Below are 224,941 nucleotides of genomic sequence, written 5' to 3'. Positions count from 1 at the left end.
CCGCTGCCAGGCCCAGGCCACCTCCGGGTCCGTCGGCGGACGCGTCCGACTACGGCGGGCGAGCAGCACGTCCACGAGTTCGAAGCGTTCCCGCCACGTGGGTGCCGCGCTCAGTCGCTCACGGAGCCGTGACGCCTCCCTGCCCCACAGATCGTCGAGCGTGACCACGCCACTGCCCAGGTCGGCCGAGCAGGCACCCAGCACCGCGCGTGCGACGACGGGCGACAGGCGCACCTGCACGCACTCGACGTGTTCCCCCCAGGCGCGGACCCCGCCCCCCGCGCCGAACCCGGGCCCGGCGACAAGGCTTCCCTCGACTCGCCGCCCGGCACCGTCGTCCACGGTGGGCGACCTCGCCCCGAACTCCAGGATCAGCATCACGGCCGGGTGGGGAACCACCCTCAGGTCGCCCACGAGCGGGCCCGACACCCGGAACCCCGCCATGTCGACTCCGGTCACCCGGCTGGGCCTTCGTGGACGCGCCACGTCCCACCCGGCGGAATCGTCACCTCTCTCCACGGCGAACCCCCTCCGTCGAATGCTACGCGGCCGCGGGGAACATTCGTCCAAGCCGTGGGCACGCACCGCAGGCGACAGTGGGCTCATGACTCCTCACACCGAGAGTTCGGTGCTGCACCTGGAGAGCGGCGACCTCCACGTCTGCCAGGACGGCCCCCGTGACGCCCCCGCTCTCCTGCTCATCCACGGCTCCGCCACCTCGAGCCGTTCCTGGAACGCGCTCGTTCCGCTGCTGACCGGCTCCCATCATGTCATCCGGATCGACCTCCCGGGCCACGGCCGCTCGGCCGAACCGGCCGACCGTGACTACAACACCTCCGAGCAGGCACGCACCCTCGGCACGGCGCTGGACCGGCTCGGCGTCGAGCAGGTTCTGGCCGTCGGCCACTCCAGTGGCGGCTACGCCGTCACCGCCCTCGCCGAGCAGCGGCCCGGCCTGGTGACCGCGCTGGCACTCGTCAACACCGGCCCCGGCATGGACGTCTTCATCGCCCCGGACGGCCCCGGACTCGATCCCGCACGGTGGCCACCGGCCGACGACCAGATCCGCCGGTTCGCGAGCACCGGATTCCGCGCGGGTCACCCGATCCCACAGGAACTCGTCAACGACCTGCGCGGGATGACCTACCACGCGGTCACCGCCGCCATGCAGGCGTCCACCGCCTACCTGAGCCGGCAGGCGCTCCCCGACCGGCTGGCGGTCCTCGGCAAACCGCTTCTGGTGATCTTCGGCGACCAGGACCGCAGATGGTGCCCTTCCTCCGCCGCCGACTACCGCGCGGTACCCGGGGCGGAGGTGGAGATACTGCCGGGTGCCGGACACACGCCCATCCTGGAGGAACCGCGGCGCACCGCCGACCTGCTGCTCGCCTTCGCCGACCGGGTATCGCGTCACTCCGAAGGGCCGCTCAACAGACCCTCACACGGCAGCAGAGGGTAATGTCCCGATTTGCTCGGGTCCGGTCCGTCGCAGAGGAGATTCCACGGTGAGCGACCTGTACATCGACGGTGAGTGGACCCGGCCGGAGGCCGGCGGGCGGCGCGAGGTGCTCAACCCGTACGACGCCTCCGTGGTCACCACCGTCGACGAGGCGGACGCCTCCGACGCGGACCGCGCGGTACGGGCCGCTCGCCGGGCCTTCGACGAGGAGGAGTGGGCGGACCTCCCCACCCGCCGACGGGCCGACCTGCTGCTGCGCGTGCACTCCCTGCTGCTGCGCGACAAGGAGGACATCGCCCGTACCGAGACGCTGGACACCGGCAAGACGCTGACCGAGGCGCGTCTCGACGTGGAGGACGTGGCGAACGCCTTCCGCTACTACGGCGAACTGGCCGACAAGGACGGCGGCCGGGTCGTGGACGTCGGCCCCGACGTCCTCAGCCGCGTCGTCCACCAGCCGGTCGGGGTGTGCGCCCTCATCGCGCCCTGGAACTACCCGCTGCTCCAGGCGTCGTGGAAGGTGGCGCCGGCGCTGGCCGCCGGGAACACGATCGTCCTCAAGCCGAGCGAGGTCACTCCACTCACCACGATCACCATGATCCGGCTCATCGAGGAGGCCGGGGCGCCACCCGGCGTCGTCAACCTGGTCCTGGGAGCCGGGGCGACCGTCGGCGCCGCCCTCACCAGCCACCCCGAGGTGGACCTGGTGTCCTTCACCGGCGGCCTCGCCACCGGACGCGGCATCATGGCGGCGGCCGCCGAGGGGCCGAAGAAGGTGGCTCTCGAACTGGGCGGCAAGAACCCCAACGTCGTCTTCGAGGACGCGGACTTCGCCGCCGCCGTGGACTACGCGCTGGACGCTGCCTTCCTCCACTCCGGCCAGGTCTGTTCCGCCGGTTCCCGCCTGCTGGTGCAGGACGGCCTGTACGACAGGTTCGTCGAGGCCCTCGCCGGCCGGGCCCGGGCGATCCGGCTCGGCAACGGCCTGGACGAGGACACGGAGAGCGGACCGCTCAGCTCCGCGGAGCACCGTGACAAGGTCGAGCGGCACATCGCCGCTGCCCTGGAGGAGGGCGCCCGGCTGGTCACCGGGGGCGCCCGTCCGGACGATCCCGCGCTGAGCCGTGGCTACTTCCTGCTGCCGACCGTGTTCGCCGACTGCGACAGGTCCATGCGCATCGTCCAGGAGGAGGTCTTCGGCCCGGTCGTCACCGTCGAGCGCTTCCGCACCGAGGACGAGGCGGTGCAACTGGCCAACGACACCCGCTACGGCCTGGCCGGCGGCGTGTGGACCTCCGACGCGAGCCGCGCCCAGCGCGTCGCACAGCGGCTGCGGCACGGCACCGTGTGGATCAACGACTTCCACCCTTACGTGCCGCAGGCGGAGTGGGGCGGCTTCGGTCACTCGGGCGTGGGGCGTGAGCTGGGGCCCTCCGGGCTGAGGGAGTACCAGGAGGCCAAGCACATCTACCAGAACCTCTCCCCCGCGCCCTCCGGCTGGTTCAAGGGCTGAACCCGGCACACCGCGTTCCCCGAACGGACGAAAGGCACCCGATGGCCACCCCCACCCCGCACGGTCCGGAGACCGCCTACGACTACGTCATCGTCGGCGGCGGCACCGCCGGCTGCGTGCTCGCCGCGCGCCTGAGCGAGGACCCGGACTGCCGCGTCTGCGTCGTGGAGGGCGGCCCCAGCGATGTCGGGGACGACCGGATCCTGCGCCTGCGCAACTGGATCAACCTGCTCGGCTCGGAGTTCGACTACGGCTACACCACCGTCGAGCAGCCGCGCGGCAACTCCCACATCCTGCACTCGCGGGCCCGCGTGCTCGGCGGCTGCTCGTCCCACAACACACTGATCAGCTTCATGCCCCTCCCCCAGGACCTCGACGACTGGGTGGCCCGGGGCTGCGCCGGCTGGGACCCGGGGACCGTGCTCCCCTACCGGGACCGGCTGCGCACCAGCATCGTGCCGGTGGCCGAGGCGGACCGCAATCCCATCGCGAAGGACTTCGTCACCGCCGCCTCGCGCGCCCTCGGCGTCCCGGTCGTCGACGACTTCAACGCCGAACCCTTCGCCGACGGCGTCGGTTTCTTCTCCCTGGCCTACGAGCCGGAGGGCAACCTGCGCTCCTCCGCCTCCGTCGCCTACCTGCATCCCGTGCTCGACCGCCCGAACCTCACCGTCCGCCTGGAGACCTGGGCCCACCGTCTGCTCACCGACGAGACGGGGCGGACGACCCGCGTCGCCGTCCGCGGTCCCGACGGCCTCCCCGCCACCGTGCGCGCGGAACGCGAACTGCTCCTGTGCGCGGGAGCGATCGACACCCCGCGGCTGCTGATGCTCTCCGGCATCGGACCCGCCGACCAGTTGCGCGGCCTGGGCATCGACGTGCGGGCCGACCTGCCCGGGGTGGGCGAGAACCTGCTGGACCATCCCGAGTCGGTGATCGTCTGGGAGACGGCCGGCCCGCTGCCGCCGAACTCCGCGATGGACTCCGACGCCGGACTGTTCCTGCGGCGCGAGGCAGGACAGCCGCGGCCGGACCTGATGTTCCACTTCTACCAGGTGCCGTTCACCGTCAACACCGAACGCCTCGGCTACCCCGCACCGGAACACGGGGTGTGCATGACACCGAACGTCCCGCGTGCCCGGTCCACCGGACGCATGTGGCTGCGCAGCAGCAACCCCGCAGAGCATCCCGCGCTCGACTTCCGCTACTTCACCGACCCCGAAGGACACGACGAGCGGACCATCGTCGACGGTCTGCGGGTCGCCCGCGAGGTCGCCGCCACCGATCCGCTGCGCGACTGGCTGGTGCGCGAGGTGGCGCCCGGCCCCGACGTGACCTCCTACGACGGTCTGTCGGAGTACGGGCGCCGTGCCGCGCACACCGTCTACCACCCGGCGGGCACCTGCCGGATGGGGGCGGCGGACGACCCGATGGCCGTCTGCGACCCGGAGCTCAGGCTGCGCGGCGTGGACGGCGTACGCGTCGTGGACGCGTCGGTGTTCCCGACCATGCCCACCATCAACCCCATGGTGACGGTGCTGCTCGTCGCCGAACGCGCCGCCGACCTGCTCACCGGCGGCTCCGGTCCGCGGAGACAGTCATGACCGGCGGCCCGCAGCACGCCCCTCACACACCGGAGGAAGCGGCCGAGGAAGCCGCTCCGGCGGGTACGGGCACGCTCAAGCCCGTGGTCTTCTTCGGTTCGGCCGCGCTGATCCTCGCGATCTCGCTGTGGGCGATCGTCACGCCCTCCGGGGCGGAGAAGGCCATCGGCGTCGCCGTGGACAAGATCTCGTCCTGGTTCGGCTGGTACTACTTCCTCGCGGCGACGCTGTACCTGGTGTTCGTCGTGTTCATCGGCGTGTCCAAGTACGGCACGGTCAAGCTGGGCCCGAAGCACTACAAGCCGGACTACGGCCTGTTCGCCTGGGCGGCGATGCTGTTCGCGGCGGGTATCGGCATCGACCTGATGTTCTTCTCCGTCGCCGGACCGGTCAGCCACTACCTCGCGCCGCCGCAGGGCTCCCCGGAGACCATCGAGGCGGCACGTCAGGCGGTGGTGTGGACACTGTTCCACTACGGCATCACCGGCTGGGCCATGTACGCCCTCATGGGCATGGTGCTCGGCTACTTCGCCTTCCGCTACCGGCTGCCGCTGGCGATCCGCTCCGCGCTCTACCCGGTCATCGGCCGCCGCATCCACGGACGGATCGGCGACGCCGTGGACCTGGCGGCCATCATCGGCACCGTGTTCGGCATCTCCGTGTCGCTCGGCATCGGCGTCGTACAGCTCAACTACGGGCTGAAGGTCCTGTTCGACGTACCGGAGGGGCTGCCCGCGCAGATCGCCCTGATCGTGGTGGCGGTGGTGATGGCCACGGTGTCCGCCGTGGCGGGCGTCGACAAGGGAATCCGGCGGATGTCCCAGCTCAACGTCCTCCTCGCGGTCCTGCTCATGCTCTACATCCTGATCGTGGGCGAACCCTTCCGGCTGCTCAACGCGCTGGTGCAGAACGTCGGGGACTACGTCAGCGGCTTCCCCTCGATGACCCTGAACACCTTCGCCTACGACCAGCCCACCGAGTGGCTGAACGCGTGGACGCTCTTCTTCTGGGCCTGGTGGATCGCCTGGGCGCCGTTCGTGGGCCTGTTCCTGGCACGGATCTCCCGCGGCCGCACCCTGCGTCAGTTCGTCGCCGCGACGCTGATCATCCCGTTCCTGTTCACCGGTCTCTTCCTGGCGGTCTTCGGCAACAGCGCGCTGTTCGTCGTGCGGGACGGGAACGCCGAGTTCGGCCGGACCGCGATGGCCCTGCCCGAGCAGGGCTTCTACGGGCTGCTGGAGCAGTACCCGGGCGCGTTGTTCAGCGCCGGCCTCGCGACGTTCGTCGGGCTGCTGCTGTACGTGACCTCCGCCGACTCCGGTGCGCTCGTCATGGGCAATCTCAGTTCCGAACTGCCGACCCCGGTGACGGACGCCGCTCCCTGGCTGCGCATCTTCTGGGCCCTGACGACAGGCCTGCTCACCCTCGCCATGCTCCTCGTGGGAGGGGTCCAGGCGCTGACCGACGCCACCATCATCATGGGTCTGCCCTTCTCCGTCGTCATGTTCCTGATCATGATCGGGCTCTATCTGGCGCTGCGCACCGAACGCATGCGGGAAGAGGCGCTCACCACCTCACTCCCGGCGTCGCTGTCCGGGCGCACCACTCAGCAGGGCCCGCCGGGTACTCGGAACTGGCGGCAGCGGCTGGCGCGGGCCACGACCTTCCCCGGCCGGCGGGCGGCTCTCCGCTTCGTCGACGACGTGTGCCGTCCGGCCTTCCGCGACGTCGCCGGGGAGCTGCGGGAGCAGGGCGCGCAGGCCACGCTCCTGGAAGGCGTCAGCGAGGAGAACGGCCTCTCGCACACCGGCCTGCAGGTACCGATCGGGCCGAGCGACGTGTTCGTCTACCGGGTGTGGCCCGTGGAGACGCCGACCCCCGGGTTCGCGACCCGCTCGGTCAGCACCCACGACACCTATGTGCGCTTCGAGGTCCAGCTGTCCGAGGGCAACCAGGGCTACGACGTGATGGGCTACACCAGGGAGCAGCTCATCGCCGACGTTCTCGACCAGTACGAGCGCCATCTGGAGTTCTTGCGCTTGCACCACGAGGCGACCAGCCGGTCGGCCCTGCCCGACCACCGCCCCGACGACCCGGAGGCACACCTCCCGGAGTAGTCCGGGTGGCGGAGGCGTGTGGGCCGTTCGGCATCCACCGTCATGCGCTTACGGGGCATTCAGCAGGAAAGTGCTACAAAGGGTGCATGCAGGGCTTGCGTGGGCGCAGCGTCGCGGGGCAGGTGCTCTTCCTGCAGGTCGCCGTCGCCGTGATCCTTATCCTGGCGGCCGTCGTGGGGCTGACCCTCCAGGCGCGCAACGACGCCGAACAGGACGCGCAGGCGCGGTCACGCGCTGTGGCGGAGACGCTGGCGCACTCACCGGGTATCGCGGCGGCGCTGGAGTCCGATGATCCGACGGCCAGGTTGCAGCCGCACGTGGCAGCGGCGCACAGGGGAACGGGGGTGGATTTCATCGTCGTCATGGCGCCGGACGGCACTCGTTACGCGGACACCGACCCGGGACTGATCGGTGTGCCGGCGGACGGTGTGGAGCGAGCGGCGCGGGGCGAGCCGTTCACCGAGATCTACGAGGGCGATCCGTCGGACGCGGCGCGCGCGGTCGTGCCGGTCACCGGTGATGACGGATCGGTCGTGGGGCTGGTCGCGGCAGGGGTGACCCTGGAGACGGTCGGGGAGTCCCTGCGGGGGCAGATCCCGGTGATCGCGGCCTCGGCAGGTGTCGCGCTGCTCCTCGCCGTCGGCAGTGCCGCCCTGGTCAGCCGACGGCTGCGACGTCAGACGCGGGGCATCGGGCCGAGCGAGATGACCCGGATGTACGAACACCACGACGCGGTGCTGCACGCCGTCCGCGAGGGAGTGCTCATCACCGGCGGCGACGGCCGCCTGGTCCTGGCCAACGACGAGGCACGACGGCTGCTGGACCTGCCCAAGGACGCCGACGGACGGCACATCACGGAGCTGGGCCTGAACCACGCCACGGTCGAACTGCTCTGCTCGGACCGTCCCGTGACGGACCAGGTGCACCTGGCCGGAGACCGCCTGGTGTCCGTCAACACCAGGCACACCGCCCCGTACGGCGGCCCCTCCGGGAACGTGACGACGCTGCGGGACACCACGGAGCTGCGAGCCCTGGCCGGCACGGCGGAGACGGCCCGTGAGCGGCTGAACATCCTCCATGAGGCAGGGGTGCGCGTCGGCACCACGCTGAACGTGGTCCGGACGGCGGAAGAGCTGGCGGATGTGGCCGTGCCGCGGTTCGCCGACTTCGTCACCGTGGACCTGCTGGGCGCCGTGACGCGCGGCGAGGAGCCGTCCGGCCCCCCTGGCCGGCTGCGGCGCGCGGTCCTGCGCGGTGTCCGGGCGGACCATCCGTTCCGGCCCGTCGGCAGCGTCGTCCCGTTCGACGTCACGGATACGCCGGCGGCCGCGGTGCCGACCGGTGGGCACGCGGTGCTGGAGACCGATCCGGCGGGCGTCCGCGCGTACGGCATCAGCTCGCTGGTCACGGTGCCGTTGCAGGCCCGCGGCATCCCTCTGGGCATGGCCCGTTTCTGGCGCACCGAGACCTCGGAGCCCTTCGGTCAGGAGGACCTGACGTTCGCCGAGGAGTTGACCGCCCGTGCCGCGGTCGCCATCGACAACGCCCGCCGCTTCACCCGCGAGCACACGATGGCGGAAACCCTGCAGCGCAGCCTCCTGCCGCACGCCCTGCCCCACCAGAACGCCCTCGACATCGCCTACCGCTACCTGCCCGCCCAGGCACGGGTCGGCGGCGACTGGTTCGACGTGATCCCCCTGCCCGGCGCCCGGGTGGCGCTCGTGGTCGGTGACGTCGTCGGGCACGGACTGCACGCGGCGGCGACCATGGGCCGGCTGCGCACCGCCGTGCAGAACTTCTCGACGCTCGACCTTCCCCCGGACGAACTCCTGACCCACCTCGACGAATTGGTCAGCCGTCTCGACCAGGAGGATCCCGAGGGCCGAAGCGGGGAGGCGGTCACCGGCGCGACCTGCCTCTACGCGGTGCACGACCCGGTTTCCGGCCTGTGCAGCATCTCCCGGGCCGGGCACCTCGCCCCCATGCTGGTCCATCCCGACGGCACGGTGGAGACCCCCGACGTGCCGCTCGCCCCGCCCCTGGGGCTGGGCGGCCTCCCCTTCGAGTCCGCCGAACTGCGGTTGCCGGAGGGCAGCACCCTCGTCCTCTACACCGACGGTCTGGTCGAGCGGCGCGACCGCGACATCGACACGGGGCTGGCGATACTGCGCGGCACACTCGCGGACGCGCAGGAGCGTACTCCGGAGCAGATCTGCGAGGCGGTGCTCGACGGCCTGCTGCCCGAGCACCGCCGCGACGACGTCGCACTGCTCGTCGCCCGCACCAGGCTGCTGGACCGCGCGCACGTCGCCGACTGGGACGTTCCCCGTGACCCGGCCGCCGTCGGCACGGTCCGCAACGCGTGCAGCCGTCAACTGGCCGCCTGGGGGCTGGACGACCTCGCGTTCACCACGGAACTCGTGCTCAGCGAACTGCTCACGAACGCGATCCGGCACGGTTCCGAACCGATCCACGTCCGGTTGTTCCACGAGCGTGCGCTCATCTGCGAGGTGTCCGACGGCAGCAGCACCTCCCCCCATCTGCGCCGGGCGGCCACGACCGACGAGGGCGGACGCGGACTGTTCCTCGTGGCTCAGCTCGCCCAGCGCTGGGGGACGCGCTACACCGCGACCGGCAAGGTCGTGTGGACGGAGCAGTCCCTGACGGAACCGCCCTCGGCCGAGGGGGCGCTGCCCGATCTCGCCGCGTTCCCGGACCTCGACGAACTGTGACCGTGGGGCTGCGGTTGTGCCCACCCGGGGGACGGCGGATTCTGTAGGGGAGGAACGGGGCTGGTACCGGCTATGGCTGCATGGAACGCGGACGAGAACGCTGACCTCCGGGGTCCTCTCGACGTCTCCAGGGCCGCCACGATGGTCATCGACGCCCGGGACACGGTCGTCGGGTGGAGCCCGGCGGCGGAGCGGCTGCTCGGCTACCGGCCGGAGGAGGTCGTCGGCCGTCCCCTGTCCACCTTCCTGTCGCCCGGCCCGAGCGCCTCCGTCGCCCCGCTGTCCCACCGGCTCCGGGGGAACGAGACGCGCACCGCCCGGAGGCGGGACGGGCTCGAGCTGGTCCTCGCCACCGCGGTGTCTCCCCTGTCCGGCTCCGGCACGGCGGAGCGCGTTCTCATCGCCACCGAGCTGAAGGACTTCCGGCTGTGGGACTTCCGGCTGGCGCTGTTCGACGGACTGGCCACCCAGTCACCCGTCGGCCTCGCCGTCTACGACACCGATCTGCGTCTGATCTGGTGCAACACGGCGTACGAACGGGAGATCGGACGTCCGTTCGCCGAGTTCCGGGGGCGCCGGGCCGACGAGCTGTACGCCGGTGGAAGGTTCGTGACCAAGGGGCATCCGCCCACGCTGGAAGCGGTCATGCGCCGGGTACTCGACACCGGGGAGCCCTTCCTGGACCTGCACTTCCGGGGCCGGCCGCCCAGCGACCCGGAAACGGACCACCTCTGGTCCTGCGCCTACTACCGGCTCCAGGACGCCGACGGCCACGTCTTCGGGGTCTGCGAGGACGCGTTCGACATCACCGACCGCCACCGGGCACAGCAGCGGCTCGCCCTGCTCGTCGAGGCGGGCCGCGGGATCGGCACCGCCCTCGACGTGATGGTCACCGCCCGGAAGGTCACCGAGGTGGCGGTGCCGGGTTTCGCCACCACGGTCACGGTCGACCTGGCCGGCGAGGTGCTGGAGGGCGAGGTCCCGGCCGGCAGCGGCGTGACGCAGGCGCCTCTGGTCCGGGCCGCCCGCTGCTCGGCCGAGGACGACGCCGCAGGGTCGGGAGCGACGTCTTCGCCCTCGCCCGTCCCGGAGCGCTCGCCCGTGGAGTACCCGCCCGGTTCGCCGCAGGACCGTTGTCTCTCCTCCGGTGGGCTCGTACTCGACGACACGACTCTCGTCGTGCCGCTCCGGGCGGGTGACGGCATGCTGGGACTCGTCACCTTCGTCCGCGGCGCCGGAGCGGCCGTCTTCGACGGCGGCGAGGTGGCGCTCGCCGACGAGCTGGTCGCCCGCACGGCCGTGTCCATCGACAACGCCCGGCGATTCACCCGTGAGCGCACCGCCGCACTGACCCTGCAGCGCCAGCTGCTGCCCCAGAAGCTGCCCGAGGGGTCGGCGGGCGACCTGGCCTACCGGTACCTGCCCACGGACGACGTGACCGGCGTCGGCGGTGACTGGTTCGACGTCATCCCGCTGTCCGGGGCCCGGGTCGGGCTCGTGGTCGGGGACGTGGTCGGCCACGGGTTGCAGGCGGCCGCCACCATGGGGCGGCTGCGTACGACCGTCCACGCGTTCGCCCAGATGGACATGGACCCGGTGGAGCTGCTGTCACGGCTCGACGACCTGGTGGCGCAGTCGGCGGAGGAGCAGTGGGGGGAGATGGGCATGCCGGACGGCACCCACGCCGATGTGACCACCGGGGCGACCTGTCTCTACGCGGTCTACGACCCGGTCTCGCGGCGCTGTGTCATGGCCAGGGCCGGGCATCTGCCGCCGGCGGTCGTCGCCCCCGACGGCCGGGTGTCCTTCCCGGACCTGCCTGCCGGTCCGCCCCTTGGTCTGGGCGGCCTGCCGTTCGAGTCCCTGGAGGTCGAACTGCCGGTGGGCAGTTTGCTGGCCCTCTTCACGGACGGTCTGGTCGAGGCCCGCGACCGCGACATCGATCACGGGCTCGCCGTCCTGGGGCGGGTACTGAGCGAGCGGTGCGCGTCCCTGGACGAACTGTGCGACCGGGTGGTGGCGGAACTCCTGCCGGGCGGGTCGACGGCCGACGACACCGCGCTGCTGCTCGTCCGCACCCGCGAACTCGACACCACGCAGGTGGCCGAGTGGGAGCTCGCCGCCGAACCGGTCACCGCCGGCCGGTTCAGGGACCTGACCGCGCGGCAACTGCACCGGTGGGGCCTGGAGGAACTGTCCTTCACGACCGAGCTGGTCGTCAGCGAGCTGGTGACCAACGCGGTCAGGTACGCCGAAGGGCCGGTCCAGGTACGCCTCATCCGTGACCGCACCCTGTGGTGCGAGGTCGCCGACACCGGTCACACGTCACCGCACCTGCGGCACAGCGGCGAGGACGACGAGGGCGGGCGGGGGCTGTTCATCGTCGCGCAACTCGTCCAGCGCTGGGGCACACGCTATTCCGGCTCCGGCAAGACCATCTGGACCGAACAGGCCCTTCCCGAACCGGGCTGACGGGCCCGCCCCGCGTCGGCTAGCCATCGGCGCCGGGCGGACCGTCGAGCACCGTGGGGGCGTACTCCAGCAGTTGGAGCCGGCCGTCGAAGGTGCGGTGCTCGACCAGGTCCAGGGCGACGTCCGGATACTCGTCGAAGACGCGGTCCCTCCCGCTGGCGCCGGTGATGACCGGGAAGACGACCACCCGGAACCGGTCGACCGCACCGGCCCGCAGGAGCGACCGGCACAGGCTGACGCTGCCGAGGGTGCGCAGGGGCCGGGAGCCGCGGCGTTTGAGGTCCCGCACGGTTTCGGCGGCGTCCCCGCGGACCAGCTCCGTGTTGGCCCAGGCCGGCGGGGACTCCAGGGTCGAGGAGAACACCACCTTCGGCGTCGCCGTGAGCTTCACGAACACGGGGTCGTCGGCCATCTCGGCGGCGAAGCCGGACATCAGCCGGTACGTCGTCGCACCCATCAGCGTGGTGTGGCCGCCCGCGGAGTCCTCGTCGAGCCAGGCGAGGTACTCGGGCACGTCCATGCCCCACAGGCCCGGCCAGCCGTCCGCGGCCCCGTAGCCGTCGAGCGAGATGATGAAGTCCACCATGAGGTCCGGCATCGGCCTTGTCCTTCCCGAAGTACGTGTGCGTACCGGTTATGACCGGCGCGGCGCCGGAAAGTCATCGTCCCGCCGGGACGGTCGCGACACGGAGGTGTGAACGCCCTCGAAACGCCTGAGCGGGACCACGGCACCCAGCACACTGGGCCGGGACCGGAGCCGCACGATCTTCGGCTCCCCGCTCCGCTCACGAAACGAGGACTGACGTGCCGTCATCACCGCGTCGCCGCCTGACCGCAGGTGCCGTCCTGATCGCCGCGCTCGCCGGAGGAGTGGCCTCCGCCCCCGTGGCGTACGGCGCCCCCGCCTCTCCCGCCGCGGCGCGGGCCGCCGCCCCGTCCCCCGACATGGCGGGCGTGGCCGCTGCTCTGCACGCCGCCGTGGCCGAGGGAGCGCCGGGCGCGATGGCCAGGTTCACCGGCCCGGAGGGGGTCCGGGCCCGGACGGCCGGGGTCCGCGACCGCGCCTCGGGCGCGGCCATGGACGTCCGGGCCCGTTTCCGTGTCGGCAGTGTCAGCAAGACCTTCACCGCCGTCGTGGTGCTGCAGCTCGTCGACGAGGGCAGGCTCGCGCTCGACGCCCCGGTCAACCGCTATCTGCCCGGCCTCCTGCCCGACGACCGGATCACGGTGCGGCACCTGCTGACCCACCGCAGCGGACTGGCGGACTACACGGACCGGATGTTCCACGAGACCGTGCCCGGCTTCGAGGCCGTCCGCAACCGGGTCTTCAGCCAGCGGGAACTCGTGGACCTCTCCCTCGCCGAGCCGCGCACCACCGAGCCCGGTGCGGCGTACAAGTACTCGAACACCAACTTCGTGGTGGCCGGGATGCTCGTCGAGAACGTCACCGGCCGGCCGGTGGCGCACGCGTACCAGCAACGGATCATCGACCCTCTCCGGCTGCGCGACACCTCGTACGTACACCCCGACACCCGGATCGCGGGGCTGCGCGTGCGCGGGTACCTCCACCCCGACGAGGCCGGCGCCCCACTGGTGGACTCCACGGAGCAGACGGTGTCCTGGGCCCAGTCGGCCGGGGCGGTCATCTCCGCCCCCGCGGACCTCAACACCTTCATGACCGCGCTGATGCGCGGCAGGCTGCTGTCGCCCCGCATGCTCGACGCCATGACCACCGTCACACCGACGGACGCCACGAACACCCGGTTCTACGGGCTCGGCCTGCGCCGCTACGACCTCACCTGTGGTACGCGGGTGTACGGGCACACCGGCACCGTCCAGGGCTACTACACCTACGCGTTCGCGACCCGGGACGGCAGGCGCGGCCTCTCCGCGATGGCGAACACCTCGAACCGGGGCCAGGCCAACACGGCGCTCGGCGGCACCCTGGAGGCGGCGTTCTGCGGGAAGAAGCCGTCCGCCTCCTGAGAGGTGGTCCGAAGTGGTCCGTTTCAGCCTTCGCTCGGCTGGAGCACCACGAAGTCCGCGCCCGCCGGATCGAGGCAGACGGCCAGCCGGCCGACGCCCTCCGCGTCCTCCGGGCCCATCTGTACGCTGCCGCCGTTGCCGGTGACCGCGGCGACGGCGGCGTCGCAGTCGGTGACGGCGAAGACCGGGTGCCAGTACGGCCGGCCGCCCGCGAGGGCGAGGTCCTGCTCCCTCAGCTGCATCAGCCCGCCGTGCATCCGCTCCTCGGGCTGCCCGGCGGGCGTGATGAGCGTGTACGTGCCCCCGCCGCCCGGCATCTCCATGTCACCGAACTGCCAGCCGAAGACCCCGCCGTAGAACTCCTTGGCCGCGGCGGCGTCGCTCGTGTACAGCTCCGTCCAGCACAGCGAGCCCGGCTGGTCCACCAGCTCGACGCCCTTGGTCTTCCCCGGCTGCCAGACGGCGAACTGGCCGCCCAGCGGATCGCTGTACTGCGCCATCCGGCCCCAGTCCTCGAGGTCCATCGGCGCAACCCGCACCGCGCCACCCGCACCCTCCACCGCCTGGGTCGTGGCATCGGCGTCGGCCACCGAGTGGTAGATCATCCAGGCCGGACGGGCGCCCTCCTCGGTGAGGGTGCCGAGGCCGGCGACGATCTTGCCGTCCTTGCGGAACATCCCGCCTTCCGGCCCCTCTCCCTCGCCCATGGGCTCGTACTCCCAGCCCAGGACCGCGCGGTAGAACGCCGCGGCGGCCGGAACGTCCGGGACGCCGAGGTCGATCCAACAGGGCGAGCCGGAGGCGAAATCAGTGGTGATCACGGCGATTCCCTTTCGCAGTTCCTGTGTCTTCCCAGCCTGACACCCACCACTGACAATCGCCCCTCGGCCGTGCCGAGGGGCGCCGGCCCACAAGGGGCACGCGAACGTCGCAGTTGCGAAGCGAGCATGATCCCTGATCTCCTGACCGGCGAACCTCCCCCGACCGGCGACAGGAACCATGACAGACAGTGCCCACCCCGTGACAGCCGACGACGAGCAGCCGCCGTCCGAGGACGACCGCGCCTTCTTCGGACAGCCCAAGGGCCTGCTGACGCTGTCCGCCCTGGAGGTCTGGGAGCGGTTCTCGTTCCTGGGCATGCAGGCGATCCTGGTCCTGTACTTCGCCGACTCGGTGGCGAACGAGGGCCTCGGCATGGACGCCGGGACCGCCGCGTCCGTGTCGGCGGCCTACGGCACCCTCGTCTACCTGGTCTCCGTCGGGGGCGGCTGGCTCGCCGACCGCATCCTCGGCTCCTACCGGGCGGTCCTGTGGGGCGGCGTCCTCATCGCGCTCGGCCACTACTCCATGGCCGTGCCGACCGCCACCATGACCTGGGTCGGCCTGGGCCTGATCAGCGCCGGCACCGGACTGCTCAAGCCGAACGTGGCCGCCATGGTCGGCAAGCTGTACCGCACCGACGACGACCGCCGCGACGCGGGCTTCGCGCTGTACTACATGGGCATCAACATCGGCGCGTTCGCCGGGCCGCTGATCACCGGCTGGCTGGGCGAGCACCAGGGCTGGCACTGGGGCTTCTCGGCCGCCGCGTTCGGCATGACCCTGGGGCTGATCCAGTACATCGCCGGGCGGCGGCATCTCGCCGGCCGCAAGCACGCCGCCGAGTTCGCCCTGGCCCCGGCGGCCATGCGGCGGGCCGTGTGGCTGATGGCCGCCGGGGCGGTGGCCTTCGCCGTGCTGTGCGGCGTCCTCGCGGGGGCCGGCTGGCTCACCATGGGACGGTTCGTCGACGTCCTCACGCTCGTGTCGGTCGTCGCGCCGGTCGTCTACTTCTGGGTCATGTTCACCAGTCCCAGGGTCACCGCGGAGGAGCGCGGGCGGCTGCGGCCCTACATCGTGCTCTTCCTGGCCTCGGTGGTGTTCAACTTCATCCTCTTCCAGGCGTACTCGACGATGATGCTGCTCGCCTCCACGAACGCGAACACCAACATCCTCGGGTTCGACTTCCCCTCCAGCTGGTACGCCTCCGCGCTCGGCGCCTTCGAGGTGGCGCTGGCGCCCGTGGTCGCCGCCGTCTGGGTGCGGATGGGCCGCCGCCAGCCGCACGCCTCGAACAAGATCGCGTTCGGCGTGATCCTCGGCGGCCTGTCGTTCCTCCTCATGGTGGTGCCGACGTCGGGTCACGAGGGCACCGACTACCGGATGGCCGCCTGGTGGATCGTCGGCTCCTACCTGCTGCTCGGCCTCGGCGACGTCCTCCTGGAGACCTCAGGTCTGTCGGCCAGCAGCAAGCTGGCGCCGAAGGCCTTCTCCAGCCAGACCATGGCCCTGTGGTTCCTGTCCCTGGCCCTCGCCAACGGCATCCAGGCCCAGGTGGTGAAGATCTACGACGACGTGTCCCACCCCGCGTACTTCGGCGTCAACGGCGCGATCGCCGTCGTCCTCGGCCTGGTCGTCGTCGCCCTCGCACCGTGGCTGCGGCGCACGATGCACCCCGTCCACTGACCCGCCCGGCCGCCGGAAGGTGTACCTCCCCATGCGCATCCGCACCGACTTCCCCTACGAGACGACCCACGACGACGTCCGCATCCCCCTGCCGGACGGCACCCGCCTCTACGCACGCGTGTGGCGGCCGGTCACCGACGAGCCGGTCCCCGCCCTCCTGGAATACCTGCCATACCGGCTCAGCGACTGGACCGCGCCCCGGGACAGCCAGCGCCACCCCTGGTACGCGGGCCACGGCTACGCCTCCGTCCGCGTCGACGTGCGCGGGCACGGCAACAGCGAGGGCCTGCCCGGCGACGAGTACGACGCCGCCGAGCTGGCCGACGGCGTCGCCGTCGTCGAGTGGCTTGCCGCGCAGCCCTGGTGCGACGGCAAGGTCGGCATGTTCGGCATCTCCTGGGGCGGTTTCAACTCGCTCCAGATCGCCGCGCTGGCGCCCGAGCCCCTCAAGGCCGTCGTCACCGTCTGCTCCGCGGACGACCGCTACGACAACGACGTGCACTACATGGGCGGCTCGGTGCTCGGCGTCGACATGCACGCCTGGGCATCGACCATGCTCGCCTTCGTCTGCCGTCCGCCGGACCCGGCGTACGCCGGGGAGGAGTGGCGGCAGATGTGGCTGCGGCGGCTGGAGGCGGTCGACCCGTTCATCCACACCTGGCTGTCCCACCAGCTCCGTGACGACTACTGGAAGCACGGCAGCGTCTGCGAGGACTACTCCGCGATCGACGCGGCCGTCCTCGCGGTCGGCGGCTGGCACGACCCGTACCGCGACACCGTGCTGCGGCTCGTGGAGCACCTGCCCGGCGACCGGGTGCGCGGGCTGATCGGTCCCTGGTCGCACCAGTACCCGGACCGCGGGCTGCCGCCGGGTCCGCCGATCGGCTTCCTCCAGGAGACGCTGCGCTGGTGGGACCACCACCTCAAGGGCCGGGACACCGGCGTGATGGAGGAACCGCTGCTCCGTTCCTGGATCAGCGAGTCGCACCGCCCGGCCACCGTCTACCCCGAGCTGCCGGGCCGCTGGGTCGGCGACCCCGCCTGGCCCTCCCCGAACACGACCCCCACGCCCCACGCCCTCGGCGGTGACCCGGTCGTCGTACGTTCGCCCCAGCACACCGGCATCGACGCCGGCCGCTTCTTCCCGTTCGGCAACGACGCCGACCTGCCGCCCGACCAGCGCGAGGAGGACGCCCGCTCGGCGAGCTTCGAGTTCCCCGTCACCGGCGGCCCGGTGGAGATCCTCGGCCGCCCCGAGGTGACCCTGCGGCTGCGGATGGACGTGCCGTACGGGCAGGTCGTGGCCCGGCTGTGCGACGTGGCGCCGGACGGCTCGTCGACCCTCGTGACCCGCGGCGCGCTCAACCTCGCCGCCCGCGAGAGCCGGGACCGCAACGTGCCCTGGCCGCCCGGGGCGACGGAGACGGTGACCTTCCAGCTCAACGGCATCGGCCACACCTTCCCCGCCGGGCACCGCATCCGCCTCGCCGTCTCCTCCGCCTACTGGCCGTGGATCTGGCCGCAAGCAGGCTCCGAGGACGGCTTCGTGCTGGAACCGGCCGGGTCGGCACTCGTGCTGCCCGTCCGGGACGGCGGGGCCCACCCGGAGGACGCCGGCATCCGTTTCGAACCGCCCGAGCAGTCCGAGCCACTGCGCGTCACCGTACCGCCGGCCGAGGGTGAGGAGCGCCCGGAGCGGCTGGTGGTGCGCGATGTCGCCAAGGGCGAATGGCGGCTGGAGGTCGATCCGCGTTACGGCGGCACCCGCGTGTACCCGGACGGCCTGGAGTTCACCGAGGACGCGCTGGAGACGTACACCGTCCGGGAGGACGACCCGCTGTCGGCGCGGGCCGCATCCGAGTGGACCGTGCGCCTGCGCCGGCCGGAGCGTGCCTGGGACGTACGGGTCGAGACCCGGTCGGAGATCACCTGCGACGCCGAGGACTTCGTCACGTCGAACGAGGTGGTGTGCCGCGACGGCGAGGAGATCGTCTTCCGGCGCAATTGGGAGAGGCGGGTCCCGCGGGTCGCCCGCTGACCTCTCGTCGGTACTCTGCACGGCATGATCAGCTCGTACGCGGGTCTCGACGATGCCGGGGTCGCGGCGGCCGCGGCCGGTGCCGGTGCGGACGTGGTGCGCCGCATGTACGGCCGGCGGCTGTCCCGGTTCGACAAGGGCGCGGGGGATTTCGCCACCGCCGCCGACGTGGAGGCCGAGAAGGCGATCGTCGGTGTCATCCGTGCCGCTCGGCCCGATGACGCGGTGCTCGGCGAGGAGGGCGGGCGGCGAGGTCCGGTCGCCGCCGTACGCGAGTGGCTGGTGGACCCCTTGTGCGGCACGTTGAACTACGCCTCCGGCAGCATGCTGGTGGCCGTCAACGTGGCGCTGCGCCAAGGGGCGTCGGCCGTGGCCGACCCGTTCAGCGGGGAGGTCTTCCGCACCGACGGTGACAGCGCGTGGGTGCGGCACGACGAGGTCGACGCACAGCTGACCCCCACGTCCGCCACCCGGCTGGTCGACGTCAATCTCGACCCGCCGTTTCCGAGCGCGCCCGGGTTCCGGGCCGTGGACCTGCTGGCCCACCCCGGGTTCGCCGAGCGGTTCCGGCCGCGCGTCGTGTCGACGACGCTCGCACTGGCCTGGGTCGCGGCCGGCAGGCGTGCCGCGTACGTCACCGATGGCGGGGACCTGTCCGGCAGCGTGCACTTCGCCGCCGGCCTCGCCGTGTGCCGGGCCGCCGGTTGCGTCGTCACCGGCATCGACGGCGGGCCGCTCGGCCAGGCGGGCCGCGGGCTCGTCGTGGCCGCCGACGCGGAGACCCACGGTCTGCTGATGTCGATGATCGCCGGCAGCGGCTAGGTGTACTGCCTCGCGAGGTCCTCCCCGGGGGCGTCGCCGTCGGGCGCCGGGTCGGCGTTCTCGCCGAGGAAGCCGCCCGACTGGTGCTGCCAGAGCTTGGCGTAGGCGCCGTCCGCGGCGAGCAGTTCGCCGTGGCTGCCCTGCTCGACGACGCGTCCGCGGTCGAGGACGACGAGGCGGTCCATGCCGGCGACGGTGCTGAGACGGTGGGCGACCACGAGAGCCGTACGTCCGTCCATCAGGCGCCACAGGGCGTCCTGGACGAGGAGCTCGCTCTCCGAGTCTAGCGCGCTGGTCGCCTCGTCGAGCAGCAGGATCGGTGCGTCCCGCAGCAGGGCCCGGGCGAGGGCCACCCGCTGGCGCTGGCCGCCCGACAGTTTCACTCCCCGCTCCCCCACCAGGGTGGCGAAGCCGTCGGGGAGCTGGTCGGCGAACTCCGTGACGTGCGCGGCGGCGGCAGCCGCGTGGATCTCCTCGTCGGTGGCTCCGGGCCGGGCGAAGGCGATGTTGTCCCGCAGGCTGCGGTGGAACATCGCGGGTTCCTGGGGGACGTAGGCGATCAGTGAGCGCAGGTCGGTCTGGCGCAGCCGGCTGATGTCCTGCCCGCCGATCAGGATGCGTCCGGCGTCGATGTCGGCCATCCGCAGCAGGAGCCGGGTGAGGGTGGTCTTGCCGCCGCCGGACCTGCCGACGAGGCCGATCCGCGCGCCACCGGGCACGTCCAGGTCGAGGTCCCGGAAGATCGGCTCGGTGCCCGCGTGGGCGAAGGTGACCGCCTCGAAGCGTACCCCGGTGCCCCGCGGGGCGAGCGGCTCGGGCTCGGTCGCGTCCAGCACGGTGGGCGGATCCAGCAGCAGCTCCGTGAACTGCGCGGCCTCGGTCATCGAGCTTTCCAGACGGCGGTAGATCTGGTTGAACTCGAACATGATCTGGGTCGCGTTCGAGTAGTAGGTGAAGGCGACCACGATCTCCTCCACACCCTGCCCCGGGCTGCCGAAGGCGATGGCGACGAACAGGCCCAGCACGTTGGTCAGCACGGACATGGGGGCGATCAGGGTGTCGACCCGCAGGTTGCCGAAGTCCCAGGACTTCAACGTCAGGCGCCGGGAGTCCGCGACGCGGCGGCGGTGCTCGTCGGCCTCCCGGCGCTCGGCCGCGAACGCCCGGATGGTCTCCATGTTGGTGAGGCTGTCGGCGACGTGGCCGGAGACCCGGGCGATGGCCGCCTCACGGTCGTTGACGAGTGCCTGACGGCGACGGATCAGGGGTGCCGCGGCCACGACGGTCAGCACGATCATCAGAAGGAGGCCCGCGACGAGCAGCGGTTCGTAGTGCCACAGCACGACGGCGCCGAAGATCAGCGGCACGAGGTTGCCCACGATCCGGTACGTCACCGTGTCGACGAAGTCCTCGAACCGCTTGCCGAAGCTCAGCACCCGCTTCGTCAGGGAGCCGGCGAAGTTGTCGTGGAAGAACGACGCGTCCTTGGCGAGGAGTTCGTCCATGCCGGTGACGTACAGGTGCTCCATGCCGAGGGCGTCCACGCGGTTCAGGCAGTGCTGACCGACCCGCCACACGGCCTCCGCGAGCAGCAGCACCGCGCCGAAGCCCAGCACGTACGGCAGTGCCGAACCGACCGTGAGACCACCGCCGTCGGCTGCCTGCCCCGCCAGTTTGGCGACCAGCAGGGGCGCGACGTAGCGGATCCCGATGTTGCCCACGGCCGGCAGCAGCAGCGCCGGCAGGGCCGGCCGTCGCAGCCGGAGGAGTTCCCTGCCGTAGCGCCGCAGGGCGAGAACGACCGCGCCCCTGCCCGGCGACGTCACGTGTGCGGCTGTCTGCGTCATCACACTCCCGGAGTTCAGACCCGGAAGTTTCCCTACAAGAGCCGCCACCAGTCCAGGCATTTACCCCGGACAGGCGAGAACCGGACACCCGTCGGCGGTCAGGTGAAGGTGTAGCGGGTGTGGCTGAACACCTGGCCGTCGTGCCCGAAGCCGTACGCCGTGCCGGGCGCCACCGCGAACAGCAGGTCGTTGCCCTCGCGGATGCTGTCGCCGAAGCCGTGGAAGGGCCCCTCCGGGGAGGCTACGCGGTCCCCGTACTGCTCCTCGAACGCGGCGATGACCTCGTCCTGCCGTGCCGGATCCGTCACCCGCTCCGCCGTGCCCTCGACCACGATGTCGAGGCCTTCGGAGAACGTGTTGTTCCCCGTGGTGAGTACGCAATGGGCATTGCCCGCCAGGTTCTCGGCCTTCTGTTCCCCCGACCCGGTGCTGAAGTGCAGCGCGCCGTCGTGCCAGGCGGCGATCAGCGGCGTGACGTGGAGGCGACCGTCCGGCCGGACCGTGGTGATCCAGAAGATCTCGGCGGCGCGCAGTCGCCGCTCGGCCTCGGCCCATTCCGTGGCGGTGACATCCTCCGCGCCCGGACGCGGGTTGAGTGCGGCGCTGTAGCGGGCGTCGAGCTCGGTCTTGGGATGCTTCGGTGTCATGCCGGAATCCTCCCCCCTTCGTCCTGGGGCGCGGGGCGAGGCTCGCCGGTGCGACCGTGGCCCCGGGCGCTCAACGCCGGAGCACCGAACGTGAATTCGCTGTCCGGTACCGTAGGCATGCACGATCATGGCCGGCATGGACGCTCGTTTCGTCGGCATCGCCGACCTGGTCGAAGCCCCCTCCGTGGCGGTCGTGGTCGACGTCATGCGCGCTTTCACCGTGGCCGCCTGGGCCTTTGCCCGGGGTGCGGAAAGGATCGTCCTCGCCGAGTCGCTGGACGAAGCCCTGGCCCTGAAGGCTCGCCACCCGGACTGGGCGGCGATCAAGGACGGTCCGCCCGAGACCGGGTTCGACGCCGTCAACTCGCCGGGTCTGCTGCGGTCCGTCGACCTTGCCGGGCGGACCGTTGTGCAGAGGACCACGGCGGGGACGGTCGGCGCCCTCGCGGTCAAGGACGCGTCACTGGTGCTGTGCGCCGGCTTCGTGGTGGCCGAGGCGACGGCCGGACTATTGCGTTCACACGAGTGCGCCCGCGTCACGTTCGTGGTCACCGGCGAGGACGGGCACGCCGACGAAGACCTGGCGTGCGCCCAGTACATCGCGCACAGGGCCACCGGGACGGAGACGGACGCCTCCGAGTTCCTGCGCCGGGCCGCCGCCTCCCGGGCCGCCGTCGAGCTGACGACGGGCGTGCGTCAGGGAACCCATCCTGATGACGTCGCGCTCTGCCTCGAGCTCGACCGCTTTCCCTTCGCCATGGTGGCGGCCCCGGAAGGCCCACTCATGGTCCTGCGCCCGTGTGCGGACCCTTCACCGACCGACGTGGCTGCGAGCTGATCGCGGCCCGGCGGCGCCGCCGCAGTTCCTGCTCCACATGGGCGCGGAAGCCGCGCGGGGCCCGGCCGGTCACGCGCCGGACGGTGTCGGTGACGCGGTCCTCCGCCCCTTCGGCGATGGACCGGTCCAGGCCGGCCAGCATGGCGGCGAACTCCGGCGGCACCACCGCGGTGAGGCGCTCGGTCATCTCCTCGTGGGTCAGCCGGTGGTGGACCACCGGGCGACCCGTGACGTCGGTCATGACCGCGGCGATGTCGTCATGGCTGAGCGCCTCCGGTCCGGTCAGGACGAGATCGGTGCAGGGTGCCCGCTCGTCGGTCAGGGCGTGGAAGGCGACGGCCGCGATGTCGTCGGCGTCGACGAAGCCGGTCCGGCCGGCTCCGGTCGCCGTCCGGATGGCGCCGTCCTCACGGATGCTCCGGGCGTGCACGTGTGTGCCGGTGAAGTTCTGCATGAACCACGACGGGCGCAGCACCGCCCACTGTTCGAACAGCTCCCGCACCGGCCCGTAGACCTCCCCCACCGCGGGGCCGCCCTCGCCGACGGCCGAGGAACCGAGGAGGACCGCACGGCGGACACCCGCGGCCTGGGCCTGCCGGAGGAAGGGCAGCACGGTCGCCGCGGGGTCGGCGTCGCCGACGGGCGGTACGAGGTAGACGCGGTCGGCTCCGCGGAGGGCCGCGGGGTGGGTGGCGGAGTCGTACCAGTCGAAGGGGACCGGCTCGGCACCGGGGACCGGGGTGGCACGGCGGCTCGCCGCCCTGACACGGTGTCCGGCGGCGGTCAGCCGCGCGACCGTGCGGCTGCCGGTGGTACCGGTCGCGCCGACGACGAGAGTGGTGCCGGTGGTCATCGGCCGCTCCGGAAGTCCGCGCCGGGTTCGAGGACCGCAAGGGGGTTCCAGTAGTCGCGGTACGAGGTGAAGCGCCCTGCCTCGACGGTCACGACGGCGATGTACGTCATGTCGAAGGGCGCGTCGGTCCGTACGAGGCGGCCGACGCCGCGCATCTCGACGACGAGCGTCTCCGGCTCGACGGTCCGGTGGATGCGCAGGTCCGGGAAGTCGTGCAGATCGATGTGGTCGGGATAGCCGCGCATGTAGGCGCCGACGGCCTCCTTCCCCTCCAGTCGTCGCGGCCAGCCCTCTGGGGCGAACGGGAACTCCATGACTCCGTCGTCGGCCCACAGACCGGTCCAGGCGGCGATGTCCTTGTCGAGCAGCAGTCGCAGGCTGTGGCGGTAGAGATCCGCCGGGGAGGTCGGTGCGGACATGGGTGTCCTCCATCTCGTAGAATCCGGACCATGGGTCCGTTTCAACGACGATACGGACCCCGGGTCCGTTTTGCAAACGAAGGAGCAGCACCATGGCCGAGCGCAGGCCCCGCAAGGACGCCGCCCGCAACCGGGAGGCCGTCCTCGCGGCAGCCGACGCCCTCTTCGCCGGGCGCGACAGCCCGGAGGACGTCACCATGGCCGATGTCGCGGCCGCCGCCGGCGTCGGCAAGGGCACGCTCTTCAGGGCGTTCGGCGACCGGCCGGGACTGCTCCGTGCCCTGTACGAGAGGCGGCTCGAACCGGTCAGGGTGGCCGTCGAATCGGGTCCGCCGCCGCTGGGGCCCGCCACTGAGCCGGGGCAGCGGGTGGCCGCCCTGCTCGACGCCGTCCTGTGCTTCAAGTACGACAACCGTCGCCTGGCGCTGGCTCTGGAGGACGGTGGGGCCGGCAGCCCGTACGGGGCGGAGCACTACGCGCGCTGGCACGCCCTGCTCCGGACGGTACTGGAGCAGATCCCCGGCCTTCCCGACGGCGACTTCACCGCGCACGCCCTGCTCGCCGCGGTCCGGGCCGACCTCGTCGAGCATCTCGCGGGTCAGGAGGGTGTGCCGCGGGAGAGGATGCGGGAGCAACTGGCGGAGTTCACCGGCAGGGTTCTGGCCGTCAGCGACGCCGGCGGGCGTTGAGCCGGGCCGCCCGGCGCGTCAGGTGGTCGCGCTCGGCGAGGCTGGACGCCTTGCGGGCCGCCTCGGCGTACAGCCGTGCCGCCGTCGCCGGGTCGCCGTCGCGCTCGTGGAGGTACGCCGCCACCGCGGCGTGGCGGGGCAGTGTGTCCTCCAGCTCCGCGAGCGCGGCCAGTCCGGCGCGCGGTCCGTCCGCCTCGCCGACGGCCACCGCGCGGTTGAGCCGGACGACCGGGCTGTCGGTGAGCCGCACGAGTTCGTCGTACCACTCGACGATCTGCACCCAGTCGGTCTCCCCGGCGGTGGGCGCGTCGGCGTGGAGTGCCGCGACGGCGGCCTGTGCCTGGAACTCACCCAACCGGTCGCTGGCGAGCGCCGCCTGGAGGATTGCGACGCCCTCGGCGATCGACGCGGTGTCCCACCGGCCGCGGTCCTGTTCGGCGAGCGGCACCAGGCTGCCGTCGGGCGCGGTCCGGGTGGCGCGCCGGGCGTGGTGGAGCAGCATGAGGGCGAGCAGCCCGGCGACCTCGGGGTGCTCGATCGTGGCCGCGAGCTGCCGGGTGAGCCGAATGGCCTCGGCGGCGAGGTCGACGTCGCCGGAGTAGCCCTCGTTGAAGACCAGGTAGAGGACGCGCAGCACGGTGGCGACGTCGCCGGGCCGGTCGAAGCGGACGCCGGAGACGGTGCGCTTGGCCCGGCTGATTCGCTGGGCCATGGTCGCCTCGGGCACCAGGTAGGCCTGGGCGATCTGGCGGGTGGTCAGGCCGCCGACGGCGCGCAGGGTGAGCGCGACCGCGGACGACGGTGTCAGCGACGGGTGCGCGCACAGGAAGTAGAGCTGGAGCGTGTCGTCCGCCGAGGACGCGGGGCCGGCGGCCGGCTCCTGGTCGGCCAGGTCCTCCCGCCGGCGGCGGGCGGTGTCCGCCCTCGTCGCGTCGAGGAACTTGCGCCAGGCCGCGGTGATCAGCCAGCCCTTGGGATCGCGGGGCGGGTCGGCCGGCCACACCCGGACCGCCTCGACCAGCGCCTCCTGGACGGCGTCCTCGGCCGCCGCGAAGTCGGCTCCGCGGCGGACGAGGACGGTGAGGACGCTCGGCGTGAGGCTCCTGAGCAGGGCCTCGTCGATGGCTGGGGTCATTCCGTGACGGTGGGCGAGACGCCGTAGAACGGGCGCAGCTCGAGCCACTCGTGGATCGGCTTCCCGCCCGCCCCGGGGGCTGCCGACAGTTCCCCGGCCAGCTCGACGGCTCGCTCGTAGCCGTCGACGTCGATCACCATCCAGCCGGCGATGAGGTCCTTGGTCTCGGCGAACGGCCCGTCCGTGACCGGCGGGCGCCCCTCACCGTCGTACCGCACCCACGTCCCCTCGGGAGCGAGCGCCTGACCGTCGACGAACTCGCCGGTCTTCTCGAGCCGGTCCGCGAAGTCCTGCATGTACTGCATGTGGGCCGAGATCTCGTCCGGCGTCCACTGGTCCATGGGCACGTCGTTGACCGCCGCCGGTGCGCCCCGGTAGTGCTTGAGCAACAGGTACTTGGCCATCGTTGTCTCCTCGGTGCGGGTGCGACCCATTCTGGTCGCGTTCACAGCGGGGACGGAGCCGGTCACGGATTCTCGACATCGCCGCCGAAGTTTTTTCCGCGAGGCTCTCGTGGAGGGGACGGTCCCCGCCCGACCAGTACTGTGACGTCTCATGACCGACTCCGCATTCGAGATCACCGCGGACCTGGTCCGCGATCTGCTGCACGAGCAGCACCCCGACCTCGCGGACCTGGCCATCCGTGAGGTGGCGGGCGGATGGGACAACCAGCAGTGGCGCCTCGGGGACGAGCTGGCCGTGCGCGTGCCCCGTACGGAACGTGCCCCGGATCTCCAGCGCAAGGAGCGCCGGTGGCTGCCCGTCCTGGCCCCGCGCCTGCCGCTCCCCGTCCCGGAACCGGTGCGGATCGGCGAACCGTCCGCGCGCTTCCCCAAGCCGTGGACCGTCATGACGTGGGTCCCCGGCGAGCCGCTGGACCGCAGTCCGATCAGCGGTGACGACTCGGCCGGCAGGCTGGCGGACTTCCTCGGGGCGCTGCACGTTCCGGCGCCCGCCGAGGCACCGGCCGGTTCGGACCGCGGCGCTCACCCCAAGGAGTGCACGGACGGCTTCGACCACTTCTTCGAGGCCGTCGCCCCCGGCGACATCGCCGAGGGCCTCCGGGCCGTGTGGGACGACGCCGTGGCGGCCCCCGAGTGGGAGGGCCCGCCGGTATGGGTGCACGGTGATCTTCATCCCGCGAACGTCGTCGTCTCGGACGGAGCCCTCTCGGGCGTGGTCGACTTCGGTGACCTGTTCGCCGGCGATCCGGCGTGGGACCTCGCGGCCGCGTGGGTGGTCCTTCCCGGGGGCGCCGCCGCGCGCTTCTTCGACGTGTACGCGCACGCGGACGAGGGGACCGTCCGGCGCGCCCGCGGGTTGGCCGCCCTGAAGGGCCTCGTTCTCATGCTGATCGGCCGGAACGGGGACCGGGGGCTGCCCGGCGGCAAGCCGACGTGGGGCCCCGCGGGCCGGGCGGCACTCGACCGCGTTCTTCAGGGCGGCCCGGTGTAGACGCGCCGGGCCCGGGGTCAGGCCGGCAGCTTCTCGTCGACGACGAAGGCGATCTCGACGACCTGACCGGGGAAGGTCAGTTCGGTGACGCCGACGACCGTGCTGACCGGGCGGTGCTCACCGAAGTACGCCAGATTGCCCGCCGCCGTCGCCGCGGCGTTCTGCCTCAGGTCCACCACGTACAGGGTCTGCGAGACGACCTGGTTCCGGGTGACGCGGAAGTGGGCCAGGACCTTGTCGGCGTTGGCGTACGTCTGCTCGAGCTGGGCGGCGAAGTCGTCCGCGTGGACGAACTCGCCCGCCCGGTCGAGCGAGAGCTGTCCGGAGACGTGGATCAGATCGCGGGACTTGATCGCCTGCGCGTAGCCGAACTCGCTCTCGGCCGGCACACGGTGGTTGAAGACGTCCATGGCAGTCAACGTGCTCACCCTTCGGTTCACTCTCTTGTGGTTACTGAAGAACTGTAGGAGAGTGAGCGCGGACCTGGAAGAACGCACTTTTCGGTGACTGAGGAACCAGATGGTGACCAAACAGCTGCTCAAGGGCTTGCCCGAGGACGCGGACCTGCGGCGCGCGGACTCCCTGGCGCGGGAGATCTTCTCGGACGTCGCCAACAAGTGGGCGCTCCTGATCATCGAAGCGCTCGGCGAGCGCACCCTGCGGTTCAGCGAGTTGCGCGACGAGGTGGAGGGCGTCAGCCACAAGATGCTCACGCAGAACCTGCGCATGCTGGAGCGCAACGGCCTGCTGGAGCGGAAGGTGTACCCCACGGTGCCGCCGCGGGTCGAGTACACGCTCACCGAGCCGGGCCGGGCGCTGCGCACCACGGTCGACGCCATGTGTGGCTGGACCCACCAGTACCTCGGCCACATCGAGGACGCGCGCCGCACGTTCGGCGAGTGACGGGGCGCTCCGAGAGCGCGGCACCGCGTCACGGCTCCGAGACGACGAACAGGCAGAACGGATGCCCGGAGCATGGAGCCTCCGCGTTCCTCTTCACATGGCCGGTCCCCGTTGCCCTGCCCGTTCGCCGCCCCGAGGACCGACCCCCGCGGGTCGGGGCCGGGGCCCGGCCGCGTCCGAGCCTAGGATCGGTGGCGTGGACATTCCCGAGGACCTGATCAGCCTTGAGCGGGCGGCGGAAGAACAGCGCGCGCGACTCGCCGGACTCGACGGCGAGGAGTTCGAAGCGCAGCAACGGGCCTGGCAGGAGGCCGCCCAGGCGGCGCGGGCGGCGATCGCCGATCACGCCGCGGCCGGCGGCCTGTCGGTGGAAGCGGTCGAGAAGGCGGTCCATCGCGCCGTACGGCAGGCGGAGGAGGATCCCGCCGGGTAACCGGGTAATCCGCACCCCCGGGACGCGCGGGCCCGTACGCGGACTGTCGGTTACCGAGTCCGTGCAGGTACGCGTACTCAATCCGGCGATCTTGTGCAGCTTTCCGGTCGGCGTCATGGAACCCGGACGAGGCCGCACATCTTGCCCGGTCCGGTCCGCCCACGGCGTGGTAACACCGAGTGTTCCGACTCGAAAGGGCCACGTCACATGGGTATCTTCAGCCGTCGCCAGACCGCCGTCGCCGAGCCGCCGCCGGCCGTGGGGTCCGGTGGGCCCGGTGCGCGGGTCACGGCGGCCGGCGCCGCACTCGACCCGGCGCTGCGCGCACTGACCGGACACTGGACCATCGACCGCCCGCACAGCCGGATCGGCTTCTCCGTGCGGCACGCCATGGTCACGACCGTCCGCGGGTCCTTCGCCGACTACGACAGCGCGCTCTACTTCGACGGAGCCCGCCCCGCCGAGTCCCGGGCCGAACTCGTCATCCGGGTCGGGAGCGTCGACACGGGCGTGGAGCAGCGGGACGGGCACCTGGTCGGCAAGGACTTCTTCGACGTGCGCCGCCACCCGGAGATGACGTTCCGCAGCACCTCGACCGTCCACGACGGCGGGGAGAGTTTCCGTATGACGGGCGACCTCACGATTCGCGGCACGACCAGGTCCGTCGACATCCAACTGGACTACCTCGGCTCGGTCATGGATCCGTTCGGCTACGAGCGGGCGGGCTTCGACGGCACCACCACCATCGACCGCCGCGACTGGGGGCTCGTCTACAACCAGCGGCTCGAGGCGGGCGGCAGCATGGTCAGCGAGAAGGTCCGGCTCCAGTTCGACATCTCCGCGATCCGCTCCACCGCACCGGAGCACTCACCGTCGGCATCCGGCATAGAGTTCCCTCGGCACTGACACGGCGTGTGGGGGAGCACATGATGGCTGAGGCGGCCCCGAGGTGGGCATCGACGCTCGATTCGGTGGTGGTGTATGCGCAAGGCGCCCTCTGCCGCCGGCTCGCCCGCGGCGGCGTGCCCCGGGGCGGGCGGGTACGGGTGACCGGTCTGCCCCGTTCGATGGACCCGGGTTCCCTGCGGGTGCGGGTCGTCGGCGCCACCGGGGTACGGGTCACCGGGGCGAGAGTGGCCGTCGAGGCCGAACCGCTCGACAGCCGCCCGGTCGGCGAGCTCCGGCGTGAGGTGGAACGGCTCCGCGACGCCCGGGAGGCCGTCCAGGCCCGCCGGAACCGGCAGCAGGAGCTGATCGACGAGGTGGCGGCCCTGCGCCCGGTGCCGCCGCCCCGCGACGACGAGGCTCCCCACCGTCGCACCCCCGTCGAGGCCTGGCTGGGCCTCGCCGACTTCGTGGACGACCGGCTGACCGTGCTGCACGCCCGCCTGCGCGAGACGGAGGAGGAACTGACGCACGCCGAGCACGAGTGGGAGGTCGCCGCCGACAGGCTCGCCCGGGCCTCCACCGACGCGCCCGCCTCGCGCTCCGAGACCACTGCGTGCGCGGACGTGACCCTCACGGGCGGCGCGGACACGGACGTCGAGGTCGAGGTGGAGTACGGGGTGCCCGGCGCCGTCTGGGTGCCGGCCTACCGCCTCACCCACCATCAGGGCGGAAGCGACGGACGGCTGCTGCTGCGGGCGTCGATCGCCCAGCGCACCGGCGAGGACTGGACCGGCGTCCGCGTCTCGCTGGCCACGGCCGATCTGCGACGGCGCACCGATGTGCCCCGGCTGCGATCGATCCGCATCGGACGCGAGCAGCCGACTCCCGCGCCGTCGGGATGGCGTGAGCCCCCGCGCGGACTGCCCGACCTCTTCAGCGGCTACGACGCGGCAGGACCGCCCCCGGGCGCCGGCGGCTCCGCCGTGACCGTCCACGACGCGGTGGCGGCCGCGGCGGCTCCCGCGCCCGGTTCCGTAGCGCCGCCCGCCCCGCCGATGGCGGGCCACGGCTACGGTGGGCCTCCCGGTGCCCTCCCGCCGCCACCCGGCGCGCTGCCGCCCCCGCCCGGCGGCATGCCGGTGAGCGCCGAGGGCCCGATGCCGGGCGACTCGGCGCCCGGCGCCCCGCAGCCGTACGCCCGCCGCAGGAGCGGCGCGCCCCGCCCCGTGGCTCCCGCGGCGCCCGGCCGGGCCGCGGCACCGTCCGCAGCCGTCCCTCAGGCAGTACCCGCCCCGTCACCGGCCCCGGAGACCGGGCCACCGCGACCGAGCGGTGCCGAACTCGACTACGCGGCACTGGTGCTCACCGGCGCCGACGGACCACCGGAGCGTCGCGGGCGACTGTTCCCCGACTCCGCCTCCGACCCGGTGGCGGCCGAACACCGGCGGCGTGCCGAGACGGTCACCGCGCTGCCCCTGCCGGGGAACGCCGTGCGCCCCCGCGAGTCGGCCGGTTCCTTCGACCACCGCTACGACGCCGCGGCACGCGCCGACGTCCCCTCGGACGGTACGTGGCACACGATCACCGTCGGTGAGGTGGCGGTCGGTCTGCGGACCGAGTACCTGTGCGTCCCGTCGATGGAACAGGCGGTCTACACGACCCTGGTGCTGTCCAACGCGACGGACCAGGCTCTGTTGGCCGGCCCGCTGGAGGTCTCGGCCGACGGGGACTTCCTGCTGACCACCGCGCTGCCCACGCTCGCCCCCGGCGGCGTGCGCCGCGTGGGCCTGGGCGCCAACGAGGCCATCGGGGTCACGCGCCGTACGAGTCTGCTCGAATCGACCTCCGGGCTGCGCAACAACGTGACCGTCCTCGACCACCGCGTGCACGTGGAACTGGCCAACCGCCTCCCGGTCCCCGTCACCGTCGAGGTGCGCGAGCGGGTGCCGGTCACCTCCGACGCGGACATCAGGATCGAGGAGAAGGCCGGCTGGCAGGCGCCCGCGGCCGGCACCGACGCCGAGCGGCACGCTCCCGGCACCCGCCTGTGGCGGGTCGAGATCCCGGCCCACTCCACCTCCGCCGTCGACGGCGGCTACGTCATCCGCATCCCCGCCGGCAAGGCCCTGACCGGCGGCAACCGCAGGAGCTGACCCCCTCATGCCCACGAGCCCCGATCCGATCGCCCTCCCCGCCACCGCCGTCACCTGTCTGGAGGACCGGGCGTACGTCGAGCGGACCGCCGTGGTCGACCTCGCGGCCGGCACCCAGTCGCTGCGTCTCGGACCGGTCAGCGCCCTGACCGTCGACCACAGCCTGCACGCCGAACTGTCCGCCGACGGCCCGGTGACCGTGCTCGATGCCCGGGTCGTGCGCGAGTGGACACCGAGAGCACCGGGTCGTGCCGACGACGACTCCGCCCTGCGGCACCGTGTGAGAGACCTCGAGGAGGAACAGCAGGCGCTGGGCCGGCAGCGCGAGCGCCTGCACGCCCGTGTCGACCTCCTCGGCCGCCTCGCCACCGATCTGCTGCGGGAGATCGGCGAGGGCGCGGGGCTCGGTGAGTCCGACGCCGCCCGGTGGGCCCGCGAACTGGACCGGGTCGACAGGGAGCGCGACACCTGCGGCGAGCGGCTGCGCACGGTCGACTCCCGGCTGACGGCGCTCGCCGCCGAACTCACCGACGCGCGGCACGCCTTGGCGGACACGGAGTCGGAACCCTCCGAACTGGTCGGCCACATCGAACTGACCGTACGGGCGGGCGACGCGGGTCCGGCCGCGCTGCGCGTGGCCCACCTCGTCCCGTGCGCCCTGTGGCGGCCCGCCTACCGCGCCGTGCTCGACGGGGACTCGCTCACCCTGGACACGGACGCGATGGTCTGGCAGCGCACCGGCGAGGACTGGTCGGACGTACGCCTGACCCTGTCCACGGCCCGCAGCACGCTCGCCACCGAGCCTCCGCGCCTGGCGGAGGACCGGCTGACCCTCCGGGACCGGTCGGCGGCGGAACGCCGCACCGTCCAGGTCGAATGGCGCGAGGAGGAGATCACCGACCTCGGTCCGGCGCCCGTACAGGGCCTGCCGGGAGTCGACGACGGCGGCGAGGTCCGGGTCCTGCACTGCGACGCCCCGGTCTCGGTACCGTCCGACGGCCGGGCCCACCGGGTGCCGCTCTCCTCCTTCGAGACGCCCACGACCACGGAGTACGCCTGCTCGCCCGAGCTGTCCCCGCTGGTCGGGCGACTGGTCCGGTTCGACAACCGCTCGGGGCACGCACTGCTCGCCGGGCCCGTGGACCTCGTCAGCGGCGGCGGCTTCCTCGGTCGTGGCACGCTGGACTTCACCGCTCCCGGCGCCCCGGCCGCCCTCGCCTTCGGCAGCCGCGACGACCACCGGGTCGTGAGGCAGACCGAGGAGACTCGTGACACCGCCGGTCTCACCCAGCGGACCGTGCTCACCCGGACCGTCCGCCTGCACCTGTCACGGTTCTCGGGGCCCGGCGAGCGACATGAGCACATGGTCGTCGTCCGGGAACGCGTCCCCGTCTCCGAGACGTCGGCGGTGGAGGTGAGCCTGCGCCGGGGCGCCTGCGCTCCCCCGCCCGACGACGTCGACGCGGACGGCGTCGTCCGCTGGAACGTCCTCCTGCCTCCCGGCGGCCGGCGCACCCTCGAACTGGTCTACGAGATCTCGACGAACGCCAAGGTGCACGGACTCTAGCCGTGTCGGCCCGTAGCGGTCAGTGCTCCCGCCCGTGCTGCTCCGTGTAGTGGGCGCGGAGGAGATCGGCCCCCCAGTCGTGGCGGACGTGCCGCCAGACGGAGTGGGCGTGGTTGCCGTCGTCCTGAGTGTTGTCGTACTCGATGAGCAGGTCCGGGGCGCGGACGCAGTAGTAGTGCCGGTCGCCGGGCGCGCGGCCGCCCGCCCAGGCGAACGCCAGGGTGTCCAGTCCGCGCGCCGCCAGGTCGGACCAGCACTGCTCGGCGTACGCCGCGGGTGCCCGGTCGAGGTAGCGGCGCACCAGGCGGGCGAGCAGCCGCTGCTGACCCGGGGTAATGTCGCCGTGCGGCAGACCGGCCGGCAGCAGGTCCGGGTCGGCGAACGGGTCGTCCCGGCTGAGGATGTCGTCCGGTGGAGCGGCGGCGAAGACCGCTCTCGCGCGCCGGTCGGCGTCCAGGTCCGTGACCAGTTCCCGGGCCAGGTCCTCCTCCGGCCCCAGCAGCCGGCGTCCGGCCTGTGGACCGTCCGTGATGCGGGCCGGCTCCGCCCCGACGAAGTGGGGTGTCACGCGGATTCCGGCGGCCGCGACCAGCACGTGTACGGCGAGGTGGTGGCCGTTCATCCGCCAGCTCCAGGGGCCGTCCCCGTCCGGGTCTCCCAGCAGCCGCACCCAGTAGCGGTCGGCGCCCGTGGCACCGGCCGTGGCGCGGCGGTGCCGCTCCACCTCGATCGCCCCGCGCGCCAGCGCCGCTCCGGGTGTGCCGTGGGCCGCGGCCAGCAGCGCGTCGACCGCCTCGCGCTGCCGGCCGTCCAGGCCCTCGGTGGACAGACCGGGGCGCGTACCGGGCAGGTAGGTCCACTCCCTCAGCTCGGGAGCGTCGAGCCGGCCGGGTCCCGCGCGCAGCTCGCGCACCTGCGCCGGCTCCAGTACGGACAGCAGTTCGCGCGCCGCCTCCCGCATCGCCGTGGCGGCAGCCTCGGCTCGATGGACGCCCACCGTTTCACCTCTCGCGCGGTGTCCCGTACGGCTGCGCACCCTACCCGTACCGACACCTGCGAACACCTCGAGATGCTCCACTTCGCAGTACGTCGGCGGTGCGTTGTCAGTGGCTGGTGAGAGCCTGGGCTCATGGCGGACACCACGGACTTCGACTGGCGGACCTTCCTCCTCGAGTGGAGCGGTGAGTGGGCGGACTGCCCACCGGGGGGCGAGACACGGGACGAGGAGGACGAGGCCGCCCGGCGGTCCCGGTGGCTGGGCTTCCCGCCCGCCGACGAGGAGCGGATCGCGGCGGCCGAGGCCCGCCTCGGCCGCCGTCTGCCCCCGTCCTACCGGGAGTTCCTCCTGGTCAGCGACGGATGGCGACACGCGGGCGGATTCGTGTGGCTGCTGGCGGGCACCGCGGAGGTGCGCTGGCACGACGACGCGTCGGGACTGGCGGACACGTTCGAGGAGGACCTGGACGAGGACTCCACGCCTCAGGAGCGGCGGGAGGCGGACATCTGGCGGCGCGGACTGCAGCTCGACGTCCAGTCCGACGCCACCTACGTCCTCATGGATCCGGAGGACGTGGACGAGGACGGCGAATGGGCCATGTACACCTGGGCGGGCTGGCGGGCCGCGCCACCGGAGCGGCATGCGAACTTCCGTGAGTTCATGCGGGACATGCACCGTGAGTTCCACAGTCTGCACGCCAGTCCGGGCGAGGGGGAGCCGGAGTTCGTCAACGGCACGACGCGCAGGCTCGACGCGCTCGTCGAGGAGGCCCGGCTGGAGGCGCTGCGCGGCGGTTGGGAACGAGCCGTGCGGATGCTGGACGAGGCCAGGGGGTACGGCCGGCCGCGGGCCGCCGGACTGGGCGACCAGATTCGCCGTCTGCTCGGCGAGACCTACATGGTGTACTTCGAGGGTCTGGTCACGGACCCTCGGTACGCGCCCGAATTGCTGCCGCTCCTGGCCGCCGAGCACTCGGCCCACCCGTACCGGGACGACCGCACGCTGACGTTCCATCTGCGGGGTGCGGATGAGGGCCTGACGGGGGCGGCGTTCACGACGCTCGATCAGCTGAGGAACGGCACGTACGCGTACACGGCGACCGGGCCGTTCGGCGAGGCGGTCGAGCGGGCGCGGGAGCTGGCGCGGTGGGGAGACACCGACGCGGCATGGCGGGCACTGACGGGCGCTCTGCGCGGGTGGGAGCCGCTGGGCCCGGATCACCTGGCGCCGGTGGGGTGGGTCGCCGACCCGCTGCTCGGGCCGCTGCTGACCCCGGAGCGGGGACGCGAGCTGCTGTCCACGCCCCGGGGCGGGCAGGCCGGTGAGGCACCCCGGTCGACGCCCCCGCTGGACCCGGACGGCCTGGCGTGGCTCGCCGAGCCGGACCCGGGCAACAACCGCACGTCCTACCGGTTCGTACTGGTCGAAGGAGTCGCGCCGGAGGAGCTGCCCGGGCGGCTCGCGGACGAGGACGGCGCCGTGCTGAACGAGCCCACGACCTTCCGGCAGGCGCGCCGCGGCTCGTCGCAGAGCCGGCAAGAGTTCTCGTCGTACGAGGACCGGGCCCTCATGGCGGTCGGCCGGGCGGGCGCGGGGTGGAGCTTCGGCTTCGACGGCGAACCCGGATCGTTCGACCGGCAGCGTCTCGTCTCCCCCGCCGCGGCCGCTTCGGCGGGCACCCGCGCGGTGGTGGTCTGGAGCGGCCTGCGGAAGCGGCACGGCGAACCGTACTTCCACCTCTCGGTGGCACAGGACGGTGCCGAGCGGTACGCCTTCACGTTCGAGGAGGGGGAGACCCGCAGGGACGGGGAGATACCGCCGGCGCTGGATCCGGACCGGTTCTTCGGCGACCGGGCGGACTCCACCGATGCGGAACGTGCGCTGCTGGAAGCGGTGGGCAGGGAGTTCGGCGCGCACCTGCCCCGGCACGCGCTCGCGCACGGAAGGCTCCACACCTTCACCAGCCGCTCCTGGACACGTCCGCCGAGGGACGGGGAGACCTACCTTGTCTTCCACACGTACGTGGCTCCTGTGGGCTCGGTGGAGACCGGGCCGGCGGGAGAGGACGGGAGTGAGCCCACGTAGAGGCGCACTTCGGCGTTTCAGTCGTCCCGGCGGTCCCCGGCCCACACCGTGGGCGTCCGGCCCGACCAGGGGCTGGCCTGTTCGAGTTGTCCGGCGAGGCGGAAGAGGCTGTCCTCCAGGCCGTAACCGGCGGCGAACTGCATACCTATAGGCAGCCCCGACGCGGCGTCGGCCGTCACCGGTACGGACATGGCGGGCGTGCCCGCCACGTTGAACACGGCGGTGAACGGCGAGATGTCGAAGAGCCGTCGCAGCCAGCCGAGGCCGTCCAGCCTCCCGGCGCCCTCGGCATGCGTGCCGAGGGGCACGGGGAGCTCGGGCAGCGTCGGGGTGAGCAGCATGTCGTGCCCGGCGAAGTAGCCCGCCAGGGCTCGGGCGACCTTGTTGCGCGTCGCCAGCGCGGTGACGAACTCGGCGGCTGTGACCTCCTGTCCGTAGCGGTAACTGGCGAGTATGGGCTCCTCCAGGGTCGCCGAGCTCACGGACCGGCCCGACGCGGCGGCCAGCTCGTCGACCGACGCCGTCAGATTGGCGGTCCACTGACGGGCGTTGGCCAGGAGGAAGTCCTCCCAGTCGACCCCCAGGCCGACCTCGGCCTCCTCCACCTCGTGGCCCAGGGCCTCGAGCAGACGCATGGTGCGGGAGAGCGCGTCGGCCACCGGCGCGGTGGTGCGGTGTCCGCCCCACGCCTGGGTGAGGACACCGATCCGCAGCGGCCCCGGGTCGCGGGTGACTTCCTCCGCGTACGGCCGGGACGGCTCCTGGGCGAAGTAGGGGTCGCCCGGTTCCGGACCGCGGATCTGGTCGAGCAGGACCGCGCTGTCGCGTACCGTGCGGCTGACACTGCCGTGCACGGCCAGGCCGTTGAAGATCTCGTCGGAGTGCGGGCCCACGGAGACGCGGCCGCGGGTCGGCTTCAGGCCGAAGAGGCCGTTGTAGGCAGCGGGGACGCGGATCGAACCGGCGGCGTCGGTGGCGTGCGCCATCGGGACCACCCCGGCGGCGACGGCCGCGCCCGCGCCCCCGCTGGATCCGCCGGCGCTCCGCTCCGGGTCCCACGGGTTGCGGGTGGCGCCGTACAGCACTGGTTCCGTCGTGTTGCTGTAAGCCATCTCCGGTGTCGCGGTGCGCCCGAACGTCATGAGGCCGGCGCGGCGGAAGCGCAGCGTCAGGGACGAGTCGGAGCGGGCCACGTGGCCGGCCGCCAGGCGGCTGCCCATCTCCATGCGCCGGCCGGCCATGGCGACGCCGATGTCCTTGATCAGGAAAGGGACGCCGGCCAGCGGGGTGCTGCCCGGCTCCGGCAGGTCGTCCGCCGGCCACGTCTCGACGACGGCGTTGATCTCCGGATTGACCGCCTGCGCGGCGTCACGTGCGGCCGCTTCCAGTTCGGCGGGGGTGACCTCACCCTTCGCCACCAGTTCCGCGAGCCCTACGGCGTCAAAGCGTACGTACTCGTCGATTCTCACTGTCACTCCAAGACAAGGGGCGGGGCACCGCGACCATCGCGATACCGAATGGTCCCGTTCGATACCGATCGGTATCGAACGGGACGGACTGGTACCGTAGCAGGCGATGAGGGGCCCGACGCCCCACGGGACCGGACGTCACGGAGCAGTCATGGCAACGACCGCCGCAAGGCCGGGCAGGGTGGCGAAACTGCCGCCGCGCGAGCGCATCCTCGACGCGGCGGAGGAGCTCTTCCAGAGCGAGGGGATCCGGCGGGTGGGCGTCCAGGCGATCGCCGAGAAGGCGGAGACCACCAAGATGGCGATCTACCGGCACTTCGAGACCAAGGACGCGCTCGTCGCGGAGTGGCTGCGCATCGTCGCCGCCGAGTACCGGGCGGCCTTCGACCGGGTGGAGGCCGAACATCCCGGCCGCCCCAGGGAGCAGATCCTGGGCCTCGCATGCTTCATCGCCGAGGGACTGCCCGCGATCTCGCACCGGGGCTGTCCGTTCATCAACTCGCTGGCCGAGCTTCCCGACCGCTCCCATCCCGCACGACAGGTCATCGAGGAGCACAAGGCCGACCAGACCCGCAGAATGGTCGGCATGTGCGCAGACGCGGGACTGCCCGACCCCGAGCAGTCCGCCGCCGAGATCACCTTCGTACTCGAAGGCGCACAGGTCAGCACGCAGAACGGCAGCATCGACCGGGCGGGCGACCGGCTGATGCGCATCGTCGAGGGGATCGTGGACCGGCACCGCTCCCCGGCCACCTGAACGTGCGCCGCTCGCGCCCTGCCGGGCCGCTACTCCCGTACGGGCCGTCGCGCCGGTCGACGCATGCGGCTCAGGCACGAGGCTGAGACCACGAACGGCCACAGCGACTGAAGGAAGGTCACGACGCGTTCCGCGACACCGGCGTTGCCGTGTCGGTGCATCTCGAACAGGAACCATGCTCCGCCCACGGCCATCAGCGCGCACACCGCCACCGCGGGCGCGATCCGCAGAGCCCAGGGAGCGGCCGCCGTGCCGTCGACGGCCAGCAGCGGCCACACCGCCAGAAGTGTGAACCCGACGACCGCCACCGCGCCGTGCCGCAGTGAACCCCCGCTGCTCGGCGCGGGAAGCAGGGCCACGGCCAGCGCCGCCACACCCCCGCCGCCCAGCGCCAGGCGTCCGGCGGTCGCTGCCGCCCGCAGCCCCCAGGCGGTCAGCAGGTGACAGGCGCCCAGAGCGAGGAACGCCGTCGTCATCACCCAGTAGCCCGCGGCCCCGTAGGCGCCCAGAACGCTGATCGTCTGGGTGGCGGGGTCGTACGCGGGTCCTTCGAACAGTGCCGCGCCCGACCAGCCTCCGATCAGCAGGACGGGCGCACACCCGGAGGAGACGAGGACCCATCTGGGGACAACACGCATCAAGTAACCATAAAGTGACCGTCAGGCGGCTCGGCAGAGCCCCGCGGGAGCGGCCGGGACCGAGGCATGGTGAACGGGACGGGTGACGGGACCGGCCGCTCCGGCGGCCTGCGACCGGGTTCGGGCGAAGACGACCATGCGCAGCACCGCGAACCGCGCGACACCAGCGAGCGCGGAGGCGGACAGGTACACGACCTGCTCGAGCACCGCGTCGGGCGTCGCCACGAGTTGGCGCAGGGCGAGCATCGCCATGCTGGTCACCGCGTAGGCGGCCGCGGCGGAACCGGCCGACTGCGTGTGCTGGCGCCAGGTCGCGCGCCGGCCCGCACCGAAGGTGAAACGTGCGTGCAGTTCCGTGGCGAGCAGCGTGGAGACCACGGTGATCAGGGCGTTGGCCAGGATCCAGGGGATCCACGAGGCGAGAGCCGCCACGGCGAAGCTCGATGCGAGCCCCACTCCACCACCACAGAGCACGAAACGAGCGAAGGCGGTGAAGGCGCCGGGTGCGGCCTGCTCCCGATTCTGCGTTGCGTCCATGGTCTACCCCCCCTCGATTCTTTCCGACGAGGGAAACGCTACGTTGCATTCACAAAGCAGGCAACCAATTTATTGCGGAAATCAGCTAGTTTTGCAGGTCAGCACCTTAGAATCGTTGCAATGTGTTTCGATTAACGCAACACGCAACCGCGGTTCGTTGCAATGCTCACAGGGCACGCAGCCCCCGGTCGGCGAAGTCGATCAGCCATTCGAAACTCTCGTCGACGTCGGCGCTCCACTGGAAGCCGTCCGCGGCCTGCAACGTGGCGAAGCCGTGGCACAGGCTGCGGAGCATGCGCAGGGCGTGGGACACGTCGGCCGGGTCGATCTCGTAGCCCCGCAGGACGGCCATGAACGCGTCGAGAAGTCGCCGTGCGGCGGCGGCCAGCGGGTCGTCGGGACCGGACGGTTCCTGTCCGATCGTGGCCGCGTACCGGCCGGGGTGCTCCAGCACGAAGGCACGGAACGCCCGGGCCGCCGCCGCCAGGGCGTCGCGGCCCGCGTACCCCTGGACCGCGCCGCCGACCGCGTCGGCGGCCTCGCTCATCGCCAGGACGGCGATGCGCCGAAGGAGATCTTCCTGTCCACCCACGTGCTTGTACAGGGACGGGGCCCGCACACCGACCCGCTCCGCCAGCGAACCCATCGTCAGATTGGCGAGACCCACCTCGTCGGCGAGGGCGGCACCGGCCGCGACCACCGCCGCCGGATCCAGCCCGGCCCTAGGCACGGGCGGCGCCCGTACGCAGGAAGCCGAGCACGAGCGAAACCACCTGGTCGGGATACTGGTCGTGCGGGTAGTGCCCGGCACCCTCGATCATTTCGAGACGGCCGAGGCCGGACGGCAGCGCCTCGACGACCGCCGAGCCCTCGGCGTGCGGGTCGGCCCAGTCGGGATCGAGTGTTCCCATGACGACCAGGACCGGGCAGCGGACGTTGCCGAGCCGGGCGCCGGCGTCCGTCGGGGCACTGCGCCCCATGGCCTGCATGGCCTTCATCCGGCCCGGCTCGCGCAGCAGGGAGTCGATGCGCCCGAGCCGCTCCGCCCAGTCGGCCGGCTTCACGCCCGGGTAGGCGAGGTCGAGGTACGAGCGCCACAGCGGCAGACTGCCGAGCAGACCCGCACCGAGCAGCCGCAGCATGCCCTGCCGGAAACGCCTCACCTTCAGGTCGCCAAGGCCGACCGACTGCTCGCGGGTGAACGGCGCCAGCTCGACGACCGCGGTGACCAGCGAGGGCTCCCGCGCCGCGGCGATGGTGGCGGCACCGCCGGAGACCGAATGGCCGACGAGCACGGCCGGGCCGCCCAGACTGCGGATCACGGCGAGCAGGTCACCGGCGATGTCGGTGCGGCTCCAGGCCGGCCAGTCGACGCTGGACTCGCCGCAGCCGCGCAGGTCCACCGAGGCCACCCGGTATCCCGCCGCGACCAGCTGCGGGACGACGGCACGGTAGGCGGCGCGGCTGTCACCCATGCCGTGGGCGAGAACGATCAGGGGGCCGGAGCCCGCCACCTCGTACGCGATCGTCCCGCCGTCGACGGGGAGGTACTCGGTCATGAACGCCTCCGGAGAGCGTTGGCTAATTACATTAGCCATAAGCTATTGCCATTAGCCTGACCCGTCAATGCCGTCCCTCACCGCCGTACGGCGACCGCTCACTACTCCTGGGTGACGATCTGGATCAGGTTGCCGCAGCCGTCCTCGAAGACGGCCGCGGTGACGGGGCCCATTTCCACCGGCTCCTGGGTGAAGCGGACGCCGTGACCGCGCAGCCGCTCGTACTCCGCCTTGACGTCGTCGACGGCGAACTGGGCGAGCGGGATGCCGTCCGCGACGAGGGCGTCGCGGTAGGTCCGCGCGGCCGGGTGCCCGAGGGGCTCCAGGAGGAGCTCCGGGCCTTCGGGGTCCTCGGGCGAGACGACGGTCAGCCACCGGTCCGTCTCGCCCACCGGGACGTCGTGCTTCTTCACGAAGCCGAGGACCTCGGTGTAGAAGCGCAGTGCCGCTGCCTGGTCGTCGACGAAGACGCTGGTCATATGGATCTTCACGGGGTGCTCTCTTCCGGTTCGGGCGTGTCGGGGTCGGACGCGGGCCAACGCTCGGCTATCTGCCGGAGCGGGCTCACGTTCAGGTCGTGGAACTTGTAGCGCCCCTCCCGCCTGGTCTCGACGAGCCCGGCGCCTTCCAGCACGGCGAGGTGCTGGGAGACCGCCTGACGCGAGATGCCGAGGTGATGTCTCATGCTCAGCCGCGAGCAGATTTCGAACAGGGTCTGCCCGGACTTCTCTGTGAGCTCGTCGAGGATGATGCGGCGCGTGGGGTCGGCCAGCGCTTTGAAGAGGTCGTCGGCCACCACTCCAAGGTAGGCAAGCTCTCACTTGCCTATCAAGTCGGGGCGGTCTCCAGGCGGCGGTCGTCACACCCTTGACACGTTCACGTTGACCGCTTGTATGGTCTAGTCCAACAGAACTCGCCGCTCCGCTTGCGGAGTTGGGCCCCGCGCGGGCTCACCACTCCATTGGTGGGCGGCGGCGGGTGCGCGTCACCTTCGCGTCTCTCGACCCCCACTCAGAGAGGCCGTTCCCGACGTGCGGTCATCCCCACACACATGACCGCACGCCCCGGACGGCCCGAGGTGAAGGAGCTTCACATGCACGCCAGCAGGAAGACCGCTGCCCTGATCGGCGCGGCCCTCGCCCCTGTCATCGCCGTCAGCCTCCCGGCCTCGTCGGCGAGCGCGCACGGCTACATCTCCGATCCGCCCAGCCGCCAGGCCCAGTGCGCGGCGGGCACGGTGTCCTGCGGGGACATCAAGTACGAGCCTCAGAGCGTCGAGGGCCCCAAGGGCCTGACCAGTTGCAGCGGCGGCAACAGCCGCTTCGCGGAGCTGGACGACGACAGCAAGGGCTGGACCGTCACCCCGGTGCCGAAGAACGCGACGTTCTCGTGGCGGCTCACCGCGCAGCACGCCACCAGCACCTGGGAGTACTACGTGGGCGGACAGCGGATCGCCGTGTTCGACGACGGCGGTGCCAAGCCCGACGCCGTCGTGAACCACCAGGTCGACTTCGGTGGCCTGTCCGGTCCGCAGAAGGTGCTCGCCGTGTGGAACGTGGCCGACACCGACAACGCCTTCTACGCCTGCATCGACGTCAACGTCGGCGGCTGAGCGCGACCGCGTTCGCCCGGTGACGAGGGGGAAGGTACCCGCCGCGAGCGGGCGCCTTCCCCCTCGCCGAGGGTCGGACACGTGCGTAATAGGCTACGAATCGTCGGCCCGTCCGAGCGCCGAGGCGAGGAGTTGGCTATGTGCGCACAGGACGCGCGGGAGACGGCGGAGCGGCTGCGGACCATCGGCGACGAACTGTCGGACCGCTTCTACGAGCGGGCCGACGTCGTGCGGACGCTGGTGGTGACGCTGCTCGCCGGACAGCACTCACTGGTGCTCGGACCGCCCGGAACGGCCAAGTCGGAACTGGCCCGGGAACTGACGAGCCGGATCGACGGTGCCTCCTACTGGGAGATCCTGCTGTCGAAGTTCACCGCGCCGACGAGGATGTTCGGTCCCATCGACGTAGCCGCGCTGGCCCGGGGCGAGTACCGGCAGGTCTACGACGGCCGCGCCACGACCGCGCACATCGCGTTCATCGACGAGATCTTCAAGTGCTCCACGGCGGCGCTCAACGAGACGCTCGGCTTCCTCAACGAGCGGATCTACCACCCCGAGAACGGCGGCGAACCGATCCGCTGTCCCCTGATCGGAGCGATCACGGCGAGCAACGAGCTGCCCACCGGAGAGGACTCGGCCGCGATCTACGACCGGCTGCTCGTGCGCCTCGAGGTCGGCTACCTGACGGACCCCTCCAACTTCGCCGCGCTGGTCCGCTCCGCCGTCGGCGGCACCGAGGCACCGCCGCGGACCACGATCGAGCTGGCCTCGCTGCAGCACGCCGTGGCCGAGGCCGTCCCGGCCGTCGAGGTCCCCGACGCCGTCGTCGACGCCGTGTGCACGCTGCGGGCCGCGCTGCGCCGCAAGGAACTCGTCGCCTCGGACCGCCGCTGGCGGCAGGCCGTCCGCCTGCTCCAGGCCTCCGCCTACCTCGACGGCCGCCCCGCGGTCACCGACACCGACCTGTCGGTGCTGACGCACGTGCTGTGGGACTCCCCCGCCCAGCGTCCGGTCGTCGAGCGGGAGGTGCTGCACCTGGTCAACCCCGACGCCAAGGAGGCCCTCGACCTGGCGGACACCGTCGAGGAACTGGAGGCCCAGCTCGACGCCATGGCCGGCCAGTCCCGCGAGGCGCTGAGCGAGTGGGTCATCAAGAAGGCCCACCATCAGCTCGCCACGACGGGGAAGCGGCTGGAGAAGCTGCGCGCGGAGGCGGCGAGCGCGGGACGCACCACCGCCGCCATCGACCGCGTCGCCCGTCGCCAACGCGCGGTACGCGCCCGCGTCCTGACCGAGGCCCTCGGCGTGGACGCGAGCACGGTACAGGCCCAGCTCTGAGCACCGGGGCGGTCGGAAACATGGACGGGGCGCCGGACGCGACACCGGACGCGCACGGCGAGCCGGCGAGCCGGACCGGAAAGTGGCTGAGCCTTGCGAGCGCCACGGCCGAGCGGCACACCGCCGCCGTGGTCGCGGACCGGTTCGACCTCATGACCTGGCGCGACATGAACGGGCAGTCGGACGGACTGCGCGAGCTGGCCCGGGAACTGGACGAACGCCACGCCCACGCCGCCGATCTCCTGGCCGACGCGTTCCTGGCCGCCTACAAGGCACGGCCGCGGTTGCGGCGGTCGGCGGAGATGGACCCCTCCCGGCTGGTCAACCACCAGATCATCACGTCCCTGACGGACTCCCCGGAATTCGCCGCGCTGCACCGGGAGACGGCCGGTGACGCGTACGCCGCCGCCATGGCCGTACTCGCCCAGGCCGGCGCGCTGCGCCGGATGCTGGAGCACTCCGGGCGCGCCCAGGAACAAGCTGAGCGGGCGAAGCGAAGCCTGCTGGACGCCGAGGAGGCGGCCACCGCCGTGGCCGACGCCCTCCGGCAGGCCGCCCAGGAGACGCAGGAGGACGGCGCCGACGCCGTTGGACGGGCGGCCGAGGCGGCCGAGAACGCCGAGGACGCCGCGCGCGAGGCCGCCGTCGGCGCCGCACAGGCGCTCGGGGTGGCCGTCCCCGGGACCCGGGCCGCCGCTAGCGGCGCCGTGGCCCGGGCCGCCGAGGCCACGCGGAACGAGACCGCGCTGATGCGGGCGTGGGGCGTCGGCCCCGGCGAACTGGAGCGGATGCCCTTCGAGCAGCGGGCCCGGCTCGCCGAGCGGCTCCGGACCGGCCGGCTGGCCCAGTGGGCCGAGCTGATCGGACGGTTTAGGCAGATGGCCGGCGGCGAGCGAGCCCGCAGGGTGGAGAACGCCACCGGGGAACTGATCGGCGTCACGCTCGGCGACGACCTCTCTCGCGTCCTCCCCTCCGAGCTGGCGGCCCTCGGACTGCCCGAACTGCGGGCCGTGTTCGCCGCCCGCTACGCCGCCGGTGAGCTGATGCTCTACGACAGCCAGGGCGAGCAGGTTACCGGTCAGGGCGCGGTCATCGCCTGCGTGGACACCTCGCACTCCATGTACGAGGCGGGGCCCGGCGGCATCACCCGGGAGGCGTGGGCCAAGGCGTGCGCCCTGGCGCTGCTGGACCAGGCCCGCGACGCCGGGCGCGACTTCGTGGGGATCCTGTTCGCCGCCGCCGACAAGCTCCAGGTCTTCCGCTTCCCGGCCGGCCGGCCCGCACCCGTCACCGACGTGCTCGACTTCGCGGAGTCCTTCCTCGGCGGCGGCACCAGCTACCAGCGGCCGCTCACGGAAGCCGCCGCGGTGCTGGAGGAGGAGTTCAACGACACGGCCCGCGCCCGCGGCGACATCGTGATGCTGACCGACGACGACTGCGGCGTCACCGAGAAGTGGATGCGCGACTGGAACGCCGCCAAGCAGCGGCTCGGTTTCCGTGTCTTCGGCATCGCCGTCGGCACGCCGCGCGTCGCCGAGACCGACTCGGTCCTCGACGCCCTGTGCGACAACCTCCGCGCCGTCGAGGACCTCACCGACGTCCACGCCGCCGCGGACCTCTTCCGCGTCATCTGACCGGAGGCGATGGAGGTTTCCCGCGCCGTGCCGGGGTACCCCGCCGAACCTGGGAGGAGAGAGGAGAGCCGTGTCTGACGACAATCTCAAGAACGTCTTCGTGGTCGGTCTCGACGAGGCCAACCTGCCGACGCTCCAGGCCGTGCCGGGTGCCGACTCGCTCCGCTTCCACGGCCTGTTGACGGTCGAGGAGCTGCAGGACGGCGAGGTGCGCCTGCCGGCGGTGCTGGAGAAGGCACAGACGGTGCTGGACGCGTTCGACGGGAGCATCGACGCGATCGTCGGCTACTGGGACTTCCCGGTCAGCACCCTCGTCCCGATCCTCGGCGAGAGGTACGGCACCCGGACCACGAGTCTCGAGTCGGTGGTCAAGTGCGAGCACAAGTACTGGAGCCGGCTCGAACAGCGGGAGGTGACGGACCGGCATCCGCGTTTCGGCCGCGTCGACCTGGCGGCGGACCCGCCGCGTCCGCCGGACGGCGTGCGGTTCCCGATGTGGCTCAAGCCCGCGTTGTCCTATTCGTCCGAACTCGCCTTCGGGGTCGGGGACGAGGAGGAGTTCCGCAAGGCCGTCGCGGAGATGCGCGAGGGCATCTCCCGTGTCGGCCGACCCTTCGAGCACATCCTCGACCGGGTGGACCTGCCGCCAGAGATGGACGGTGTCGGGGGCCGGGTGTGTCTCGCAGAGGAGGCGCTGTCGGGCGTGCAGGTCGCGGTGGAGGGCTATGTGCACGACGGCGAGGTGATCGTCTACGGCACGCTCGACTCCATCGACTATCCGGACTCACCGTGCTTCCTGCGCCACCAGTACCCCTCCATGCTGCCCCCGGACGTCGTCGCCCGGCTGCGCGACGTGACCGAGCGGGTGATGCGCCGGATCGGCTTCGACAACGCGACGTTCAGCGTGGAGTACTTCTACGATCCGGGCAGCCAGGACATCAGCCTGCTGGAGATCAACCCGCGCCATTCCCAGTCGCACGCCGAGCTGTTCCAGTACGTGGACGGCGTGCCCAACCACCACGCGATGCTCGCCCTCGCCCTCGGGGACGATCCGCGCATGCCGCACCGCGAGGGCCCGTACGCGATGGCGGCGAAGTGGTATTACCGGTGGTTCACGGACGGTGTGGTGCGGCACGTGCCCTCCGCCGAGGACATCGCCCGCGTCGAACGCGAGATACCGGGCGTGCGGATCGAGGTCCTGCCCGAGCCGGGCCGACGGCTCTCCGACCTCTCCCAGCAGGACAGTTACAGCTACGAACTCGCGCACATCTTCACCGGCGGCGACGACGAGGAGGACCTGCGCAGGAAGTACGACCAGTGCGTCGCTGCCCTGTGCCTCACCTTCGACGGGCCGCCGGAAGGAGCGCGGGGTTAAGGAGCGCCGACCATGCGTCATGTGACCCACCTGCCGTACACGACGAAGGAAGAGGAACACGTCGTCGTCCCCATGTCGGACGGCGTCCGTCTGTCGGCGCGGATCTGGCGGCCCACGTCGTCGGACCACGAGCCGGTGCCGGCGGTGCTGGAGTACATCCCGTACCGCAAGCGGGACCTCACCGCCGAACGCGACTCCGTCCACCACCCCTACATCGCCGGGCACGGCTACGCCTGTGTCCGCGTCGACCTGCGGGGCACCGGCGAGTCTGAGGGGGTGCTGCGCGACGAGTACCTGGAGATCGAGCAGCGGGACGCCGAGGAGGTGCTGGCCTGGCTCGCCGACCAGCCCTGGTGCGACGGCAGCACGGGGATGATGGGGCTGTCGTGGGGGGCGTTCGCGGCCCTCCAGGTGGCGGCCCGGCGGCCACCGAGCCTGAAGGCCGTCGTGATCGCGTCCTTCACCGACGACCGGCACGCCGACGACATGCACTACATGGGCGGGGCCATGCTGTCGGACAACCTGGCCGAGGCGGGCACCATGTTCGCCTACGCCACCTGTCCCCCCGACCCGGCCGTGGCCGGCGACAGCTGGCGCGACATGTGGCACGAACGGCTCGAGCACGCGCGCCCCTGGGTCGTGGAGTGGCTGCGCCACCAGCGGCTCGACGACTATTGGCGGCACGCCTCGGTCGCCGAGAACTACGCGGACGTGCGCTGTCCGGTGCTGGCCTCCAGCGGCTGGGCGGACGGCTACTCCAACGCCGTGACCCGGCTGCTCGCCCACCTGGACGTGCCCCGCAAGGGACTCATCGGCCCCTGGTCGCACAAGTTCCCCCACCTCGGCGAACCGGGGCCCGCCATCGGCTACCTCCAGGAGGTCGTGCGCTGGTGGGACCACTGGCTCAAGGGCGTCGACAACGGCGTGATGGACGGCCCGATGCTGCGGACGTGGATGCAGGACAGCGTCCCGCCGTCCACCTCGTACGAGGAGCGGCCGGGACGCTGGGTGGCGGAGCCCGAGTGGCCGTCGCCGCACGTCCGTCCGGTCACGCACCCGCTCACCGGGCGGCGGATCGGGCCCGCCCTCGAAGCGGACGCCGAGGCGGGTCCCGGGGACGAGGGGGAGGTCCTGACCGTGCGGTCCCCGTTGTCCGTCGGTCAGTTCGCGGGCAAGTGGGCGTCGTACAACGCGCCGCCCGACCTGCCGTACGACCAGCGCGAGGAGGACGGCGGTTCCCTCGTCTTCGAGACCGAGCCGCTGACCGAGCGGGTGGAGATCCTCGGTTCGCCGACCGTCGACCTCGACCTGACGGTCGACCAGCCCGTCGCCATGGTGGCCGCGCGCCTGTCGGACGTCCACCCGGACGGAGCCGCCACCCGGGTCACCTACGGCCTGCTCAACCTCACCCGCCTGGACAGCGCCGAAGAGCCCGAGCCGCTGGTGCCCGGCCGCCGCTACCGGGCCAGGGTCCACCTCAACGGAGTGGCGCAGAGCTTCCCGCCCGGCCACCGCGTCCGGCTCTCGCTGTCCACGTCCTACTGGCCGCTCGCCTGGCCGCCGCCGAAACCGGCGATGGTCAGCCTCCGCGAGGGCTCCAGCACGCTCACCCTCCCGATCCGTCCCCCGGAAAAGGCCGACGACAGCCTGGCGATGCCGTTCGGCGAGCCCGAGGGCACCCCGCCCCTCGCCACCACGACGCTCACACCCCCGGAGGAACGGTGGGACGTGAAGCGGGACCTGGTCGGCTACCACGCCGAGCTGGAGACGGTGAAGGACCGGGGCACGGTCCGCTTCGAGGAGATCGGCCTCGACGTCGGCCGCCGCGCGCACGAACGCTACGCGTCCGTCGCCGACGACTTCACGTCCGTGAGCGGTGAGTCCACGTGGACGATGGACTTCAGGCGCGCCGACTGGGACGTGCGTGTGGTCACGCACACCCGTCTCACCTGCGACGAGAGCCGGTTCTTCGTCGACGCCACGCTGGACGGCTACGAGGGCGGCCGACGGGTGTTCTCCCGCACCTGGAACGAGACGGTGCCCCGCGACCTGCTGTAGGGCCGGTGGCTCCGGACGGTCGCGACAGTGTGAAATGGCCGGGTGAACTCTCGTACTCCCGGCGCCGAGCGCCCCGAACGCGCCCGCCCCGTCTCCCACAGTCTCACCGGTGTCGGCCTCGCCGTCCTCGATCCCGCCGGCCGCGTCCTGCTCGGCCTCGGCCACGACGGCCGCTGGGAACTCCCGGGCGGCAAGGTCGACACCGGTGAGGACTTCGAGACGGCCGCCGCCCGGGAACTGGCCGAGGAGACCGGGCTCGTGGTGGACCCGGCGGACGTACGGGTCCTGGCGGTTCTCGTCGACGGTCTGGCCGGGCTGACCCGCGTGACGGCCGCGGCCGTCACCGAGGGCGCGGCGGGGACGCCCCGGGTCACCGAGCCGGACAAAATCGTGCGCTGGGAGTGGTTCGCCCGCCCGGCGGTGCCCTCCGCGCTCTTCCCGCCGTCCGCTTGTGTGCTGGACTGCCTGTGGCCCGAGGCGACACCACGAGGGCCCGCCGAAGTACGGCACTACCGACTGCTCGGCGGCGCGGACACCCGGACCGGCTGAACCGGGCCGCTCAGCGCGTCGGGTCCGCCGGGCCGGTCGAGCCGAGTACGTCCCTCAGCCGGTCGCACACGCGCTCCACCTCCGCCGCGTCCGGGAAGTACCCGGCCTGCCCCATCGCCACCTGCAGCGCCGGTCCGAAGGCGTCGAAGCGGGTCATGTCCGCGCCGCCGACGGGCTGCACGACGAAGTGGATGTGGCCGGGCACTCCCCCGGCGTGCGACCACAGGCACACGTACACCTGCTCCGGGCTCATCACCTCGGTGACGGCGGCGCTGACCTGCTGCAGCAGCGGCCCCAGTTCGGCGGACTCCTCCGCGGTCAGGCCGGCGACGTGCAGCACGTGCCGGACGGGCTTGACCACGAGGGTGCCCGGACCGAACGGCCCGACGCAGTGTTCCACCGCCCATGCCCCGGTGCGCAGTACGGTGCCGCCCGGCAACGGCGCCTTCCCCGTCATCAGGTCGCACGCCAGGCAGTCGTCGTCCGCACCGGAATCCGTGACCACGCCAATCCCCCCACCACTGGACAGGTCGGCAACCCTACCCCCTCGCCGCACATTGACATGGACGCGCCCTGGCGAGACTCTGAGAGCGCTCTCAAGTTCGGTACGGACCAATCTCCCCCCACACCCGCACGGAGGTCGAGAGTGCTCTCCAGTCTCAAACACCGTCTGCTCGCCGTGGTCTCGGCCGCGGGCCTGGCCGGCGCCCTGCTCACGTTCGGCGCCTCGCCACCCGCCGACGCGGCGGTCCCCGCCACCATCCCCCTGAAGATCACGAACAACTCCAGCCGCGGCGAGCCGGTCCACATCTACAACCTGGGCACCTCGCTGACGACCGGTCAGCAGGGCTGGGCCGACGCGAACGGCACCTTCCACGCCTGGCCCGCCGGCGGCAATCCCCCCACCCCCGCGCCGGACGCGTCCATCCCCGGACCCGCCGCCGGACAGACCAAGACGATCCGCATTCCCAAGCTGTCGGGGCGCATCTACTTCTCGTACGGCCAGAAGCTCGACTTCCGGCTCACCACGGGCGGCCTGGTGCAACCGGCGGTCCAGAACCCGAACGACGCCAACCGCGACATCCTGTTCAACTGGTCCGAGTACACACTCAACGACTCCGGGCTGTGGCTGAACAGCACGCAGGTCGACATGTTCTCCGCGCCCTACACCGTCGGCGTGCAGCGCGCCGACGGCAGTGTGAGCAGCGCGGGCCGGCTGGAGGCCGGCGGCTACAAGGGCGTGTTCAGCGCGCTGCGGGCGCAGCCCGGCTGGGGCGGGCTGATCCAGACCCGGTCCGACGGCACCGTGCTGCGGGCGCTGGCGCCGCTGTACGGCGTGGAGACCGGGGCGCTGCCCGCGTCGGTCATGGACGACTACATCGACCGGGTCTGGCAGAAGTACACGACGAGCACCCTCACCGTCACCCCGTTCGCCGACCGGCCCGGCACGAAGTACTACGGACGCGTCTCGGGCGGCGTCATGCACTTCGCCGACGGCTCCGGTGCGGTCGTGACGAGCTTCCAGAAGCCCGACGCCTCCAGCGTCTTCGGCTGCCACAAGCTCCTGGACGCCCCGAACGACCAGGTGCGCGGGCCGATCTCCCGCACCCTGTGCGCCGGATTCAACCGTTCGACGCTGCTGAGCAACCCGAACCAGCCCGACCCCTCGGCGGACGGCTTCTACCAGGACTCCGTGACCAACCACTACGCGCGGATCATCCACGACCACATGGCCGACGGGAAGGCGTACGCCTTCGCCTTCGACGATGTCGGCCACCACGAGTCGCTGGTGCACGACGGCAACCCGGTCGAGGCGCGGCTGACGCTCGACCCGCTCGACTGACCCGGTCGCAAGGTACCCCGCCCCCGGCCCCGCGCATCGGCGCGGGCCGGGGGCGGGCTTTTGGCGCGGCACCGCGCGGGGCGGTGGATGGCGGTGCCGCACCGGGTCCGGTCAGGCGCCGGGCAGAACGCCGGTCCGGGCGACCTCGGAGTACCAGCGGGCGCTCGCCTTCGGGATGCGGGTGCCGGTGGGGTAGTCCACGTAGACGGCGCCGAAGCGCTTGCCGTAGCCGTGCGCCCACTCGAAGTTGTCCAGCAGCGACCACAGGAAGTAGCCGCGCACGTCCGCGCCGTCCACGACGGCCCGGTGCACGGCGGCCAGGTGGTCGCGCACGTAGGCGATCCGGGCGGGGTCGTTGACCTGGCCCGCCGGGTCGGCGTAGTCGTCGAACGCGGCACCGTTCTCGGTGATGACCAGCGGCAGCCTCGGGAAGTCGGACGCCAGCCTGCGCAGCAGGTCGTACAGGCCGGTCGGGTCGACGGCCCAGCCCATGGCCGTGGTGTCGCCCGGCGGCTGGTGGAAGGCGACCCGGTCGGCGCCCGGCCAGGGGCTGTGCGGGCTGTTGCCGTGCCCGTCGGAGGTGTGCGCGCCGCTGCCGTCGGCTTCGGAGACGACCGTGGGCGTGTAGTAGTTGACGCCGAGGAAGTCCAGCGGCTGCCGGATCTGCTCCAGGTCACCATCGCGCACGAAGGACCAGTCGGTCAGCGCGGCGGTGTCCTTGAGCAGGTCCTCCGGGTAGGCGCCCTGGAGCATCGGTCCGGTGAAGACCCGGTTGGCGAGCGCGTCGATCCGGCGGGCCGCGTCGGCGTCGGCGTCACTGCCGGTCAGCGGGCGGACGTGGTGGATGTTGAGGGTGACCGAGCACTGGGCGTCCGCGCGGACGCGCTCGCGCAGCGCCTGGACCGCCAGGCCGTGGGCCAGGTTGAGGTGGTGGGCGGCGCGCAGGGCGGCGACCGGGTCGGTGCGGCCGGGGGCGTGCACGCCGGAGCCGTAGCCGAGGAAGGCGCTGCACCAGGGCTCGTTGAGGGTGGTCCAGGTCTTCACCCGGTCGCCGAGGGCGTCGGCGGCGAGGGCCGCGTATTCGGCGAACCGCTCGGCCGTGGCGCGCTCGGGCCAGCCCCCGGCGTCCTCCAGTTCCTGCGGCAGGTCCCAGTGGTAGAGGGTGGCGACGGGCTGGATGCCCTTGTCCAGCAGTTCGTCGACGAGGCGCCGGTAGAAGTCCAGGCCCTTCTGTACGGCGGGGCCGCGGCCGGTGGGCTGGATGCGGGGCCAGGCCAGGGAGAAGCGGTAGGCGCCGAGGCCGAGTTCGGCCATGAGGGCGACGTCCTCGCGCCAGCGGTGGTAGTGGTCGGTGGCGGTGTCGCCGGTGTCGCCGTTGCGGACCCGGCCGGGGGTGCGGGCGTACGTGTCCCAGATGGACGGGGTACGGCCGTCCTCGGTGGCGGCCCCCTCGATCTGGTAGGAGGCGGTCGCGGAGCCCCAGAGGAAGCCCTTGGGGAAGGTCAGGGCGGCGTCCGGGGCGGCGGACGCGGGCTGCTGTGCGGCGGTGGCCACGTGAGTCCTTTCGGGGTGAAGAGTGCGGTGAGGTGGGGGGGCGCGGGCCGGTCAGCCCTTGACGGCGCCCGCCATGATGCCGCTGACGATCTGCCGGCCGAAGACGATGAACATCACCAGCAGGGGCAGCGTGCCGAGCAGCGCGCCCGCCATGATCAGCGACTGGTCGCGCACGTAGCCCGCGCTGAGCTGGGTGAGGGCGACGGGGACGGTCGGGTTGGTCATGTCGAGCACCACGAACGGCCAGAAGAAGTCGTTCCACGCGTGCACGAACGTGATCATGAACAGGACCGCCATGGCGGGCCTCGCGACGGGCAGCACGATGCTCCAGAAGATGCGCAGCGAGTGCGCGCCGTCCACGCGTCCGGCCTCGACGAGTTCGTCCGGCAGCGCCTCCGACAGGTACTGGCGCATGAAGAAGACACCGACCGCGCTGACCAGGGTGGGGAAGATGACGGCGGGCAGCTGCTGCGACCAGCCCAGCTCGGACATCATCATGAACAGCGGCACGACGGCGAGCTGCGGCGGCACCATCATGGTGCCGATCACCAGCATGAGCATCAGGTTGCGGCCCTTGAAGCGCAGCTTGGCAAAGGCGAATCCGGCCAGGGTCGCGAACAGCACCGTGGACAGGGCGATCACCCCGGCCACGATGAGGCTGTTCACCATGGCCTTGCCCATCGCGGCCTCGTCCCAGGCCCGGGCGAGGTTGCTGAACAGGTTCGGTCCGGGCAGGAACGGCGGCGGCGTCTGGCTGACCCGGGTGTTGTCGGTGGAGGCGGCCACCATGGTCCAGTACAGCGGAAAGATCGACAGTACCGCCATGATGGCGAGCAGGACGTAGGCGAGCGGGCCCGCGTGGTGCTGGCGTCCGGCGCGCTGGCGCAGCAGCCGGCGACCGCCACGGCCGGCGGGCTGCACGGCGGGGGTCCGGGCCGGAGCGTCCGTCCGGGCCGGGAGGCTTTGAGTGGTCATGGCGACTCCAGGTCAGGACGTGCGGGAGCGCAGGCGCTTGATCAGACGCTGCGCCACGAAGGCGAGGACGAGCAGCATGAACATCGCCCAGGCGACGGTCGCCGAGCGGCCCATCTGGTAGTTCCTCCAGCCCTCCTCGTACAGGAGCAGGCCGAGCGTCTGGTACTGGTTGTCCGCGCCGCCGGTGATGCCGTTGGGGCCCTGGCCGAAGATCAGCGGCTCGCCGAACAGCTGGGTGGCGCCGATCGTGGAGAGCACGATGGTGAAGACGATGGTGGAGCGGATGCCAGGGATGGTGACGTGAATGAACTGCTTCCACCGGGAGGCGCCGTCGAGGGAGGCGGCCTCGTAGCGGTCGGCGGGGATGGCCTGCATGGCGGCCAGGTAGAGCAGCGCGTTGTAGCCGGTCCAGCGCCAGATGACGATGGTGGAGATCGCGACCTGGGCGGGCCACTTGTCGGCCTCCCAGTTCACCGGGTCGACACCGACGGTGCCGAGCGCCCAGTTGATCATGCCGAAGTCGCGTTCGAAGATCATGGTGAAAACGAGGGCGGCGGCGGCGACCGACGTGGCGTAGGGCACGAGCGAGGCGACGCGGAAGAACAGCGAGGCGCGCATCCGGTAGTTGAGCAGGTGGGCCAGGCCCAGCGCCATCATCAGCTGCGGCACCGTGGAGATGATGCCGATGGTGATGGTGTTCTGCAGCGCGTTCCAGAAGCGTGAGTCGCCCCAGAGCTCGACGTAGTTGTCGAAGGCCACCCACTCCATGACGTCGAGGGTGGCCAGTTCCACGTCGTGCAGGGAGATCCACGAGGTGTAGACGAGGGGGTAGAAGCTGAACGCCGCGAAGACGACGAAGAACGGCGCGACGAAGGCGTACGGGGCGCCCTTGACGTCGAGCCGGTGCATCAGTGCGCCGCGCCGCCGGGCGGTGCCCTCGGCGCCCGTCCTGCCGGGCGGCTCCTCGCCGGTCAGGGCCTTGGTGGTGGAGGTGGCCACCGGACTTCCTTCCTGAGAGCGGAAAGCGGATGTGCGGGCCGGGGCACGGGCCCGCCGCCGGCCTGGCGGCGGGCCCGGACGGCCTCGGGAGCGAGCGGTCGGCGGGTCAGCCGACCGCCTTCTCGATGCGCTCCGCGGTGGTCTTCCACGCCTCCTCGCGCGGGGTGCCCTGCTCGATCAGGGCCAGGCCCTGGGAGAAGGTGTCCTTGATCGTGCCGTCCTTGCGGCCGAGGACCTGCTTGTCCGGTATCTCCTGGGCGGCGGCGCCGAAGATCTGGCCGATCGGCGCGTCGCTGAAGTACTCCGACTTGGCGTTCTTGACGTCGGCGGACTCCAGCGCCTGCTCCGAGGACGGGATGTTGCCGATCTCCTTGAAGATGTGGGCCTGCTGCTCGGGCGCGGTCAGCCAGGCGACGAGCTTCTTGGCCTCCTCCTTGACCGGGCTCTGCTCGATCACGCCGAGGAAGGAGCCGCCCCAGTTGGCGCCCTTCGGGGCCCGGGCGACGTCCCACTTGCCCTTGTTGGCCTCACCGGCCTTCTCGCTGATGTGGCTGAGCATCCACGCCGGGCACACGGCCGTGGCGAACGTGCCGTTGGCCAGGCCGGGGTCCCAACCGGGCTGGAACTGGCGGAGCTTGGCGGTGAGCCCTTCCTCACCCGCGTCGGCGGCGAGGTTCCACGCCTCCTTGACGGCCGGGTTCGTCTGGTGGATCAGGTCGCCCTGCTCGTTGTAGTACTGCTCGGGGTAGCCGTAGACCATGGCGTTGAACAGGCCGCTGGCCGCGTCCATGTAGGCCACGTCGTCACCCTTGAAGTCCTTCTTGAAGGTGCGGCCGACCTCGACGTACTTCTTCCAGTCGCCCGCCCACAGCTTGGCGACCTCCTCGCGGTCGGTGGGCAGGCCGGCCTGCTCGAAGTAGTCCTTGCGGTAGCAGACGGCCATGGGGCCGATGTCGGTGCCCAGGCCCAGCACCTTGCCGTCCTCGGTGCTGATCTGCGACTCCTTCCAGGGCAGGAAGTGGTCGGTGCCCGTCATCTTCGAGAAGTCGGCGAACTTGTCCGCCTGCGTCTCGGTGATCTCCTTGGCGCGGCCGATCTCGATGCCCTGGATGTCCTTCAGGCCCTTGCCGGCGGCGAGCCTGGTCTGCAGCGCGGTGTAGTACGTCTGCTCGTCACCGGCGATCTCGGCCTGGATGTCGACGTCCGGGTTCTCCTTCTCGTACTTCTCGATCAGGCCCGTCTCCTTGATGCCCATCACCCCGTACAGGCCCATGGTGATGACGGTCTTGCCGTCCTTCTTGCCGCCGCCGGTGACCGAGTCGTCACCGCTGCTGCAGCCGACGACGAGTGTCAGCGCGCCGACGGCCGCGACCGCCGCCACCGCCCTCGTGCGCAACGAACCGAGACTGCCCATGGATCTCCTCCTAGCGACGGCGCTCACACATGAGGTGGGAACGTGCCCAGTTTGGTGGGCACGTTCCCACCCGGCGCTGTGAAGACTCGTGGGAGCGCGCCCATCTGTCAATGACTTGAACGCAAGTTGCCCGCAAGTCCGAGGCCCCGCATTCGTTTCCCAGACCCCGAAGTCGCTCCGCACATGGCTGCGTCTGCAAGAATTGCCGCAGGTCACCTCCGCGGCAGGCATCGCCGCCGCGGCCGCCGAGGGGGGAGTACATGACCTCAGACCGCCGTCCCACGATCAAAACGGTCGCCGCCCGTGCCGGCGTGGGCCGCACCACCGTCTCCCGGGTCGTCAACGGCTCGGATCTCGTCAGCGCCGACGCACGGGCCCGCGTACTTGCGGCCATCAAGGAACTCAACTACGTTCCCAACTCGGTCGCGCGCGGCCTGGTCACCAACCGCACCGACGCCGTGGCCCTGGTGATCCCGGAATCGGAGAGCAGGCTCGGTTCGGAGCCGTTCTTCGCCGCGCTGATCCGCGGCGTCAGCGGCGCGCTCGCCGACAGCCGGACCCAGTTGCAGCTGATGCTCGTCCGCGACCAGGCGGAGCGGGACCAGTTGACCGAGTCGGTGGCGACCCGCCGCGTGGACGGGGTCCTCCTGGTCTCCGTGCACTCCGAGGACCGGCTGCCGGGCATGCTGGAGGAGATGGGCCTGCCCACCGTGCTGGCCGGCCGCCGGGACGCGGGCGAACGGCTGAGCTACGTCAACTCCGACAACGCCGGGGGCGCCGCCGCGGCGGTCCGGCACCTGCTCGGCAGGGGCCGGAGGAGGATCGCCACGATCGCCGGGCCGCTGGACATGGACGTCGGCCGCAGCCGGCTGGCGGGCTGGCGGACCGCGCACGAGGAGGCGGGGATGCCCGCCGGTGAACTCCTGGTCGAGGCGGGTGACTTCACCGAGGAGGGCGGTCGGCGGGCCATGCGTTTGCTTCTTGAACGCGTCCCGGATCTGGACGCGGTCTTCGCCGCCTCCGACCTCATGGCGGTCGGTGCTCTGGCCGAACTCCGCGGGCAGGGCAGGCAGGTGCCCGGGGACGTCGCCGTCGTCGGGTTCGAGGACTCCGTCCTCGCCCGCCACACCGATCCGCCGCTCACGACGGTGCGTCAGCCGGTGGAGGAGCTGGGCCGGACCATGGCCCGTATCCTCACCGACATCACGCGGCACGGCGCGCCCCGGCAGCAGACGACGCTTCCGACGGAGCTGGTGGTGCGCGAGTCGTCCTGACGCTCAGCCGAGCCGGTCGGCCAGGTCCGCCAGGCCGTCGGCGTGCAGGTCGAAGTGGTCCGACGAGGTGGGCGGGTCGCCGACAGGTCGGGCGACGTAGGCGGTGCGCAGGCCGAGGGCCTGTGCGGCACGCAGGTCCCAGGCGTGGGCGGCGACCATGAGGAGCCGGTTCGGCGGTCGGCCGGACACGGTGACGGCCAACCGGTATACCGCCGGATCCGGTTTGTAGCTGCGGGCGTCCTCGGCGGACAGCGCCTGGTGCCAGCGCAGTCCGGCGTGGGAATTGAGCTGGAGCAGTGCCGTCCGGCCGGCGTTGGAGAGACCGAGCAGCGGGAACCGCTCGGCGAGCCGGGCGAGCCCCGGCACGGTGTCGGGCCATGGCGGGAGCCTGCGACCCGACCGGGCCAGTTCCTCGACGGCGGCCGGATCGTGGACTCCGGCGGCGTCGGCGACGAGCCGGGCGGCTTCCAGGTCGAGGACGTCGCTGGTGAGGTAGGGCCGGGCACCGTCGAGGACGCGGCGCTGCTCCCGTTCGACGTGGCGCTGCCACAGTGCGAGCAGTTCCTCGACCCCGGCCTCGTCGGCGGACGGGGCCAGCGCACGGATTCCGGCGCGGATGCCGGCGGGTTCGTCGACGAGCGTGCCGAGCACGTCGAGGACGAGGGCGTCGATCTCCAGTGGTTTCATGGCAGGGTGCTCCCGGTGGGATACGGACGGTGCGGCTGTGGCAGTAGTGCCAACATCGCCGGGAGCCGACCGGATTCCTGTGCACGCCGCCGGTGGCGACGTGACCGAAGCCGTGGAACGGCTCACCCCGCGTCGGGCAGCGCTCCCGGGCATTCGCCGTCCTGCGCCTGCCGCGTGGCGCGGCGCGCGTTCTCCTCGCGTACGGCATCCAGCCGGCGCCACGGTTTGAGCTCGTCCAAGGTGAGGCCGGGGCAGGCGAGTTGGTGAGGGATGCGGCAGGTCGAGCCCGGCGGGGGTTCGCCCAGCCCTCCGTTCCACGCCTGCCCGCCCGGGTCGATGTGCCACCGGTGCCCTGCGGGGACCAGGTGGGCGGGGACGATGAGCCCGGGTTCGAGCAGCACGTGCCGGCCGGTGTAGGTGAGGCGGCGTTCACCGGTCAGACCGCAGAGCGGGCAGACGGGCCGGGCAGGAGGCTCCGGCCCGGTGGCTCCGTCATCTGCGGCTTGCCTCCGGTCGGCGATCTCCCAGGGACGCGGAGCGTCGGGGGGTGGCTGCCGACTGCCGTCGGGACCGGGTAACGGGACGAGGCGCGGTGCGTGTGTATCCGCCATGAAGCTGAGGGTGCGACGCAGGCCGGAGGCCGGGGAGGGCGCAAAGCGGGCGCAACGGCAGCATGGAGGGTGGGCCGGACGGGGCTCACGGATCCCCCGAATACCCGAATAACTTGCGTTTCACGTGAAACCGGACGGTCCTCGCCGGGAGCGGCAACACCCTCGCTCCCGGCTCGCTGCGGTCTACGCGTGCGTCCTCAGGCGGCCGGTGAGCGCGGCTCGCGCCGCATGGCCCACAGCACCGGCCCGCCTCCCGGCAGAGAGAACTCCTCGCGCACGGTGAAGCCGAAGTGCTCGTAGAACCCGAGGTTCGACGACTTGGAGGACTCCAGGCAGACGGGCAGGCCCGCCGTGTCCGCCTTGGCCAGCCCCGAGCGCAGCAGGGTGGCTCCGTGCCCCCCGCCCTGTGCGGCCGGGTCGGCGCCGATCACCGCCAGGTACCAGTGGGGTTCCTGAGGAGTGTGCCGGCCCGCGGTCTCGACGGCGTCGCGGAACAGCCCGGCCCGGTCGCCGAGGATGCTCACCAGTTCCTGGATCGTCTCCGCGTCGGGCACGGCCTGCGCCTGACCCTCGGGCGGCACCCAGAAGGCCGCCGCGGCACCCGTGCGCTCGCACACGCCATGGCGGACGTACTGCCGGGTGAAGATCGTGGTGAAGTAGCGGCCCAGCGCCTCCTGGCGCGAGGAGTCGTCGGGGAAGAACCAGCGCATCATGGGGTCGTCGTCGAAGGCGCGGGCCAGGGTTGCGCTGACCGCTGCGGCGTCGTCCGGCGTCGCTGTCTCCGGAGTGCTCGTTATCGGCATGAGGGCCATTCTGCACGGCAGTTGATCATGAGTGGTCGGCAGGTGCCCGACTGACACGTGTGCGCCTGGCAGACTGGCGGACGTGACAGCGCACGAGACGGTACACGCACCCGCGTTCGCACAGCTGATGCGGGATCAGGACGCCACCGAGGCCGTACGACGGGACCTCGGGGAGTGCTGGGCGGCGGTCATCAACGCCGGGGGCGCGGTCGTGCCCATGGGCTGCCCGCTTCCGCCGGTCTCCCCGCGACAGCTGGAACCGGCGGTGGACGCAATCCTCCGGGGACTCTCTCCGCAGCGCGGCCGACTACTCCTGGCCTCCGTCGGGGACGCTCTCGCCGGGTGGGTGCTGCTGCGCCGCGAGGCGCACGCCCTGGAGGCGCACTGCGGAACGGTGAACCACCTTCAGACGCACGTCCGTTTCCGCGGTACGGGCGTCGGAGCCGCTCTGATGCGCCGGCTCCCCGCGATCGCCCGCGAGGAGATGGGCCTGGAGCGGCTGCGGCTCACGGTGCGGGACGGTCTGGGCCTGGAGGACTTCTACCGTGGCGTCGGCTGGTCCGAGGTCGGCCGGTGGCCGGGGGCGCTGCGCGTGGCGCCCGGTGACGACCGCGACGAGATCCTGATGAGTCTCGCGCTCTGACCCGACGCTCAGGGCACTCCCCTTCCCGGATCAGTCGCCCACGACCGCCACCAGCACCGCGCTGTCGCCGAACCTCCAGACCGGCGCGACATGACGGAAGCCGGCCCCGGCCAGCAACTCGGCGTGCCGCTCCAGCGCGAGGTCCTCGCCGGGCCCGCTCCCGCCGTGGGCCTCGTGGCGCCGCGCACGCTCGGCGTACAGGTCGGCCAGTTCGGGGTCCCGTGCGGCCGCGCCCCACCACGCGTGCCAGTCCTCGTGGGCGTGGCCGCCGGTCCGCTCGGCACGGCGCCGCCCCACGTGCGCGGTGATGGCCGCGCAGGAGGCGTCGCCGGGCGGGAAGTGGTCGCCGTTGACGAGTACCCCGCCAGGGCGCAGCAGGGCGGCGAGCCGTCGGTAGGTGTCCAGCAGGACCGGTTCGGGGAGGTAGTGCAGGGCCGTGGTCGAGACGGCGGCGTCCAGCGGGCGGTCCAGGCCGAGGGCGTCGGTCCAGCCGTCGGCGCCGATCACGGTGTCCACGTAGCGGGCGGCGTCGGCGTGGTGGGTCCGCCCCAGCTCGAGCAGCAGGGGATCCATGTCGGCGGCGACGATCTCCGCGTGCGGCAGGCGGCCGACGAGCCTGGCGGCCAGGGAGCCCGGGCCGCACCCGAGGTCGAGCAGGAGCGGACGGGGGCGGCCGGCGGTGACGTACTCGACGACATCCGTGATCACCGTGAACCGTTCCTCGCGGTCCACGGCGTAGCGCTGCTGCTGCCGCTCCCAGCGCTCCACCCACTTCCCGGCCACCGCCATGCTGATGCCCATCTGGTCGCGCCACCTCTTCCGATTCGCACCCGTCGTGGTCGGGACCGAATCTACAGGTGGAAACGGTTATCAGTTGCCTCACGGGGCACCGGTTCACGCCAACGAGGCGAGTACGCCGTGCAGGCGGTCGATCTCCTCCCCCGTGTTGTACGCGTGCACGCTCACCCGCACCGACCCCTTCCCGTCTTCCGCGCCCGCCTGGCAGAGGCTGTCGGCGCGCACCATGAGGCCGTGGCTGTAGAGGATGAAGCCGAGGTCGTCGGACGGGATGTCCCGGTGCCGGAAGGTGACGATGCCGTGGCGCCGCTGGGCGCCGGGGAGCACGGAGTCGGCGGCCAGGCTCGTGGGGCAGCCGAGCATCTCGTACGCGTCGAGGTGCCGCAGCCGGTCGGTGAGCCGGGTCGTGAGGCCGGCCGTCCAGCGGGCGATCCGGTCCACTCCGGCCAGGTCGAGCCAGTCGAGCGCGGCCCCCAGCGACACGATGCCCACCGTGTTGGGCGTGCCCTGCCAGCCGCCCGGCCGGAACACGGGCCCCCGCGTGTTGCGCGCCCACACCGCCCCCGAACCGGGCAGGGCCATCGCCTTGTGGCCCGAGAAGACCACGAAGTCGACGTCCAGCGAGGGGTCGGTCAGGTCGATGGGCAGATGGCCGACGCTCTGGGCCGCGTCGAGGCAGATCGGCACGTCCGGGCCGACCGCCGCGCGGATGCGGTGCACGTTCATGTCACCGCCGTAGACGTGATGGACGTGGGTCGCGGCCACGAAGCGGGTCCGGGGACCGACGAGGTCGCCGAGGGCACGGTGGTCGTAGTCGCCCGACACCGCCTGGTACGGCAGGGCCCGGACGTGCACCTCCACGCCGCGTTCGGCCAGCAACTGCCGGACTTCGAGCCACGGGTCCAGGTTGGCGCGGTGATCGGCGTACGGCACGAGGATCTCGTCGCCGTCGGAGAGATACGGCACGAGCCAGTCGCGGGCGACGGTGCGCAGTCCCTCGGTGGTGCCGCTGGTGAAGTGCACGGTGGAGCGGTCCGGTTCCGGATCGTGAAGGAACGCCTTGACCCGCTCCCTGGTGTCCTCCACGAGCCGGGTGGTGGTGTTGGCCCAGGGGTAGGTGCCCCGGCCGGCGTTCGCGTTCGACGTCGTGAGGTAGGTCTGGGCGGCCTCCAGTACGGCCCGCGGCTTCTGGGAGGTCGCCGCGCTGTCCAGGTAGGCCGACTCCGGGTGGGCGGTGACGATGGGGAACTGTTCCCTCAGCTCCCGCTGCCACAACTGGTCCTGTGCCTCCTCGGCGTACCCGCCGGCCGGGAGCGGGCGGTCGGCGCTCACTCGCGCACCAGGGGCGCGCCCGCGTCCCGCCAGGCGACGATTCCGCCGGCCAGGCTCCGCACGTCGGGGTGGCCCATGCGGGTCAGCAGCGCCGCGTGGCGCAGCGACTTCTCGCCCACCGGGCAGGCCAGCAGCACCGGCGTTCGTTTGCTGAAGGGAAGCCCGCCGCGGACGAGTTCCTCGAACAGCTCGTCGACGATGTTGACCGAGCCCTCGATGTGCAGGACCGCGTAGGCGTGCGGGCTGCGCAGGTCGACGACGAGCGGCCGGGGATCGCCCTCGGCGATCCAGCGGCGGGCGTCGTCCACGCCCACGGAACGGGCGTCCGCCCGCACGTCGTCCTCGGTGAGCGTGGCGAGGGTGGGCACCCGGCTCGTCCTGCCCAGCAGTTCGGGTCGTCGTGCGCGCACGTAGCTGAGGTAGCTCTCGGCCCGGTCGCACACGATGAACACCGCGGTCTCCCGGCGTCCCGTCCCCTCCAGTGCCTCGTCGGCGTCCCGCAGGTGCCGCACGGCGCCCTGGTAGGCGGCGCCCCCGGTCGGCCCCGACAGCAGTCCGCAGCGGCGGATCAGGGTGAGCATCCCGTCGATGGCCTCGCCCGAGGTGACCGACTCGATCGTGTCGTACGTCGCGGGGTCGAACAGGCCCACCTGATGGACCTCGTCGATGGTGCGGATGCCCGGAATGAAGTCGGACTTGTGGGCGACCAGACCGAGGACCCGCACGTCCGGGTCGTGCTCGCGCAGCACCCTGGCGACGCCGGTCGAGGAACCGGCCGTGCCGACACAGGCGACGAACCAGTCCGGAGCCCGCCCGTCCAGGTCCTTGACGATCTCCGGTCCGGTGCCGGCGGCGTGGGCCTCGACGTTGCGCGGGTTGAAGTACTGGTCGGTGTGCAGGTAGGTGCTGCCGGGCTCGGTGAGGGCCTGGTGGAAGTGGGTCAGCGGATCGTCCGTGTCGGTCGGGTCCAGGCATTCGCTGCGCCCGGGCAGCTCCTCGATCTCGGCGCCGAGGAGCAGGAGCAGCTCCTTGATCTCCGGTACGCGCATGCGGTTGGTGACGCTCTTGAACTTCAGGCCGTGCATGCCGGCCAGCAGGGCCAGCGCCTTGGCGGTGTTGCCGCTGGAGAGCTCGACGACCGTCCCCTCGCCGTCGCCCGCGTCCTCCAGATGGGGGCGGGCCATGTGCCAGGCGGGACGGTCCTTGACGGAGCCGAAGGGGTTGAGCATCTCCAGCTTCGCGTACAGGTCGATGTTGCGCAGCCCGTGCACGGCGGGGTCGATGCGGACCAGCGGTGTGTTGCCGATGGCGTCCGTGATGCTGTCGTACCTCATGCGGGCGTTCCCCCCGGGTGTGTGATCGGCCAGTAGTCCTCGTCCGGGCACCAGCGCCAGGAGTCGCCCTCCCTCTCCACGGCCACCGTCCGCGCCGACGGCTGCCGCTGCGCGTGGTGGGCGTGGAAGTCCATCGCGTATCCCGCGGTGTTGACGAACGCCAGCACGTCACCGGGGCGCGGCAGTCTCGGGAGGAACACGAGCCGACGGGTGATCAGGTCGGCCTCCAGGCACAGGTTGCCGACGAGGTGGACGCCGACCGGGGTCTCCGTCTCCGGGCCGCCGCCCCGGCCGTCCCCCGGCGGGTCACCGCGGGACAGCAGCACGGGGTCCATCAGGACTCCGTGCTCCTCCAGGCTCACGTCGCCCGCGTTCATGCCGAGACGCACCAGGTACGGGTCCGGGTCCGCGCCGCTGCCCCGGACGTCCAGCACCCGTGCCAGCGACAGCCCGCACTGGTCGACGAGGGAACGGCCGGGTTCGATGTGGAGGTCGTGCAGGTGCTCGAGGAGGAGCGTGCCCGGCTCCCGGCCCAGGACCGGTGCCGGGAGCGAGAGGAGTTCGTCGAGGTACCCGGGGCCGGCGTCGGGGCGGTGGCCGGGGTACAGGGCGACGGACCCGCGCACCGTGCCGCTCTCGTTGCGCAGCCCGTAGCCGTGGCCGCGCCAGGTCAGGGGCGGGCGGCCGCCGAGGACCGCCTCACTGAGCGCGGTGGTCCAGCGCTGCCACTCCCCCGCGTCGGCGACGTAGCCGACGCCGAAGCCGCCGCCGATGTCGACGGCACGCGGCGCGAGGCCCCGCTCGCGGCAGGCGTCCATGAGCAGCACGCACTGTTCCAGCGCACGGGCCTTCTCCTCCAGGCCGGTGGTGTCCAAGTGGTAGGCGAGACCGGTGAGTTCGACGGCGTCCGCTTGCCGCTCCAGGGCCGACCAGAGTGCCTCCGCGTCCCGCACGGGCGTGCCGAAACGGCTGCGCCGGGACAGCAGGCGGGTGCCCGCGCCGTTGTGACCGGCGGTCGACTCGAAGCCGGACAGGCGCGCCAGCACACGGACCCGGGCGAGTCCGTGATCGCGTACGAGAGCGGCCAGTTGCTCCAGCTCACGGGGCGAGTCCAGGTTCACCGTGGCACCGACCCGGGCCGCCAGCCACAGGAACTCCGGGTCCTTGGGGCCCGTGGCCATGACGCGGTCCCCGGTGAACCCGCAGCTCAAGGCGTGCCGCAGCTCCGCGAGCGACGCGACGTCGATTCCGACGGCCGCCGGGTCCTCGGCCGCCAGTCTGCGCACCAGGGCGCTGGAGCGGTTCGCCTTGTGCGCGAAATAGAGCCGGCCGGTGAGACGGTGGCGGCGGTAGACGGCCCGGAAGCGCGCCGCGTTCTCGGCGATCGTCTCGGGCAGCAGTACGTTGAGCGGAGATCCGAGGGCGTCGACGAGTGAGTGCAGGAACGGTGCGGCGCCCAGCAGTGAGGCGAGCGACGGTTCCACCCGCGGCCTCAGATATAAGGGCACGTCCACGAAAGACCCCTCCCCGTGTCGGCCGACCGTCGTTTCGACGACCGTTCGGGAGTAGTCGTTTCCAGGTACACGCTCCGCTAAGCCTCGGTTCCCGTCGGTGAGCAGGCCTCGGCGATCGAAAGACTGTTCTCGTACAGGTGGTGCCGGGTGATCCTGCCGTCCTCGACGGTGAGGCGCAGCGCGAACGGGCCCTCGAAGGACTTTCCCGTGGCCCGTACCGTTCCGGAGAGGTGGCCCGTCAGGACGGCGTCCGTGCCGTCGACGAGGAAGGCGTCCACACTGGCGCGCGCGTCCTGGGGCACGGTGTGGGCCGTCAGCTCCTCGGACTGTGCGGCACATTCGGCGGCCGTGGAGCGCGGACGGATCCACGGGACGGTGGGGTTGTCGGCCAGCAGCCAGTCGACCTCGTCGGCGAAGAGGCCGACGAGCCGATCGGTGTCGCCGGCGAGCCGGGCGGCGAGGAAGGCCTGCACGACGGCGCGGGTCGCCTCGGCGGTCGAACTCATCAGGTCTGCGGTGGACTTGGGGGACACCGGCATCGTCCTCTCCTCTTCGAATCGCGGCGGCTCCCGGCGGCTGTCCGTCGGGGCCGTGCCGATGCCCCGATCCTGCCGGGCCGCGGGAGGGCGGTCGATTACCCCGGAGGTAGGGCCGCGGACGGCAGGGGCGGACGGTCAGGGTTCGAGCGGCGGGAGACCATCCAGTCCGGTCTCGCGCATGATCCGGTCGACGGTGTCGGCGAGCGTGCTGCCGGCGCCGATGACGGTCTCGGCGCCCGAGGAGAGCAGGTCGCGCGGCCGGTACCACTCACGCAGCTGTGCCTCGTCGACCTCGTCGGCGGTCGGCGTGGTGGCGTGCCGCGCCACGGTCTCGGCGAGCGGTACGTCCAGGTAGTAGCCGTGAGTGGGGCCGCGGTGGTCGGCGCGCAGGCGGGCCGGCATGTCGCCGTAGTGGTCGGCGTACAGGATGCCCTCCACCAGGACGTGGTACCCGGCGTCCAGTGCGTAGCGTGCCGTCAACTCGATGAGGCCGATGTTCGCCGCTCCGGGCCGGTCCCGTTCCCTGAGTACGATCCGGCGGAGGTTGTCCTGGCCGACCAGGGCGAGGCCGCGTTCGAATCTGTCGCGGATGCCGGCCGCGACGGACGACTTGCCCGAGGCGCTGTTGCCGCGCAGCACGACCAGCCGGGTTGCTTCCGTGCCCACTTTCATCCGCGGCACGCTACCGGCAACCGCCCCGGGCCGGGCCGCCGTTGCCCCGGGCGACGAAACCGCGGCCGCATGCACCCGAGTGGAGCAGCCGGGGAGCGGAATGCGTTTCCGCACGGGTCAGCGCTCGTTGAGGTCGGCATGATCAAGAAGCTCGCCTGTGCCTCCGTCATGGCCACCGCCCTCCTCGCGGCCGCGCCCGCCGCCGAGGCGGCCCCCGAACCCGCCCCCTCCTCCGGAGTCCCCGGCGGACCGCTCCTGAACAGTCTGCTCGGTTCCCTCGAGATCGGTCATCCGGCCACCTCCCCCCAGTCGCTGCTGCCCGAGGGGCTCGTCGGCAGGTGACGGGGTACCGCGCCGAGCGTGATGGTGCGTAACCACCCCTTCGGCCTCGGATCAGCCGGTTCACCGTTCCGGTCCACTGGCTGATCCCGGCGCCGCCAGACCGCGGCAGGCTTCCCGTAACCGGCGTCCGCCAGCCTCAAGGGAGTCGTTCGATCCCGGGAGGCCGAAGTGAACCATGTGAGCAAGAAGCGCGCGAGCCCGGTCGTGGCCGTGCTGAGCGGGCTGGCCCTGGCGTCCGCCGCGACCACCGCGCACGCCGACGCGCGCACCTCCGGGGCTCCGGACGTCATCGCGCACCGGGGCTCCTCCGGAACGGCCCCCGAGAACACCGCCGCCGCCATCGACCTGGCCGTCGAGCAACGCGCCGACTTCGTCGAGATCGACGTCCAGCGCACCAAGGACGGCAGGCTGGTCAACTTCCACGACTGCACCATGGAACGCACCACCGACGTCGAGGACGTCTACCCCGGCCGGGCCCGCTACCGCGTCTCCGACTTCACCTGGGCCGAACTGCGCCGTCTCGACGCCGGTTCCTGGTTCCACGAGGACTACGCCGACGAACCCCTGATCACCGTCGACGAGGTCGTCTCCCGGGTGCAGAACACCCGGACCGGACTCCTCGCCGAGATCAGCCCCTGCGGTCACTACACCCGCATCGCCACCGACTTCGCGGAGTCCCTGCGGGACAAGCCCCGCTACGTCCGCCGCGCACTCGACCGCGAACAGCTCGCCGTCCAGTCCTTCCAGACCGACGACGCCCGGGAGTTCCACGCTCTCATGCCGGACGTCCCCATCGGCATCCTGGACGCCGACCGCCCCACGGACACCGAACTGGTCCGGCTCAGCCGGTGGGCCGACCAGATCAACCCGCAGTACACGGTCACCGACCAGGACCTCGTCGACCGCGTCCACGAGCTCGGCATGGACATCAACGTCTGGACGGTCGACGAACCCGGCGCCATGCGCACGATGGCCGGCCTGGGCGTGGACGGCATCATCACCGACTTCCCCCAGTCGCTCACCCAGCGCCGGGAAAGCTAGGCGTTCCTCGGCCCGCGGGCCGCCGCCTTCTTCGCCGCCGTCTTCTTCGCCGCGGGCTTCTTCCCGGCCGGTTCCTTCGCCGCGGCCTTGGAGGTCTTGGCGGCGGGTGTCTTCTTCGCGGCGGCCTTCTTCATCCGCCCGGGCAGCTCCCGCACCTCCGCGTGGTCGTCCTCGCCCCGGGACTCCTTCGCCTTGGAGACGGACTCCTGGAGGGCGGCCATCAGGTCCAGCACCTGCCCCGGCCGCTCCTCCGGCTCCGGTGCCGCCTCCGGCTCCCTGTGTTCGCGCTTCGCCTCGATGAGTTCCGCGACGGCCTCCGTGTAGGCGTCGCGGAACTCGTCGCCCTCCAGGTCTTCCCGGGTCATCGTGTCCATCAGCGCGAGCGCCCCGTCGATCTCGTCCTCGGACACCTCGACCGGGGGCGGGGTGAGGGACGAGGGGTCGCGGATCTCGTCCGGCCAGCGCATGGCGTGCAGCACGATCGCCTCGCCGCGCACCCGCAGCAGGCCCAGGCGCTCCCGCCCGGACCACGCGTACCTCGCCACGGCCACCTTCGCCGACCGGGCGAGCGCCTGCCGCAGCAGTTTGTACGGCTTCGCCGCCACCTGCCCGTCCGGCTGCAGGTAGTAGCCGTCGCCGATCCGGATGGGGTCCACGGACGCGAGCGGCACGAACGCCACGATCTCGATGGCCTTGGCCGTCGGCAGCGGCAGCTCCCGCAGGTCCTCGTCGGTGATGGGCACCACCTGGGTGCTGGTGAGCTCGTACCCCTTGCCGATCTCGTCGGAGCGGACCTCCCGGTCCTCGAGCTCGCAGACCTTCCGGGTCCGTATCCGGCCCTGGTCGGCCAGGTGGTAGCGGTGGAAACGGATGCTGTGGTCCTCGGTCGCGCCGACCACGTGGATCGGCACGGTGACCAGGCCGAACGAGATGGCTCCGCTCCAGATCGACCGGGGCATGGACAGGCCTCTCCACGTGACGTCCCCGAGCGGTACCAGCCTATGAGCGGCACGCCGCCCCCGCATGCGTGCCGCCGGTTCCGACCGCACGCTGGTGCCATGACGACCGCAACGCCTGTGATCGTGTACCCGCCCGACGAGGAGGGCGGACGCCGGGTGCGCGTGGACGGAGAGGTCCTGGGCCGGGCCTACGGCGTGCGGGACGTCGCCCGCTTCCTTCAGGAGGCCGGCCTGCAGGACTGGGACGAGATGGACGTGGTCCGGTCGGCCATGGTCGAGTGGCGCGGGGGTGGCCCGGACGTGTGGGACCACTGACGGAGTACCGGCGGTCACGTCCTCGCATGCCGCCACGGGGAAGCGGGCGTAGTGTCCTCATATGGGTGATGTTCGGTGTGGCCGGCGTCGGGCGGCCCCGCCGGATCCCGTGAGACTCGGCCGTCGGCGGGCGGACATCTGATGCACACCACGATGGACACCGCGATGGACACCGCGATGACCGCCGTGGTGCGCGACAGCGGTGCCTACGGAGGGTTGTTGTACGTGCTGCCCCCGCGCGACGACGCCTTGTGGCTGGTCATGACGGCGGGGGTGCCGCAGGACATCGCCCTTCCGTGGCGGCGTGTCGCGCCGACCGATCCGATGCCGGTGGCGGACGCCGTGCGCGAGGAGCGCGTGGTGTGGGTGGGCGGCCGGGAGGAGATGGCGCGCCAGTACCCCCGGCCGGCGCTCGTGCTGCCGTACGACTTCGCGCTGGGGGCGGCACCGGTCGTTTCGGGCGGCGCCGTACGGGGCGGGCTGGTGCTGCTGTGGCCCGGCACCCATGCGTCGCGGCTGAGCCGCGAGGAACGGGACGTCGTCGAGACGGGCTGCCGCCGCCTGGCCGGACTGCTGCGGCAGGCGGCGGACAGCGGCGACCCGCTGCTGCCCGCGGAGCGGCCACGCACGCTGCGGCCGCCGGCCGGGCGCGTTCCCGCACCCGCCGAGGCGACCGCGCTCGCGGCCTTCGTCGACCGTCTGCCAGGCGGATCGTGCGGGCTGGACCTGAACGGACACATCACCTTCATCACCCCGGCCGCGGCCGACCTGGTGGGTGCCGAGCAGGCCGCCCTGGTGGGTGCGCTGCCCTGGGAGGCGCTGCCGTGGATGGACGTGCCCCAGGTCGAGGACCGCTACCGGGCCGCCCTGGTCAGCCGTCTGCCGCAGGCCTTCACGGTGCTGCGGCCACCGCGGACCTGGCTGGCCTTCGAGCTGTACCCGGACTCCACCGGCATCAGTGTCCGCATCACTCGCGGTGATCCGGCCGACGGTGCTCCGGCGCGGGCGCTGCCGATCGCGGGGCCCAGCCGCGCCACCGTGCTGTACCACCTGATGCACCTGGCCTCGACCCTGACCGAGGCCATCGGCGTGCAGGAGGTGGTCGAGCAGACCGCCGACCAGTTGCTGCCGGCGCTGGGCGCGCAGGCCATGGTGCTGATGACCGCCGAGGACGGCCGTCTGCGGATCGCGGGCCACCGCGGCTACAGCACCGAGCTCATGGACCGTTTCGACGGCATTCCGCTGAGTTCCGAGGTGCCCGGCGCCGACGTCATGGCCACGGGCGTCGCGGGGTTCTTCGAGACCTTCGCCGAGATGGCCGACGCCTATCCGGCCATGGTGCACGAGGACGGGATGGCCGCGTGGGCGGTGCTGCCGCTGATCGCGTCCGGCCGCCCCATCGGCTCCCTCCTCCTCTCCTACGAGCGGCCCCACACCTTCCCGCCGGGCGAGCGCGCCGCTCTGACCTCACTGGCCGGTCTCGTCGGCCAGGCCCTGGACCGGGCCCGTCTCTACGACGCCAAGCACCACCTCGCCCACCGTCTGCAGTCCGCTCTGCTGCCGCACACCCTCCCCTGCGTGCCCCGTCTGCGGGTCGCCGCACGCTACCTGCCGGCCGCCCGGGGGCTGGGCGTCGGCGGCGACTTCTACGACGTCATCCGTCTCGACGAGCACACCGTCGGCGCCACCATCGGCGACGTCCAGGGCCACAACGTGGACGCGGCCGCGCTCATGGGCCAGGTCCGGACCGCCGTCCACGCCCACGCCACGGTGGGCGCCTCCCCCGACGACGTCCTGGCCCGCACCAACCGCCTGCTCACCGATCTGGACCCCGGCCTCTTCACGAGCTGTGTATACGTGCACCTCGACCTCGCGACGCACCGCGCCTGCCTGGCCACCGCCGGCCACCCGCCGCCCCTGCTGCGGCATGCCGACGGACGCACCGAACTGGTCCGCGTGCCGCCCGGTCTGCTGCTCGGCATCGAGCCGGACACCCGTTACCCGGCGCTGGAGTTCTCGCTGCCGCCCGGCAGTGTCCTCGCCCTGTACACCGACGGGCTCGTCGAGGCGCCCGGCGTCGACCTGGACGACGCCGTCGCGGCCCTCGCCGGACTTCTGGAACACGCGGACCCCGGTGACCTCGACGCCATGGCCGACGCTCTGATCCGGCACGCGCCCGCCCCCGGCGACGACGTCGCCCTGCTCCTCATCAGCCCGAGCGCGTGAGGCGGGGGCACTCACCGGGCCGGCGGACCGTTTCACATGACAAGAAGGACGAACGCCGGCCCATCCCGGCCGGCAGCGGAGGAGAGACCCTCGATGAAGCACCAGAAGGTGAGCGATCTGATGAGCGACGCCGTGGTCCGGGCCCAGCCCGGGACACCGTTCAAGGAGATCGCCCACCTACTGCAGGAGTACGACATCACCGCGGTGCCCGTCGTCGACGAGGAGGACCGGCCGGTGGGGGTGGTGTCGGAGGCGGACCTCCTGCGGAAGATGTGGGGCGGGGAGCCGGACGGCCCTCCCGGTGACGGGGAAGTGTCCCGGCCGGCCGACGCCAAGGCGTCCGCCACGGACGCGGCCGGGCTGATGACATCGCCCGCCGTCTGCGCGCGCGAGGACTGGAGCGTCGTCGAGGCCGCCCGGGTGATGGCCCGGCACGGCATCAAGCGGCTCCTCGTCGTCGACGAGGCGGGCCGGCTGATCGGGGTCGTCAGCAGGGGTGACCTGCTGCGCGTCTTCCTGCGCACGGACCGGGCGATCCGGACCGAGATCATCGAGGAGGCCCTGGTCAAGTCGCTCGGTCTGGCTCCGTCGTCGGTACAGGTGGACGTGGCCCACGGCCATGTCGTCCTCAGCGGCCGGCTCCCGGGCGACGTCTCCGTTTCCGTGCTGGAGGAACTCTGCCGACGCGTCGACGGCGTGGTCGCCGTGGAGTTCCGGGCCGCCGGAGAGGCCGACGCCGGGGACCCGGCCTCCGTCGGCCACTGACCGGAGGCCCGCGCCGAAGGGCCCGCCTCCGAGCCGGCGGCGGAGGCGGGCACCCGGTGACGCGGTCGGGCCGCGGTCAGACTCCCGTCGAATCCTTGACCTGGGCGGGCCGCACCGCCGTCTGGGGCACCGCCGCGGGCCCGGGCGGCGGACCGCCCTCGCTGAGGCCGAACCGTCCGTGGGCTCCTCGGGCAGCACGCGCTCGTCCGGTGTTCCGAGGGTGGTGCCCAGCAGAGGGCTCGCGGCGAGCAGCACGCGGTGAGCGCGGTGAGCGCGGGCAGCGCGGTGAGCGCGGGCCGCCGCATGACGGTGCGGGCCGGCCTCCGCCACACGGCACCCCGCGCGTCGGCGCGTCCAGGTTTCGCCCACGGCAGCCGCCCGCTGTCGACCCGGTGCCCCAGCTCGAGAACAGGGCCGGCATCACGAACAGCGTGCCGAGGGCGGCGATGGCGACGACGCCGGCTCCGGCGCAGCCGAAGGAGCGCCGGAAGTACCGGCGGCTTCACCACGGCGCAACTCGCCGCGCCCCGCCTCCTCCTGGTGCTCCCCGAGGAACGAGGTGTGCCCGAACACCTCCAGCACCACGAGACCGTGCAGGTGCCCCCACGCCCTCATGGATGTTCCGCACGTCCATGCGGATCATGGCGGAGGACATCCACCGACGGATTCCCGCCGTCTGATCACGGCGCGGGCGGGTGCTCGTCACCTCCCGGGGGCCGACCGGGGGCGGCCAGGGCCGGGAGCTCCGGGTGGTCGCGCAGCGCGGCGATCACCGCGTTCACCGCGGCCCGTTGGGTGGTGCCGCGGCGTACGAGGACCGCGATGTTGCGGCGCACCGGCGGGTTGAGCTCGCGGGTGACGACGGCATGGTCCGGGGTGACGGCCAGGGCGGGCAGCAGGGCGATCGACCCGGTCGTCTCGACGTGCCGCAGCAGCATCAGGTAGTTGCCGAACCGGCAGGCCACGCGGGGCTCGAAGCCCGACTCACGGCACAGCCGCAGGGTCAGGTCCGCCATGTACGACTGCGGCCGGTCGCAGGCCCAGGTCTCGTCCTTGCAGGCGGCGAGGCTCACCGCGGTCCGCGAGGCGAGCGGGTGGGCGCGCGGCAGTACCAGTACGACCGAGTCGGTGCCGAGGGACATGACCTCGAGGTCCGCGCCCCAGGACAGGCCGGTGTAGTCGGTGGTGGTGACGATGACGTCCGCCTCGCCGGAGCGCAGGGCGGGTCCGCTCTCGTGCGGCTCCATCTCGGTCAGTTCCACGCGCAGGTGCGGGTGGCTGGTCGCGAGGCGGGTGGTCGCCGGTACCGCGAGGGTGTAGATCGCGCTCTGGAACACCCCGAGACGCACGGTGCCGATGGGTTCGTCGTTCAGGGCACGCAGCTCGGCCTCGGTCTCGGCCATGCGGTCCAGGATCTCCCGGCCCCGCCGGGCCAGCAGCAGCCCGGCCGGGGTCAGCCGGACCCGCCGGCCCGTCCGCTCCAGCAGCGGGCACCGGGTCTCGGTCTCGAGCACCGCCAGCTGCTGGGAGACCGTCGACGCGCTCAGGTGCAGCGTGTCGGCGACCGCGCGGACGGTACCGAGGGTGTCCAGCAGGCTGAGCAGTTGCAGCCGTCCCGAATTGAGCACGTGGCCGATTGTAGGCGCGCTTGTGCGGCTGTCGCGAACAGCAGGGTCGATACTGTGCGATGGACACGCGCAGCCCGGCGTCCCTAACGTCGGTCGCATGCCTTCCGAGACTGCATTCGCCGACCCCGAGCGCCACCTCGTCCGATACTCCGGTCACGGCGCCTTCTCACCGGAACTGGTCGTACGCGCCGCGGGCACGTCGGTGTTCACCGAGAGCGGTCGTGAGCTGCTCGACTTCACCTCCGGTCAGATGAGCGCGATCCTCGGGCACTCCCACCCGGCGATCGTCTCGACGGTGCGCGAGCAGGTCGCGCGCCTCGATCACCTGCACAGCGGCATGCTGAGCCCGCCGGTGGTCGAGCTGGCGCGCCGGCTCGCCGGCACCCTGCCCGAACCGCTGGACAAGGCGCTGCTGCTGACCACCGGGGCGGAGGCGAACGAGGCCGCGGTGCGGATGGCGAAGCTCGTCACCGGCCGGCACGAGATCGTCTCCTTCGCCCGGTCCTGGCACGGCATGACCCAGGCCGCCGCGAACGCCACGTACAGCGCGGGCCGCAAGGGCTACGGGCCCGCCGCCCCGGGCAACTTCGCGCTGCCGGTGCCGGACCGGTACCGCCCCTCCATCGTTGACGCCGAGGGCAACCTCGACTGGCGCCGCCAGCTCGACCTGGGCTTCGAGATGATCGACGCCCAGTCGGTCGGCTCCCTGGCCGCCTGCCTGGTCGAGCCGATCCTCAGCTCCGGCGGCGTCGTCGAGCTGCCGCCGGGCTATCTCGCCGCGCTGGCCGAGAAGTGCCGGGAGCGCGGCATGCTGCTGATCCTGGACGAGGCCCAGACCGGGCTGTGCCGCACCGGTGACTGGTACGCCTTCCAGCACGAGGGCGTCGTACCGGACATCCTCACCGTGTCCAAGACGCTCGGCGCGGGGCTCCCGCTGGCCGCCGTGCTGACCAGCCCGGAGATCGAGCAGCGCGCCCACGACCGGGGCTTCCTGTTCTTCACCACCCACGTCAGCGACCCGCTGCCGGCCGCGGTGGGCAACACCGTCCTCGACGTCCTGGTCCGCGACCGCCTCGACGAACGCGCGCGGGTGCTCGGCACGGCACTGCGCGACCGGCTCGACAAGCTCGCCGCCCGCCACGAGGTGGTGGGCGACGTCCGCGGCCGGGGGCTGCTCCTGGGCATGGAGCTGGTCGGCGACGACGTACTGGGTCCGGGCGGCGCGGACCGGCTCGGCGCGGCGGTCACCGCGCGCTGCTTCGAGCTGGGGCTGCACATGAACATCGTCCAGCTGCCGGGGATGGGTGGCATCTTCCGCATCGCACCCCCGTTGACGGCGGGCGACGAGGAGATCGCCCGGGGCGTCGACATCCTGGACGAGGCACTGACCGACGCCTCCAGGGACCTCTGAAAGGCGGCGCCGCCCGGCCTGGTGGTCCAGGCCGGGCGGCGCCGTGGTGGTGCGAGGGTCAGACTCCGGCCGTCTCGGGCTCGCGAGTGGGCTGCGCGGGTCCGGAGGTGTCGCCGAGTTCCTTGTGGAGCTTCTCGCCCTCGACGTCGACGTTCGGCAGGACGCGGTCCAGCCACTTCGGCAGCCACCACGCCTTGGTGCCGAGCAGGGCGAGCACGGCGGGCACGATGGCCATGCGGACGACGAAGGCGTCGAAGAGGACCGCGATGGCGAGGCCGAAGCCCATCATCTTGATCATGTCGTCGTTCTCCATGATGAAGCCGGAGAAGACGCTGATCATGATGATCGCGGCGGCCGCGACGACCCGGCCGCCGTGAGTGAAGCCGGTGGTGACGGACTCGGCGGCGGACGAGCCGTGGACGTAGGCCTCGCGCATCCGGGTCACGAGGAAGACCTCGTAGTCCATCGCCAGACCGAAGACCACGCCGATCATGAAGATGGGCATCATCGACATGATCGGACCCGGCTGGTCCACGCCGAACACGTCCGCGAGCCAGCCCCACTGGAAGACCGCGACCACCGCGCCGAGCGCCGCGGCCACGGAGAGCAGGAAGCCCAGGGCCGCCTTCAGCGGGACGAGGACCGAGCGGAACACCAGCATCAGGAGCAGGAAGGCGAGGCCGACGACCAGGGCCAGGTACGGGACGAGCGCGTCGTCCAGGGTCTGCGAGAAGTCGATCGTCATCGCGGTCATGCCGGTGACCAGCATGGTCGCGCCGGTCTCGGACTTGATGTCCCCGGACAGCGAGCGGATGTCCTTGACCAGTTCCTCGGTGGCCGCGTCGCTGGGCCCGGTCTTGGGCACCACGGTGAGGACGGCGGTGTCGCCCTGCTCGTTGAAGTTGGCCGGGGTGACGGCCGCGGCTTCGCCCAGGCCGGTGATCTCCTTGCCGACGGTGGCGGCGGCGGCCTTCGCGTCGTCCGCGTCCCGGGTGTCGACGGTGACCATCAGCGGGCCGTTGAACCCGGCGCCGAAGGACTCGGACAGCATGTCGTAGGCCTTGCGCTGCGTGGTGTCCGGTGCGGCGCTGCCCTCGTCCGGCAGGCCCAGTTCCATGCTGGCGGCCGGTACGGCGACGGCACCGAGGCCGATCACCGCGGTGAGCAGCACGGTCACCGGGCGGCGCAGGACGAAGCGGGCCCAGCGGGTGCCGAGCTTCGGCTTGTCGGAGACCGCGCGCTGTCCGGCGGCCGCCTTGCGGTCCTTGCGGCTGAGCGCCTTCTTCCCGGCGAAGCCGAGCAGGGCCGGGGTCATGGTGAGCGCGATCAGCACGGCGATGCCGACGGTGGCGGCGGCGGCCAGGCCCATCTTGGTGAGGATCGGGATGTTGACCACCGCGAGGCCCGCCAGAGCCACGATGACGGTGAGTCCGGCGAAGACGACGGCGGAGCCGGCCGTGCCGACGGCGCGTCCCGCGGCGTCCTCGGGGGTTCGGCCCTCGGCGATCTCGGCTCGGTAGCGCGAGACGATGAAGAGCGCGTAGTCGATGGCGACCGCTAGGCCGATCATCATGGCGAGGGTGGACGTCGTCGCGGAGAGTTCGAGGGTGCTGCCGAGCGCGCCGATGGCGGAGATGCCGATGCCGACGCCGATGATCGCCGAGAGCAGCGGCATGCCGGCCGCGACCAGTGAGCCGAAGGTCAGCAGGAGCACGACGGCCGCGACGCCGATGCCGATCAGCTCCGCGGTGCCGCCCATCTCCTGCTCGGCCATGACCGCGTCGCCGCCGGTCTCGACGGTGAAGCCGTCGCCGCGCGCGTCGTCGGTGGCCGCGGTGAGGGACTCGCGGGCCTGGTCGGTCAGCTCCATGGCATTGACCTTGTAGGTCACCGAGGCGTACGCGGTGGTCCCGTCCTGGCTCACGGCGTTCGCCTCGAACGGGTCGTCCACCGAGGCGACCTGCGGGCCGTTCCCGAGGGCGGTGACCAACTCCTCGACCTTGGCCTTGCCGGCCGGGTCGGAGATCTTGTCGCCCTCGGGGGCGCGGATGACGACCCGCGCCGTGGCGCCTTCGGCACTGGCTGCCGGGAAGCGCTCGTCGAGCAGGTCGAACGCCTTCTGCGACTCGGTGCCGGGCATGGAGAAGGAGTCTTCGGGCGGGGCGGGCGCGGTGGACGCGGCGACGCCGGCGCCCACGAGTATGGCCACCCAGAGCAGGGCGACGAGGCCGCGGCGCCGGAACGCGCGTCGGCCGAGTCGGTAAAGGAACGTAGCCACCTGGGACCAATCCGTCGGATACGGGCAGGACGAGACCCGGCAGATGGGAACGCAGGCGTTCTCTCCGGGGTACCCACCCATGCTCACCCGGCTTCTGTTTCATTTGATCCGCCCCTGGGGCTGGACCGGCGTACTGCATTGGGTGTAGCGCGCCCCCGTCCCCCTCTCCTCGGGGTGTAGATCCCGAGGATGGGTGTACGCCGCATTTGTTCCAACGTGGAACCAGTGTCCGTCCCCGTCACTCGCCGAGGGGCGCGGTGACCCGCACCCGGTCGCTGTCCTGGTCGGAGAGGAAGGACGCCAGAGCCCGCCCTTCCTCGGCGACGGCCGTGCGGTCGGCCCCGGAGAGGCGGCGCAGCGGGGTGACGGTCACCGTCTCCGCCTCGACGCTCCAGGTCGCGGCGACCCGGCCGTCGACCAGGACCACACGGGCGCCTGCGACCGACAGTCCGCGGTGGGCGTCGTCGATGATTCTGCCCCGGTCGTGGTAGCCGAGGACCGCGTTGTCGAACGCCGGCAGGAACCGCACAGGTGCGGGGGTGCCGGGATCGGGCCGTGGCGCGTCGGGCAGGTCCAGCAGTTCCCGGCCCCGCTCGTCGCGGAAGGCGACCAGCTCCTCGCGGACGGCGGCGACGGCCGCGGGCAGTCCGGCGAGGCCGCACCAGGCGCGCAGGTCCGCCGAGGCGGCGGGGCCGAACGCCGCGAGGTAGCGCCGTACCAGTGCCTGGCCGACCGGGTCGGAGCCGTGCGGCGCCGGCGGATCGATCTCCCGGCCCACCCAGCGGGAGAGCGGCAGGTAGCGTGCGCCCGCCTTGGTGCGCCACAATCCGCGCGGCGGCAGCTGCGCCATCGGGATCAGGGCGGCGGCCAGCATCTCCCCCAGGGCCCGTGGCCCCGGGGCCGGCCAGCGTCCGGCGAGCGCCCGCGCCAGCTCGCCCATCGAACGGGGCTCGCCGTCGGCCATCACCTCCCGTCCCGCCGCGGCGAGTTCGCCGAGGTCCACTCCTCGCAGCTCGCGGCGGTAGACGCCGAGGACCTTCTGGCGCAGCATGGCGTCGTGCCGGGAGCGCCAGGCCAGGACGTCGTCGGCGGTGACGAGGTGGACGGTCCGGCGCATGAGGTGGGTCCGCACCAGCTGCCGGCCCGTCAGCCGGTCCGAGAGCGCGGCCGGTTCGAAGGCGCGCAGCCTCGACCAGAGCCCGACGAACGGTTCCTGCGGCTCCTGTGCCTGCACGCCACCGAGGTGTGCGACGGCGTCCGGTACCGGGAGGTCGGCCCGGTCGAGCAGCAGTTGCCGGGCCAGTGTGGCGCGGTTCAGCGCGCGGGCGTCGAGAACATGGAGGTGGCGGCTCACTGTTTGCGTCCTGTCTTCCTCGGTGGGGTCCGGCAGCGGGCACTGCCCGGTCCGGCGGTTCCCACCGTGGCAGGGACAGCGGTCAGGTGGTGACCGCTATGCGCCGCAAGTGGTGACCGCAATCCGCCGCAACTCGTGCCGGCACCGCCGCGTGACGCTCGCCCACCCGCGCGCAAGGTCAGACCGGCCGGCCGGACTCCACGCCCGCGGGCTCGGCGGCCATGGCTCCCATCACGATCCGGGACCGGCTGTGCAACCGCAGCGACACCGCGACGAGGACGATCGCGGCCAGGGTCATCCCGGCTCCCGCCCAGGCGGTGGCGGCGTAGCCGAGACCCGCGTCGATCACCGTGCCGCCGAGCCAGGGGCCGCCGGTGTTGCCCAGGTTGAACGCCGCGGTCGTCGTCGCGCCCGCGAGGGTGGGCGCGGCACCCGCGACGTTGAACATGCGGGCGTTGAGGGCCGGCGCCGTGTAGAAGGCGGAGACCCCGAGCAGCAGGGACAGGGCGATCACGACGGCGGGGCTCGACGCGAACAGCGCCAGTGCGGCCAGGAACACGGTGGACGCGGCGATGCCGGAGAGCAGCACGCCAAACAGGTGGGCATCGGCGACCCGGCCGCCGATCGTCGTGCCGATCAGCGCGCCGAGACCGAACAGCGCCAGCACGGTCGGCACCCAGCCGTCGGCCAGACCGGCCACGTCGGTGAGCAGCGGGGCGAGGTAGGAGAAGGCACAGAACACGCCGCCGGCCGCGAGCGCGGTCAGGCCGACGGACAGCCAGACCTGGCGGTCGCGGTAGATCGCCAGCTCGCCCTTCAGCCGGGCCCGCTGCTCGGGCAGCGGGATGCGCGGGATCAAGGTCACCACCCCGACGAGCGCGACGGCGGACGCCGCGCCCACCGCCCAGAACGCGGACCGCCAGCCGAGGTGCTCGCCGAGGAACGCGCCCGCCGGGACGCCGAGGACGTTGGCGATCGACAGTCCGCCGATCATCACGGCCATCGCCCGGGCCCGCGAGGTCTTCGGCACCATCGCGATGGCGACGGCGGCGCCGACCGCCCAGAAACCGGCGCACGCGAGGGCACTGACGACCCGTGAGACGAACAGGACCTCGTACGTCGTCGCCAGCGCGCCCGCGACCTGGCCGAGGCCGAACACCGAGATCAGCGCGATCAGTGTGGTCTTGCGCGGCAGCCGCAGCGTCGCGACCGCGAGCAGCGGCGCGCCGACCACCATGCCGATCGCGAACGCCGATATCAGCAACCCGGCCTGCGGGATGGACACGTCCATGTCGTCGGCGATGGGCGGCAACAGACCGGAGAGCATGAACTCGCTGGTACCGAGCGCGAAGACGGAGAGGCCGAGGATGTAGACGGCGAGCGGCATGCGAGGTGCCGCGGGCCGTGGGGAAGAAGCGGGCATGACAGGTGCCAACGAAGATCCGCTTCCCGCCATTCCCGCCGCGGGACCCGTCTCACCATGCGGCCGCGGGGCCGGCGGCGGACGAGTGTACGTTCGTACGCTTACGGTTGTAGGCTCCGGCGCATGACTGTTGACGTACTGCGCCGGCCGGCCCTGGGCGAGCGGCGGGCCCGCGTGGCCGTCGCCGTGCTGTTCTTCACCAACGGGGCCCTGTTCGCCAACCTCCTGCCGAGGTACCCCCAGATCAAGGCGGACCTCGGCATCGGGAACGCCGCCTACGGGCTGGCCGTGGCGGCGTTCCCGGCGGGCGCCATCGCGGCCGGGCTCGCGGCCGGTGCCCTCGTCCGCCGGTTCGGCTCGGCGCGGGTGGCGGTCGGCGGCACCCTGGTGACCGGCGCGGGGATCCTCGCCGCCGGCCTGGGCGGCTCGGTGGCGCTGTTCGCGGGCGCGCTGCTCCTGGCCGGAGCTGCGGACGCGGTCACCGACGTGGCGCAGAACGCCCATGCGCTGCGGGTGCAGCGCCGTTACGGACGTTCCATCATCAACTCCTTCCACGCCATCTGGTCCATCGGTGCCGTCACCGGAGGGTCCATGGCCGCCGGCGCGATCGCGCTGGACATCCCCCGGGGTCCGCACTTGCTGTTCTCGGCCGTGCTGTTCGCGGTCGCGGCCTGCGTCGCCCTGCGGTTCTGCCTGCCCGGTCCCGACAACGCGACGTCCGGGGAGGACACGGCGGAGGACCACGCCCGGCCGGCACGGGGCGCGCTTCCGGTGCCGGGTGCGCGGACGGGCTACGTGCTCGCCGCGCTCGTGCTGATCGCCACGGCCGGCACGCTCGTCGAGGACGCGGGCAGCTCCTGGGCGACGCTCTACCTCTCCGATTCCCTGCACGCGTCGGTGGCGCTGGCCGCCTCCGGCTACGTCGCCCTGGTCGGGGCCCAGTTCGTGGGCCGGCTCATCGGCGACCGGCTCACGGACCGGTTCGGGCAGCGCGCGGTGGCCCGCTCCGGTGCCCTGATCGCCGCCGTGGGCATGGGCCTGGCGCTGGCGGTGCCCACGGTGCCCGGGACGATCCTCGGGTTCGCCGCGGCGGGGTTCGGGGTGGCGACCCTGGTGCCGGCGGCGATGCACGAGGCGGACGAGCTGCCCGGCCTCAAGCCCGGATCGGGGCTGACCATCGTCTCGTGGCTCATGCGGCTGGGCTTCCTGCTCTCCCCGCCGGTGGTGGGCCTGGTCGCCGACGCGACGAGCCTGCGGGCGGGGCTGCTTGTGGTGCCGCTCGCCGGAGTCATCGTGCTGCTGCTCGCCGGCGTGCTGCGACCCCGCCGAGGCTGAGACGGGCGGTACGGCGACTCAGCGACTCAGCGACTCAGCGACTCAGCGACTCAGCGACTCAGCGAGCGAAGAGTGTACGTTCGTACGCTTCGACGGGTAGGATCGTGCGCATGCCGACCGACCACTTCGCGGACGACCCCCGCTCGAATCTCGAACGCATGCAGGCGGGCGACCTCTACATCGCCGACGACCCCGAGATCGCCCGCAGGCAGCAGCAGGCCGTGCGGCTGGCCGCCCGCTACCAGGCCGCCTACGCGGAGGACGCCGAGGCCGCACGGCCGATTCTGGCGGAACTGCTCGGCTCCCTCGGTGCGGATGCCCAGGTGCGGCCACCGCTGTACGTCGACTACGGCAGCAACATCACGATCGGTGCGCGCACCTTCGTCAACTACAACCTGACGGCACTGGACGTCGCGGCCGTCACGATCGGCGAGGACTGCCAGATCGGACCGAACGTCCAGCTCCTCACGCCCACCCACCCCCTGGAGCCCGGGCCCCGGCGCGACAAGCTGGAGGCGGCCCGGCCCATCACCATCGGCGACAACGTCTGGCTGGGCGGCGGCGCCATCGTCCTGCCCGGCGTGACGATCGGCGACGACTCCGTGATCGGCGCCGGCGCGGTCGTCACGAAGGACGTCCCCTCGGGCGTCATCGCGGTCGGCAACCCAGCCCGGCCGGTGCGGAAGGTGTAAGTCTCCTCCCATGGCAACCGGACACACTGATCCGCGGCGGCGCGAGCGCATCCTCGACGCCACGCTCGACCTGATCGCGGACGAGGGCATCGCACGCGTCTCCCACCGGAGGATCGCCGCGCGCGCCGGCGTCCCCCTGGGCTCGATGACCTACCACTTCAGCGGCATGGACCAGCTGCTGCGGGAGGCGTTCGGCCGTTTCACCGACCACATCGTCGCCGTGTTCGACGCCCGTCTGGGCGCCGCGGCCGACCGCGACCAGGCCCGGACGGCGGTGGCCGACCTCGTGCACTCGCTGTCCGAGGAGAGCCAGCGGGACCTGGTGCTCACGCAGGAGCTGTACACCCTCGCCGCGCGGCAGCCGGCCTACCGGGAGCTCACGCACGAGTGGATGCGCCGCAGCCGCGTCCACCTGGAGAAGCACTTCGACCCGGAGACGGCCCGCCAGCTCGATGCCCTCATCGAGGGCCTGACGCTGCACCGCGCGCTCGCGCGGGAGCCGCACGGCCGGGCGCTCACCGTGGAGGCCATCGCCCGCGTCACCGCCACGGACCGGAACACCCCTGGCGCGGGCACGGGCGCGGGCACCCCCTAGCCGCCCGTGCGGCACAGGCCTGACCCCTGTGCCGCACGGGCATCCCCACTCAGCAGACGCCGTCGCCGGGCTTCGGGTTGCCCAGGCCGAACAGGGGACGCAGCTTGAGGCCGACCCAGGTGCCGGCCAGCGCGAAGGCCGCCCACAGCCAGCCGCTGAGGCTGCCCGAGGCGATGCCGGCGAGATAGGCCCCGATGTTGCAGCCGCCGGCCAGTCGCGCGCCGACGCCCATCAGGACACCGCCGAGCACCGCCGCCACCGCCGTACGCCAGGCGATGCCCCGGTGCAGGGCCCAGGTGCCGCCGAGCGCCGCGGCGAGAGCGGCGCCGATCATGATGCCGATGTCGGTGAGGCTGGTCTTGTCGGCGAGGACCGGGCCGGCCAGCATCTCGGAGTTGCCGGGCCGCTGCCACCACGTCCAGTTCTCCGGGTGGCCGCCGAGCGCGCCCACCAGCTCCGAACCCCAGAGACTGAAGGCGCTCGTCACGCCCCAGGCCCCGCCGGACACCAGGAGGACTCCCGCGCCGAGCAGGGCGAGTGCCAGGGCGCCGGCGGCCAGCGGCCAGGAGCCGCGCAGGGCCCGGACGGCCGCGCCGCGCGCCGAGGGCACCGAACCGAGGGGCGGCGGGTTGCGGCGGACCTGGACGCGTCGTGAGACGAGGACCACGAGCAGCAGCGCCGCGATGGTCACGGCCCACGAACCGAACCAGCCGATGTGGTCGGACAGGACCACCGGGTCCCAGGCCGGGAGGTCCTTCCACAGGTCGAACTGCCAGGCCGCGAGGGTGGCGCCCGCGATGAACCCGCCGAGGGTCAGCACGATCGACGTCTGTCCCGAGCCGACGGCGAAGAGGGTGCCCGACGCGCAGGCGCCGCCGAGCTGCATGCCGATCGCGAAGAGCGCCGAGCCGGCGAACAGACCGACGCCGATGGTCCCGGCGGAGGGAGCCGGCTGGGCTCCGAACAGCCCGGTCTCCGTGCCGATGACCAGCGCGAACAAGGTGGCCGTGGTGCCGAGCAGCAGTGCGTGGGCCCGCAGCCCGGTGCCGTTGCCGACGGCGACCAGCTGCCGCCACGCGGAGGTGAAGCCGAACCGGGAGTGGAAGAGGGCGACGCCCAGGCCGAGGCCGAGCAGGAGGAGGACGCCCGGCCTGGCGCCGTGCGCCGCCCACACGTACGCGGTGAGGGCGGCGGCGAGCAGGGCGGACACCACGAGCGGCGTCCGCCGTACCGGGGGCAGGGGCGGGGCCTCGGGCCGGGCCGAGGAGGTGGGAGAGGGGGCGAACAGGGCCGCGGGCGCGCGCGGCGGCGCGGCCGGGGCGGACCCGGCCGGGGGTGCGGTGGTCACGGAAGATCTCCGGTGGGGTGCACGGGGACGGCGGCGGGCTGGGCGGACCGGCGGCGCGGGTGTCGCGCCGCCGGTGCGGGTTCAGCGGCGACAGAGGCCGTCGTCGACGCACCACGCCGAGTTCGCGAAGAGCGCGAGGCACAGCAGCGGAGCCGATGCATACATGCGTGCGAATATACGGAGTGGGAGGCTCCGTATGCCACGCCGTCTCGCCATGCGGATGGCGAAACGGACAGGCGCGTGCCGCGCGGCTTCCCGCCGCGGCACGCGCCTGCTTCCCCGGTCCGGCCGAGTGCCCCGGACGACCGGCTAGAGCGTGCGCTCCAGGCGGTCCGCCACCAGCTTCACGAACCGGGCCGGCTCCTTGGGCCGGCCGCCCTCGGCGAGTACCGCCAGGGCGTGGAGCAGGTCGGCGGTCTCGGTGAGCTCCGTCCGGTCCTGCTGCTCGGTGCAGGCGCGGTTCAGCGACTTCACCAGCTGGTGCTCGGGGTTCAGTTCGAGGATGCGCTTGGCGTGCGGAACCTCCTGGCCCATCGCCCGGTACATGTTCTCCAGGGCGGGCGTCAGCTCGTTCGCGTCGGAGACGACACAGGCCGGTGAGACCGTGAGGCGGGAGGAGAGACGGACCTCCTTGACGTCCTCGGCCAGGTGCTCCGTCATCCAGCCGAGCAGGTCCGCGTACTCCTCGCCCTGCTGCTCCTTCTCGGCGTCGGACTTCTCCGCCCGGTCGTCGTCGAGGTCGATCTCACCCTTGGCCACCGAGCGCAGCGCCTTGCCCTCGTACTCCCCCACCGCGTCGACCCAGACCTCGTCGACGGCGTCGGTGAGCAGCAGGACCTCGACGCCCTTGGCGCGGAAGGCCTCCATGTGCGGGGAGTCCTCGATGGCGCGACGGGACTCACCCGTCATGAACCAGATGTCCTTCTGGCCGTCCTTCATCCGCTCCACGTAGGCCTGGAGCGTGGTCGGCTCGTCGGCGTCGTGAGTGGTCGCGAAGGAGGAGGCGGCGAGGATCGCGTCCCGGTTCTCGGAGTCGGTGACCAGCCCCTCCTTGAGGACCGGGCCGAACTCCCGCCAGAACGTGGCGTAGCGCTCCGGCGCGGACGTCCTCAGGTCCTTGACCGTGGCCAGGACCTTCTTGGTCAGGCGGCGCTGGATCATGCGGATGTGCCGGTCCTGCTGGAGGATCTCGCGGGAGACGTTGAGCGAGAGGTCCTGGGCGTCGACGACGCCCTTGACGAAGCGCAGGTAGGGCGGGAGCAGTTCCTCGCAGTCGTCCATGATGAAGACGCGCTTCACGTAGAGCTGGACGCCGCGCTGGTAGCCCTGGGTGAACAGGTCGTGCGGGGCGTGCGAGGGCACGAAGAGCAGGGCCTGGTACTCGAAGGTGCCCTCCGCCTGGAGCCGGATCGTCTCCAGCGGCTCGCGCCAGTCGTGCGCGATGTGCTTGTACAGCTCGTGGTACTCGTCGTCGGACACCTCGTCGCGCGGACGCGCCCACAGGGCCTTCATCGAGTTGAGCGTCTCGGCCTCGCCGGACTCGGCGCCGTCCTCGCCCCGTCCGGGCAGCAGCCGGACCGGCCAGGTGATGAAGTCCGAGTACCGCTTGACGATCTCCTTGATCTTCCAGGTGGAGGTGTAGTCGTGGAGCTGGTTCTCGGAGTCCGCCGGCTTGAGGTGGAGGGTGACGGAGGTGCCCTGCGGCGCCTCGTCGACCGTCTCCAGGGTGTAGGTGCCCTCGCCGCGGGACGTCCAGCGGGTGCCCTGGGTCTCGCCGGCGTGCCGGGTCACCAGGGTGACCTCGTCCGCCACCATGAAGCCGGAGTAGAAGCCCACGCCGAACTGGCCGATGAGCCCGTCGGCCCCGGCGGCGTCCTCGGCCTCCCGCAGTTCCTCGAGGAACTTGGCCGTGCCCGAGTTGGCGATGGTGCCGATGAGCCGGGTGACCTCGTCGTAGGACATCCCGATGCCGTTGTCCCGCACGGTGAGGGTGCGGGCCTCCTTGTCGACCTCCAGCTCGATGTGGAGGTCGGACACGTCGGCGTCGGGCAGGTCGTCCCGCAGGGCGGCGAGGCGGAGCTTGTCGAGCGCGTCTGAGGCGTTGGAGACGAGCTCGCGCAGGAACACGTCCTTGTTCGAGTAGACGGAGTGAATCATCAGCTGCAGCAGCTGACGCGCCTCTACCTGGAACTCAAACGTTTCGGTCGGCATGGCTGGTGAGTACCTCACAGGTCCACGGTCGTCTGCACTGGCGGGACAACTCTAGAACAGCGCGGGCCGCCGCCGGCGCCCCTCAGACGTCGGCGGGCGCCGCCGCTTCCGTCAGCCAGTCGGTCAGGGCCTCGGGCGGGTTCAGGCGCAGCGCCCGCTCTTCGTCGCCCGCCTCGGAGGGCACCTCGACGTTGATGAGAACGGAGTGCCGGTCGGTGCCCGTGCCGAAGAGCCCCTCCGCGTCGAGCCGGGCCATGGCCGTCTCCATCGCCCGCAGTCTCAGCTCGAACTCCGCGTCCACTTCGTCGTCGGGCAGGTCGAAGAGTTCGCCCCGCGCGTCGAAGAGCGGCCGCACCGGCTCCAGGTGCCGTTCACCGTGGCAGCAGAACGGGGAGTCGGCGTACGACCACTTGATGGCCGACGGCGCGCAGCCCTGCCGGGCCGCCTCCTCGGCGAGGGCCTGTTCGGACCACGCGGACAGCGCCGGCCCGTACGCCTCGCCGGAGGTGACCAGCACGCAGTAGTAGAAGCGGTGGCCGGGGTGTTCCCGGAACAGGTCCAGGAAGGCGGCGCGGGCGGCGCGGTGGACGGCGTCGGCCAGGTCGGTCTCGGTCGGGATCACAGCGTCGGCTCCGGGCGTCGGGCGGGTGGTGCGGGGCTCGGCGAGCATAGCGGCGGGCACCGACAGCGGGACCGGGCACACCGCACGGCGCCCCCTGCCCCCTCAGCGGCCCGGGTCCCGACGCATGCACCAGGTCTGGGGGCCGCCGTCCGGAAGGGTCACCTCCGCCGTCACCTCGAAGCCGAGGCGGGCGTAGAACCGTACGTTGCCCTCGTCCGACGTCTCCAGGAAGGCGGGGAACCCCGCGCGCTCGGCCGCCTCCAGGCCGGGACGGAGCACGGCGGTGCCGAGACCCGCGCCCTGGGCGTCCGGGTCCACCCCCACGGTGGCGAGGAACCACACCGGGTCGGTGGGACGGTGCGGCGCCAGCGCCCGCTCGGCGGACTCGAGGGCCGCCGCCCGGTCGCCCGCGAGGTCGCCGACCAGCGGCCCCACTTCGGCGAAGGCGGGCCCCGGGTCCCGCTCCGGAGTCGTCCAGGCGGCGACGGCTCGGCGGTCGTCGGTGACCCAGGCACGGCCGTACTCCATGGCGACCCGGGTCAGGAACAGTTCCTGGAAACGGCGGACCCGCTCCGGGTGGCCGTCGGCCGCGACGACGTGGCGGGTGAAGGGGTAGTCCGCGAAGGCGCGGGCCAGGGTCCGCACGGCGGCGGGTACGTCCTCGGGTGTCGCGGGGCGCACAGGGGAAGCGGGGGCGGGCATGGACTCATCCTGATCACACGTGACGACGGTGGGGCAATGTCATTTCCACCGAACCGGTCTCAGACACGCCGAAGACTCACCGTAAGAAGTTCTGTCAACAACGTTGACTACAAGTCAGCGCACCCGCACATTACTTAAAAGTAGAACCGACTGGTAACCCCACGCCCCACCCCCTCACGGGAAGCGAGAGTCCATGCCCAAGCATGCCCTTCGCCGTGTCATGACCGCGACAGTCGCTGCGGTCGGCACCCTGGCCCTCGGTCTCACCGACGCCACCGCCCACGCCACGCCCTCCCTGGACTACGTCGCCCTCGGCGACAGTTACAGCGCCGGCTCGGGCGTCCTGCCCGTCGACCCCACCAACCTGCTCTGCCTGCGCTCCACGGCGAACTACCCCCACGTCATCGCCGCCGAGACGGGCGCCGACCTGGAGGACGTGACCTGCGGCGCCGCCCAGACCTCCCACTTCACCCAGTCGCAGTACCCCGGCGTCGCCCCCCAGGTCGACGCGCTGAGCACCGACACGGACCTGGTGACCCTGACCATCGGCGGCAACGACAACAACACGTTCATCAACGCCATCACGGCCTGCGGCACCGCCGGAATCCTCAGCGGCGGCAAGGGCAGCCCCTGCAAGGACAGACACGGCACGTCCTTCGAGGACGAGATCGAGTCCAGCACCTACCCCGCCCTCAAGGCCGCGCTGCGCACCGTCCGCGCCGAGGCGCCGAACGCCCGGGTGGCGGCCCTGGGTTACCCGTGGATCATGCCGGCCACCGCCGACCCGTCCTGCTTCCTGAAGCTGCCGGTCGCCGCCGGTGACGTGCCCTACCTGCGGGACATCCAGGCGAGCCTCAACGACGCCGTCGAACGCGCCGCCGAGGAGACCGGCGTGACCTTCGTGGACTTCTCCGGGGTGTCCGAGGGCCATGACGCCTGCCAGTCCGCCGGCACCCGCTGGATCGAACCGCTGCTGTTCGGTCACAGCCTCGTCCCCGTCCACCCCAATGCTCTCGGGGAGCGGCGCATGGCGGAGCACACCATGGAGGTGCTCGGACTGAGCTGACGCCGCGTCACCGCGTACGCTCGTGCCGTGCCGTCCTCCCGCCTGCGCCGTGTCGCCGTCCTCGTGCTCGAGGGGGCCAAACCGCTCGACGTCGGCATTCCGGCGCAGGTGTTCACGACGCGCGCGAGCATGCCGTACGAGGTACGGGTGTGCGGGGCGGCGCCCGGCCTGGTGACCGGCGGTGACGGGCTCTCGTACCACGTCGCCCACGGCCTGGACGCGCTGGCGTGGGCCGACGTGGTCTTCCTCCCCGGTTACCGGGCGCCGGACGTCGAGGACCCGCCACGGACCGTCGTCGACGCGCTGACGGCGGCCCACGACCGGGGCGCGCGGCTCGCCGCCATCTCCACGGGCGCCTTCGCGCTCGCCGCCACCGGGCTGCTCGACGGCAGGCGGGCCACCACGCACTGGCACTACACCCGGGCGCTCGCGCGCAAGCACCCCCGCGTCCGGGTCGACGAGAACGTGCTGTTCGTGGACGAGGGCAGCGTGCTGACCTCCGCCGGTGCCGCCTCCGGCATCGACCTGTGCCTGCACATCCTGCGCGGCGACCTCGGGGTGGCCGCCTCCAACCACGCGGCCAGGCGCCTGGTCGCCGCGCCCTACCGCAGCGGCGGTCAGGCGCAGTACGTGCCGCGCAGCGTGCCCGAGCCGCTGGGCGAGCGGTTCGCCGCGACCCGCGAGTGGGCCCTGCGCCGGCTGGACGAGCCGCTGACGCTGGAAGCGCTCGCCCGGCACGCGGCCGTGTCGGCGCGCACCTTCTCCCGGCGCTTCGTCGAGGACACGGGCTACACGCCGATGCAGTGGGTGATGCGCGCCCGCGTCGACATGGCCCGCGAGCTGCTCGAACGCTCGGAGCGCGGCGTCGAGCAGATCGCCGCCGACGTCGGCCTCGGCACCGGCGCGAACCTGCGGCTGCACTTCCAGCGCATCCTGGGCACCACCCCGAGCGAGTACCGGCGCACCTTCACTCAGGGGGAGTAGTCGCGGTCCCTTGGCGTGATCCTTGCGAACCATGGCACTCACGCCGCTGCTCCGGGCGGACACCGCGCGCGAACCTGGAATCGCACCGCACGGCGAACCGGAAGGGCACTCTCATGACTCGCATCGGCATCAACGGCTTCGGACGCATCGGACGCAACGTGCTGCGCGCGCTGCTCGAACGCGACACCAAGCTCGAGGTCGTCGCCGTCAACGACCTCACCGAGCCCGCCACCCTCGCCCGGCTCCTCGCCTTCGACACCACGGCGGGGCGGCTGGGCCGTCCGGTGACCGTCGACGGGGACGCCCTCGTCGTCGACGGGCGCCGCATCCGGGTGCTCGCCGAGCGCGAGCCGGCCCGGCTGCCCTGGGCCGAGCTGGGCGTCGACCTCGTGCTGGAGGCGACCGGCCGCTTCACCTCGGCCGAGGCCGCCCGCGCCCACCTCACCGCCGGCGCGAAGAAGGTCCTGGTCGGCGCGCCCTCGGCGGGTGCCGACGTCACCCTCGCCTACGGTGTGAACACCGACGCCTACGACCCCGCCGCGCACACGGTCGTCTCGAACGCGTCCTGCACCACCAACGCCCTCGCGCCGCTGGCCTCGGTACTCGACGAGCTGGCCGGCATCGAGCACGGCTTCATGACGACGGTGCACGCGTACACCCAGGAGCAGAACCTCCAGGACGGCCCGCACCGCGACCCGCGCCGCGCCCGCGCCGCCGGGGTCAACATCGTGCCGACCACGACGGGCGCCGCCAAGGCGATCGGCCTGGTGCTGCCGAACCTCGACGGCAAGCTGTCGGGCGACTCGATCCGCGTGCCGGTGCCGGTGGGATCCATCGTCGAGCTGAACACGACGGTCGCCCGCGACGTGACCCGCGAGGACGTGCTGGCCGCCTACCGGAGTGCCGCCGAGGGGCCGCTCGCCGGGGTCCTGGAGTACTCGGAGGACCCGCTGGTCTCCTCGGACATCACCGGCAACCCGGCCTCGTCGATCTTCGACTCGGCGCTCACCCGCGTCGACGGCCGGCACGTCAAGGTGGTCGCCTGGTACGACAACGAGTGGGGCTTCTCGAACCGCGTGATCGACACCCTGGAACTGCTCGCCACACGCTGAACGGGAAGCCGGTTCGGCATCACCGGGGCCCTCGGGTCACAATGGTGCGATGAGCAATTCCAAGGTTTACTTCGACATCGACATCGACGGCAAGGACGAGGGCCGTATCGTCTTCGAGCTCTTCGAGGACGTCACCCCCAAGACCGCGAAGAACTTCCTCGAGCTGGCCACCGGCGAGCACGGCTTCGGCTACGCGGGCTCCTCGTTCCACCGCGTGATCCCGCAGTTCATGCTCCAGGGCGGTGACTTCACCCGGGGCGACGGCACCGGCGGCAAGAGCATCTACGGCGAGAAGTTCGCGGACGAGAACTTCCAGCTGAAGCACACCGAGCCGTACCTGCTCTCCATGGCGAACGCGGGCCCGAACACCAACGGCTCGCAGTTCTTCGTCACCACGGTCGTCACCCCGTGGCTGGACGGCAAGCACGTCGTCTTCGGCAAGGTCGTCGAGGGCACGGACGTGGTCGACAAGATCGAGGGCTACGGCTCGCAGTCGGGCCGTACCTCCGCGAAGGTCACGATCCGGGAGTCCGGCAAGCTCTGAGCGCCGACCGGCCGTACGAGGACTGATCCCGACGGGGCCCACCGCACACGTTGCGGTGGGCCCCGCTCCCGTTCCGTCTGGTGGGGTGCGCCGGGTGGTGCGACGCTGGGGTGGAGAGGCGTCCGAGCGAGGCAACCGGGAGGGCCGATGGGACGGGACGTCCCGGCGCTGGTCTTCACCCGCGAGGACCGCCGCCGGTATCGGATCAAGATGCAGGAGTGCCTCGAGGCCTTCGCGCAGATGCTGCGCGAGTCCCGGTTCGAGACCGAGCGCCCTCAGGTGGGTCTCGAGATCGAGCTGAACCTGGTCGACGACGGGGCCGAGCCCGCGATGCGCAACAGCGACGCGCTGGAGGCGATCGCGGACCCCGCCTGGTCCACCGAGCTGGGCCGGTTCAACCTGGAGATCAACATCCCGCCGCGCGCGCTGACGGCGGGCGGCCCCGACGCCTGGGAGACCGAGATCCGCGCGGCCCTGAACCACGCGGACGACCGCGCCGAGTCCGTCGGCGCGCGCCTGATCATGGTCGGCATCCTGCCCACCCTGCGCCAGTCGGACGTCGGCGAGGCCGCCCTCTCGGAGAACCCGCGCTACCGGCTGCTCAACGACCAGGTGTTCGCGGCCCGGGGCGAGGACCTGCACATCGAGGTCGACGGCGTGGACCGGCTGCGGACCTACGCGGACACGATCACGCCGGAGGCCGCCTGCACCAGCACCCAGTTCCACCTCCAGGTGGCCCCCGAGGAGTTCCCCGACTACTGGAACGCGGCCCAGGCCATCGCCGGCGTCCAGGTCGCCCTCGCGGCCAACTCGCCCTTCCTGCTCGGCAAGGAGCTGTGGCACGAGAGCCGTATCCCGCTGTTCGAGCAGGCCACCGACACCCGCCCGCAGGAGATCAAGGCGCAGGGAGTGCGGCCCCGGGTCTGGTTCGGGGAGCGGTGGATCAACAGCGTCTTCGACCTCTTCGAGGAGAACCTGCGCTACTTCCCGGCCCTGCTTCCCCTGTGCGACGAGCAGGACCCGGCGGAGACCCTGGACCGGGGAGACATCCCGGAGCTGGGCGAACTCACCCTCCACAACGGCACCATCTACCGCTGGAACCGTCCCGTCTACGCCGTCGCCCACGACAAACCCCACGTGCGCGTGGAGAACCGCGTGCTGCCCGCCGGCCCGACCGTCGCCGACACCCTCGCCAACGGCGCCTTCTACTACGGGCTCACCCGCGCCCTGGTGGAGGAGGAGCGGCCGGTGTGGTCGCGGATGTCCTTCTCGGTCGCCGAGGACAACCTGCACACCGCGGCACGGCACGGCATCGAGGCCCGGCTGTACTGGCCGGGCGTGGGCGAGGTGACCGTGCCCGAGCTCGTGCTCCGGCGGCTGCTGCCGCTGGCGCACCGGGGACTGGAGCTGTCCGGCATGGACTCGGCCTGGCGGGAGCCGCTGCTGGGCATCATCGAGCAGCGGTGCGTCACCGGCCGCAACGGCGCGGTCTGGCAGAAGGAGATGTTCCACCACATCGACGCGACCGCCCGTCCCGGCCGCCACGAGGCACTGCGCCGTATGACGCGGCAGTACATGGACTACATGCACCTGAACGCCCCGGTCCACACCTGGCCGGTCGACTGACGTCCCAAGACCAGGGAGGCTGCGGACGATGTGCCGATGGCTCGCCTACTCGGGAACGCCCGTGCTGCTGGAGACGCTCCTCTACCAGCCCGAGCACTCGCTCATCGACCAGAGTCTGCACGCCCGCATGGGTGTCGAGACGACGAACGGGGACGGGTTCGGCGTGGGCTGGTTCGGGCCGGAGATGACGACGCCCGCGATCGTCCGGGAGATCGGTCCGGCGTGGAGCAACCGCAATCTGCGGGAGATCGCGAGCCATGTCCGCTCGCCCCTGTTCTTCGCGCACATCCGGGCCTCGACGGGCAGCGCGGTGCAGCAGACCAATTGCCATCCCTTCCGCCACGGCCGCTGGATGTGGATGCACAACGGCGCGATCGCCGAGTTCCACCGGCTGCGCCGGGACCTCGCCCTGGCCGTCGATCCGCGGCTCTTCCTGGACATCGAGGGCTCGACGGACTCGGAGATGATGTTCTACCTGGCACTCACCCTCGGTCTGGAGGACGACCCTCCGACGGCCGTGGCGCGGATGGCGGGGCTGGTGGAGGAGATCGGCCACGAGCACGATGTGGAGTTCCCGCTGCAGATGACGGTCGCCGTGACCGACGGACTGCGGTTGTGGGCCTTCCGCTACTCCAGCCAGGCCCAGAGCCGGTCGCTCTACTACAGCAGCCGGGTGGAGAGCCTGCGGGCGCTGCACCCCGGGCTGCCGTTCCTCCAGGAGGCATCCGACGACGCCCGGCTGATCGTGTCGGAGCCGCTGGGTGACCTGCCGGGCGTCTGGAACAAGGTGCCGGAGGGCAGTTACGGGGTCGTGCAGCCCGAGGGGGACGCCCTGCGGCCCTTCACTCCGCTGCCGGCGTGACCACCGCCCCATTGACAGCGGCGGGTGAAGATCACACAATCGGTGCCATGACCACATACCGGCTCGGCACCACGGCGGAGTGTCTTCGCGTGCCCGAGCGCACCGGATGTGAGCGTTCCGGCCGATAACCGGCCGTCCCCGGGTTGAGTCCCGCTCTCCGGCGAGCAGCACGGAGCACCTTCTTTTCTTCCTGGCCATCACGCCTCGACGTGGTGCCGCCATGGCCCGTACCCGTATCACCACACGCACCCGTATCACCATGAATGGGGAGGATTCCCATGACCGTCATGTCTGCCGGACCCACCGTCGAACTGCGCGAAGCGCGTATCCCCGCCGACGGCCTGTACGAGGGGCGGCGCGTGCTGCGCCGACTGCCCGAGGGGTGGGAGGAGCGGCCTTACGAACACTTCGAGGTCGTTCCGCAGGCCCGTACCATCGGGGCCGAGCTCAGGGGCGTCGACCTGTCACGCCCCCTCACTCCCGCGCTGCGCGAGGAGTTGAACCGCGCCCTGCTGGAGTGGAAGGTGCTGTTCTTCCGCTCCCAGCACCTCACCTCCGGGCAGCAGCGCGTGTTCGCGGGCAACTGGGGCGAGCTGGAGACCAATCCGCTGCTCGCCGCCGGTACCAGCGACGACGTCGTGCGGTTCGACAAGGGCGACGGCGCCGTTCCGACGTACGAGAACGTCTGGCACACCGACGTCACCTTCCGCGAGCGGCCCGCGCTCGGCGCGGTGCTCCAGTTGCGCGAGGTGCCGCCGTTCGGCGGGGACACGATGTGGGCGGACATGGCCGCCGCCTACGACAACCTCCCCCAAGAGGTGAAGGACCGCATCGACGGCGCCCGCGCCGTGCACGACTTCATCCCCGGTTTCGCGAGGTTCTACGGGCCCGAGCGGCTGGCCCCGCACCAGGACCTCTTCCCGCCCGTGGAGCACCCCGTCGTGCGCATGCACCCGGAGACCGGGCGGCGCATGCTGTTCGTCAACACCTCCTTCACCACCCGCATCACCGGCATGGACCGGGACGAGAGCGACCGGCTGCTGCGCTTCCTGTTCCAGCAGGCGCACGTGCCCGAGTACCAGGTCCGCTTCCGCTGGCAGCCCGGCGACGTCGCCTTCTGGGACAACCGGGCCACGCAGCACTACGCCGTGGGCGACTACGGCTCGGAGCGCCGGGTCGCGGAACGCGTCGCCATCGAGGGCGACCGTCCCTTCTGACCCGCCGCGCACGCGGGCCGGAGGCGGCGGTACGCCTCCGGCCCGGGGCCCCCTAGGACGGGTCCTGCTCCTCGATGGCGGCCGGGCGAAGCTGTGCGGCACGGATGCGCTCGACGTCGAGCTTGGCGCCGCGGTCGAAGCGGTAGACGCCGTTCTGCTCCTGGAAGACGTCGGTCAGCTGCGTGTAGCAGTAGCCGAACATGTCGCGGTCCGACAGGAGTACTTCGGTGAGTCCGGCGAACCGCTCGTGGAACTCCTCCTCGTTGCGGACGCGTTCGCCGTAGCCCCAGGAGACGGTGCGGTCCTCGCCGGACCGGTCGGCCGCCGCCTCCGGGTCCCACCAGATGCCGCCGAACTCGCTGACGAAGTAGGGCTGGCCGCGGTACGGCTGGGAGTAGGGGGCGCCGTTGTCGTAGGCGTTTACGAAGGGGGCGTCCTTGGCGAGGCCGGACATGAGTTGCCGGAAGGCGGCCGGGTCCTGCTCGTAGTTGTGGGCGTCGTAGATGTCGGTCTCGGGGACGCGGTGGGCGTAGCCGGAGGCGTCGATGACCGGGCGGGTGGTGTCCATGGCCTTGGTGGCGAGGAACATCGCGCGGGCCACGTCGTCCAGGGTGGTGATGCGGTCGTGGAGCTTCTGGTAGGTCTCGTTGAGCGGGCACCAGCCGATGATCGAGGGGTGCGAGTAGTCGCGTTCGAGGGCCTCCAGCCACTGGGCGACGTAGGAGGCGTCGGGCCGCTGGTTGTCGCCCGAGGAGCCGCCGGTTTCGCAGCCCCAGTCGCCGAACTCGCCCCAGACCAGGTAGCCGAGGCGGTCGGCGTGGTAGAGGAAGCGCTCCTCGAAGACCTTCTGGTGCAGCCGGGCCCCGTTGAAGCCGGCCGCCATGGCCAGCTCGATGTCCCGCACCAGTGCCTCGTCGGTGGGGGCGGTCATCAGCCCGTCCGGGTACCAGCCCTGGTCGAGGACGAGGCGCTGGAAGACCGGGCGGCCGTTGAGGAGGACGGCCTTGCCGCGCAGGCCGACGGCGCGCAGACCGGCGTAGCTCTCCGCGCTGTCGACGACCTGTCCGGCGGCGTCGAGGAGTTCGAGGCGCAGGTCGTACAGGTGCGGGTCCTCGGGGCACCACTCGCGGCGCCGGCCATCGGGCACCGGCAGGTGCAGGCGCGGGGCGAGGTCCAGGTCGGCGCGTGCCTCGGCGCGGCTCACCTCGCCGTCGGCGTCGCTGAGGACGGCGCGTACCCGGTGGCCGGGCCGGTTGCCGGACAGGGGCAGCTCCACGTGGAAGGCGGAGCCGGCCAGGTCGGGGGTGATGCGAGGGCGGCGCAGGTGCGGGTCGGGGACGGGCTCCAGCCAGACGGTCTGCCAGATGCCGGTGACCCGGGTGTAGTTGCAGTCGTGGTTGGCGTACTGGACGGCCTGCTTGCCGCGGGCCTGCGGGCCGGACCTGGGGTCGCGGGCGCGGACGGTGATGACGACCTCCTCCCCCGCCCCGGCGATGTCCCCGAGGTCGGCGGTGAAGGGCGTGAAGCCGCCGCGGTGCCGGGCGACCTCCTTGCCGTCGGCCCACACGGTGGTGTCGTGGTCGACGGCGCCGAAGTGCAGCAGCACCCGGCGCCCGGCCCAAGCCGCGGGCAGGGTGAGGACGCGCCGGTACCAGACGGCCTCCAGGAAGTCGGTGTCGCCGATGCCGGACAGCTCGGACTCGGGCGGGAAGGGGACCAGGATCTCGCCGGTCAGTTCGCGCTCCAGGAGGCCGCGTTCGAGTCCGCTGTCGCCTCGGTCGGTCTCGAACTGCCAGGCGCCGTTCAGGTTGAGCCAGTCGCGGCGCACGAACTGCGGACGCGGGTACTCCGGACGCGGGTACTCCGGGCGCGGGGCGGAGTGAGTGGGCACACATGCTCCAGTCGATCGGTGGGCCGGCGCGGGACGCGCCGGACCCGTGGGTACAGCCGGGGTGAGGGTCAGGAGCCGCCGAGGCCGGTGGTGGCCACGGAGTTGACGATGCGGCGCTGGAAGAGGAGGAAGACCACGATCAGCGGCAGTGCCGCGAGCAGCGCGGAGGCCATGGACTGCGCGTACTGGATGCCGTAGGCGTCCTTGACGGTGGCCAGGCCCACCGGGAGGGTCATCAGGTCGGTGTCGTTGGTGACGATGAAGGGCCACATGAAGTTGTTCCAGGCGCCGATGAAGACGAAGATCGCCACGGCCGCCACGATCGGCCGCGACAGCGGCAGCACGATCGACCGGAACACCCGGAACTCGGAGGCGCCGTCGATCCGGGCCGCCTCCTCCAGTTCCTTGGGGACGGCGTCGAAGAAGCGCTTGAGGATGAAGACCATGATCGGCGCGACGACCTGCGGCAGGATGACCGCCGCGTAGGTGTCGACCATGTTGAACAGGGTCATCTGGTCGAACAGCGGCACGACCAGCAGCTGCGGCGGAACCATGATGGCGGCGACGGTGACGCCGAGCAGCGCCCGGCGGCCGCGGAAGGTGCCGCGCGAGAAGCCGTACGCGGCCAGGGTGGAGACGGCGACGGTGATCAGTGTGACCAGGGCGGAGATCAGGAAGCTGTTGAAGGCCCAGACGGTGACGTTCCCGCGTTCCAGTATCTGCTGGTAGGCGTCGAGGGTGAAGGCCCCCTTGAACGGGGACAGCCCGGTGGTGTTGATGTCCTCCTCGCTCTGCACCGAGGTGATGACCGCCCACACGAACGGCAGCAGCCACACGGCGGCGAGGACGACGAGCGCGGTGCCGGCCAGGACGCGGGGCAGTCGGCCGTGGCCGAGGAGCAGGGGTGAACCGGCCGCTTCTCTGGGTGGACGGCGCCGGGCTCGGAAAGTGGTGGCGGTTGCGGACACGGTCAGTCCTCCCGGCGGAAGAGGCGGAGCTGCACGAGCGAGACGACGACGATCAGGGCGAAGAAGAGGTACGAGATGGCGGAGGCGTAGCCGAGGCGGTAGCCGGTGAAGCCGACGTCGTAGACGTACTCGAGGACGGGGCGGGTGGAGCCGTTGGGTCCGCCCTTGGTGAGGATGTAGATCTGGTCGAAGACCTTGAGGGAGGCCAGGATCTGGAGCATGGCCACCAGGCCGGTGGTCCTGCGCAGTTGCGGCAGGGTGATGGACCACAGGCGGCGCCAGGCTCCGGCCCCGTCGAGTGCGGCGGCCTCGTCGAAGGTCGTGGGCAGGGACTGGAGCGCCGCGAGGTACAGGAGGAAGTTGAAGCCGACCGTCCACCAGACGGTGAGGGCCGCGACGGACCACATGGCGACGGACTCGTCGGACAGCCAGCCGACCGGTTCCATGCCGAGTGTGGTCAGGAGCTGGTTGGCCATGCCCAGTTCCGGCTGGTAGAGCCAGGTCCAGATCATGGTGACGACGGTCACGGGCAGCAGGTAGGGGGCGAAGAACGACAGGCGCCACGCCCACTGCCCGGCGAGTCCGCTGTGCACCAGCAGGGCCATCACGAGCGCGACCAGCACGAGCGGGACGCTGGAGACCACGGTGAAGAAGACGGTGTTGCCGAGGCTGCTCCAGACGTCCGGATCGCCGAACGCCTCCGTGTAGTTGTCGAAGCCGACGAAGTTCGTGTCGCGCAGGGCGAGGGAGCTGTCGGTGAGGCTCATCCAGAGCCCCTGCACGATCGGCCACACCATGAAGAGGCCGAACACCAGCAGGAACGGCAGGACGAACACGAGCCCGTTGCCGGAGCGCGTGCGGCGCGGGGCGGTACGGCGTCCGCCCGCGGGGTCGGCGGGCGAGCCGGTCTGCTCCTCGGTGCCGAGGGGTGCGGTGGTGGTCACGTCGGTCACTCCTTCTCCTGGTCAGGCCACCGGGTTGGGCTGCCGCAGCAGCGTGTCCGCCTCGCGGACCATCTGCCGCACCGCCTTCTCGGCACTCGTGTTGCCCAGCAGCGCCGACTGGAGCGGCTGGCACATGCGGTTCTGGAAGTTCGAACCGGCACCGGCGAACCAGTTGGGCGGATCGAGCACGGCCACCTTCGCGGCGTCCGCGTACGAGGACTGCGGGTCGAGCGCCGCGTACTCCGGCTCCGCGAGGACGGGCTGGTACGCGGGGATGTGTCCGGCGCTCGCCCAGGTGAGGCTCTGCTTGAGTATCTGCGCGACGTACCGGTGGGCCTCGCGCCGCCGGTCCGGGTCGGGGTCGTCCTGGTGCGGGAGGACGAAGCTGTGGCTGTCGGTGTAGACGGCCGGCTCGTCGAAGACCTGCGGGAAGGGCGCGGCGCCCAGGTCGATGTCGGACTTCTTCAGGGTCGGCAGCTCCCACTCGCCGAGCATCGCCATGCCGCCGCGGCCACTGGTGAACGCGGCCAGCGCGCCGTTGTAGTCCAGGTTGTTGGGGTTGGTCCTCCCGTCGAAGAGCCGCGTCATGAGGGTCACGACGCGTACGGCGGCGTCCACGTCGATCTTCGGGGGACCGCCGTCCGGCAGGGCGAACTCGGCGCCGGTCTGCGCGTAGAGCCCGGCGAACAGGCGCCAGTTCTGTGCGGTGTCGGTGACGTGGCCGAACAGGATGCCCGCCTCCCCGGTCGCCTCGGCGAGGGCCCTGCCCGCCTCCAGCAGGGCCTCGGGCGAGCCCATGGGGGCCAGCTCGCCGGAGGAGGTCAGCAGTCCCGCCTTCTCCGCGGCCTGCTTGTCGTAGAACACGATGAAGGGGTGGACGTCCAGCGGGATCGCGTAGACGGTCCCCTCGTGCCGGGTGCGCGACCACACGGCCGGCGTGAAGTCCTCGGCCGTGACGCCGAACTCGGCGAGCAGGTCCAGGTCGAAGGGGTCCACCAGGCCGCCGGGCGCGTACCCCGCGAGCCGGGACAGGTGCATGGCGGCCACGTCGGAGGCCCGACCGCCGGCGGCGGACATGGCGAGCTTGGTGTAGTACGACGGTCCCCAGTCGAGGATCGTACGGTCCACCTCGAAGCCCTCGGTGCCCTGGGCGCCCTTGGACACGGCCTCGATCATCTCGTCCATCAGCATGCCGTCGCCGCCCTGGAACAGGTCCCAGACGCTCAGCGCGGAGGCGCCGGAGGCGGAGGCCGGTGAGGCGCAGCCGGACAGCGGGCCGGCGGCGAGCAGGCCTCCCGCCGCGGCCATGGTGTGACGCAGCAGCCGACGGCGGCCGATGCGACGTACGGGATCGGACGCGGCCGCCCCCTGGGCAGGCAAACGGGAACTCATCACGGACCTTTCGACGGCCGGACGCTCATGCGGTGGCTAGTTTTTACATCGATGTACATTGGCTGTAAAGAGGCGGCGCCCGGGTTGGGGGTGATCGACTGCCGGGACATAGACTCGGGCAGCGCGAGGAGGCAGGGAGGTCTCGGTGGCACGGCCCAGGATCAAGGACGTCGCACGTCACGCGGGCGTGTCGGAGAAGACGGTGTCCAATGTCATCAACGACTACGCCCATGTCTCCGACCGGACCAGACGTGTGGTGCGGGAGGCCATAGAACACCTCGGCTACCGGGTGAACCTGGCCGGCCGTCACCTGCGCAAGGGCCGCACCGGCATCATCGCGCTGGTCGTGCCCGAGCTGGACATCCCGTACTTCGCGGAGCTGGCCCGGCACGTCGTCCGGGAGGCCGAGAAGTGCTCCCTGACCGTCCTGATCCACCAGTCCGGGGCGGACCGCGCCCATGAGCTGGCGGCGCTGGCCGGTTTCGGCTCCACGTTCGTGGACGGGATCATCCTGAGCCCGCTCGCCCTGACCGCCGACGACCTGCGCGACCGCGCCGGCGCCCCGCCCACCGTGCTGCTCGGGGAGCTGCTGGAGGAGGGCGCCGACCACGTGGCGATCGACAACGAGCGGGCCGCGCACGAGGCCACGAGCCACCTGATCGGACTGGGCCGCCGCACCGTCCTCGCGGTGGGCGGGCGCGACGACCCGGGTCTCGGCACGGCTCAGGCCCGCACCCGCGGGTACCGTGCGGCCCTGGCCGAGGCGGGCATCGCCTACGACCCGGGCGCCCTGCTGCCGGTCGAGTCGTTCCGGATGCCCGACGGTGCCGAGGCGGTGGCACGGGCGCTCGGGGCGGGTCCGCGGCCGGACGCACTGCTCTGCCTCAACGACCAGCTCGCGCTCGGGGCGTTGCGCGCCCTGCACGAGCACGGGATCAGGGTGCCCGAGGACGTCGCGGTCATCGGCTTCGACGACGTGGAGGGCGGGCGGTACTCCGTGCCGACGCTGAGCACGGTGGCGCCCGACAAGGCGGCGGTGGCCAAGGTCGCGGTGCAGCTGCTCCAGCACCGCATCGAGGAGGCGACCGGACCGGAGGGCGTGAGCGAGGGCGCGGAGTCCGGCGTGCCGTCGCCCCAGGACCGCATCGTGGCCCACCGGCTCGTCCTGCGGGAGAGCACGGAGGGCCACGACCGGCGCTGACGGCCCGTCGCCGGACGCGTCAGTTCACGTAGACCTCGGCGCGGTCGACGCTCACGAAGGACGCCCCGGACTGGGAGTTGCGCTCCCCCGTCACGCGGACGCGCAGGGTGTGCTCGCCGTACGGCAGCCTGGGGCTGACGTACTGCACCGCCTCGCCGACGCGGATCGGGCCGTGGAAGTCCACCCGCTGCTCGGGCCCGCCGTCGACGCTGATACCGGCGTAGCCGTTGCCGGTGTCCTTGACGGAGAGCAGGGCGATGCGGGTGCCGGTGAAGGTGAAGGTCGCCGTGGCCCCGGCCCGGTCGCTCCAGTGGTCGTCGCTCCAGAAGCACTGCGTGGCGCAGCCCGTGCCGGAGTTCCAGGCGCCGGTGTAGGTGACGCCGCCGGGGCCGCTGGAACGGCCGTCGTCGTTGATCCAGTAGGTGCCGGACCCGGGGTCGCCGGAGGGCAGGTCCTGAGTGGCGCCCATGGCGAGCGGGCGGCCGAAGTCGGGGCTGCCGTCGGCCCGCCAGGTGAACTTCTGGGCCCGCGTCGTGCGGTTGCTGTAGGTGTACACCGACGTGGTCTTCGCGTGGTAGACGATCCAGTCCTCGGTGCCGTCCGGCGACTTGAAGAAGGCGTGGTGGCCCGGCCCGAACACGCCCCGGTCGTCGGCCCGGGAGAACACCGGGCCCTGGTGCTGGTGCCAGTTGCCCGGTACGAGCGGGTCGGCGTCCAGCGGCATCGACATCATCCAGACCTGGTAGTCGGGCTTGCCCGTGTCACAGGTGGAGTACGTCATCCAGACCCGCCCGCCTCGGTAGAGGAACTCCGGCCCTTCGCGCACCTCGGGGCAGCCGCCGGCGGCGTCGATGGCGACGGCGTCGCCGGAGACGGTGTACGGGTTCGACATCGGGGCGATGTTGATGCCGTTGTGCTGGTACTGGTTGATGCCGCTGTAGGCGAGGTAGAGGCGGCCACCGAGTTGGAGGATGCCCGCGTCGATGGCGAAGTCGTCCGCGTGGTTGGGCGGGGCGAGCTTCGCCTTGAAGTGGTACGGGCCGGCCGGGTCGTCGCCCTCCGACTCCAGGACGTACAGCCGGTGGTGCTCGTCGACGCCGTCGTCGGCCGTGTAGTACAGGTACCAGCGGTCACCGAAGCGGTAGAACTCCGGCGCCCAGATGTTGCGGTTGCGGGACGGGTCGGAGTCCGTCCACACGGTGACCGGGTCGGCGGTCGCCAGGGTGGCCAGCGACGGGGAGCGCCACATGCGGATGCTGTCGCCCTGGGTGGCGGTGAGGTAGTAGTTCCCGTTCCAGTGCGTCATGAACGGGTCGGGCCCGGTGTTGAGCGGGTTGCGGAACGTGCCGGCCGCGGTGGTGCGTGGGGCGGGCGAGGGGTCGTCCGCGGCGGCCGGGGCGGTGAACGCGGGCAGCAGGCCGACGAGGAGCCCGAGGAGGGCGGCGGCCAGCAGGCCGATGTGCGCGCGGGGGCGGCGAGAGGGGCTGGGAAGCACGTGGGGGTCCTTTCCACAGCTTTACATCGATGTAATGACGGGGCGTCACGGTAGGGACGGCCCGCACCCCTGTCAACAGGGCGAAAAATGGTATTCCATTTAGCGCAGACCCCTTGACGGTGCCGTTTGGCGAAAACTACGTTCTGTTCACCGGAACGCCGCTTCCGCTTTGTGGAACTCTCCAAACTCTCCAACTCCCCCCGCTCCCCCGCTCCCCGAGCCCAGGAGTCCCGTATGACTGCCCTGGAAGACCGCCGCTCGCCCGCCGAGACCGACGGCACCGCCACCAGCTCCGGCCTCTACACCTACGACCTGGCCCCGACGAAGCGGGAAGGGCGCCGCTGGGGCGCCTACAACGTCTTCACGCTCTGGGCCAACGACGTGCACAGCCTGGGCAACTACGCGTTCGCCATCGGACTGTTCGCCCTCGGACTGAACGTGTGGGGCATCCTCGCCGCCTTCGCGCTCGCCTCCGTCCTGCTCTTCCTGCTGCTGACCCTGTCAGGGTTCATGGGGCACAAGACGGGCGTGCCGTTCCCGGTCATGAGCCGCATCGCGTTCGGCATCAAGGGCGCGAAGATACCGGCCGCCGTCCGAGGGGTCGTGGCCATCGCCTGGTTTGGTATCCAGACTTACCTGGCCTCGGCCGTACTGAGCACCCTCCTGGTGGCCATGTTCCCGGACCTGGCCCGCCTGGACACCAACTCCCTGCTCGGCCAGTCGACGCTCGGCTGGATCACCTTCCTCGTCCTGTGGGCCGTGCAGGTCGTCATCGTCAGCTACGGGATGCAGATGATCCGCCGGTACATGGCGTTCGCGGCGCCCACCACGCTGCTCACCATGTGCGCCCTCGCGGTGTGGATGTTCGTCCGCGCGGACGGCTCGGTCTCGCTGTCCGTCGACGATCCGCTCACCGGCGGCGCGATGTGGCTCCAGGTGCTTCAGGCCGCCGCGCTGTGGGTGGTGATCTACGGGACGTTCGTGCTGAACTTCTGCGACTTCACCCGGTCCGCGAGGAGCCGCGGCTCCATCGTCCGCGGGAACGTCATCGGCATCCCGGTGAACATGCTGTTCTTCGCCGTCATCGTGGCGGTCCTCAGCGGGGCCCAGTTCAGCCTCGACGGGCGCGTCATCACCAGCCCGACGGACATCGTGCGCAGCGTGCCCAACATGTTCCTGCTCGCCGTCGCCTCACTGGCCCTCATCGCCCTGACCGTGGCGGTGAACCTGCTGGCCAACTTCGTCGCCCCGATCTACGCCCTGGTCGACCTCTTCCCCCGCCGACTCGACTTCCGCCGCGCGGGGCTGGTGAGCGCGGTGCTGGGTCTGGTCATCACACCCTGGAACCTCTACAACAGCCCGGTCGTCGTCAACTACTTCCTCGGCGGGCTCGGCGCGCTGCTCGGCCCCCTGTTCGGCGTGATCATGGCGGACTACTGGCTGCTGCGGCAGTCGCGCGTGAACGTGCCGGCCCTCTACACCGAGGACACGGAGGCGGAGTACCACTACCGCCGCGGCTACAACCCACGGGCCGTCGCCGCCTTCGTGCCGAGCGCCGCGATCGCGGTCGTCGTCGCCCTGGTGCCCTGGTTCCACGCGGCGGCCGGCTTCTCCTGGTTCATCGGGGCGATCCTCGCCGCCACGCTGTACGCGGCCGTCGCCGACCGTTCCGCGCCGGTCCGCGACGTGGACGGCGAGGCCATCGCCGTAGCCGCCGAATAGTCCCGGCACCGTCGCGCGCCGTACCCCTCTCGAGCAGAAGGCCTCCTCCATGCGCATCCTCGTGGTCAACGTCAACACCACGCAGTCCATCACCGACGCGATCGGCAAGCAGGCGGCCGGCGCCGCCTCGCCGGGCACCGAGATCGTCCCGTTGACCCCCTCCTTCGGCGCGGAGTCCGTCGAGGGCAACTACGAGAGCTACCTGGCCGCGGTCGCCGTCATGGAGACCGTGCGGGCCCACCCGGAGCCCTTCGACGCGGTGATCCAGGCCGGATACGGCGAACACGGCCGGGAGGGACTGCAGGAGCTGCTCGACGTCCCCGTCGTCGACATCACCGAGGCCGCGGCGAGCACCGCGCAGTTCCTGGGCCGCCGGTACTCCGTCGTCACCACCCTGGACCGGACGGTCCCGCTGATCGAGGAGCGGCTGGAGGTGGCGGGCCTGAGCGCCCGGTGCGCCTCGGTGCGGGCCAGCGGGCTGGCCGTGCTCGCCCTGGAGCGGGACGAGCAGGCGGCCGTGGACGCCATCACCGAGCAGGCCGCCCGCGCGGTCGAGGACGACCGGGCCGAGGTGATCTGCCTCGGTTGCGGCGGCATGGCCGGCCTCGCCGAACGCGTGGTGGAGCGGACCGGTGTCCCCGTGGTGGACGGGGTCGCCGCCGCCGTGACGATCGCCGAGTCACTGGTCCGGCTGGGCCTGTCCACGTCCAAGGTGCGCACCTACGCCCGTCCGCGCCCCAAGCAGATCGTCAACTGGCCCCCGAAGGCCGGCTGACCCCGCCCGCGCCGTCCCCCGCCCCACGGGCCGCGACCGGTCCCGGGGTATTCTGACGGGCCGCCCGACCGACGCACCGCACCGCCCGGTCGGCGTGGCTCGGAACGGGAAGACGGACGAAGGACGGCGATGGCTGCGTCAGGGGGCTTCACGCCCGAGTCCGAGCGGGTCACACGGCGGTTGCGCGACGAGATCGTCGACGGTACCCGGCGGCCGGGCAGCCGCCTGGTCGAACGGGAGCTGGCCGAGGCGCTCGGGGTGAGCCGGCTGCCGGTGCGGGAAGCCCTCAAGACCCTGGTGTCCGAAGGGCTGGTGACGCCGAGGCCGCGGTCCTGGGCGGTGGTGCGGGAGTTCACCACCAGCGACATCGCGGACCTGGACGAGGTGCGTTCGGGCCTGGAGACCCTGGGTTTCCGGCTCGCCGCGCAACGGCACACACGCGAGGGGCTGGAGAGGCTGCGCGCGACGGTGGACGCGGAGCTGGAGGCGGCGCGCGCCGGTGACGCGGTGCGGGCGCGGCGGGCGGCGGCCGACTTCCACGAGACGGTCGTCTCGCTGGCCGCCAACGAACTGCTCAACGAACTCGAACGCGTACTGCGCAGCCGGCTGCGCTGGCTCCTGGGCCAGCACGACGACCTGCTGGCCGTGGCGCTGGAGCACGAGTCCCTGTACCAGGCCATCGCCGAGCGGGACGTCGAACGGGTGCAGGAACTCGTCCTGCACCACCTGGCGACCAGCCGCAGCGCGGCCCTGGGCCACCACGCCCAGGAGCGGGCCACGGGCCGGAATGAGGGCGCGGAGCGGGACGCGTCCTAGCACGGCACGCGGGCCTCAGGCGAGTACGGCCTCCCAGGTGTCGACCGCGTAGTGGACCGACATGCCGGCTCGGCCGTAGAGCCGCGGGGCGCCCGTGGCGTTGGCGGTGTCGACGCCGAGACCCACCGTGTCCCGGCCCCGCGCCGCGAAGTGGGCGAAGGCGTGCCGCAGCAGGAATCCGCCGAGGCCGCGGCCGCGGGCCTCGCGCAGGACGCCGATGGCGCGGATCCAGCCCATGGCCTCGCGGTCGTCGCGGGCCAGCAGGAACCCGGCGTCGCCGAGGTCGTCGGTCTCGGCGATCCACACGAGGGACCAGTCCAGGCGCTCGGCGTCGATGTCGCTGAGCCACAGTGCGTACTCACGGGGCTGGAAGTCGAAGTGGTCCGCGAACGCCCGCTGGTACAGCTCGTGCACCCGCCGGCGGTCGGCCTCCGTGGCGCAGGCCCGCACCCGCACTCCGGCCGGCGGCTCGGGCGGGAGGTCGCTCGCCGGGTCCACCGCGCGGCGCAGCACGTGGTAGCGCCGTACGACGCTCCAGCCGCGGTCGGTGAGGAGTCCGGTGTCGGTCGTGGGCCGGGTGTTGAGGTGGAGGTGGACCACGGCCCGCTCGGCTCCGTTGTCCCGCGCCTTGGCCAGGGCACGGGCCTCCATGGCCGCGAGGACCCGCAGTCCGGTCGCCTGGTGGTCGGGCAGCACGTAGTGGTCGATGTCGACGCGTTCGCCGCCCGACTCGTCCCACAGCAGGCCGTAGGCCACGAGCCGGTCGTCGTCGAAGGCCAGCCACGAGTCGCGCGTCAGGTCGGTCTCCGGGTGTTTCAGGTCGGCCTCGACGGTGTGCTGGTCGGTCTCGGGTCGGCCGATCTCGATCCGGTCGATCTCGTTGAGCAGGCCGGTGATGGCGGGGGCGTCGGCGAGGGTGGCCGGCCGCACGGGAGCAGGGGACATGAGTGCAGGGTTGGGGTTGACGGTGGGTGACCGCAACGGGTTTTCCGGCGGCCACCGCGTCCGAGGGCGGCGCCGCCGGTTCCAGCCGGGGCACGTAGACCGGCGAACCGGGGGCATACGGAAGTCCCGAGCCCCTCTCCGACGCCGACCGACGGGAGTTCCCGTGACGCCGAGCCTGCGCACCGCCCGCGCGTGCCGTGCCGCCGCCGTCCTGCTGCTCGCCGCCGCCGGATACGCGGCCACCCATCATCCCTGGCTCGGCGTGCCGGGCCTGTACGCCGCCGCCGTGTTCGCGTGGTGCGCCGCCCGTGCGCGGACGGAGCACCGGCTGCGGCTCGTACGGGTGCGGCGTGCCGAGCGCCTGGCCCGCCCCCGGTCACGGCAGTCCCTCGTCGCGCCGGCACCGTGCTGCGCGTTCTGGCAGCGCTCCTACGGCGCCGTGCACGGCCCCGAGTGCACCCGGCCGGCCGCCGCCCGCGTGCCCCTGAGCGGCTGCTGCGAGCGGTGGTGGACCTCGCTGGGCACGGGCCACGACGCGGACTGCCGCCACCACACCGGCAGTTCGGAGCCGGACCGGGCCCGTACCGGCCCGTGAGACGCTCGCCGGGCCGTCGCGTCAGCGGGCGGCCTGTGCCAGCGCCGTCCGCAGGGCGAGCGGGGTCGCGGCCGCCCAGGCCTGCGGCGAGCAGGAGTGCGGGTACGGCACCGGCCCCGCGGTCGCCGAGCGGTCGTACCCGGCGAGGACCTCGGGCAGCCGGTGGCCGTGGTGGGCCGCCGCCGCGACCAAACCCTCGGTGACGGTGCGCACCTCGGCCGCGAGGCCGTGGCGGGCCAGCCCCAGCGCGATGACCGCGTTGTCGTGCGGCCAGGCGCTGCCCCGGTGGTACGACAGCGGGTGGTACGGGCGCTGGCCGGCGGCGAGGGTGCGGATCGCCCAGCCGGAGAAGAAGTCCGGCTCCAGCAGCCGTCGCCCGACCCGCCGGGAGCGCTCGGTGTCGAGGATGCCCGACCACAGCAGGTGTCCGGCGTCCGAGGCCAGCGCGTCGACCCGGCGTCCGGTGCCGTCCAGGGCGAGGGCCGGGAAGTCCGCCTCCGGCATCCAGAAGTCCGCCGTGAAACGGTCGCGGAGGCGGGCGGCGGTGTCGCGGAGCCCGCGCGCGTACGGCTCGTCCCGCCAGACCTCGTCGGCGAGCCGAGCGGTCCGCACGAGTGCGTCGTAGGCGTAGCCCTGCGCCTCCGAGACGGCGATGGGGCCCTCGGCCTGGGTTCCGTCGGCGAAGCAGACGGCGCCCGCGGAGTCCTTCCAGTTCTGGTTGACCAGACCGCACGGGTCGGGCGTGTAGACGAGGTAGCCGTGCTCGTCGAGGCCGCCGTCGGTGAGCATCCAGTCCACGGCGCGCCGCGCGTGCCGCTCCAGGCGCAGGGCCAGGGACGGGTCACCGGTGGTCTCGTGGTGGGCGTGGAGCAGGACCAGGAAGAGCGGCGTGGCGTCGACGGCGCCGTAGTACCGGCCGTAGGGGACCTGCCGGAAGTGGGCGAGTTCGCCGTGCCGGGTCTCGTGGACGATGCGTCCGGGCTGCTCTCCGCTGTAGGCGTCGTGGCGCTCGCCCTGGGTGGCGGCGAGGGCGCTGAGGACGGCGGCCGCGGTCCCGGACCGGTACGGCAGGAGGAAGTACGACGTCAGCAGGGAGTCGCGGCCGAACAGGGTGAGGAACCACGGGATGCCGGCCGCGGGGACGCGCACCTCCTCGCCGTCGACGCCGGTGACCGGGACGGTCAGCAGGTCGATGTCCGCGAGGCCGCGCTCGACGGTGCGGGACAGGTCGTCCGTCGCGGATTCCGGCCTGTCCGGGCCTCCTTCGGCGGTGGCCGGGACGGGCGCGGGCCTTCCGTGCGGGTGGGCGCGGACGGTCAGGTGCAGTTCGGCCCGACCGTGCGCGTCGAGCGGCAGGTGCCAGGTGAGTGTGCGGGCGGTGTCCCGGGGTCCGGCCGGTGCGGGGGCCGCCGTGTCCGGCGCGGGACGGCAGGTGAGTTCGGTCCTGGACCGCCAGTCGGCCCGCCGGTAGGTGATGAGCAGCCCGTCGGCAGTGTCGGCGGTCTCGTACTGCGCGCCGGGTTTGGCGTACTCGCGGTCGTCGGCGCGGAGTTCGAAGAGGTCGGCGAAGTCGGCGTCGACGGTGAGGTCGATGCGGGCGGTGACGGGGTCGGGGCGGTTGCCGACCAGAGTGAGGTGCTCGGTGAGGGTGCCGGCGGTGACGCTCTGGCGCCGGAAGACGGTGCAGGCGGGCGGGTGGTCCCGGGTGCCCTCGGGGGTGAGCACGCAGGTGGCCGTGGCATCGGTCTCCGGCGTGGCGGGCACCAGGGCGGCGGGGGCGGTGCCGTCGACGGTGAGGTGCCAGCGGCTGAGGTGCCGGGCGTCCTGGAAGAACAGTCCGTCGGGCGCCGGCCCCCCGCTTCCGCTGATCTCCCCGTCGGCGCCGAGACGGACGAAGGTGGCATCGCGCACCAGTTGGACGCGGGGGGCGGCCGCGGTCACGGCATGGGCTCCTTCGGGTCGGCGCTCAGCAGGTCGAGGGTGAGGGCGGCGGTCCAGGAGAAGTGCCGGGCGCCGCGGGCCTCCCCGGTGGAGGGGTCGACGTACTCGGCGAATCCGGAGCGTCCCGCCCGGGCGAGGAAGTCGGCGCGCAGGCGTTCGGCGTCCGGCTGGAGGCCGTGGGTGCGCAGCCCTCGCTCGATCAGCCAGGCCGTGTTGAACCAGGCCGGTCCGCGCCAGTACCGGGCGGGGTCGAAGGCGTGGCCGGTCAGGTCGTAGCTCGGGACCAGGCTCGTGGCCGGGGCGGCGAAGCGCGGGCCGGTGAGCGTGGTGTGCAGGCGCCGGACGACGTCCTGCGGCAGGTGCGGCACGAGGAGCGGGATCAGGCCGCTGACGCTCCCCTCGTCGACCGGCGTGTCGGTGTGCAGATCGCGCACGCGGAAGAGGCCGGCCTCCTCATCCCAGAGTCGGTCCGTCAGTGCCCGGGTCAGCTCGGCGGCCCGCTCGGTGTGCCGTTGCCCCGGCAGGCCCAGTTCGCGCGCCATGGCGGCCAGGGCGAGTTCGCTCACGACCAGCAGCGCGTTGAAGCAGGGGTCCTCCACGGCGAACCGGTGGCGTACGACCCGGTCGTCGTAGCCCGCTTTCCGGTACTCGGTGGCCAGCCGGACGTAGCGGCCGTAGTCGAGGTCGGTGGGCCGGTCGGCGGCGTGCCCGTGGTCGAGGTCGGCGCGCCGGAAGGTGCCGGGGTCGATGGGTTCGACGCGCCGCAGGGCGCGGTCCCAGCAGGGGCTGTTGTCCATGCCGGGTTCCCAGGGGTGGACGACGGCCGCGAGGCCGCCGCCACCGAGGTCGCGGCGGGTGCGGAGATAGTCGTGCCAGGCGGCGAGGCGGGGGTGGACGCGGGCGAGGAAGCCGCGGCGGCGCGACTCCGCCGGGTCGGCCAGGTGCACCAGCCAGGCCGCCAGGGCGTGCACGGGCGGCTGGACGATGCCGGAGGTCTCGGCGGCCGACGGGGCGCCCGCGGCGCGGCCGGCCGACGAGGACTGCCAGAAGTCGGGGCTCGGGAAGTAGGCGTCGTGGGGCAGCGCGGGGTTGAAGACGATGTGCGGGACGCGTCCGTCGGCCCACTGGGCGGCCAGCAGGGACTCCAGTTCCCGCTGGGCGCGGCGCACCGAGAGGTGGCGCAGTCCGATGGCGACGAAGGCGGAGTCCCAGCTCCACTGGTGGGGGTAGAGGGTGCGGGAGGGGACGGTGGACGCGCCGGTCCAGTTGTCGATGAGGACCCGCGCCGCGCCGCGCCGCAGGGTCAGGTCAGCGGGCGCGGCGGGCGCGGGCCGGTCCAGGAGGTTCGGGGCGGACTTCACGCGCCGGACCTCTTGAGGAAGGCGGGGACGGAGCGCACGGCCTCGGCGGGGTCGCCGGTCAGCCGGCATTCGAGGGCGAGGTGTCCGTCGTAGCCGATGGTGTGCAGGGCGCCGAGCCAGGCGGGCCAGTCGAGGTGTCCGGCGCCGGGCTGGAAGCGGTTGGAGTCGGAGACCTGGGCGTGGCCGATGACGTCGGCGTGGGCGAGGATCGCGGCGGCGGGGTCGGTCTCCTCGATGTTCATGTGGTAGCTGTCGATGCCGATCCGGACCGAGTCCAGGCCGACGGCGCGGATCAGGTCGGCGGCCTGGTCGAGCCGGTTGACCATGTGGTCCTCGTACCGGTTGAGCGGCTCCAGGAAGAGGGTGACGCCCTCGCGGCGGGCGTGCTCGCCGAGTTCGGTGAGCCCGGCGAGAAGCACGTCGCGGTCCTCCTCCTCGGTGCGCGGCGGCTCGAAGGGGGGCAGGCGGCGGGAGAACATGCCGTACGAGGCGGGCGTCTGGGCGCCGGTGCCGCCGATCTCGGCGATGACGGTGAGCTGGGACTTCATCTGGGCGACGGCGTCGCGGCGCAGGTCCTCGTCGAAGGCGCCGAGGAAGTGCGGCATGTCGACGCAGACGGTCGGCATGACGACGCCGTCCTGGCGGGCCTGCTTCAACTCGTCGAGGCGGGCGGCGAAGTGGAGGTCGCCCTTGCCGCGCAGTTCGATCGCGTCGTAGCCGGCCTGCTGGGCGAAGTCCCACTTGGCCTGCAGGGTCTCCCCGGGCAGGAGCTGTTCCTGGACGGCGGTCTTGAGCATGGGGGTGCCTTTCGGGACTCTCAGAATTCCAGGACGACCTGCAGCGCCTCGGCGGGCCGCTCGTCCAGCAGTACGTAGGCGTCGGCCGCGTCGGCGACGGGGACGACGTGACTCACCAGCGAGTCGACGTCCACCTGGCCCTCGGCGACCAGGCGCAGGAAGGTCTGCTGGAGGCGTTCGACGGTCCAGCGGTTCGACAACTGCGGGGGTACGCCGCCGATCTGGGAGCAGATCAGCTGGACCCGGTTGTGGTGGAACTCGTCACCGAGACGCAGGCCGATGCCGTCGCCCTGGTAGAAGCCGGAGGCCACCACCCGGCCGCCGGCGGCGACCGAGCGCAGCGCCTCGTGCAGGGCCGGGTAGGCGCCGCTGATCTCGATGGCGAGGTCGGCGCCGAGGCCGCCGGTGGCCTCGCGGACGCGTTCGGCGACGGCGTCGGTGCGGGCGTTGAGGGTGTGCTGGGCGCCGTACCGCTTCGCGGTCTCCAGGCGGCCGTCGAGGGCGTCGACGGCGGTGACGCGGGCGCCGCTGAGCCGGGCGAGGCGCGTGGTGAGCAGGCCGATGACGCCCTGTCCGAACACGGCGACGTCCTCGCCGAGGTGGATGTCGCCGGCCAGGACGGCGTTGTAGGCGATGGCGCCGACCCGGGCGAAGGCACCGGCCAGCGGTTCCAGGCCGTCCGGCAGGGTGTGCCCGATCATGCGCTCGGCGGGGACGATGCCCTCGCCGCGGTGGCCCCAGATGCCCCACACGAGGTCGCCGGGGACGGGGAGATCCGGGGTTCCGGCGAGTTCCGGGGAGACCTCGACGACCTCGCCGACCTCGGAGTAGCCCCAGCCGGCCACCGGGTATTCGATGCCGGGCGCCCCGTCGCGGAAGAGCCTCGCCTGCGGGTCCCAGGTGCGGGTCAGGTACGGGTTGGTGCCGCGGTAGGCGGTGAGTTCGGTGCCGGCCGAGATGCCCGAGTATCGGGTGCGGACCCGCAGGTGGCCGGGCGGGAGTTCGGCCCTGGGGTGCTCGGCGACCTCCACCTCACGGGGGCCGGTGAACTGGACGACGCGCTCCACTGATGGCACGGATGACACGGAGGGCTCCGGAGGGGTTGCTGATGCGGTTGCTGACGCGGCTGCAGATGCGTTGCGTCGACAATATCCGCAACTTATGTCTTGTCAACCAGCAAAAGTGATGCTGTGATGCGTGACGAGCAGACGTAAGCCGGAACGAGGACACTCAATGCGCATCAGGACCCTGCGGTCGAGGACGACCGCGGTCGGCGTCACGGCAGCCATGGGAATCGGGCTGCTCTCGGGCTGCGCGGGCAGCATCGGGCCCGGCAAACCGGACCGTGAGATCACGGTCTGGTCGCAGGAGAACCTGCCCGACCGCGTCGCCGCGACGCGGAAGGTCATCGACGGGTTCGAGAAGAAGAGCGGCGTCAAGGTGAAACTCGTCGGGGTCGACGAGAAGCAAATGCCGCAGCTCATCATGTCGGCGGCGGCGTCGGGCACCCTGCCCGACGTCATCGGCGCCGCCCCCATGGGCCAGGTGTGGCAGATGTACAGCAACGGCCTGCTGAACACCGACATTCCGAAGAAGATCGTCGACGAGCTGGGCCGGGACACCTTCAACGCCAACGCGCTGGAGCTGACCTCCGACGGTGCCACCAGCCTCGGTGTGCCCTCCGACGCCTGGCTGCAGCTGCTGGTCTACCGCAAGGACCAGTTCGGGCAGAAGGGCCTGCCCGCTCCGGACACGTACGCGAAGGCACTGGCCGCCGCCAAGGCACTGACCACCGAGGGTCACGACGGCATCTCCGCGGCCACCGATCCCAGCGACGCCTTCACGTCCCAGAGCTTCGAGAGCATCGCCCTCGCCAACGACTGCCAACTGGTCGACGACCGCCACGAGGTGGCTCTCCAGTCCCCGCAGTGCGAGACCGCGTTCCGTACCTACGACCAGCTGGCCCGCGTCTACGGCCCCCCGGGCACCCAGACCGTGGACTCCACCCGCGCGACGTACTTCGCGGGCCGGTCCTCCATGGTCATCTGGTCGTCGTTCCTGCTCGACGAACTCGCCGGCCTGCGCAAGGACGCGCTGCCCAGCTGCCCCGAATGCGAGAAGAACCCGCAGTACCTGGCCGACAACAGCGGCATCGTCACCGCGATGAAGGGCCCCGACGCGAAGGAGCCTGCCCAGTTCGGCGAGATCACCTCGTGGGTGACCACGAAGACGGCCGAGACCGCGGCGTCCCGCGAGTTCATCGAGTACATGATGGGCACCGGCTACGAGTCCTGGTTCGGCATGGCGCCCGAGGGCAAGATCCCGGTCCGCACGGGCACGGCCGCCGACCCCGAGCGCTACCTCGACGCCTGGCGCGACAGCGACATCGGCGTCGACACCCGCAAGCCCCTCGACGAGGTCTTCCCCGACAGCCTGCTCGACCAGCTCGCCGACGGCGTCAGCGACATGCGCCGCTGGGGCATCACCCAGGGCGAGGGAGCCCTGGTCGGCGCCACCAACGGCGAACTTCCCGTGCCGAAGGCCGTCGGCGCCATGACCAGCGGCCAGAGCTCTCCGTCCGAGGCGGCACGCGACGCCGACGAAGAGGTCGCCGCCCTGAAGAAGTCCCTGCAGTAGCCGCCCGCCTGCACGTCACGAAGGTCCCTCATGACTACAGCCCCAGCCGGCGCACCGCAGCGCCGGGACACCGGCCCCCGGCCCACGGACGGGCCCGCCGAACCCCGCCGCCGTCCGATGACCGCGAGCCGCCGCGCCAACCGCGCGGGCCTCGCGTTCGTCTCCCCCACCTTCCTCGTGGTCCTCGTGGTGGTGGTGCTGCCCATCGCGTGGACCGTGCTGCTGGCCTTCCAGAAGGCCAAGCTCGTCGACATCCAGGGCATGGGCCTGTTCGGCAACTGGTCCCTGGACAACTTCGCGCAGGTTTTCGACTCGGCCGGCTTCTGGTCCAGCCTGTGGACCACCCTGCTCTACACGGCGGGCTCCACGCTCGGCTCCGTCGTCCTCGGCCTGGTCGCCGCGCTCGCGCTGCGCAAGCCGTTCAAGGGGCGCGGGGTGCTGCGCGCGGCGATGCTGCTGCCGTACGTCGCGCCCGTCGTCGCCGTGGCCTTCGTCTGGGAGGTCGCGCTCAGTCCGCAGTACGGCGTGGTCAACGACTGGGGGCGGCGGCTGTTCGGCTGGGACGACCCGATCGCGTTCCTGTCGACCCGCGAGTACGAGGTGAACCTCCTCGGTCTGCACTTCGACGTCCCGCTGGCGCTGCTGACCGTCATCGTCTTCGAGTGCTGGCGCTACTTCCCCTTCGCCTTCCTCTTCATACTGGCCCGGCTGCAGGCGGTGCCGGACACCCTGGAGGAGGCCGCGCTGGTCGACGGCGCCACGATCACCCAGCGCTTCCGGCACGTGCTGCTGCCCCAGCTGATGCCGGTGATCGCGCTGCTGTGCGTGCTGCGCTTCATCATGACGTTCAACAAGTTCGACGACGTCTACCTGCTCACCGGAGGCGGCGCCGGCACCGACGTGGCCGCGGTGCGCGTCTACGACTTCCTCACCGCCCGCTACGACGTGGGGGCCGCGGCCGCCCAGGCGCTCGTCCTGGCCCTCGTACTGATGATCCTGCTGGGCCTCTACTTCAAGTTCTTCGGCAACAAGGTCCAGGAGGAAGCGTGACGCAGAACGTGCCCCAGAAGGCGGCGCTGAGCCGGGCCCGGTTCGAGGAGCGGTTCTTCGGCGTCGCGCGGTGGATCGTCATCGCGTTCCTCGCCGTGATCACCCTCCTGCCCTTCTACTACATGGTGCTGCTGTCCCTGAAGCCCATCGACGCCCTCCTGCTCGACCCGGGCTCCCTGTGGATCTCGGCGAAGGACTTCACCCTCTCCACCTACCAGGACGTACTGCGCTCCACCGACGACGGCGGCCAGGGCTTCCTCAAGTTCCTGGTCAACTCCGCGCTGGTCTCCCTCGGCACGGTGGCGCTGACCCTGGTGGCCGCCGTGCCCGGCGCCTATGCCGTCAGCCGGCTGAAGTTCTTCGGCCACCGCCAGGTCAGCGCGCTCTTCCTGGCCGTGTACATGTTCCCGGCGACCCTGCTGGCCGTGCCGCTCTTCGTCATCTTCGCGAAGATCGGCCTGTCCTCCAGCCTCGTCGGCCTCGCCGTCGTCTACGTCGCCCAGACCGTGCCGGTGTCGATCTACATGCTGAAGAACTACCTCGTCACCATCCCGGCCTCCATCGAGGAGGCCGCCGCGCTGGACGGTTGCTCGCGGCTGCAGACGGTCCGCAAGGTGATCCTGCCGCTCGCGCTGCCCTCCCTGATGGCGACCGGGCTGTACGTCTTCATGATCGCGTGGAACGAGTTCCTGTTCGCGCTGCTGTTCCTGGCCGCGGACCCCGGTCAGTGGACGGTCTCCCTGGGACTGGCCCAGCTCTCCAACGGCATCGAGGTACCGAAGACGATCCTGATGGCCGGTTCCGTGGTGCTGACGATCCCCGTGGTACTTCTGTTCTTCGCCGCCGAACGACTCCTGACCGAGGGTCTGACCAGCGGCGCCGACAAGAGTTGAGCCCTGGGGGACACATGATGACGTCGAGTCAGGCCAGCGCGGGCGCGCTGCTGGAGCTGATCCGCAGCGGCCGCGCCAACACCCGGGCCGACCTCCAGCAGGCCACCGGGCTGTCCCGGTCCACCGTGGGTCAGCGCCTCGACCTGCTCAACCGGGCCGGGTGGCTGCGCCATACCACCGGCGAGTCCACGGGCGGCCGGCCGTCGCACCGGATCGCCTTCGATCCGTCCCACGCCTCGGTCATCGCCTTCGACCTGGAGACCCGGCACGCCCGCGCCGCCGTCCTCGACCTCGCCGGCACCATCCTGGCCGAGCACACCGGGCCGATGGACGTCGGCGAGGGGCCCGAGCACGTCCTGGACCGGCTGGCCGAGTGGTTCCCCGACCTGATCGCGGCGGCCGGGGTCCCGGCCTCCCACGTCGCGGGCATCGGGCTGTCCGTGCCGGGGCCGGTCGACTGGGAGTCCGGTCGGGTGATCGAGCCGCCCATCATGCCGGGCTGGGACCGGTATCCCATCCGGGAGCGGCTGCGGAAGGCGTACGCGGCGCGGACGGGCCTGGACGCGGAGGCCGACGCCGTTCCGGTGCTCGTGGACAACGACGCCAACCTGATGGCGCTGGCCGAGCACCAGGCCAACCACCGTGACTGTTCGTCCTTCGTCCTGCTGAAGGTCTCCACGGGCATCGGCGCGGGCGTCGTCATCGGCGACACGCTGTACCGGGGCATCGACGGCGGGGCCGGCGACATCGGGCACATCCGTCTGCACGACCGGTCCGACGCGCTGTGCATGTGCGGCTCCCACGGCTGCCTCGCGGCCGTCGCCAGTGGGCGGGCCATCGCCAAGGAGCTGTCCGCCCTCGGCCTCGACACCGCCTCGGGGCGGGACGTCCGTCGGCTGCTCAACGAGGGACACCCGGACGCCGTGCGGCTGGCCCGGGAGGCCGGCCGGCGGGTGGGCGAGGTGCTGGTCACGGTCGTCACCCTGCTCAACCCGGGCGTACTCATGATCGCCGGCGAACTGTCCGGGGTGCCGTTCCTGACCGGGGTGCGCGAGCTGGTGTACCAGCGGGCGATGCCCCGCGCGACGGCCAACCTCCAGGTCGTCACCTCACGGCTCGGCGACCACGCGGGGCTCATCGGGGCCGCCGCCATGGTCGTGGAGCACCTCTACTCCGCCGCCGGTGCCGACGCCCGCCTCGACCGCCTCGCGCCGTGAGCGCGGCGCCGCCCCTCCCCAACCCACCGAAAGCACCAGGAAGACAGGAACACCGTGAGCGCTGCCCCCGCCCCCTGGACCGGCCGGCCCGTCGAGGTCGGACTCGTGGGCGCCGGTCCCTGGGCCCGCACCATGCACGCCCGGACACTGGCCGCCGGGCCCGAGACGCGGCTGGCCGCGGTCTGGGCCCGCCGTACGGAGGCCGCCCGCGAGACCGCCGAGCCCTACGCCGCCCATGTCGCCGCGGACTTCGACGAGTTGCTGGACCGCTGCGAGGCCGTGGCCTTCGCCGTGCCGCCCGCCGTCCAGGCCGAGCTGGCACCGCTGGCGGCGAAGCGGGGCAAGGCCCTGCTGCTGGAGAAGCCGCTCGGGCCCGATCTGGCCTCGGCCCGCCGCGTGGCCGACGCGGTCGCGGAAGCCGGTGTGGTCTCCCAGCTCGTGCTGACCAAGCGCTACCACCCGGCCACCCGGGCCTTCCTGGACGCCGCGCGCGCCGTCGACGTGGCCGGGGCCCGCTCCTGCTACCTCCACGGTGCCTTCCTGCAGGGCGAGTTCGCCACCGGCTGGCGCCTCGAACACGGTGCTCTGCTCGACCTCGGCCCCCACCTGCTCGATCTGCTGGATGCCGCGATCGGCCCCATCACGGGCCTCCGCGCCACCGGCGACCCGCGCCGCTGGGCCGAACTGACCTGCGAGCACGAGAACGGAGCCGTCAGCCAGGCCTCCCTGTCCGGCTCGGTGGCCGTCCCGCGCACGCTCACCCGCGTCGAGCTCTTCGGCCCCGCGCACCCGCTGGTCTACGACACGGCCGACATCGACCACGAGGAGTGCTGGCCCGTCCTGCGCCACGACTTCGCGACGGCCGTCCGCACCGGCACGCCGACCCCGATCGACGCACAGCGCGGCCTGTACCTGCAGGGCCTCCTCGACCGGGCGGTACACGGTTGACCGACGGGCGCGACGGCCCCGCGTTCAGCGGGTGTCCGTCAGGCCGCCCGTCACGGCGATGACCTCACCGACGGTGAAACTGGAGTCCGCGTCGGACGCCAGGTACACGAAAGCGGGCGCCACCTCCTCCGGCTGGGCGACGCGTCCCATGGGGGCCGAACTGCCGAGGTTGGTCAGGTAGTCGTCCGTGAACCGCTGCCCCGACAGGTTGAGCACCGTCCAGGTGGGGCCCGGGGAGACGATGTTCGCGCGGACACCGCGCTGGGCGAGGTGGGGGGCGATGGACTTGGTGAAGACCACCAGGGCGGCCTTGGAGGCGGCGTAGTCCATCATGATCTCGCTGCCCTTGAGCGCCTCCTCGGAGGCGGTGGCGATCACCGCGTCACCGTGGGAGAGGTGCGGCAGGGCTGCCATGACCAGGTGGAAGTAGGCGTAGACGTTGGTCTTGAAGACCCGGTCGAAGTCCTCCGCCGTCAGGTCGGACAGGCTGTTCTGGCTGTTGAGGTAGGCGGCGTTGCTCACCAGGACATTGAGACCGCCGAGTTCCGCCACGGTGCGCTCGACGACGTCCGCGCAGAACGCCGGGTCGCAGAGGTCACCCGGCAGCAGCAGGCAGGTGCGGCCCTCCTTCTCGACCGCCTCCCGGGCCTCGTCGGCGTCACTCTGCTCCTCGGGCAGGTGGACGATCGCGACATCGGCCCCCTCACGGGCGTAGAGCACGGCGACCGCGCGGCCGATGCCGGAGTCGCCCCCGGTGATCAGCGCGACCTTCCCGGCGAGCTTTCCGGAGCCCCGGTAGTTCGGGGCGTGGTAGCGCGGGCGCACCTCCATCAGCTCTTCCAGGCCGGGCCGCTGCTGGCGCTGGAAGCGGTAGGGCGGGGTGATCTCCGCCTCCTCCTGGGGCATCGCCGGACGGTCGAGCGGTCCGCCGCCCGTGCCGTTCCTCTCCGCCATCACTGGCCTCCACACGATCGCTTGTACGGTCGGCGCCGTCGGCCGACGGCGCACAGAATCCGCATGTCCCGAGCTCAGAGCCTCAAACGACCCACCGCTTCAGTCGACGACCGCGGTGGCCTCGACCTCGATCAGGATGCCCTCCAGCAGCTGGGGCATCTTGTCGGGGGGCCAGACGAAGACCAGCTTCGATCCGGCGGCGATCGACACCTGCCGGTAGACGTCGATCTCCCGATGACCGCGCCACCGCCGTGAGACACTTTGCCTCGCCTTTGCCTTTCGGGAACCCCGTGGCTCCCAAGGGCGTTCAAGCTGGTGAGAGTCAAGACGGATACACAGCAACAGAAGCCGAGGTGGCACGAGTGGCGATGTGGGACAAGATCAAGGACCAGGCCAAGACCTTCCAGCAGTCCCAGGGCACTCGGGGAGCAAGCGGTCACGGACACGGGCAGCAGGGACACGGACAGCAGGGGTACGGGCAGCAGGGCGTCGGCAGCGGGTCGGGGTCGTCGTCCTCGGGCGGTTCCAAGGCACAGCTGATCGGGCTGTTCAAGTCCCAGCTGGCGTCGGTCAAGACCGAGCTCAAGAGCGGTGCCTACCGGGACGCCAGCATGGCCATGTGCGCGCTGGTCGCCGCGGCCGACGGCCAGGTGGAGCCGGCGGAGCGGCAGCGCGTGGAGGAGCTGATCGTCTCCAACGAGGTGCTGCAGAACTTCCCGGCCGACCAGCTCCGCCAGCGTTTCAACCAGCACGTGGACAAGCTCGTCGCCAACTTCGAACTGGGCAGGAGCGAGGCCCTGCAGGTGATCGCCAAGGCCGCGAAGAAGCCCGCGGAGGCCCGGGCCGTCATCCAGACCGGCATGGTCATCGCCGGTGCCGACGGGGTCTTCGAGCCGTCCGAGCAGTACGCGATCCGCGAGGCCTGCACCGCTCTCGGCGTGCCGCCGTCGGAGTTCGGCGTCTGATCCACCCGGAAAGCGTTTGACGGTGCCGGCGTCGAGGGGTCGGATGACGTCCATGAGTTCAGGGCGGACACAGCCGGGGGCGTACCCCCTCGACACCGGTCTCGTGCTTCGGTTGGTCGCCGGGCAGTTCCCTCGGTGGAGGGGACTGCCCGTCGAGCGCTTCCCCTCCGGCGGCACGGTCAACGCGATGTACCGGCTGGGCGACGCCATGGTCGTACGACTGCCGCTGGTGGCGGGCGGAGCCGGGGACGTGACGGCGGAGCGCGAGTGGCTGCCCCGCCTCGCGCCCCTGCTGCCCACCCGAATCCCCGAGGTGCTCGGCGTCGGTGAGCCGGCCGAGGGCTACCCGTGGCCGTGGTCGGTCTACCGGTGGCTGCCCGGTGACCTCCCGGAGGCCGGTGCGCTCACCGCACCCGAGCCGCTGGCCCGGGACCTGGCCCGCTTCGTCGCCGCCATGCGCGACGTCGGCCTGCCGGGCGCGCCGGGCGCCCATCGCGGCGGCCCGCTCGCCACGCTCGACGCGGAGACCCGGGCCGCCCTCGACGCGCTGCGCGCCCTGCCCGAGGAGGGCGTCGACTGCGAGGCCCTGGCCGCCGTGTGGGAGGACGCACTGCGGGCGCCGGACTGGGACGGGCCGCCGGTCTGGCTGCACGCCGACCTGATGCCGGGAAACCTGCTGGTCGACGGGGGCAGACTGGCCGCGGTGATCGACTTCGGGTGCATGGGGGCGGGCGATCCGGCCTGTGACCTCTTCCCGGCGTGGAATCTGCTTCCGGCCACCGCCCGGAAGGTCTTCCGCGAGACGCTGGGCGTGGACGACGCCACCTGGCGACGCGGCCGGGCGCGGACGCTCTCCCAGGCACTGATCGCCCTGCCGTACTACCGGAGGACCAACCCCGCGATGGCGGCCAACGCCCGCCATGTCATCCGGGCGGTACTGGCGGAGACCGGCTGAACCTTCGCCCCGACCGCTCCACTACGGCGCGATCCCGACCCCGTCGATCCGGCTCCACGCCCGCTCCTGTGCGGCGGTCATGGCGGGCCAGTCCAGCCCGCCGGGCCGGGGCCGCACCCGGGATGCGTAGGACGCCGGGTGGTACCCGGGTTCGTAGTGGCAGCCGCCGCCGTACTCCGCGTCGAAGGCGGCGCAGGACGCGGCGACCGAGCGGGGGGTCGGTTTGCGCCCGGAGCGCGCCCAGTCGTCCAGCGCCGCGAGGGAGTTGGCGTACTCGGCATCGCTCAGTGAGCTGTGCTCGCGCTCGTCGGTGAACGTCTGGACCAGGTTCCCGCCCCGGCCCGCGCCCCGGAGGGTGGCACGGTAGGCCGCCTCGTGCTCCACGAAGGCCGTGGGGTCGTCGATCGCGTGCAGGGTGAGGACCGGGAGGGAGACCTTGCCGGTGAGGTCGCTGTCGTAGGAGAGGTCCCGGCGGGCGGTGGGGTCGGCCGAGAAGCGCGCGACGCCCGCGTTGAGCGCCTTGTCGTCGTGCGAACCCGAGTACCGCACGCCCCGGTTGGAGAACGGGTTGCGGCCGCCGAGCCGGTTCGCGACGATGTCCCGGAACGTGAAGGTCGCGAAGCGCAGGTGGGACTCCAGGGTGCGCTCCGGGACGCCGGTCACCGCGAGGATGTCGTCGAGGTTGCGCTGCTGGCGGGCTGTGCGGTCCGCCGGGGCGGAGGCGTAGCCGGTGCACTCCTGGAGACGGGCGCGCAGCCCCGTGGTGGTCATGGTGGAGTCCGGGCGCAGCCCCTGCCACAGCGGGTACCGCGGTTCGCTCGGGCGCGGGTGGTTGCGGCAGTAGTACTGGTAGACGACCCGCAGGTCGACCCGGTAGTCGTAGCCGCGCGAACCGCCGCCGAGGACGCCGTTGGTCAGCAGCACCCCGTCGTAGGCGCCCGGTCGCCCGCCGTAGGTCTCGGCGGCCTTGGCGGCGACGTTGCCGCCCCAGGACTGTCCGTGCAGGTACGTCCGCTCCGGCCGGCCGAAGTGCTCGGTGAACAGCCGGCGTACGTTCTCGGTGTCGGCGGCCGCCATCCTGGCTCCGTAGCCGCCCCGGCGGTAGGCGGAGCCGGCCCACGCGTACCCCTCCTCGACCATCACCGCCCAGCGTTCCAGGTCGTCGGTGCTGCGGTCGGGGTCGGAGGCGTCGCCGAGGCCGGGGCCGCCGTGGGCGTGCACGACGAGGGACCCGTTCCAGCGGGCCGGCACGGCCATCGTGTAGTGGGCGCCGTTGGCGTCCCGGCCGGTGTAGCAGCGTGCCTTGTCCGCCAGTTCGGCCGGGCAGTCGGCGGCGGTCGGGCCCGTGCCCGGCCGGGGGGTCTGTGCGGGGGCGGCGGACACGTTGCCGAGGGTGCCGAGGAGGACGGCGGTGAGGGCGGCGGCCAGGACCGCCGGGCGGCGTCGGCGGGGCGCGGCCCAGGGGATACGGGCGGGCGCGTGGGGGGTGGTCACGGGCGGCTCCTGTACGTGGTGCGCGCGAAGTTGCGCTGCGAGCCGCGATGCTAGGAACGCCCGGGAACCGGAGCCACCCCTTCGATCATTGCGTTCATAGTGTTCCCGCGACCGCCGGACCCCACGGGCCCCTCAGCTGTCGTAGTCCACGGTCAGCTTCTCGGAGACCGGGTACGACTGGCAGGTCAGGACGTACCCGGCGGCCACTTCGGCGTCCTCCAGGGCGAAGTTGCGGCGCATGTCGGCCCGGCCGTCGGTGACCAGGGCGCGGCAGGTGCCGCAGACGCCGCCCTTGCAGGCGAACGGCAGGTCGGGGCGGGTCTGCTGGGCGCCGTCGAGGATGGTCCGGTCGCGGGACAGGGAGGAGGTCGTGGAGCGGCCGTCCAGGGTGATGACGACCTCGCTGACGGGCCCTTCGGGGCCGGCCTCCTCGTGGCGGACCTCCCGCACGGGCTCGTCCTCGGCGAAGAACAGCTCCCGGTGGACGCGGTCCGGCAGGACGCCGAGGCCGGCCAGGACCCGCTGGGCGTCGGCGACCATGCCCTGCGGGCCGCACAGCCACCAGTGGTCCGCCCGCTCCACGTCGACCAGGGAGTCGACGAGCGCCGCCAGCCGCTCGGCGTCCAGGCGGCCGGAGAGCACCTCGGCCTCGCGGGGTTCGCGGGAGAGCACGTGGGCGAGGTGGAAGCGGGTGGGGTACAGGTCCTTCAGGTCCGCCAGTTCGTCGGCGAACATCACCGTGCCGGTGCGGCGGTTGCCGTAGAAGAGGGTGACCGTCGAGCGGTCGTCGGCGGCCAGCACCGACTCGGCGATGGACATCATCGGCGTGACGCCCGAGCCGGCCGCGACCAGCACGTGGTGGCCGGGGGCGGACAGGTCGGGCGTGAAGATGCCGGTGGGGGCCATCACCTCCACGGTGTCGCCCGGCCGCACCTCGTTCACCAGCCACGACGAGAACAGGCCGCCGGGGACCACCCGGACGCCGATGCGCGGGACGGAACCGGCCGGCGAGCAGATCGAGTACGAGCGGCGCTCGTCCCGGCCGTCGACCTCGCGCCGCAGGGTGAGCGACTGGCCGGGCGTGAAGGCGAACTCCTCGGCCAGCCCGTCCGGGATCTCGAAGCTCACGGCCGCCGCGTCGGCGCACAGCCGCTCGACGGCGGCGACGCGCAGACGGTGGAAGGCCAGGCGGCGTCGCGTGCGTACCGCCGGTGCGGCGGCGGACGCCGAGGCGGGGGCGGTCGGGGCCATCAGATCTCCTTGACGTGCTCGAACGGCTCGCGGCAGGCCCGGCAGCGCCACAGCGCCTTGCAGGACGTGGCGGCGAAGCGGGAGGTCTCCTCGGTGTCCCGCGAGCCGCACCGGGGGCAGGGCACCGCGGGCCGGGTGGGCGACAGGACGAGAGGGACGGGGCCGCTCGGTGCGGCGCCGGGCGGGGCGATGCCGTGCTCGGCGAGCTTGCGGCGGCCGGACTCGGTGATCCAGTCGCTGGTCCAGGGCGGGTCGAGGACGGTGCGGATCTCCACCCGGTCGTACCCCGCCGCCCGCAGCCGGGCGGCGACGTCCGCCCGCATCTCGGCCATCGCCGGGCAGCCCGAGTAGGTGGGGGTGAGGCTCGCGACGACCGCGCCCTCCCCGGTCACCTCGACGTCCCGCAGCACGCCGAGGTCGGCCAGGGTCAGCATGGGCAGCTCGGGGTCGGGGACCTGCTCGGCGATGTGCCGGGCGCGGCGGGCGTCGAGGAGGGCGGTCACCATGTCGCCTCCGGGTGGGCGCGGGCGATGCCCTGCAGCTCGGTGAGGAGCGGCACCAGGTGCTCGGTGTGCTCGCCGGCGCGGCCGGAGCCGGGCAGCGGGCGGTACACGGGCAGGGGCAGTCCGGCCGTCTCGGTGACCTGCCGCAGCACGTCGGCGACCTCCTCGCGCACGTCGTGGGCCGCGTGCAACTCGTCGACGTACGGGGCGACCTGCTCCAGCGCCGCGCGCGTCCTGCGGTGCGACTCGTCGGTGCCGTCGCCCAGGCGCACGGCCCACTCGGCGGCGTACTGCCGGTGGTACGCCAGTTCCTTGACGCCCTTGGCGGCGACCGCGGCGAGGACCGGGTCGGGGTGGTCCACCAGCCGCTGGAAGTGGGCCAGGCGCCAGCTGGAGAGCACCAGCAGCCGCACGATCGCGAAGGCGAAGTCGCCGCCGGGCAGTTCGGCCAGGCGCACGTTGCGGAAGTCGCCGGCGTCCCGGAAGTAGGCGTAGGCGTCCTCGTCCCGGCCGGTGCCGTCCACCTGGCCGGCGCGGGAGTAGAGCAGGCGGGCCTGGCCGAGGAGGTCGAGGCCGATGTTGGCCAGCGCCACCTCCTCCTCCAGCTCGGGCGCGCGCGTGACCCACTCGGCGAGCCGCTGGGCGCTCACCAGGGCGTCGTCGGCGAGCGCCACGCACTCGGCGGCCAGTTCACCGGCGTCGACGCCCTCGGGCACGGTGGTGTCGACGCCGTGCAGCGGGTCCTCGAAGCCGGTGCCGTAGGCCCAGCGGGTGTCGTCCTCGTGTCCCTCGGCCAGGGTCAGGTAGACGTGGTCGTCACTCATGCCCTGCTCCTAGATGTGCGGGACGTCGTCGGGGATGTCGTAGAAGGTCGGGTGGCGGTAGACCTTGTCGGCGCTGGGGGCGAAGAACGGGTCCTTCTCGTCGCGGGTGGAGGCGGCGATGTGCTCGGAGCGCACGACCCAGATGCTCACGCCCTCGTTGCGCCGGGTGTAGAGGTCGCGGGCGTGGGTGAGGGCCATCGCGTCGTCGGCGGCGTGCAGCGAGCCGACGTGGACGTGGTTGAGGCCGCGCTTGCCGCGCACGAACACCTCGTACAGCGGCCAGCCCTGCTTGTCCGGCTTCTCGGCGCTCATGCCGCCGCTCCCTTCTCCGCGCGGGCGGCCCGCTTGGCGGCGTGGGCGGTGGCCGCCTCGCGCACCCAGGCGCCCTCCTCGTGGGCGGTCCGCCGCCGCTCCATCCGCTGCTCGTTGCACGGGCCGTCACCCTTGATGACGCGCATCAGCTCGTCCCAGTCGGGGGTGCCGAAGTCGTGGTGCCCGCGCTCCTCGTTCCAGCGCAGCTGAGGGTCGGGCAGGGTGACGCCGAGCTTCTCGGCCTGCGGGACGGTCATGTCGACGAAGCGCTGCCGCAGTTCGTCGTTGCTGTGCCGCTTGATCTTCCAGGCCATCGAGCGCGCCGAGTTGGGCGAGGCGTCGTCGGGCGGGCCGAACATCATCAGGGACGGCCACCACCAGCGGTCCACGGCGTCCTGGACCATCGCGCGCTGGGCGTCGGTGCCGCGCATCATCGTCATCAGCAGCTCGTAGCCCTGGCGCTGGTGGAAGGACTCCTCCTTGCAGATGCGCACCATCGCGCGGGCGTACGGCCCGTAGGAGCTGCGGCACAGCGGCACCTGGTTGCAGATCGCGGCGCCGTCCACGAACCAGCCGATGACGCCGACGTCGGCGAAGCTCAGCGTCGGGTAGTTGAAGATCGACGAGTACTTCTGGCGTCCGTCGACCAGGCGCTCGGTGAGGTCCGCGCGGTCGGCGCCCAGCGTCTCGGCCGCCGAGTACAGGTAGAGCCCGTGGCCGGCCTCGTCCTGGACCTTGGCGAACAGGATCGCCTTGCGGCGCAGCGACGGCGCGCGGGTGATCCACTCACCCTCCGGCTGCATGCCGATGATCTCCGAGTGCGCGTGCTGGGCGATCTGCCGGATCAGCGTCTTGCGGTAGCCCTCGGGCATCCAGTCGCGCGGCTCGACGCGCTGGTCGCGCGCGATCGTCGCGTCGAAGTGCTCCTGCAACGGCTGCGGGGGCGGCGCCTCGGCGGCGTCTGTCGTGGTCATCGTCACCAGCTTCCCAACCGACCATTCGTTCGGTATCAGTGTGACGCCTTTCCGTGCGCCGGGCAAGACCCCGGAGCCCCGCCGGTCACACTCTTGACAGGGCGACCCCGTGGCTGGATTACTAGGCCGGGCCACGCGCTAACCGAATGGTCGGTCGGGAGACTCGGGAGACAAGGTGGTGGGTCAGGTGTCACAGGCCATGGAGCAGACGCCCACGGAGGTGATGTTCTCCGCGGACGAGGCGTCCCGGCGGCTGGGCATCGAGCTGGTCGAGCACGGCGAGGGCACCGCGGTCCTCCGGATGGCCGTGACCCCGTCGATGGTGAACGGGCACCGGATCGCCCACGGCGGCTACCTCTTCCTGCTCGCCGACACGGCCTTCGCCTGCGCCTGCAACAGCCACGGCCCCGTGACCGTCGCCGCGGGTGCCGACATCGTGTTCGTGACGCCCGCCCGCGAGGGCGACGTGCTCGTGGCGAGGGCCGAGGAACGCGCCCGGTTCGGCCGCAGCGGCGTCTACGACGTGACCGTGCGACGCGGCGAAGAGGTGATCGCCGAGTTCCGCGGACGCAGCCGCAGCGTGCGGGACACCACGGCGCGCGAGACGCAGGGTACGACGACGAAGGAGTCGCGATGAGCAGCGAGCCGACGACCGGGCCGGCCCCGGCACCGCGCCGGGGCGAACCCCTCCCCCACGACCTCCTGGACGACGCCGAGCGACTGTCCCGTCAGCAGCTCGCCGAGCTTCAGCTGGACCGGCTGCGCGCCACCCTGCGGCACGCCTACGACAACGTCGAGCTGTACCGCAAGAAGTTCGACGCGGCCGGCGTCACGCCCGACGACTGCCGCAGCCTGGCGGACCTCTCCCGGTTCCCCTTCACCACCAAGGCCGACCTGCGGGACACCTACCCCTTCGGCATGTTCGCCGTCCCGATGTCCGAGGTGCGGCGCGTGCACGCCTCCAGCGGCACCACCGGCCGGGCCACCGTCGTCGGTTACACGGACGACGACCTGTCCATGTGGGCGGACGTCGTCGCCCGCTCCATCCGCGCCGCGGGCGGCCGGCCCGGCCACAAGGTGCACATCTCCTACGGCTACGGCCTGTTCACCGGCGGCCTCGGCGCGCACTACGGCGCCGAACGCGCCGGGTGCACGGTGATCCCGGCCTCCGGCGGCATGACGGCCCGGCAGGTCCAGATCATCCAGGACTTCCGGCCCGAGATCATCATGGTCACGCCGTCCTACATGCTCACCCTGCTCGACGAGTTCGAACGCCAGGGCGTCGATCCGCGCGGCACCTCCCTGAAGGTCGGCATCTTCGGCGCCGAACCGTGGACCGAGGAGATGCGCCGCGAGATCGAGGAGCGGATGGACATCCACGCGGTCGACATATACGGGCTGTCCGAGGTGATCGGTCCCGGCGTCGCTCAGGAATGCGTGGAGACCAAGGACGGGCTGCACGTGTGGGAGGACCACTTCTACCCGGAGGTGGTGGACCCGCTCACGGACGCGGTGCTGGCCGAGGGCGAGGAGGGCGAGATCGTCTTCACCTCCCTCACCAAGCAGGCGCTGCCGGTCATCCGCTACCGCACCCGGGACCTGTCCCGGCTGCTGCCGGGCACCGCGCGGCCGGCCTTCCGCCGGATGAGCAAGGTCACCGGCCGCTGCGACGACATGATCATCCTGCGTGGGGTAAACGTCTTCCCCACCCAGATCGAGGAGATCGTGCTGCGCACGCCCGGCGTCGCGCCGCACTTCCAGATCCGGCTCACCGAGCGCGGCCGCATGGACCACATGACCGTGCGAGTGGAGGCCCGCCCCGGCGCCGGTCCCGAGCAGCGCGAGGCCGCCGCGCGGGCGATCGGCCAGGGCGTCAAGGACGGCGTGGGCGTGACCGTGGAGGTGGAGATCGTCGAGCCGGAGACCCTGGAGCGCTCGCTCGGCAAGATCCGCCGGGTGAGTGATCAGCGCGGGGCCTGAGCGCCCGGCGGGGAGAAACGTGAGGACGGACACGTCCGTTCCTCTGCCGTACTGGTGTGCGGCGAGGTGCGGATGGGCAGTGAGTGCATGATCGGGGGAGGTCGAGTCCGTCCTGGGGGGAAATCCCGTGCGTGTGTGTGTGATCGGTGCAGGTCTGTCGGGGCTGGCGGTGGCCCATGCCCTGAGGGAGCGGGGCATCGGCTTCGTCTGCCTGGAGAAGGCGGACGACGTCGGCGGCATCTGGCGTCAGCCGGAGGCCGGCGAGCGGGGCCCCGGATACCAGTCCCTGCACCTCAACACTGCCAAGCAGCTGACGGGTTACGCGGACTTCCCGATGCCCGAGGCGTACCCGCTCTATCCCCGGCACAGTCAGTTCGCCGCGTATCTGCGGTCCTTCGCCGAGTGGTCCGGCGTACGGGAGCACGTCGAGCTGCGGACCGAGGTGACGTCCGTGCGCCAGGACGCGGACGGCATGTGGACCGTGGTCAGCCGGGACGCCGAGGGCGCCGTGACGACGCGCCGGTTCGAGCAGGTTGTCGTCGCCTCGGGCCACCACACGGACCCCGCGCTGCCCGATCCTCTTCCCGCGGGGGCCGAGTCCTTCGCCGGAACGATTCTCCACTCTCTCGACTACCGCTCCGGCGACGACTTCACCGGCCGGCGCGTCGTCGTGGTCGGGCTGGGCGCGTCCGCGGTCGACATCGCCGCGGACCTCTCCCGGCACGCCGCAGAGACCTTCCTCTCGGTGCGCCGGGGACTGCACATCGTGCCCAAGCAGCTTTACGGCATGTCGGTCGACGTGATCGCCGAAGCGCCCTGGTTCAACGAGATGTCCTTCGCCGAGCGGATCCAGTGGGCGGAACAGGCCCTGCTGGTCGCGCGCGGCAAGCTGTCGGACTACGGCCTGCCCGAGCCCGACCACCCGGTCTTCTCCTCGGCCACGACCCTCTCGGACGAGATCCTCAGCCGCATCCGGCACGGCGCGGTCACGCCCAAGCCCGCCATCGACTCCTTCGACGGCGCCCAAGTCGTCTTCACCGACGGCACGTCCGAGGCGGCGGACGCGGTCGTCTACTGCACCGGCTTCCACATGACCTGGCCCTTCCTGCCCGCCGGGTGTCCGGTGGCGGCGGACGGATCGGTCGAGCTGTACCGACGGGTCGTGCCCGCCGGCCGTCCGGGACTGTTCTTCGTGGGGCTGGTCCGGCCCGTGGGCGCCATCACGCGGCTGGTGGAGGCGCAGGCGCGGTGGGTGGCCCAGATCATCGACGGGGACGCCGCACTGCCCCCGGCTGAGGAGATGCGGGAGGAGATCGACTCCTACCTCACCTCCATCGTGCAGCGGTACGGGCGGACGCAGGGCGCCTCGATCCAGGTGGACGTGGGCCCGTACCTGGCGGAGTTCCGGGAGTCGCTGCCCGTGTGACCGCCCCCCGGATGCCGTCGTCGGCGTCCGGTCGCCATGTCCGTCCGCGGGGCTCCCGGTGGGTCGCACCGGGAGCCCCGCGGTGTGTCCGGACGTCCGCTCAGCTCACCGCCACCGGCTCGCGTGAGGCGTCCACGGCCGGCGGCCTGACCGCGTACGCCTCCGAGGAGAGGTACGCCGTCACCCGCGGCGGGCGGCCCTGCTGATGGGCCAGCGCGAGGTAGGCGATCAGGCCCACCCCGTCCTCGGGCCGACGCTCGGTGAGAGCCGCCAGGGCGCGGACGAGTACGGAGTCGTCCATGCCGTGGTGGCGCAGCACCCTCGATGCCCGCGCCAGGGCCTCACCGTCGTGCCGGGCGTAGTCCCTGACCGGGATGTGCAGGGTGAATCCGCTCGGCCGTGCGGAGGCTGTGTCGGTGAAGGCGTGGCAGGACAGGCCGGGCCGCCGGCCGAGTCCCGTCGCGTCGGGGCCGATCCCCGCGGCCGTGCGGAAGAAGCCCTCGACGGCCGCGGGGCCGGGCCCCGGCGTCATGCGGGACAGCCGCCCGGCCTGACCGGCCGTGAGGCTCTCGTGGCGGACGTAGACCTTCGCCCGGGGTTCCTCCCAGTCGCCCAGGTCGAGGGCGAGGAACGGGTAGCCGCTGCCGGCGGGCAGACTCGCGAAGGCCCGCCGGTGGCCCAGCCGGTCCAGCGCCTCGCGCACCGTCGCGGCGGAACGTTCCGCCCCACGCGCGGCCGGGTTCAGGTAGACCTTGACCTTCGGTACGCCGCCGGGCTCCAGCTCCAGAGCGATCCACAGGGCCAGCGGCCCGTGCGGGGCCGGTGGCAGGAACAGGTCCCGGAGCCCGTCGAGCGCGGCGGTGGAGAAGTTCCAGCGCCGCGCCATCGCCCGGACCGCCTCCAGCCCCGCGCGGCCCTGACGAGCCAGGCTGTCTGCGCCGCAGCCCGGCTCCAGGAGCACCCGCAGGGAGGGTGCCGCGTCCGGCTGGAACGAGAGGGAGAACTCCACCGGGGTGTGGTCGTCGGACAGGAAGGTGCGGTTGGGCGGCGGCAGGCTCAGGGACCGCTCGGCCACCGGGCCCAGGACGTCGGTCAGCACGTCGGCGTAGGCGTCGGCGTCGGACGCGGCGAGACCGGCGACCGCGCCGAGTCTTCGCAACTGGCCACCGGTGAGGGCGCCGAGGGTCGGTGCGAGGTCCGCGCCCGTCGGTGCGGCGCTCATCGGCCCGTCCCCCGCCGGGGCCGCACAGAGAGATACCCGCCTGGCGAGGCGGGTATCGGGGAGTTCGGCGGCGGGAAAGCGGCGTTCGTGGATATGTGCTCCACGAAACCTCCTTTTACTCGTAAGCAACTTGAATGCCGCGTTGCTCACTACCCGTGCCGTCGAACCTTCATGCGGAAGGGGCTGGTTGGGCGGGTGTTGCGCATGTCACCTGGTGAGCCAGTTGAGGAACTGGCTCCACATGCCTCCGCGTTCGGCCGGACGGGCGGAGCTCGCCGCCGTCTGCCGCTCGGCGCTCCCGGCACCCGGCTGCGCGTCCGCCGCCCGTGCCGAGCGCACCGGGGTGAAGCGGGCAGGCAGGGTGGCGAGGGCCCGGTTGAAGGGGCCCGGACGCCACGTCAGGCTGTCCTCGGGCACGGCGAGTCCGACGTCCGGCAGCTCGTTGAACAGGTGCTCGATGGCGGTGACCGTGATGTGCCGGGCCGGTTCCTTGGACGGGCAGGCGTGCGGACCCGCGCTCCAGGCCAGGTGGGCCCGGTTGCTGCCGGCCTGGCGCGCGGCCTTGAGGGCCGGTCCGGTGTTGGCGGCCGCGAAGCTGACCAGGACCAGGTCGCCCGCCTCCAGCCGCTGTCCGGCGAGTTCCGTGTCGGCGGCCGGGTAGTGCGGCGCGTAGTTCGACATCGGCGGGTTCTCCCACAGGGTGTCGTCGAGGGCCTCGTCGATCAGGCCGCCCTCGCGCGCGTACCGCTCGTGGGTGAGGAGACGGTGCAGGGTGTTGCCGATGAGGTTGCGCAGCGGCTCGGCGCCCGCGCCCAGCAGCAGCGCGAGCTGGTGGACCATCTCCTCGTCGCTGAGCTGTGCCTCGTGCCGCATCAGCCAGGAGGTGACGTCCTCGCCGGGCTTGCTCCGCTTGAGCGCGACGAGCTCCTCCACCGCCTGGAACAGCACGGCGGTGGCCTTCTCGGCGTTGACGCCGTCGAACATGCCGGAGATGCCGAACAGCACCCGGTCGCCGATGTCGGCGGGGCAGCCGAAGAGTTCGTTGAACACGAACAGCGGGAGCTGCTTGGCGTAGTCGCCGAGCAGGTCGGCGGAGCCGCGGGAGCCGAACTGGGAAATAAGGTACCCGGAGATCTGCTCGGTGCTGCGGCTGAGCCGCCGGGTGTCCACCCGCGCCATGCTGTCGGTGACCGCCTGCCGCAGCCGGATGTGGTCGGCTCCGTCGGCGAACATGCAGTTGGGCCGGTAGGCGAGCAGCGGGGCGACCGGGCTGTCCGGGCCGACCTTGCCCTCGTTGAAGGCCCGCCAGCGGCGCGCGTCCTTGCGGAAGGAACCGGAGTCCTGCAGCAGCTGGAGCGCCGCCGCGTAGTCGGTGACCAGCGTGGCCTCGACGCCCGGGGCCAGTTCGACGGGCGCGGCGGCCCCGTAGTGGCGCAGGTACTCGTAGTACGCCTGGGGGTGGGCGGCGAACTCCGGTCCGTGCAGGGGCACTCGGGCGCCGGAGCCGTGCGCCGGGCACCCAGGGGGCGGCACCGGGGCGGTGTCGTGGGCGTTCATGTCTGCTCCCAGCTCCTAGCGGGTGCGGTCCAGCAAGTAGCGGACGAGGGTGGTCAGTGCGGCGGCCGAGGACTTCTCGTCGCGGGCGTCGCAGGTGACGACGGGGGTGTCGTCGAGCAGGTCCAGTGCCTCGCGCAGGGCCCGCTCGTCGCGCGGCGGGGCGCCGTCGAAGTGGTTGACGGCGATGGCGTAGTCGAGGCCGTAGTGCTCGATGAGGTCGATGACCGGGAAGGAGTCGGCCAGCCGCTCGGGGTCGACGAGCACCAGGGCACCGAGCGCGCCGCGCGCCATGTCCTCCCACATCTGCACGAAGCGCTGCTGCCCGGGGGTGCCGAACAGGTAGAGCACGACGCGGTCGCTGATGGTCAGCCGCCCGAAGTCCATGGCGACCGTGGTCGTGGTCTTGCCCTGGACCCCCTTGAGGTCGTCGACCGGCTCGGCGGCCTGCGTCATCGTCTCCTCGGTGGACAGCGGCTCGATCTCGGAGATGGAGCCGATGAGGGTGGTCTTGCCCACCGCGAAGTGACCGACGACGAGGATCTTCACCGCGGTCTGGGTCGCCCCGCCGCGCACGTAGTCCCGCTCATCCAAACTTGGCGCGGAGCCCATTGAGCACCTCCTCCAGGATCTCCTTGTCGGCCAGGCGGGCGCGGGCCACCGGCGGACGGGTCATGAGGTGGCCGCCCTCCATCAGGGAGGCCAGCAGGATGCGCACCACGCCCAGCGGGAAGTGGGTGTGCCCGGCGATCTCGGCGACCGACAGGTAGCCGGCGGAGCACAGGTCCAGCAGGCTCTGCTCCTCGGGGGAGAGCCGCAGGGGCCGCCGCGCGTGCCCGTCGGCGGCCGTGACGAGGGTGATGAGGGAGAGGTGCTCCTCGTCGGGCAGGCCGCGGCCCTTGGTGATGACGTACGGCCGCACTAATTCGGGTGCCTCCGGCTCCCAGCCGTCGTTGCCGGTCATGAGCGGGAACCGAGATTCTCGCGCGGCGGCGTCGTCAGCCGCTTGCCGAGCTGGGCGACGAGCTGCTGCATCCGGAAGGTGATGTCGGCCATGTCGACGTCCGGGGAGGCGGAGACGCCGAGGTAGGCACCCTCACCGGCGGAGATCAGGAACACCCAGCCGCCGTCGAACTCGACCAGGGTCTGGCGCCAGGACTGGCCGGGGTCCTCACAGAAGAAGGCGAGCGTCCGGCTGAGCGACTGCACGCCGCTCATCGCGGCCGCGACCCGGTCGGCGTCGTCCTTGTCGAAGTCCTGCGTCCGGGCCATCAGCAGCCCGTCGGCCGAGATCAGGACCGCGTGCAGGGCCCCGGGAATCTCCAGGGCGCTGTCGAGCATCCATGACAGATCGTCGTTCACGAGTCCTCATGTCCTTCTCTGCTTGCACCAGATGTTCTGCGCGTCCGGTCGGCGTCCTGGGGCCCGGTGCCGCGGCCGGTCTGCGTGCCCCGTTGGAAAGCGGCCATGACCTGTGCCTGCTCGGCGTCGGAACGGCCGACGGTACGCGGGCCGGCCGCGCTGCCGGGCACGATGGCCATCGGGCGCTTGCGGCGCCGCCGGGGCAGGCCGTCGCTGGTCTCGGAGGGGGCGGGCGCGGCCTCGGGTCCGCCGTCCGCCTCGGGCCGGGCGGCGTTGCGGACGGCCGGGGCGGGTGCCTTCCTCTCCGGCATGGCGGTGAGCAGGTCGTGCGGGAGCAGGACCACGGCGCGCACACCTCCGTAGGGGGAAGAGGAGTCCACCGACACCTCGAAGCCGAAGCGCTCGCAGAGCAGGCCGATGACCGCGAAGCCGAACTGCGGCGGGTTGCCGAGCCCCGCCACGCCCGAGGCGCGTTCGGTGGCGAGGAGCTTGTCGGCGCGGGTGCGCTCCTCGTCGCTCATGCCGACGCCCGCGTCGTCGACGACGACGCAGATGCCCTTGGGCACGGTACGGATGTTGATCTCGACGACGGTGTCCGGGCTGGAGTAGCTGGTGGCGTTGTCGAGCAGCTCGGCGAGGGCCAGGGCGACGGGTTCGACGGCCCGGCTGGTGATGCCGAAGTCGACCTGGGAGAGGATGTCCACCCGGCGGAAGTGCCGGATGCGGCCCTGGGCGCTGCGCACCACGTCGTACACCGAGGCGGTGTCGCGGCGGCCGCCGAGCCAGCCGTCGCACAGCACCGCGATGGACTGGGCGCGCCGGCCGAACTGCGAGTTGGTGTGGTCGATCTCCAGCAGGTCCTGGAGCAGGGCCGAGTCCCCGTACTTGGTCTGCAGCCGGGAGAGCACCAGCTGCTGTTCGGCGGCGAGGCCCTGCAGGGTCCGCATGGCCGATTTCAGCACGGTCTTGGTCTCGTCCTCGGCCCGCTCCTGAGCCGCCCGCACGGACGTGCCGTAGTCGTTCTCCAGCTCCGTGTAGTGCTGCTTGAGCCCCTGGACCTCCTGCCGCAGAGCTCGTGCCGCCCCGCGCTGCCGGCCGATGAGCACGGCGGCGGCGACGAGGGCGACGAGAAGGGCCCAGAGCAATGGGTTCCCTGTGTATTCCGTCATAAGACTCTCTTCAGGCGACTGAAGGCCGGTTCGCTGAGTTCCCGTCCACGCGGGCGGCCCGGTGGACCGCCCGGCACCGGGGGTGCTGCCCGGGCTGTCCCTGAAGTCGGGGATGCCGTCTTTCACCCATCCGCCCGCTCCGCAAACGCGGTGATCGTATCACCGCATGATCAGGTGAATTTACGTCAAGAAGTGTTCATCCAGGACTGGTTGGAACCGCCGCTTCCTGTCACTTCGGCGGTGGGTACAGTCGGGCCCGTGAAAGATGCACAAGACACCTTCCGGCCGCGCGCGCAGCCGGCCCCGGACGGCCTGCCGTGACGCCCGAGGCGATGGCCGCGGTGTTCGCGGCGGGCGTGGGTGCCGGCGCCATCAACAGCGTCGTCGGCTCCGGGACGCTGATCACCTTCCCGGTGCTGCTGGCCACGGGGCTGTCCCCCGTCACCGCGACGGTGTCCAACGCGCTCGGACTCATCCCCGGCTCCATCAGCGGCGCCATCGGGTACCGGAAAGAACTGAGCGGCCAGCGCCGGCGCGTGCTGAAGCTCAGCGCCGGTGCGCTGGTCGGCGGCCTGGCGGGCGCCACGCTGCTGCTCGCCCTGCCCGCGGACGCGTTCGAGACGATCGTGCCGGTACTGGTGGGCCTCGCCCTGGTACTGGTGGCGCTCCAGCCCCAGATCGGCAGGTGGGTGCAGCGCCGCCGCGAGCGCACCGGCGCCTCGCCTCGCCGGGACGGCGGCCCGCTGCTGTTCTCCGGGCTGACGCTGGCGAGCGTCTACGGCGGCTACTTCACCGCCGCGCAGGGGATCATCTACCTGTCCCTGATGGGCATGCTGCTCGACGAGCCGCTGCAGCGCCTCAACGGCGTCAAGAACGTCCTCTCCGCCGTCGTCAACACCGTCGCCGCGCTCTTCTTCCTCTTCGCCGCGGACTTCGACTGGACGGCCGTCGCGCTCCTGGCGGTCGGCTCGGCCCTCGGCGGGTACGCCGGGGCCAAGGTGGGGCGCCGCTTCAGCCCCTTGGCGCTGCGGATCATCGTCGTGACGGTCGGCACCGTGGCCCTGGTGCAGCTGCTGCTGCGCTGAGCCGTCGAGGCGGCCAGGAAGCGGCCGGGCAGCGGCCAAAAGTGGAACCTTCCCCGCCACTTGACGCCGCACTCCACGTCCGGGCGGACCGGGCACGTGGGATGGACCACGTCCCCTCAGGGATTGATCCCGCGAGCGATCAGGGAAGCCATGGAGGCGCCCGAGATCGAATCGAAGGGACACCCCCGTGACGCTCGTAGCGCCTCCCCCCATACCCAGGGCAGCGGGCTCGCTGCCGTTCCTGGGTCACGCGATACAGCTCGTGCGCGACAACCTCGGCTTCATCGCCGCACTGCGCACCTCCTACGGACCGGTCGTCGAGATCACCCTCCAGCCCGGCACCCGCACCCTCGTCGTCCAGGACCCCGACCTCATCCGCACCATGCTGACCGACCTCGGTCCGAGCCTCGACAAGGGCCGCTTCTTCGAGAAGATGGGCCAGCTGCTGGGCGACTCCGTCGTCACCGCCGCCGGACAGACCCACGTCCGCAAACGGCGCCAGCTCCAGCCCGCCTTCGCCCGCGAACGGATCGCCCGCTACGTCGACACCATGCGCGGGGAGACCGAGGCGGCCGTCGACGGCTGGGCGATCGGCCGGGCCCTGGACGTGCGTGAGGCGATGGTGGGGCTCAGCCTGAACATGCTGGCCAAGACGGTGTTCTCGGGCAGCCTCGACGAGACCGCCTTCCGCCGCCTGCGCGCGGACCTGTCCGTCGTGATGAACGGCGTCGGCGCCCGCGTCATGCTCCCCGACTGGGTCGAGCGGCTGCCGCTGCCCGCCAACCGCCGCTTCACCAGGGCGCGGGACGCCGTACGGGCCACCATCGACCGGGCCGTCACCGGCCTGCGGGCCTCGGGCCACGACACCGGCGACATGCTGTCCCTGCTGCTGCGCACCACGGACGAGGAGACCGGCCGGCCGCTGACCGGGCACCAGATCTCCTCCGAGATCCTCACCCTGGCCGTGGCCGGCACCGAGACCACCGCCTCGGTGCTCTCCTGGATGCTGTACGAACTCGCCCGCAACCCGGACGTCGAGGCCGAGGTCCTCGCGGAACTGGACGACGTGCTCGGCGACCGGCCGGTGACCTTCGACGACCTGGGCCGGCTCCCCTACCTGAGACGGGTCGTCGACGAGACCCTGCGGCTGCACCACACCGGCTGGCTCGTCACCCGTCGCACCGTCACCGAGACCCGGCTCGGTCCCTGGACCGTGCCCGCCGGGACCGAACTCGCCTACTGCCAGCACGCCCTCCACCGCGATCCCGCGCTCTTCCCGGACCCGTTGCGGTTCGATCCCGACCGCCGGCAGGACGACGACAGCCCCCGGCCCTCGCACGCGTTCCTGCCCTTCGGTGCGGGCAAGCACAAGTGCATCGGCGACCGGTTCGCCCTCACCGAGCTCCTCACCGCCGTCGCCACCGTCGTCCGGCGGGTACGCCTGGAACTCGCGCCGGGACAGACCGTACGGCCCGTCGCCGCGGCCACCGTGCGGCCCCGAACTCTGCTGATGACCGTGCGCGACCGACGGAACTCCGCGGCCCGCAAGGCCGGTTGAGGCGACGCGCAGGGCCCGGAACCGACGGGCTCCGGGCCCTTTCCATAACGGCGCGTTATGGGAAGCCGGGATTGGTGACGGCTGTTCCCCGCCGGAGATGCTGAGCGCCCCCACCCACCACACGCGACCCCACGCGTGTCGTCGGAATCGAGGAGCCTTGCGCATCACCAGACTCGTCCCCACCTTGCTGGCCGCGCTCATGGCCGCACTTCTGTCCGCCGTCGCGCTCGCGCCGAACGCCTCCGCGGCCGAGCCCAAACCCGGTGAGGGCGGCCCCCAGCCGATCATCGGCGGCGGCTACGCCCAGAACGCCCCCTGGGCGGCCCGGCTGTTCTCCAACGGCACCCAGACCTGCAGCTCCACCATCATCTCCCCCACCTGGATACTGACCGCCAAGCACTGCGTGAGCGGCGGCGGGCTCTCCTTCCGCATCGGCAGCCTCGACCAGAGCTCCGGCGGCACCGTGGCGAACGGCGTGCAGACCGTCACCCACTCCTCGTCGGACCTCGCGCTGGTGCGCCTCGACCGCTCCGTCTCCGCCTCCTACGCACGGCTCGGCCGGCCCGGCACGGTGCGCGTCGGCCAGAACGTACAGGTCTACGGCTGGGGCGCCACCTCCCGGTGCGGTTCGGAGATCAACTGCCAGTCCCGGTACCTGAAGGTCGCCAACCTGACCGTCACCCGCGGCTGCTACGACGCCTACTACGGCCAGGCCATCTGCGCCCGCCCCGGTGACGGCATCACCGCGGGCGGCGACTCCGGCGGTCCGATGATGGCCGGCGGCGTCCAGGTCGGCGTCGCCTCGACCAGCGACCGCCAGACCACCACGGCGTACACGAACGTGACGGCGTACCGCTCCTGGATCCAGTCGGTCGCGGGCGTCTGACCCGCCCACCCCGTAGCGGGCCGGGCCGTCCAGCAACCGGACGGCCCGGCAGACGCGTGGCGCATGCATCTACCCTTCGGCGGGTACGACCGGCCTCCCGCGCGAAGGAGCTCCGCCATGGCAGGGCAGACAGCCGACTCCCCCGTGACCGAGTACGACGCGGCCGTCCTCCGGCTCGAGGACGTCGGTGTCCGCCGCCACACCACCGACCAGCTCATCCTCGACGGCGTCGACTGGACGGTCCGGCCGGGAGAGCACTGGGCCCTGCTGGGAGCCAACGGCGCCGGCAAGACCACCCTGCTGCGGCTGCTGGGCGCGCTGATGCACCCGACGACCGGGACGGTGGAGGTCCTCGGCAGCCGGCTCGGCCGGGTGGACGTCCGTGAGCTGCGGGCCCGCATCGGCCACGTCAACTCCGCCCAGCGGGTGCCGCAGGACCTCACCGCCCACGCGGTCGTCCTCACCGGGCACAGCGGCACCGTGCAGCCCCTGTGGCGGACGTACGACGACGAGGTCCGCGTCCGCGCCCGCGACCTGCTCACCGAACTCGGCGTCAAGGAGCTGGCCGACCGGCCGTACGGCGTGTGCTCGGGCGGACAGCGGGCGCGGGTCCTCATCGCCAGGGCGCTGATGGCCGACCCGGCCCTGCTCCTGCTGGACGAGCCCTTCAACGCGCTGGACCTGCCCTCCCGGGAGGACCTCGTCGAGGCCATGCACCAGCTGGCCCAGGGACGCCCCCGGCTGGCCACCGTGACGGTGACCCACCATCTGGAGGAGCTGTTCCCCGCCGTCAGCCACGCCCTGCTCCTGCGCGAGGGCCGGATCCTGTCCCGCGGGCCCGTGGACGAGATCCTCACCGATTCCCTGCTGACCGCGTGCTTCGGCCGGGACATCACGGTCGCCAGGCGGGACGGCCGCTGGTCGGCCTACTCGGGGCGCCGTTCATGAGACCGGAGTGAGCGAGGGCGGCCCCGGAGGTATCGGCGTACGGAACGTCCGGGACCGCCCCTCGGCTCCCCCGCCAGGGGACTGCCCAGCCGCCGCCCGGGGGAAACAGGCGACGGCGGCGGCCCGGGCACATGCACACCCACGGGTTACCCCGGTCAACTCCGGACACCGCCACCCGATCGGCCGCCGTCGGCCGTCCGTTGGGTGCTGCCCGGCTCGTTCACGGGCATGCGCATGGGTGATGGTCCGCGCCTTCGCCCGCCCCGACCCGAGGAGCAGCCGCACCGTGGGAACCGCCGTACACGTCCCGCAGACCCGCGACATGCTCGGAGAGGAACTCTCCGGCGACGAAGCCCTGACCGCCCTGCGCCGGTACGGAGGTCTGCGCCTCCTGACCGACTCCTTCGCCCGGTTCCGCTACGCGGACGGATTCACCAACGCACGCGCCCTCGCCTTCCAGGTGGTCCTCGGACTGGTCCCGTTCACCATCGTGCTCGTCGGCCTCGCCACGTCGGTCCACACCGAGGGCGTGGGCCGGGTCGTCGAGCTCACGCTCGGGCGGATCGTGCCGGGGGCCAGCGCCGATGTCGTGGAGAAGGCGTTCGAGGGCACCCGGCGCAGCGCCGGGAGCGACGCGTGGGGCACGCTGGCGCTGTGGCTGGGGCTGGCGTTCGCCCTGCTGAACCTCGCCTCGGCCATGGGCCAGATCGAGCGGGGCGCCAACCGCATCTACGGCATCGAGCGCGACCGCCCCGCCCTCCGCAAGTACGGCAGGGCGCTGGTGCTCGCGCTCACCGCGGGTCTGCCGATGGTGCTGGGGTTCCTGGTGCTCGTCGCGGGCGAGGCCGTGGGGGACGCCGTGGCCCGCTCCGCCGGCGACCGGGCCGGCGCTCCCGGGTGGTGGACCGCGTTGGAGGTACCGGCGGGGCTGCTGTTGGCCTGGGTCGCCTCGGCGGTGATCCTGCGCTGGTCGCCCCGGCGCGACCAGCCCGGCTACACCTGGCTGGCCTTCGGTTCCGCGGTCCACCTGGTGCTGTGGGTGTCGGCGACCTGGCTGCTGGCGCTGTACGTCGGTCACAGCGGAGCCTTCGGCTCGGTGTACGGACCGCTCACGGCCTTCATCGCGCTGCTGCTGTGGGCGAACCTCACGGCGGTGGCGCTCTTCCTCGGCATCGCCTTCGCGGCCCAGCTGGAGGCGGCCCGGGCCGGCATCCGCACTCCGGTACGGCCGGACCCGGGTCCGGGTGACTGACGCCCGGTCCGCGCCGCTCACGCGTCAGGCGCAGCCCCAGGCCGACATGCCCTGGATGCGGGCGAGGCGCTTGGCGACGGCGATCTGCTCCCCACGGGTGGCGAGGTCGGCGCGCGGCGCGTACACGAGGCCACCCGCGGCGGCCCAGCTCGACGGTGCGAACTGCAGACCGCCGTAGTAGCCGTTGCCGGTGTTCGCGTTCCAGTCGCCGCCGGACTCGCAGGCGGCGATGGCGTCCCAGTCGGTCCGCAGGGAGACGGTGGCCGCGGCCGCCGCCTCGGTGGTCGCGCCCAGGGCGGCCGCGGCGAGGAGAGCCACCGCCGCGGTCCGGGCCGTGCGGGCGCGCGAGGCGCTCCGATGAACATCTCGTCTACAGATCATACCGAGACTGTTACACCGGGTGACGGCGCGGCGCCTCGCCGGTCACCGTCCCGTTGCGCCGGTCGGGGCACGCGGACCACCCGACGGCACCCGCCGTCCGTCACCGCCCGCGGGTCGACGGGACGGTTGAGACGGCTCGGCACGTCCGCGAGCCTGGTCTCCGGCGCCTTCATCACCCGCTGGCTCGGCGGCGCCGTGCTCGGTGCCCTCCTGCCGTACTCGCTCGGCACCTTCGCCTGCGGTTCAGGGACGCGCGCCCCTCGTTCGTGTGAAGAACCGCGTAGGGCTCGGCCAGTCGAGTGAGCGGCGGGCGAGTGCCGCACGGCGCGCCCTTACGGTTTCGCGGTGACCTCGATCTCAACTGACACACGCCCCCTGCGAACCGCCGACCTCGGCACGCTCGTCATCATGTCCTGGAGCCGGGAGACCCCCGACGGCGACGTCCCCTTCCTCCTCGCCTGTTCCCTCGGCGACGGCGAGGGCGGCCCCGAGGCGACCGGAGCCGCCGTCGAGCGGCTGCTGGGCCACGCCGGGCTGTCCGTCGGCGACGGTGTCGTCGACGCCGCGCGGCTGCCGAACCTGCCGGTGACGCTGCTGGTGGTACCGGGCGCGGCGGCCCTCACGATGCCGGGGATCAACGCCCAGTTCGCCCCCACGGCGCAGTGGCGCCGCGCGGTCGACGAGCGCGGGTACGCCTGCCTGATCTTCGCCACCCGCCCGTGGGGCGACGGGGAGCCGGGCGACGGCGAGGCGGTCGCCGCCTTCGCGAACGACGAGCGGACACTGGCGTCGGCGGCCCAGGTGATCCTGCCCGTGCGCACCCTGCGCAGCTGACGCGCGGCGGCTCGTCTCACGTCCACAACTCGCCGCTGTCGCACACCCGGGCGCCCATGTTGCGCTCCATCATGCGCAGCGCGGCGTCCGCCAGGTCGGAGTGGATGTGGGCGACCGCGTCGCGCGCCACGATGACCTGCAGATGGCGGATGTGGGCGTCGAGCGCGGAGTAGAGCACGCACTGCTCGGTCACCTGCCCGCACAGCACCAGCCGGTCGATGCCCTGCTCGTACAGGAGGTACGTCAACGGGGTCTCGAAGAAGATGGAGTGGCGTGCCTTGACCACGAAGAGGGAGGAGCCGTCGGGCCGCAGCGGCTCGACGAGGCGGGCGTGCGGTCCCGCGAGGGCCTGGTCGAGGATCTCGCCGTGGTGCGAGCGCCACTCGCCGAAGTTGTCGTTGACGTAGATCACGGGAACGCCCTGCCGTCGCGCCCGCTCCAGCAGACCGGTCACGGCGGGGAGTACGGATTCCACCGAGGGAATCAGCGAGTCGGCGTCCTTGTGGTCATAGGTGTTGATCATGTCGATGACGATCAGCGCTGTTTTGCCCATGCGGCACAGGTTGCCACTGTGCGGCCGGGAAACCGCTCGGCCGCGCGGGGGCGAGCGCCCAGGGCGCCGGTCCGGCGCCCTCGCTCCAGTCCCGCAGCCGACGCTCGTCCACGCAGACTATTCCGCTCTGTTCGGCGTACTCGACGGCCGGGCGGGTGAAGTCGCTGGTGGTGACGACGGCCGCGACGTCGGCGTCGTGGACGGTGAAACAGGTGCCGCCGAAGCGCTGCAGGTCCTCCGAGCCGACCTTGTTGCCGTCGGCGTAGCACTTGCACTGGATGACCAGGCGCCGGCCGTCGGGGGTCACCGCCGTCACGTCCGCGCCGAGGTCGCCCGCGCCGCCGACGACCTCCACGTCGGCGCATCCGTCGCGCAGGCAGAGGTCGGCTATCGCCTGCTCGAACTCGTCGGCGGCGAGCGGCTGGTCGTCGTCGGCCGTCGTGGTCGCGGGCTCCCGGACGTGGGACGTCCCCTCCCGCGGCCCCACGGCCGTCCGCGTCTCCTCCAGGGCTTGAAGGGCCGTCGCCGTGCCCTCCTCCAGTGCGCGCGTGGTGCGCCGCGCCAGGCCGTAAGCGGAGAGTCCGGAGCGCCTGCGGCGGCCGACGAGACAGGCCAGTATTCCGCCGATCACCAGGACGAGCGCCCAGGCCGGGCGCCGCTCGGCGACGTCGAACGCCATCCGCCCGGCCCACCCCGCGACACACAGGCCGACGGCGGCGAGTCCGAAGAACAGGGCCGTCGCACGGAGGTCGAAGCGGCGCCCGGAGCGCCTTCGGCGGGGGCGTCGTGCGGGAGCGGTCACGAGGTGTTTCCTTCCTGGCCGACGACATGAAGATCACTCACGCCCGTCTGCCCAAGAACCGGGCGTTCACCGTCCGTTCATGACACGCCGTCGGATGGCTCATCCGGCCGGTGCGGGAATCTTTCGGGCATAACGTGCGGAATATGAAGAAATGCCATGTCGTGTACCTGGTGTGCACCGCAGCGATGATCGGAACGGGGCTCGGTGCGGCTCCGGCGTCCGCCGGCCACATGACCCACGTGGTCCACCCCGGCGAATCGATCCAGAAGGCGGTCGACGCCGCCGAGCCGGGCGACACCGTCCTCCTCACCCCCGGCACCTACCACGAGAGCGTCAAGGTGAGCACGCCCGGGCTCACCCTGCGCGGCATGGGCCGCAGCACTGTCATCAAGCCGGGCACGGAGAAGGCCGCCGAGGACAACACCTGCGCCGAGGGCGGCAACGGCATCTGCGTGATCGGGACGAAGGACGAGAACGTCAAGGGCATCACCGTCGCGAACCTGACGGTGACCGGCTTCAAGCGCACCGGCCTGTTCTCCATGGCCACCGACGGCCTGACCGTGCGCAACGTCACGGCCGTGAAGAACGGGGTCTGGGGCATCGCCCAGGAGCGGTCGATCCACGGCATCTTCCGGAACAACACCGCCCGCGACAACGGCGACGCGGGCATCTTCCTCGCCAACACCATCAAGGCCGAGGAAGGCGCCGTGGACACCCAGGGCACCGAGGTCGCGCACAACCGGCTCGAGGGCAACCGGATCGGCATCACCGTCCGGCGGCTGCGCAACCTGGCCGTCGCGGACAACCGCATCACCGGCAACTGCGCGGGCGTTTTCGTCGTCGGCGACGAGAACAAGCCCATGGCCGGCGACCTGGTCGTGCGCGACAACTACGTCGTGCGCAACAACAAGTCCTGCCCGAAGACCGACCGGCTGGAGGCCCTCCAGGGTTCCGGCATCGTCCTGACCGGCGTCGAGAAGGTCCTGGTCGCCGACAACACGGTCGAGGGCAACTCCGGCAAGTCGTCGATGTCGGGCGGCATCGTCCTCGCCAAGAGCATGGTGGGCGCCGCCAACTCGAAGAACGAGATCAACGGCAACCGACTGCGCGACAACTCCCCCGCCGACCTCGTCAACGCCACGACCGGCGACACCGCCAAGAGCAACACCTTCACCGGCAACACCTGCGGCGCCTCCAAGCCCGCGGGACTGTGCTGACCGGCCTGCCGTAGTCGACCGAGGAACCCGGAAGAACGCAGAAGAAGGAAGGACGCGGCACATGACCGCACAGACCGCCCCGCCCCCGCCCATGCGACTGCGGGAGCTCGTGTTCGGGGCGGCATGTGCCGCCGCCCTCCGCGCGGCCGCCCGGCTCGGTGTCGCCGACGCGCTCGGCGACTCACCGATGGCCGTGGAGGACCTGGCGGCCGCGGTGAAGACCGAGCCGAGGCCGCTGCGCCGGCTGCTGCGCGCCCTGACCTGCCACGGCGTCTTCGCCGAACACAAGGACGGGACGTTCACGCACACCGACATGTCCCTGCTGCTGCGCGAGGACGACCCGCACAGCCTGCGCTACATCACCCTGTGGTGCACCGAACCGTGGACCTGGGACGCCTGGCCCCTGCTCGACGAGGCGGTCCGCACCGGCTCCAACGTCGTCGAGGGCCTGTACGGCAAGGAGTTCTTCACCTACCTCAACGAGGACGCCCCCCGGTCGGCCGAGGTCTTCAACCGCGCCATGACCACGTCCAGCCGCCAGTCGGCCCAGGACGTCGCCGCGCTCCTCGACCTGTCCTCGAGCACGTCGGTGGCCGACATCGGCGGCGGCCAGGGGCACGTGGTGGCGAGCCTGCTGGAGAAGTACCCGTCGATGCACGGCACCCTCCTCGACCTGCCCCGCGTGGTGGAGAACGCCGACCCCCGGCTGCGCGAGGGCGGTTCGCTCGCGGACCGGGTGCGGATCGTGCCGGGCGACTGCCGGGAGGCCATCCCGGTCCGGGCCGACGTCTACGTCATCAAGAACATCCTGGAGTGGGACGACGACAGCACCGCCCGCGTCCTGCGGGGCGTCATGGCGGCGGGCGGCCCCGGGGCGCGGGTCGTGGTCATCGAGAACCTCGTCGACGACTCGCCCTCCATGCGGTTCAGCACCGCCATGGACCTGCTGCTGCTCCTCAACGTCGGCGGTGCGAAGCACACCACCGACAGCATGGTCGGCCGGCTGACCGACGCGGGCCTCGTCATCGACGACATCCGCCCGGTCAACCCCTACCTGCACGCGTTCGACTGCACGGTGCCCGAGTGAGTTGACGGGCGGGCCGCACCTCGGCCGCCGGTCCGCGACGTGCGCGGGCCGGCGGCCGAGGTGCGTACTGGCCGGGCGGCCGGGTCAGACGCCGGGCGCGCGGCGGTCGGTGACGAGGTCCATGCGGGCTCCGTCGAGGGCGCGGGCGAGGTCGCCACCCGCGGGCGCGGGGCCGTCCGGGGCTGCGGGGCCGTCCAGAAGGGTCGTCAGCTCGGCCACCCGGGCGGGGTCCGCGAGGCCGAGGGCCACCGCGGGGTCTCCGTCGCCGAGCTCACCCCGTACGTCGACCAGCCGCACGACGACGTCGTCGCGCTGGAAGATGGTGCTGCACAGGACCGGGCTGCGCGGGTCGTCCGCCGCCGCCTCGTCGGCCTCGGCCAGCGACTGGGCCAGCCGCATGCCGCAGCCCGGCCGGGCCGGGTACGACAGCGCGTGCCGACGTGCCGCCGGGTCCTCCTCGCCCGCCGTCACGTGGTGCACGGCGGGCAGGGCCGCCCGCGTGTAGAAGACCCGGGCGGACTCCGGGTCACCGAGGTCCCGGTGCTGCTCCAGATACGGGTTGAGTGCCTCCTCGACGGCGCGCACCTCGGGCTGTTCCGCCACGTGCCGCAGTGCCGCGAGCAGGTCGCCGCGGACCTCGATGGCCCGTACCACCCGGTTGCCGTGCAGGAACAGGGAGGTGCGGCACAGGCGCGTCGTGTCGTCGACCCGGGGCTCGGGCGAGGCGTAGTCGGCGAGGAGCCCGGCGACCACGTCCTCGCTGCCCGGCTTCACCGTGAAGGTGAGGGCGTGCCGGATGACTCCGTCACCGATCCGCGGCGACGTCTGGAGCCCGCCCGGGGCGGCGGACTCGGCGCCCGCCGCCGGGTGCCCCGTCTCGCGGACCACGTGGAAGCGGAGCGACCGGGTGTCCCGGACGCAGCTGTGCAGCGGCTTCACCATCCGCACGTGCTCCTCGCTGCTCACCCAGTTCAGGAACGGCGGGGCGCTCTCCCACTCGCTGGTGATCAGCCACTGCGAGGGGTTCTCGATGGACTGGCACAGCTGCTCGCCGAGGTGACCGGGCACGGACTCGACGTGGCTGCGCAGACGTTCGTACGTCTCGAGGAACTGCTGCTGGGCTCCGTCGTAGACCTCGACCAGCAGGACGACCCGGAGTCTGGAGCCGTCGAACACGGACTGGGAGACGTGGTGCGACACCTGTCGCGTCAGCGGTTCGGAAGCAGGGGCGGGCGTGGTGGTCATCCTGCGCACATCTCCTTCGCGGGTCCTGCACGGGTCCTTCGCGGGGGTGGAACATGACGTCGGCAGTGGTGGTGCGACGCCGGCGTGCCTCGATCCTGTGCCCGCCCCTGGTGGCGCGCGACCCGTGTGCACTGCGCGGGTGACCCGGGGCTCGGACGAGGCGCTCTCAGGTGAGGTGGGCGAAGACCACGAGGTTGTCCGTGTAGTCCTTGGCCTTGCGGTCGTAGTCGCCCGCGCAGGTGATGAGCCGTACCTCGGCCCGGTCGGTGTCGCCGTACACGCGCTTGCTGGGGAAGTCGTCCTTGTCGAAGGTCTCCAGGCCGTCGACGGTGAAGGACGCCGTGCGTCCGTCGGCCCGCTCCACGCGGAACACGTCGCCCTCGTCGAGTTCGGAGAGCCGGGCGAAGACGGCCGCGGACGTCTTGGTGTCCACGTGCCCGGCGATGATCGAGGTGCCCGTCTCCCCCGGGGAGGCGCCCTTGGCGTACCAGCCGACGAGGTTGGTGTCGTCGGGCGGGGGTGCTTCGAGTTGTCCGTTCTTGCCGATGGCGAGGTCGGTGAAGGGGGCGTCGACGGAGATCTCCGGGATCAGCAGGCGCACCGGCTTCGACCGGGGCAGGTCCCTCTCGCTGTCGTCCGCGGTGGACGGGGCCGACGGGGCCGACGGGGCCGACGCGCCGGGCTGCGGGGTGAGGGGCGGGCGCGAGGAGTCGGCCGACGTGTCGTTGCCGCCGATCAGGCTCACCGCCAGGACCAGGAGGGCCACGGCGCACAGCACCGTCATGCCCGGGCGGGATCCCGGTCCGGCGGGCACCTGCGTGTCGTCGGCGGGTGGAGTAGGGGGGACTGCCATCGAGGACCACCTCACTTGGGCACGGCAGCAGGGCGGGCGGTGGAAGGGCGAGGGTGGGCGGGCGAGGAGGGAGCGAGCCGGGCCGCCACGCGCTTGCCTGGTGGCGGCCCGGCTTCTATCGCGCCCGGCACGGCTCACGCCACTCCGTCGGCCGACTTCCTGCGTCGGACCGCGTACAGACCGGTCGCGGCGACGGCCAGGACGGCCAGCCCGCCCGCGGTCGTGGCCGGCGTGTCCAGCCCGCCGCCTCCGGTGTGCATCCCGCCGCGCGGCTTCTCCTGCTCGCCGCCGCCCCAGGACTTCTCGCCCTCGTCCTGCTTGTGGGTCTCCGAGCCCTCCTTGGAGCCGCCGCCCTCCCAGTCGCCCTCGTTCACGAGGGCCAGGGCGCCGCCGCCCGTGTGCATTCCGCCGCGCGGTTCGTCGTGCTTGCCTCCGTTGTCGTGCTCCTTGCTGTAGGAAGAATCGTCGTGCTCCCAGTCGCCGGCGGCCGCCGCGTAGGCGCCGGGTGCGCCGAGGACGAGGACGGCCGAGGCCGCCGCAGTGGTCAGGAGCATGCGAGCAGAACGCATCTGAGGTTCCTTCCGTCACGACCGGGCAGCTGGTGCTTCGTCAGCTGAGGTGACCCGGCCCCGACGTGAATCACCGTCAGCCCACGGCCCGGGTCGCACCACTCAAGGCGCTCAGGCGGGTGAAGGCGCGGGTGCATCCGTGGGCGGACCTCGCCCCGTCGGCCGAACCCGCTACTCGTCCGGGTCGGCGTGGGTCGGGTCGAGGACCTCGGGTTCCTGGCGGCGCGATCCCGGCGCGGCCCGGTCGGGGGTGGCCTCGCTGTGCGGGGACTGGGGCGGGGGCGGCGGTGAGGTGTCGCCGGGGGCGCCGACGCCCGCGGCGGGCAGGCGCAGGGCCAGCAGGGCGACGTCGTCGCCGCGGGGCTCGATCCGGGCGAGCAGTTCGTCGCAGAACGCGTCGATGCTCTCCTCCTCCAGCCGCCGCGCCAGGACACCGGCGTGGTGGCGGAGCTTGGCCATACCGGCGTCGATCGGACGGTCGCGGCTCTCCACCAGACCGTCGGTGTAGAGCAGCAGGATGCTCTCCGGCGGGAGCTCCTCGGTCGCGTCGGGCCAGTCCAGGCCGAGGCGCAGGGTGGCGCTCATGCCGATGAGCGGGCCGTGCCCCGCCTCCAGGAAGCGGGTCGCGCCGTCCGCGGTGATCAGCAGGGGCGGCGGGTGGCCGGCGGTGACCCAGTGGAACTGCCAGGGGCCGCCCTCGGGGCCTTCGATGCGGGCGAAGACGAGCGTGGCCATGGGGGCGTCGCTGGTGTTGGTCACCGCCTCGTCCAGGCGCCGCATGATGACGCTGGGCGGCTCCCGGTGGTCCCAGGCCAGGGCGCGCAGCATGTTGCGGACCTCGGCCATGTGGGCGGCGGCCTGCAGATCGTGGCCGACCACGTCCCCGATGACCAGGGCCATCACACCGTCGGCGAGCAGGAAGGCGTCGTACCAGTCGCCGCCGACCTCCATCGCGCTCTCGGCGGGCCAGTAGCGGGCCGCCATGCGCACGTGGTCGACCTGCGGGAGGGGGGTCAGCAGCTGGCGCTGCATGGTCACGGCGACGTTCTGCTGCTCCTGGTAGAGCCGGGCGTTGTCGAGGACCAGTCCGACGCGTCGGCCGATGTCGGCCAGCAGTGCGATCTCGGCCTCGGAGTGGGCGGGGTGGTCCCCCGCGCGTGCCACGGTCAGTGTCCCGTACGACCGCTGCCGGGTGCGGAGCGGGACGACGACGGCGGAGTGTCCGCCGAGGCGCTCGAACAGGACGCGGTGCGTGGCGGCGAGGGGGTGGTGCGGGTCGTTGAGCACCTCGTCGGCGCTGAGTGGGACGGGGTGGTCGCCGTTTACCAGCCGGTTCAGCGCGGCGCGGGCCGCATCCGGCAGCGAGGTCACGGGCCCTCTCAGCCGTCCCGCCCGGTGCGGGTACGTGCTGCTGCGGACGGCGACCCGTTCCAGGGCTTCCGACCGGTCCTGGTGGATGTCGGCCGCGGCCCACTGCCCCAGTTCCGGCACCAGCAGCCGCAGGAGGCGGCGGAAGGTGACGGAGGTACGCTCGGTGGGGACGAGCACCGTGGAGATCTCGGCCACCAGGTGCAGCTGGGTGGTGAAGGTCTCCAGGGCGGCGGTGCGCGCCTCGATCTCCTCGGTGGCGCTGCGGTGCAGGCTGAAGTCGTGGAAGACGAGCACCAGCCCGTCCTGCCGGCCGTCCCGGACCAGGGGGGTGGTGGCCCAGATGATCGGCACGGTGGTGCCGTCCGCTCGTCGGAAGTACTCCTCGCTGCCCTCCTCGGCCGACGTCCCGGACAGCGGGTTGCGCAGGCTGCACAGCTCTCGCGGTACGGGGCTGCCGTCGGCGTGCCTGTGCAGCAGGTCGTGCGCGTCTTCTCCGGTCATGTCCCGCTCCGACCGCCCCAGCAGTTGCTCGGCCCACGGGTTCGCCGACGTGATCCGGCCGGCCGCGTCGAGGGTGAGGACGCCGGCGCCCAGCGCCCGCAGCACGGCGCGGGCGAAAGCGGGCTCCGGAACGCCGTCCGCGTTCTCCGGCCCCGGTCCGTCGCCCTCCCGGTGGCCCGACCAGCGTGACGCCACGACCCTCACAGCCTTCCGATGCCGTCCGTCCCGCCAGGTTCCCCCACCGGGCACGGGTGAACCGCTCCGGAGGGCCGAAGGAGGGAGATCGGGTAGGCTCCCGGTGCCGATCTTGTACCTCGGAGGGGTGTGTGCGGACCAGGACCACGACCGCGGCGACGGCCGTGCTGAGCTGTCTGCTGGCGGGGGCTCTCACGGCGGGGTGCGGAGCCGGCGACGCCGGGGAGACGAAGTCCGCCGACGAGCTGCTCGAGGACGCCAACGCCACGATGCGGGCGCTGGAGTCCGTACGGATCGACTCCACCAGCACCGCCGCGGAGGGCGGTACGGTGACCAGCCGGCTCGTGACCGACCTCGACAGCCGGTGCTCCGGGAGGACCGACTTCTCCGAGGGCGGCAGCCTGGAGCAGATACGGATGGGCGAGACCGACTACGTGCGTCCCGATCGCGCCTATCTGGAGAAGTGGAAGCCCGGCGGCGTCACCGGCGAGCAGCGGATGTGGATCAAGGTGCCCGCCGACTCGGCACAGCCAGGCGACGGCCTCTCCTCCTGCACGCGGCCCTTCACATCGTTCGGCAAGGCGAAGAAGGGGAAGAGCGGCCCCGTCGCGGGCCGGGCGGCAGTCGAGCTGACCGTGACCGACGAGGGGAGCGACGGGGGCACCGGCGGGACCTACACCTTCCACGTGGCCACCGAGGGCGAGCCCCATCTGCTCAAGGTGGTCTACAAGGGCGCCGACTACGAGACGACCACGTCCTTCACCGCCTTCGACGAGCCGCTGGACATCGAGGCGCCGGACCCGGCCGAGGTCATCGACGCGGCAGCGGCGACGAGGTAAGACGCCTGGTCAGGACGCGTGGCCGAGGGCCGTGCCGTCGCGGTCGTCGGCGAGCCGCACCGCGGCCCTCATGCGCTTGCCGACGGGCTCGCGGTGCACCTCGAAGCTCTGGCAGACGGCCATGACGATCTCCAGTCCGTGCCGCCCGACCCGGTCGGGGTCGGTGCTCTCGGCCACCGGCAGCACCGGATCGCTGTCCCACACCGTGACCTCCACCCGGTCCTCGGCCAGCTCCAGGTCGACGAGTGACGGACCCGGCGCGTACTTGCAGGCGTTCGTCAGCAGCTCGCTGACCACCAGCTGCACCAGGTCCACCGCGCGGTCGGGCACCGGCCGGTCCCGCGTGGCCCGCACGCGGGTCAGGAAGGCGCGGGCCAGCTCCCGGCCCCGGGCGATGTCGCCGGGCCTGCCCTCGTACTCCGCCGACACCCTGACCGGCGCTTCTCTTGGCCGGTTCCCGTTCCGGGCAGCCCCGTTCATTCGATCCGCCCTCTTCCTGAGCCTTGACCGTCACGCCAGCCCGTCTACCCCCGGATCCGGGAAACATCGCCCGCGGCCACGAGTGGTACGGGCCTCTTAGGATGGCGGGCGTGGATCTCCTCGCCGTGCGCACCTTCGTCACCGCTGCGGAGGCGGGGCAGCTGCAGATCGCCGCCGACCGGCTGGCGGTGACCCAGCAGGCGGTGTCCAAGCGCGTCGCCGCGCTGGAGAAGAGCCTGGGCGTGCCCTTGTTCACCCGCACCGCACGAGGAGTGCGGCTCACCGTCGACGGACAGGCGTTCCTCCCGCACGCGCGTGCGCTGCTCGACGCCGAGGAGCGGGCCCTGTCCTCCGTACGGCCCGGACGCCGCCCGCTGCGGGTCGACGTGATCGGCAGACGGGCCGCCACGGCCGGTGTGCTGCGCGACTTCCACCGGGCCCGTCCCGGGGTCGCCCTCGACGTCGTCACCCTCCCCGACGTGCGGGCGGCCGTCACCGCCGTCCGGTCGGGGTCGGTCGACGCGTCCTTCCGCTGCGTCACCATGCCGGGGTTCGAACTGCCGGACGGCATCGAGGCCACGCCCCTGTTCGACGAGCCGCTCCATCTGGTCACCGGGCCCGCCCACGCGTTCGCGGCGGCACGGGAGATCACCCCCGCCCGGCTCGCCGGTCATCACGTCTGGATGCCGGGGAACGTGCCCGGCGCTGAGTGGACGGCCTACTACGACGCCCTCGCCGCCGAGTTCGGGCTCACCATCGACGCCGTGGGGCCGAACTTCGGCGTCGAGGACATGCTCGACACGATCGCCGGGTCCCCGACGGTCGCGACCTTCCTCAGCGACCGGACCCCGCTCGTCCGGCCCGCCGTGCACGGTCTGCGGCGCATCCCCCTGCGCGACCCGACGCCGGTCTACCCGCACTCCCTGCTCTGGCACGCGGGCAACCCGCACCCGGCGCTGGCGGCGCTGCGGGCCCACCTCGCCTCCCGGCCGACCGGTCGCCCGGACGGGGAGGTCTGGGCGCCGCCGTGGGCGCTGCGCTCCCGCCCGCCGGGATCGGGGCCCGCCCCGGCCCGCGCGGCCGGTTCGGCGGATTGAGGGGGTGTTCAGGGACCGGACGCCTGACTGATCCTGTCAGGACGGCGGCCGGCCGCGCGGTCGAGGGGACCGTACGGGGCCGGGGCGGGGAGGGGATCCTGGTGCACGGCGGACACGAAGCGGCGCGTTCCTCACGGAAGGCCGACCGGGGACGGCCCCGGTCCACCTGCCCGGTCAGCCGCGCTGCGGACGGGACATGGCAGGTGCACGATTACGAGGTCGCCCGTGCGCTGCTGCGCGGCCCCGGCACCGTACAGGCCGGTCTCGGCGTCGAGACGGTGGAGAAGCTGCCGCCGCGCGTGCGCCGGCCGGTGCTCTACCGGGACGGCCCCGAACACCGGGAGCACCGCCGGCAGACCGCGCGCTTCTTCACCCCGCGCCGGGTCGACGAGCACTACCGCGAGCCGATGGTCCGCATCGCCGGGGAACAGCTGGACGTACTGCGCGCGGCGGGCGAGGCCCCGCTCGCCGACCTGGCCTTCGAGCTGGCCATCGGCGTGGTGAGCGAGGTCGTCGGGCTGCGGTACGGGCGGCCCGGCATCCGCCGCAGGCTGGAGCGGTTCTTCCCCGAGGAGTTCGGCGAGCCCGGTCTGACCAGTGCGCGAGGCCTGTACTGGCTGCTGCGGCAGAACGCCAACTGGCTCCGCATCCACCTGGCCGACGTCCGCCCCGCCATCCGCGCGCACCGCCGCCGGGAGCACGACGACCTGATCTCCCACCTCATCGCGGAGGGCTGCTCGGACGCGGAGATCCTCGGCGAGTGCCTGACCTTCGCCGCGGCCGGCATGGTCACCACGCGCGAGTTCGTCTGCCTGGCCGCCTGGCACCTGTTCTCCGACGCCGAGCTGCTCGCCCACTACCGCGCGGCAAACGAGGCGGGGCGCCTGGCCGTCCTGCGGGAGCTGCTGCGGCTGGAACCCGTGATCGGGCGGTTGCGCCGACGGGCCACCGAGACCGTCGAACTGCCCTGTCCGGGCGGACCGGTGACCGTGCGCCCCGGCGAGCACGTCGCCCTCCTGCTGGACGACGCCAACACCGACCCGGCGGCCGTGGGCGAGGAGCCGCTGCGGGTGCGGCCCGACCGCGCCGGCGAGGTCGGCGCGGGGCTCGCCTTCGGCGACGGCCCGCACCGGTGCCCCGGGGCGCACATCGCCCTGCTGGAGACCGACGTCTTCCTCAGCCGGCTGTTCGCCCTGGACGGCGTCCGCATGAGCGGGGAGCCCCGCGTCGCCTTCCAGGAGGCGATCGGCGGCTACGAGATCCGAGGGCTGACCGTGGCGCTCCCCCGGGCCGGTCACGCCTGACCGGCCCGGGCCGGGGCACGGCGTCAGTCGCCCAGGGCGCCCAGGACGACGAGCTTGGCCTCGTCCTGCACCTGCCGGAGGTGGTCCGCGCCGAGGAACGACTCCCCGTAGATCTTGTAGACGTCCTCGGTGCCGGAGGGCCGGGCCGCGAACCAGGCGTTCTCGGTGGTCACCTTGATGCCGCCGATGGACGCCCCGTTGCCCGGTGCCTCGGTGAGCACCGCCGTGACCGGCTCGCCGGCGAGGGTGTCGGCGGTGACCTCGGCCGGGGACAGCTTGGCCAGGCGGGCCTTCTCCTCCCGGGTGGCCGGGGCGTCGATGCGGGCGTAGGCGGGTTCGCCGAAGCGGGCGGTGAGGGCCGCGTAGTGCTCGGACGGCGTCTTCCCGGTGACGGCGGTGATCTCGGAGGCGAGGAGGGCCAGGATGATGCCGTCCTTGTCCGTCGTCCAGACCGAGCCGTCCCGACGCAGGAAGGAGGCGCCGGCGGACTCCTCGCCGCCGAAGCCGAGGGTGCCGTCGACCAGTCCGTCCACGAACCATTTGAAGCCGACGGGCACCTCCACGAGCGGGCGTCCGAGGTCGGCGGCGACCCGGTCGATCATGCCGGAGGAGACCAGCGTCTTGCCCACGCCGGCGTCGGCGGGCCACTCGGCGCGGTGGGCGTAGAGGTAGGCGATGGCCGTGGCGAGGTAGTGGTTCGGGTTCATCAGCCCGGCGTCCGGCGTGACGATGCCGTGCCGGTCGGCGTCCGCGTCGTTGCCGGTCGCGATGTCGAAGCGGTCGCGCCGCTCGATGAGCGAGGCCATCGCGTGCGGCGACGAGCAGTCCATGCGGATCTTGCCGTCCCAGTCCAGCGTCATGAACCGCCAGGTGGGGTCGGTGAGCGGGTTGACCACCGTCAGGTCGAGGCGGTGCTGCTCGGCGATGCGGCCCCAGTACGCGACGGAGGCCCCGCCCAGCGGGTCGGCACCGATCCGCACGCCCGCCGACCGGATCGCGTCGAGGTCGAGGACGCTCGGCAGGTCACCGACGTAGGCGCCGAGGAAGTCGTGGCGGCCGGTGCCGGGCGCGGCGAGGGCCCGGGCGTACGGTACGCGTCGTACGCCCTTGAGCCCGGCGGCGATGTACTCGTTGGCGCGGTCCTGGATCCAGGAGGTGGCGTCGGAGCCGGCCGGGCCGCCGTTCGGCGGGTTGTACTTGAAGCCTCCGTCGGAGGGCGGGTTGTGCGAGGGGGTGACGACCACGCCGTCGGCGAGGCCCGAGGTGCGGCCCCGGTTGTGGGTGAGGATGGCGTGGGAGACGGCGGGGGTGGGGGTGTAGCCGTCCGCGGTGTCGATCAGGACGGTCACGTCGTTGGCCGCGAACACCTCCAGCGCGGTGATCCTGGCCGGCTCGGACAGGGCGTGGGTGTCGGCGCCCAGGAAGAGCGGGCCGTCGGTGCCCTGTGCGGCGCGGTACTCGCAGATGGCCTGGCTGGTGGCCGCGATGTGGTCCTCGTTGAACGCGGCCGCCAGGGACGATCCCCGGTGGCCGGAGGTACCGAAGGCCACGCGCTGGCCGGGCTCCGCCGGGTCCGGGTGCACGGCGTAGTACGCCGTCACCAGCCTGGCGATGTCGATCAGGTCCTCGGGGCCGGCCGGCTTCCCGGCTCGGTCATGCTGCATGCGCCCACTCCTCCGCTCGTCGGGCAATCGCTCGCGGACCCATCTTCCCCTGTCCGGGGAGCGGCACCCGAGGTGAGGGCCGGGGTTGCGGTGAACGCGTGACCGGGGCGGAGGCGCGGCAGTCGTCGGCCGAGGTGCGGAAGGGCCGGGTCCGGGCGGCGGTGTCGGCGCGCCCGGACCGGCGCGAGAGTCGACGACGGGGCCGTCCGGCAAGCGTCAGATCCGGCCGCCGGTGAGCCGGGTGAGGGGCCCGTGGGTGTGGCGTCCCGCGCGGCGGCCCACCGCGTACGAGGCGGCGCTGAGCGCGGTGACGCCGGCGCCCACGCCCGCGGCGACCAGCTTGCGGTGGGCGATGACCGTCCATGCCGTCTTGGCCCTGGTCGCCATCTGGCCCGAGGCGGTGACGACCGTCTGCCGACCGGCCGCGACGCCCTTGGCGGCCGTCTGCACGGCCCCGGTCGCGGCCTCGGCCGAACGCCGGGCGCCCGCCTTGGCCGCTGACGCCGTGTCACCGGCCTTGTCCGCGGCGGCCTTCCCGGCTCGCGACGCGGGAGCGCTCGCCTTGTCCGCGGCGCCGACGGTCTTGACCTCGGCGGTCCGTGCGGTGGTGCGCTTCTGGCTCGTGTCCTTGTTCGGATCGCTCATGGACTCCGCATTGCCTCTCGCCGCCGCGGCAAACACGTACGTGTTCCGACGGGCGTCAACTCGGCGGGCTACGTTAGTCCTTGAGCGATCACCCAGCCCACCGGAGGACTTCCCATGCCCGAGTCGCCCGCCGTGAACGACGCACGCAGCCGGATCAGGACGGACCAGCCGCACACGGCCCGCATCTGGAACTACTGGCTGGGCGGGAAGGACAACTACCCGGTCGACCAGCAGGCGGGCGACCAGATACGCCGGCTGCACCCCGGCATCGGGGACTACGCCCTCGCCGACCGCCTCTTCCTGGGTCGCGCGGTGAGGCATCTCGCCGGTGAGTGCGGCATCCGGCAGTTCCTCGACATCGGTACGGGGCTGCCCTCGGCGGACAACACCCACGAGGTCGCCCAGCGCATCGCACCCGAGTCCCGCATCGTCTACGTCGACAACGACCCGATCGTCCTGGCCCACGCCGAGGCGCTGCTCACCAGCGCGCCCGAGGGCCGCACCGACTACCTCGACGAGGACCTGCGCAACGTCGACGCGATTCTCGAGCACGCCTCGCGCACGCTGGACCTGAGCGAGCCCGTGGCGCTGGTGCTGCTGGGCGTGGTCATCTTCGTCGAGGACGACGAGGAGGCGTACGGCATCGTGCGGCGGCTGGTCGACGCCCTGCCCAAGGGCAGTCATCTGGTGCTGTCGCACACCGTCACCCGGCCGGACATGCCCGACGTCGACGCGGCCGTGGCCTTCTGGAACGAGAACGGCACGCCGAAACTGACCCAGCGCACGCCGGACGCCGTGGGCCGGTTCTTCGACGGGCTGGAGCTGCTGGAGCCCGGCGTGGTCTCCTGCAGCCGCTGGCGCCCGGAGTCCGGTGACGGCGAACTCCCCGCCGAGGTCGCCATGTTCGGCGGGGTGGGCCGCAAGGGGTGACCCCCGGACGGGAGGACGGTGACCGCTACGTCACCGCCGCGGTCGGCGGGAGCTGGGCCGGGCTCACCTGCTCGCCCAGCACCTGGGCCATGAACTGCACCAGCCACCGCTGCGCCGGGCTGCGCGAGGACTCGTGCCGTGCGTACAGGGCGATCTCGATCGGCTCGGTCTCGAAGGGCAGCCGCACCAGGCGCACCCGGTGGGAGGCGGTGAAGACCTCCCCGACGTACTCGGGGACGATGGCGATCAGGTCGGTCTGCTCCAGCAGGTAGGGCAGCATCGAGAAGCGGGTGGCGTCCACGGCCACCCGCTCCAGGAGTCCGTGCGCCGCCAGCACCGCCCGGGGCGCGACGTGTCCGCTCGGCCCGAAGACCGTCGCGTGGTGCTCGGCGGCGAGGTCCGGCAGCGTGACCTCGTCGCCCCGGATCCGGGGATGGTCGGCCGCGACCATGAGGACGTAGCGCTCGCGGAAGAGCGGGACGCGCACGGTCAGGTGCGAGGTGATCACCGGGGTGGCCACGAACACGTCGAGGTCGCCGCGGCGCAGCTGGCTCTCGGCGTCCTCCACGTCGAACGGGCGGACCGTGAACGACACCGCCGGCGCCCGTTCGCGCGCGGCGGCGAGGAGCCTCGGCAGCAGGGTCGCCTCGCCGAGGTCGGAGAGGGCGATGGTGAAGCGGCCCGACATGGTGGCGGGGTCGAAGGCGTCGCCCTGCCGGACCGTCCCGTCGATCTCCGCGAGGGCGCGCTGGAGCGGCTCGTACAGCCGCCGGGCGCCGGCCGTGGGCGTCAGTCCGCGCCCGTTGCGGCGGAAGAGTTCGTCGTCGAAGTGCCGCCGGAGCTTGCCCAGGCTGTAGCTGACGGTGGGCTGGGTGACGTGGAGCGTCTCCGCGGTGGCCGTGACGCTGCCGGTCTCGTACAGCAGGACGAAGACGCGGGCCAGGTTGAGATCGAAGGTGCCCATATAGAAGGACTCTATATCAGGTCGCCGAAACATCTATTGGTGCCCATGTCGCGGGGTCCTTAGCGTGTCGGACATCACTGCGAAAGGAGCGTCCGTGCCATCCGTGCGTCGTGTCTCCCACGATTTCCTGGAGCGCCAGGGCCTCACCACCGTCTTCGGCAATCCGGGCTCCAACGAGTTGCCCTTCCTCGCCGACCTGCCCGGCACGTTCCGCTACGTCCTCGGTCTGCACGAGGGCGCCGTCGTCGGCATGGCGGACGGCTACGCCCAGGCGTCCGGGCGTCCGGTCCTGGTCAACCTGCACGCCGCCTCCGGTTCGGGCAACGCGATGGGGGCGCTGACGAACGCCGTGGCCTCCCGCACGCCGCTGGTGGTGCTGGCCGGCCAGCAGGTGCGGCCCGCCATCGGGCCGGAGGCCAACCTGGCCAGCGTCGACGCGCAGACCCTGATGAAGCCGCTGGTCGGCTGGGCCGCGGAACCGGCGTGTGCCGGGGACGTGCCGCGGGCCCTCGCGCAGGCGGTCTTCGAGGCGCGGCTCCAGCGCCGGCCGACGTACCTGTCCGTGCCGTACGACGACTGGTCGGCCGAGGTCGACGACAACGCCCTGGCGGTGCTCGACCGCCGGGTCGAGCGCGCCTCGGTGCCCGGTGGCGAGCAGGGCCGCCGGCTGGTCGAGCGGGTCGCCGCCGCCGAGCGCCCGGCGCTCGTGCTCGGCGGGGACATCGACTCGGCGGGCCTGTTCGACGACGCCGTCCGGCTGGCGGAGCGGCTGGGCGGCCCGGTGTGGGCCGCGCCCTCGCTCTTCCGGCTGCCCTTCCCTAACCGGCACCCGCAGTTCCGCGGTGTGCTGCCCGCCGGGATCGCGCCCGTCGCCGAGGCCTTCGAGGGGCACGACCTCGTGCTGGTGCTGGGCGCGCCGGTGTTCCGCTACCACGAGTACCTGCCCGGCCGTTACCTGCCCGAGGGCACGCGGCTGATCCAGGTGACCGAGGACGCGTCGGCCGCCGCGCGGGCACCGATGGGCGAGGCCCTGGTCGCCGACCCCGGAGCCGTCATCGACCTGCTGCTGAAGTCCCTCGACGCGCCCGGCACCTCGGGCCCCTACCGGCCGGCGCCCGAGCCGCTCACCGCCGACGGGACGGCGCTCCACCCCGAGCAGGTCTTCGCCGCGCTGCGCGACGAACTGCCCGGGGACACCGCGTACGTCGTGGAGTCCACGTCGACCATCTCCGCGTGGTGGCGGCAGATGGACCTGCGCCGCCAGGGCTCGTACTACTTCCCGGCGGCCGGCGGGCTCGGCTTCGGCCTGCCCGGCGCCGTCGGCGTCGCGATGGCCCAGCCCGGCCGGCCGGTCGCCGGGGTGATCGGGGACGGCTCCGCCAACTACGGCATCACCGCCCTGTGGACGGCCGCGCAGCACCGGGTGCCGCTGACGATCGTGCTGCTGCGCAACGGCACCTACGGGGCGCTGCGCTGGTTCGGCGGTCTGCTCGGGGTGCCGGACGCGCCCGGACTGGACATCCCGGGGCTGGACTTCACCCGCGTCGCCGAGGGGTACGGGGTGCGCGCCCAGCACGTCGGCGGGGCCGAGGAGTTGCGCGCCGTACTCGCCGAGCGGCCCGACCACCCTCGCCTGATCCAGGTGGACACCGCCCTCACCACGCCCTCCTGACACACGGCTCGACGACAAAGAACGACGAAGAAGGGGAAGACGATGACATTCCTGGACAGCGACGTCTGGGGCCGGAAGTTCTTCAGCGACGGCTGGCAGGACTCCTCCGCCGAGCACCCGGTGACCGAGCCGGCGACCGGCGAACGGCTCGGTTCGGTGGGGCTCGCCACGGCCGGGGACGCGGCCCGTGCCGCCGCGCGGGCCGCCGAGGCCCAGCGGGAGTGGGCGGCGACCCCGCCCGCGCGGCGGGCCGCCGTGCTGCGCCGCGCGGGCGAGCTGTTCACCGAGCACGCCGCCGAGATCGAGGACTGGCTGGTGCGCGAGGCCGGCTCGGTGCGGTCCAAGGCCGCCTTCGAGGTGGGGCTCGCCATCGGCGAGTGCTTCGAGTGCGCGGGCCTGCCGACGCACCCGCAGGGCGAGGTGCTGACCTCCGAGGAGGCCCGCTGGTCGCTCGCCCGCCGCCGCCCGGCCGGTGTCGTGAGCGTGATCGCCCCCTTCAACTTCCCGCTCATCCTCGGCCTGCGCTCGGTGGCCCCGGCGCTCGCCCTCGGCAACGCGGTGCTCCTCAAGCCGGACCCGCGCACCGCGGTCAGCGGCGGCGTCGTCATCGCCCGGATCTTCGAGGAGGCCGGGCTCCCCGCCGGTGTCCTGCACCTGCTGCCGGGCGACGGCGCGGTCGGCCGGGCGGTCGTCGAGGCCCCGGAGGTGCGGGTGATCTCCTTCACCGGGTCCACGCCGGTCGGACGGATCATCGGCGAGCAGGCCGGGCGGCTGCTCAAGCGGGCCCACCTGGAGCTGGGCGGGAACAACGCGCTGGTGGTGCTGCCGGGCGCGGACGTGCCGAAGGCGGCCTCCGCGGGGGCGTTCGGCTCGTACCTGCACCAGGGGCAGATCTGCATGACGACCGGCCGGCACATCGTGCACGAGTCGCTGGTGGAGGAGTACACCGCCGCGCTCGCCGCGAAGGCGGAGGCGCTGCCGGTCGGTGACCCGGCCCGCGAGGACGTGGCGCTCGGACCGATCATCGACCGCGGCCAGCTGGAGCGGGTGCACGGCATCGTCACCGACAGCGTCACGGCGGGCGCGAAGATCGCCGCGGGCGGCGAGATCGCGGGCGCGGGCTACCGGGCGACGGTGCTCACCGGCCTGACGACCGGGATGCCGGCCTGGCGCGAGGAGATCTTCGGTCCCGTCGCCCCCGTCATCTCCTTCTCGACGCTCGAGGAGGCCGCGCGGATCGTCAACGACTGCGAGTACGGGCTGTCGGTCGGCATCCTCGGGGACGTCGGGCCGGCGATGAAGCTCGCCGACCGAATCGACTCGGGCAAGGTCCACATCAACGAGCAGACGGTGAGCGACGAGCCGGGCGCCCCGTTCGGCGGGGTCAAGGCCTCCGGCACCGGCTCCCGCTTCGGCGGCGCCACGGCCAACATCGAGGCGTTCACCGAGACCCAGTGGGTCACGGTCCGCCCGGACATCGCCGACTACCCGTTCTGATCCGTCCGGCCCCTCGTTCCGGCCGGCACGGCCGCCCCGGCCGTGCCGGCTCCGGCTCCGCTCACTCACACCCGTCCCCGGGGGGAGACTCCTCATGGCTTCCGCCACCACGTCCGGCGCGCCCGCGCAGACTGGCCGCACCGGCAGCGCGTGGACGGTGATCCTGTGCTGGATCACCGTCCTGCTGGAGGGCTACGACCTCGTCGTCCTCGGCGCCATCATCCCCACCCTGCTCAAAACCCACCACCTCGGCATGACCGCGGGTGACGCCACCACGATCGCGACGCTCTCGCTCGTGGGCGTCGCCATCGGCGCGGTCTGCGTCGGGCCGCTCGCCGACCGGCTGGGCCGCCGCCGGCTGCTCATCGGCTCGGTGGTGCTGTTCTCGGTCTTCACCATCGTGGTGCCGCTCGCGACCTCCGTCTGGATGTTCGCCGCGCTGCGGCTCGTCGCCGGACTCGGGCTCGGCGCCTGCATGCCCGTGTCGCTCACCATGATGGCCGAGCACATGCCCGCCGGCCGCCGGGCGCGGGCCAGCACGCTGACCATGACCGGCTACCACACCGGTGCGGTGCTCACCTCGCTGCTCGCGCTCCAGGTGACCGACGACTGGGAGATCCTCTTCTACCTGCTCGGCGTCGTGGGCCTCGTGGTCGCCGCCGTCCAGTGGTTCAGGCTGCCGGAGTCGGAGGCCTTCGTCCGGGCCAAGCGGGACGGGGAGCAGCGGGTGCCGTTCACCGAGCTGCTCAAGCCGGCGTACCTGCGGGCGGGCATCGGCATCTGGGTCGCGTCGTTCATGGGGCTGCTGCTGGTCTACGGCCTCAACACCTGGCTGCCGAAGCTGATGAACGACGCCGGCTACCCCGTGCCCACGGCCGTCACCCAGCTCCTCGTGCTCAACATCGGCGGTGTCGTCGGGCTGGTGCTCGGCGGGTTCGTCGCCGACCGGCGGGGCATCAAGGGCACCACCATGGTCTGGTTCGCGGTCTCGGTGCTCATGCTGGCCTGCCTGAGCATCAGGATGGAGAGCGATCTGATGCTCAACGTCGTCGTCTTCTTCACCGGCGTGTTCGTCTTCTCGGCCATGGTGCTCGTCTACGCCTACGTGACGAGCTACTACCCGGCCTCCGTGCGGAGCACGGCACTCGGCTCGGCGTCCGGGATCGGCCGGATCGGCTCGATCGTGGGCCCGTCGATCACCGGTGCGCTGGTCTCGTCCGGGGTCGGTCACCCGTGGGGCTTCTACTTCTTCGCCGCGGTGGCGGTCCTCGGGTTCCTGGCCGTGCTCACTCTGCCGCGCACGGCGGCGGAGGCGGGAGCGAAGGCCGTCGAACCGGCCGCCTGAGGTCCGCGGGCACGCGCGACGGGAGCAGCCGGGTGGGTCACCCGGCTGCTCCCGTCGTCGTCAGGTGCTTCTCGCGGCGACGTGGGGCGGCGCGCTCAGTCGCGGTCCACGTGCTCGCGCAGGATCTTGCCGTTCGTCGCGTCGACGTCCAGGGTCGTCTTGTTCCAGTTGTCGGGCGAGACCACGTCGACGGACCAGATGGCCTTCTGGTCGTCGTTCTCGTCCAGCTCGACGTGGGTGACGGTGCCCTTGACCTTGTCAGTGGCCGCCTTCACCGCCTGCTCCGGCGTCTGGGTGGCCTTCTTCAGCAGGTCGGCGAGCTGCTGCTTGTCGTCCGCGTCCTGGTCCTCGACCTGGGTGCGGAAGACTTTTCCGGAGACGGCGTCGATGTCGATGCGGTGCACGGTGCCGTCGGCGGTGGCGACCTTGGCCTCCCATTCGGGAGCGCCCTGGCTGGGGGCCGGGTTGGGCATGCTCGGGCTGGGCGAACCGGTCGACGCGGTGGCCTCGGCGGAGGTGCGCTTGAGTTCGAGGTCGACGAGCTTGCTGTCGGGGACCTCCTTGACGGCCGTGTCGGCCGCCTTGTCCCAGGTGACCTTCGCCAGCGGGACGAGGGCCTTGCGCTCGGCCTGGTCATCGGTCATGGACTCGGAAGGAGAGGGGGAGGGAGAGGTCGTGCCGGTACTGGTACCGGTGGGGGAGGCGGTGTCGGTGGCAGGGGTGGTCTGGGCCGCCTCGGCGACACTGGAGCGTGTCGTGTCGGCGTTCGTGCAACCGGTCATCAGCAGCACCGAGCTGCCCAGGGCGCAGATGACGGCCATCGAACGGAGAGGCGGGAGACGTCGCACAGAGCTCATACACCTCTCCGTAACCATATGACCGCTTTGTCATACCGGTTTCGGGTGGAAACCACCGCAATGGCCGATGCGGCTCAGCGAGCCGGTACGAACACCGCCCGGTCCGTCGCGGTACGGGCCCCGGGCGGGAACGGGGCAGCTGGGCCGGGCCCGGCGCCCTCCAGCCACTCCCGGTAGGCGGTGGACTGGCGCGCCACCTCCCAATACGCCTCCTCCAGCGCCGGGTAGACGGCCTCCAGCTCGGCCCGGGTGCGCGCGGCCAGCAGCAGGCGTACGCCGAGGGGGTCGCCGTGCAGGCGCCGTACCGCCATGTCGGGGCGGGACTGGGAGCTGGGCTGACAGACGGTGACGACCTCGCCGGTGGCGACGAGGGACGCGGCCGTGTGGTAGTCGCCGTGCAGGACGCGGGGGTTGAGCCCGACGGCGCGCAGCATGCGGTGCACTCCGTCCCACTCGCCGTCGACGGTGGGGTCGACCATCCAGCGGTCGTCGGCGAGGTCGGCGAGGCGGACGACGGGCCGGCCGGCCGCCGGGTGATCGGCGGGCAGCATGACGAACTGCGGTTCACGCTCCACGAGGACCCGCAGCCGCAGGCCCTCGGGGACGCGCAGCGGGCTGCCCTCGACCTCATGCACGAAGGCGACATCGAGCTGCCCCTCGGTGACCCGGCGCAGCAGGGCGTTGGCGGAGACGTCCATCTGGAGGGTGGGTTCCAGACCGGGGCGTCTGAGCCGGCGCAGCCAGCCGGCCAGGGCGCGGCTGGCGGTGGAGCCGACGCGCAACCGACTGTCGCCGCCGGACGCGGCGGCGCGGGCCTCGCGGACCAGGATGCTCATGTCGGCGAGGAGCGGACGGGCCCGCCCGAGGACCGACCGGCCGAGCGGGGTGGGACGGCAGCCGGTGCGCTCGCGGACGAACAGCGGCCCGCCCAGGGCCTGTTCGATGCGGGTCAGCTGCGTGCTCAAGGTGGGCTGGGCGACGCCCAGTTGGCGTGCCGCCCGGTGCAGGCTGCCGGCGTCGGCGATGGCGCAGAGTGCGCGTAGGTGCCTCACCTCGAGCTCCATGCAGGGAGCGTAAAGCGGAACAGTTGGTTGCGCCAGGTGAACAAAACGCGGCGGATCAGGGCGAGTTCTGCACTCCGGTCGAAGCTGATTCCCGGGGCGCCGTCCGGTGACGGCGACCGTGGTGATAGCCCCGCCCTATCACCGGTTGCCATCATCACAGCGGGTCCATGGGCGCTCCACACTCACCGGTGACGACTTCTCTCCCCACTCCCCCACACAAGGAGTCATCGATGCGCATCAGCATGCCCCTGCTCGCCACCACCGTCGGTCTCGGTCTCACGGCGGCCGTGCTCGGCGCCCCGGCCGCGACCGTCGCCGCTCCCCAGGCGCCGGCCAAGGCCGCCCAGCTCGGCTACCAGCCCGCCGCCGGCTCGGGCGAGGACGCCGCCGCGAACCGGGCGTTCTTCGAGGCGGTCATCAAGTCCGTCGCCGAGAAGCGCGCCGCCAACCCGTCCTCGACGGCGGCCGTGACCGTCTACTACAGCGCCGCCAACGCGCCCAGCTTCCGCAACCAGATAGCCCGCTCCACCCAGATCTGGAACAGCTCGGTGTCCAACGTGCGACTCGCGGAGAGAAGCTCGGGCGCCGACTTCGCGTACTACGAGGGCAACGACTCGCGCGGCTCGTACGCGTCCACCGACGGACACGGCAACGGCTACATCTTCCTCGACTACCGGCAGAACCAGGTGTACGACTCGACCCGCGTGACCGCCCACGAGACCGGGCACGTGCTCGGTCTGCCCGACCACTACTCGGGCCCGTGCAGCGAGCTGATGTCGGGCGGCGGCCCCGGCCCCTCCTGCACCAACGCCTACCCGAACGGCAACGAGCGCAGCCGGGTCAACCAGCTGTGGGCCTACGGGTTCAAGGCGGCGCTCGACAAGGCGCTGCAGAAGACCTCGCAGCGCTGAGCGTCCGCAGGGACGGTCGACGGGGGCGGCCCGGCCGGGCCGCCCCCGTGCGCGTGCGCGTCCCTCCACTCGGGCGACCGCTTGAGCAACGGGCCCCGGGGTACTCGGAGTTCGCTCTGCAGCGATCCGATCCGTGACCCCGAAGGAGTCCGACGTGGACGAGCACAAGACCGCCGCGGACAACGGCCTCGGCGAACTGGAGCCGGGCACCCGCCAGCGCGCCCAACTGCGCACCCGCGTCGCCGACATCGCCTGGACGGCGCTGTGCGTGGTGCTCGCGCTGTGGGCGGTGTGGAGTGCCGTCGGTGTCGCGCGGGGCGCGACCGCGTGGGCCTACTGCGCGGTGGCCTGGGTGCTGCTCGCCGCGGCACTGGCCCTGCGGACGCTCGCGGTGCGGCGCCGGACGTCGTTGTAGCGGGCCCGGTCAGGACCCGCCGGGCAGCGCGCCGAGCACGGCCCGGTGGACGGCGCGGGCGAGCCTGGCTCCCCACTCGGAGCGGGGGCCGGCGAAGGAGTGGAGCTCGGCACCGTCCTGCGGCGTGCGGGCGGCGACGCACACGGCGTCCGTGGGAGTGCCGGAGCAGTCGAGGCCCGCGTCCAGCAGTGCCTGCACCTTGGCCTCCGTGGCCGTCATCACCGCGTTGACCAGGGCGGCGTCGGTCAGCGCGACCGGGAGCGCGGCGACGATGTTGATCGTCCCCGGCGCGGTGACCCCGGGGGCGCCCGCCTCGGGCGAGGCCGCCCACCCGCGCACCGAGATGCCCGCGGTCACCACGGCCTGCGCACCGCCGTCCCGCGCACCGGCGTAGGCCGATACGTCGGCGGCCGTCATCAGGCCCACACCCGGCCCCCGGGCGCCGGCGTCCCGCGCCAGGTGGGCCAGGTGCCGGGCGGGGTCGGTGCGCCGGTAGCCGTGGGCCACCTGGGCGTTGAGCACCCACTCGCTCTCGGTGATCCCGCCGCCCAGGACGGCGCTGCTGACCGTGCGCCAGCCCGGTCCCGGACGCCAGAGCAAGGCGTGCAGCCGTTCGCCGTCCTCCACTCGTGTCAGGCACTCCGGGGCCGGCAGACGGACCCCGGTACGGGGCTGGGGCAGCAGGGCGGGCACCGGTCGGGACTCCTCGTGGCGGTCGGGGCGAACCGGACGATCGTACTCGGCCCCGGTCGCCCGGACGGGACGGTGCCGGGCGGGCGCATTGCGGACCCCGCCCTGGGCACTTTCACTGGACACAACTTCGCCACGAGGCGTCGGATCGGAGGCCACGATGCTGTCCCACACCCTGGAGCATGGGGTCCTGGTCATCACGCTGGACCAGGACCCGGGAATCGACGGGCGGGCCGCGCTGACCACGCACATCACCGATCTGGTCGACGCGCACAAGCCGACGCCCGTCGTCATCGTCCTCACCGACCGGGCCGGCGGTCCCGCCGCGGTCAGTGCCGTGCTCCGGGCCCATCAGTGGTGCGGTCGCCTCGGTGTGCTGATGAGCGTCGTCACTCACAGCGCGCCCGTCCGGCGGCTGCTGGACGACAACACCGACGCCTCCGGCCCGCGGCTGGTGGTGCACGCGCGGGTCGACACCGCCATCTCCACCGCGTTCACGGCGGCGGCCTGAGGCCCCGGCGCGTGTCCTCGGCCTCCTACTGCTGCCCGAGCCAGAGGTCGGGGCCGAAGACCTCGTAGTGGACGGCCTCGGCCGGCACTCCGCGGCGCAGGAGGTCGCCCCGGACGGCGCGCATGAAGGGCACCGGTCCGCACAGGTAGGCGGTGAGCCCCGGGGGAAGTTCGAGGCCGGAGACGTCGGCACGGCCGGCCGCCGCCTCCGGCGCCGCGTCGCCGGGCTCCTCGTACCACAGGTGGAGCCGGGCGTCGGGCAGTGCCCGTACGAGGTCGAGGTGCTCCTGCCGGTGGGCGTGGTCGGCGGGGCTCCGGTCGGCGTGGACGACGGTCACCGGGCGGGTGGAGCCGGTGGCCGCCAGGTGGTCCAGCATGGCCAGTACGGGGGTGACGCCGATTCCGGCCGAGGCGAGCAGCAGGGGGCCGTCGTCCTCCGTGAGCGCCAGGTCGCCGAAGGGCGCGGAGACGGTGAGGACGTCGCCCGGACGGGCGTGCGCGTGGAGCCAGGAGGAGACCTCGCCCTCGGGCCGTCCGTCGTCTGGGACGCGTTTGACGGTGATGCGCCAGTCGGTCCGGCCCGGCGCCGCGGACAGGCTGTACTGGCGGATCTGCCGGGAGCCGTCGGGCAGCGAGGACCGCACGCTGACGTACTGGCCGGGAAGGAACGGCCGCGTCGGGCGGCCGTCGGCGGGGCGCAGTACGAGGGAGACCGCGTCGGGGGTCTCCTCGTGTCGTCCGGTGATCTCCATCGGGCGCCAGACCTCGCCCTCGGTGACGCCCGCTTCCTGGTAGAGACGGGTTTCGACGGCCACGAGCGCGTTGGCCATCAGCCAGTACACCTCGTCCCAGGCCGCGGCGACCTCCGGGGTGACGGCGTCGCCGAGCACGTCCGCGATCGCGGCGAACAGATGGCGGTGGACGATCTTGTACTGGTCGGAGGTGATGCCGAGGGAGGCGTGCTTGTGCGCGATCCGGGAGAGCAGCGCGTCCGGGCGGGCGTCGGGGCGCTCCAGCAGCATGCCGGCGAACGCGGCTATGGAGCCGGCCAGGGCCCGCTGCTGCTCCCCGCTGGCCTGGTTCCCGCGGTTGAACAGGTCCCGCAGCAGCTCGGGGTGGGCGTCGAACAGCTTCCGGTAGAACAGCGTGGTGATGTCACCGATGGCCGCTCCCACCGCCGGGAGGGTCGCGCGGACCACGGGGACGGACTGTTCGGAGAGCACAGCGACTCCTTAATTGGTAGATGATATTCGTGTTTTAGCGCGCGGGTCGGCCGGGGAGGCGAGGGGCCGGCCCTCACTCCGAGGGGCGGTCCGTCAGGCCGATCAGGACCGGGCCGGTGGGCGAGGCCACCAGGTCGGAGACGGTCAACGGGTCGAGCGAGGCGTAGAAGGCCTCCTGGGCGTCCCGCAGCGCCCTGCGCAGCCGGCAGGCCGCGCGCAGCGGGCAGGGCGGGTCGTCCTCGCAGGCGACCACCTCGCCGTCCCCTTCGAGTTCGCGCACCAGCCGGCCCACGGAGGCCTGCCGCCCCGGGCCGGTCAGCGTCAGACCGCCGCCCCGGCCGCGCCGCGCCTCCACGACACCGAGGTGCTGGAGACGGGTGATGGCCTTGGCCACGTGCGTGTACGGCACGCCCATGACCTCGGCCACCTCACGGGTGGTCAGCGGGTCGTCGCCGTCTTTCACGACCGCCAGGCGCATGACCGAACGCAGCGCCAGGTCGGTGAACTTCGTCAGCCGCACAGCCCGGACGCTATCAAATACGCATGTTAGATTCGCATTTACTGGACGCCATGATCTTGTGGAATGCGTCACGGGACGCACGAGGAGGGTGACTTCGGATGGCAGCGGACGACGACGGCTTTCCGGCCGGGGATGCGGCGGGCACCCCGACGGGCAACGCTCCCCTCCCCCGGGTCCTGTGCGACACGGCGGAGCTCCTGTCGCTCGGCGACGACGCGGCGGCCGGCGCCCTGTGGCGGCTCGCCGAGCCGGGGCGGCAGCTCGACGCCAACGTCGTCCGCGTCCCGGCGGGTGGACGGGTCGGCACGCACACCGAGCCGGACCTCGACGTCCTGCTGCTCGTCCTGGACGGAGCGGCGGCCCTCGTCTGCGCCGACGGCGAGCGCCCGCTGCGGACGGGCGCCCTCACCTGGCTGCCCCACGGTTCGGCGCGGGGCGTCGCCGCGGGCCCGGACGGCGTGACGTACCTGACCGTGCACCGGCGGCGCCCCGGCATGCGGATCCAGCCGCCGGATGCCGCCGGGCGGCTGCGGCCCGGCGGCGCCTGAGCCCGCGTCAGCCGGCCGCGGCGGGCAGGCCGAGGCGGCCGTCGTGCACCTCGGTGACCCGGTCGGCCGCGGCCAGATGGGCGTGGTCGTGAGTGACCAGCACGGTGGCCGTGCCGCGCTCCCGGGTGAGGCGGGTGATCAGGTCGATGACGGCGGCGCCCCGCTCCTGGTCGAGAGCGCTGGTGGGTTCGTCGACGAGCAGCACACCGGGGTCGTTCATCAGGGCGCGGGCGATGTTGACGCGCTGGCGCTGGCCGCCGGAGAGCTGGTGGGGGCGGCGGTCGGCCCGGTCCGCCAGGCCGACCGCGTCGAGGAGGTCCAGCGCCCGGCCCCGGGCGGCGCGCGCCCGGCGCCCGTCGATGTGGGCCATCACCTGGAGCTGCTCGGCCGCGGTCAGGGACGGCAGCAGGTTGGGCTGCTGGAAGACGATGCCGATCCGGTGCCGGCGCAGGTCGGCCAGCTCACCGCGGCTCATCCCGGTGGTGTCGGCTCCGTCCACGGTGACCGTGCCGGAGTCGGGCGTGATGAGGGTCGCGGCCACGGCCAGCAGGCTGGACTTGCCCGAGCCGGAGGGCCCGATGACGGCGGTCAGACCGCCCCGGGGGACCTCCAGGGTGACGCGGTCGAGGGCGGTCAGCCGGCTGTCGCCGTCGGGGTAGGTGAGGGTGATGTCGGTCAGGCGCAGGCTCATCGGGCGCTCCCCAGGGCGGTCAGCGGGTCGACGGAGGTGATACGGCGGACGGCGAGGCCCGCCCCGAGGCCGCCGAGCAGGATCATCACGGCGGCGGGGACGAGGACGGTGGCGGGTGTGAGGACGAAGGGGACGGCCGAGCCGGACACCGCGGCGCCGATCGCGACCGCGGCGGCGGTGCCCACGAGGGTGCCGCCGGCCAGCAGGACGACGGCCTGGCCGAGCGCGTCGCGCAGCAGCGAGGCGGTGGTGGCGCCCAGGGCCTTCAGGACCGCGATGTCGCCGCCGCGCTGGATCGTCCACACGGTGAAGAAGGCGCCGATCACCAGGGCCGAGATGGCGAAGAGGAAGCCGCGCATCAGCTGCAGCGAGCCGTTCTCGGAGGTGTAGGAGCCGATCGCGGAGAGCGACTCGTCCTTGGTCACGGTCTCGGTGTCCGCCGCCCGGTCCGTCGCCGCGAGGTCGGCGCCGGGAGCGGTGTCGAGGGCGATCACCGTGGCGGCGGGTCCGTCGGTGCCGCCGGTGGGCGGGGCGACGGACTGCCACGTGGTGAGGCTCGTCCACACCACGGGCGTGTGGCTGAAGGAGACGTCGTGTCCGGTGACGGCGACGGTCAGCCGCCGGCCGGCGAGCGCCACGGTGCCGCCCTCGCGTACTCCGAGTTCATCGGCCACCGAGTCCGGCATCAGTACCGTACGGTCGTCGACGCGGCCACCGCCGGGTACCAGGCGCGAGCCTGGCTCGACGCCGAAGACGGACACGCCCGTGCTGCGGTCGCCCGCGGTGGCCCGTGTGGTGGTGATGCCCAGCGGTTCGGCGCTGCGGACGCCGGGCGCCCGCTCCCAGCGGCGCCACTGGTCCTCGGTCACGGTGGAGTTCGCGTACGACAGGTCCTGGCCGCCGCTCGGTGCGGCGAAGGCGATCCGGCCGGCGGGCAGGGACGTGACGGCGGAGATGTTCTCCCGGGCCAGGCCGGCGGTGAGGCCGGACAGCAGTCCGACCAGCAGGGTGATCAGTACGACGACGCCGCCCATCAGGGCGAACCGCCCCTTGGCGAACGTCAGGTCTCTCAAGGCGACAAACACGTCTTCGCCCGGCCTTTCGACAACGGTGGGAGGGAGGAACACGCGCCGGAGTGACCGGCGCGCTGTCCACCGTCGCCGTTCGGCGGCGTCCGGGCATCGCTCCTGGGCGGGCACTTCCGGGGCCGAAGGGTGCGGTGCGACTTGCAACTTTCGGCAGATGCCCGGCCCCGGCCAGGTCCGTACGCTGGAACGATCGTGAACGCGCTGACTCCCACCTCCCGGGCCCTGACCTGGAGCCTGCACCTGCTCGTGGCCGGCCTGCTGGCCCTTCCGGCGGTGCGGGCGGTGGCGGACGACCGGCCGCACGCACCCGCCGTCGCCGCGGTGGCCGCGGTGGTGGGCGTGGTGTACGCCGTGGGCCCCGCGCTCGAACCGGTCCGTTCGTCCCGCCGTGCGGCCGCCCTGTGGCTGGGCGCGGTCGGCGCGGTGTGGCTCGCGCTGCTGGCGCTGTCCGCCGAGGGGGTGTGGCTGGCGTTCCCGCTGTACTTCGTCCAGCTGCACCTGCTGTCCCGCCGGGCCGGGCTGACCGCGGTCGTCGCCACGGCGGTCGCGGCGATCGCGGCGTTCGCCGCCCACCAGGGGACGTTCACGGCGGCCACCGTGATCGGCCCGGGGCTCGGGGCCGCCGTCGCCGTGGCGGTGGTGTGGGGCTACCAGGCGCTGTACCGCGAGAGTGAAGCGCGGCGGCGGCTCATCGAGGAGCTCACGGTCACCCGCGCCGACCTGGCCGAGGCCCAGCGGGCCGCGGGGGTGCTGGAGGAACGAGAACGCCTGGCCCGGGAGATCCACGACACCCTCGCCCAGGGCCTGTCCAGCATCCAGTTGCTGCTCCGCGCCGCCGAGCGGACCCTGCCCGAGGGGCCGGGGCCCGCCACCACGTACGTGGGCCAGGCCCGTCAGGCCGCGCTGGACAATCTCGCCGAGGCCCGCCGGCTCGTCGCCGCGCTCGCGCCGCCGGCCCTGGACGACACCACGCTCGCCGACGCGCTGGAGCGCCTGTGCGCGACCACGACCGACCGGCACCGTCTCAACGTCCGTTTCCGCCTCGCCGGCCGGCCGCGCGCGCTGTCCACCGCTCAGGAGGTCGCCCTGCTGCGTGTCGCGCAGTCGGCGCTGGCCAACACGGTCGGGCACGCCCGGGCCGGAAAGGCCGAGGTGACCCTGGCCTACCTCGACGACTGCGTCACCCTGGGCGTCACCGACGACGGGGTGGGATTCGATCCCGGTGCCGTCTCCGTGCCCGGACCGGACGGCGGCGGCTTCGGGCTGCCGGCGATGCGGGCCCGCGTGCACGCCCTGGACGGCACGCTCACCGTCGAGTCCGCGCACGGGCGCGGCACCGCGCTCACCGCGCGCGTCCCGCTCGAGGCCGCAGCCGGTCCGGCAGTCGATCCCGCGCCCGCTGCAAAGTCCAGTCCCGTGCCCGCTGCGAAGCCCAATCCCGAGCCCGGCCCCGGACCCGGACCTGCACCCGAGCCGAGGCCTGCACCCGAGCCCGAACCCAAGCCCGATCCCGGGCCCAAGCCTGAACCCGGCCCCGGACCTGCACACGAGCCCAAACCCGAACCCAAGCCAGCACCCGGCCCCGGACCTGCACACGAGCCCAAGCCCGAACCCAACCCCGCACCCGGCCCCGGACCTGCACCCGAGCCCAAACCCGGACCCAAGCCAGCACCCGGCCCCGGACCTGCACACGAGCCCAGACCCAAGGCCGATCCCAAGCCGGCACCCGCACCCGAACCCAAGCCGGCACCCGTGCCCGAGCCCGAGCCCGAGCCCATGCCCGAGCCAAAGCCCGTGCCCGAGCCCGACCCCGACGACCCCGAGGCACACCCGTGACCGAGACCGCCCCGACGCCGATCCGGCTGCTGCTCGCCGACGACCACCCCGTCGTCCGCGCGGGGCTGCGCGCGGTGCTGGAGACCGAGGACGGCATCACCGTGGCCGCCGAGGCCGCGACCGCCGAGGAGGCCGTCGCCCGGGCGGGCCGGGGCGACATCGACGTGGTGCTGATGGACCTGCGGTTCGGCGGGGGCATGGGCGGCGCGGAGGCCACGGCCGCGATCACCGCGCGGGCGGGCGCGCCGCGCGTCCTGATCGTCACGACGTACGACACCGACGCCGACACCCTGCCCGCCATCGAGGCCGGCGCCACCGGCTACCTGCTCAAGGACGCGCCGCCCGAGGACCTCGCGGCGGCGGTGCGCACCGCCGCCGCGGGCCGCACCGCGCTCGCGCCCACGGTCGCCGACCGGCTGATGACCCGCCTGCGCGAGCCGCACACCTCGCTGACCCGCCGTGAGACCGAGGTGCTGTCCCTGGTCGCCGAGGGGCTGTCCAACCAGCACATCGCCGCCCGGCTCCATCTGACCGAGGGCACCGTCAAGTCGCACCTCGCCCGCGTCTACACCAAGCTGGACGTGGACTCCCGCACCGCCGCGGTCGCCGCCGCCACGGCCCTCGGCCTCATCCGGCGCTGAGCCGGGCCGGGAGTCCTCGCCGGTCCGGGGTTGCCTTCCGGCACTTCGTGGGAACCCTTGCACGGAGTGAGGAGGAGGCGGCATGGACGACTGGCGCGGGTTCGCCGAGCAGATGGCGTCGCTGGCGCGCGATCTCCTGGCGCAGGAGTCGGTGAACGACACACTGAAGCGGATCACCTTTTCCGCGACGGAACTGGTGGAGGGCTGCGACGCCGCGGGCATCCTCATCCTGCGCGGCAGCCAGGTGCAGTCCCTCGCCCCGACCGACCAGGTGGTCGTCGACAGCGACGAACTGCAGGGGCGCGTCGGCGAGGGGCCCTGCTTCGACGCCGCCCGGACCTCCACGGGGGCGCGGCAGTTCCGGATCGCGGACTTCACCGACCAGGCGCGGCGCTGGCCCAAGTACGTGCCCGAGGCACGCAAGCTGAATCTGGGCAGCATGATGGGGTTCCTGCTGTTCACCGAGGACGAGGACCTCGGGGCGCTCAACCTCTACTCCTTCAGGCCCGGGGCGTTCACGGCGGCCAGTGAGACGGCGGGCTGGCTGCTCGCCTCGCACGCCGCGGTCGCCTTCTCCAGTGCCCGTACGCACGCCCAGCTGCAGCAGGCCATCGGCACCCGGCACACCATCGGTGAGGCGATGGGCATCCTCATGGGCAGGCACCGCATCACCGAGGACCAGGCCTTCGCGACACTGCGCCGGTACTCGCAGGACCACAACGTGAAACTCCGCGAGGTCGCCCGCCGGGTGGTCGAAGAGGGCGGCCTGTCCTGAGCCGGCACCCGGCCGGCGCCCCGCACCCGTACCGCACCGGATGGCGTACCGCTCGGCCGTGGCGGGCACACGTCAGCGATGGCCTTGGCTGACTTCCTCTTCGCCGTGCTCGGGGCGGGCGCGCTCGCGGCGGCCGTGCTGCCGCGTCTGGTGGCCGGACGGCCGCTGTCCATGCCGCTGGTGTTCCTGGCCTTCGGCGTCGCCCTGCAACTGCTGCCCACCCCGCTCCCGGAGATCGACCTGGTCCGCGACCGGGTGTGGGTGGAACACCTCACCGAGATCTGCGTCATCGTCTCCCTGATGGGCGCCGGCCTCGCGCTCAACCGCCCGTTCGGCCTACGGCGCTGGCAGGCGCCCTGGCGGCTGATCGGCATCACCATGCCGCTGACCGTCGCGGTCACGGGGCTGCTGGCCTGGTGGCTGCTGGACTGGCCGCCGGCCGCGGCGCTGCTGCTGGCGGCCGTGCTCGCGCCCACCGACCCGGTGCTCGCCTCCGAGGTACGGGTGGGCGCGCCCACCGACTCCGAGCACGACGAGGACGAGGTGCGCTTCGCTCTCACCAGCGAGGCCGGCCTCAACGACGGCCTCGCCTTCCCCGTCGTCATGGCGGCGATCGCGCTGACCGCCGCGGCGGGCACGGGCCTGTCCGGTGACTGGGTCGGCCACTGGCTGCTGGTCGACCTGCTGTACGGGTGCGTGATCGGCGTCCTGGGCGGCCTGGCCGTCGGCAAGCTGCTCGGCTGGCTCTTCTTCCGGGCCGGCCGGCAGGCGGTACGGCTGTCCGAGCACCGGGAGGGCTTCGTCGCCCTGGGTGCCACGTTCCTCTCCTACGGGGTCACCGAACTCGCCCACGGCTACGGCTTCCTGGCCGTCTTCGTCACCGCCTGCCGCATCCGCGCCGCCGAACGCGACCACGGCTACCACGCCGTGCTGCACGACTTCGTGGAGCAGGTCGAACGACTGCTGACCGCCGGTCTCCTCTTCCTGCTGGGCGCGTGCGTGGCGCAGGGCGCCCTGGCCGATCTGACCTGGCGGGGCGCGGCCGTCGGCCTGCTCGTGCTGCTCGTGGTCCGGCCGGTGACCGGATGGGTCGCGCAGTTCGGCGCCGCGGCCGGCCCCCGGGAACGTGCCGTGACCGCCTTCTTCGGCATCCGCGGCATCGGCTCGCTGTTCTACCTGGCGCACGCGCTCGGTACGGAGGGCTTCCACGTGCCCGCCGGGGAGTTGTGGGCCGTGGTGGCGTTCACGGTGCTCGCCTCCGTCGTCCTGCACGGGGTGACCGCCTCCCCCGCGATCTCCCGCCTGGACCGGCTCAGGCTGCTCAGGGCCGGCGGCCGACGGCCCGCCGGACGGACGCCGGACGAGGACGACGTGGCCGGCGAGCGGCTGTGACCCGGCCGTCCCGGACCGGCCCGAAGCATACGGTGACCGAACGGGACCCTTCTCGATCGGATCATGAACTCCCTTATAGTGATCGCCTGTTGCGTGCCGTGTGACCGCTCCGGCACGCTTCCGCCCGCTCCTTCCCCGCCCCGAGAGGCACGTCAGCATGACGACCGGCACCGAAGAAGCCCGGATTCCGCTGGACCCGTTCGTCACCGACCTGGACGGCGAGGGTGCCCGGCTGCGCGCGGCCGGACCGCTCGCGGCCGTGGAGCTGCCGGGCGGCGTGCCCGTCTGGGCGGTCACGCACCACGCGGAGGCCAAGACCCTCCTGACGGATCCCCGGCTGGTCAAGGACATCGACGTGTGGGGGGCGTGGCGGCGCGGCGAGATACCCGCGGACTGGCCGCTGATCGGGCTGGCCGACCCCGGCCGCTCGATGCTCACCGTGGACGGTGCCGAGCACCGCCGGCTGCGCACCCTCGTGGCGCAGGCGCTCACCGTGCGCCGGGTGGAGCACATGCGGGGGCGGATCACCGAGCTGACCGGCCGTCTGCTGGACGAACTGCCCGCGGACGGCGGCGTCGTCGACCTCAAGGCCGCCTTCGCCCACCCGCTGCCGATGTACGTCGTCGCCGATCTGATGGGCATCGAGGAGGCGCGGCTGCCGCGGCTGAAGGTGCTGTTCGAGAGGTTCTTCTCGACGCAGACGCCGCCCGATCAGGTCGTCGCGACCCTCACCGAGCTGGCCGGGACCATGGCCGACACGGTCGCCGCGAAGCGCGCGGCGCCGGGCGACGACCTGACCAGCGCGCTGATCCTGGCCTCCGAGGACGGGGACCACCTCACCGACGCGGAGATCGTCTCCACGCTCCAGCTGATGGTGGCCGCGGGGCACGAGACCACGATCTCGCTGATCGTGAACTCCGTGGTCAACCTGTCCACGCACCCCGAGCAGCGGACCCTGGTGCTCTCCGGTGAGGCGGACTGGTCCGCGGTCGTCGAGGAGACGCTGCGCTACTCGACCCCGACCTCCCACGTCCTGATCCGCTTCGCCACCGAGGACGTCCCGGTCTGCGACCGGGTGATACCCGCCGGGGACGCGCTGATCGTGTCGTACGGCGCGCTGGGCCGGGACGAGCGGGCGCACGGTCCCGCGGCGGGCGAGTTCGACATCACCCGCAGCTCGCCCAGCCGGCACATCTCCTTCGGGCACGGCCCGCATGTGTGCCCCGGCGCGGCCCTGTCCCGGCTGGAGGCCGCTGTGGCGCTGCCCGCGCTCTACGCCCGCTTCCCGCGGCTGGACCTGGCCGTGCCCGCGTCCGAGCTGCGCAACAAGCCGGTGGTCACGCAGAACGACCTGTACGAGCTGCCGGTCAGGCTGGTCTAGCGCCTTCCGGCCGCGCCCCGTACCTTCACTCGTGGGGCGTTTGCACCCCGCCCTTCGGGTAACTCCGGCATTCCGGACGCCGATCCCCGGGAGTCGCCATGTGGAAACGCAAGGGCAGGAAGGGCCGCCGGGCCGCGAAGCCGGTCCCCATGGAGCTGTGCGACCTGTGCGCCAGGATCTTTCCGGAGGACGAGGCCGTGCGCGGTTACGTGCCGGACTCCTCCGCGGCGCACGCCAGCAAGGAGTGGTTCGACGGGCTGCGGCTCATCACGACGTGCTGCGACGACCACTTCGACGTGATCAAGGACGGTTACGCGCACCGGCCCTTCGTGGACGAGGAGCTGTGGGCGGCGAAACTCACCCGAGCCCTGACCACGGGCCCGACGGCGCTGTCCATGGACCAGCTCGGTTGCCGGACCGGCCTCCAGAACTCGCAGATACGGGCCGCCATCGCCTGGCACAACGAGCGCATGCGCGAGCAGCAACAGCGCATGGACCCGTGATCCGGGCCCGTCATCCGGTCCATCCGGTCCCGTGATCAGGCCGTGGCCGGGCGGGTCCCGTACGCGCGGTAGGGCTCCGCGTCCGGCCACCTGACGTCCAGTCCCAGCCCCGGCCGCCCCGGGTCGGGGCGCAGCGCGCCGCCGTCGGGCGACAGAGGGCCGTCGAAGAGCAGCCGCTCGACACGGACGTGGTCGTGGAAGTACTCCAGGTGGCGCAGCCGGCGCACGGCGCAGAAGGCGTGGGCGGAGACGGCCGGCGCGCAGTGCGCGGACAGGTCGAGGTGCGAGGTGGCCGACAGGCCGGCGACCTCCAGTACGCCCGTGATGCCGCCGCAGCGGGTGACGTCGGCCTGGAGGCAGTCCACGGCCGGCCCGTCGGTGAGGTTGGCGAAGTCCTGGGCGGTGAAGGCGTACTCCCCCGCGGTGACCTCCAGACGGGCGGGCCCCCGGTCCCGGAGCATGCGCAGACCCTCCAGGTCCGCGGAGCCGACGGGCTCCTCGAACCAGCGCACGTCCCACTCGTCGTGGAACCGGTGCGCCCAGTACAGGGCCTCCTTGCGGCCCAGCGCCCCGTTGGCGTCGGCGAACAGTTCCGGTCCGTCGCCGACCGCCCGGCGCACCGCGGTCAGGCGGTCGGCATCGGCCTCCGGGTCGCGCGAGGTCTTCAGCTTCACCCGGGGGATGCCCTGCTCCACCCACCCGGAGAGCTGGTCGGTGAGCCGGTCCAGCGGGTAGTTGGTGAAGCCCCCGCTGCCGTAGACGGGCACCTGGTCGTGGAAGGAGGGGAGGAGGTGGATCAGGGGCAGGTCCAGCAGCCTCGCCTTGAGGTCCCACAGCGCCACGTCTACGGCGGACAGGGCCATGGCCCCGACACCCGGACGGCCGGCGTTGCGCATGCGCGCCCCCATCCGCTCCCACAGCGCCGGCGGCGAGGAGACCGCCCCGCCCTCGATGACCGGCGCCAGCACGGACTGCGCGAAGGAGGCGACGGACAGGTCCCCGTAGGTGTAGCCGATGCCGGTCCGGCCGCCGGCGTGCACGCGCACGAGGACCAGGGTCGTGGAGTCCCACTCCAGGGTGCCGTCCTGCTCCCTGCCGTCCGGGCCGTCGGTGGGGACCTCGAAGGCGTGCACGTCGACCGCGTCGACCGTGCACGAGTCCAGTGCCGTCGCGTCGGCCGTGCGAGGAACCGGTGGCTGGGCGCCGGACCCGGTGACCGGCGTCATCGCGCCGTCTCCCCGTCCAGTGTGATCACCGTCTTGATGTCGCCGGGGCTCCGTTCGAAGGCCCGGGTCGCGTGGGCCAGGGGCACCCGGCGGGTGAGGAGCCGGTCCAGCCAGTCCCGGTCGGCCCGGGCCAGCGCGTCGGCCGCCTGCCGGAAGTGGCGCAGGTTGGCGTTGACGGAGCCCACCACGACGTCGTTCTCCAGCACGATGTCACGGTTGACCGTGCCCGCGTCGACGGTCAGGGACCGGCCGGTGGGCGAGACGCCGGTGAGGCAGACGACGCCGTACGCCGCCGTTCCGCGGATCGCGTCGAACACCAGCCGGCCGGCGCCGGTGGCCTCGACCACCACGTCGGGGCGTACGGCGGCGAGCACGTCGTCCGCCGCGTCGCTGTGGTAGGCGGCGCCGAGGGCGCGCACCAGATCCGGCTTCGGGCCGTCCGTGACCCGGTCCAGGACGTGCACGTCGAGGCCGCGCTGCCGCCCGAGCAGGGCAGCGAGCAGGCCGATGGGGCCGGCCCCGGTCACCAGTACGGACCGGGGTTCGAACCAGGCCCGGGCGCCGACCCGCTCGATCTGCTCCCAGGCCTTGGCCACGACACTGGTCGGCTCCATGAGCACGCCGGCGAGTCCCAGGGCCGGGTCGATCCGCACGGCGTAGCCGGGCTCCAGGCACCACAGCTCGGAGCCGTAGCCGTCCAGTTCCTTGATGCCGCGCTCGCGGTAGCGGCCGTTGCGGCACATGTCGAACTCGCCGTGCGCGCAGGCGCCGCACGGCTCGGGGTCGGGGCGTCGCACCACGCCCGCCACCAGGTCGCCGGGGCTGAAGCCGCTGTCCCGCGGTGCCTCGGCCACCCGGCCGAGCGACTCGTGGCCGAGGACCAGCCGGTCGTGGTGCGGCGGGGCCTGGCCGTAGGTGCCCGAGGCGATCTCCCGGTCCGTGCCGCAGACGCCGAGGGCCAGACCGTGGACCACTAGTTCACCGGCGGCCGGTTCCGGGTCCGGGACCTCCTCCACGCCGAGTGAGCCGTCCCGGCCCGGGCGGACGGTCAGTGCGCGCATGGTGGTCATCCTCTCGGCTCGCCTTCCCGGGCCGGTTCCCCGCACCGCCCGACCCATGCGTGGGCCGCCCGCGGGTGTGCGGCGGGCGTCCGGGTGGCGGCACGTTTGCCCAGGCCGTCACCGGGTCACTCAGTTGCGCGTCCACGAGCCATCGGAAGGACCGCCCGAGGAGCACTCCGTGAACCGGTTCTGGCAGCCGTTCCACCGTGTGTGGGACCGGTTGGCCGCTTCCGCCCTGGTCCGGCGCGGCCGGGACCTGGAGCTGATGCACCGTGCCATGGGGTTCGCCACCCTCGCCCTGGTCACACTGGCGCCGCTGCTCATCGTGGTGGCCGCCTTCGACCCGCTCGGACGCGGCGGTTTCGCGTCCTGGCTGGCCGACGGCATGGGACTGTCCGGCCGGTCCGCCAAGGTGCTGACCGACATCATCAGTCCGCCGACCAAGGTCATCGGCACCACCAGCATCTGGGGCGGCATCGCGCTCGCCGTGTTCGGCGTGTCCTTCGCGGCGAGTGTGCAGAACGGCTACGAGCGCATCTGGGAGCTGCCCTCCGGCCCGTGGCACCGCGTGTGGCGCCAGCTGACCTGGGTGGTCATGCTGACCGCCTACCTCTATCAGGAGGTCCAGACGCGGACCGCGCTGCACGGGTCGGTGCGGATCGTGCTGTCCACGGCGACGGGCATGCTGTTCTTCTGGTGGGGGCAGCACTTCCTGCTCGGCAGCCAGGTCCGCTGGCGGGACCTGCTGCCGGGGGCCGTCGCGACCATGGTCGGCCTCATCGGGCTGCGGGGCTTCTCGTACCTGGTCTTCACCCCGCTCATCCTGGACAACGCGATCAGCTACGGCACCGTCGGCATCGTGCTGGTGGTGGAGTCCTGGCTGATCGGCGTGGGGTTCGTCGTGTTCGGCGGCGCGATGGTCGGTCACTGGTTCTGCGAGCACCACTGGTGGACGCGCACGATCGACCGGGAGTGAGTTGTCCGTCGGTCGTTCGGTCCTTCGCCCTCCCCGCCCGCTACCGGAAAGGCATACGTTCCATGGTCCGCCTCCTGATGTGCACCGGCGCCCGGCACCGCGCCCGCGTCCCGTGGGTCTCCGCGTCCGTGGCGGCGGGCGTGCTGCTTGCCACGGGCGCCGCCTGCGAGGGCCCACCGCCCTCGCCGCGCCCGGAGGTGCTGCCACAGGTCGAGGCACCCTACGACCGTGCCGTGCGCGAGGCGCTCGACGAGGTCTCCGGCAGCCAACTGCTCTCGGTGGCACTGCGCGGGGCCACCGAGCCGGAACCCGTCTGGTACACCCGGGTCGCCGGCCGGGACGGAACCGTTCACGTGGTCCGCGTCGGGGCCGTGCACGGGCGGCTGCTGGGCACCGCCGTGCCGGGCGGGCAGACGGCCGCGGACAAGGAGCGGATCGCCGCGCTGGCCGACTCGGCCGAGGTGCTGCCCGAGGAGGCGGTCGAGCAGGTGAAGAGCCCGGACTTCGGCAAGGTGTCCGGCATCCGCCTGGAGAAGGACCGGCAGGCTCGCACGGTGTGGTCCGTGGAGGTGACCACCGTGCGCCGGGACCACACACAGACCTACCTGGTCGACGCGGCGACGAAGGACGTACTCGACCGGCGGACGGCCTCACCGGCCGCGTGAGGCGCGGTAGGACGGGCTTCGGGCGGGCTTACCCTGCCGGCACCGGCGCGCAACCGGACTGTCCCGGCGGAGACGGGCACGAACCGGGCCGTGTCCTGCCGGACCGGCACGGTCTCTGCCGGACCGGCACCCCTCCCGGGACCGTCGCCCGGCCCGGTGCCCGCACGCACCGCCGACCGCGCCCGCACACACCCGGCGCCCGCCCCCGACACCCGACCAGAGGCCGGGACAGCACCCGGCCGCCGAGCCGGGCGTCCCGGCACCGGGATGAACACCCCTGACCACGACGGCGTCCCGCCCTCGGCGCGACCATCACCCACACACGAACCGAAGCCAGGACGGGCGCCCAGGCGCCGAGCGGGGCGCATCGGCCCGGGCCCAGCACGACTGAGCACCGCAGCGTCCCGCCTTCGGGCGCGACCATCACCCGCGCACGGACACCCGTCCGGCACACCCGGCAACCGCCCCCGACGCCCGGAAGCCGGGCGGTCGAGCGCCGGGAAAGACCTGGCGGTTCTCCCGGACGGACCTACGTCCACGCCCTCCGGGCGGCGCGCGCGGTCCGGCGCAGTGACGCCTCGACCGCACCGTGCCGGGAGCGCCGGCGCATGCCGCCGGCGAGCGCGGCGGCGGCCGTTCCGGTCACGGCGGCGGCCAGGGCGAGCGGGCGGCGGTGGCGGGAGAGCCAGAACTGGAGACTGCGCGGGTGGGCCTCGTCGTCGAAGATGCCGTGGGCACCGTAGTCGGCGGGGGCGGTGTCGTCCGGCGGCTTCCAGAGGTTGACCGGCCGGGACGGGTCGATGGGCTCGTCGGTCTGCTGCCCGTCGTAGCCGGTCCGGGCCAAGTAGCGGTCCAGGAGCCCCGGGACGAGCTTCTGGCCCAGCAGGGTGGCGACGGTCGAGCCGCCGACCCAGTACTCGCGCCGCTCGGGATGGTCCGCGGCGTACAGGACCGCCTCGGCGGCGACCTCGGGCTGGTAGACGGGGGCCACCGGGCGCGGGTGCCGGGGCAGCCGGGTGAGCACCCAGCTGAACTGGGGCGTGTTGAGCCCTGGCATCTGCACCATGGTCACCCGCACCCCGCTGCGGTCGTGCAGCAGCTCGCAGCGCAGGGAATCGGTGAAGCCCTGGATGGCGTGCTTGGCCCCGCAGTACACCGCCTGGAGCGGAACGCTGCGCTGGGCCAGGGCGGAGCCGACCTGGACGATGGTGCCGCGGTCGCGCGGGGTCATGCGCCGCAGGGCGGCCTGGGTGCCGTGGACGAAGCCGAAGTAGGTGACCTCGGTGGCCCGCCGCAGTTCCTCGGGCCTGACCTCCGCCACAGGCGCGAAGACGGTCGAGAAGGCGGCGTTCACCCACACGTCGATCGGGCCGAGCTCCGCCTCGATCCGCCCGGCCGCCGCGTCCACCGCTTCGGCGTCGGAGACGTCCACCACCAGCGGCAGCGCGCGCCCGCCCGCCTCCCGGACCTCCTCGGCCGCCCGCTCCAGGGCGTGCTCGCCGCGCGCGAGCAGGGCCACCGCACTGCCGCGGGCGCCGAAGGCACGGGCCGCGGCCCGGCCGACGCCGCCGGTCGCGCCGGTGACGACGACGACCTCGGTGCCGTTCCTGCCCCGGCGCCGGGTGCCGCTCACTTCTTGCCCCGGCCGGGCAGGTGCTCGGCGTACTCGGTGAGCTTCTGGCGTACGCCCTTGGTGGCGATCCCGGTGGCTTCCGGGTCGTGCAGCGCCGCCTTGACGGCCTTCTTGCCCTGCTCCTTCATGATGTGCGGCGGGATCGGCGCGATCTCCGCGTCGACCTTGAACTCCAGGACCACGGGCCGGTCCGCGGACAGTGCCTCGTCCCAGGCGTCACCGACCTTCTTGGGGTCGGCGCAGACGATGCCCTTGAGGCCGAGGAGTTCGGCGTAGGCGGCGTAGGGGACATCGGGGATGTCCTGCGAGCCGGGGTACTTGGGGTCACCGGCCATGGCGCGCTGCTCCCAGGTGACCTGGTTGAGGTCCTGGTTGTTGAAGACGCAGAAGATCAGCGGGGCCGGGCCGGACAGGCGGTCCAGATACCGCTTGACGGTGATCATCTCGTTCATGCCGTTCATCTGGAACGCGCCGTCCCCGATGAAGGCGATCACCGGCCGGTCCGGGTAGGCGAACCGCGCGGCGATGGCGTACGGCGTCCCGGGGCCCATCGTCGCCAGGGTGCCGGACAGCGAGGCGCGCATGCCCTCGCGGAGCTTGATGTGCCGGGCCCACCAGTTGGTGCCCGAGCCGGAGTCGGCCGTGAGGATGGCGTCGTCGGGCAGGCGGGAGGAGAGTTCGGCGGCTACGGCCTGCGGGTTGATGGTCTTGCCGAAGTGCTCGCCGGCCCAGCGGTCGGCGAGGTCGTGCCACTCCCGCACGTCCTTCTCGATCTTCTCCCGCCAGCCGCGGTCCTTCTTGCGCTGGAGCAGCGGGATCAGCGCGCGCAGGGTCTCCTTGGAGTCACCGACGAGGTGGGCGTCCATGGGGTAGCGGATGCCGATCATGCGTCCGTCGATGTCGATCTCGACGCCCTTGGCCTGGCCCTCCTCGGGCAGCCACTCCGAGTACGGGAAGCTGCTGCCGACCATCAGCAGGGTGTCGCAGCCCTGGATCATCTTGTCGCTGGCCTTGCTGCCCAGCAGGCCGATGGGTCCGGTGACGTACGGCAGGTCGTCGGGCAGGACCTCGCGGCCGAGCAGCGCCTTGGCGACGCCGGCGCCGAGCAGTTCGGCCACCTCCATGACCTCGGCCTCGGCGTTGGCGGCGCCCTGGCCGACCAGCATGGCGACCTTGTCGCCCGCGTTGAGCACGTCGGCGGCCTTGCGCAGCTCGTCGTGGTCGGGCAGGACCCGGGGGCGGCTCCACCCGACGCTGGAGAAGACGGAACCGTGCTCCCGGGGCGGGGAGGGCATGGCGTCCTCCTCCTGCACGTCGTTCGGGATGATGATCGTGGCGACGCCCCGGGTGGTCAGCGCGGTCTTGAAGGCGCGGTCGATCACGTGCCGGGCCTGGCCCGGGTGCACGACCATCTGACAGAACTCGGACACGTCCGCGAACAGCTGGTCGAGGGCGATCTCCTGCTGGTAGTGCGTGCCCAGCGACAGCCGCTTCTGCTGGCCGACCACGGCGACCACGGGCTGGTGGTCGAGCTTGGCGTCGTACAGGCCGTTGAGCAGGTGCACGGCACCCGGGCCCGAAGTGGCAATGCAGCAGCCCACCTCACCGGTGAACTTCGCGTGCGCGCAGGCCATGAACGCGGACATCTCCTCGTGCCGCGCCTGGATGAACTCCGGGTCGCCGTCGGCCCGGTCGAAGGCGCCGAGCAGACCGTTGATGCCGTCACCCGGATAGCCGTACACACGCTGGACGCCCCACTCGGACAGACGCTGGAGCACATAGTCGGCGACTTGGGTCATGAGGCTCTCCCGGGACGTGGGGGGACAACGGTCGGCTTGTGGAGTTGCCTTCCCCGGCCGCCCGTAAACCGGACGGTACTCACCCGTTCGGCGACGAACCGACCGACGTTTGCATAGGGCAAAGAAGGGAGGGCACCCGTTGCGCCGTCGGCGGGCACGGAACCCCACGCACGCCCGGGACTTCCGCGCCGTACACCCTGGACCGGAAAGTGGACCCGCATGTCTGTCGCGATCACCGCCCGTACTCCGCGCCCCTCCCCCGGCACGGTGCGGGAGCCGGACGGGCCGGGCGGCCGGACGCCCGAGGAGGAGCTCGTGCACCGGATGGCCGCGTGCCCCCGGGGCCGGGAGCGGGAGGAGCTGCGGGAGGCGGCCATCACGGCGTACCTGCCGGTCGCCCGGCGGATCGCTCGCCGCTACGGCTCCCCGGACCGCAGCCGTGAGGACCTCGACCAGGTGGCGTGTCTCGGGCTGGTCAAGGCGGTGGACCGTTTCGATCCCGGCCTGGGGCACGCCTTCCTGTCCTACGCCGTGCCCACGATCGACGGCGAGCTGAAGCGGTATCTGCGGGACTTCACCTGGCAGGTCCACGTGCCGCGGCGGCTGCAGGACAAGCACCGCCGGGTGCGGCTCGCGCAGGAGGAGATGCGCAGGGCGGGGTACACCGACGGCGGGACGGTCCGTGACCTCCAGGGGCTCACCGGCATCGACGAGCAGGAGGTGCGGCTCGCCCTGCGGGCGGACCGGGCGCGCAACCCGCTGTCCGTGGACGAGCCGCGCGGCACCGGCAGGGGCGTCACCCTCGCGGAGACCATCGGCGGTGACGACCCGAGGCTCGAACTGGTCACCGACCTGGTGGCGCTCAGGTCGCTGGTCGCCGAGCTGCCGGCCAGGGAGCGGACCATCCTGCGCCTGTACTTCGGCGACTGTCTGACCCAGCGGCAGGTGGCGGACGCCGTCGGCATCTCACAGATGCACGTGTCCCGGCTACTGGCGCGGACCTGCGCCTTTCTGCGGCGCGGGCTGCTGGCGGGCTGACGAGCGCCCGGTCCCGGGCCGCTACCGCGGCGGCGGTGCCGTGCTCGCCCGGGTCACCAGCCGGGTCGGCACCAGCGTCGTGCCCCGCTCCGGGCCGTCCTGGCGCATCTTGCGCAGCACGGCCTCGACGCACAGCCGCCCCACCTCGGCGAAGTCCTGGTGGACGGTGGTCAGGGGCGGCAAGAAGGAACCGGCCTCGGCGATGTCGTCGAAGCCGATGACGCTGACGTCCTCGGGGACGCGCCGCCCTCGCTCGTGCAGGGCGCGCAGCAGACCGAGGGCCATCTGGTCGTTGGCCGCGAAGACGGCCGTGCACTCCTCGCGGGCGGCGAGTTCGAGTCCGGCCCGGTAGCCGGACTGAGCCGACCAGTCGCCCCGCACGAGGGGCGGCGGGGTGCGGCCGGCCTCGGCGAGCGTGTGCCGCCAGGCGTCCGTGCGGCGCTGGGCGGCGAAGGAGCCCTCGGGACCGCCCAGGTGCCACACGGTGTCGTGCCCGAGGTCCAGCAGGTGGCGCACGGCGGCGCGGGTGCCGCCGGCCTGGTCGGTGTCGACGACCGTGTAGTGGTCGCCGGCGTCGGAGTCGACCACGACCACCTGGACGTGGGGCGGCAGCTGGAGCGTCGCCGCGTCCAGCAGGTGCACCTCCATGATGACGATCACCGCGTCGACCGCGAGTTCCTCCAGGCGGGAGAAGGCGCCCCGCACCTCGTCCTGGGTGGGGACGGCGACCGGCAGGAGGGTCACCGCGTACCCCTCGCTCGCCGCGGAGGTGGCTATGGCCTCCAGGGTGCGCACGTTGCCGGTGGTGGCCAGCGAGAAGGTGATGACGCCGATGGTGCGGAACTCGCCGCGCTTGAGCGCGCGGGCCGCGCTGTTGGGCCGGTAGCCCAGCTCCTTCATGGCCGCCAGCACCTGCCGCCGGGTCTCCTCGGTCACCCCGGCGTAGCCGTTGGAGACGCGGGAGACGGTCTGCGAGGAGACTCCGGCCAGCCGGGCGACGTCCGCCATGGAGGCTGTGCGTTCCCGCCCGCGCCGGGGACGCGCTGGTGCGCTCGCCGGGACTTCCTCAGCCGTGCTCACTCGCCGTCAGCCGCCTATCTGTCGCTGTCGGGCCCGGGTGCGATAGGACCCTTGACCGTCGTCATCGGGGCAGTGTAGACATGCCGCCATCACATGTTTACGTAAACATACCAGCTCGACACCCTTTCGCGGTGCGCGATGTTTACGCAAACATCAGCGGAGTTCGGGACATGGACGAGCGAGGACGACATGACGACGCTGCAACCGCCGGCCGCCGCCGCACCGCGGCCGGCCCCACCCCGGGCGGGGCGGAGCCGCCGCTCCTGGACGGGGTGGGGCTTCCTGGGGCCCTTCGTGGCCGTGTTCGCCCTGGTGTTCCTCGCGCCGATCGCGTACTCCGTCTACCTCAGCCTCTTCCGCGACCAGCTGATCGGCGGCACCACCTTCGTCGGCCTGGACAACTACACGCAGGCACTGGGGGACGACCGGTTCTGGGCCTCGCTCGGCCGGGTCTCGCTCTTCCTGGCCGTCCAGGTGCCGATCATGCTCGGCATCGCGCTGCTGGTGGCCCTGGCGCTGGACAGCGGACGCCTGTACGGCCGGGACTTCTTCCGCATCTCGATCTTCCTGCCGTACGCCGTGCCCGCCGTGGTGGCCACTCTGATGTGGGGTTTCATGTACGGCACCCGCTTCGGCCTGGTCGGCGACATCAACGGCGCCTTCGGCGTCTCCCTGCCCGACCCGCTCTCCCCCGACCTGGTACTGGCCTCCATCGGCAACATCGTGACTTGGGAGTTCGCCGGCTACAACATGCTGATCTTCTACTCGGCGCTGCGCGTGATCCCGCACTCCCTGTACGAGGCCGCGCAGATCGACGGCGCCGGGCAGCTCCGCGTGATCACCGCGATCAAGCTCCCGGCCATCCGCGGCGCCCTGGTGATCGCGACGACCTTCTCGATCATCGGCAGCTTCCAGCTCTTCAACGAGCCCAGCATCCTCCAGCCGCTCGCGCCCAACGCCATCACGACCGACTACACGCCGAACTTCTACACGTACTCGCTGTCCTTCAACGGACAGCAGCACAACTACTCCGCGACGGTCGCCATCGTCATGGGGCTGATCACCATGGTCATCGCCTACGTCGTCCAGCTGCGCGGCATGCGCAAGGGAGTGTGAGCAGCGATGACCAGTCCCGTCGTCACCGTCTCCGACCGCGGCGCGGCCAAGGCCTCCGGCAGGCCGGGCTCGGCACCGCCCCGGCTGCGCACGCCCCGGCGCCGGCACTCCGCCGACAAGCCCCGGCGCAGCGTCCTGCTGACCCTGCTCACCTCACTGGTGCTGCTCTACAGCCTGGTGCCGCTGATCTGGCTGGCGGTCAGCGCCACCAAGACGCAGGAGGGGCTGTCCCGTTCCTTCGGCCTGTGGTTCGACGGCGACTTCGCGCTGTGGGAGAACATCGGCCAGACGTTCACCTACGACGACGGCGTCTTCACCCGCTGGCTGCTCAACACCCTGCTGTACGTGGGGCTGGGCGCGGGCGGCGCCACCTTCCTCGCCGTGCTCGGCGGCTACGCGCTGGCCAAGTTCGACTTCCCGGGCCGGCGGGCCGTCTTCGCCGTGGTCATCGGCGCGGTGGCGGTGCCGGGTACGGCGCTGGCGGTGCCGACCTTCCTGATGTTCAGCAAGATGGGGCTCACCAACACCCCTTGGGCGGTGATCATCCCGTCCCTGATCTCGCCGTTCGGCCTGTATCTGATGTGGGTGTTCGCGAGCGAGGCCATCCCGACCGAGCTGATGGAGGCCGCCCGCATCGACGGCGCCGGCGAGGTGCGCACCTTCTTCCGGGTCGCGCTGCCACTGCTGGCGCCGGGCGTCGTCACCGTCCTGCTCTTCACCATGGTCGCGACCTGGAACAACTACTTCCTGCCGCTGGTCATGCTCAAGGACCCCGACTGGTATCCACTGACCCTCGGCCTGAACAGCTGGAACGCCCAGGCCGCGACCGCCGGCGGCGAGGCCGTCTTCAACCTGGTCGTCACCGGGTCGCTCATCACCATCCTGCCGCTGATCGCCGCGTTCCTGCTGCTGCAGCGGTACTGGCAGTCCGGACTCGCCGCCGGAAGCGTCAAGGAGTAGCCGCTCCCCCGTCCTGCCCCGCCCCGCCAACCCTCAACGGTGCCGGTCCCGGCCCACGAAGAAGTGGAAGCTCGCCCATGCACAAGCACTCGCGCCGCCTGCTGCGCGGCATCGGCCTCGTCTGCGCCCTCGCCCTGGGGGTGACCGCCTGCGGCTCCGACGACGGGGGGTCGAGCCGGAAGGCGGTCTCCCAGGAGGACATCCAGGCGGCCCTGAAGAAGGGCGGCACCATCACGGTCTGGGCGTGGGAGCCCACCCTGGAACAGGTGGCCGCCGACTTCGAGAAGAAGCACCCCGGCGTCGAGGTCGACCTCGTCAACGCGGGCACCAACGCCGACCAGTACACCGCGCTGCAGAACGCGATATCGGCGAAGAAGGGCGTCCCGGACGTCGCGCAGATCGAGTACTACGCGATGGGCCAGTACGCGCTGACCGAGCAGCTCACCGACCTCAAGGGCTTCGGTGCCGACAAGCTCTCCGGCACGTTCTCCCCCGGCCCGTGGAACGGTGTGAAGGCCGGCGGTGACGGCGTCTACGCCCTGCCGATGGACTCGGGCCCGATGGCGCTGTTCTACAACAAGAAGGTCTTCGACAAGTACGGCATCGAGGTGCCCACCACCTGGGCCGAGTACCTCGACGCCGCCCGCAAGCTGCACAAGGCCGACCCGAAGGCGTACATCACCGCCGACACCGGCGACGCCGGGTTCGCCACCAGCATGCTCTGGCAGGCCGGTTCGCGCCCCTACACGGTCGACGGCACCGAGGTGAAGATCGACTTCTCGGACCAGGGCGCGAAGACGTTCACCGACACCTGGCAGCAGCTCATCGACGAGAAGCTGCTCGCCCCGGTCACCAGCTGGACCGACGACTGGTACAAGGGCCTCGGCGACGGCACCATCGCGACCCTGGCCATGGGCGCCTGGATGCCCGCCAACCTGGCCTCGGGGGTGAAGGACGCCGCCGGCGACTGGCGCGTCGCACCGCTGCCGCAGTGGACCGAGGGCGCCGGGGCGAGCGCGGAGAACGGCGGCAGCGCCCTGGCCCTTCCGGAGCTGGGCGGCGACGAGGCGCTGGCGTACGCCTTCGTCGAGTACGCGGGCGCCGGGGAGGGCGTGCAGACCCGACTGGCGAACGGCGCCTTCCCGGCGACCACCGCCGACCTGGAGTCCCAGGAGTTCCAGGACACCGCGTTCCCCTACTTCGGCGGCCAGAAGGCCAACAGGATCTTCGCCGAGTCGGCCGCGAACGTCGCCGACGACTGGTCGTACCTGCCCTACCAGGTGTACGCCAACTCGATCTTCAACGACACCGTCGGCCAGGCCTACGTCTCGGACACCACGCTGGCCGAGGGCCTGAAGTCCTGGCAGGAGGCGTCGGTCAAGTACGGCACCGAGCAGGGCTTCACCGTCGGCAAATAGCCGAGAAGTGGTCGAGAACCGCTGCCGCAACACACCGGAAGGACCTGGACCGCCATGATCTCCACCCTCCTGTCCCGTCTCCACCGCGGGACGGACGGCGCGCCCGCCCCCCGTCTCGCCTACGGCGCCGACTACAACCCCGAGCAGTGGCCCCGGGAGGTGTGGGAGGAGGACGTACGGCTGATGCGCGAGGCCGGCGTCAACGTGGTGTCCGTGGGCATCTTCTCCTGGGCCCGCATCCAGCCGGGCCCGGACGCCTGGGACTTCGGCTGGCTCGACGACGTCATGGACCTGCTGCACGAGAACGGCGTCGGCGTCGACCTGGCCACCGCCACCGCGTCCCCGCCGCCGTGGCTGACCGCCGCGCACCCGGAGATCCTCCCCGTCACCGACCGGGGGGAGACCCTGTGGCCGGGCGCGCGTCAGCACTGGCGCCCGACCTCGCCGGTCTTCCGCGAGCACGCCCTGCGCCTGGTCCGCGAGATGGCGGCGCGCTACGCCGGTCACCCGGCCCTGGTCGCCTGGCACGTCAACAACGAGCTGGGCTGCCACAACGTCTACGACTACTCCGACGACGCGGCCCGCGCCTTCCGCGACTGGCTGCGCGGGCGGTACGCCACCCTGGACGCCCTCAACGACGCCTGGGGCACGGCGTTCTGGTCCCAGCGCTACAGCGACTGGGGGCAGATCCTGCCGCCGCGGCTGGCCGCCTCCCACCCGAACCCGACCCAGCAACTGGATTTCAAGCGCTTCTCGTCCGACGCCCTCAAGGACCACCTGCGGGCGGAGCGCGAGGTCCTGCGGGAGCTGACCCCCGACGTGCCCGTCACCACCAACTTCATGGTGATGCCGGGCACCAAGGGCATGAACTACGCGGACTGGGCCGCCGAGGTGGACTTCGTCGCCAACGACCACTACGTCGTGCCGAGCCCCCGGGACCGTGACGAGCTGTCCTTCTCGGCAAACCTCACCAGCGGCATCGCGGGCGGCCGGCCCTGGTTCCTGATGGAGCACTCCACCAGCGCCGTGAACTGGCAGCCCGTCAACCTCGCCAAGCGGCCGGGCGAGCTGGCCCGGGACTCGCTGACGCACGTGGCGCACGGTGCCGACGCGGTCTGCTTCTTCCAGTGGCGCCAGTCGGCCGCGGGCGCCGAGAAGTACCACTCGGCGATGGTCCCGCACGCCGGCGCCGACAGCGACCTGTTCCGCGCGGTCACCGCGCTCGGCGACACGCTGAAGACGCTGGCGCCGGTCGCCGGGAGCGAGCGGGAACCCGCCGAGGTCGGCATCCTCTTCGACTGGGAGTCCTGGTGGGCGAGCGAGCAGGACTCGCACCCCACCTCGCTGCTCGACTACCACCGGGAGGCGCTGGACTGGTACTCGGCGCTGCTCTCTCTCGGCATCCGCGCCGACGTGGTCCCCACCGGCGCCGACCTGGGCCGCCACCGGGTGGTGATCGCCCCGGTGCTGCACCTGGTCCCGGCCGAGCTGGCCAAGGACCTCACCCGGTACGCCGAGCAGGGCGGGCACCTGGTCACCACCTACTTCTCCGGCATCGTGGACGAGAACGACCACGTCTGGCTGGGCGGTTACCCGGGCGCCCTGCGGGACCTGCTCGGCATCCGCGTCGAGGAGTTCGGTCCGCTGCCCGCCGGGCGGACGGTGGAGCTGGACGGCGCGGGCACCGGCGACCTGTGGACCGACCAGATCACCGTGACGGCGCCGGAGACCGAGGTCCTGGCCCGCTACCGCACGGGCACGTACGCGGGCCGCCCGGCCGTCACCCGGCGCCCGACGGGCGGCGGGTCGGCCGCCTACGTCTCCACCCGGCTCGGCGCCGAGGGGCTGGCGGCGCTGCTGCCGCGGCTGCTGGAGCCGGCCGGCGTGACGAGCGACCTGCCCGCCGAGGTGCACGGCCGGGTGGAGGCCACCGTGCGCCGCGGCCCCGGCGGACGGTTCCTGTTCCTGGTCAACCGGACCGACGAACCGGTCACCGTCCCCGGGCTCGCCGGAGAGGTCCTGGTGGGCGGCACGGGCGACGAGGGCGCCGTCGTCCTCGCGGGCCGGGGCGTCGCCGTCCTGCGCACGCCCACCGACTGAGCGCGCGTCCCGCAGCACCCCACCCTTCTCCCCGGAGCGGCGCACACCCGCTCCGGGGCCGTCCCCTCCTGCCCGGAACCGGGCGGCAGGGGCCACCGCAGCGACCACACCTTCCAGTTGGGAGCACACGATGGCACGCCGTACCCGCAGCAGACGCCTCCTCACGGGCGCCGCCTTGACCGCACTGGCCACGGGGGCCGGCCTGATCGGCGTACCCGCCCAGGCCGGGCCGGGGGACGCCGCATCGCCCACCGCCGCCGTCACCGTGCGGCCGGACCCGTCGTACCGGCAGGAGAGGTTCGAGGGGTGGGGCACCAGTCTGGTCTGGTTCGCCAACGCCACCGGCGGCTACCCGCCCGAGATCCGCGAGAAGCTGGCCCGGCTCCTCTTCGACGACGAGGGGCTGGGCCTGAACATCGCCCGCTACAACATCGGCGGCGGCAACGCCCCGGACGTGAAGGACTACCTGCGGGCCGGCGGCGCCGTCGAGGGCTGGTGGAAGGCGCCCGCCGGCACCACCCGCGAGGACACCGACTGGTGGAGCGCGGACGACCCGGCCGACTGGAACGAGGACGCCGACGCCACCCAGCGCTGGTGGGTCGAACGCATCAAGGACGACATCGACCACTGGGAGACGTTCAGCAACTCCCCGCCCTGGTTCATGACCGTCAGCGGTTACGTCTCCGGCGGCTTCGACTCCTCGGCCGACCAGCTGAAGACCGAGTCGGTCGACGACTTCGCCGCCTATCTGGCGGGCGCCACCCGGCGGCTGGAGCAGGCCGAGGGCATCGAGGTCGACACCGTCGACCCGTTCAACGAGCCCAACACCCCGTACTGGGGGACACAGCTCGGCGCGGACGGCGAACCCGTCGGCGGCCGGCAGGAAGGGGCGCACATGGGCCCCGAGCTGCAGCGCGAGGTCCTCCGGGCCCTCGCACCCGCGCTGAAGGAGGCGAAGGTCGGGGCGGACATCTCGGCGATGGACGAGACCAACCCCGGTACCTTCGCGAAGAACTGGAGCGCCTACTCCCCCGCCGACCGGGCCCTCGTCGGCCAGATGAACGTCCACACCTACGGCACCGGACAGCGCACCACGGTCCGGGACCTCGCCAAGGCAGCGGACAAGCCGCTGTGGATGAGCAAGGTCGGCGGCGACTGGGGCGACGGCCAGGACTTCGAGGACATGCGGCCCGGCCTCGGCCTCGCCCAGCACATCGTCGACGACCTGCGCGAACTGGAGCCGCGGGCCTGGGTGTTCTGGCAGCCCGTCGAGGACTACGACAACATGAAGCCCGGCGGCGAGTCCGACAAGGGCGGCAACTGGGGCAGTATCCAGCTCCCCTTCGACTGCACCGCCGAGGACACCCTGGAGACCTGCCCGATCCGGACCAACACCAAGTTCGACACCGCCCGCAACTTCACGCACTTCATCAAGCCCGGTGACCGGCTGATCAAGACGGACGACGCCTCCAGCGCCGCCGCCGTCACCCGCGACGGCAAGGGCGCCTCGCTCGTCCACGTCAACCGCACCACCGAGACCCGCGCGGTCACCATCGACCTCTCGAAGTTCCGTGACGTCAGTCGCCGCGCCACCGTCACCCCGGTCGTGACCAGCGCGGACGGCAAGCTCGAGAGGCAGTCCCCGATCAGGGTGAGCGACCGCGCGGCCACCTTCACGGTGCCCGCGCAGTCCGTGACCTCCTTCGAGATCAAGGGCGTCTCCGGCGTCGCGAAGGACGCGGCCCTGCTGCGCAAGGGCCACACCTACACCCTGACCGGCGTGCAGAGCGGCAAGGCCGTCACCGTGGCGGACGACGGCAGGAGCCTGGTCCTCGGCGACGGGGACGGCACGAGCGCCCAGCGGTGGCGGCTGAGCGCGGTGCGCCACGACAGCGGCGTCCGCGACCGCCACGTCTTCACGAACCCCGAGGACGGCACGCGGCTGGCCGTGCGTGACGACGTCCCGGTCGCCGAACCGGACACCGGCAGGCGTGACCGGGCCACCGAGTGGATCATGTCGACCACCGGTGACGGCACCTGGACCCTGGTCAACGCCGCCACCGGCCGCCTCCTGGAAGTCGGCGGCCAGGCGACGCACGAGGGCGCGGCCGTCACCACCTGGCCGCCCAACTCCGGTGCGAACCAGCGCTGGACGGTGACCGACGTGTCCGCCGGCTGACCCCCTGCCCACCCGCTCACGGCCCCGTCCGCACAGCCACCACTCGTGCGGCCGGGGCCCCCGGCCCGTACCGGCCGAAGGAACCCAAGGAGACGGCATGACCACCGACCCCCGTGAACTCGACGTACGCCGCAGGATGGCGGCGCACGAGCTCTACGCGGACGGCGCACCCGGACTGGAGGGGCTGACTGAGGAGCGGACGCGGGGCAAGGAGCTGGCCGACGCCTACAACCGGACCGGCGCCCGCGACGAGGAGGGCCGCCGGGCGCTCCTGAAGGAGCTGCTCGGCTCGGTGGGCACAGGCGTCCGGATCGAGCCGCCGCTGCACGTGGCCTACGGCAGCCGGGTGCACCTGGGCGACGACGTGTACGCCAACTTCGGGCTGACCCTCGTCGACGACGTCGAGGTATTCGTCGGGGACCGGGTGATGTTCGCGCCGCACGTGACCGTCAGCACCACCGGGCACCCCGTCCACCCGGACCTGCGCCGGGACGGCACCCAGTTCTCGGCGCCGGTGCGCATCGAGGACGACGTGTGGATCGGATCGGGCGCGCAGATCATGCCCGGGGTCACCGTCGGGCGGGGCTCGGTGGTCGGCGCGGGCAGCGTCGTGACGGCGCACGTGCCGCCCATGGTGGTGGTCGCCGGGTCCCCGGCACGGGTGATCCGGGAGATCACCGACGCCGACCGGGAGTGGGCCTACCGTCCGCCGCGCACCGCGCGCCGGGACGTCGGCTGACCGGGCGGCGGTGATCGCCAACTTCCGCCGGGCGCACGGCACATGGCACGGACCACGGGGCAGTACGATGATCGAAAATCGCGGCGGAGCGTCACCTCCCGAACCACGGAGCCTGCCATGACGACGGACCATTCCCAGCACCCTCGGATCGACACCGGCCGGGCCCACCCGGCGCGGGTCTACGACTGGCTGCTGGGCGGCAAGGACAACTACCCCGTCGACGAGGCGGTGGGCGAGACGCTGCCGCCCGAGGCGCGGGACGCGGCGCGGCAGAACCGCGCGTTCATGCACCGCGCGGTGGCGCACCTCGCCGCCCGGGGCGTCGACCAGTTCCTGGACATCGGCACGGGCATCCCGACCGAGCCCAATCTGCACCAGATCGTCCAGCGGACGATGCCCGCGGCCAAGGTCGTCTACGCCGACAACGACCCGATCGTGCTGCGGCACGCCGAGGCGCTCCTGGTCAGCAGCCCCGAGGGGGCCACCGACTACATCCAGGCGGATGTGCGCGAGCCGGCAACGATCGTGCGGCACGCCCGCGAGGTCCTGGACTTCGACCGGCCGATCGCCCTGTCGCTGATCGCCCTGATGCACTTCATCACGGACGAGCAGGACGCCCACGGCCTCGTGCGCGGACTCGTCGGGACACTGCCCCCGGGCAGTCACCTGGTCCTCTCGCACGCCGCGATCGACCTCTTCCCCGAGATGGCGGAGCACGTGATCGCCCAGTACGCCAAGGGCGGCATCGAGCTCGGCTTCCGCACCCGGGAGGAGGTGGCGCGCTTCTTCGACGGGCTGGAGCTGCTGCCGCCCGGTCTGGTCACAACCACCGAGTGGTACGGCGAGGGCCAGGAGCCGCCCGCGCCCGAGGAGAGCGGCATCTACGCGGGCGTGGCGCGCATCCCCTGACGCGAAGGCCGCAGGGCGGGTCGGGCGGGGGCGCGAGGACGGCGGCTCAGCGGCTGCGCCGTCGCGCCGGCCGGCCGCTGCCGATCCCGGCGACGTGCAGGGCCAGCAGGGCGAGGCCGATGAGCATGACGTTGGTGGCGGTGAAGATGTCGTTGGTCGATATCTCCGCCGCGTTGATCAGCCAGGCGATGAGGAACAGAACCGCCGCGATGATGGCGAGCACGGTGTACATCCCTTCGGATCGGGGGCACCGGGCCGGTGCCGTGTCACGCGTATGCCCCCGACGGGAGGCGTGACACGGCCGGCGGTCGCGCGCGCTTCGTACAGTGGAGGGACGGGGACCGGCCGACCGCCGCCGGTGCCCCACCGCACCCTCGCTTCCCGGAGTCCCCATGCACGACCCGTCCACCGCACCGGACGACGGCTCCGGCACCCTGTTCGGCCTCGACGCCCTGGCCCCCGGGCCGCCGGCCGCCGCGCCCGCCGGTCCGCTCTTCCGGGACTCCGCCGCCGCCCGCCGCCTGCTGCCGGTCCGGGAGATCCACGCCGAACCGGCGGCGGCCGCGTCCCCGCGCGGCCGGCAGGTCCTCGCCCGCTTCCCCGGCGCCCGCGTCGTCGAGGTGGACTCCCACTGGCGCATCCCCGGCCTGCACGGCAACGAGGGCAACGTGGAGCGCTGGGTACGGGTCAAGGGCGAGACGCTGGTCCTGGGCGAGAAGAAGACACTCACCACCCGCCCCAACGGACGGTCCGCGGACTGGATCGCCCCCGGCGCCTCCAACGGCTGCGCGATGGCCTGCGCCTACTGCTACGTGCCCCGGCGCAAGGGCTACGCCAACCCGGTCACCGTCTTCACCAACATCGACCGGGTCATCGCCCACCTCGGCCGCCACATCGCCCGGCAGGGACCCAAGCCCGAGCCGAACCAGTGCGATCCCGAGGCCTGGGTGTACGACGTCGGCGAGAACGGCGACTGCTCGGTGGACGCCCTGATCTGCGACAACACCGCCGACCTGGTGCATGCCTTCCGGCAGTGGCCGACGGCGAAGGCGTCCTTCGCCACCAAGTTCGTCAACCCCGACCTGCTCGCCCTCGACCCGCGCGGCCGCACCCGCGTCCGCTTCTCCCTCATGCCGCCGGAGGATTCCCGGCTGCTGGACGTACGCACCTCCCCGGTCGCCGAGCGCATCGCGGCGGCGGCCGACTTCCTGGACGCCGGGTACGAGGTGCACTTCAACCTGTCGCCCGTCGTCGTGCGGCCGGACTGGGAGTCGGCCTGGGGCGAGCTGCTGCGGCAGCTCGACGACGTCCTGCCGGACCGGGTCAAACGGCAGGCCGCCGCCGAGGTGATCATGCTGACGCACAACCAGGAGCTGCACGAGGTCAACCTGGGCTGGCACCCGCGCGCCGAGGAGGTGCTGTGGCGGCCGGACATCCAGGAGGCCAAGCGCTCCGAGAACGGCGCGCTGAACGTGCGCTACCGGATGGGTGTCAAGGCGGACGCGGTGGCGCGGGTCCGGGCCCTGATCGCCTTCCACGCACCCTGGCTGCGCATCCGGTACGCCTTCTGACGGCGGCGGACGGGCCGGACCCGACGCCAGATACGGTTCTACGTGCAACTACTTGCCGGAAGGGCACCCTTCCGGCCCGCGCGGACCCGGGAGCCGGCCTTGCCACACACGATCGAAGCGGCCGGAGACCGGCCGGACACCACCGGCGAGGCCGGCTGGACCGAACTCGGCTCGCACGCCGAGCTGCGCGAGCTGCTCGGCGAGCCCTGGCCCGTCGTCATCGACAAGGTGCACGACCGGCTCACGGACGACGACCGGGACATCCTGTCCCGCTCCCCCTTCTGTCTGCTCGCCACCTCCGACGCCCGGGGCAACTGCGACGTCTCGCCGCGCGGCGACGCCCCGGGCTTCACGCACGTCCTCGACCCCGCCACCGTCGCCGTCCCGGACCGCCCGGGGAACCGGCGCGGGGACAGCTTCCACAACATCCTCGACAATCCGCACGCCGGCCTGCTCTACCTGGTCCCCGGCGGCAAGCAGGTGCTGCGGGTCAACGGCCGGGCCCGCATCCTCACCGACGCGCCCTTCTTCGACGCCATGGCGCGGGACGGACGGCGTCCGGACCTGGCGCTCCTGCTGGAGATCGACGAGATCTACCTGCACTGCCCGCAGTCCCTGAACCGGGCGGGACTGTGGAAACCCCAGTCGTGGCGGGCGAGTTGAGAGCGCGGCACGACCGCAGACGAAGCAGCGGACCGGACTCGCCCCGAAGCTGTGTGACCCCCGTCTCTACCAGCGCTTTTTAGGTTAGGCTAACCTTCGCCACGTGAGATCTGGTGAAGACGCAGCCGGCAGCCCACGCCTGCGCGGACACGAACTGTCGGCCACGGACGTCACCGTGGCGTACGACGGTGTCGACGTCGTGCACGACGCGGCGGTCAGGCTCAGGCCCGGTGAAGTGACCGTCCTGGTGGGCCCCAACGGCAGCGGGAAGTCGACGTTGCTGCGGACCGTCGCCCGGCTGCAGCGGGCCCGCAGCGCCACGCTCCGGATCGACGGGGACACCGACGGGCTGGCGCTGACGTCCCGTGAGTTCTCGCGGTACGTCGCCCTGCTGACGCAGGGACGCCCGACGCCGGGCGGACTGACCGTGCGGGACGTCGTCGAGTTCGGCCGGTACCCGTACCGGGGGCGCTGGGGGCGCCCGGACCCGGACGGCCCGGCCGCCGTGGACCGCGCCCTCGCGCTCACCGGCGTCGACGCACTCGCCGACCGCGGTGCCGACCACCTGTCCGGCGGGCAGTTGCAGCGGGTCTGGCTCGCGAGCTGCCTCGCCCAGGAGACCGGCGTACTGCTCCTGGACGAACCCACCACCTATCTCGACCTGCGCTACCAGGTAGAACTCCTCGACCTCATCCGGGACCTGGCGGACGACCACGGCATCGCCGTCGGGGTCGTCCTGCACGACCTCGACCAGGCGGCGGCCGTCGCCGACCGGATCACGCTCCTCGAAGCGGGCCGGATCGTCGCCGACGGCCCGCCCGAGGACGTTCTGACGCCGGAACGCCTCACCGCCGTCTACGGCATCCGGATCGACGTCGACACCGACCCCCTCACCGGCCGGCTGCGCACCCGCCCGATCGGCCGCCACCACATACGCACCCCCGAAAGGCTCGGCACCACCTCATGAGACGCCTTCTGCTCACCGCGGCCGCCACCACCGCCGCGGCGCTCACCCTCGCCGCCTGCGGCACCACCGAACCCGCCGCCGACAAGTCGGAGGAGAAGAAGGCCTCCGAGGCCATCACCCTCAAGGACGGCAAGGGCACCGAGGTGAAGCTCGACGGCCCGGCCACCAAGGTCGTCGCCACCGAGTGGAACGTCGTCGAGAGCCTGCTCTCGCTGGGTGTCGAACCGGTCGGCGTCGCCGACGTCAAGGGCTACAAGACGTGGGACACCTCGGTCCCGCTGAAGGGCAACCCCAAGGACATCGGCACGCGCGGCGAGCCCAGCATGGACACCGTCGCCTCCCTCGCCCCCGACCTCATCGTCGCCACCACGGACCTGCCGCCGGCCGCCGTGAAGCAGATGCGCGAGGTCGCCCCGGTGCTGGAGGTGAAGTCTGCCGACGGCACCGGCCAGATCGACCAGATGCTGGAGAACGTCGACCTCATCGCCAAGGCCACCGGCACCACCGACAAGGCCGAGACCATCCGCAAGGACTTCGAGGCGAAGGTCGCCGAGGGCAAGAAGGCCCTCGCGGACGCCGGCATGGGCGGCAAGAACATCGCCTTCGCCGACGGCTACGTCACCTCCAACCAGGTCTCGATCCGCCCCTACACCGCCACCTCCCTCATCGGTGAGGTCAACGAGGCGATCGGCCTGAAGAACGCCTGGAAGGTGAAGGGTGACGAGGCCTACGGTCTCGGCGCCACCGACGTGGAGGGCCTGACCGCCCTGCCGAAGGACGTCCAGTTCGCCTACATCGGCAACGACGAGGACCCGAACGCCACGCCGTTCACCGGCGCGCTCACCGAGAACTCGGTGTGGAAGTCCCTGCCGTTCGTCAAGGCCGGCGACGTGCACCGGCTCAGCGACGGCATCTGGATGTTCGGTGGTCCCGGGTCGATGAAGGCGTACATCGACGCCGTCGTCGGCGCGCTCACGAAGTAGCGAGGCCATGGCCGTCACCGCAACGAAACCCGCTGCCCGTCCGTCGACGGCTCCCACGCCCCGGTCGGGTGCGGCCGCGGTGACGGCCGGACTCGTCCTGCTGGTCGCCGTCCTCGCCGTCGTCGACATCACCCAGGGCACCGCCGCCGTCGGCGCCTCCGAGGTGTGGCGGGCCCTGACCGGGCAGGCCGACGCCGGCGACGCCTCGGTCGTCGTCGCCTCCCGGCTGCCCCGGATGACCGCCGGCCTGCTGGTCGGCGCCGTCCTCGGCATGGCCGGCGCCGTCCTCCAGGCGGTCAGCCGCAACGTACTGGCCTCACCCGACACCCTGGCCGTCAACGCCGGTTCCTACCTGGCGCTCGGCCTCGCCGGCGCCACCGGCGTCTCGCTGCCGATGATCGCCTCCTCCGGCGTCGCCTTCCTCGGCGGCCTGGCGGCGGCGGCCGTCGTGCTCGGTCTGTCCGGCCTCGGCACGGGCACGGTCCGGCTCGTGCTCGCGGGCACGGCGCTGATGCTGGGCCTGAACTCCATGACCGAGGGCCTGCTGCTGCTCTTCCCCGAGCAGACCGAGGGCCTCTACCAGTGGAACCAGGGCAGCATCGGCCAGAACGGCTTCGACGGCGTCCTGCAGATGCTGCCCATCGCCCTCATCGGCCTCGTCGGCCTGCTGCTGACGGCCCGCCGGGTGGACGCCCTCGCCCTCGGCGACGACGCGGCGCGCGGACTGGGCGTCCCGGTCCGGGCGACCCGCGTCACGGTCGTCGTCCTGGCGGCGCTGCTGTCCGCCGCCGCGGTCACGCTCGCCGGGCCGATCGGCTTCGTCGGCCTGTGCGCCCCCGCCCTGGTCCGCCCGCTGGCCCGCCGGTTCCGCGGCTACGCACGCTCGCGCGCCGCCCTGCCCGCGGCCGCGCTCACCGGCGCGGCCCTGGTCCTCGGTTCGGACGTGCTGCTGCGGACGCTCGTCTCGGACGACCTCTCGGTGGCCGTGCCCACAGGCGTAGTCACCAGCCTGGTCGGTGCCGTGTTCCTGGTCGTGATGGCGATCCGGATGCGGGACACCGCCGGGGCCGGCGCCCCCGACAAACTGCGCACTCCGAGCCGTACGGCGTTCGTGATCACCGTGGCCGTCCTGGTCGTCGTCCTGGTCGGCCTGGTGATCGCCGCCGTGCTGGTCGGCGACAGCAAGCTGCTCCTCGGTGACGTCGTCAACTGGGCGCAGGGACGGGCCGGGCGGACCGTCACCTTCGTCCTGGACACCCGGGTGCCCCGGGTGCTCGCCGCGCTCGGCGCGGGAGCGGCGCTCGCCCTGGCCGGCACGCTGGTGCAGGCCGTGACCCGCAACCCGCTCGCCGAGCCCAGCGTCCTGGGCGTCACCGGCGGCGGCGCGCTGGGCGCCGTGATCCTGGTGACCACCGCGCCCCTCGCCAGTACGTGGGGCGTCGCCGGAGCGGCGTTCGCGGGGTCCGCGATCACCGCGGTCGTCGTCTTCGGGCTCGCCGCCCGGGGCGGGTTCCAGCAGAACCGGCTGGTCCTCGTCGGCATCGGCACGGCCTCCGGTACGGCGGCGCTGATCAGCCTGCTGATCGTGCTCACCGACCCGTTCAACGCCACCAAGGCCCTGACCTGGCTGTCGGGTTCGACCTACGGGCGGACCATGCCGGACGTCGTGCCGGTCGCGCTGGCGCTGGTCGTCGGCATCGGTGTGGCCGTCGCCCGGCGGACCGAGCTGGACCTGGTCTCGCTCGACGAGGACACCCCGCGGCTGCTCGGCATGCGGCTGGCCCCGGGGCGCCTCGGGTTCCTGGTGCTGAGCGTCGTACTCAGCTCGACGGCCGTGGCGTGCGCGGGCACCATCGGGTTCGTCGGCCTGGTGGCCCCGCACGCGGCCCGTGCCCTCGTGGGCCGGCGGCACGTGCGGGTAGTGCCCGTCGCGATCCTCCTCGGCGCGGTGCTCGTGTGTGCGGCCGACCTGATCGGCCGCACGGTGATCGCACCGTCCCAGCTCGGCGCGGGCCTCATGACGGCGGTCATCGGCACGCCGTACTTCCTGTACCTGCTGGTGCGCAGCCGCCGGTAGCCCGGTAGTCGCGCTCCGGGCGGAAATCCGGATGACGGTGCACGTGCGCCCCCGTACGGTGCCGGGATGGGCCGGCACAGCGCGGGCGGGGGCCACGGGGGCCTGCTGAACGTCATCGACATCGAGGCGACCTGCTGGGCGGGGCCGCCGCGCCTCCTGGCGCGGTGAGCGAGGTCGTCGAGATCGGGCTCGCCGTGGTCGACCTCGTGGCCCGGGAACGGGTGGAGCGGCACCGGATCATGGTGCGGCCCGCCCGCTCCCGGGTCAGCGCGTTCTGCACGGAACTGACCGGGATCACCCAGGCCGAGGCCGACGCGGGCATGAGCTTCGCCGAGGCCTGCGACACGCTGGTGCGCGAGCACGGCGCGGCGGTCCGGCCCTGGGCGAGCTGGGGCGACTACGACCGGCACCAGTTCGTCCGCCAGTGCGCGGCGGACGGGGTGCCCTACCCGTTCGGCCGGTCGGCCGAGCGCACCCACACCAACGCCAAGGCGGTCTTCGCCGCCGCCCACGGGCTGCGCAGGCGGCCCGGCATGGCGCAGGCCCTCGACCTTGCCGGGCTGCCGCTGGAGGGGCGGCACCACCGGGGCGTGGACGACGCCTGGAACATCGCGAGGCTGGTGCTGGGGCTCGTCGACCGGGGCTCCTGGCCCACGCCCTGACGGAGACGCCGTCCCTCGACGTGACCGCTGTTAGACAGCGCGTCAAGTTACTGAACCGTAATGAGCATGGCGCTACCGGCGGTAACCCCTGTCCGGTTACCGTCCCGTAACCCCACAGGAGCAGCGCGGCCACGGCCCTGACCCCACCAGGCCGCGGACGACCGGTTTCCGGCCCTTCCCCAGGAGGTTCGCCATGCCCCCACGTCCACGCACGCTCGCCGCGGCGGTCACCGTCGCGCTCGCCCTCGGCGCCCAGGCCGTCCCCGCGGTGGCGGCCGACGGACCGGCCACCGCCACGGAGGTCTCCCGCGGCATCGAGATCTCCGCCTTCTACACCCCGCCGGCCACCCTGCCCGAGGCCGACGGCGCGCTGATCCGCAGCGAGCCGCTGCCCCTGGCGCTGAGCCTGCCCAGCCTCGGCGGTCCCCTCCCCGGAGAGGCGACCCGGCTGATGTACAAGTCCACCGACGCAGGCGGCGAGCCGGTCGCCGTGACCGGCGCCTACATCGAGCCGTCCGCCCAGTGGCGCGGCGACGGGCCGCGTCCCCTGGTCGCCGTCGCGCCCGGCACCATGGGCCAGGGCGACCAGTGCGCCGCCTCGATGGCCCTGGAGCACCCGCTGCGGTTCAACGGCGAGACGGTCTCGGTGGGTTACGAGGACCTGTCGATCTACCGGCTGCTGCTGCGCGGTGTCGCGGTCGTCGTCACCGACTACGTCGGCCTCGGCACCACCGACCGGCTGCACACCTACGTCAACCGCGTCGACGGGGCCCACGCCGTCCTGGACGCCGTACGCGCCGCCCGCTCCCTCGACTCCGCGTCGGTCACCCCCGAATCCCGGGTCGGGCTCTTCGGGTACAGCCAGGGCGGCGGGGCGACGGCCGCCGCCGCCGAACTCCAGCCGTCCTACGCCCCGGACGTCACCCTGGCGGGCACCTACGCCGGTGCTCCGCCCGCCGACCTGGTCGAGGTCACCGAGGCGATCGACGGCGGCGACCTGGCGGGCGCGCTGGGCTGGTCGCTCAACGGCTTCCTGCAGAGCGAGCCCGCGCTGCGGCCGATCGCCGACCGGTACATCAACCCGGCCGGTGAGGAAGCGCTCAAGGACCTGTCGACGATGTGCGTCGGCGACGCGCTCTTCGCGTACGGCGGCGACAGCAGCACCGCCTGGACGAAGGGCGGGCAGTCGATCGGCGACGTCATCCGGGCCGAACCTGCCCTGCAGGCGTTCGTCGCCGAGCAGCGCATCGGCGAGCTGAAGCCCGCGAGTCCGGTCCGGGTGGCCACGGGCACCGCCGACGACCTGGTCCCCCACGACCAGTCCCGGCAGCTGGCCGTCGACTGGTGCCGCAAGGGCGCGAAGGTCACCTACGACCCGGTGGTGCTGCCGGGTGTCGGCAGCGGCCTGCTCAACCACTTCGCCCCGCTCCTGGCCGACCAGGGCAAGGCCATCTCCTGGCTCACCGACCGGCTCTCCGGTGAACCGGCCCGCTCCAACTGCTGGAGCATGCCCGTGCAGCCCTGAGCCGTCGCCGGCCGGTGTGCGGCGGGAGAGCCGCGGCGCACACCGGCTCAGGTGGTGATCGGCTCGGTGTCGCTGCAGTTGGTGAACGGCTTCCAGGGTCGGCTGCCGTCACTGCCGGGCGCCCCCGCGTAGGCCGGGTTGCCGGTGATGGTCTGGGTGCGCTCCTCGTGGGTGACGTCGATGCCGAACAGTTTGAAGCCCGCGTTGAGGGAGCCGGCCGAGACGCCGAAACCGATGCCGAGCGAGGCGTTCCACCAGTCGGTGTTCACGTCGTAGTCCAGGCTGCTGATCTGGGCCTTGCCGTGCAGCAGGCGGTCGATCGGGCCGGCGTCCGAAGGCAGCGGGCCGACGAGTGAGGACGGTGAGGGGACGCCCTGCTCGGCAGGGTTGTCGCCGCGACCGCGGATCCAGTCCTCCACCGTCTCGCGGTCCGTGTCGTCGGTCAGGGTGATCTCCGCGATCTCGGTGTGCAGGCGGGTCTCGGTGCTGCCGCCACCGCCGCCGACGTCGATGGTGACGGGGCCGGTGTTGACTCCGGCGCCGACGGTGACGCCGGGGCCGCCGCCGCTCTCCTCACTCGTGGTGATCTTGAGCTTCACGGGGCGGTGCGGCAGCCCTTCCTCGGTCTCCCGGTCGTAGGCCTCGGCGTCGTAGGTGACGGCGATCTGCTGCATGCGCGTGGCGCCGGTCTGGTCACCCGCGCCGGACTTGCCGCTCATCTCGAAGGTGTAGACGAAGGTGATCTTGCCGGCGTCCGGTCCCGTCTTCGCCCGCATCACCACGACGTCCTTGCTCATGGTGCCGGACAGTCCCTGGAGGGAGCCGTTGCCCATGTCCTTGGTGTCGGGCGCCGAGCCGATCACCGTCCCCTGCGCCTTCTCGATCTTCTCCGCCAGCTCCTTCGGGGAGGCCTTCGGGTTGTTCCTGCGGATCTCGGCGGCGATGTCGTCCTTCAGGGACTTCACCGCCTTGTCGTCCTTGGCGTACTTGCCGCCGAAGCTCACCTCGCCGGACATCTCCGTGGTGGTCTTCGTGATGTCGACGTCCGGGGCCTTCTCCGGGTCGACGTCCGGCTTCTTGTCGTCCGCGGCGTGGCTGCAGATCATCCCGAGTTCCGCGGACCGCGCCCCCGGTGGACGGCTGCGGCACTTGTGCGCGGCCTTGAGGTACTCGGCGAACTGCTTCGCGTCCGCGAGGTTCGCCTCCAGGTCCGCCTGCGGATCGTCGGAGTCGTGCCCGTTGAACAGCCACCGTCCGCCGCTGCCGCTGCTCCTGACGTAGCTTCCGCCCAGCGAGGCTCCTCCGCCCCAGTTCTTCAGCCCCGGGATGTCCGCGCCGATGCTCGCGGTCACGCCGCCCCCGGTGCTGGTGACCCGTTCGAGCATCACGGACCCGTCGGACCACTGCATCACCTTGACCTGCTCGGTGCTGGAGATCTTGATGAACAGGATCTGCACCACGACGGTGTCCTTGGTCTCCTCCGAGGAGAGCAGGCACTTGGCGGGCTGGAAGGGGTCACCGCCCGGCGGGAGCGGGTCGTCGGGGCCGGGAGCACCCTCGGTGTCGTGCCCGCCGCACCCGTCCGTGCCGACGACCCGCTGCACCTGGCACATGATCCGGTCGTCGATCTCCGTCCCGAGGGCGGTGCCCGCGATGGCCAGTACGACGGCGCCGGCCACCGCGACCATGCCCAGGTACTCCACGGCGCCCTGCCCGCCGTCCCGCCCGGCGCGACCGCCCGCGCGCTCCTGTCCCGCCCCGCCGAACAGCGGCACCCCGCACCTCCCCTGCTCCTCGTCTCCACGTCCGGTGCGGTGACGGTAGGCGGCGCGCGGGGCCCATCGGCAGGGCCCGGGAGCCCATTCCGGCGCCGGGCGGGCCCAAGCCCGGCGTCCGGCGCCGTGCCCGTACGGGCAAGCCGCCCAGTGCCGGTCACCTTCGTACGGGCGCTGTGGCGCACGCCCCCACCGCACCGGCTGCCGCGACCTGGGACGTCCGCGGCGGCAGCGGGCATCGACCGGACCACCGCGCGCCCCGGAGCGGGGGCCCAGGTTCCCGCCCCCGCGGCAGCCGCTCCGCATGCGCCGGACGATCACCGCGGCGCAGAATTCGGTCAGGCGAAACGTGGCGAAGCGACAGAAAGGCGGCAGCGTGGTGAACGCGAGGCCTGACGGCGGGTCCGGTCCCCTGGGCCGGGTGAAGATGCCGAGTACGGTCGCGCACCTGCCCCGGCAGGTGCGCGAGGAACTGACCCGGCGGCTGCGCCGCAACAAGCGGGCCTTCCGCGAGGAGGACGTCCAGGTCGTCGAGGGACCGCTGCTCAAACGGGCGGTCGGGGCGTCCGCGCTCGGGAACTGCATGGAGTGGTTCGACTTCGGCGTCTACAGCTACCTGGCCGCCACCATCGGCAAGGTCTTCTTCCCGGGCGCCTCCCCGACCGCCCAGGTCATCTCGTCCTTCGCCACGTTCGCCGCCGCCTTCGTCGTACGGCCCCTGGGCGGTCTCGTCTTCGGCCCGCTCGGGGACCGCGTCGGCCGCCAGAAGGTGCTCGCCACCACGATGATCCTGATGGCGATCGGCACCTTCTCCATCGGCCTGATCCCCAGCTACGCCTCCATCGGCATCGCCGCCCCGATCCTGCTGCTGCTCGCCCGCATGCTCCAGGGCTTCTCCACGGGCGGCGAGTACGGCGGCGCCACCACCTTCGTCGCGGAGTACTCACCCGATCGGCGGCGCGGCTTCCTCTCCAGTTGGCTCGACTTCGGCACCTTCGTCGGCTACGCGCTCGGTTCGGCGCTGGTGACCGTGCTGAACCTGGCGCTGACCGACGGCCAGATGCTCGACTGGGGCTGGCGCGTCCCCTTCCTGATCGCCGGCCCGCTGGGCCTCATCGGCCTGTACATGCGGCTGAAGCTGGAGGAGTCGCCGGCCTTCCAGCAGCAGCTCGACGAGCACGAGAAGAGCCTCGCGCAGGAGTCCGCGGGCAGCGAGTTCAAGACGATCGTCAAGGACCACTGGCGTCCGCTGCTCATCTGCATGGGCCTGGTGCTGCTCTACAACGTCACCAACTACATGGTCACCGGCTACCTGCCCACGTACCAGACCGAGACCCTGGGCCGGTCCAGCGGCTTCGCCGACGTGCTGGTGCTGATCGGCATGGTGTGGATCGTGCTGCTGATCACCTTCCTCGGCCGGCTCAGCGACCACGTCGGCCGCCGCCCGCTCTACGCGGTCGGCGCGGTCGCGATGATCGTCCTCGCCGTACCGGCCTTCCTGCTCCTCAAGGCGGACGGCACCTGGCAGCCGGTCGCCGGGGTGCTGCTCCTGTCCACCCTGCTGGCCTGCTTCGCCGCGCCGAGCGCCGCCACCCTGCCCGCGCTCTTCCCGACCGCCGTGCGCTACGCGGCCATGGGCATCGGCTTCAACTTCGCCGTCGCGGCCTTCGGCGGCACCACACCGCTGTTCACCGAGGCCCTGGTGAGCATCACCGGCGACGAGCTGATGCCCGCCTACTACCTGATGGTGGCGGGTGTCATCGGCCTGGTGACCGTGCGGTTCCTGCCGGAGAGCGCCCAGGTGCCGCTGCGCGGCTCGCAGCCCATGGTCGGCTCCCGGCAGGAGCGGCGGGAGCTGATCACCACCTCCAAGGACCTCTACAGCTTCTCCAAGGAACGCTCGGAGGCCCGCTGACGGTCCGCCGGCACCCGGCCCCGGTGCGTGAACCAAGGCAAGGCGCCCGACCCGACCGCGACCCCGGCGCACACCAGGGCGCTGCCCATGGCCTGCGCGGCGCCGTAGGAGCCGGTGCCGACGAGCGGGGCGGTGCAGGCGGCGGCGACGGGGATCAGGCCGGAGAACAGGGTGGCGCGCTCGGCGCCGATCCGCTGCATGCCCATGTACCAGCACACGAAGCCGACGACGGTGACCACCGCCGCCTGCCACAGCAGCGCCCCGGCCTCGACCGCGTCCGGCCGCCGCAGCCAGTCCGAGCCGTCGATCAGGAGCCCGGCCAGCGCCGACTCCACCGCCGCGATCCCGCACACCACGGTGGACAGCAGCCGGGGGCCCAGGGGCCGCAGTACGGGCACCGCGAGGACGGCGAAACCGACCTCGCCGACCAGGGCGCACACGGAGAAGGCGATGCCCGCCGCGTCGGTGCGCCCCCAGCCCTGGACGGTGAAGGCACCCACGGCCACGAACAGCGCCCCGTACAGCACGACGCGCTGCGGCCGGCGCCCGTCCAGGAGGGGGACGACCACGGCGACCACGACGGGGGCGCAGCCGACGAAGACGCCGGGGACCGCCGGTTCCGCGGTGCGTTCGGCGGCGAGCACGGCGAGGTTGAAGCCGACCATGCCGACGGCCGCGAGCAGCGCGAGCCGCGCCCACCGGCCGGCCCCGAGCGTGCGCAGCCGGGCCCTCGCGCCGGGGCCGGCGAACGGGACGAGCAGCAGGAAGGCCAGCGCGTAGCGCAGGAACTGACCGCCCGCGTACGGATAGTCGCCGAGCAGGCTGTTGGCCGTGAAGGACCCTCCGACGAGGACACAGGCGAGCGCGGCGAGCAGGGCCCCGCGCGTGGTGGTGGCGTTCATGGCCACGACGTTAGGAAGCACGGCGGTCCGTCATGGAGTCCACCGGACGGGCTTCATCGGGGACCAATCGGGTCGGCAGGCCCTCACACGGGCGTCACGAGTTCTCCACCGCGTGCATGCCACAGGAATCGGGGTAGTCGGAACGTCCTGATGCCAACACATCGGGGCAGCAAGGGATTTGACAGTCATGAGACGGTCATGAACCGACATAGGAGGAAACCTCCAGTGCGCACCATCAAAGTGGCAACCGCTGTGGCGACCGCGGGCGTCTCCGTCGCCTTACTGGCCGGCTGCGGCGATTCCGGTGGCGGCAGCGAACCGTTCGAGGGGCAGAGCGCCGACGACATCGCGGCGAAGGCCGTCGAGGCGACCCAGCAGGCCAAGTCCCTGCACATGAAGGGCGACGTCCGCCCGGAGGACGGCGGCACCGTCACCATCGACGTCTCGGTCGACCAGGAGAAGAACTGCGAGGGCACCATCGGCACCGGCGAGGCCCAGGCAGATGTGCGCCACACCGACGCGACGCTCTACCTGCGCGGCGACGAGCAGTACTGGCAGAACGCGCTGCAACAGCAGCCCGGCGCCTCGCAGCGGATGGCGCAGAAGCTCGACGGCAAGTGGGTCAAGATGCCGGCGAGCGACGCCGCCACCGCCGGAGTCTGCGACAAGCAGGGCTTCATCGCGGCCATGGACGAGGACAAGTCGGAACGCCAGGGCATGAAGCGCGACGGCACGACGGAGGTCGGCGGTGAGGAGGCCCTGAAGCTGACCAAGAAGACCTCCGGCGGCGAGACCCTCGCCCTGTACGTCGCCACGGAGGGCGAACCGTACATCCTGAAGAGCACCACCGAGGGCGGCAAGAGCCCAGGCAGCGTCACCTTCAGCGAGTACAACGAGCCGGTTCAGGCCGAGCAGCCGCCGGCCGACCAGACGGTGGACCTGAAGGAACTCGCCGGCGAGCAGCAGGCCTGACGCCCCGTCAGGCGTCCTTCCCCGTCTCCCCGCCCTCCCGGTCCGAGGCCGGCCACACGTAGGGCAGGTCGTCGGGGACGCCGGGGAACAGCCCGGCGTACGCCGCCGGGTCCTTGCGCACCAGCGCCGACCGGTGGCTGCGGTGGAAGGCCTCGTCACCGAGCCAGGGCGGCAACTCGCCGGCCCCTGCCAGCTCCTCCTGGTCCCGCACCGGTTCGCCCGGGCGGCACGCGGCGAGTCCGGCGACGAGGGAGGCCACGACGCCGTCCTGGTGCCCCTGCTCCCGCCAGACCCGGCAGATCTCCAGGCCGTACCGGACGAGGGCCTCCTCGTAGCCCGTCCACATGCGTACGGCCGGGTGCCGGCGCCAGCCGTAGCCCGGCACGGTCAGTCCGCGGAGCACCTGGAGCGCCTCGACCCGCTGCTTGCCGAGCCGGCGGCGGTCCAGGACCAGCGCCGACTCCCGGAAGCCGGGGTGGGGGAGGAAGGTCTGCATGCCGGTCCTGCTCCGTTCAGCCGGGGAACTGGCCGCGCTCGCGCAGGTGCCTGCGGCGTTCGGCGTAGGCGAGGTCGTCGCGCCACAGGCGGCCGGCGGCGGCGCGCATCAGGGGGCGCAGGGCCGGTGCCAGGCGGCGGGCCACGGGGAATCCCGGCCGGTCCGAGGTGGCCAGCACCGCCTCGGTGACCGCGGTGCGCGGCCTGCCCCGCTCGTCCGGGCCCAGCGGCGTGGCGTGGCTCTCCACGACGGACCCGGTGCCCTCGCCGTCGCTGATGCGCATGACGACGGTGCGGGGCTCCGGAGCGGTGAACTCGGCGCGCACGGGCACGACGAGGCGGCCGGTGAGCCGGAAGGACACGTCCACGACGAAGCGGTCGTCGTCCTCGCCGGGCACCGCGACGACGGTGAGGTCCACGAAGGAGTACGGGTGGAACCACGCGCCGTGCCAGGGATCGAGCCGGTTGGCGACGACGTCCTCGGGGTCGCAGACACCGACCCCGCGCCACACGGACGTCAGGGCCGTCGCCCGCGCCGGCCTGACGGGGACGACGGGGGCGGAGGTGGGCGTCTCCTCCCCGGCGGTGTCCAGTCGTACCCACACCAGTACGCCGTCGTCGTGGACCGGCAGCGGCTCCCAGCCGGCGAACGGGGAGCCGTCCAGGGCGAGTCCGTGCCAGTGGCACACGAGTGTGCCGCACCGCACCGGGCTGTCCGCCAGCGGGGCGCCGAGGTGGGGGCAGGCGCCGGGGCCGCCCACCAGGCGGCCGTCGGCGTCCCGCCAGACGACGACCTCGACACCGGCGACCGTGCCGGACAGCGGGCGGTCCGCCCGTACGGCGGTGCTCGCGCCGAGGACGTACCAGTTGCCGGAGGGGCGGGCCAGGGCACGCTTGAGGGCTTGGTCGATGAGGGCGGGGCGGGCCTCGCGCCAGGTGGGGCGCTGGTGCTGCCAGGGGGCGGCGCGGCGGCGCAGCCGCAGGGGGTAACGGCCCTTGCGGGGGCTGGGCGGGTCCTGCCTCATCCGGCCTCCTTCGCGGAGCAGGCGTCGTGCCGGGTCGGCACCGGTGGTGCCCGGTGCGCGGCGGCCCCCAGCCGGGCGGCGGCCACGCGGGCGAGCCCGTCGGCGGCGACGGCCGCGCGCCGGCGACGGGACACCACCGCACGCCGGTGCAGTACCGCGTACCCGCTCCGGGCGACGGCGTCGAGGATGTCGCGGTAGAGCACGTACGCGGTGCGGATGCAGGGCCGGGCCACCGGGTCCAGCATGGCCAGTCCGGGGGCGGCCTCGCGGTAGACGCCGCGGGTGAGGTCCTCGGCGGCGCGCAGGGCGGCGGTGACGCGGGCGTCGCGGCGGCCCGTCCGCCTGCTCCACAGCAGCAGGTCCCGCTGGACGCCGTGCGCGGCCAGCAGGTCCGCCGGGAGGTAGATCCGTCCCCGGTCCAGGTCCTCGCCGACGTCGCGCAGGAAGTTGGTCAGCTGGAAGGCGACGCCCAGCGCTGCGGCGTGCGGGGCGGCGTGGGCGCGGGCGGTGACGGTGCCGAGGACGGGCAGCATCTGGAGGCCGATGACGGCGGCCGAGCCGTGCATGTAGGCGCGCAGGTCGGCGTAGGTGGCGTAGTCGGTGACCGTGAGGTCGCCGCGCATCGAGGTCATGAAGTCGGTGAAGTGCGCCGGGTCGATGGCGTACCGGGCGGCCGTGTCGGCGAGGGCGAGCACCACGGGTTCGGTGGCGGACCGGGCGCCGCCGGTCAGCGCCTGCCGCAGCTCGTCCTCCAGCCGGGCGAGGGTGGCGGCGCGCTCGGCGGTGGTCGCCCCGTCGCCCATGTCGTCGACGATGTCGTCCGCCCACCGCGCGAAGCCGTACAGGGCGTGCACGGCGGGCCGGCGGTCGACGGGCAGGAGGCGGGTGGCCAGGAAGTAGGTGCGGCCGTGGTGGGCGTTGAGGCGCCGGCAGTGGCCGTAGGCGGCGCGCAGGGCCGGGTCGGTGATGCCGGCGGCGTCCAGTTCGCGGCGGGTCATCGGCGCCCGCCTCTCGCCGCCGTACGGCGTCCGGGTGTCCCGGTGATGCGGGCGGCGGCCAGCTTCCCGGAGAGGAGCACGGTGGGCACCCCGACCCCCGGGGTCGTGCCGCAGCCCGCGAGGACCGCGTTGTCCGTGCCGCGCACGAGGTTGCGGGGCCGGAAGGGTCCCGTCTGGGCGAAGGTGTGGGCGACGGAGAAGGGGGTGCCGGCGGCGTGCCCCTGGGCGGTCCAGTCGGCGGGTGTCACCAGGCACTCCTCCTCGATCGCGGCGGCGAGGCCGGCCAGTCCCCGGCCTTCGAGGGTGGCGAGCAGCCGGTCGCGGTAGCGGGGGGCGAGGTCGGTCCAGGCGCGGGCGTCCGGGCCGATGTCGGTGTTGGGGCAGGGGGCGAGGACGTAGTGGAGGTGCCGGCCCTCGGGGGCGAGGGCCGGGTCGCTCGCGGTGGGCCGGGTGATCAGCAGGGACGGGTCGCTCATCAGGGTGCCGGTCCTGGTCAGTTCGTCGAAGGTGCGGCGCCAGGCGGCGCCGAAGGAGAGCGTGTGGTGGGCGAGGTGCGGCCAGGTGCGGGTGGTGCCCGCGTGCAGGACGACCGCGGACGGGGCGTGCCGCAGCGCGACCGGACGGCGCGGGCGGCGGCCGAGCAGCCGGTGGACGACGGGCAGGTCGGGGGTGAGGACGACGGCGTCGCACGGGACGCGTCCGCCGGCGGTGACGACCGCGGTGATCCGGGAGCCGGACCGTTCCAGCCGGGTGACGTCCTGTCCGAGGCGCAGGTCGGCCCCCGCCTTCACGGCCGCGGCGGCCATGGCGCGGGGCAGGGCGTGCATGCCGCCGCGCGGGAAGTACACGCCGGCCACGGTGTCCATGTAGGCGATCACGGCGTATGCGGCCAGGGCGCGGGCCGGTGCGACACCGGCGTACAGGGCCTGGAAGGAGAAGACCCGCTTCAGCCGTTCGTCCGTCAGGAACCGTCCGATGCGCGCGTCGAGGCGTCCGAAGCCGCCGAGGGCGGCGAGCCGGGCCAGGTCCGGGGTGAGCAGGCCGAGCGGCGAGTCGAAGTTGGCGTCGATGAACCGGCGCATCTGTACGGCGTGCAGCCGCGTCAGCCAGGTGCGCAGCCTCCGGTACCCGGCCGCCTCCCGGGCCCCGGCGAAGCGTTCGACCTCGGCCTCCATGGCGGCGGCGTCGGTGTGCACGTCGAGGGCGCCGCCGTCGGCGAAGCACGCCCGGTAGGCGGGGTGCAGGGGCAGCAGTTCGACGTGGTCGGCCAGCCGGTCGCCGACGGCCGCGAACGCCTCGTCGGCCAGGTGGGGCATGGTGAGCACGGTGGGGCCGGTGTCGAGGCGGTAGCCGCCGAGTGCGCGCCGTCCCGCGCGGCCGCCGGGCAGCGGGTCGCGTTCGACGACGGTCACCCTCCGTCCGGAGCCGAGCAGGTGCAGGGCGGCGGAGAGGCCGGCCAGCCCGGCGCCGACGACCACGACGTGGTCGGTGCGGCCGGTCACCGTCCGCGTCATCGCGGGCCCCCGCCCGCGGGCGGCCGGTCACGCGGCTGGTCCGTGCCGCCGTCCGGGGTGGTGGGGCGCATCCGGGTCCTCTCGTCGTGGGCTGCGGCACGGGCCGTGCCGGGCGCGTGGTGCTGTGGGTGTTTCGGCCGGACGGTGCGCTTCGGATGCACCGTGCGTCCCGGCCATGGCCCCAGGGAGGTGACTCGGCGTCATCTCTTCCCCCGCCGCCTGTGGCGCGACGCCGCCCGGGGCCCCACACGCCCGGCAGTCACCCGTGCGGCGGGTGTCCGGCGCCCGGTGGGTACCCGCGCCGGGACGATTCAGCGCGGCGTGCATCCGCGGGCGGCAGGGGGACGGAATACTCCGCCGGGCCGGGTGGGAGGCGCGCCGGGCGGACGGGAAGGAGGCGGACGTGGTGGACGCGGACATCGTCGTCGTCGGCGCGGGCGCCGCGGGTCTCTCCCTGGCGCACCGGCTCCTGACGGACGCGCCGCGCGGCGCGGCCCCCTCCGTGCTCCTGATCGATCCGCCGCCCGGACCGCTGCGCCCGCCGCCCCGCACCTGGTGCTTCTGGGAGACGGGCCCCGGACGCTACGACGCGGCGGCGACGGCGTCCTGGGAGTGGCTGCGGGTGCGCGGCCGGGACGGGGCGGCCGTCCGGCGGCACATCGCGCCGGCGCGCTACAAGATGGTCCGCTCGGACGACTTCGAGGCGCTGGTGGACCGGGACCTGAAGGACCGGCCGGGGTTGCGGCGGCTCGAGGCGACGGTCGGCACGGTGACCACGCCGGCCGACGGGACGGCCCGCGTCCCGGCCACGGACGCCACCGGCGCACGCGTCGACCTGTGTGCCCGCTGGGTCTTCGACTCCCGTCCGCCGGGGCGGCTGCCGCCCGCCCGCTCCCTGCTCCTCCAGCACTTCCGCGGCTGGTTCGTCCGCGCCGAACGGCCGGTCTTCGACCCGGCGGTGGTCGACCTCATGGACTTCCGTACGGAGCAGCCGGAGCACGGGCTGTCCTTCGGGTACGTCCTGCCGACGGGGCGGCACACCGCGCTGGTCGAGTACACGGAGTTCGGGTCGGCACCGCTGTCGTCCGAGGCGTACGACCGGGCCCTGGAGGACTACACCCGCCGGGTCCTGCGCACCGGTGACGTCCAGGTGCTGTCGACCGAACAGGGGGTGATCCCGATGACCGACGCGGTGTTCGAGCGGCGGGTGGCGGGCTCCGGTTCGGTCTTCCGGATCGGGGGCGCGGGCGGGGCGACCCGCGCGTCCACCGGCTACACGTTCGCCGCCGTGCAGCGGCAGTCCGAAGCCGTCGCCCGTGCCGTGCGCGCGGGCCGCCGTCCGGTGCCGCCGCCCCCGCACCGGGCACGGGCCAGGCTGATGGACGCGATGCTGCTGCGGGCGCTGGACACCGGCCGGGTGGACGGCCCCGACCTGTTCTTCCGGCTGTTCGACCGCGTACCCGCCGGGCGGCTGCTGCGCTTCCTCGACGGGCGGTCCCGGCTGTACGAGGACCTCGCGGTCGGCGTGCGCACTCCCGTGCTGCCGATGCTGCGGACGGCGGCCGAACTGCCGTGGCTGCCGCGCCGCCCCCTGCCCGACCGCCGAGAAAGTCCCCCCAGAGACACGCCCCGGGAGTGACCGATGCCCTTGCTGCGCGACGCCGCGCTCACCGACGCCTTCGACCACGGCGCCGGCCGCTACGACCGTCTGGTCGCACTCAACCCGGGCTACCACGCCCAGTTGCGCCGCTCCGCCCGCCGGCTCGGCCTCCCGGACGGCGGCGCCGGCCGCCGGGTGCTGGACCTCGGCTGCGGCACGGGCGCGTCGACGGCGGCGCTGGCCGCGGCCTTCCCCGCCGCCGGGATCGTCGGGGTGGACGCCTCGGCGGGCATGCTGGAACGCACCCGGGCCAAGCAGTGGCCGGCGCGGGTGCGGTTCGTGCACGCCCCGGCGGAGGAACTGCACCGGGCCGGGGTGCACGGGCCGTTCGACGCGGTGCTCGCCGCCTACCTCTTCCGGAACCTGACCGATCCGGACGCCGTCCTGCGTTCGGTGCGCGATCTGCTGGCGCCCGGGGGCAGGCTGGCGGTGCACGAGTACGCGCTCGGCGGGCGGCGCGCGGACCGGCTGGTGTGGGACGCGGTGTGCCGGGGCGTCATCCTGCCGCTCGGCACGGCCACGGGCGACCGGGCCCTGTACCGGCACCTGTGCCGCAGCGTCGCGGAATTCGACACGGCGCCGGCCTTCGGCGCGCGGCTGGGCCGGGCCGGTTTCGAGGACGTGCGGGTGCTGCCGCTGCCGGGCTGGCAGACGGGCATCGCCCACACGTTCGTCGGCCGCCGGGCAGCCGTGGCGACGGGCGGTGGGCGGTGAGGCGACGCGACGGGATGCGACCGCCGGGCCGGGACCGGCGGGCACGGGCGCTCCTGCCCCGGCCGGGACGGGAGCGGGTGGCCGGTGATCCGCCGTCCGTGGCGGTGGTCGGCGGCGGCATCGCGGGGCTGGCGGCGGCGACCGTCCTGGCCGAGCGCGGGGTACGAGTGGTGCTCCACGAACGCGAGCCCGTGCTCGGCGGACGGGTCTCCGGCCGGCCGGTCACGCTGCCCGACGGCACGCCCGCCACGATGAGCCGCGGCTTCCACGCCTTCTTCCGCCAGTACTACAACCTGCGGGGGCTGCTGCGCCGCTGTGATCCGGCGCTCGGCATGCTGACGGGCCTGCCGGACTACCCGCTGCGGCACAGCAGCGGGCTGCGCGACGGGTTCCGCCGGGTGCCGCGCACTCCCCCGCTGAGCGCGCTCGGCTTCGTCGCCCTGAGTCCCAGCTTCGGCCTGCGCGACCTGCTGGCCATGCGGCCGGCCGCGGCCCTGCCCCTGCTGGACGTCAGCACCCGCGGCGTCCACGAGCGCCTGGACGACGTCAGCGCCCACGACTTCCTCGACACCCTGCGCTTTCCCGCCGCCGCCCGGCACCTGGCTTTCGAGGTGTTCTCCCGCAGCTTCTTCGCCGACCCGCGGGAGCTGTCGGCCGCGGAGATGGCGCTGATGTTCCACATCTACTTCCTCGGCTCCAGCGAGGGACTGCTGTTCGACGTTCCGCGCGAGCCGTTCCCGCAGGCCCTGTGGGATCCCCTCGCGGGACACCTCGCCCGGCTGGGGACCGAGGTGCGCACGAGCACGCCCGTGCGGTCCGTCCGGCCCGCTCCGTCCGGCGGTCACCTGGTGGCCGACGACGCCGGTGCCCGGCCGTACGACGCCGTGGTGCTGGCCCTGGACACCGGCGGTCTGCGGGGGCTGGTCGGCCACTCGCCGGAGCTGGGCGACGCCGCCTGGCGGGAGCGGGTGGCACGGTTGCGGAACGCGCCGCCGTTCCTGGTCTCCCGGCTGTGGCTGGACCGTCCGGTCGCGTCCGGGCGGCCCGGGTTCCTCGGCACCAGCGGGTACGGCTCGCTGGACAACGTCAGTGTGCTCTCCCGGTGGGAGGGCGAGGCGGCCCGCTGGGCGGCGCGCACCGGGGGGTCCGTCGTCGAACTCCACGCCTACGCCGTGCCGGCGACGGCCGTCCGGGAGGTGGAGGAGAAGCGGGTCATCGAGCAGTTGTACCGGGTGTATCCGGAGACGCGGGAGGCGCGCGTCGTGGCCGCACGGCACGAGTGGCGGGACGACTGCCCGCTGTTCACCGTCGGCGGCTACCGCGACCGCCCGACGGTGCGCACCCCCGACCCGTCCGTCGTGGTCGCCGGGGATCTCGTCCGTACGGGCCTGCCCGTCGCCCTGATGGAACGGGCCGCCACTTCCGGCTTCCTCGCGGCCAACGCCCTGCTGGAACGGTGGGGGGTGCGCGGCGAGACGCTGTGGACGGTGCCCGACCGGGGGCGGTCGGCGTCGCTGCGCGCGCTTGCACGGCGCTTTGGCAACCCGCCGCGCTGACGCTCGCGGTGCGTCGCCGCACGGCGCGACGCCGCATGGCGCGGATCGGCGGGGGCGGGAGGCACCCAGCTCGCCCGCACCAGTGGAGCGACGCGGGCTGGAGCTTCCCGTCAGGGGCGCGGGGCCGCGACATCGCGCGGCTCCGCCGCGTGGGCGCGACCGGTCACGACGAACCCGCGGCGGGTGCACGAGCGGGCTGGCCGGCAAGCACCCGATGCCGCACCACCGCCGGGCCGTCGGGACACCCGCCCGGACGGACGGACCGTCACCGGCCGGCCCGCCTCGCGGCCGCGACGGCGCCGAGGAGGCCCCCGCGCCCGGCACCGGCACGGTCCTGATCACCGGCGGCACCAGCGGCCTCGGCGCCAAGCCGGCCCGGCACCTGGTGGCCCGGCGGTGGCGTCCGCCGCGCCCCGTGGCGCTACGCTCCGCGGTCCGCCGCGCCGCCCGCGCCCAGCGGGCCGGTCGGGTTCATCGCCCCCTCGGCCTCCAGCCGGGGCAGGTCCCGCCGGGCGACCCTGAGGACGACGGGCGGCAGTACCGCGCGTCCCGCCTGGGCCAGACGCAGCCAGCGAGGCACGTACACGGCGGTGCTGCGGCGTTCCACGGCCCGGACCAGCCGGGCGGCGACCAGGTCCGCCGGGAAGGTGCGGCGCGCCGGTGCCGGCATGTGGGCGCGCAGTTCGCGCAGGACCGCGTACCGGTCGGCGTCGCGGATCATGTCGGTGTCGATCCAGTTGAGGTAGGCGATGCCCACGGCGACGCCGTGGTGGGCGACCTCGGCGCGCAGCGAGTGGGCGAACGCCTCCACGCCCGCCTTGGAGGCGCAGTAGGCGCTCATCATGGGGGCGGCGCCGAGTGAGGCCAGCGAGGCGACCTGGAGGTGGTATCCGGCGGTGCGGCGCAGGTCCGGGAGGAAGGCGCGGGCCGTGTGGGCGCTTCCGGTCAGGTTCACGTCGACGACGCGGCGCCACTCGTCCGGGTCCGACGTGGCGAACGGTCCGCCCAGCGCGATGCCGGCGTTCGCGACGACGACCGACGGGGGCCCGAGGCGCCCGCGCACCTCGTCGGCCGCCGCGTCCAGCGCGGCGGGGTCGGTGACGTCGGCCTCGACGGCGAGCGCCGGGGTCGGCAGGGACGCCGCCAGGGCGTCCAGGAGCGGTTTCTCGTGGCCGAGCAGGGCGAGCCGGGCGCCCCGGAGCGCGCAGGCACGGGCCAGGGCGGCGCCCAGTCCGCGTGCGGCGCCGGTCACCACGACGGTGCGGTCGCTCAGGGGACTGTCGGTCACCGGCCGGCCCTTTCCTCGGGGTGCGCGGGGAGGTTCACTTCTTGTCGCCGGCGCGGTCGCGGCGGGTCAGGGCACGCTGCACCCGCGTGAGGTCGGCGAACCGGTGCCGGCGCAGGGCGGCACGGGCGGCGTTGGCGCCCGGCGCCCCGTGCACTCCCCCGCCCGGGTGGGCGCCGGCGGAGGCGAGGAAGAGACCGGCCACCGGGGTCTCCGGCCGCCCGGTGCCGGGCACGGGCCGGAAGACGAGCTGCTGGTGCATGGCGGTGGTGCCGCCGTTGATGGCGCCGTTCTCCAGGTTGGCGTCCAGGGCCTGGAGTGTCGGCGGGGCCAGGACGCGGCGGGCCCGGATCAGTGCGCGGAAACCGGGCGCGAAGCGTTCCACCTGGCGTTCCACCCGGTCGGCCATGAGCTCCTGCTCCTTGGCGTCCCAGCTGCCGGTGATGTCTTCCTCGCCCGCGTCGGCCCGGATGTCGTGGGGAACGTGGGTGTAGGCCCAGGCGGACTCCGTGCCGCTCGGTGAGCGTGTCGGGTCCGTGGTCGTCATCTGGCCGAACAGCGAGAAGGGACGGTCGGGCACCTGCCGCATGGCGATCTGGGCGGCGAACCGGGTCAGCTCGTCGAGACCGTCGGCCAGGTGCACGGTTCCGGCCCGGGCCGCTTCCGGGCACCGCCAGGGCACGGGGCCGTCCAGCGCCCAGTCGACCTTGAAGGTGGCGAAGTCCCACTGGAAGCGCCGCAGGTCGGCGAGGACCTGGTCCGGCAGGTGCTCGGGGGCGACGAGATCGCCGTAGAGCGCGGGCACCGACACGTCGGCGAGGACGGCGCGGCGTGCGGCGACCGTCTCGCCGCCGGCCGTGCGGACGCCCACCGCGCGCCGGTCGCGGACCACGACCCGTTCGACGCGCTGTCCGCAGCGCAGGGTGCCGCCGCAGGAGCGCAGCCGGTGGACCAGGGCCGCGGTGAGGGCTCCCGAGCCGCCCACCGGCACCGGGAAGCCGTAGGTCTGGCCGAGCATCGACATCAGCCAGCCGAAGCCGCCGCTCCCGGCCGCCTCCGGGGCCAGATCTGCGTGCAGCGCGTTGCCGGCCAGGAGCAGTCTGCCGCCCTCGCCGCGGAACTCCTCCTCGCCCAGCCGGCGCACCGGCAGCACCATGGTGCGGGCCAGCCGGAGTCCCCCGCCGCCGCGCAGCCGCAGGGCCAGCCGGGCGCCGGCCCGGACCGGGGGGAAGGGCGTGAAGAGGGCGTCGAGGAGGTCGGCGCGATAGCGGTCCCACACCGCGTGCAGGCGGTCCCAGGCGGCTCCGTCGCCGGGTGCGAAGGCGTCGAGGGAGGCGGCGGTGACGGTGACGTCGCGGTCCAGGACGGCGCAGGTGCCGTCGGTCAGGGGGTGGGCGAGCACGTGCGGGGCGTGGGCCCAGCGCAGTCCGTGGTCCTGGAGCCGCAGTCCGGCCAGGACCGGGGAGGCGGCGGCGAGCGGGTAGAAGGAGCTGAACAGGTCGTTGACGAACCCGGGGGCGACCTCGCTGTCGTGGCGCACGGCGCCGCCCGGCTCGGGCTGCTCCTCCAGGACCTCGACGCTCCAGCCGGCGTCCGCCAGCAGGTTGGCCGCCACCAGCCCGTTGGGGCCCGCCCCGACGACGACCGCGTCAGGCACGGCCGGTTCCCGTACCGAGGTTCACGGACCCGGCCGAGTCGGACGGGTCCGGACGGCACCCGTCGCCCGACTCGCACAGTTTCGCCAGCCTGGCGAGCATCGCGCGGTGCCGCACCTGGATCAGCGCCTCGACGCCCACGTTGTGCACGAAGCCGCCGGGTCCGCGCAGCGGGTGTTCGTCGACGATGACCAGGCACTGCTCGCCCCAGGGACGCAGCTCTATGGCGATGCGGGCGGTGCCGAGCCGGCCCGCCTTGGCCTCGATCTCCAGTTCGGAGCCCGCCACGCAGTGCCTGACGACCGACTCGTTGTTCAGCCGCACCGGCCCGAGCCGGACCTCGTAGGCGATCGTCGCGCCGACCTGCGGCCACTGTCCGCTCCTCGGGGTGACGTCCGACGGACCCACCACCCACTCCACATACAGGTCGCCGTCCGCGAGGACGTCCCACACCGCCTGGGGACTCGCCTGGATCAACCGATGCCGAACCGCCACGCGCGCCTCCCGCGCCGATGAACCGTCACTGCAAGGACGCAGCACTGAGTGCCCCGTCCGCGACGGGCCAACCGGGGAGGCGACTCGCCGGCCTGCCGCGCGCAGGTCTCAGGGAAGGCACTGCATTGGCATGGACCTGATCTCTCCTTCCTGGCTAAGCTCGGAGCGACCCCGATGAGAGCGCTCTCAGACACGCGGTTCCACCCATCAGTTCCACCCCCACCTTGCTGGAACGACGAAGGGCAACTCCCGTGAGACGCAGCAGACTCAGGCACCTCGGCCTGTCCACCCTCCTCGTGCTCGGCGGCCTCACCGCGACCGGCACACTGCCGGCCTCGGCGGCCGGCTCCACCACCGCCCCTGACCGGGAACCGGCCGCCTCCGCCGGTCTCCTGGACGCCATGCAGCGGGACTTCGGCCTCACCCGGACGGAGGCCGAGGACCGGCTCGCGGCCGAGCGCCGTGCCACCGACCTCGCTCCCGAAGCACGCCGGGCCGCCGGGGCCGCGTACGGCGGCTCCTGGTTCGACGCCGGCCGCGGGCGGCTGACCGTGGCAATCACCTCGGACGCGTCGCCCGCGACGGTCCGGGCGGTGGCCACCACCGGTGCGCACGTGCGCACCGTCGAGCACAGCGCGCGGCAGCTCGACGCGGCCATGGACCGCATCGACCGCCTCGACGCCCCCGCGGGCGTCAGCAGCTGGCACGTCGACCCGGCCGCCAACTCCGTGGTCGTGGACGTGGTCCGGGGCGAGCGGGCCGACAACGATGTCCGCCGCTTCGTGGACCGGGCCCGCGAGGCCGGGCCGGTCACGGTGCGCACGGTGGCCTCGGCGCCGAGCACCTTCGCGGCCGGCACGGTCGGCGGAGACCCGTACTACACCGGGAACGTCCGCTGCTCCATCGGCTTCTCGGTGCACGGCGGCTTCGTCACCGCCGGGCACTGCGGCGGTGTGGGAGGGGCGGTCCGCGGCTGGGACGGCTCGCACATCGGGACGTTCCAGGGCTCGTCCTTCCCGGGCAACGACTACGCCTGGGTCAGCGTGGGCAGCGGCTGGTGGACGGTGCCGGTGGTCCTCGGCTGGGGCACGGTCTCCGACCGGTTGGTGCGCGGTTCCAACGAGGCTCCCGTGGGCGCGTCGATCTGCCGCTCCGGCTCCACCACGCACTGGCACTGCGGCACCGTGCTGGCCAAGAACGAGACGGTCAACTACAGCCAGGGCGCGGTGCACCAGATGACGAAGACCAGCGTCTGCGCCGAGGGCGGCGACTCCGGCGGCTCCTTCATCAGCGGCGACCAGGCGCAGGGCGTCACCTCGGGCGGCTGGGGCAACTGCTCCAGCGGCGGGGAGACCTGGTTCCAGCCCGTCAACGAGATCCTGAACCGCTACGGGCTGACGCTGCACACCGCCTGACCGCCTCGGGGACGGCAGGAAGCTCCGCCGGGTGACCGGCGGAGCTGTCGGTGGGTCAGCGGTGCGGGACTCAGAAGCCCCCCGGCCCGGCGCCCCCGTCCGGTGCCTCGGGGCCGGTCGCCGTCGTCAGCCGGCGGTAGGCGGCCCGTGCGTGCACCAGGCGGGCCAGCGCCGTGCCGACGAGGGCCGCGCCGAGCAGGCAGGCCAGCCAGAGCGCGTCCCGCCGGCCGGCCCACGTGAGGGTGCCGGCCGGCGGGATGGCGAAGCCGTTGAGGGACAGCCAGCACAGGAGCGCCGTGCCGGGAGCGGCCGTGAACCGGGCGCAGATCCCGAGGAGCGCCGCCAGCAAGGAGAGCAGGGCCAGGGCGAGTCCCGGACGGCCGTAGCCCACGGTGCCGTTGACGATCGCCACCAGGGCGAGGGCGCCGGCGAAGGCTCCCGCCCACACCAGCGGAGCCGCGACCGGCCGGGGGACGGGTCTGGGACCGCTGCCCAGGGGCACCCACTCGATCATGCTGACGGCTCCTTCCGGT

Annotated in this window: 204 protein-coding genes and 4 pseudogenes (1 of these 208 running past the window's edge); 108 read left to right on the top strand and 100 right to left on the bottom strand. The window is 72.5% G+C overall.

Annotated features, from left to right (window positions below):
- On the bottom strand, positions 1-444 hold the 5' portion of the coding sequence (locus KUM03_RS37490; RefSeq protein WP_217255192.1) for an AraC family transcriptional regulator. It extends 312 nt beyond the left edge of the window; only the first 444 of its 756 coding nucleotides appear in the window; the start codon lies at positions 442-444; the stop codon falls past the left edge of the window.
- A 160-nt stretch (positions 445-604) separates the two neighbouring features.
- Between KUM03_RS37490 and KUM03_RS37485 the strand changes: the two genes are divergently transcribed.
- The 6 genes from KUM03_RS37485 (at position 605) to KUM03_RS37460 (ending at position 11,897) form a co-directional block, all read left to right on the top strand.
- Positions 605-1,459 (top strand): alpha/beta fold hydrolase, encoded by an 855-nt coding sequence (locus KUM03_RS37485; protein WP_217255082.1) that lies wholly within the window; start codon positions 605-607, stop codon positions 1,457-1,459.
- A 46-nt stretch (positions 1,460-1,505) separates the two neighbouring features.
- The gene (locus KUM03_RS37480) at positions 1,506-2,972 is read left to right on the top strand and encodes an aldehyde dehydrogenase family protein (protein ID WP_217255081.1); all 1,467 of its coding nucleotides are present in this window, start codon (positions 1,506-1,508) and stop codon (positions 2,970-2,972) included.
- Positions 2,973-3,013: 41 nt separating this feature from the next.
- Complete coding sequence (locus KUM03_RS37475) at positions 3,014-4,576, top strand: GMC family oxidoreductase (RefSeq protein ID WP_217255080.1); 1,563 nt, start codon at positions 3,014-3,016, stop codon at positions 4,574-4,576.
- Positions 4,573-6,693 carry a choline BCCT transporter BetT gene (gene betT, locus KUM03_RS37470; RefSeq protein WP_217255079.1) on the top strand — a complete coding sequence of 707 codons (2,121 nt, stop codon included), beginning with the start codon at positions 4,573-4,575 and terminating at the stop codon, positions 6,691-6,693. The genes KUM03_RS37475 and betT overlap by 4 nt, the downstream gene beginning before the upstream one ends.
- 86 nt (positions 6,694-6,779) lie before the next feature.
- Positions 6,780-9,425: a SpoIIE family protein phosphatase gene (locus tag KUM03_RS37465; protein ID WP_217255078.1), complete on the top strand. Its 2,646-nt coding sequence runs from the start codon at positions 6,780-6,782 to the stop codon at positions 9,423-9,425.
- Positions 9,426-9,497: 72 nt separating this feature from the next.
- Positions 9,498-11,897: a SpoIIE family protein phosphatase gene (locus KUM03_RS37460; protein WP_217255077.1), complete on the top strand. Its 2,400-nt coding sequence runs from the start codon at positions 9,498-9,500 to the stop codon at positions 11,895-11,897.
- Positions 11,898-11,916: 19 nt separating this feature from the next.
- Here the strand turns inward: KUM03_RS37460 and KUM03_RS37455 are convergent, their stop codons facing one another.
- Complete coding sequence (locus KUM03_RS37455) at positions 11,917-12,495, bottom strand: dihydrofolate reductase family protein (protein ID WP_217255076.1); 579 nt, start codon at positions 12,493-12,495, stop codon at positions 11,917-11,919.
- 206 nt (positions 12,496-12,701) lie between these two features.
- Here KUM03_RS37455 and KUM03_RS37450 point away from each other — a divergent pair, with 206 nt between their 5' ends.
- Complete coding sequence (locus KUM03_RS37450; protein ID WP_217255075.1) at positions 12,702-13,883, top strand: serine hydrolase; 1,182 nt, start codon at positions 12,702-12,704, stop codon at positions 13,881-13,883.
- A 23-nt stretch (positions 13,884-13,906) separates the two neighbouring features.
- On the opposite strand, the gene KUM03_RS37445 is transcribed toward KUM03_RS37450, so the two are convergent.
- Positions 13,907-14,704 (bottom strand): VOC family protein, encoded by a 798-nt coding sequence (locus KUM03_RS37445; protein ID WP_217255074.1) that lies wholly within the window; start codon positions 14,702-14,704, stop codon positions 13,907-13,909.
- A 178-nt stretch (positions 14,705-14,882) separates the two neighbouring features.
- Here KUM03_RS37445 and KUM03_RS37440 point away from each other — a divergent pair, with 178 nt between their 5' ends.
- From KUM03_RS37440 to KUM03_RS37430, 3 genes are read left to right on the top strand one after another with little or no spacing between them, the layout of a single operon-like run.
- Positions 14,883-16,388: a peptide MFS transporter gene (locus tag KUM03_RS37440; RefSeq protein ID WP_217255073.1), complete on the top strand. Its 1,506-nt coding sequence runs from the start codon at positions 14,883-14,885 to the stop codon at positions 16,386-16,388.
- A 31-nt stretch (positions 16,389-16,419) separates the two neighbouring features.
- The gene (locus KUM03_RS37435; RefSeq protein WP_217255072.1) at positions 16,420-18,426 is read left to right on the top strand and encodes a CocE/NonD family hydrolase; all 2,007 of its coding nucleotides are present in this window, start codon (positions 16,420-16,422) and stop codon (positions 18,424-18,426) included.
- A gap of 24 nt (positions 18,427-18,450) precedes the next feature.
- Positions 18,451-19,248 (top strand): inositol monophosphatase family protein, encoded by a 798-nt coding sequence (locus KUM03_RS37430; protein ID WP_217255071.1) that lies wholly within the window; start codon positions 18,451-18,453, stop codon positions 19,246-19,248.
- On the opposite strand, the gene KUM03_RS37425 is transcribed toward KUM03_RS37430, so the two are convergent.
- Both KUM03_RS37425 and KUM03_RS37420 read right to left on the bottom strand, forming a co-directional pair.
- Positions 19,245-21,095, bottom strand: coding sequence for an ABC transporter ATP-binding protein (locus tag KUM03_RS37425; RefSeq protein WP_217255070.1), 1,851 nt, complete (start codon positions 21,093-21,095; stop codon positions 19,245-19,247). The two genes, KUM03_RS37430 and KUM03_RS37425, sit on opposite strands and share 4 nt — an antisense overlap.
- Before the next feature lie 98 nt (positions 21,096-21,193).
- Positions 21,194-21,742: a pyridoxamine 5'-phosphate oxidase family protein gene (locus KUM03_RS37420; protein ID WP_217255069.1), complete on the bottom strand. Its 549-nt coding sequence runs from the start codon at positions 21,740-21,742 to the stop codon at positions 21,194-21,196.
- A gap of 136 nt (positions 21,743-21,878) precedes the next feature.
- Between KUM03_RS37420 and KUM03_RS37415 the strand changes: the two genes are divergently transcribed.
- Positions 21,879-22,580, top strand: coding sequence for a 2-phosphosulfolactate phosphatase (locus tag KUM03_RS37415; RefSeq protein ID WP_308406489.1), 702 nt, complete (start codon positions 21,879-21,881; stop codon positions 22,578-22,580).
- Here KUM03_RS37415 and KUM03_RS37410 read toward each other — a convergent pair.
- A complete protein-coding gene (locus KUM03_RS37410; protein ID WP_217255067.1) occupies positions 22,525-23,433 on the bottom strand; it encodes an NAD(P)H-binding protein in 909 nt (302 codons plus the stop codon). The genes KUM03_RS37415 and KUM03_RS37410 overlap by 56 nt on opposite strands.
- Complete coding sequence (locus tag KUM03_RS37405) at positions 23,430-23,852, bottom strand: nuclear transport factor 2 family protein (protein ID WP_217255066.1); 423 nt, start codon at positions 23,850-23,852, stop codon at positions 23,430-23,432. Before KUM03_RS37405 ends, KUM03_RS37410 begins: the two co-directional genes overlap by 4 nt.
- A 92-nt stretch (positions 23,853-23,944) precedes the next feature.
- Here KUM03_RS37405 and KUM03_RS37400 point away from each other — a divergent pair, with 92 nt between their 5' ends.
- On the top strand, positions 23,945-24,541 hold the full coding sequence (locus KUM03_RS37400; RefSeq protein ID WP_217255065.1) for a TetR/AcrR family transcriptional regulator: 597 nt from the start codon (positions 23,945-23,947) through the stop codon (positions 24,539-24,541).
- On the opposite strand, the gene KUM03_RS37395 is transcribed toward KUM03_RS37400, so the two are convergent.
- Positions 24,519-25,664, bottom strand: a complete 1,146-nt coding sequence (locus tag KUM03_RS37395; protein WP_217255191.1) for an RNA polymerase sigma factor — start codon at positions 25,662-25,664, stop codon at positions 24,519-24,521. The two genes, KUM03_RS37400 and KUM03_RS37395, sit on opposite strands and share 23 nt — an antisense overlap.
- Positions 25,665-25,672: 8 nt before the next feature.
- Positions 25,673-26,080 carry a YciI family protein gene (locus KUM03_RS37390; RefSeq protein WP_217255064.1) on the bottom strand — a complete coding sequence of 136 codons (408 nt, stop codon included), beginning with the start codon at positions 26,078-26,080 and terminating at the stop codon, positions 25,673-25,675.
- A 151-nt stretch (positions 26,081-26,231) separates the two neighbouring features.
- On the opposite strand from KUM03_RS37390, the gene KUM03_RS37385 reads away from it, so the two are divergent.
- Complete coding sequence (locus KUM03_RS37385) at positions 26,232-27,131, top strand: aminoglycoside phosphotransferase family protein (protein ID WP_217255063.1); 900 nt, start codon at positions 26,232-26,234, stop codon at positions 27,129-27,131.
- Between the two features lie 17 nt (positions 27,132-27,148).
- Here KUM03_RS37385 and KUM03_RS37380 read toward each other — a convergent pair whose 3' ends face one another.
- Positions 27,149-27,550, bottom strand: coding sequence for a RidA family protein (locus KUM03_RS37380; RefSeq protein WP_217255190.1), 402 nt, complete (start codon positions 27,548-27,550; stop codon positions 27,149-27,151).
- A gap of 100 nt (positions 27,551-27,650) precedes the next feature.
- Here KUM03_RS37380 and KUM03_RS37375 point away from each other — a divergent pair, with 100 nt between their 5' ends.
- The 5 genes from KUM03_RS37375 to KUM03_RS37355 all read left to right on the top strand — a co-directional run bounded on the left by KUM03_RS37375 (position 27,651) and on the right by KUM03_RS37355 (position 33,075).
- On the top strand, positions 27,651-28,034 hold the full coding sequence (locus KUM03_RS37375) for a helix-turn-helix domain-containing protein (protein ID WP_217255061.1): 384 nt from the start codon (positions 27,651-27,653) through the stop codon (positions 28,032-28,034).
- A gap of 196 nt (positions 28,035-28,230) precedes the next feature.
- Positions 28,231-28,467 (top strand): hypothetical protein, encoded by a 237-nt coding sequence (locus tag KUM03_RS37370; RefSeq protein WP_308406488.1) that lies wholly within the window; start codon positions 28,231-28,233, stop codon positions 28,465-28,467.
- A gap of 207 nt (positions 28,468-28,674) precedes the next feature.
- Positions 28,675-29,373, top strand: coding sequence for a YceI family protein (locus KUM03_RS37365; protein WP_217255059.1), 699 nt, complete (start codon positions 28,675-28,677; stop codon positions 29,371-29,373).
- Positions 29,374-29,393: 20 nt separating this feature from the next.
- Positions 29,394-31,508, top strand: a complete 2,115-nt coding sequence (locus tag KUM03_RS37360) for a DUF4139 domain-containing protein (protein WP_217255057.1) — start codon at positions 29,394-29,396, stop codon at positions 31,506-31,508.
- A 7-nt stretch (positions 31,509-31,515) separates the two neighbouring features.
- Complete coding sequence (locus tag KUM03_RS37355) at positions 31,516-33,075, top strand: mucoidy inhibitor MuiA family protein (protein WP_217255056.1); 1,560 nt, start codon at positions 31,516-31,518, stop codon at positions 33,073-33,075.
- Positions 33,076-33,094: 19 nt separating this feature from the next.
- On the opposite strand, the gene KUM03_RS37350 is transcribed toward KUM03_RS37355, so the two are convergent.
- Entirely contained in the window at positions 33,095-34,072 is a 978-nt protein-coding gene (locus KUM03_RS37350; RefSeq protein WP_308406487.1) for a DUF3500 domain-containing protein, read from the bottom strand.
- A 132-nt stretch (positions 34,073-34,204) separates the two neighbouring features.
- Here KUM03_RS37350 and KUM03_RS37345 point away from each other — a divergent pair, with 132 nt between their 5' ends.
- Positions 34,205-36,157, top strand: a complete 1,953-nt coding sequence (locus tag KUM03_RS37345) for an SMI1/KNR4 family protein (protein ID WP_217255054.1) — start codon at positions 34,205-34,207, stop codon at positions 36,155-36,157.
- 17 nt (positions 36,158-36,174) lie between these two features.
- Here the strand turns inward: KUM03_RS37345 and KUM03_RS37340 are convergent, their stop codons facing one another.
- Complete coding sequence (locus KUM03_RS37340; RefSeq protein WP_217255053.1) at positions 36,175-37,626, bottom strand: amidase; 1,452 nt, start codon at positions 37,624-37,626, stop codon at positions 36,175-36,177.
- Positions 37,627-37,777: 151 nt separating this feature from the next.
- On the opposite strand from KUM03_RS37340, the gene KUM03_RS37335 reads away from it, so the two are divergent.
- Positions 37,778-38,383, top strand: a complete 606-nt coding sequence (locus KUM03_RS37335; RefSeq protein ID WP_217255052.1) for a TetR/AcrR family transcriptional regulator — start codon at positions 37,778-37,780, stop codon at positions 38,381-38,383.
- Positions 38,384-38,412: 29 nt separating this feature from the next.
- Here the strand turns inward: KUM03_RS37335 and KUM03_RS37330 are convergent, their stop codons facing one another.
- The 6 genes from KUM03_RS37330 to KUM03_RS37305 form a co-directional block, all read right to left on the bottom strand.
- Positions 38,413-39,021 carry a DUF998 domain-containing protein gene (locus tag KUM03_RS37330; RefSeq protein ID WP_217255051.1) on the bottom strand — a complete coding sequence of 203 codons (609 nt, stop codon included), beginning with the start codon at positions 39,019-39,021 and terminating at the stop codon, positions 38,413-38,415.
- Between the two features lie 21 nt (positions 39,022-39,042).
- Entirely contained in the window at positions 39,043-39,558 is a 516-nt protein-coding gene (locus tag KUM03_RS37325) for a GtrA family protein (protein WP_217255050.1), read from the bottom strand.
- Positions 39,559-39,724: 166 nt separating this feature from the next.
- Positions 39,725-40,258 carry a TetR/AcrR family transcriptional regulator gene (locus tag KUM03_RS37320; RefSeq protein ID WP_217255187.1) on the bottom strand — a complete coding sequence of 178 codons (534 nt, stop codon included), beginning with the start codon at positions 40,256-40,258 and terminating at the stop codon, positions 39,725-39,727.
- A 22-nt stretch (positions 40,259-40,280) separates the two neighbouring features.
- The gene (locus tag KUM03_RS37315) at positions 40,281-41,117 is read right to left on the bottom strand and encodes an alpha/beta fold hydrolase (RefSeq protein ID WP_217255049.1); all 837 of its coding nucleotides are present in this window, start codon (positions 41,115-41,117) and stop codon (positions 40,281-40,283) included.
- 101 nt (positions 41,118-41,218) lie between these two features.
- Entirely contained in the window at positions 41,219-41,608 is a 390-nt protein-coding gene (locus tag KUM03_RS37310; RefSeq protein ID WP_217255048.1) for a VOC family protein, read from the bottom strand.
- Positions 41,605-41,913, bottom strand: coding sequence for a helix-turn-helix transcriptional regulator (locus KUM03_RS37305; protein WP_217255046.1), 309 nt, complete (start codon positions 41,911-41,913; stop codon positions 41,605-41,607). The genes KUM03_RS37310 and KUM03_RS37305 overlap by 4 nt, the downstream gene beginning before the upstream one ends.
- A gap of 297 nt (positions 41,914-42,210) precedes the next feature.
- On the opposite strand from KUM03_RS37305, the gene KUM03_RS37300 reads away from it, so the two are divergent.
- The 6 genes from KUM03_RS37300 to KUM03_RS37275 all read left to right on the top strand — a co-directional run bounded on the left by KUM03_RS37300 (position 42,211) and on the right by KUM03_RS37275 (position 49,683).
- A complete protein-coding gene (locus KUM03_RS37300) occupies positions 42,211-42,729 on the top strand; it encodes a lytic polysaccharide monooxygenase auxiliary activity family 9 protein (protein WP_217255045.1) in 519 nt (172 codons plus the stop codon).
- Positions 42,730-42,867: 138 nt separating this feature from the next.
- A complete protein-coding gene (locus KUM03_RS37295) occupies positions 42,868-44,067 on the top strand; it encodes an AAA family ATPase (RefSeq protein WP_217255044.1) in 1,200 nt (399 codons plus the stop codon).
- Positions 44,068-44,087: 20 nt separating this feature from the next.
- Positions 44,088-45,701, top strand: a complete 1,614-nt coding sequence (locus KUM03_RS37290; RefSeq protein WP_217255043.1) for a VWA domain-containing protein — start codon at positions 44,088-44,090, stop codon at positions 45,699-45,701.
- 70 nt (positions 45,702-45,771) lie between these two features.
- Positions 45,772-47,076, top strand: coding sequence for an ATP-grasp domain-containing protein (locus KUM03_RS37285; RefSeq protein ID WP_217255042.1), 1,305 nt, complete (start codon positions 45,772-45,774; stop codon positions 47,074-47,076).
- A 12-nt stretch (positions 47,077-47,088) separates the two neighbouring features.
- Complete coding sequence (locus KUM03_RS37280; protein ID WP_217255041.1) at positions 47,089-49,134, top strand: CocE/NonD family hydrolase; 2,046 nt, start codon at positions 47,089-47,091, stop codon at positions 49,132-49,134.
- A gap of 42 nt (positions 49,135-49,176) precedes the next feature.
- The gene (locus KUM03_RS37275; RefSeq protein WP_217255040.1) at positions 49,177-49,683 is read left to right on the top strand and encodes an NUDIX hydrolase; all 507 of its coding nucleotides are present in this window, start codon (positions 49,177-49,179) and stop codon (positions 49,681-49,683) included.
- Between the two features lie 10 nt (positions 49,684-49,693).
- Here the strand turns inward: KUM03_RS37275 and KUM03_RS37270 are convergent, their stop codons facing one another.
- Complete coding sequence (locus KUM03_RS37270) at positions 49,694-50,188, bottom strand: hypothetical protein (protein ID WP_308406486.1); 495 nt, start codon at positions 50,186-50,188, stop codon at positions 49,694-49,696.
- Between the two features lie 141 nt (positions 50,189-50,329).
- Between KUM03_RS37270 and KUM03_RS37265 the strand changes: the two genes are divergently transcribed.
- Positions 50,330-51,526, top strand: coding sequence for a glycoside hydrolase family 64 protein (locus tag KUM03_RS37265; protein ID WP_217255038.1), 1,197 nt, complete (start codon positions 50,330-50,332; stop codon positions 51,524-51,526).
- A gap of 111 nt (positions 51,527-51,637) precedes the next feature.
- On the opposite strand, the gene KUM03_RS37260 is transcribed toward KUM03_RS37265, so the two are convergent.
- The 4 genes from KUM03_RS37260 to KUM03_RS37245 form a co-directional block, all read right to left on the bottom strand.
- Complete coding sequence (locus KUM03_RS37260; RefSeq protein WP_217255036.1) at positions 51,638-53,080, bottom strand: GH1 family beta-glucosidase; 1,443 nt, start codon at positions 53,078-53,080, stop codon at positions 51,638-51,640.
- Positions 53,081-53,131: 51 nt separating this feature from the next.
- Positions 53,132-54,055 carry a carbohydrate ABC transporter permease gene (locus tag KUM03_RS37255; protein ID WP_217255034.1) on the bottom strand — a complete coding sequence of 308 codons (924 nt, stop codon included), beginning with the start codon at positions 54,053-54,055 and terminating at the stop codon, positions 53,132-53,134.
- 12 nt (positions 54,056-54,067) lie between these two features.
- Complete coding sequence (locus KUM03_RS37250) at positions 54,068-55,054, bottom strand: carbohydrate ABC transporter permease (protein ID WP_217255033.1); 987 nt, start codon at positions 55,052-55,054, stop codon at positions 54,068-54,070.
- Positions 55,055-55,160: 106 nt separating this feature from the next.
- Positions 55,161-56,468 (bottom strand): ABC transporter substrate-binding protein, encoded by a 1,308-nt coding sequence (locus KUM03_RS37245; RefSeq protein ID WP_217255032.1) that lies wholly within the window; start codon positions 56,466-56,468, stop codon positions 55,161-55,163.
- Positions 56,469-56,728: 260 nt separating this feature from the next.
- Between KUM03_RS37245 and KUM03_RS37240 the strand changes: the two genes are divergently transcribed.
- Entirely contained in the window at positions 56,729-57,742 is a 1,014-nt protein-coding gene (locus tag KUM03_RS37240) for a LacI family DNA-binding transcriptional regulator (RefSeq protein WP_217255030.1), read from the top strand.
- A gap of 3 nt (positions 57,743-57,745) precedes the next feature.
- On the opposite strand, the gene KUM03_RS37235 is transcribed toward KUM03_RS37240, so the two are convergent.
- The 3 genes from KUM03_RS37235 to KUM03_RS37225 form a co-directional block, all read right to left on the bottom strand.
- Positions 57,746-58,429 carry a haloacid dehalogenase type II gene (locus KUM03_RS37235; protein ID WP_217255028.1) on the bottom strand — a complete coding sequence of 228 codons (684 nt, stop codon included), beginning with the start codon at positions 58,427-58,429 and terminating at the stop codon, positions 57,746-57,748.
- Between the two features lie 122 nt (positions 58,430-58,551).
- Positions 58,552-59,040 (bottom strand): DUF6083 domain-containing protein, encoded by a 489-nt coding sequence (locus KUM03_RS37230; RefSeq protein WP_217255026.1) that lies wholly within the window; start codon positions 59,038-59,040, stop codon positions 58,552-58,554.
- Positions 59,041-59,237: 197 nt separating this feature from the next.
- Complete coding sequence (locus KUM03_RS37225; RefSeq protein ID WP_217255024.1) at positions 59,238-59,843, bottom strand: GNAT family N-acetyltransferase; 606 nt, start codon at positions 59,841-59,843, stop codon at positions 59,238-59,240.
- Between the two features lie 82 nt (positions 59,844-59,925).
- On the opposite strand from KUM03_RS37225, the gene KUM03_RS37220 reads away from it, so the two are divergent.
- The gene (locus KUM03_RS37220) at positions 59,926-60,486 is read left to right on the top strand and encodes a GNAT family N-acetyltransferase (protein WP_308406485.1); all 561 of its coding nucleotides are present in this window, start codon (positions 59,926-59,928) and stop codon (positions 60,484-60,486) included.
- 30 nt (positions 60,487-60,516) lie between these two features.
- Here the strand turns inward: KUM03_RS37220 and KUM03_RS37215 are convergent, their stop codons facing one another.
- The 6 genes from KUM03_RS37215 to KUM03_RS37190 all read right to left on the bottom strand — a co-directional run bounded on the left by KUM03_RS37215 (position 60,517) and on the right by KUM03_RS37190 (position 66,675).
- Positions 60,517-61,287, bottom strand: a complete 771-nt coding sequence (locus tag KUM03_RS37215; RefSeq protein ID WP_217255022.1) for a trans-aconitate 2-methyltransferase — start codon at positions 61,285-61,287, stop codon at positions 60,517-60,519.
- 93 nt (positions 61,288-61,380) lie between these two features.
- Positions 61,381-62,616: an aminotransferase class V-fold PLP-dependent enzyme gene (locus tag KUM03_RS37210; RefSeq protein ID WP_217255021.1), complete on the bottom strand. Its 1,236-nt coding sequence runs from the start codon at positions 62,614-62,616 to the stop codon at positions 61,381-61,383.
- Positions 62,613-63,950: a pyridoxal-phosphate dependent enzyme gene (locus tag KUM03_RS37205; protein ID WP_217255020.1), complete on the bottom strand. Its 1,338-nt coding sequence runs from the start codon at positions 63,948-63,950 to the stop codon at positions 62,613-62,615. The genes KUM03_RS37210 and KUM03_RS37205 overlap by 4 nt, the downstream gene beginning before the upstream one ends.
- Entirely contained in the window at positions 63,947-65,464 is a 1,518-nt protein-coding gene (locus tag KUM03_RS37200) for a Y4yA family PLP-dependent enzyme (RefSeq protein WP_308406484.1), read from the bottom strand. The genes KUM03_RS37205 and KUM03_RS37200 overlap by 4 nt, the downstream gene beginning before the upstream one ends.
- Before the next feature lie 77 nt (positions 65,465-65,541).
- Positions 65,542-66,003 carry a nuclear transport factor 2 family protein gene (locus KUM03_RS37195; RefSeq protein ID WP_217255019.1) on the bottom strand — a complete coding sequence of 154 codons (462 nt, stop codon included), beginning with the start codon at positions 66,001-66,003 and terminating at the stop codon, positions 65,542-65,544.
- Positions 66,004-66,138: 135 nt separating this feature from the next.
- Positions 66,139-66,675, bottom strand: a complete 537-nt coding sequence (locus tag KUM03_RS37190; protein WP_254400420.1) for a kinase — start codon at positions 66,673-66,675, stop codon at positions 66,139-66,141.
- Between the two features lie 138 nt (positions 66,676-66,813).
- Between KUM03_RS37190 and KUM03_RS37185 the strand changes: the two genes are divergently transcribed.
- On the top strand, positions 66,814-67,017 hold the full coding sequence (locus KUM03_RS37185) for a hypothetical protein (RefSeq protein ID WP_217255017.1): 204 nt from the start codon (positions 66,814-66,816) through the stop codon (positions 67,015-67,017).
- 168 nt (positions 67,018-67,185) lie between these two features.
- A complete protein-coding gene (locus KUM03_RS37180) occupies positions 67,186-68,058 on the top strand; it encodes a glycerophosphodiester phosphodiesterase family protein (protein ID WP_217255016.1) in 873 nt (290 codons plus the stop codon).
- Here the strand turns inward: KUM03_RS37180 and KUM03_RS37175 are convergent.
- Positions 68,055-69,017, bottom strand: a complete 963-nt coding sequence (locus KUM03_RS37175; RefSeq protein WP_217255014.1) for a Ku protein — start codon at positions 69,015-69,017, stop codon at positions 68,055-68,057. The two genes, KUM03_RS37180 and KUM03_RS37175, sit on opposite strands and share 4 nt — an antisense overlap.
- A gap of 99 nt (positions 69,018-69,116) precedes the next feature.
- Here KUM03_RS37175 and KUM03_RS37170 point away from each other — a divergent pair, with 99 nt between their 5' ends.
- From KUM03_RS37170 to KUM03_RS37160, 3 genes are all read left to right on the top strand, one after another.
- On the top strand, positions 69,117-69,332 hold the full coding sequence (locus KUM03_RS37170; protein ID WP_217255013.1) for a hypothetical protein: 216 nt from the start codon (positions 69,117-69,119) through the stop codon (positions 69,330-69,332).
- A gap of 141 nt (positions 69,333-69,473) precedes the next feature.
- A complete protein-coding gene (locus KUM03_RS37165) occupies positions 69,474-71,558 on the top strand; it encodes a SpoIIE family protein phosphatase (RefSeq protein ID WP_254400419.1) in 2,085 nt (694 codons plus the stop codon).
- Between the two features lie 93 nt (positions 71,559-71,651).
- Complete coding sequence (locus KUM03_RS37160; protein WP_217255011.1) at positions 71,652-72,323, top strand: CBS domain-containing protein; 672 nt, start codon at positions 71,652-71,654, stop codon at positions 72,321-72,323.
- A gap of 183 nt (positions 72,324-72,506) precedes the next feature.
- Here KUM03_RS37160 and KUM03_RS38790 read toward each other — a convergent pair.
- The 3 genes and pseudogenes from KUM03_RS38790 to KUM03_RS37155 all read right to left on the bottom strand — a co-directional run.
- Positions 72,507-72,819 (bottom strand): annotated as a pseudogene (locus tag KUM03_RS38790) (MMPL family transporter); the annotation flags it as partial.
- A pseudogene (locus KUM03_RS38785) lies at positions 72,744-72,938 on the bottom strand (TetR/AcrR family transcriptional regulator); the annotation flags it as partial. The pseudogenes KUM03_RS38790 and KUM03_RS38785, both read right to left, overlap by 76 nt.
- Positions 72,939-73,003: 65 nt before the next feature.
- Positions 73,004-73,951 (bottom strand): LysR substrate-binding domain-containing protein, encoded by a 948-nt coding sequence (locus tag KUM03_RS37155; RefSeq protein ID WP_217255010.1) that lies wholly within the window; start codon positions 73,949-73,951, stop codon positions 73,004-73,006.
- A gap of 97 nt (positions 73,952-74,048) precedes the next feature.
- Here KUM03_RS37155 and KUM03_RS37150 point away from each other — a divergent pair, with 97 nt between their 5' ends.
- Entirely contained in the window at positions 74,049-75,362 is a 1,314-nt protein-coding gene (locus tag KUM03_RS37150; RefSeq protein ID WP_217255008.1) for an aspartate aminotransferase family protein, read from the top strand.
- Between the two features lie 58 nt (positions 75,363-75,420).
- Here KUM03_RS37150 and KUM03_RS37145 read toward each other — a convergent pair whose 3' ends face one another.
- The 3 genes from KUM03_RS37145 to KUM03_RS37135 all read right to left on the bottom strand — a co-directional run bounded on the left by KUM03_RS37145 (position 75,421) and on the right by KUM03_RS37135 (position 80,381).
- Entirely contained in the window at positions 75,421-77,640 is a 2,220-nt protein-coding gene (locus KUM03_RS37145) for an MMPL family transporter (RefSeq protein ID WP_217255007.1), read from the bottom strand.
- A 238-nt stretch (positions 77,641-77,878) separates the two neighbouring features.
- A complete protein-coding gene (locus KUM03_RS37140; protein WP_217255006.1) occupies positions 77,879-78,994 on the bottom strand; it encodes a winged helix DNA-binding domain-containing protein in 1,116 nt (371 codons plus the stop codon).
- Positions 78,995-79,172: 178 nt separating this feature from the next.
- Positions 79,173-80,381, bottom strand: a complete 1,209-nt coding sequence (locus KUM03_RS37135) for a Cmx/CmrA family chloramphenicol efflux MFS transporter (RefSeq protein WP_217255182.1) — start codon at positions 80,379-80,381, stop codon at positions 79,173-79,175.
- 159 nt (positions 80,382-80,540) lie between these two features.
- Here KUM03_RS37135 and KUM03_RS37130 point away from each other — a divergent pair, with 159 nt between their 5' ends.
- The 3 genes from KUM03_RS37130 (at position 80,541) to KUM03_RS37120 (ending at position 83,039) form a co-directional block, all read left to right on the top strand.
- Positions 80,541-81,752, top strand: coding sequence for an MFS transporter (locus tag KUM03_RS37130; protein WP_217255005.1), 1,212 nt, complete (start codon positions 80,541-80,543; stop codon positions 81,750-81,752).
- Positions 81,753-81,862: 110 nt separating this feature from the next.
- Positions 81,863-82,444: a sugar O-acetyltransferase gene (locus KUM03_RS37125; RefSeq protein WP_217255004.1), complete on the top strand. Its 582-nt coding sequence runs from the start codon at positions 81,863-81,865 to the stop codon at positions 82,442-82,444.
- 10 nt (positions 82,445-82,454) lie between these two features.
- On the top strand, positions 82,455-83,039 hold the full coding sequence (locus KUM03_RS37120) for a TetR/AcrR family transcriptional regulator (RefSeq protein WP_217255003.1): 585 nt from the start codon (positions 82,455-82,457) through the stop codon (positions 83,037-83,039).
- Between the two features lie 49 nt (positions 83,040-83,088).
- Here the strand turns inward: KUM03_RS37120 and KUM03_RS37115 are convergent, their stop codons facing one another.
- The 4 genes from KUM03_RS37115 to KUM03_RS37100 all read right to left on the bottom strand — a co-directional run bounded on the left by KUM03_RS37115 (position 83,089) and on the right by KUM03_RS37100 (position 87,922).
- On the bottom strand, positions 83,089-84,387 hold the full coding sequence (locus KUM03_RS37115; RefSeq protein WP_217255002.1) for a YeeE/YedE family protein: 1,299 nt from the start codon (positions 84,385-84,387) through the stop codon (positions 83,089-83,091).
- A gap of 309 nt (positions 84,388-84,696) precedes the next feature.
- Positions 84,697-86,598 carry a molecular chaperone HtpG gene (htpG, locus tag KUM03_RS37110; RefSeq protein WP_217255000.1) on the bottom strand — a complete coding sequence of 634 codons (1,902 nt, stop codon included), beginning with the start codon at positions 86,596-86,598 and terminating at the stop codon, positions 84,697-84,699.
- An 82-nt stretch (positions 86,599-86,680) separates the two neighbouring features.
- Positions 86,681-87,220, bottom strand: coding sequence for a DUF4303 domain-containing protein (locus KUM03_RS37105; RefSeq protein ID WP_217254999.1), 540 nt, complete (start codon positions 87,218-87,220; stop codon positions 86,681-86,683).
- Positions 87,221-87,322: 102 nt separating this feature from the next.
- The gene (locus KUM03_RS37100; RefSeq protein ID WP_217254997.1) at positions 87,323-87,922 is read right to left on the bottom strand and encodes a GNAT family N-acetyltransferase; all 600 of its coding nucleotides are present in this window, start codon (positions 87,920-87,922) and stop codon (positions 87,323-87,325) included.
- Between the two features lie 193 nt (positions 87,923-88,115).
- Between KUM03_RS37100 and KUM03_RS37095 the strand changes: the two genes are divergently transcribed.
- From KUM03_RS37095 to KUM03_RS37065, 7 genes are all read left to right on the top strand, one after another.
- Positions 88,116-88,988: an SGNH/GDSL hydrolase family protein gene (locus KUM03_RS37095; protein WP_217254996.1), complete on the top strand. Its 873-nt coding sequence runs from the start codon at positions 88,116-88,118 to the stop codon at positions 88,986-88,988.
- Between the two features lie 27 nt (positions 88,989-89,015).
- Positions 89,016-89,972, top strand: coding sequence for a DJ-1/PfpI family protein (locus tag KUM03_RS37090; protein WP_217254995.1), 957 nt, complete (start codon positions 89,016-89,018; stop codon positions 89,970-89,972).
- A gap of 113 nt (positions 89,973-90,085) precedes the next feature.
- A complete protein-coding gene (gene gap / locus KUM03_RS37085; protein WP_217254994.1) occupies positions 90,086-91,084 on the top strand; it encodes a type I glyceraldehyde-3-phosphate dehydrogenase in 999 nt (332 codons plus the stop codon).
- 49 nt (positions 91,085-91,133) lie between these two features.
- The gene (locus KUM03_RS37080) at positions 91,134-91,628 is read left to right on the top strand and encodes a peptidylprolyl isomerase (protein ID WP_217254993.1); all 495 of its coding nucleotides are present in this window, start codon (positions 91,134-91,136) and stop codon (positions 91,626-91,628) included.
- A gap of 147 nt (positions 91,629-91,775) precedes the next feature.
- On the top strand, positions 91,776-93,254 hold the full coding sequence (locus KUM03_RS37075; RefSeq protein WP_217254992.1) for a glutamate-cysteine ligase family protein: 1,479 nt from the start codon (positions 91,776-91,778) through the stop codon (positions 93,252-93,254).
- 28 nt (positions 93,255-93,282) lie between these two features.
- Positions 93,283-94,116, top strand: coding sequence for a class II glutamine amidotransferase (locus KUM03_RS37070; RefSeq protein WP_217254991.1), 834 nt, complete (start codon positions 93,283-93,285; stop codon positions 94,114-94,116).
- Between the two features lie 278 nt (positions 94,117-94,394).
- Positions 94,395-95,333 carry a TauD/TfdA family dioxygenase gene (locus KUM03_RS37065; RefSeq protein ID WP_217254990.1) on the top strand — a complete coding sequence of 313 codons (939 nt, stop codon included), beginning with the start codon at positions 94,395-94,397 and terminating at the stop codon, positions 95,331-95,333.
- A gap of 52 nt (positions 95,334-95,385) precedes the next feature.
- Here the strand turns inward: KUM03_RS37065 and KUM03_RS37060 are convergent, their stop codons facing one another.
- The 4 genes from KUM03_RS37060 to KUM03_RS37045 form a co-directional block, all read right to left on the bottom strand.
- The gene (locus KUM03_RS37060) at positions 95,386-97,224 is read right to left on the bottom strand and encodes a glycoside hydrolase family 2 protein (protein WP_217254988.1); all 1,839 of its coding nucleotides are present in this window, start codon (positions 97,222-97,224) and stop codon (positions 95,386-95,388) included.
- Positions 97,225-97,292: 68 nt separating this feature from the next.
- Complete coding sequence (locus tag KUM03_RS37055) at positions 97,293-98,192, bottom strand: carbohydrate ABC transporter permease (protein ID WP_217254986.1); 900 nt, start codon at positions 98,190-98,192, stop codon at positions 97,293-97,295.
- Positions 98,193-98,194: 2 nt separating this feature from the next.
- The gene (locus tag KUM03_RS37050) at positions 98,195-99,136 is read right to left on the bottom strand and encodes a carbohydrate ABC transporter permease (protein ID WP_217255181.1); all 942 of its coding nucleotides are present in this window, start codon (positions 99,134-99,136) and stop codon (positions 98,195-98,197) included.
- 21 nt (positions 99,137-99,157) lie between these two features.
- Complete coding sequence (locus KUM03_RS37045; RefSeq protein WP_217254985.1) at positions 99,158-100,528, bottom strand: extracellular solute-binding protein; 1,371 nt, start codon at positions 100,526-100,528, stop codon at positions 99,158-99,160.
- A 145-nt stretch (positions 100,529-100,673) separates the two neighbouring features.
- Here KUM03_RS37045 and KUM03_RS37040 point away from each other — a divergent pair, with 145 nt between their 5' ends.
- Entirely contained in the window at positions 100,674-101,729 is a 1,056-nt protein-coding gene (locus KUM03_RS37040; protein WP_217254983.1) for a LacI family DNA-binding transcriptional regulator, read from the top strand.
- Between the two features lie 19 nt (positions 101,730-101,748).
- On the opposite strand, the gene KUM03_RS37035 is transcribed toward KUM03_RS37040, so the two are convergent.
- Positions 101,749-103,224, bottom strand: coding sequence for a glycoside hydrolase family 43 protein (locus tag KUM03_RS37035; RefSeq protein WP_217254982.1), 1,476 nt, complete (start codon positions 103,222-103,224; stop codon positions 101,749-101,751).
- Between the two features lie 234 nt (positions 103,225-103,458).
- Here KUM03_RS37035 and KUM03_RS37030 point away from each other — a divergent pair, with 234 nt between their 5' ends.
- The 3 genes from KUM03_RS37030 (at position 103,459) to KUM03_RS37020 (ending at position 106,537) form a co-directional block, all read left to right on the top strand.
- On the top strand, positions 103,459-104,946 hold the full coding sequence (locus tag KUM03_RS37030) for an NCS1 family nucleobase:cation symporter-1 (RefSeq protein WP_217254981.1): 1,488 nt from the start codon (positions 103,459-103,461) through the stop codon (positions 104,944-104,946).
- A gap of 49 nt (positions 104,947-104,995) precedes the next feature.
- Complete coding sequence (locus KUM03_RS37025) at positions 104,996-105,721, top strand: aspartate/glutamate racemase family protein (RefSeq protein WP_217254979.1); 726 nt, start codon at positions 104,996-104,998, stop codon at positions 105,719-105,721.
- Positions 105,722-105,850: 129 nt separating this feature from the next.
- Positions 105,851-106,537, top strand: coding sequence for a GntR family transcriptional regulator (locus KUM03_RS37020; RefSeq protein ID WP_217254978.1), 687 nt, complete (start codon positions 105,851-105,853; stop codon positions 106,535-106,537).
- A 15-nt stretch (positions 106,538-106,552) separates the two neighbouring features.
- On the opposite strand, the gene KUM03_RS37015 is transcribed toward KUM03_RS37020, so the two are convergent.
- On the bottom strand, positions 106,553-107,482 hold the full coding sequence (locus KUM03_RS37015) for a GNAT family N-acetyltransferase (RefSeq protein ID WP_217254977.1): 930 nt from the start codon (positions 107,480-107,482) through the stop codon (positions 106,553-106,555).
- Positions 107,483-107,645: 163 nt separating this feature from the next.
- Here KUM03_RS37015 and KUM03_RS37010 point away from each other — a divergent pair, with 163 nt between their 5' ends.
- Complete coding sequence (locus tag KUM03_RS37010; protein WP_217254976.1) at positions 107,646-108,077, top strand: hypothetical protein; 432 nt, start codon at positions 107,646-107,648, stop codon at positions 108,075-108,077.
- Positions 108,078-108,098: 21 nt separating this feature from the next.
- Here KUM03_RS37010 and KUM03_RS37005 read toward each other — a convergent pair whose 3' ends face one another.
- The 4 genes from KUM03_RS37005 to KUM03_RS36990 are packed head-to-tail and all read right to left on the bottom strand — an operon-like array spanning position 108,099 to position 113,243.
- Positions 108,099-110,018, bottom strand: coding sequence for a glycogen debranching N-terminal domain-containing protein (locus tag KUM03_RS37005; protein WP_217254975.1), 1,920 nt, complete (start codon positions 110,016-110,018; stop codon positions 108,099-108,101).
- Positions 110,015-111,379: a trehalase family glycosidase gene (locus KUM03_RS37000; RefSeq protein ID WP_308406483.1), complete on the bottom strand. Its 1,365-nt coding sequence runs from the start codon at positions 111,377-111,379 to the stop codon at positions 110,015-110,017. Before KUM03_RS37000 ends, KUM03_RS37005 begins: the two co-directional genes overlap by 4 nt.
- Entirely contained in the window at positions 111,376-112,176 is an 801-nt protein-coding gene (locus tag KUM03_RS36995) for a sugar phosphate isomerase/epimerase family protein (RefSeq protein ID WP_217254972.1), read from the bottom strand. Before KUM03_RS36995 ends, KUM03_RS37000 begins: the two co-directional genes overlap by 4 nt.
- 20 nt (positions 112,177-112,196) lie before the next feature.
- On the bottom strand, positions 112,197-113,243 hold the full coding sequence (locus tag KUM03_RS36990; protein ID WP_217255180.1) for a zinc-binding alcohol dehydrogenase: 1,047 nt from the start codon (positions 113,241-113,243) through the stop codon (positions 112,197-112,199).
- Positions 113,244-113,409: 166 nt separating this feature from the next.
- On the opposite strand from KUM03_RS36990, the gene KUM03_RS36985 reads away from it, so the two are divergent.
- The 5 genes from KUM03_RS36985 to KUM03_RS36965 are packed head-to-tail and all read left to right on the top strand — an operon-like array spanning position 113,410 to position 118,921.
- Complete coding sequence (locus KUM03_RS36985) at positions 113,410-114,813, top strand: ABC transporter substrate-binding protein (RefSeq protein ID WP_217254971.1); 1,404 nt, start codon at positions 113,410-113,412, stop codon at positions 114,811-114,813.
- Positions 114,814-114,843: 30 nt separating this feature from the next.
- Positions 114,844-115,863, top strand: a complete 1,020-nt coding sequence (locus KUM03_RS36980) for a carbohydrate ABC transporter permease (RefSeq protein ID WP_217254969.1) — start codon at positions 114,844-114,846, stop codon at positions 115,861-115,863.
- A gap of 8 nt (positions 115,864-115,871) precedes the next feature.
- Entirely contained in the window at positions 115,872-116,756 is an 885-nt protein-coding gene (locus tag KUM03_RS36975) for a carbohydrate ABC transporter permease (protein WP_217255179.1), read from the top strand.
- A gap of 17 nt (positions 116,757-116,773) precedes the next feature.
- Positions 116,774-117,973, top strand: a complete 1,200-nt coding sequence (locus KUM03_RS36970) for an ROK family transcriptional regulator (protein WP_217255178.1) — start codon at positions 116,774-116,776, stop codon at positions 117,971-117,973.
- 54 nt (positions 117,974-118,027) lie between these two features.
- Positions 118,028-118,921 carry a Gfo/Idh/MocA family protein gene (locus tag KUM03_RS36965; RefSeq protein ID WP_217254968.1) on the top strand — a complete coding sequence of 298 codons (894 nt, stop codon included), beginning with the start codon at positions 118,028-118,030 and terminating at the stop codon, positions 118,919-118,921.
- Between the two features lie 24 nt (positions 118,922-118,945).
- Here KUM03_RS36965 and KUM03_RS36960 read toward each other — a convergent pair whose 3' ends face one another.
- A complete protein-coding gene (locus KUM03_RS36960; RefSeq protein ID WP_254400417.1) occupies positions 118,946-119,875 on the bottom strand; it encodes an SDR family oxidoreductase in 930 nt (309 codons plus the stop codon).
- Positions 119,876-120,237: 362 nt separating this feature from the next.
- On the opposite strand from KUM03_RS36960, the gene KUM03_RS36955 reads away from it, so the two are divergent.
- Both KUM03_RS36955 and KUM03_RS36950 read left to right on the top strand, forming a co-directional pair.
- The gene (locus KUM03_RS36955; RefSeq protein ID WP_217255176.1) at positions 120,238-120,840 is read left to right on the top strand and encodes a tellurite resistance TerB family protein; all 603 of its coding nucleotides are present in this window, start codon (positions 120,238-120,240) and stop codon (positions 120,838-120,840) included.
- Between the two features lie 52 nt (positions 120,841-120,892).
- Complete coding sequence (locus KUM03_RS36950) at positions 120,893-121,795, top strand: aminoglycoside phosphotransferase family protein (RefSeq protein WP_217254967.1); 903 nt, start codon at positions 120,893-120,895, stop codon at positions 121,793-121,795.
- Positions 121,796-121,816: 21 nt separating this feature from the next.
- Here KUM03_RS36950 and KUM03_RS36945 read toward each other — a convergent pair whose 3' ends face one another.
- The 6 genes from KUM03_RS36945 to paaA all read right to left on the bottom strand — a co-directional run bounded on the left by KUM03_RS36945 (position 121,817) and on the right by paaA (position 127,153).
- A complete protein-coding gene (locus KUM03_RS36945) occupies positions 121,817-123,289 on the bottom strand; it encodes a S9 family peptidase (RefSeq protein ID WP_217254966.1) in 1,473 nt (490 codons plus the stop codon).
- 132 nt (positions 123,290-123,421) lie between these two features.
- Positions 123,422-124,540 (bottom strand): 1,2-phenylacetyl-CoA epoxidase subunit PaaE, encoded by a 1,119-nt coding sequence (gene paaE / locus KUM03_RS36940; RefSeq protein WP_217254965.1) that lies wholly within the window; start codon positions 124,538-124,540, stop codon positions 123,422-123,424.
- Entirely contained in the window at positions 124,540-125,046 is a 507-nt protein-coding gene (gene paaD, locus KUM03_RS36935) for a 1,2-phenylacetyl-CoA epoxidase subunit PaaD (protein WP_217254964.1), read from the bottom strand. The genes paaE and paaD overlap by 1 nt, the downstream gene beginning before the upstream one ends.
- On the bottom strand, positions 125,040-125,867 hold the full coding sequence (gene paaC / locus KUM03_RS36930; RefSeq protein ID WP_217254963.1) for a 1,2-phenylacetyl-CoA epoxidase subunit PaaC: 828 nt from the start codon (positions 125,865-125,867) through the stop codon (positions 125,040-125,042). The genes paaD and paaC overlap by 7 nt, the downstream gene beginning before the upstream one ends.
- A 9-nt stretch (positions 125,868-125,876) precedes the next feature.
- On the bottom strand, positions 125,877-126,179 hold the full coding sequence (gene paaB / locus KUM03_RS36925) for a 1,2-phenylacetyl-CoA epoxidase subunit PaaB (protein ID WP_217254962.1): 303 nt from the start codon (positions 126,177-126,179) through the stop codon (positions 125,877-125,879).
- Positions 126,176-127,153 carry a 1,2-phenylacetyl-CoA epoxidase subunit PaaA gene (gene paaA, locus KUM03_RS36920; protein WP_217254961.1) on the bottom strand — a complete coding sequence of 326 codons (978 nt, stop codon included), beginning with the start codon at positions 127,151-127,153 and terminating at the stop codon, positions 126,176-126,178. The genes paaB and paaA overlap by 4 nt, the downstream gene beginning before the upstream one ends.
- Before the next feature lie 199 nt (positions 127,154-127,352).
- On the opposite strand from paaA, the gene paaI reads away from it, so the two are divergent.
- From paaI to KUM03_RS36905, 3 genes are all read left to right on the top strand, one after another.
- The gene (gene paaI / locus KUM03_RS36915) at positions 127,353-127,790 is read left to right on the top strand and encodes a hydroxyphenylacetyl-CoA thioesterase PaaI (RefSeq protein ID WP_217254960.1); all 438 of its coding nucleotides are present in this window, start codon (positions 127,353-127,355) and stop codon (positions 127,788-127,790) included.
- The gene (gene paaK, locus KUM03_RS36910) at positions 127,787-129,133 is read left to right on the top strand and encodes a phenylacetate--CoA ligase PaaK (protein ID WP_217254959.1); all 1,347 of its coding nucleotides are present in this window, start codon (positions 127,787-127,789) and stop codon (positions 129,131-129,133) included. The genes paaI and paaK overlap by 4 nt, the downstream gene beginning before the upstream one ends.
- Before the next feature lie 127 nt (positions 129,134-129,260).
- Positions 129,261-130,559, top strand: a complete 1,299-nt coding sequence (locus KUM03_RS36905) for an NAD(P)/FAD-dependent oxidoreductase (protein ID WP_217254957.1) — start codon at positions 129,261-129,263, stop codon at positions 130,557-130,559.
- Between the two features lie 100 nt (positions 130,560-130,659).
- Here KUM03_RS36905 and KUM03_RS36900 read toward each other — a convergent pair whose 3' ends face one another.
- The 6 genes from KUM03_RS36900 to KUM03_RS36875 all read right to left on the bottom strand — a co-directional run bounded on the left by KUM03_RS36900 (position 130,660) and on the right by KUM03_RS36875 (position 135,866).
- On the bottom strand, positions 130,660-131,781 hold the full coding sequence (locus KUM03_RS36900) for a tryptophan dimethylallyltransferase family protein (RefSeq protein WP_217254956.1): 1,122 nt from the start codon (positions 131,779-131,781) through the stop codon (positions 130,660-130,662).
- A 207-nt stretch (positions 131,782-131,988) separates the two neighbouring features.
- Positions 131,989-133,338, bottom strand: a complete 1,350-nt coding sequence (locus tag KUM03_RS36895; RefSeq protein WP_217254954.1) for a cytochrome P450 — start codon at positions 133,336-133,338, stop codon at positions 131,989-131,991.
- Between the two features lie 15 nt (positions 133,339-133,353).
- Positions 133,354-133,947 (bottom strand): ATP/GTP-binding protein, encoded by a 594-nt coding sequence (locus tag KUM03_RS36890; RefSeq protein ID WP_217254953.1) that lies wholly within the window; start codon positions 133,945-133,947, stop codon positions 133,354-133,356.
- Positions 133,922-134,299: a DUF742 domain-containing protein gene (locus tag KUM03_RS36885; protein ID WP_217254950.1), complete on the bottom strand. Its 378-nt coding sequence runs from the start codon at positions 134,297-134,299 to the stop codon at positions 133,922-133,924. Before KUM03_RS36885 ends, KUM03_RS36890 begins: the two co-directional genes overlap by 26 nt.
- Positions 134,296-134,697: a roadblock/LC7 domain-containing protein gene (locus KUM03_RS36880; RefSeq protein WP_217254949.1), complete on the bottom strand. Its 402-nt coding sequence runs from the start codon at positions 134,695-134,697 to the stop codon at positions 134,296-134,298. Before KUM03_RS36880 ends, KUM03_RS36885 begins: the two co-directional genes overlap by 4 nt.
- On the bottom strand, positions 134,694-135,866 hold the full coding sequence (locus tag KUM03_RS36875; RefSeq protein ID WP_217254947.1) for an ATP-binding protein: 1,173 nt from the start codon (positions 135,864-135,866) through the stop codon (positions 134,694-134,696). The genes KUM03_RS36880 and KUM03_RS36875 overlap by 4 nt, the downstream gene beginning before the upstream one ends.
- Before the next feature lie 332 nt (positions 135,867-136,198).
- Between KUM03_RS36875 and KUM03_RS36870 the strand changes: the two genes are divergently transcribed.
- From KUM03_RS36870 to KUM03_RS36850, 5 genes are all read left to right on the top strand, one after another.
- Entirely contained in the window at positions 136,199-136,951 is a 753-nt protein-coding gene (locus tag KUM03_RS36870) for a sulfite exporter TauE/SafE family protein (RefSeq protein WP_217255175.1), read from the top strand.
- A 187-nt stretch (positions 136,952-137,138) separates the two neighbouring features.
- A complete protein-coding gene (locus KUM03_RS36865; RefSeq protein ID WP_217254946.1) occupies positions 137,139-138,509 on the top strand; it encodes a cytochrome P450 in 1,371 nt (456 codons plus the stop codon).
- Positions 138,510-138,666: 157 nt separating this feature from the next.
- Entirely contained in the window at positions 138,667-139,395 is a 729-nt protein-coding gene (locus KUM03_RS36860) for a trypsin-like serine protease (RefSeq protein WP_217254945.1), read from the top strand.
- Between the two features lie 117 nt (positions 139,396-139,512).
- The gene (locus tag KUM03_RS36855; protein ID WP_217254944.1) at positions 139,513-140,343 is read left to right on the top strand and encodes an ABC transporter ATP-binding protein; all 831 of its coding nucleotides are present in this window, start codon (positions 139,513-139,515) and stop codon (positions 140,341-140,343) included.
- A 286-nt stretch (positions 140,344-140,629) separates the two neighbouring features.
- Complete coding sequence (locus KUM03_RS36850; protein ID WP_217254943.1) at positions 140,630-141,595, top strand: YihY/virulence factor BrkB family protein; 966 nt, start codon at positions 140,630-140,632, stop codon at positions 141,593-141,595.
- Between the two features lie 24 nt (positions 141,596-141,619).
- Here the strand turns inward: KUM03_RS36850 and KUM03_RS36845 are convergent, their stop codons facing one another.
- Positions 141,620-141,976 (bottom strand): transglycosylase family protein, encoded by a 357-nt coding sequence (locus tag KUM03_RS36845; RefSeq protein WP_217254942.1) that lies wholly within the window; start codon positions 141,974-141,976, stop codon positions 141,620-141,622.
- 345 nt (positions 141,977-142,321) lie between these two features.
- Between KUM03_RS36845 and KUM03_RS36840 the strand changes: the two genes are divergently transcribed.
- A complete protein-coding gene (locus KUM03_RS36840; protein WP_217254941.1) occupies positions 142,322-142,810 on the top strand; it encodes a DUF5949 family protein in 489 nt (162 codons plus the stop codon).
- Between the two features lie 16 nt (positions 142,811-142,826).
- Here the strand turns inward: KUM03_RS36840 and KUM03_RS36835 are convergent, their stop codons facing one another.
- The gene (locus KUM03_RS36835) at positions 142,827-143,363 is read right to left on the bottom strand and encodes an isochorismatase family cysteine hydrolase (RefSeq protein ID WP_217254939.1); all 537 of its coding nucleotides are present in this window, start codon (positions 143,361-143,363) and stop codon (positions 142,827-142,829) included.
- A complete protein-coding gene (locus tag KUM03_RS36830) occupies positions 143,317-144,165 on the bottom strand; it encodes a restriction endonuclease (protein ID WP_308406482.1) in 849 nt (282 codons plus the stop codon). The genes KUM03_RS36835 and KUM03_RS36830 overlap by 47 nt, the downstream gene beginning before the upstream one ends.
- A gap of 143 nt (positions 144,166-144,308) precedes the next feature.
- Between KUM03_RS36830 and KUM03_RS36825 the strand changes: the two genes are divergently transcribed.
- Both KUM03_RS36825 and KUM03_RS36820 read left to right on the top strand, forming a co-directional pair.
- Positions 144,309-145,382, top strand: a complete 1,074-nt coding sequence (locus tag KUM03_RS36825) for a nitrous oxide reductase family maturation protein NosD (protein ID WP_217254938.1) — start codon at positions 144,309-144,311, stop codon at positions 145,380-145,382.
- Positions 145,383-145,443: 61 nt separating this feature from the next.
- Complete coding sequence (locus KUM03_RS36820; RefSeq protein ID WP_217254937.1) at positions 145,444-146,469, top strand: methyltransferase; 1,026 nt, start codon at positions 145,444-145,446, stop codon at positions 146,467-146,469.
- 84 nt (positions 146,470-146,553) lie between these two features.
- On the opposite strand, the gene KUM03_RS36815 is transcribed toward KUM03_RS36820, so the two are convergent.
- From KUM03_RS36815 to KUM03_RS36800, 4 genes are all read right to left on the bottom strand, one after another.
- On the bottom strand, positions 146,554-147,714 hold the full coding sequence (locus KUM03_RS36815; protein WP_217254936.1) for a SchA/CurD-like domain-containing protein: 1,161 nt from the start codon (positions 147,712-147,714) through the stop codon (positions 146,554-146,556).
- 166 nt (positions 147,715-147,880) lie between these two features.
- Positions 147,881-148,567 (bottom strand): class F sortase, encoded by a 687-nt coding sequence (locus KUM03_RS36810; protein ID WP_217254935.1) that lies wholly within the window; start codon positions 148,565-148,567, stop codon positions 147,881-147,883.
- Between the two features lie 134 nt (positions 148,568-148,701).
- The gene (locus tag KUM03_RS36805; RefSeq protein WP_217254934.1) at positions 148,702-149,136 is read right to left on the bottom strand and encodes a hypothetical protein; all 435 of its coding nucleotides are present in this window, start codon (positions 149,134-149,136) and stop codon (positions 148,702-148,704) included.
- 171 nt (positions 149,137-149,307) lie between these two features.
- Positions 149,308-151,203, bottom strand: coding sequence for a SpoIIE family protein phosphatase (locus KUM03_RS36800; protein WP_217254933.1), 1,896 nt, complete (start codon positions 151,201-151,203; stop codon positions 149,308-149,310).
- Between the two features lie 131 nt (positions 151,204-151,334).
- On the opposite strand from KUM03_RS36800, the gene KUM03_RS36795 reads away from it, so the two are divergent.
- The gene (locus KUM03_RS36795; RefSeq protein ID WP_217254931.1) at positions 151,335-152,042 is read left to right on the top strand and encodes a hypothetical protein; all 708 of its coding nucleotides are present in this window, start codon (positions 151,335-151,337) and stop codon (positions 152,040-152,042) included.
- Between the two features lie 9 nt (positions 152,043-152,051).
- Here KUM03_RS36795 and KUM03_RS36790 read toward each other — a convergent pair whose 3' ends face one another.
- Positions 152,052-152,522, bottom strand: a complete 471-nt coding sequence (locus KUM03_RS36790) for an ATP-binding protein (protein ID WP_217254929.1) — start codon at positions 152,520-152,522, stop codon at positions 152,052-152,054.
- A gap of 101 nt (positions 152,523-152,623) precedes the next feature.
- On the opposite strand from KUM03_RS36790, the gene KUM03_RS36785 reads away from it, so the two are divergent.
- Both KUM03_RS36785 and KUM03_RS36780 read left to right on the top strand, forming a co-directional pair.
- On the top strand, positions 152,624-153,619 hold the full coding sequence (locus KUM03_RS36785) for a LysR family transcriptional regulator (RefSeq protein WP_217254928.1): 996 nt from the start codon (positions 152,624-152,626) through the stop codon (positions 153,617-153,619).
- Between the two features lie 98 nt (positions 153,620-153,717).
- The gene (locus tag KUM03_RS36780) at positions 153,718-154,923 is read left to right on the top strand and encodes a cytochrome P450 (RefSeq protein WP_217255173.1); all 1,206 of its coding nucleotides are present in this window, start codon (positions 153,718-153,720) and stop codon (positions 154,921-154,923) included.
- 23 nt (positions 154,924-154,946) lie between these two features.
- Here KUM03_RS36780 and pgm read toward each other — a convergent pair whose 3' ends face one another.
- Both pgm and KUM03_RS36770 read right to left on the bottom strand, forming a co-directional pair.
- Positions 154,947-156,587, bottom strand: coding sequence for a phosphoglucomutase (alpha-D-glucose-1,6-bisphosphate-dependent) (gene pgm, locus KUM03_RS36775; RefSeq protein WP_217254926.1), 1,641 nt, complete (start codon positions 156,585-156,587; stop codon positions 154,947-154,949).
- 216 nt (positions 156,588-156,803) lie between these two features.
- Positions 156,804-157,232 carry a hypothetical protein gene (locus KUM03_RS36770; protein WP_217254925.1) on the bottom strand — a complete coding sequence of 143 codons (429 nt, stop codon included), beginning with the start codon at positions 157,230-157,232 and terminating at the stop codon, positions 156,804-156,806.
- Between the two features lie 114 nt (positions 157,233-157,346).
- Here KUM03_RS36770 and KUM03_RS36765 point away from each other — a divergent pair, with 114 nt between their 5' ends.
- Positions 157,347-158,162: an SAM-dependent methyltransferase gene (locus tag KUM03_RS36765; RefSeq protein ID WP_217254924.1), complete on the top strand. Its 816-nt coding sequence runs from the start codon at positions 157,347-157,349 to the stop codon at positions 158,160-158,162.
- A gap of 25 nt (positions 158,163-158,187) precedes the next feature.
- On the opposite strand, the gene KUM03_RS36760 is transcribed toward KUM03_RS36765, so the two are convergent.
- Positions 158,188-159,126 carry a LysR family transcriptional regulator gene (locus tag KUM03_RS36760; RefSeq protein ID WP_217254923.1) on the bottom strand — a complete coding sequence of 313 codons (939 nt, stop codon included), beginning with the start codon at positions 159,124-159,126 and terminating at the stop codon, positions 158,188-158,190.
- A 94-nt stretch (positions 159,127-159,220) separates the two neighbouring features.
- Here KUM03_RS36760 and mdlC point away from each other — a divergent pair, with 94 nt between their 5' ends.
- From mdlC to KUM03_RS36745, 3 genes are all read left to right on the top strand, one after another.
- Entirely contained in the window at positions 159,221-160,798 is a 1,578-nt protein-coding gene (gene mdlC / locus KUM03_RS36755) for a benzoylformate decarboxylase (RefSeq protein WP_217254922.1), read from the top strand.
- A gap of 42 nt (positions 160,799-160,840) precedes the next feature.
- The gene (locus tag KUM03_RS36750) at positions 160,841-162,295 is read left to right on the top strand and encodes a benzaldehyde dehydrogenase (protein ID WP_217254921.1); all 1,455 of its coding nucleotides are present in this window, start codon (positions 160,841-160,843) and stop codon (positions 162,293-162,295) included.
- A 94-nt stretch (positions 162,296-162,389) separates the two neighbouring features.
- Complete coding sequence (locus tag KUM03_RS36745; protein ID WP_217254920.1) at positions 162,390-163,640, top strand: aromatic acid/H+ symport family MFS transporter; 1,251 nt, start codon at positions 162,390-162,392, stop codon at positions 163,638-163,640.
- A 95-nt stretch (positions 163,641-163,735) separates the two neighbouring features.
- Here KUM03_RS36745 and KUM03_RS36740 read toward each other — a convergent pair whose 3' ends face one another.
- Positions 163,736-164,497 carry a PepSY domain-containing protein gene (locus KUM03_RS36740; protein WP_217254918.1) on the bottom strand — a complete coding sequence of 254 codons (762 nt, stop codon included), beginning with the start codon at positions 164,495-164,497 and terminating at the stop codon, positions 163,736-163,738.
- Positions 164,498-164,571: 74 nt separating this feature from the next.
- Positions 164,572-165,561 (bottom strand): LysR family transcriptional regulator, encoded by a 990-nt coding sequence (locus KUM03_RS36735; protein WP_217254917.1) that lies wholly within the window; start codon positions 165,559-165,561, stop codon positions 164,572-164,574.
- Between the two features lie 230 nt (positions 165,562-165,791).
- Between KUM03_RS36735 and snpA the strand changes: the two genes are divergently transcribed.
- Both snpA and KUM03_RS36725 read left to right on the top strand, forming a co-directional pair.
- The gene (gene snpA / locus KUM03_RS36730) at positions 165,792-166,472 is read left to right on the top strand and encodes a snapalysin (RefSeq protein WP_217254916.1); all 681 of its coding nucleotides are present in this window, start codon (positions 165,792-165,794) and stop codon (positions 166,470-166,472) included.
- A 154-nt stretch (positions 166,473-166,626) separates the two neighbouring features.
- On the top strand, positions 166,627-166,887 hold the full coding sequence (locus KUM03_RS36725; protein WP_217254915.1) for a hypothetical protein: 261 nt from the start codon (positions 166,627-166,629) through the stop codon (positions 166,885-166,887).
- Between the two features lie 9 nt (positions 166,888-166,896).
- On the opposite strand, the gene KUM03_RS36720 is transcribed toward KUM03_RS36725, so the two are convergent.
- Entirely contained in the window at positions 166,897-167,580 is a 684-nt protein-coding gene (locus KUM03_RS36720) for an adenosylcobinamide amidohydrolase (RefSeq protein WP_217254914.1), read from the bottom strand.
- Between the two features lie 157 nt (positions 167,581-167,737).
- Between KUM03_RS36720 and KUM03_RS36715 the strand changes: the two genes are divergently transcribed.
- Positions 167,738-168,088, top strand: coding sequence for a hypothetical protein (locus tag KUM03_RS36715; protein ID WP_217254913.1), 351 nt, complete (start codon positions 167,738-167,740; stop codon positions 168,086-168,088).
- A gap of 25 nt (positions 168,089-168,113) precedes the next feature.
- On the opposite strand, the gene KUM03_RS36710 is transcribed toward KUM03_RS36715, so the two are convergent.
- Both KUM03_RS36710 and nsrR read right to left on the bottom strand, forming a co-directional pair.
- The gene (locus KUM03_RS36710; RefSeq protein WP_217254912.1) at positions 168,114-169,310 is read right to left on the bottom strand and encodes a globin domain-containing protein; all 1,197 of its coding nucleotides are present in this window, start codon (positions 169,308-169,310) and stop codon (positions 168,114-168,116) included.
- A gap of 73 nt (positions 169,311-169,383) precedes the next feature.
- Positions 169,384-169,830 carry a nitric oxide-sensing transcriptional repressor NsrR gene (gene nsrR / locus KUM03_RS36705; protein WP_217254911.1) on the bottom strand — a complete coding sequence of 149 codons (447 nt, stop codon included), beginning with the start codon at positions 169,828-169,830 and terminating at the stop codon, positions 169,384-169,386.
- 98 nt (positions 169,831-169,928) lie between these two features.
- Here nsrR and KUM03_RS36700 point away from each other — a divergent pair, with 98 nt between their 5' ends.
- Positions 169,929-170,378, top strand: a complete 450-nt coding sequence (locus KUM03_RS36700; protein WP_217254910.1) for a hypothetical protein — start codon at positions 169,929-169,931, stop codon at positions 170,376-170,378.
- 7 nt (positions 170,379-170,385) lie between these two features.
- Here the strand turns inward: KUM03_RS36700 and KUM03_RS36695 are convergent, their stop codons facing one another.
- Together KUM03_RS36695 and KUM03_RS36690 are read right to left on the bottom strand one after the other, a co-directional pair.
- The gene (locus tag KUM03_RS36695) at positions 170,386-171,069 is read right to left on the bottom strand and encodes an ABC transporter ATP-binding protein (protein WP_217254908.1); all 684 of its coding nucleotides are present in this window, start codon (positions 171,067-171,069) and stop codon (positions 170,386-170,388) included.
- Complete coding sequence (locus KUM03_RS36690) at positions 171,066-172,154, bottom strand: FtsX-like permease family protein (RefSeq protein ID WP_217254905.1); 1,089 nt, start codon at positions 172,152-172,154, stop codon at positions 171,066-171,068. Before KUM03_RS36690 ends, KUM03_RS36695 begins: the two co-directional genes overlap by 4 nt.
- A gap of 195 nt (positions 172,155-172,349) precedes the next feature.
- Here KUM03_RS36690 and KUM03_RS36685 point away from each other — a divergent pair.
- The 6 genes and pseudogenes from KUM03_RS36685 to KUM03_RS36660 form a co-directional block, all read left to right on the top strand.
- Positions 172,350-173,549 (top strand): annotated as a pseudogene (locus KUM03_RS36685) (sensor histidine kinase); the annotation flags it as partial.
- A 440-nt stretch (positions 173,550-173,989) separates the two neighbouring features.
- Entirely contained in the window at positions 173,990-174,634 is a 645-nt protein-coding gene (locus tag KUM03_RS36680; protein WP_217254900.1) for a response regulator transcription factor, read from the top strand.
- Positions 174,635-174,716: 82 nt separating this feature from the next.
- Positions 174,717-175,409: a GAF and ANTAR domain-containing protein gene (locus KUM03_RS36675; RefSeq protein WP_217254898.1), complete on the top strand. Its 693-nt coding sequence runs from the start codon at positions 174,717-174,719 to the stop codon at positions 175,407-175,409.
- A gap of 78 nt (positions 175,410-175,487) precedes the next feature.
- On the top strand, positions 175,488-176,801 hold the full coding sequence (locus KUM03_RS36670; RefSeq protein ID WP_217254897.1) for a sodium:proton antiporter: 1,314 nt from the start codon (positions 175,488-175,490) through the stop codon (positions 176,799-176,801).
- 157 nt (positions 176,802-176,958) lie between these two features.
- Positions 176,959-178,182 (top strand): cytochrome P450, encoded by a 1,224-nt coding sequence (locus tag KUM03_RS36665; RefSeq protein WP_217254896.1) that lies wholly within the window; start codon positions 176,959-176,961, stop codon positions 178,180-178,182.
- Positions 178,183-178,280: 98 nt separating this feature from the next.
- Positions 178,281-178,685 carry a hypothetical protein gene (locus KUM03_RS36660; RefSeq protein ID WP_217254895.1) on the top strand — a complete coding sequence of 135 codons (405 nt, stop codon included), beginning with the start codon at positions 178,281-178,283 and terminating at the stop codon, positions 178,683-178,685.
- 35 nt (positions 178,686-178,720) lie between these two features.
- Here the strand turns inward: KUM03_RS36660 and KUM03_RS36655 are convergent, their stop codons facing one another.
- Positions 178,721-179,911, bottom strand: coding sequence for an enolase C-terminal domain-like protein (locus tag KUM03_RS36655; RefSeq protein ID WP_217254893.1), 1,191 nt, complete (start codon positions 179,909-179,911; stop codon positions 178,721-178,723).
- Positions 179,908-180,972: a glucose 1-dehydrogenase gene (locus KUM03_RS36650; protein ID WP_217254892.1), complete on the bottom strand. Its 1,065-nt coding sequence runs from the start codon at positions 180,970-180,972 to the stop codon at positions 179,908-179,910. Before KUM03_RS36650 ends, KUM03_RS36655 begins: the two co-directional genes overlap by 4 nt.
- A gap of 178 nt (positions 180,973-181,150) precedes the next feature.
- Between KUM03_RS36650 and KUM03_RS36645 the strand changes: the two genes are divergently transcribed.
- Together KUM03_RS36645 and KUM03_RS36640 are read left to right on the top strand one after the other, a co-directional pair.
- Positions 181,151-181,948, top strand: coding sequence for a ribonuclease BN (locus KUM03_RS36645; protein WP_217254891.1), 798 nt, complete (start codon positions 181,151-181,153; stop codon positions 181,946-181,948).
- A gap of 62 nt (positions 181,949-182,010) precedes the next feature.
- Complete coding sequence (locus KUM03_RS36640) at positions 182,011-182,613, top strand: PepSY domain-containing protein (protein ID WP_217254889.1); 603 nt, start codon at positions 182,011-182,013, stop codon at positions 182,611-182,613.
- A gap of 529 nt (positions 182,614-183,142) precedes the next feature.
- Here the strand turns inward: KUM03_RS36640 and KUM03_RS36635 are convergent.
- A complete protein-coding gene (locus KUM03_RS36635) occupies positions 183,143-184,246 on the bottom strand; it encodes an SDR family oxidoreductase (RefSeq protein ID WP_217254888.1) in 1,104 nt (367 codons plus the stop codon).
- Entirely contained in the window at positions 184,243-186,045 is a 1,803-nt protein-coding gene (locus KUM03_RS36630; RefSeq protein ID WP_217254887.1) for a thiamine pyrophosphate-requiring protein, read from the bottom strand. The genes KUM03_RS36635 and KUM03_RS36630 overlap by 4 nt, the downstream gene beginning before the upstream one ends.
- Before the next feature lie 219 nt (positions 186,046-186,264).
- Between KUM03_RS36630 and KUM03_RS36625 the strand changes: the two genes are divergently transcribed.
- On the top strand, positions 186,265-187,083 hold the full coding sequence (locus KUM03_RS36625; RefSeq protein ID WP_217254886.1) for a sigma-70 family RNA polymerase sigma factor: 819 nt from the start codon (positions 186,265-186,267) through the stop codon (positions 187,081-187,083).
- Positions 187,084-187,104: 21 nt separating this feature from the next.
- Here the strand turns inward: KUM03_RS36625 and KUM03_RS36620 are convergent, their stop codons facing one another.
- Complete coding sequence (locus tag KUM03_RS36620; protein WP_217254885.1) at positions 187,105-188,091, bottom strand: LacI family DNA-binding transcriptional regulator; 987 nt, start codon at positions 188,089-188,091, stop codon at positions 187,105-187,107.
- Between the two features lie 261 nt (positions 188,092-188,352).
- Here KUM03_RS36620 and KUM03_RS36615 point away from each other — a divergent pair, with 261 nt between their 5' ends.
- The 7 genes from KUM03_RS36615 to KUM03_RS36585 all read left to right on the top strand — a co-directional run bounded on the left by KUM03_RS36615 (position 188,353) and on the right by KUM03_RS36585 (position 197,584).
- Positions 188,353-189,279 carry a carbohydrate ABC transporter permease gene (locus KUM03_RS36615; protein WP_217254883.1) on the top strand — a complete coding sequence of 309 codons (927 nt, stop codon included), beginning with the start codon at positions 188,353-188,355 and terminating at the stop codon, positions 189,277-189,279.
- Between the two features lie 6 nt (positions 189,280-189,285).
- Positions 189,286-190,239, top strand: a complete 954-nt coding sequence (locus tag KUM03_RS36610; RefSeq protein ID WP_217254882.1) for a carbohydrate ABC transporter permease — start codon at positions 189,286-189,288, stop codon at positions 190,237-190,239.
- A gap of 77 nt (positions 190,240-190,316) precedes the next feature.
- Positions 190,317-191,657, top strand: a complete 1,341-nt coding sequence (locus tag KUM03_RS36605) for an ABC transporter substrate-binding protein (protein ID WP_217254881.1) — start codon at positions 190,317-190,319, stop codon at positions 191,655-191,657.
- A 54-nt stretch (positions 191,658-191,711) separates the two neighbouring features.
- Complete coding sequence (locus KUM03_RS36600) at positions 191,712-193,757, top strand: beta-galactosidase (RefSeq protein ID WP_217254880.1); 2,046 nt, start codon at positions 191,712-191,714, stop codon at positions 193,755-193,757.
- Positions 193,758-193,887: 130 nt separating this feature from the next.
- Entirely contained in the window at positions 193,888-195,936 is a 2,049-nt protein-coding gene (locus KUM03_RS36595) for an RICIN domain-containing protein (RefSeq protein ID WP_217254878.1), read from the top strand.
- 97 nt (positions 195,937-196,033) lie between these two features.
- Positions 196,034-196,675 carry a sugar O-acetyltransferase gene (locus KUM03_RS36590; RefSeq protein ID WP_217254876.1) on the top strand — a complete coding sequence of 214 codons (642 nt, stop codon included), beginning with the start codon at positions 196,034-196,036 and terminating at the stop codon, positions 196,673-196,675.
- Positions 196,676-196,792: 117 nt separating this feature from the next.
- The gene (locus tag KUM03_RS36585; RefSeq protein WP_217254875.1) at positions 196,793-197,584 is read left to right on the top strand and encodes an SAM-dependent methyltransferase; all 792 of its coding nucleotides are present in this window, start codon (positions 196,793-196,795) and stop codon (positions 197,582-197,584) included.
- A 46-nt stretch (positions 197,585-197,630) separates the two neighbouring features.
- Here the strand turns inward: KUM03_RS36585 and KUM03_RS36580 are convergent, their stop codons facing one another.
- A complete protein-coding gene (locus tag KUM03_RS36580) occupies positions 197,631-197,816 on the bottom strand; it encodes a hypothetical protein (protein WP_217254874.1) in 186 nt (61 codons plus the stop codon).
- A gap of 160 nt (positions 197,817-197,976) precedes the next feature.
- Between KUM03_RS36580 and KUM03_RS36575 the strand changes: the two genes are divergently transcribed.
- The 7 genes and pseudogenes from KUM03_RS36575 (at position 197,977) to KUM03_RS36545 (ending at position 206,032) form a co-directional block, all read left to right on the top strand.
- Positions 197,977-199,155 (top strand): spore photoproduct lyase family protein, encoded by a 1,179-nt coding sequence (locus KUM03_RS36575; RefSeq protein WP_217254873.1) that lies wholly within the window; start codon positions 197,977-197,979, stop codon positions 199,153-199,155.
- A 99-nt stretch (positions 199,156-199,254) separates the two neighbouring features.
- Positions 199,255-199,818, top strand: coding sequence for an MSMEG_1061 family FMN-dependent PPOX-type flavoprotein (locus KUM03_RS36570; RefSeq protein WP_217254872.1), 564 nt, complete (start codon positions 199,255-199,257; stop codon positions 199,816-199,818).
- Between the two features lie 103 nt (positions 199,819-199,921).
- The gene (gene cdtA, locus KUM03_RS36565) at positions 199,922-200,785 is read left to right on the top strand and encodes a siderophore ABC transporter ATP-binding protein CdtA (RefSeq protein WP_217254871.1); all 864 of its coding nucleotides are present in this window, start codon (positions 199,922-199,924) and stop codon (positions 200,783-200,785) included.
- Positions 200,782-201,768 carry an iron-siderophore ABC transporter substrate-binding protein gene (locus KUM03_RS36560; protein WP_217254870.1) on the top strand — a complete coding sequence of 329 codons (987 nt, stop codon included), beginning with the start codon at positions 200,782-200,784 and terminating at the stop codon, positions 201,766-201,768. The genes cdtA and KUM03_RS36560 overlap by 4 nt, the downstream gene beginning before the upstream one ends.
- Positions 201,769-201,775: 7 nt before the next feature.
- Positions 201,776-203,845: an iron ABC transporter permease gene (locus KUM03_RS36555; RefSeq protein ID WP_217254869.1), complete on the top strand. Its 2,070-nt coding sequence runs from the start codon at positions 201,776-201,778 to the stop codon at positions 203,843-203,845.
- A gap of 66 nt (positions 203,846-203,911) precedes the next feature.
- A pseudogene (locus KUM03_RS36550) lies at positions 203,912-204,507 on the top strand (exonuclease domain-containing protein).
- 193 nt (positions 204,508-204,700) lie between these two features.
- Positions 204,701-206,032, top strand: a complete 1,332-nt coding sequence (locus KUM03_RS36545; RefSeq protein WP_217254868.1) for a lipase family protein — start codon at positions 204,701-204,703, stop codon at positions 206,030-206,032.
- Positions 206,033-206,079: 47 nt separating this feature from the next.
- Here the strand turns inward: KUM03_RS36545 and KUM03_RS36540 are convergent, their stop codons facing one another.
- On the bottom strand, positions 206,080-207,807 hold the full coding sequence (locus KUM03_RS36540; RefSeq protein WP_217254867.1) for a hypothetical protein: 1,728 nt from the start codon (positions 207,805-207,807) through the stop codon (positions 206,080-206,082).
- Between the two features lie 427 nt (positions 207,808-208,234).
- Here KUM03_RS36540 and proP point away from each other — a divergent pair, with 427 nt between their 5' ends.
- On the top strand, positions 208,235-209,722 hold the full coding sequence (gene proP / locus KUM03_RS36535; RefSeq protein WP_217255172.1) for a glycine betaine/L-proline transporter ProP: 1,488 nt from the start codon (positions 208,235-208,237) through the stop codon (positions 209,720-209,722).
- Here the strand turns inward: proP and KUM03_RS36530 are convergent.
- Complete coding sequence (locus KUM03_RS36530; protein WP_217254866.1) at positions 209,686-210,624, bottom strand: DMT family transporter; 939 nt, start codon at positions 210,622-210,624, stop codon at positions 209,686-209,688. The genes proP and KUM03_RS36530 overlap by 37 nt on opposite strands.
- A gap of 225 nt (positions 210,625-210,849) precedes the next feature.
- Between KUM03_RS36530 and KUM03_RS36525 the strand changes: the two genes are divergently transcribed.
- On the top strand, positions 210,850-211,596 hold the full coding sequence (locus tag KUM03_RS36525; protein ID WP_217254865.1) for a hypothetical protein: 747 nt from the start codon (positions 210,850-210,852) through the stop codon (positions 211,594-211,596).
- A 7-nt stretch (positions 211,597-211,603) separates the two neighbouring features.
- On the opposite strand, the gene KUM03_RS36520 is transcribed toward KUM03_RS36525, so the two are convergent.
- From KUM03_RS36520 to crtI, 4 genes are read right to left on the bottom strand one after another with little or no spacing between them, the layout of a single operon-like run.
- Complete coding sequence (locus KUM03_RS36520; protein ID WP_217254863.1) at positions 211,604-212,092, bottom strand: MSMEG_6728 family protein; 489 nt, start codon at positions 212,090-212,092, stop codon at positions 211,604-211,606.
- Positions 212,093-212,108: 16 nt separating this feature from the next.
- Positions 212,109-213,116 (bottom strand): DUF5914 domain-containing protein, encoded by a 1,008-nt coding sequence (locus KUM03_RS36515; protein WP_217254861.1) that lies wholly within the window; start codon positions 213,114-213,116, stop codon positions 212,109-212,111.
- Entirely contained in the window at positions 213,113-214,114 is a 1,002-nt protein-coding gene (locus KUM03_RS36510; RefSeq protein ID WP_217254860.1) for a phytoene/squalene synthase family protein, read from the bottom strand. The genes KUM03_RS36515 and KUM03_RS36510 overlap by 4 nt, the downstream gene beginning before the upstream one ends.
- The gene (crtI, locus tag KUM03_RS36505) at positions 214,111-215,628 is read right to left on the bottom strand and encodes a phytoene desaturase family protein (RefSeq protein ID WP_217254858.1); all 1,518 of its coding nucleotides are present in this window, start codon (positions 215,626-215,628) and stop codon (positions 214,111-214,113) included. The genes KUM03_RS36510 and crtI overlap by 4 nt, the downstream gene beginning before the upstream one ends.
- A gap of 403 nt (positions 215,629-216,031) precedes the next feature.
- Here crtI and KUM03_RS36500 point away from each other — a divergent pair, with 403 nt between their 5' ends.
- Genes KUM03_RS36500 through KUM03_RS36490 form a run of 3 tightly spaced genes read left to right on the top strand, consistent with a single transcriptional unit; the run spans position 216,032 to position 219,558 of the window.
- Positions 216,032-217,267: a lycopene cyclase family protein gene (locus tag KUM03_RS36500; protein ID WP_217254856.1), complete on the top strand. Its 1,236-nt coding sequence runs from the start codon at positions 216,032-216,034 to the stop codon at positions 217,265-217,267.
- A gap of 3 nt (positions 217,268-217,270) precedes the next feature.
- Positions 217,271-218,002, top strand: coding sequence for a methyltransferase domain-containing protein (locus KUM03_RS36495; RefSeq protein ID WP_217254855.1), 732 nt, complete (start codon positions 217,271-217,273; stop codon positions 218,000-218,002).
- 14 nt (positions 218,003-218,016) lie between these two features.
- A complete protein-coding gene (locus KUM03_RS36490; protein WP_217254854.1) occupies positions 218,017-219,558 on the top strand; it encodes an NAD(P)/FAD-dependent oxidoreductase in 1,542 nt (513 codons plus the stop codon).
- 421 nt (positions 219,559-219,979) lie between these two features.
- On the opposite strand, the gene KUM03_RS36485 is transcribed toward KUM03_RS36490, so the two are convergent.
- The 3 genes from KUM03_RS36485 to KUM03_RS36475 are packed head-to-tail and all read right to left on the bottom strand — an operon-like array spanning position 219,980 to position 222,993.
- A complete protein-coding gene (locus tag KUM03_RS36485) occupies positions 219,980-220,846 on the bottom strand; it encodes an SDR family oxidoreductase (protein ID WP_217254853.1) in 867 nt (288 codons plus the stop codon).
- 34 nt (positions 220,847-220,880) lie between these two features.
- Positions 220,881-222,500 (bottom strand): NAD(P)/FAD-dependent oxidoreductase, encoded by a 1,620-nt coding sequence (locus tag KUM03_RS36480; RefSeq protein ID WP_217254852.1) that lies wholly within the window; start codon positions 222,498-222,500, stop codon positions 220,881-220,883.
- On the bottom strand, positions 222,493-222,993 hold the full coding sequence (locus KUM03_RS36475; RefSeq protein WP_217254851.1) for an SRPBCC family protein: 501 nt from the start codon (positions 222,991-222,993) through the stop codon (positions 222,493-222,495). The genes KUM03_RS36480 and KUM03_RS36475 overlap by 8 nt, the downstream gene beginning before the upstream one ends.
- A gap of 251 nt (positions 222,994-223,244) precedes the next feature.
- Here KUM03_RS36475 and KUM03_RS36470 point away from each other — a divergent pair, with 251 nt between their 5' ends.
- A complete protein-coding gene (locus KUM03_RS36470) occupies positions 223,245-224,408 on the top strand; it encodes a S1 family peptidase (protein WP_217254850.1) in 1,164 nt (387 codons plus the stop codon).
- A 70-nt stretch (positions 224,409-224,478) separates the two neighbouring features.
- Here KUM03_RS36470 and KUM03_RS36465 read toward each other — a convergent pair whose 3' ends face one another.
- Positions 224,479-224,922 (bottom strand): hypothetical protein, encoded by a 444-nt coding sequence (locus tag KUM03_RS36465; protein WP_217254849.1) that lies wholly within the window; start codon positions 224,920-224,922, stop codon positions 224,479-224,481.
- Positions 224,923-224,941 lie beyond the last annotated feature (19 nt).

It is taken from the genome of Streptomyces sp. AC602_WCS936 (genome assembly GCF_019049125.1).
Lineage (GTDB): Bacteria > Actinomycetota > Actinomycetes > Streptomycetales > Streptomycetaceae > Streptomyces.
Note: the sequence above shows the minus strand (reverse complement) of the source record. Positions and strands in the feature narration are given on the sequence as shown.

What these genes read in the sequence shown, in the direction of transcription:
- KUM03_RS37485 (WP_217255082.1), top strand. Translation starts at nt 605, where the DNA reads ATGACTCCTCACACCGAGAGTTCGGTGCTGCACCTGGAGAGCGGCGAC.
- KUM03_RS37475 (WP_217255080.1), top strand. Translation starts at nt 3,014, where the DNA reads ATGGCCACCCCCACCCCGCACGGTCCGGAGACCGCCTACGACTACGTC.
- betT (WP_217255079.1), top strand. Translation starts at nt 4,573, where the DNA reads ATGACCGGCGGCCCGCAGCACGCCCCTCACACACCGGAGGAAGCGGCC.
- KUM03_RS37465 (WP_217255078.1), top strand. Translation starts at nt 6,780, where the DNA reads ATGCAGGGCTTGCGTGGGCGCAGCGTCGCGGGGCAGGTGCTCTTCCTG.
- KUM03_RS37460 (WP_217255077.1), top strand. Translation starts at nt 9,498, where the DNA reads ATGGCTGCATGGAACGCGGACGAGAACGCTGACCTCCGGGGTCCTCTC.
- KUM03_RS37455 (WP_217255076.1), bottom strand. Translation starts at nt 12,495, where the DNA reads ATGCCGGACCTCATGGTGGACTTCATCATCTCGCTCGACGGCTACGGG.
- KUM03_RS37440 (WP_217255073.1), top strand. Translation starts at nt 14,883, where the DNA reads ATGACAGACAGTGCCCACCCCGTGACAGCCGACGACGAGCAGCCGCCG.
- KUM03_RS37435 (WP_217255072.1), top strand. Translation starts at nt 16,420, where the DNA reads ATGCGCATCCGCACCGACTTCCCCTACGAGACGACCCACGACGACGTC.
- KUM03_RS37430 (WP_217255071.1), top strand. Translation starts at nt 18,451, where the DNA reads ATGATCAGCTCGTACGCGGGTCTCGACGATGCCGGGGTCGCGGCGGCC.
- KUM03_RS37425 (WP_217255070.1), bottom strand. Translation starts at nt 21,095, where the DNA reads ATGACGCAGACAGCCGCACACGTGACGTCGCCGGGCAGGGGCGCGGTC.
- KUM03_RS37420 (WP_217255069.1), bottom strand. Translation starts at nt 21,742, where the DNA reads ATGACACCGAAGCATCCCAAGACCGAGCTCGACGCCCGCTACAGCGCC.
- KUM03_RS37415 (WP_308406489.1), top strand. Translation starts at nt 21,879, where the DNA reads ATGGACGCTCGTTTCGTCGGCATCGCCGACCTGGTCGAAGCCCCCTCC.
- KUM03_RS37410 (WP_217255067.1), bottom strand. Translation starts at nt 23,433, where the DNA reads ATGACCACCGGCACCACTCTCGTCGTCGGCGCGACCGGTACCACCGGC.
- KUM03_RS37405 (WP_217255066.1), bottom strand. Translation starts at nt 23,852, where the DNA reads ATGTCCGCACCGACCTCCCCGGCGGATCTCTACCGCCACAGCCTGCGA.
- KUM03_RS37400 (WP_217255065.1), top strand. Translation starts at nt 23,945, where the DNA reads ATGGCCGAGCGCAGGCCCCGCAAGGACGCCGCCCGCAACCGGGAGGCC.
- KUM03_RS37390 (WP_217255064.1), bottom strand. Translation starts at nt 26,080, where the DNA reads ATGGCCAAGTACCTGTTGCTCAAGCACTACCGGGGCGCACCGGCGGCG.
- KUM03_RS37385 (WP_217255063.1), top strand. Translation starts at nt 26,232, where the DNA reads ATGACCGACTCCGCATTCGAGATCACCGCGGACCTGGTCCGCGATCTG.
- KUM03_RS37375 (WP_217255061.1), top strand. Translation starts at nt 27,651, where the DNA reads ATGGTGACCAAACAGCTGCTCAAGGGCTTGCCCGAGGACGCGGACCTG.
- KUM03_RS37365 (WP_217255059.1), top strand. Translation starts at nt 28,675, where the DNA reads ATGGGTATCTTCAGCCGTCGCCAGACCGCCGTCGCCGAGCCGCCGCCG.
- KUM03_RS37360 (WP_217255057.1), top strand. Translation starts at nt 29,394, where the DNA reads ATGATGGCTGAGGCGGCCCCGAGGTGGGCATCGACGCTCGATTCGGTG.
- KUM03_RS37355 (WP_217255056.1), top strand. Translation starts at nt 31,516, where the DNA reads ATGCCCACGAGCCCCGATCCGATCGCCCTCCCCGCCACCGCCGTCACC.
- KUM03_RS37345 (WP_217255054.1), top strand. Translation starts at nt 34,205, where the DNA reads ATGGCGGACACCACGGACTTCGACTGGCGGACCTTCCTCCTCGAGTGG.
- KUM03_RS37335 (WP_217255052.1), top strand. Translation starts at nt 37,778, where the DNA reads ATGGCAACGACCGCCGCAAGGCCGGGCAGGGTGGCGAAACTGCCGCCG.
- KUM03_RS37330 (WP_217255051.1), bottom strand. Translation starts at nt 39,021, where the DNA reads ATGCGTGTTGTCCCCAGATGGGTCCTCGTCTCCTCCGGGTGTGCGCCC.
- KUM03_RS37325 (WP_217255050.1), bottom strand. Translation starts at nt 39,558, where the DNA reads ATGGACGCAACGCAGAATCGGGAGCAGGCCGCACCCGGCGCCTTCACC.
- KUM03_RS37315 (WP_217255049.1), bottom strand. Translation starts at nt 41,117, where the DNA reads ATGACCGAGTACCTCCCCGTCGACGGCGGGACGATCGCGTACGAGGTG.
- KUM03_RS37300 (WP_217255045.1), top strand. Translation starts at nt 42,211, where the DNA reads ATGCACGCCAGCAGGAAGACCGCTGCCCTGATCGGCGCGGCCCTCGCC.
- KUM03_RS37295 (WP_217255044.1), top strand. Translation starts at nt 42,868, where the DNA reads ATGTGCGCACAGGACGCGCGGGAGACGGCGGAGCGGCTGCGGACCATC.
- KUM03_RS37290 (WP_217255043.1), top strand. Translation starts at nt 44,088, where the DNA reads ATGGACGGGGCGCCGGACGCGACACCGGACGCGCACGGCGAGCCGGCG.
- KUM03_RS37280 (WP_217255041.1), top strand. Translation starts at nt 47,089, where the DNA reads ATGCGTCATGTGACCCACCTGCCGTACACGACGAAGGAAGAGGAACAC.
- KUM03_RS37255 (WP_217255034.1), bottom strand. Translation starts at nt 54,055, where the DNA reads ATGACCACTCAAAGCCTCCCGGCCCGGACGGACGCTCCGGCCCGGACC.
- KUM03_RS37245 (WP_217255032.1), bottom strand. Translation starts at nt 56,468, where the DNA reads ATGGGCAGTCTCGGTTCGTTGCGCACGAGGGCGGTGGCGGCGGTCGCG.
- KUM03_RS37240 (WP_217255030.1), top strand. Translation starts at nt 56,729, where the DNA reads ATGACCTCAGACCGCCGTCCCACGATCAAAACGGTCGCCGCCCGTGCC.
- KUM03_RS37235 (WP_217255028.1), bottom strand. Translation starts at nt 58,429, where the DNA reads ATGAAACCACTGGAGATCGACGCCCTCGTCCTCGACGTGCTCGGCACG.
- KUM03_RS37230 (WP_217255026.1), bottom strand. Translation starts at nt 59,040, where the DNA reads ATGGCGGATACACACGCACCGCGCCTCGTCCCGTTACCCGGTCCCGAC.
- KUM03_RS37225 (WP_217255024.1), bottom strand. Translation starts at nt 59,843, where the DNA reads ATGCCGATAACGAGCACTCCGGAGACAGCGACGCCGGACGACGCCGCA.
- KUM03_RS37215 (WP_217255022.1), bottom strand. Translation starts at nt 61,287, where the DNA reads ATGGGCATCAGCATGGCGGTGGCCGGGAAGTGGGTGGAGCGCTGGGAG.
- KUM03_RS37205 (WP_217255020.1), bottom strand. Translation starts at nt 63,950, where the DNA reads ATGAGGTACGACAGCATCACGGACGCCATCGGCAACACACCGCTGGTC.
- KUM03_RS37195 (WP_217255019.1), bottom strand. Translation starts at nt 66,003, where the DNA reads ATGCCGGTGTCCCCCAAGTCCACCGCAGACCTGATGAGTTCGACCGCC.
- KUM03_RS37190 (WP_254400420.1), bottom strand. Translation starts at nt 66,675, where the DNA reads ATGAAAGTGGGCACGGAAGCAACCCGGCTGGTCGTGCTGCGCGGCAAC.
- KUM03_RS37185 (WP_217255017.1), top strand. Translation starts at nt 66,814, where the DNA reads ATGATCAAGAAGCTCGCCTGTGCCTCCGTCATGGCCACCGCCCTCCTC.
- KUM03_RS37175 (WP_217255014.1), bottom strand. Translation starts at nt 69,017, where the DNA reads ATGCCCCGGTCGATCTGGAGCGGAGCCATCTCGTTCGGCCTGGTCACC.
- KUM03_RS37170 (WP_217255013.1), top strand. Translation starts at nt 69,117, where the DNA reads ATGACGACCGCAACGCCTGTGATCGTGTACCCGCCCGACGAGGAGGGC.
- KUM03_RS37165 (WP_254400419.1), top strand. Translation starts at nt 69,474, where the DNA reads ATGCACACCACGATGGACACCGCGATGGACACCGCGATGACCGCCGTG.
- KUM03_RS37160 (WP_217255011.1), top strand. Translation starts at nt 71,652, where the DNA reads ATGAAGCACCAGAAGGTGAGCGATCTGATGAGCGACGCCGTGGTCCGG.
- KUM03_RS37150 (WP_217255008.1), top strand. Translation starts at nt 74,049, where the DNA reads ATGCCTTCCGAGACTGCATTCGCCGACCCCGAGCGCCACCTCGTCCGA.
- KUM03_RS37135 (WP_217255182.1), bottom strand. Translation starts at nt 80,381, where the DNA reads ATGCCGCTCGCCGTCTACATCCTCGGCCTCTCCGTCTTCGCGCTCGGT.
- KUM03_RS37130 (WP_217255005.1), top strand. Translation starts at nt 80,541, where the DNA reads ATGACTGTTGACGTACTGCGCCGGCCGGCCCTGGGCGAGCGGCGGGCC.
- KUM03_RS37125 (WP_217255004.1), top strand. Translation starts at nt 81,863, where the DNA reads ATGCCGACCGACCACTTCGCGGACGACCCCCGCTCGAATCTCGAACGC.
- KUM03_RS37120 (WP_217255003.1), top strand. Translation starts at nt 82,455, where the DNA reads ATGGCAACCGGACACACTGATCCGCGGCGGCGCGAGCGCATCCTCGAC.
- htpG (WP_217255000.1), bottom strand. Translation starts at nt 86,598, where the DNA reads ATGCCGACCGAAACGTTTGAGTTCCAGGTAGAGGCGCGTCAGCTGCTG.
- KUM03_RS37100 (WP_217254997.1), bottom strand. Translation starts at nt 87,922, where the DNA reads ATGCCCGCCCCCGCTTCCCCTGTGCGCCCCGCGACACCCGAGGACGTA.
- KUM03_RS37095 (WP_217254996.1), top strand. Translation starts at nt 88,116, where the DNA reads ATGCCCAAGCATGCCCTTCGCCGTGTCATGACCGCGACAGTCGCTGCG.
- gap (WP_217254994.1), top strand. Translation starts at nt 90,086, where the DNA reads ATGACTCGCATCGGCATCAACGGCTTCGGACGCATCGGACGCAACGTG.
- KUM03_RS37080 (WP_217254993.1), top strand. Translation starts at nt 91,134, where the DNA reads ATGAGCAATTCCAAGGTTTACTTCGACATCGACATCGACGGCAAGGAC.
- KUM03_RS37075 (WP_217254992.1), top strand. Translation starts at nt 91,776, where the DNA reads ATGGGACGGGACGTCCCGGCGCTGGTCTTCACCCGCGAGGACCGCCGC.
- KUM03_RS37070 (WP_217254991.1), top strand. Translation starts at nt 93,283, where the DNA reads ATGTGCCGATGGCTCGCCTACTCGGGAACGCCCGTGCTGCTGGAGACG.
- KUM03_RS37065 (WP_217254990.1), top strand. Translation starts at nt 94,395, where the DNA reads ATGACCGTCATGTCTGCCGGACCCACCGTCGAACTGCGCGAAGCGCGT.
- KUM03_RS37045 (WP_217254985.1), bottom strand. Translation starts at nt 100,528, where the DNA reads ATGAGTTCCCGTTTGCCTGCCCAGGGGGCGGCCGCGTCCGATCCCGTA.
- KUM03_RS37030 (WP_217254981.1), top strand. Translation starts at nt 103,459, where the DNA reads ATGACTGCCCTGGAAGACCGCCGCTCGCCCGCCGAGACCGACGGCACC.
- KUM03_RS37025 (WP_217254979.1), top strand. Translation starts at nt 104,996, where the DNA reads ATGCGCATCCTCGTGGTCAACGTCAACACCACGCAGTCCATCACCGAC.
- KUM03_RS37020 (WP_217254978.1), top strand. Translation starts at nt 105,851, where the DNA reads ATGGCTGCGTCAGGGGGCTTCACGCCCGAGTCCGAGCGGGTCACACGG.
- KUM03_RS37015 (WP_217254977.1), bottom strand. Translation starts at nt 107,482, where the DNA reads ATGTCCCCTGCTCCCGTGCGGCCGGCCACCCTCGCCGACGCCCCCGCC.
- KUM03_RS36995 (WP_217254972.1), bottom strand. Translation starts at nt 112,176, where the DNA reads ATGCTCAAGACCGCCGTCCAGGAACAGCTCCTGCCCGGGGAGACCCTG.
- KUM03_RS36985 (WP_217254971.1), top strand. Translation starts at nt 113,410, where the DNA reads ATGCGCATCAGGACCCTGCGGTCGAGGACGACCGCGGTCGGCGTCACG.
- KUM03_RS36980 (WP_217254969.1), top strand. Translation starts at nt 114,844, where the DNA reads ATGACTACAGCCCCAGCCGGCGCACCGCAGCGCCGGGACACCGGCCCC.
- KUM03_RS36970 (WP_217255178.1), top strand. Translation starts at nt 116,774, where the DNA reads ATGACGTCGAGTCAGGCCAGCGCGGGCGCGCTGCTGGAGCTGATCCGC.
- KUM03_RS36960 (WP_254400417.1), bottom strand. Translation starts at nt 119,875, where the DNA reads ATGGCGGAGAGGAACGGCACGGGCGGCGGACCGCTCGACCGTCCGGCG.
- KUM03_RS36950 (WP_217254967.1), top strand. Translation starts at nt 120,893, where the DNA reads ATGAGTTCAGGGCGGACACAGCCGGGGGCGTACCCCCTCGACACCGGT.
- paaE (WP_217254965.1), bottom strand. Translation starts at nt 124,540, where the DNA reads ATGGCCCCGACCGCCCCCGCCTCGGCGTCCGCCGCCGCACCGGCGGTA.
- paaD (WP_217254964.1), bottom strand. Translation starts at nt 125,046, where the DNA reads ATGGTGACCGCCCTCCTCGACGCCCGCCGCGCCCGGCACATCGCCGAG.
- paaC (WP_217254963.1), bottom strand. Translation starts at nt 125,867, where the DNA reads ATGAGTGACGACCACGTCTACCTGACCCTGGCCGAGGGACACGAGGAC.
- paaB (WP_217254962.1), bottom strand. Translation starts at nt 126,179, where the DNA reads ATGAGCGCCGAGAAGCCGGACAAGCAGGGCTGGCCGCTGTACGAGGTG.
- paaA (WP_217254961.1), bottom strand. Translation starts at nt 127,153, where the DNA reads ATGACCACGACAGACGCCGCCGAGGCGCCGCCCCCGCAGCCGTTGCAG.
- paaI (WP_217254960.1), top strand. Translation starts at nt 127,353, where the DNA reads ATGGAGCAGACGCCCACGGAGGTGATGTTCTCCGCGGACGAGGCGTCC.
- paaK (WP_217254959.1), top strand. Translation starts at nt 127,787, where the DNA reads ATGAGCAGCGAGCCGACGACCGGGCCGGCCCCGGCACCGCGCCGGGGC.
- KUM03_RS36900 (WP_217254956.1), bottom strand. Translation starts at nt 131,781, where the DNA reads ATGAGCGCCGCACCGACGGGCGCGGACCTCGCACCGACCCTCGGCGCC.
- KUM03_RS36895 (WP_217254954.1), bottom strand. Translation starts at nt 133,338, where the DNA reads ATGAACGCCCACGACACCGCCCCGGTGCCGCCCCCTGGGTGCCCGGCG.
- KUM03_RS36890 (WP_217254953.1), bottom strand. Translation starts at nt 133,947, where the DNA reads ATGGGCTCCGCGCCAAGTTTGGATGAGCGGGACTACGTGCGCGGCGGG.
- KUM03_RS36885 (WP_217254950.1), bottom strand. Translation starts at nt 134,299, where the DNA reads ATGACCGGCAACGACGGCTGGGAGCCGGAGGCACCCGAATTAGTGCGG.
- KUM03_RS36875 (WP_217254947.1), bottom strand. Translation starts at nt 135,866, where the DNA reads ATGACGGAATACACAGGGAACCCATTGCTCTGGGCCCTTCTCGTCGCC.
- KUM03_RS36870 (WP_217255175.1), top strand. Translation starts at nt 136,199, where the DNA reads ATGGCCGCGGTGTTCGCGGCGGGCGTGGGTGCCGGCGCCATCAACAGC.
- KUM03_RS36855 (WP_217254944.1), top strand. Translation starts at nt 139,513, where the DNA reads ATGGCAGGGCAGACAGCCGACTCCCCCGTGACCGAGTACGACGCGGCC.
- KUM03_RS36845 (WP_217254942.1), bottom strand. Translation starts at nt 141,976, where the DNA reads ATGATCTGTAGACGAGATGTTCATCGGAGCGCCTCGCGCGCCCGCACG.
- KUM03_RS36835 (WP_217254939.1), bottom strand. Translation starts at nt 143,363, where the DNA reads ATGGGCAAAACAGCGCTGATCGTCATCGACATGATCAACACCTATGAC.
- KUM03_RS36825 (WP_217254938.1), top strand. Translation starts at nt 144,309, where the DNA reads ATGAAGAAATGCCATGTCGTGTACCTGGTGTGCACCGCAGCGATGATC.
- KUM03_RS36820 (WP_217254937.1), top strand. Translation starts at nt 145,444, where the DNA reads ATGACCGCACAGACCGCCCCGCCCCCGCCCATGCGACTGCGGGAGCTC.
- KUM03_RS36815 (WP_217254936.1), bottom strand. Translation starts at nt 147,714, where the DNA reads ATGACCACCACGCCCGCCCCTGCTTCCGAACCGCTGACGCGACAGGTG.
- KUM03_RS36810 (WP_217254935.1), bottom strand. Translation starts at nt 148,567, where the DNA reads ATGGCAGTCCCCCCTACTCCACCCGCCGACGACACGCAGGTGCCCGCC.
- KUM03_RS36805 (WP_217254934.1), bottom strand. Translation starts at nt 149,136, where the DNA reads ATGCGTTCTGCTCGCATGCTCCTGACCACTGCGGCGGCCTCGGCCGTC.
- KUM03_RS36790 (WP_217254929.1), bottom strand. Translation starts at nt 152,522, where the DNA reads ATGAACGGGGCTGCCCGGAACGGGAACCGGCCAAGAGAAGCGCCGGTC.
- KUM03_RS36785 (WP_217254928.1), top strand. Translation starts at nt 152,624, where the DNA reads ATGGCGGGCGTGGATCTCCTCGCCGTGCGCACCTTCGTCACCGCTGCG.
- pgm (WP_217254926.1), bottom strand. Translation starts at nt 156,587, where the DNA reads ATGCAGCATGACCGAGCCGGGAAGCCGGCCGGCCCCGAGGACCTGATC.
- KUM03_RS36770 (WP_217254925.1), bottom strand. Translation starts at nt 157,232, where the DNA reads ATGAGCGATCCGAACAAGGACACGAGCCAGAAGCGCACCACCGCACGG.
- KUM03_RS36765 (WP_217254924.1), top strand. Translation starts at nt 157,347, where the DNA reads ATGCCCGAGTCGCCCGCCGTGAACGACGCACGCAGCCGGATCAGGACG.
- KUM03_RS36760 (WP_217254923.1), bottom strand. Translation starts at nt 159,126, where the DNA reads ATGGGCACCTTCGATCTCAACCTGGCCCGCGTCTTCGTCCTGCTGTAC.
- KUM03_RS36750 (WP_217254921.1), top strand. Translation starts at nt 160,841, where the DNA reads ATGACATTCCTGGACAGCGACGTCTGGGGCCGGAAGTTCTTCAGCGAC.
- KUM03_RS36745 (WP_217254920.1), top strand. Translation starts at nt 162,390, where the DNA reads ATGGCTTCCGCCACCACGTCCGGCGCGCCCGCGCAGACTGGCCGCACC.
- KUM03_RS36740 (WP_217254918.1), bottom strand. Translation starts at nt 164,497, where the DNA reads ATGAGCTCTGTGCGACGTCTCCCGCCTCTCCGTTCGATGGCCGTCATC.
- KUM03_RS36735 (WP_217254917.1), bottom strand. Translation starts at nt 165,561, where the DNA reads ATGGAGCTCGAGGTGAGGCACCTACGCGCACTCTGCGCCATCGCCGAC.
- snpA (WP_217254916.1), top strand. Translation starts at nt 165,792, where the DNA reads ATGCGCATCAGCATGCCCCTGCTCGCCACCACCGTCGGTCTCGGTCTC.
- KUM03_RS36715 (WP_217254913.1), top strand. Translation starts at nt 167,738, where the DNA reads ATGCTGTCCCACACCCTGGAGCATGGGGTCCTGGTCATCACGCTGGAC.
- KUM03_RS36700 (WP_217254910.1), top strand. Translation starts at nt 169,929, where the DNA reads ATGGCAGCGGACGACGACGGCTTTCCGGCCGGGGATGCGGCGGGCACC.
- KUM03_RS36695 (WP_217254908.1), bottom strand. Translation starts at nt 171,069, where the DNA reads ATGAGCCTGCGCCTGACCGACATCACCCTCACCTACCCCGACGGCGAC.
- KUM03_RS36675 (WP_217254898.1), top strand. Translation starts at nt 174,717, where the DNA reads ATGGACGACTGGCGCGGGTTCGCCGAGCAGATGGCGTCGCTGGCGCGC.
- KUM03_RS36670 (WP_217254897.1), top strand. Translation starts at nt 175,488, where the DNA reads ATGGCCTTGGCTGACTTCCTCTTCGCCGTGCTCGGGGCGGGCGCGCTC.
- KUM03_RS36665 (WP_217254896.1), top strand. Translation starts at nt 176,959, where the DNA reads ATGACGACCGGCACCGAAGAAGCCCGGATTCCGCTGGACCCGTTCGTC.
- KUM03_RS36660 (WP_217254895.1), top strand. Translation starts at nt 178,281, where the DNA reads ATGTGGAAACGCAAGGGCAGGAAGGGCCGCCGGGCCGCGAAGCCGGTC.
- KUM03_RS36655 (WP_217254893.1), bottom strand. Translation starts at nt 179,911, where the DNA reads ATGACGCCGGTCACCGGGTCCGGCGCCCAGCCACCGGTTCCTCGCACG.
- KUM03_RS36650 (WP_217254892.1), bottom strand. Translation starts at nt 180,972, where the DNA reads ATGCGCGCACTGACCGTCCGCCCGGGCCGGGACGGCTCACTCGGCGTG.
- KUM03_RS36640 (WP_217254889.1), top strand. Translation starts at nt 182,011, where the DNA reads ATGGTCCGCCTCCTGATGTGCACCGGCGCCCGGCACCGCGCCCGCGTC.
- KUM03_RS36630 (WP_217254887.1), bottom strand. Translation starts at nt 186,045, where the DNA reads ATGACCCAAGTCGCCGACTATGTGCTCCAGCGTCTGTCCGAGTGGGGC.
- KUM03_RS36625 (WP_217254886.1), top strand. Translation starts at nt 186,265, where the DNA reads ATGTCTGTCGCGATCACCGCCCGTACTCCGCGCCCCTCCCCCGGCACG.
- KUM03_RS36620 (WP_217254885.1), bottom strand. Translation starts at nt 188,091, where the DNA reads ATGGCGGACGTCGCCCGGCTGGCCGGAGTCTCCTCGCAGACCGTCTCC.
- KUM03_RS36615 (WP_217254883.1), top strand. Translation starts at nt 188,353, where the DNA reads ATGACGACGCTGCAACCGCCGGCCGCCGCCGCACCGCGGCCGGCCCCA.
- KUM03_RS36610 (WP_217254882.1), top strand. Translation starts at nt 189,286, where the DNA reads ATGACCAGTCCCGTCGTCACCGTCTCCGACCGCGGCGCGGCCAAGGCC.
- KUM03_RS36605 (WP_217254881.1), top strand. Translation starts at nt 190,317, where the DNA reads ATGCACAAGCACTCGCGCCGCCTGCTGCGCGGCATCGGCCTCGTCTGC.
- KUM03_RS36600 (WP_217254880.1), top strand. Translation starts at nt 191,712, where the DNA reads ATGATCTCCACCCTCCTGTCCCGTCTCCACCGCGGGACGGACGGCGCG.
- KUM03_RS36595 (WP_217254878.1), top strand. Translation starts at nt 193,888, where the DNA reads ATGGCACGCCGTACCCGCAGCAGACGCCTCCTCACGGGCGCCGCCTTG.
- KUM03_RS36590 (WP_217254876.1), top strand. Translation starts at nt 196,034, where the DNA reads ATGACCACCGACCCCCGTGAACTCGACGTACGCCGCAGGATGGCGGCG.
- KUM03_RS36585 (WP_217254875.1), top strand. Translation starts at nt 196,793, where the DNA reads ATGACGACGGACCATTCCCAGCACCCTCGGATCGACACCGGCCGGGCC.
- KUM03_RS36580 (WP_217254874.1), bottom strand. Translation starts at nt 197,816, where the DNA reads ATGTACACCGTGCTCGCCATCATCGCGGCGGTTCTGTTCCTCATCGCC.
- KUM03_RS36575 (WP_217254873.1), top strand. Translation starts at nt 197,977, where the DNA reads ATGCACGACCCGTCCACCGCACCGGACGACGGCTCCGGCACCCTGTTC.
- KUM03_RS36560 (WP_217254870.1), top strand. Translation starts at nt 200,782, where the DNA reads ATGAGACGCCTTCTGCTCACCGCGGCCGCCACCACCGCCGCGGCGCTC.
- KUM03_RS36555 (WP_217254869.1), top strand. Translation starts at nt 201,776, where the DNA reads ATGGCCGTCACCGCAACGAAACCCGCTGCCCGTCCGTCGACGGCTCCC.
- KUM03_RS36545 (WP_217254868.1), top strand. Translation starts at nt 204,701, where the DNA reads ATGCCCCCACGTCCACGCACGCTCGCCGCGGCGGTCACCGTCGCGCTC.
- proP (WP_217255172.1), top strand. Translation starts at nt 208,235, where the DNA reads ATGCCGAGTACGGTCGCGCACCTGCCCCGGCAGGTGCGCGAGGAACTG.
- KUM03_RS36530 (WP_217254866.1), bottom strand. Translation starts at nt 210,624, where the DNA reads ATGAACGCCACCACCACGCGCGGGGCCCTGCTCGCCGCGCTCGCCTGT.
- KUM03_RS36520 (WP_217254863.1), bottom strand. Translation starts at nt 212,092, where the DNA reads ATGCAGACCTTCCTCCCCCACCCCGGCTTCCGGGAGTCGGCGCTGGTC.
- KUM03_RS36515 (WP_217254861.1), bottom strand. Translation starts at nt 213,116, where the DNA reads ATGAGGCAGGACCCGCCCAGCCCCCGCAAGGGCCGTTACCCCCTGCGG.
- KUM03_RS36510 (WP_217254860.1), bottom strand. Translation starts at nt 214,114, where the DNA reads ATGACCCGCCGCGAACTGGACGCCGCCGGCATCACCGACCCGGCCCTG.
- crtI (WP_217254858.1), bottom strand. Translation starts at nt 215,628, where the DNA reads ATGACGCGGACGGTGACCGGCCGCACCGACCACGTCGTGGTCGTCGGC.
- KUM03_RS36495 (WP_217254855.1), top strand. Translation starts at nt 217,271, where the DNA reads ATGCCCTTGCTGCGCGACGCCGCGCTCACCGACGCCTTCGACCACGGC.
- KUM03_RS36490 (WP_217254854.1), top strand. Translation starts at nt 218,017, where the DNA reads ATGCGACCGCCGGGCCGGGACCGGCGGGCACGGGCGCTCCTGCCCCGG.
- KUM03_RS36465 (WP_217254849.1), bottom strand. Translation starts at nt 224,922, where the DNA reads ATGATCGAGTGGGTGCCCCTGGGCAGCGGTCCCAGACCCGTCCCCCGG.